Genomic DNA, 230,686 nt, shown 5'->3' with positions numbered 1-230,686 from the left:
TTAATCGATTAAAATTTTATTTAAATGAATTTAAAAATAAAATTGATAAAAATAAAATTTAACTTACAAAACAAAATACATTTTTAAAGACCCTTTATTTTTAGCAATAATTTCCCCACGATAAACAAACTCAAATTGATCTTTAACTAAATTGAAAGTTGATTCACTTAAATTTATTTTATTTGATTCACTATTTTGTTCCATTCTTGCGGCAGTATTAACAGTATCACCCCAAATATCATATGCAAATTTTTTAACTCCTACAATACCTGCAACAACGCTCCCAGAATGAATGCCTATTCTAACTTCAAAAGTTTTTTCATTCAATAATTTTTTTCTATTAATCATAAAATTTCTAATTTCAATACTAGCTTTTACAATTTCAAATGCATGATTAGGATTTTCAATTGGCAAACCAGAAACAGCCAAGTAAGCATCACCTACTGTTTTAATTTTTTCTATATTGTATTTAGAAATGATTTCATCAAATCCTTTAAAACATTGATGTAGTTCATCAACTAATTCTTGAGGAGAAAAGAGTTCAGATTTGATTGTAAAGTTTTTAAAATCAGTAAACAAAACTGTAACATCATTAAAAAGTTTTGCTTTAGCAGTTCCTTTTGTTTTAAGTTCTTCTGCAATATCTGAAGGAAGAATATTTAATAATAATTGATCAGATCTATGTTGTTCGATTTCAATTAATTCTTTTTGTTTTGTAATAATTTCATTAGTCTTTTTCTGTTTTCTTAAATTATTAAATATATAAATAGATAATGAAAGTAACAATCCAGTTACAAGTATAAAGTAGTTAGTTTGTTTTTGTTTGAATGACAGCTTCTCCTGAGTTAGATCTTGTTCATGAATTAACTTAATCTTTTCTTGATTAAAGTTGAATTCAGTTTCAGCCCCTTTAGTAACATAATTAGTACTATCTGAATTATATTCTTCTTTTAAATTTGAGTATAATTGTAAATATTTATACTTCATTTTTATATCCCCTAATGAATCAAATAAGTCATGGGCAATTTTGTAAAGTATAACTTTATTTTTCATGTAAGTGTTCCTGTCGCTTCCTTGTAATATTATTGAATCTAAAGAATTCAAAGTTAATTTTAGAACTTCATGAGCTTCATTTAATCTATTTTTATCAATTAATATTTTTAGATAATTAGAATAAATTCCTATTCCTTCTGGAGTACTTCCACATTTAAGAAAAGCTGTAAAATACTTTTTAAGAGAATCTAAAGGACTTTGATTTATACTATAAAGTTGTATCTCATATTCAAATTTTAGACCCAATGAATGATACATACCAGTAGACTCTAATTTTTTAGCATAAAACAAAGATAAATCACTATTTTTTAATTTCAAGTATGAATAAAACAAGCATTGATATACATAAATTATATCGTCAGATTTATAGCTTTGGAAGTAAGGTAAAGAATTATTCAAATGTTTTACAGCTAAATTATAATCATTTAAATCATAGTAGATTAAACCTAATCTTTTGTTTAATATATACAATGCAAAATCTAATGGTGATTTTTTAAAGTGTTCTAATAATTTAGTATAAATAGTAATTGCTCCCTTTAAATCTGAATGTTCTTGTAAATATCTTCCTTGCAAATATTCACTCCAATAACTTAGATAATCAAGTTTGTATTTTTTTGATAAATCTTGCATAGTTTTATAGATCAATTTGTTTGAATCATTAAAGCTTGCAGATACTAATGAAAAAAAATCTATTACTTGAGGTTTGTAATTGTTTAATACTTCTTCAGAAGAAAAATTATCTATTACAAAATGATAGTAATTTGTATCAGGTTTAGTATAGCTATGATACAACGTACTATCTATTAAAGCATTTAATTTGTTTGAATCAATTTTACTGGAATTTTCTGAATTAGGCTTGATAGGCTTACTATCGCATCCTAATAACAGAAGAGTACATGAAATAATTAATATTGCAAATTGTTTTAGCATAAATTTTCTTTAAATAAAAAATTCCCTGAAAGTAGATAAATTGTTTACTAGCAGGGAAGTATTAAAAAACTTAATAGGTTATTTTAAATTAGGATTTCTTGTTCTCTCTGTTTGAGGAATAGGTAGATATTTCCAAGTTAATTGTTGTAAATGCCATTTATTAAATCTCCTTTGGTCAATTAATCTATTTCCAGTACAATATAATTCTTTGTCTCGTTCAATGTATATACTATCTATATTGGTAGCATTTCTTATATCAAGTGTATGAGAAGATCTTACATTATTAATCGCACTCAGTGCACTTCCAGATTCAGAACGCCTAATATAACATTCTGCAAGCATAAGTTCATTCTCCTGCCAAGTTATAACTGGCAAAGATGTTTTATCTTCTGGATAACGTTGTTGCCTTAAGAATTTAGTTTTTCCATCATTCCCTAAAATCTCATCAAATAAAATTCTAGAAACTTCTTTAGGATCAGAATCAACATAAGTTTTAAATCTATTGTCTAATGCAAACTGAGTTCTTCCATTTCCTGCTGCATATAACCAATCATTTGGGCTTGTACTTGAGTAAAGAGAAACAAAACTTTCATCACCAATTTGTAATCCTTTTTTAGCAGATGTTTCTGCTTCTGAGTAATGTCCATCAATCAAATAAACTCTTGCTATAAGTGAATTAACTAGTTTTCTTTCCCAATCATTCTTAGCATATATTAAAGCATTTTTAAACTTTTCAATAGATAATTTGTATAACTCATTTGAAGGAATAAACTTTGATGAAGAAATTGTTGCCCCTCCTTTCTCCTGTTCTAATCCAAAATATGAACCTAAATAATATCTTGCTAACCCACCATAAAGGTTCCCTGCAAAAAGTCCTTTTTTACGAAGAGAAGTATCTTTGAATGTTACTTTGCCTATTCTTACAACTAAAGTATCAGCCATGAGTCTTAACCTTGATAAAGAACTAAAAGTAACTTCAACATTATAGTTATTAAAAAGAATTTTTCCAGTTTCAAGTTCATCATAACTTGGATATGTAGCTCCAATTATGTTTCTATCAAAAACTAATTCATCGCTTAATCCGCCAGAGTTAACTTGAAGCTGACCAAGTAAAGTTGCCATCTCACCTTTTACACCAGTGATAACAAAGTTCATTTGGTCTTCTGAGTTTAGCTGATCATCATTAACACTATTAATTGGAGGTTCTACCGACTGAACAAAATCTTTACATCCAATTGAAATCATTGAGATAAAAATTCCAATTAAAACAAAATTTTTATAATCGAAATTCAAAAAAACATTTTTTATATAGTAAATCATTTTATTTATTTTTTAGATTAATAATAATTAGAAACCGATAGAAATTGTCCCAAAAAATGAACGTGGACTTTGTAAAGTATTAAAATCAGTGCCGCGAGAAAGTCGAACATTTGCACCATATGTATTAACTTCAGGATCAGGAAAAGAATATTTAGTGAACAAAGCAAGGTTATGAACAGAGACAGCTAAAGAAACATTTTTAAAAGATTCAGGTATGATATTCCTAAATAAGTTTGTTGCATCATACTTCAAGCTAAGTTCTCTCAAACGAATAAAATCTGAACTCTCAAAAAATCCTAGTGAACCTGGCTGAGTAGGATCTAACTGAGCAAATCTATTGGCAGCTTGATTATATTCTGCTGTTTTAGGAACGAGTAATTTAATAGTTGAATCAGGAGTTACACCTAATTGAGCTGAAAGGGTATTGTATTCAAAATTGTTATTGAATTGAGTACCAAATTTTCTACCTTTATTATAAATCATACCGCCAATGCTCCATTCAGTTAAAGTATTAAATGTAAAATCACCTAAGAAACGAAATGTTAATGAGAACGACCCATTATGAGGAGCAACTGGTGTTCCAACTAATGATAATGCAGTATCCACCAAAGTACCATTAAATGTACCATCTGGTAAAAAATCAGCTCCTAATACTTTCTTAACAAGAAATCCTGCTTTTGGATGCCCTACAGATATTGTATTTACATCATCAAATCCACCAAAAACTGGAGAAGCAACACCTAAGTCTGTAACTTCATTGTTTGCATAATTCCAAATCAAATTTGCATCTAATTGATAATCATTTGTTCTGAAAAATCTACCATATAAATTCCCTTCAAATCCCCATCCATCAATTGAACCTATATTTTGAGGACTCCCAGCTAAACCTGTAGATGGAGGAAGGTCTACAGTGAAAATTGAATTATTTGCAAACTGCCTGAAATAAGTAAAATCAATTCCATAAGAATTAGATAATTCAAATTCTAATCCAATCTCAAATTCCTTAATCCTCTCTGGTTTAATTGAAGGATTACCAGTAGCACCTAAAGAAGCACCAACTCCTTCTCCAGTAAGTAATGAATTCCATCTTTGAATTGAACCATCTAAAAGTCCTGGTAAAACTCCAGACTCTCCATAGGCTGATCTAAGTTTAAAAAAATTCAATGCACCTAAATCTATAATTCTATCTAATCTCACTGCTCCACTAACATGAGGATAAATGATGCTTGGTGCATCGATACCTATTGAGCTTGAATAGTCATTTCTCAAACCTGCTGAGAAGAAATATTTATCCGTTATATTCAACTCTTGATTAAAATATATTCCCAAAGATCTTGAATTATTGAAATATTCATTAGCACCTTGAAACACAGCTCCTGCACCAACATCAGTAATATATTTACTAGGGAAATCCATTTTACTCAAACCAAATTGTTTGTCTTGATTAATAAAACCTTGTAATCCGATTGTACTTTTCATTAGGTATGAATCATTAAAACGCCAAGAGTAATCGCCTGATAAATCTAAATTGTATTTATCTGTTGTTTGGCTCTCAGCATATCTAAAACCATTTGTAAAGAAAAAATAATTTTGATCGGAAGGATAATAGGTGTCATTTCTTGTATGAAGTGCATCATACCCAAGAATCGCTTTAATTCCAAAATTTTCAAATGGAATGTAATTAACATCTATTGAAGCAATCAAACGATGATCCCTTTTATAATTACGTATATTATCAACTCCAGCACTATCAATACTTGAGTATGATCCAGCACCACCAGCACTTACCGGACCATAAAAGCAAGTAGCACCTAAATATCCATCTAAAGCATTATCACCATCTGGAACAGTTGTGTTGTTTATCATATATGTTGAGTTAACTCCAATTGTTAATTTATTTGATAACACTGTTTGGAAGTTAGCTCTTAATGATTTTCTCGTCCATTCATTTGTTCGTAAAATTCCTTCTTCATCTCTTGAAGTATATCCAAAAAAATAATTAAAACCATTTCCATTACCATTCACATTTGCAGAGTTTTCTAAAACGTTACCTTTTCTAAATACATTATTTGCATCTTGATAAGTCAATATCATATCTTTAGTATAAGCCTTTGATTGTTCATTTCTACCTATTGTTGATTTTAAATCTATAGTGTAACTTCCAGGAACTTGGTTTTTTAATCCTTTTTTTGTTTTAATAATAACTACTCCATTAGAACCACTTGCTCCAAATAATGCTGTTGCTGCTGAACCTTTTAAAACTTCAACTGTTTCAATTGATTCCGCATCTATTGCTGAAAGTTCCGATAAAACCTGTCCTCCTGATGCTATATCCTTATAATTATTATTCACCCAAACACCATCTAAAATTATAGCAGGCTGACCTGTACCATTTAATCCACCACCTGATCTTACATCAAACCTAAATCCATTTCCGGCACTACCAGAGGTTGTAGAAATTTTTACACCAGGAATTTTACCAGCTAATAATTGAGATAACCCGTCATATGTTGTTTGTTTGGTAAGAGCCGCAGCGTCAACTCTTGATACAGATACTTCTGCAACACCCTTTTGTGATTTTCCACTAGCACCAGTTACTAATACCTCTTGTAATGATTTTATATCAGGTGTAAGTTCAATTTTATAAACATTGTTTTTTCCTGATATCACTTCTATATTTTGGGTTGAAGTAATATAACCAACATAACTTACTTTAATTTGATAATTACCAATTGGAACATCTTCAAAATTAAAATTTCCTCGTTTATCAGATATTCTTCCAATTATTCCATTTGATAATTTAGCATCTTTTTCTAAAAGCCTAATTGTAACTGTTGCAGATGAGATAAAAGATTTTTCTTTTGCATCAGAAATTACTCCACTTAATGATCCAGTTTGAGCATATAAAAGTGGGTTAATGGAAATGAGAAAAAATAACAGGTAGTAAATACTAGATTTGATTTTCATAAAAATATGGTTTTGAAAGTTGAAAAAAAGTAAAGGCAATTTTAAAAATGATTTCAAAATTGCCTTTATTGGTTTTGTATAGATATTTAAATAGATTAGTTATTATCTGAGAAATAAAATTAAGAAAAGAATTTCTTTTACTAATAGTTTAGTATCTGAATATTTTATTTAAATGTAAATAGGGAAATTTTTTTATTTTGGAACTCCCGTTTTACTTACTACAATCGATAGAGCCTTATCGTTCCAATTAGTAGGTAATATATCCATATTCCTGTTTACTTCCAATCTATTTCCTTTCCCATTTAATTGGTCATATAATTCGCAATAATAACCTTCTCCAACTTTTATTGAACTAATTGAATTGGGTCTAACTATATTCAAATTTTTAAATCTTAAACTTGTGCTAGGATCATATGGTAAGTTATAAGTACCTTCATTTTTAAATTGTTGAGAAATTGGCTTTAACCCAATTTGGTTTGATTGAGTATTGAATTTAAAATCTTCATACATAACAACACCTTCAAGACCAGGCTCTTTACCTGATGGAGTAGTATGTGTTCCAAATCCTGGTGGGCGGACAGTACTTGCAACTGCCCATTGTGCAAATTTACCTATACTAGCAACTTTATAATCAATCCAACCAAAACCAGACATTCCCCATCTTATTCCCCAAGAATTTTTGATTAACCATGCATTCTTTGAGTCATTCCAACCAATTATTTGTACACAATGCCCACCACCATTTGGGGCTACACTGTTATCATTATAGACTCCATCACCAAGATATGATAAGCTTGGATTCGCCCAAATAAATGAAGATACTCCAGCAAACTTTACAATGGCACTTTTTATTTCCTGAACAGTCGGATTTTCTCGGTTAATTCCTACATAACCCCAATTATCAATTTTATGAGATCCTAAATTTGAAGATATAGTACATGTTAAATCTTTAGCCGTATAAATAGATTCTAACTCATCAGCAATATAATTGTTTTTAATAAATTCTAATGCCCCACTAGAGTTTCCTCCACCACACGAACCGACCTTTGAACAACTTAAAATCTGCTGTTCTGATAAATTTAATAAATTAAAATCCAATTTGTTTTTTAAAAGATGAGCTGACTCAGTTGAAGCTATTGCACAAAAAGCCCAACAACTTCCACAATTACCTTGATCCCTTATTGGTGTAACAAGGTTTAAAGACCTTAAATCAAAAGAAGTTGCTAAAGGATCACCAATATTTGCTCCAATTGGTGGTGGTTGTGTAGACTGATTTCCTCCTCCATTAGAGCTTTGACTTGTCTCTTCTATGCCACCAGTAATGTCTCTAATATTTTTACCAGCAACACTTGTTGCAGTAACTTGAAATGTCCATCCTTTTTCTGTACCAAGTTTTCGAAGCCTTGCAATTTCCCTTTTTATTGTATCAGGAGCAATTGACTCCAATCTAATCATTTCCTGAGTTAAGGGAATTTTATCTATAGTTGGTAATTTTACTATAAGTCGTTGCCTTAAATTTTGGTTAAGTTGAGCCTTAGTTGTTTGAAAATGTAGCCCAATAGTTATTGTGAAAAGTATTAATATTTTAAAAAAATTCTTTTGTTTTGTTGAAGAAATAAAATTAAACACTTTTATGTGTAATGATTGGAAATAGTTTTTCATAATAATTTTGTTTTTGTTATTAATTAGTTGTTAAATATGTTGATTTTTAGAATTTATACACATTATTTAAATGATTTGTTACTATACATTTTAATCAATATTATAATCTTACTAGAATGAAGAATCCTCATTGATGTTTATATTTATTACCAAAAGAATTTTGGTATGTTGGCTTTTTACTTCATCCAAAATGTTTTTGACCACTTAGTTTACTCCTTCTCATTCACAAATTTCTAGCTTAAATGAGCTGTTTAATTTTAACTCATCTTTTATATTGGAACTATTCCACTATCATGAATACTGGATTCAATTATTTTTTAATCCATAATTAATGATTAAAATATTAATTATATTTCTTAATATCTTACTCCATTAATCCAATAATAAAACGTAAGTTAAAAGTATTCCATAGTAATTTAAATTTAACACTTAAGGATCTTATTATTAAACCACTATGGAGCAATTATTAATAAAACATTATTCTTCTGCATTTTCTTTTAACTCCTTTCCACACCTAGTGCAATAAAATGTTATAGGGTGTAATGCCAATTCTTTACAAATTGAACATTCCAACAAACTATTCTTTGATATAATCATCAATTGCCCACAATTCACACAATATTTGTCATTTGCATAACCGAATAATTCACACTTTGGACAATGTGGTAATTCATTTAAATTAACTTGAGTTCGTTCCATTTGACTTATTATATTAGTTACAACTATTCGAACAAATTGTTAACATACAATTAAATAAATTCAGTCTCAGTTTTAAATAATTTAGTCTCATTTTGCAATTAAATCCAAATTTTATTAAAATATTTTATTAATTTTTGGTTTAAATAATTTTATTAAAAAAAGAATGGATCAATCATCTTCATTAGTTGATTTTCTAAACAATGGGATTCTCCCTTTTGTTGGTAGAAAAAATGAATTAAATCATTTGTTGGATTTTTGTTATTCAACAATTGATGGGAATTATCCAAGATCTATTTTAATAACTGGTGAAGCTGGAATTGGTAAGAGTAGATTAGTTTCAGAGTTATCTAAGAGTATTGAAAACAATGATGGAGTTGTTATAACTGTTAAATTTCGACCTGGTTCATCAATAGATTTAATATCAATCTTGTTTGAAGAAATTTCTAGATTGGATTTTACAAAGTCATTATTAAAGAAAACTAGTACTCAAAACTTATCATCAATTATTGAATCTCTTGAAAGGTTAGTAAGGCTAAGAATTACTGTTCTTATTATTGAAGATATTCATTTACTTAATGAGAATTCATTTAATGATTTTACTAATTTGCTTAAAAGTTTGGAAGACTCACCTATAACTGTAATATTTACAGCCAGACCAATCGATTATAAATTAAAGAATGTAATTGAAGAAAAATTAATTGATGAAATAGTTTTACATGGACTTTCTATAAGTGAAATTAATGATGTCAACCAAACTCTATTCGGTGAAATTGATAAATCTATTAGTAATTCAATTAAAGAAAAAACTTTAGGGAATCCACTAATAATTAGATCTGCAATTAGGCATTCAATAAGTAATAATCAACTTACTCAAAGAATTAATGGAACTTGGAAAGTTGAGAAAGGATTTAGCTCAATGATAAATATAAGTGTTGATATTTTATCAGAAGGAATGGCTTCACATTTACATAATGAAGAAATTTCAGCTGCAAATTTAATAGCATGTTTAGGAGAATCCTTTGCGAAAGAGACAGCATTAGCTATATTAAATGGAGATGAACAATTGTTTAAGTCATTAGTTCTAAAGGGTATTATTTCTCAATCTCACACAGTTGTTCCTCCTATTAATAATCAATATGTAAGCATTTACCCAGTTTATGCATTTACTCATTCATTACTTCATAAACATTTTTTAATCAATACTAAAATAGAATCAGAAATTTTAATAAAGGTACTTAGCAATGGTTTACCAAATTATTCCTTTTTGATTTATGAGTTAATTCACAAAAGTAATTTCAATTTTTTACTCGATTCTAAAGATTACATAAGTGCCATAACTAGAATTGGGAATGATTCATTTGCAATTGAGTTAACTGACAATTGGATAGAATGTAATTTATTGTTAAATACTTTTGAAGACATTTTAAGTAAAGTTACTCATTTAATAAATTGTGAAGAACTTAATAAGTTAAGATCAGTTTATAATGCTTATAAACTTGGGAATTTAGTGAGAGAACGGCATACTCAAAAGTTTGTATCAACTGCTTTTGAAGGGTGTTGTCTTGCAAAACAAATTGATGGTGGTTATGGAGTTTGGATGTACTTCAATTCATTTATTAATTTAATAATAGGACGAATTGCTAATGGTGAAATTATAGATTTATACGTGGCTTGGGCAGAAATTAAAACACTTTTTGAAAATGACAGCACCTTAAAATTCAGACCAGGACCATACGATTCAATATTTTTATTATTAAATTTTTTAATGAGTTCAGGTAGGGAAAATTATAATTCAAATTTTATAATTGAAGATGTTTATGAATTTATAACTCAATCTAAAAAAGCTAATAAATTAGATAAAAACTATTTAGAATTTTTGAACTTTAACATTTTAATTTACTTAAATGTAAATTCTATTGAAAGGTACAATGAATTATTAAATTTTGGTTCCAAATTTCAAAAAGCTTCAATTGACACTTATGGATTGGGAATACTTCCTTTAAAATTAGAGTATAATTTATTGTTAGGAGAATTTAAATTAATTCAAAGTAACGTAGATATATTATTATCATCATATGGATTTAATAATTTGCAAGGAGAAGATGTTTGCATTTATAAAGCAGCAAGTGAAATTGCACTTGGGAGTGGAATTTATGAATCAACAAACAATGTGATTATAAATTGGAAATTAAAAAAACAACCATATTCAAATTGGTTTAAATATGATATAATTTCAGTTTTATCACATATTATATTACTACGATTAGAACCAGAATTATTATTGAATTTTAAAAATATTTGTGAAATAGAAATAAGTGAATATGATTTTACTTCTAGAATTTTTTATCATTTAAATTCAAAGAAGTTAAACGATGTTTTAAATCAAATATACATGGAGAACCAAAATGATAATCTAACCAATTTTTCATACATATTAATTTGTAAGAAAGACATTGATAATGCATATAATTGTTTTAAAAAATTTTCTTACTCCTTTTTTCCAATAACATTCCAAATATCCAAAGCAGCTGTTTACCTTTTACTAATTAAATATTATTTATCAATTAATAATATAGATTTTAAAAGATTTCAAAATGAAATTGAAATATTATTAGAGAAATGTTTTGTAATGTTTAAAGAAAATAAACTTGATTATCTCTTAAAGAAATGGTTAGAAGAGTTCAAAATTTTCCTTCCTGTTCCCAAAATCAAAAATTGGCAAAATGAAATATTATTGATCAAAAAATTTCACATTAATGAGGAAAAGCTTAAAGCAAAATCTGTTTCTAATAAACTTACAATTTCATTAATTAATAATTTTAAATACAGGCAACCAAACGAAAAAATTTTCATAAAATTTCAAGGTGGAAGAGTAAAACAACTTATTGGTGCAATTGTAATTCAAGAAATATTATTGAATAAACTTGATGAAAAGGAGTTTATAAGGTTAGTGTTAAATGAACGAGATGTTTCTGAAAATTCTAAACATTCGTTGAATGTTGTAACTTCAAGACTTACTAAAATTTTAGGTGAAAATTCAATAATTACTTTTCATGAAACTCCAATTTTCAATACTGATTTGATTAAAGTTGATGTATTAGAAATTAATAAAAATATCAAAATTGTTGGAAATCGTTTAAAAAAAGGGAATATAATTGGATCATTAGTTTTGCTTTTACAAACATTAGATATGTGGAGTGGGGATGTAGTTTTTCCAACATTATACGACGAAATATTTGAAGATGTTAGAACAGATTTTGAAAGTAATATTAGATTAGTGGTATTAAAAGCAACACAAAAATTAATTGACGAAAAAGATTTGTCGAATGCTCAAAAATTGATAAATAAGTATTTAAGTTGCGTTGATGAAGACGAATATTTTTTAGAATTATATTCTGAAGTATTATATAAATTAAACTTGTTAAGTGAATCAAATAGAATTAGAAGTAAGATTTAATTTTAAATGATTGATAAATATTAATTTTAAATTTTAATCAAGAAAAACCCTCAATGTAAATCTATACAATGAGGGTTGAATAATATGTTAAATTTTATTTAGAACTTTTTCATTGCCATCCATTTTGCAAATTGTTCTGGAGTTAATACACCTTTTGCACATTCAATCAAACTTCTCTTACATTTTTCATTTTCAATTTTAAGCTTTTCTTTTTGAGCTTGTTCACTTGGTAAAGTTTTCTTTAAATCTTCAATTTGTTTTTTAATTGCAGCTCTTTTTTCTCTATCTTTTTCACTTAGAGTTTTTAACTCTGCTAATAATCTTTCAATTTGTGAATTTACTGTTGCTTTTTCTCCATTGTACACAGCTCTAATTCTTTCACTAGCTTGTTTCATACATTCCTTGTATGATTGTTCGCATAATCTAAGTTTTTCACTTTGATCTTTGGTAAGCTTTAAATCACCTTCCCCACCTTTTTTAGTTGTATCTCTTTTAATTGTATCCTTTTTTTCACCTTCTTTGCGAATAGAATCTTTTTTTGTTGTATCTTTTTTAACAGGTTCTTTTTTCTCGCCATCTTTTCTTACACTATCTTTCTTATCCTTTTTACTAGAATCTAAAGGACTATTTTTTTCTAATAAATTCGCGTTATTTACTACCACACTTTGATTTAGATCTGAATTTGAACACCCAATAAAAATAATAAGTGTTAGTAAAAAAGCTGATATTAAAGGGAAAAATCTGTTTAATTTCATAAAATTTTAAAATTATTGGTTAAAAATTTGTTTTTAAGTTATTTTTAGTTAACAACACCTTGATTATAAAATCATTACATTTAAAAATAAATTAATTATAAAAAATTAAAGTTACACACAATAAATTAATATGTCTGCGTGTTAATTTTGAATAAAATTATCATTTTAAAATTTTAAACAAATTGATTTGATTATTCAAACTGAAGCAATAGTGCTAAATACCAAAAGATTCAGTGAATCTAGTTTGATATTAACTTTATTTTCATTGGAAAAAGGAAAGATATCGGTAATGGTTAAAGGGGCTTTAAAAGCTAAAAATAAGTATGGTAATTCATTGCTTTTAATGTCAATAAGTAATGTTACAATCTACTGGAAGGAAAATAGAGAGCTTCAAATAATGTCAGATTCTGAAAGTAAGTTTAAATTAAATAATATTTCAAATTCATTAGAAAAAATTGCATCTGGTTTAGCCATAATAGAGCTATTAAATGCTTTTGTACCTATTGAAGACCCAAATATTGATATATATAATTTAACAGTAAACTCTCTTAAAACCCTCAATGATTCAAATATAAATGAATCTATATTGAGATTGAGATATACAATTAAATTGTTTTCAAAATCTGGATATAAATTCAATGTTAGCAATTGTGGTGTTTGCAATAATTTAATTAATTCTTTAGGTGGTAAAGTTGCTTTTAGCATTGCTTTATGTTCACCATTATGTGCAAATTGTAGAGATAAAAATACTTATCGAGCCATTGACTATTCGGTATTAGAAATAATAAATAATTTTTTAGAAAATGAAGATAAAGTAGATTCGTCAATAAATTTAAATGATATTTCACAATTAGAAGAGATAATAAATATTTTAGTAAAACATCATGTTGATGGAATAAGAAAATTAAAAGTTAGTCAAATTGCAAGTAAACTTTAGAAAATTTAATTATAAAATTTTAAAAAACAAGTATAAATAATGAGTAAGAAACAAATTTTAATAATAGCATCATTAATGATTGCATCGGTAGCAGTTGGTGGTCTATTAGCAACTAAATGGGGAAAGGTAGAGTTAGGCTTTGCGGCACCTCCATTCAATTTAGGATCAGACAAACCACCTGTGTTACCTTCAAATGAAGTTAAAGTTTTAAATGATGCATTTGTTGCAGTTAGTAAAGCTGTAACATCTCAAGTTGTAAGTATTACCGCCACAACAAAATTAAAAGAAACCACATCTAAAAAAAGATTCAATCCTTTTGGAGATGGGGAAGAAAATCCTTTTGGTGATTTATCTCCTTTTTTTGGTAATCCAAATGGAGGTGGATTCGGACAGGATATGCCAACTCGAGGGGCTGGGTCTGGCGTTATAGTATCAACAGATGGTTATATTATGACAAACAATCACGTTGTTGCTGGTGCAACTGAAATAAGTGTAAAAACAAATGATGGTGAAGATTATCCTGCAAAATTAATTGGAAGAGATTCTTTAACTGATATAGCAATAATAAAAATTGATAAAAAGGATTTATCAGCCGCAACTTTTGCAAATAGTGATAATGTACAAGTAGGACAGTTAGCATTAGCAGTTGGCAATCCACTTGGTACTTTAAATTCAACTGTAACTCAAGGGATAGTTTCTGCTTTAGGAAGAGGATTGAATGCTTTAGGAGGTGAGCAAAAAAGTTATGCTGTAGAAAACTTCATTCAAACAGATGCAGCTATTAATCCAGGAAATTCAGGGGGTGGATTGTTTAATATTAGTGGTGAATTAATTGGTATAAATACAGCTATTGCATCTAGAACAGGCTCATTTATTGGTTATGGATTTGCTGTTCCAATAAATTTAGCAAAAAATGTTGCAGAAGATATTATTGAAGATGGTAAAGTTGATAGAGGTTATATTGGTGTTTCAATTCAAAATATTGATGATAAATTAGCCAAAGGGTTAAAGTTACCTTCAAGACAAGGAGTATTAGTACAAGATCTTGTTGAAAATGGAAGTGCAGCAACAGCTGGGATTAAAGTAGATGATGTGATATTAGAAGTTGATGGACAAAAAGTTAATGCATCAAATCAATTGCAATCTTTGATTGCTCAAAAACGTGCTGGTCAGAATGTTAAATTGAAAATATGGAGAGGTGGTTCATTGATTGAAAAAATTGTTAGTTTAAAACCAAGAAGTGGTGATATTACTTCATTAAGTGAATCAGATGACAAACAAAGTGATTCAAAATCTTCCAATTCAAATATGAAATTTGATAAGTTAGGACTTGAGGTTAGGTCTCTTCGATTAGAAGAAAAAAATATGGTGAAAGTTGATGGTGTAGTAGTTGCAAATGTTGACATTTATGGTGAAGCATCTGACCAAGGAATAACAAATGGAGATGTTATTATTAGTGCTGACAGAGTATCAATTAAATCACCAAGTGAATTAAAAAAAGTAATTGATTCAAAATCAAGTGGAGATGTGGTTTTACTTCAAGTAAAATCGAGGAACTCGACAAGGCTTGTTGCATTGCAAATTAAATAGAAATTTGATTCACAATTATGATTCGCAAATATGAAAATCATAATTAAATACGAGATAAATAAATCCATTAAATTTAAGTCACAGAACAAAAGTTGATACTTATTTCTGTGGCTTATTCATATTTTAAAATGTAAAACAAAATTTAAATCTAATTTTTGAAATTCAATATTTTCAATAATTTTTTTAACATCTAATCCTAAGAATGAATTACTAAATAATGATAATTTCTCAATTGATTTATTTAAATTACTCAAAGCACCATCTAGTTTATTAAGCAATATACATTGCAAACCAGCTGCAAGTTGAATTAATCCTCTAAAGAAAATTTCTTCGTCACAATCAAGGGTTTTCCATACATCTTCCCAAGATTCATGCGCATGCCAAAATTGATTTTTGTTAAATAATGAAATCCCTTTTTGAAAATTTAAAATCTGTAAAGTATTTAAATTTGGTTCAGTTAAAGAAATTATATTGTTGATATTTCTTTTTTTTGGAGGCAGTAAAATTCTTAATAATTTATATTAAAATAAAGTAATTGCAACTATGATTTTATCTATTTTATAAAATAGAATTGTATAAAAGTAATTTAATAAAAAAGAAGAATCAAAATATATGATCTTGTATAATTTTATGTTTTGTAAGTAAATTATCACAAGCTTCAAAAACTCTAAATGAAGGAATTCTTTTAATACAATTTTCAGGTTCTTTCTTTCTGTTACAATTGCAATCAATGCATAAAGGTTCATCTGCGTGAGGTACTAAAACAGACACTTCTTTTCCTAATGGCTTCCATCGAGCGGGCCACATTGGTTGCAAACCAGGAAAAAGGGAAACAGTTGGAGTATTAACTAAAGCAGATAAATGAGCTGGTCCTGAAGCACTACCTAGCATTAAACTTGCACCCCGTAATAATTCGCTAAAAGCATCTAAAGACAAATCGCTTACAATTTTAATTTTTGAATTATTATTCAATCCATTTACTAAAACTCTATTAGCAATTCCAATTTCATTCGGACCAGCAGAAATGACAATTGATAAGTCTTTATGTTTTTCTAAAAGGAATAAGCAAACTTGAGCATAATCCTCTGGTAAATAATCTGGACTAGAACCAAATGAACCAGGGTGAACAACAATGTATTTTCCTTCAATACCTAATTCTTTAAGTTTATTTTCAGCTTCAATTTTTCCTATTTCAGAGACAATTAATGAAGGCATTTCTACTTCAAAATTTTGGTCTATTAATGGAGATAATAAGTTTACACTATACTCCGACTCATGCTTAGTCCCTTTCTGCCTATGTTCATAAACCCACCTTGTAAAAAGTCCTGAATAATATCTATAACCAGTTCCAATTCTCACATCAATTTTTGCCATAACTGCTTCAATAGCTAATTGAAGTTCTGGTTTAGCAAATATTACTGCATCAGGTTTGTAAATCTTAAAAATATGTAATCCTTTACGAGATGATGTAATTGAAAAAGTCTCATCAATTTGAGTGATTCTTTTTGTTATTGGTGCAGTATATGGCTTTACTAAAAAGGCAACTTCAGTATTTGGGAGTGCTTTTTTTAGTGCAGTAGCAATAGGTAAACTTAGAATAACATCACCAAGTCGATCTGTTCTTGAAACAAGAATTTTTTTTAAGTCAGAGGCTGGAGTTAAAATCGCCATATTATTACAATTAAAAGAATTTTAATATGCTAATTTATCAAAAAAAACGATTTGTTCAGTAACAATGAAAAATAAAATATTCAAAATGTTTAAATCATTATTATTTTTGGAGTCCATTTTTTACAGGAATTGATTTTTCAACTTTATTTGTAATGCATAAACCACTAACAACCAGAAGTAATAGACCAAATTCATTATTTGTAATTGAAGCAAAGAATCTATCAAAGCAAGGTTTATCTTTTGAAGCCGCTGATTTGTGTCGCCGTGGACTTATCTATTTCCCATTTAATTTAAATGGATATATAACTTTATCTCAAATCTATTTATCTATGAATAACCGTGAAAGAGCATTAAATGTTCTTGATGACGGTTATAAAAGAACTGGTTCTCGAGAGTTATTTTTATTATATAAACAAATTGAAAAAAATACTCTTCCAAAATTAAAAAGTTTGAATAGGGTTATTCCTAAAACAGATAAATCTCATCTAGAAAATAATATCAATGAAATTAATGATTCAACTAAAGAGCTTTCAATAGAGATCATAAGGAAAAATAGTTATGAAAATAATGACAATCAATTATCTGAAAATCATTTTAATTTAAATAATATAGATAAAATATTTCATACTGAAAGTACTACTGATATTGGCAATGAAGAAATTAATAATGTTACGGAACCTGAAGAAGTAATATTAAATGAAAATTATGTAGCAAAAAAAGAATTGTTTGAAAGAATTGATAATGATATTAAAAAAATTAAAGTAACTAAGAAAGAGATTCCTACAGAAATATTAAAGACTAAAATTCAACCAGACAAAATTCAATTATCGATTCATACTTCAGGAGACACTACAAGGTTAAGAAGTTCGAATATTAGATTAATTCCAGGGTTAGAATATGCACCTTTACGTTACACTAATAATGAAACTTTGAAAATTAATGATTTAAATTTTTCTGAAAATAAAACTCATATTATAGAATCAGAATTTGAAAACAGTAGTTCAGACTCATCAATTGGGAATATAAACAATAAAGAATTACTTGAATTTAAATCTAAAGAAAAATACTATGAGAGCTTGTTAAATATTGAACAGATTAAAATTGATGCTGAGTATGATGAGATTATGAATACTCCAATTGAAAGGGAGTTAAGTCCACTTGAAGAATTAGCAAAACGTTTAGAGACAGCTAGAATCCCAATGGAAGTTGATGATGAAATGGAAGTTGTTAACTCAATTTATGAACCTACAATTGTAACAGAAACTTGGGCAGATATTCTTGTTAATCAAGGTGCATTTACTGAAGCTTTAAAAGCTTATCAAATTTTAGCTAGAAGCAACCCAAACAAATTTGAACATTACAAAAGTAGAATTGATTCAATGAAAAATAAGATAATTAATACTCAACTTCAGAACTCAAAGTTAAAAGACTAAAATTCCTAGAATTAAATTATACTTTGAATAAAATTGATTGAAAATTTATTGGCACATACTTAAGCTTCACATTGGACCCTTTATTTTTGGGACTTGTACTGTAGTGTTTATTTTTCTGTTGCAGTTTATTTTCAAATTTTTAAATGAATTAGTTGGTAAAGGTTTAAGCTACTGGGTTATAACTCAGTTGATTGGTTATCAAATTGCATGGATGGTTGTATTGGCTGTTCCAATGGGTGTATTAGTTGCAACATTGATGGCATATGGAAAATTAGGGGAATTTAATGAGTTAACAATTATTAAAAGTTGTGGTGGAAGTGCATTTAATACAATGTTGCCATCAATAATTGGTGGAATAATAATATTTGTATCACTTCAAATATTCAACGATAAAATCTTACCTGAAACAAACCACAGAGCTTCAATTTTACAAAGCGACATTAGAGAATTAAAGCCAACTTTTGCCATTGAAGAAGGGCGATATAATGACTTTCAAGGATATAAAATTTTTGCTCGAAAAGTAGATAAAACGAATAATATCTTAAAAGTTGTTACAATCTATGCTGAAAATTCTGGAATGCTTAATATAATTAATGCTCAAAATGCTACATTAAGTTTTACACCCGATATGACTAAAATGAAGATGATATTAAATGTTGGAGAAATTCAACAAATTAAACGTGGTGAACACAATTTTTTTAGAAGGATTTTGTTTTTAAAACATTCAATAATAGTTCAAACTAATGGTTACAAATTCAATAAATCAAACCCAAGTTCATTTGGTAGGGGTGATAGAACAATGAACATTGCTGAAATGAAACTATCAGCTGGAAGAGCAGATTCAAATATGATGGTTTCTAAAAAAGAGTTTAAAACAAATTTAAAACTATTCTATAAAGGAGATTTCACTTCTAAAGATTCTTCACTACAAATCATTCAAGGAGCTAAAAATACATTATCAAATTTAAGAAGTAGACTTGAAGCATCAAGTGGGAGTTATATAGGATCAAGAGAAACTTCCAATCAGTATTGGGTAGAAATCCATAAAAAATACTCAATTCCATTTATTTGTTTAATTTTTGTTTTTGTTGGTGCTCCATTAGGAATAATTGTAAAAAGGGGTAACTTTGGAGTTAGTGCTGGAATAGCTCTCGGATTTTTTGTTGTATATTGGGCTTTTCTTGTTGCTGGAGAAAAGTTATCAGATAGATTGTTACTGCCTCCATTTTGGGCAATGTGGTTAGGAGATATTGTTATTGGTATTACAGGTATCTTCCTTACTATATTAGTATCAAGAGAAACACTAAGTTTTAATTTAAAAACCCCTACTTTTTTAAAAGAAAAATCATACAAATGATTTTTTTGAGATCATACAAAGTCAAATACTTCAATAAAGTTAAAAACTCTTAAGAATTACTCCCTATTCTTTACAATTTCTTACATCTTATAACTTCATAATATAGTTATATGTTTACTATGTTGCATTATTAATGTGCATAATTTAAATTAAATATTGCTATTTCCAAACTTTGAATAAATTAAATTTATATAATACAATAATCAATTTTTTCTAACAATGAACTTTATGAAAAAAAGTTTTTTTACCTTTAGGTTATTTTTTATTCTGGCTTTAATGTCAGTTTATGCGAAAGTAACATACTCACAATGTGGAGTTACGGAAGGAATTCCGTTCATTTCAAATGGTCCTGAGCAAATAGTTGTTTGTGAGGGAAGACCAGTAGTTACTAGTGGGTTTAGTATAACTGGATCTGTGAATGCCTCAAATACAAAGCTCCCAATGACCGGACCATTAGTTTTCAGTTATTACAAAAGGAGAGATTTACTTGGCACTTGGCCTTTAGCATTTGATTTTGTTACAACACAAACATTAAACGGACCATTTATACCTGGAGCTGCTTATTCACCTCCAGCTCCTTTATTCTTATCTGCTCAACACCCTCAACATACTGGATTTTGGTTAGTAACTGTTACTAATTCGGCTTGTCCTGGAGATATAGTAGTTTCAAGAGAATTTACAATTACAGTTCAAACACAATTTGGTATAACCCATCAACCAAAAAATTTAACTATTTGCGAAGGTGGTTCAGATAGTATTGTTGCAGATGTTAGAGGTACTATAGGATTCTTACCAAATAGTTTACAATATATAGTTTGGAAAAATGGTGTTCAAGTAGGACCTGCTAAATATGTTGTTTCAAATAATACTTTACAAGAAGGTGTTGTATCAATAAATATCAACAATATTGCTAATAATAATAATTTATCTAACAATGGTGATGTTTACCAATTTAAATTGTGTTATCCAGCAGGTTTTGGATGTGCAGATGTTGGTAATGTTTTATATAGTCAACTTTGCACTCTAACAGTAAAACCTAAAACAAAAATTACAACTCAACCATTAGCAAATAGTACATTTTGCACTGGTGGTAATTTTAGTTTGAACGTAAATGCAACTGGTACAGGACTTACTTATAAATGGTATAAAGGTTCAGTTATATCTGCAAATTTAATTTTAGGAGCAACAAGTTCAACTTATTCTCAAGCTTTAAGTAGTATATCTGACACAGGAAGATATTTCGTTGTAGTTAGTGGAGAATGTGGCTCTGATACAAGTTCTTCAGCTAGATTATCTGGAAAAATAGCAACATCTATTACATCAATTTCTACAGGAAGAACTTTGTGCTCAGGTGGAGACGTTATTCTGAATGTTGTTGCAGCCGGAGAAAATTTAACATATCAATGGTTTAGAGGAGGAACTGATTCAGTTAACAGAATTAACGGTGCAAACACTACTCAACTAGCAATATTAAACGCATCAGTAACTAGAGACTATTATGTAAAAGTAACTGGTGATTGTGGTAGTGTTACAAGTGGAGCAATATCAATTACGGTTAATGGTAACACAACTATTTCAAATAGTGAGTTAGTTAATGTTGTCTCTTGTTCTGGGTCTGACGCAACTATGGCTGTTTCTGCAACTGGTGTTAATTTAACTTATAAATGGCAAAAAGAAACACCTTCAGGTAGTGGAACTTTTGTAGATATTGTTGGAGCACCAACTACTTCTTCAATTACAATTAGTGGTGTAGTTGCTGGAGATGCAGGATTGTATAGAGTTGTTGTTTCTGGAGATTGTGGAAGTTCTGTAAATAAACAATACAGACTTACAGTATTATCAGCACCAACAGCAACAATTGACTTAATAGGTGATGGTTGTTTAGGTGCTAAATTAACTTTAAGAGCAAATGCAACTGGCGTTCCTCGCGATTCTCAACCAGCTCTTGAATACCAATGGATTCTAAATGGAGTAGAACTTACTGGATCAACAAATAAAGATTTAGTAATTGATAGTTTAAGGTTAATTAATTCAGGAAATTATCAAGTTAAAGTAACTGGAAAATGTGGAAGTGTTACAAGTTCAGCTTCAAGAATTACTCCAAATGTTGCACCTGCAATTATTAATCAACCTCTAGATATTGCTTCTTGTATTAATAGTTCTATTACTTTTGGAGTGACTGCAATTGGAAATAATATTAAATATCAATGGCAAAAAAATGGTACTAATATTCCAGGTGCTGATTCAAATATATTTTCAATAGGTTCATTAAGAAATTCTGATGGTGGTATTTATAGAGTTATTGTAAGCAATCCATGTGGTTCTGTTAATAGTAATGTAGCAAGATTAGATATTGGAGATTCTGTTTTTGTGAAGTCATTACCACAAAGCCAATCAGTTTGCCCAGGATCAAATGTATCTTTCAAAATTGATGCTGTTGGCAGAAGCTTGACCTATGTTTGGAAAAAGAATGGAGTAATCATAATCGGTCAAACAACAAATACTTTATCTATTTCAAATGTAAGTGGCAATGATTCTGCCATTTATCGTGTAGAAGTATCGGGAGGCTGTTCAGAAAAAGTTGTGTTTGCAGATGCTAGTTTAACAATAAAACCTGCACTTGTAACAATTGAAACTCAACCTTTAAGTAAATCAGGATGTGCTGGTGAAGCTATATCATTTAATGTAAATGTTAATGGAAATCCGTCAGATTTTACTTACCAATGGAGAAAAAATGGTGTTATAATTTTAGGTGCAAATACTTCTGATTATAATATTGCAAGTCTATCTCCAATCGATGTTGATAGCTCATTAACAGCTCAATATGATGTTGTTGTTTCTAGCCCTTGTGGAACATCAGTTACAAGTTCAGCTGCATCACTTAAACTTAAATCAATAGTATCGATAACATATGGATTAACAAATATTACTTCATGTGCTGGCGAACCAGTTGAGTTAAAAGTAATAACAAATGGTGCAATTAAATTTGTATGGAAAAGAGATGGTGTTGTTATTTCGGGAGAAACTACTGCTGTATATACAATCCCTGCTTTAGGTGCTAGAACTTCTGGAACTTACTCCGTTACAATCTCAGGAGAATGTGGTGGTGATGCAACTTCTCAATCTGTAGTTACTGTTGGAGTAGCCCCTACATTATTAGATTCTAACAAAATGGCAGATGTAACTTCATGTGGTGGAACAAATGTTACTTTACAATCAAAAGCTTCAGGCACTAATTTAAATTATATTTGGAGAAAAGATGGAATTCTAGTTCCAGGAGCTAATACTTCATCATTGAATTTAACTAATATTACAACTCTTGATTCTGGGGTTTATATTGTAGAGATTTTTAATGGTTGCCCAACAAGAATTTATGATACTGTAGCAGTATCTATAGGTGGAAGAGCACAAATATCTTCTCAACCAACTTCTACTAGAGCTTGTGAAGGAAGGGAGGCAAGGTTATCTGTTGTTGCTTCAGGTGTGGCTTCTTATCAATGGAAAAAGAATGGAACTTCAATTGCTGGTGCAACTAATCCAGAATTAATTATCCCAACTTTTACAACTTCAGATACAGGTAATTATTCTGTTGTTATTATTAGTCAGTGTAATGGTGATACAATTGTAAGTAATATTGCTAGAATAGATATTGGTTCAGTTTCTTTTGGAACTGATAGCACTTCTTATTTATTTACTGGTGCTGTTGGTGATACAATTGAAAAAGAAATTAGATATGTAAATACTGGAGCAACACCAGTTAAAGTTATTGGTGTTACTTATCAGCCAAATGGACCTTTCTCGGTGATTGGTATTAGACCAGTATCATTAGATTCTACAATTGCTCCAGGTGGTGAAGTATTTGTAAAAGTAAGATATATTGTTCTTACTGGAAATGTAAAAGATACTGTTTCAGTAATGGTAGATGGAACTTGTAGCCAAACTATTAAAACTGAATTAGTTGGAAAAGAAGATTCTTCTTCTGCACGTATTCCAGGTATTGAAATAGTAAGTGTAAGAGATACAATTACTAAGAAAACACCAACAAATATTGTTATCAGATACATTGGAGATCCTAAAAACTTAGTTAAATCAGGTGTTACATCAATGACATTTGAAATTTCATTTGATGCAGCTTTATTGACTCCAGCAGACACAATTTATAGAGCTTTAGTTAGATATTCATTAGATACAATTACTGGAAGAATAATTGGTATACTTCCAATTACAATTACTCCAGTACCTACAATGGGTGTTATTACATCAATTCCATTTGCAATGTTAATTGGAGATACAACATCTTGTGATTTAAAATTCGTAGGTAAAGTTGTTTGGACTGGTGGAAATGTAATAGTTGATGAACTTAGAAATGGAGTATTTATTGGAGATGGTTATTGTACTCGTGGAAAACTTCGTGGAGTTAAAAGTAAAATTTCGCTTAGTACACCAATCCCAAATCCTGCAAATGGATCTACTAAACTTAAGTTTTCTTTAGCAGATGATGGAATTGCAAGTTTAAAAGTTTATGATGCTATTGGAAGAATCGTTTTAAATAAAGAAATCAATCAGATTATTTCAACTGGAGATAATGTTACTGAAAACTTAGATGTTTCAGAACTTCAAAGTGGATGGTACATTATTGAATTACAACAAGGAGAAAATGTTGAAAGAACAAATTTGAATGTTGTAAAGTAGGAATTATATAATAATAATTTATTTTTTGGGCGGGGTTTTGACTTTTATGTCATTGCCCCGCTTTATTTTTGTTGTAATAAAAAATATTAATTATTATAATGTTAATTAAATCTACAGATTTTATATTAAGTGCTGCAAAACCTTCTCAATTCCCAAATACTCCATTACCTGAGATTGCCTTTTCTGGAAGATCAAATGTAGGAAAATCCACACTCTTAAATTTATTAACTAATAGAAAATCTTTAGCTAAAACAAGTGGAACTCCTGGAAAAACTCAGCAAATTAATTTTTTTAGAATTAATAATAACCTCCATTTTGTAGATTTACCTGGCTATGGTTATGCGAAAGTATCTAAAACGGATCGTGAAGACTGGAAAAAACTTATTGAAAGTTATTTTAATTCACGTGAACAATTAAGAATTGTTATGGCTTTAAGTGATATAAGGCATAAAACACCTACAATAGATTCGGAACTATTTTTATGGTTAGATTCAATGGATATTCCTTTTGTAATAGTACTGACTAAAAGTGATAAACTCTCTAAAAATGCTATTGAAAATAAACTTCAAGAAGTGTTAACAGAATCTCAAAAGTATATTAACTGCAAAGGTGTTATACCATGTTCTTCGGTAACACGTGATAATAGAGAGAAAATTATGAAAGTTATTGATGAAGCTTTAAAGTAATTCTGTATAATATTGTGTAACTTAAAAGTGTTTAGAGGTTAGATTAATTTGGAGTATTTATAATCTAAAATTTTCTACCTTGTATAAAAATTTAAACTCTTATAAAGTTATGTTTGTTTGTTTCAAATTAAGCAGTTATATTCGCAAACCGATGCAATTTCTAACTGCCTCAAAAGAAATTGTAACTTTTTCTATTTCTCATGTAACATTTTAACCTTTATTCTTGATTATATCAATATTATATTTCAAACAAAATATATTAAATCTAAATCATATTTAACTAACTCTCTTTTTACTTTTATGAAAAAGTTAACTTTATGCGCTTTGCTGTTAGGGTTGTTTGGCTTTGCGTCCTCTTGGGCTCAAACTTACGGCTCTCTTTCAGGCAAAGTTTCCGATGGTGATGGTAAGCCAGTTGTTGGGGCTACTGTCAGAATTGAAGGCACAAAATTAGGTGCAATCTCAAAAGCTCCTAATGGTACATATACAGTTCTACGTATTCCTCCGGGAAAATATATTGTTAAAGTAACAGCAATAAGTTTACAACCAGAAAGTAAAACTGTAAATATCTCAATTGACGAAGAAGAAAAAGTGGATTTTAAACTTTCTTCAGGTGCTGTAATTCAAGGTAAAACTGTAGAGGTAAAAGCAAAAGCTATAACTGCTAACAGAGCTGGTACAACTAAAAAAATCGATAATACATCATTATCTTCAACCACTCGTGGGAGCTTGGTTGCAGCTGTTGGAGTAAGTACACAAACAGCAGGACAAAACGGCTTCTCAATTAGAGGAGGACGTTCATCTGAGACTACAATTAAAATTGATGGTGTTGATATTAGCGATCCTGTTCAAGGTGGTTTTGGTTCTTCAGCTCCTGGTAATTATCCTATGATTTCTGGTTTAAGTATTCAAGAAATTCAAGTTGTGTCTTCTGGTTTTAGTGTAAAACAAGGTGATATTTTATCTGGTTCTGTTAATAGCACAACTCGTTCGGGTAGAAATGACAGATATGAAGGTGCTCTTCAATTCAAAATGCCATTACCTGCACTTTATGGATCTACTCAAGCTATTACAGTAAAAAAAGTTGGTGAAGATAAGGACACCACTTTACCATCAGTTAAGCCTATGGGTTCAAATAGAAAATCTTATGAATTTGTATTTAGCGGTCCAATTCCTGGATTTAATTCATTGACATTTTCATTAAGTGGATTTTATGCAGGTTCTGAATTTAGAGGAGCTGGTTTAGGAGTAATGGATATGACCCAAGAATATGCAGATTCCAGAAGAGAGGTTGCAAAACAATTGTGGGGTTATGCTCTAGATCCTTCAAACTTAGGTCAGTTGCCACATCAAAAACAAATGATTCGTAATCTAAGTGGTAAACTAAAATATGAGTTTAATGGTGGAGCTAATATAGAAGTATCAGGTGAATATGGATTTACTTCTCAAGAAGATGGCGATTGGTCAACTTTATATAGATTAGATCACCCAGTTTTCTTAAAAGCAAATGGTGATACTGACAGAATTGATAATTCATTGTTAGAAAGAGACATGAACCAAACTAACCAAAACGTTGTGATTCAACGCTTAGGAGCTAAATTCTCTTTACCAATTGATGATGGATCATATGTAGAATTTTCTGGAGGTTATGTTGTAAATAGAAATGATATCGGTAAAAAAGATGAATCTAAAAAATATGGTTTATTGGATTTATATGATATTTATCAACCACTAGATGAAAATGGAGACATTATTATTGATAGATATGCTGCAAACGATACATCAATTATTCATAACAAGTTAGATGCAAATACTTATTCATCAGTTTCAAGAAATCCTATCACTGGATTATATGAAAAAGCTGAAGTATCTGGAGCTAGTAGAAATCCATTTGGTTTAACTGATTTAAATTTCCCAGTTCACGGTAATGATAGAAATTTAGATTTTAGAAATACTACAAGAATTACTTTTGCAGGTGAATACAATAGCAAAATTGAGATTGGTGATGTAAAAACAGATTTACTTGCTGGATTTGATTTTGAAAGTGCATCTATTAGAAGACATTATAATTCTTTACCTTGGGATCAAAAACCATTTTTTGATGTAGTAGGATATAAAACTAATTATTTTAAAGATAAAGGAACAGCTACTGAAGCTTTCTTCGAGAGCCCATTTACACCATATAAAGGAGCATTTTATGCTGCAGCTAACTTTAATTATAAAGCAATTGTTTTCCAACCAGGTGTACGTTTTGATTTCTTCAATGCAAACACATATTCTCCTCCATCAGTAAGATCAAAAGATGTTATCAATGATTTAACTAATGCACCAAAAACAACTTTAAAATTCCAAGCTAGTCCTCGTGTTAATGTTAGTTATCCAATTACTGAGAAATCTGAGTACAGAGTGAACTTTGCTATGATGTTTAAAATGCCAGAGTTAACTTCATTGTTTGATAATCCTTTTGGTGATGCAACTCGTGGTGGGCAGTTATTTGGAAACCCAGATATCAAACCACAAAAAGTTTTTGCTTATGAAATGGGATATAAATCAAGTTTTGCAGATGATTACGTTTTTGATGTTTCCGCTTATTATAGAGATATTTACAATCAACTTGGTGTACAATACGTACCAGCAGTGCCAGATGCCTACTCAATATATACTGTAACTGAATATGGAAATGTTAGGGGTATTGAAACTTCTTTAACTAAAAATTTATCTGATAATTATAGATGGGAAATTAATTATCGTTTACAGAAAGCAGCTGGTACTGCATCGAATGCTACTGCTAATTTTAATAGTGCACCTTCAATTGACCCATTTACAGATAAACCAATAAGAAAAGCTTTAACAGAATATCCTTTAGATTATGATCAAACTCATAGTTTAAATGGAACATTAAGTTTGATATGGGGATCTGATGAAGGACCAAGTATTGGTGGAATTAAATTAATTCAAAATACTGTTATTAGTCTTACTGCAATTATGAACTCAGGCTTACCATTTACTTTAGTAGATTCAAAAGGAGCTTTGGTTTCTGGGTTTTATAGTGAAAGATTACCATCAGATTTTAATACTGAAATGCATATTGAAAGAAAAATTTTGTTGAAAGATTTAATAGGTGAAACTATGGGTAATACAAGCTTAGCTGTTTATTTAGATTTGTTCAACTTATTAAATGAAACTTATGCGGTATCTTATAGATTTACTGGTGGTAATAGATCTACTGTTTTAGCTAGCCCTGATGATAATGGTACAACTTTTGCACGTGGTATTGGAGATTTCACTGCACAATCATTCTATAAAGATATAGATCCGAATAGGTTAGAAACTTATAATAATGCTCAATATGATGAATTTGGAAATAGAATGTATAATCCTTATGCTGATTTGAATCTAGATGGAGTAGTAACTCAAAATGAAAAATATGAAGGTTACAAAAAGTTCATTGCAACTATTCAAACTCAAAGAGGTACTTACAAATTTCCAAGAACTGTAAACTTAGGTATAAGATTAAATTTCTAAACTATTCATCAATTCCAATAATAAAATAATATAAATTATTTATGAAACTTCGGATATATATATTGTTAATTGTCATGTTAATCTTTTCATTAAATGTCTGGAATAACATTGCAATTTCCAATACAAGAGACGGACAAAGTCCAAAAAAGGGAGATAATAAAACTCAAACTGATTCAACTCAAAAGAAAAATGATGATGAAAAAGAGAGTGGTAAACAAGAAGTGCAAAGAGTTCCAACAAATGCCTTTGATTCATATAAAAACAAAGTATCGAATATAGAAATATATTCAACCAATTATGGAATTTTAGGCCAAAATGTTGCTGCAACAAGTAATGCAGATAAAGTTGGTGGTTTTTGGCCTAGAGACTCTAAAAATGCTTACATTTTTGGAGGTGGTTTGTGGATTGGTGCTAAAAAAAGGGTTAAGCCAACCGATACAGATTTATCAAAGTTAAGTGTTATTGGTTATAACCCTAACTCTGGAAGTTCTTGGTTTGTTCCTGGTATCATTGAAGATCCTACTAAAGACGAAGCACCAGATGAAACTGCATTTGGAAAAAATATGTATAGGGTTTATAGTTCATTAGATTATAGCAATGTTTCTGGTGAAACTAACGACAGTAAAGATAAAAGTAATGGTGGAGCTAAATGGCCAATTTGGGATACAAATCCAAACGATTCTTTAAAGGTTGATAGATATGTAGGAAATTTTATAAAAGATAACAATGATAGGAATTCTACTAAATATCCAAAAGGTCCATCAATTATTTCAAACGAAGATATTTTCTCTGTTTATAAAGATACAGATCTTGATAGATACGAGATTTCAAAAGCAAAAGCTCTTAGTTTAGGTTACCCAATGGGAATGCAAGTTGAACAGACAATTTTTACTTTTGGTGGTGAATCAAATGCAGCTGGACTTTGTGATAATGATAGTTTAATGGCTGCAACTGGTACAGGTTCTATTTCAAATACAAAGGGAAATCCTTACACGAATTTCATTTTTATTAAATACAATGTAATTAATAAATCTAAAGATACTCTTCGAGATGTGTTTATTGCTCCAGCATTTGATATGGATATAGGAGCTGCTGCAAATGACCATACAAGATTTTTCAATGAAGATCCGACTTTGAATTTAGGTGTACAATGGTCGGAAGCTTCAAGTGGCGATGGTGCTAAAAAATTTGGTTATATAGGATTTGACTTTCTTGAAAGCCCAGCTGTTGATGCTAATGGTTTTATAAGAAAAGATAAAAAATTCTATTCAAACAGCGAGCAAAAAGGGTTATCAACTTTACAAAATTGGGTTATTGAAAATGATCCATCAACTCCTCAAACTAGATATGAGTTTATGTCAAATGGAGTTAAAGCAGGTGATAATGGTGCTGGAGATAAAAGGTTTTTAACTGCTACAGGACCTTTTAATATGTTGCCAGGTGATACTGCAAGAATTGTTGTTGGTATGTTATTTGCCGATTCTAAATCAGGAACAGCAACTGGAACATTAGACGATTTGAGTGGATTAATTGCATTGGATAAGTTTGCTCAAGAGGTTTATGATAAAAATTATGATGCTCCAAGACCTCCAGATGCTTGCAGAGCCACATATACACCAATTAATAATGGAGTTATTATTCGTTGGGACTCTTTATCTGAATTATCGGTTGATCAAAGAGAAAAAGGACTAGATTTTCAAGGTTACAAAATCCAAAGAGCTAGGAAAATATTTGGTACAAATTCTGATGCTTTATCTAATAAAAATTGGAACATTGATTATAAAACGATTAAAGAATATAGATTACCTTGTCAACCTTCAGCACCAGCTAGAATTATGGCTGCTCAAACAGGTAACATGTCGTATTTAGGAGCATGGTGGAGATTTAAAGAATTAGCAGAACTTGCAATAGATTCTGTTAAAGTTCCACATACAGTTAGAATTGATACAGTAAAAAGACCAGGTTTAACAGATTCATTAGTTACTGTAAAAAGTGGAACAGAATCTTGGTATAAATTCAAATATGATATGTTTGATGATGCAAACCCAACTGTACGAGATATGGTTCGTAAAAATATTCAAATAATTATGGATAGTGTAACTAATCATAGAACTTTTGTTGATGTTGGAGATGATAATAATGATGGAACTATTAAGGAAATTCCAGACGATTTAAATCAGAATGAAAAATTAATAAATGGAGTTGATTATTATTATAGAATTTTATCTTATGATGCTGGTTATAAAGATCCCGGAACACCATCTAAATTAAATGGAGGGATTACAGGATTAAACGAGATAAGAGCAACTCCAGAAGCACCTCAATCAGGTTCTAAAGTTGAACCAAAAATTGTTGGAATGAAAGGAATGGGTGGCATTACCAATCCTAATTTCTTAACAATTGATAATGAAAGATTAGCTCAATTATTTGCTGGTGATACTTTAGAATTTAAGTTTAAACCGTTAGATACAAAAGATTATAACACAGATGCAGGTTCTTATAATCCATATTGGTATTGGACTGAAGTAAATGTTTATAGCAAAAGATCTGGTGATAAAATTCATAGGTTCGCAGTATCTTATGAATCAGCTTTTTCAGATCATGCAGATAGTACTATAAGGAATATTGATACTTCATTTGTTACATGGTATCCAAGATATAAAGTTGATACAGTTATAACAGTTAAAGGAACTACTCCTCCTGTTAAAAAAGATACAACTGTTGAAAGAATTGCTGAATTCAAAGATGCAAGTTGTAAACAATCTTTATATACTGGAACTTATTATCCTACAACTTTAGCATTAGAAACTATTGGACAGTATAAAAAAATCTTCGGATTAAGCTTTGATTGGGCTGGAATTCAATATGGAGATTCACTTAAATTTGGAAGATTTTGCGATTCAGCTAGTAAAAAATCTGCTTTTAAAATCACCAATGGTTCTTCAGATATTAATTTTGTTCCAGGTAGAATCAATTATTGGAAGCCTGCAAGTACAGAGTTTAGAGTTGGTAAAGTTGCTCCAAGTATTGGTCAAGTGAAGCTAGAAGTAGAAATGATTCAAGGTGGAACTGAATCATTTAAAGTTACAAAAGGTACTAATACTTATGAGTTCACTAATGTACCATATTTTATAACTAAAGTAAAGAACATAAATAAACTTGATTATAAAAATGCTGTTGGTCAAAATATAACTTATCAATATGGTTATGAATTCCCAATAGATCCTGCAGCTAAAACAATTATTGATACTTTGTCTAATGCTTCCAATATAGGATTGTTTATTGGATCTGGTCAACATACAACATTTGCTTATGGATGGATTGGAGTTGATACTTTATCAGATATAGGTAGAGCTAATAAATTAGGTAGAGCTAAATATTCTTTACAAAGATTTGGAACCCCAGGTAGATACTATCCAGGTGTCTTAAATGGAAAAGATCAAAATGGAGCTCCAATAAAAGTAATGGTTTCACATAAAATTGTTGCTAATGGATCTGAAATGATTGTTGATTTTGCAGGAATGGGTTCAACAGATGCAACTATTGATAATAAATTTCCACCTCCAACTCCACGACCAACAAAAGATTTAGCAGTTGGAGATAAATTTACAGTTGATTTTACAGGTGGAGCTGTTGGGCTTCCAGAACCAGGTGGGTCTATTTTGGTTGCAATCAATCAAACTAATCCAAAACCTGAGGAATATACAGATGAGTTATTAGATAAGGTAAATATTGTTCCAAATCCGTATTATATTGATCACTTAGGTCAACGTTCAACAACTGATAAGAGGTTATTCATTACTAGACTACCTGCAAAATGTAAAATAGAAGTATTTACTGAAGCAGGAGAATTAGTTCAAGTTATTGACCATGTTGGTGATAATTCAGGAAAAGATCTTGTTAATGTTAATGTTTATGATTTAATATCAAGCGGAAACAGACAATTATCAAATCAATTATTATTGTTTAGGATTACAACTTCAAATGGTGCTAGTGTAATTAAAAAAGCTGCAATCGTTATTGGAGGATTTCGTTCTGGTAACTAATTAATTTGAAAAAATAATGGGCTTTTAAGTTCAAAAGAAATTTTAAGCCCATTAATTATCATCAACAACATTTTATTCATTTGTACAATTATATGAGACTAAAATTTATATTAACTTTTACGCTATTATTTGCTTGTGCTAAATACACATTCATAAATGCTCAAACAGTTTTAAATCAAGAAAGTCCCTTCTCAAAAATTGGGATTAGTTCAGGTGCTTTTTTAACCTTACCAATTGGTGCAAGAACAGCTGGTTTTGGTGGTGGATTCGTTGCAATAGCTGATGATCCAAATGCAATTTTTTCAAATCCTGCTGGTATAACTCAAATTCCTGGTATCGGTGCTTCTTATAGTTATAGTAAATATTATGGCGATATTACTCATAATGCTGGAGCTTTTACTATGCCAGTTAATTCAGATTACAGAATTGGAGTTCAATTCCAATCTTTTGGTACAAGTGATATTCCTTATACTGATTTGTTCCATCAAGAAGGATACGGGGCTACATTTTCTGCTAGAAATAATGTATTAGGGTTAGTTTTTGCAGGACAAATAACAGATCAATTTTCATTTGGTATTGGTGCAAAATACGTAAACCTAGGTTTTGCTACAGTTTCAGCTAATGGTGTTGCATTTGATCTTGGTACATTATATAAACCTGGTATTTACGGATTGAGAATAGGTTTTGCAGCTCAAAATTTATCTTCTAGTTTTAAATACAGTGGTAATGGTTTATTAAGAAATGGAACAATAGATCCTATAACTGGTAACAAACGTCCTGATGTTCAATTAGAAGCTACTGAATCTTCTTTACCATTACTTTTTAGAGCAGGAATTTCGACAAACGTTTTAGAAGGAAATGCAGATAATTCTTTGCTTATTAATCTTGAATTTGCAAATGCTTCAGATAAACCTGAAAACTTAACGATTGGAGGCGAGTACACTTGGAATAAGCTACTTTCTGTTCGTGCTGGTTATTTAGTTGGATCTTCAAATTCATTTGGTTTGAGTGGTGGCTTAGGCTTTAATTATGTTACAGGTTCTTTTATAGGAATGTTAGATTATGCTGCTCGTATTCATGCAACATTAGGGGTTGTTCACAACATTACAGCTTCTATCAAATTATAAGATATTTAATATATTTTATTTGACATACAAGACAACGAGAGCATAAATCATTGCCTCGTTGTCTTTTTTTTAAAGATATTTTTTGAAGCCATTATTTTACTTTTTTTGATTTTATTCTTTTATTGATTTAAACATTTTCTAAGAAAATATTAATGATGAAACTCTTTTTAATAAATTTAATTTTAATATTTGCTAATTTTTTTAATGCAAATTCAGAACCTATTTATTTTAGTTACTCTACTCAATCCTATTTCAATAATGATTCTACATCATTAGTTGAGTTAAACTTTCAATTTTCAGAAACAGGCTTGAAATATATTAATTATGGGTCAGATAAAATTGCAACTTTAGTAATTCAGTTTGAAATAAATGATTCTAAAGGGGAAAATATTATTAAAGAAATATGGAGTAATAAAACTACTTTTATAGAAAAATCTGAACCAGATTTTTTATGCGGTGTGAAAATATTTACAGTTAAGCCAGGTTCATATAATGCCATTATAAAGTACGTTGATTCAAATAATAGCCTAAATACAGATTCAGCAAATTTTAAATTAAATGTAAGGGACTATTCAAATAAAAAAATCAATATCAGTGATATTCAAATTGCAAATGAAATTTCCCCTACAAGTAACGTTGATAACATCTTTTATAAAAATGGATTTGTAGTAATTCCAAATATTGAAAGTTACATTTCAACTCCATTCTTAGTATTAAATTCCTATTGTGAAATTTATAATGCAAACCTATCTTCAACCTATGAGTACTCCTTAGTTTATTCATTAGCAGATTCTACAGGAAAAGTATTTTATAAGAAAGAATCAAAAAATATAAGACCAAAAGAATCTGGTATTACAGAAGTAAATTCTTTACAAATGGAGGAAGTTCCAAGTGGTAAGTATTTCTTAATAATTAATGTTTTTAATGGATTGATTGGTTCGGCTACTGATTCAGTAAGAGTTATCAAACCTTACTTTGTTTTTAATCCAGTTAAAGATTCAATTATAAAAAATGAAAGAAAAAAAATAGAAAAAATTCAAACAATAATCCAAGAAATTAATCCTCTTTTTGTTGGTAAAACTGAGAAGGAATTAGATCTTGATTTCAAAAAAATTAAATATATTGCAAGCAAATCTGAAATTCAAATTTGGAATAATATTTCTGGTCGTGAACCCAAAGAAAAGTATTTAACAAATTTTTGGGCTAAAAGAGATCAATCCCCAGAAACACCAGAGAATGAAGATATGAGAATTTATTATAAACATCTTTCTGAATGTAAATTGTATAGCTGTGCATTTTACCAAGAAGGTTGGGAAAGCGATAGAGGGAAAATTTTTCTAACATACGGTAAACCAGATAACATTGAGCGCCACTATAGTGAACTGGAACATAGACCATATGAAATTTGGACATATTCAAACAATAATTGGCAATTTATTTTTGTTGATAGATCTCAAACTGGTACATTCCCATTAAAACATTCAACTCATCCAAATGAAATTAAAAATGAAAATTGGTTTGAACGTGAGGTGAATATAAACACTAAAAATTAACGATTTTGAAAAAATTAATTCTTTGGTTTTTATTTGATTGCATAGGGAAAATTCTTCCATACTTTTTAATCAGATTCATTGCTTCATTTTTTGCAATACTTTTGTTTATAATTGGACCAAGAAGAAAAATAATACTAACAAATTTTAAAATTGTTTTCCATAATAGTAATAACAGTTTTTACCTCAAACTACTATTCAAATATTATTTTCATATTTCTATTTTAATTTTGGAGATATTAAAACAAAAACATTTAAAAATAAGCCAGATTCGAAATCATATTAAATTAGAAAATAGTGAATTATTAGAAAGAAATGGTAAAGGATTATTGATTTTATCGGCTCATATTGGTAATTGGGAATTAATAGCCGCAAGTTCATCATTTTTTGTAAAAGAAAAGGTTCATTTAGTCGTAAAATCTCAAAATGATTATGGCTATATGAATTCTGTTAGAACAGTTTTTGGTTGCGGTTTGATAGATGTAGGGGTTGGAGCAAAACTCTCTGTTTCAATTTTATCACATAAAGGTTCAGTTGCTTTTCTTGCTGATCAAACTGGCTCTAAGTCAGATCCAGTTTACAAATTCTTTGATATTGAAACTCATACGTTTACTGCACCAGCCAGATTAGCCCTAAAGTTCAAGCCAAAAGTAATTATCTGTTTTAACAATAGGCAAAAAAATGGAAAATATGTTTGTAAATTAAACGAGTTAAAAATTGATGATCTTGAAAATAATCAACTAGGTATAGATGAATTTATTAAAAGATACTTATATGCAATGGAAGAAAATATAAAGCAATTCCCAGAACAATGGTTATGGTCACATAAAAAATGGAAACACAATAGTATTTATAAATGATTACTTTTAATTTGATAAAAATTAATCAATTAAGTTGTTTTTTTGTTTTTATCAATTCTATATTTTATAATTAATGTCTGAAAAAGTACTTATTATTCAAACAGGTTTCTTAGGAGATGCAGTATTGGCTACGTCTTTATTCAAGTCGTTAAAACAATTAGATATCGAGATAGGATTTTTGATTAAGAGTCAATTTTCTGAAGTGTTTAAGAATCATTCTGCAATTTCAATGTTACACTTAATTGATAAAAATGATAAAAATTCAAATAGAAAATTAATTGAAGAACTAAAAAAAAATAATTACAATAAAGCAATAATTCCACACAGATCATTTAGATCTTCATATTTAGCCTTTGCTTCAAAAATACCAATAAGATCAGGGTTTAGACAATCTGCAGGAAATTTATTACTAAATAATAAAGTTGAATATAATTTGTATACTCATGAGATTTTAAGAAATAATTTGTTGTTTGAAAAACTTTATGGTAAAAATATTATCTCTAATAATTCATTAAAAATATGGCTTGAAGCAGATAAATCAGTTTTGAAAAATCTTGAAATTTCAATTGATAACAAACCTATTATTTGTGTTGCACCAGGCTCAGTTTGGGAAACAAAGAGATGGCACGTAAATGGTTTTATTGAAACTGTAAATAAATTAATTGAAAGAGGATATTATGTTTGCTTAATTGGAAGCCCTCAAGAACAAGATATTTGTAGGTTAATTATTAGTAACATTAAAAAAAATAATTCTGAATATTGTAAAAATTTTGCTGGTAAAATTTCTCTAAGGGAAACTATAGCGTTAATTTCTATATCTAAAAGATTATTAACTAATGATAGTGCACCGTTACATATTGCTGAAGGTTTGGGAATACCTTGTACTTCTATTTTTGGAGCAACAGTTCCCGAATTTGGTTTTGCTCCAATATCACCAAATTCAAATGTAGTTCAAATTGAAAATTTAAAATGTCGTCCTTGCAGCATACATGGTGATCATAAATGCCCAATAAAAACTTTTAATTGTATGATCGATATAAATTCTGAAATGGTTCTAAATAAAATTTTTCATAAATAAGTATACTTTTGATTTAAAACCAATACTCTTTTGTTTATCTTTGCCATTAGAGATGTTTATGGCTAATTAATAGATACTTTTACCTTTTTATCACTAATTACAATTATACTAAAGTGAGGAAAACAATTTCCATTTTAGGTTTATTCATATTATTTCCAATATTTGTTCTAGCACAAAAACAACCAGAAGGATTTCTAATATCTACTGTTGATAAAAATTTTTGTAAAAATGCTATTTCTATAACTCGTAGTTATTTAGATTTAAATGGTGATTGGTTAGTTTCATTCGATGAAGATGAAAGCCCTCAAAAAGTTAAAATACCAAGTAGTTATATTGGGAACAATTCACTTGTTTTTTCAAGAAAATTTAATATTGACAAACAAAAACTTACAGGAATCAATTGGAAGTTAGTTTGTGGAAGTATACCATATAGAGCTACTATAATTTTGAATGGTTTTACAGTTGGAAAACATGAAGGAGAAGGTAAATTTGAAATCCCGATTTATGAAACAGGAAAACTTCTAGAAAAAAATGTTATTGAAATTAAGGTAGATAATTATTTAGATTACAATACATCACCTTGTAGAAAAACTCCATTAGAATCCAAAACTTACGCTGGTATTGTTCGTGATATTGGTCTTATTGGCTGCCCTTCAGTTAGCATTGATGAAATTAAATACAATACTTATTTGTTAGATTCAAATGTTGCAAAAACTAAATTTGATTTAAAAATTAATGCGAGTAATATTAAAGGTTTAATTTTTGGTAATTCAATTGATTCTGGAGGACCTAATAAGATATTACTTGATAATGCTGAATTTACTGCTTTAGTTTACTTGAAAAAAAATGATGATACATCTTTCATAAAAGATACTTTAAAATCTGAAGTAAAATTTTCTTTAACAACAAATCATTCAATAAATATTGGAATTGATGTAACTACAATTAGTCCAAAAGTATGGTCATTTGAAAGCCCTAATTTATACGAAGCAACTGTAAAGATCTTGTATAATGGATCATTAGTTGATGTAAGAGAATTTAAACTTGGACTTAAAACAATTGCTGTTAAGAAAAACGAAGTCTTATTTAATGGGAAAAAATTACTTTTTAAGGGCATTGGTTATGTGATTGAAACTGATAAAGGGGGTCAAACAATAATCAATGATTTGATTTCTAAAGATTTAAAAATCATCAAACAATCAGGAGCTAATTTAGTGAAATTTATTGGAGGTACTCCAAATGAGTTTGTTCTTGATTTATGTGATGAACTAGGTTTAATGACTTTGATTGATGCTCAAATTGGTATGCCCCCATCTTCCCAATTTCGCAATGAAGTTTATATAAGCAGGTCATTAGATGTTGTTAGTAATATTGTAATGACTGGATTGATACATACATCAACTTTTGGTTATGGATTAAGTGCATTAATTCCTGAAAGTGAAACTGCTTTAAAAGTTATTAAAATCATAAAAAATATTACTTCTAGTTCAGGAAAATTCTTAATACTTTCTGCTCAAGATTGGAATAAAGATTTACTAAGTCAAGTTGATATTATACATATTCCAACTTTAGATATCCCTTCGAATGATTTAGTTAGTAAGATCTCAAAAAATTTGTCAAAAATAAATAATAGTAAACCAGTAATAATAACATTTGGAAAGTTATGTCAACTTGGAAATCATAATGGATATGCAGACCCATTATCAATTGAAGCTCAAGCTAAATATATAAATGATGCTTATAATGTTATTTTAAAACAAAATTGTTTGGGTTCTATTTATTGGACTTTTAATGATTATAAAACAGACCGCCCACTACTAACTGTAAAAAACAATGAAGAATATATTTTCAGTGCTGGGCTGAATGATTTGTTCAAAAATCCTAGGCAATCATTATCAATGCTCAGATCATTATTCACTGAAAGCACACAACCAATAATATTAGTTGGTGATTATGAGGAACCATCAACAATAACTTATATTATAGTTGGAATCTTGTGTGCAGTACTTTCAATAGTAATGTTAAATAAAAATAGTAGATTCCGTCAGGATATGATGCGTGCTTTTTTAAGACCGAGTAATTTTTTTAATGACATTCGTGATCAAAGAATTTTATCTACAATTCAAACAATTTCTTTAGGTGGTGTACTTGCTATTATAATGGGAGTTGCAATATCATCTCTTTGTTATTACTATAGAACTAGTGAGAATTTTGATACCTTGTTAAGCGTACTTGTAAAATCAGATCAAATAAAAGAACTTGTAAATCAAATAGTGTGGGTTCCAATTTATTCAATTTTGTTTTTCACTCTTTTGTTTTTATTAGGATTATTAATTGTTTCAAGTAAAATATTTTTAGTTGGATTAGTATTAAAGAAAAATGTTACATTCTCAGATTCTTTTGTGATAAGCACCTGGAGTGCTTTACCTACTTTGATTCTTACTCCTTTTATTATGTTCTTATACCGTCTGTTAAGTGTTAATGGATTGTCTGGTATAATTGTAGGTTTGTTGATAATAATTGGTTTGTGGGTCTTATATAGGTTATATAAAGGTGCAAGTATAGTGTACAACACGGGACCATTTAAATTTTTCACTTTGATTTTTGCAATTTTTACATTACTCATAATTATTTTATATTTCTCATCAAGTTACTTTCAATCAGTTATCAGCTATTTAAGAGAAGGGATTGGAGGACTTTATATCTAGATATTTTTTAATATATTCACATTTAATTTTCTAATTCCACTAAAAATTGCTTTAGAATTAAGAAGCAATTTTGAATGACATATTTTTCAATATTTAAAAACAATTCTATTAACAATGATTAATTGTTAGTTTATATCTTATATTTTTTATGTACTTATCAAAACTAGAAATTGTCGGGTTCAAATCATTTGCTCAAAAAACAATTTTAAAATTCAACGAAGGTATTACTGCAATTGTTGGTCCTAATGGTTGTGGTAAATCTAATATTATAGATGCAATTAGGTGGGCTATTGGTGAACAGAAAGCCTCTACATTAAGAAGTGATAAAATGGAGGAGGTAATCTTTAATGGGACATCAGCTCGTAAGCCCTTGGGGATGTCTGAAGTTTCATTGACCATTGAAAACACAAAAGGAATTCTACCTACAGAATATTCAGAAGTTACATTAACAAGAAGACTCTTTAGAAGTGGAGATAGTGAATATCTTTTAAATAAAACTCAGTGCAGATTAAGAGACATTATTGATCTGTTTATGGATACTGGTATGGGTGCAAATGCTTATTCAGTTATTGAATTAAAAATGGTTGAAACTATTTTATCTGAAAATGCGGATGAAAGAAGAAAACTTTTTGAAGAAGCAGCAGGAGTTACAAAATATAAAGTTAGAAGAAAAGAAGCTTTAAGAAGGTTAGACTCAACTAAGCAAGATTTGTTAAGGGTTGCGGATATTTTAAAAGAAGTTTCTAAAAAAGTGAACTCTTTAGAGCGTCAAGCAAAACGTGCACAAGAATATACAACATTAGATAAACAAAGAGTTGACCTTGAAGTAGAGATTATTAGAAGAGAATTTCTTCAAACAGTTACTAGAATTTTACCGTTAAATGATAAGTTGCAAAGTTATTTTTCCACAAAAAATAAACTTGATAATGAACTACATTCTAAAGAAACAATTCTTAAAGAATTAGAAAATGATCAACTTGAAATTGAAAATATTTTAAATGAATCACAGAAAGATGTAACAGAAATAAGTTCTAGAATTGCAGAACTAAATCAAAAGCAAGCGGTTTCTTCTGAGCGTTTAAGAGCATTAAATAATTTCATATCAAGATCAGAAAAGGAAGTTTTTGAATCACAAAATAAAATTTCAACTTACAATTCAGAAAAAGAAAATTTTGCTAAAAAATTAATTGAGACTAAAGAAAAATTATCAATAATTCAATTGCAATTTAATGAAGCAAATGATTCAGTATTGAGTTATGAAAATGAATTAATATTGAGTCGTGATTCTGCTAAAAAAGCTCAATTAGATGTTGTTAATATCATTAATTCACTTGCAAGATTAAGAGGAGAAGAATTTGGTAATAACTCACGCAAAGAGAGTATTAACAAGAGGTTGAATAGTTCTATAAACTTAAAAGAAGAAATTATTCAAAAGAAATATAATGCTGAAAAAAGTTTAGTTGAAGTTTATAATAATGTCGAAATAGAGAAAGCAGAGTTAGAAAAATCTAGAAAGGAATTTGAAAATTCACAAGATTTAAAAAATAAGTATCGCTCTGAAATAGATGCAATGAGAAATGAAATTGTTGAGGTTCACAAGCAATTGAATACTCGTAAATCAAGATTAGATTTTCTCGCTGGATTAGTTGATCAAGATGAAGCAGTTAGGTTTTTATCAAAAGATAAATCTTGGAATCCTAATGAAGCAGTAACTGTTTCTGATGTAATTTCAACTTCAGATGAATTTAGAGTTTCAATTGCTGTAGCTTTAGGATCAGCCTCAAGCTGCTTAATTGTAAATAATATAGATCAAGCAATGAGCGGAGTTGCTTCATTAAAATTAGGGAAAAAAGGAAAGGCTACTTTTATATGTTTAGATAGAATTAAAGAAAATGATACATCCTCTAATAAGACTTTACCTGATTATGTAATTGGATATGCTTTAAACCTAACTAAATCTGACTCCAAATTTGACTCTCTTAGAAGAGTGTTGCTTGGAGATGTAGTTATAGTTAATTCTATTGAAAATGCAAAGAGAGCTATAGCTTCAAATATTTGTGAAAAGGCTGTAACTCTCGATGGAACTACAGTACAGGCTTCTGGCATTGTTCGAGGAGGTGGTACAACAAGCAATGAAGGAGTTACAATTGGGAAAAAAGAACAAATAGAAAAATTGTTAATTGAAATTGATAAGTTATCCCAAAAACTAGAAAAACTTGAATCAGATTCTAGAGTTATTTCAACTTATGAAAGTGTTATCAACTTAAGCAAAATTTCAAATTCTGTTAGATTAGCTCAAGAGTCATTAGGTAATATCGAAAAAGTTAGAAACAAACTTGAATATGAAAAAAATAATGCCGATGAAGTAATTATAACAAATGAAAAGGAAGTTCAATCATTGCTAGAAGAAATAAAATCATTAGATATTCTACTTCTTGAAATTTCTCCAAAAATTGAATCTCATTTAGAAGATCAAAAATTTGCAGAAGAAAATGTAAGAGTTGTGAATTTACAGTTAAGTGCCAAAGAAACAGAATTCTCAGAGAAAATGAGAATTTTAAATTCCTTAAATGTTCAACTTACTGAGCTTATAAACGAAGATAGAAATTCATTAAATTCAATTGATAGATTAGATTCTGATTTAAGAAATACACTTAATTTTATTACTCAAAGAACATCAGATAAGGAAAGGTCTATCAAAGAAGTAGAATTGATTACTAACGACTTAAAGCAAATTGCTGACGGTTTGATTCTGTTTAATGCTTCATTGGAAAATGCCAAAATTAATCGTGATGAAATTATTTCTGAACAATCAAATAAAAGGCTAGAGATAATTCAAAGAAGTGATTTGTTAAGGACTGATAGAAAGAGTTACGAATCAACTGTTAGTGAGATTCATACACTTGAATTAAAAATTCAAGAACTAAAACAGAAAGCAGCTTCTTTAGTTGAAAGAGCTAAAGATGAACTAGATATTGATTTATTAAAATTAATTGAAGATTTAAAATTAATTGAGGAGAGAAAATTTAATAATAATATTAATTCGAATATTGAGAATGATAATGTATTTGATTCGGAAAATACAATCATAAATAATGTTACTATTAATGATTCTAATAATGAAGATAACGATATTTGTGATATTGATTCAGGAAGTAAAGTAACCGAACTTCTCGAAACTGAAATAACCGAAACATCTATTATTACAATCGTTGATTCCGATTTAACAGTTGTTGAAACTTTTGAATCAAATTCTTCTGAATCAATTTCATCTAAGTTAAATAGTAATATAATAAATTCAGATATTAGTTTTGATTTAACAAATATAGAAACAACTTTAACTGAATTTAGAGATAAATTAAGAGAGGTTAAAAGTAGGATAAAAATTTTAGGAACTGTAAATTTGCTAGCTTACCAAGAGTGGAAAGAAGAAGATGATAGGCTAAAATTTATCAATGTTCAATATAATGATTTAAGAAAAGCAGAGAAAATTTTACTTGATACAATTGATGAAATTAACAACATTGCTCAAAAATTATTCATAGAAACATTTGAAAAAATTAGATTAAATTTTATTGGACTCTTTGGTAATTTATTTAATGAAGGAGATGAAGCAGATTTAAAAATTATGGAAGGAGATCCTTTAGAAGCTAAAATTGAAATCATTGCAAAGCCAAGAGGAAAGCGTCCTCATTCAATAGATTTACTTTCAGGTGGAGAAAAAACACTTACTGCAATTGCATTGTTATTTTCTATTTATCTTGTAAAACCTTCTCCATTTTGTATTTTAGATGAAGTAGATGCTCCTTTAGATGATACAAATATCGACAGATTCGTAAATTTAATTCGCAAGTTTGTTGGAAACACTCAATTTATTATCGTAACTCACAATAAGCGAACTATGGCTGCTGCTGATACAATGTATGGAGTTACTCAAGAAGAATCTGGGGTTTCCAAAATTGTTTCTGTTCAGTTTGAAAATAATTCCAAACAAAAAACTTTAGTTAACTAATAAATAATTATTATTTATGTTGATTTTAACACAATATTATTTTATAATTTTGTAATGGCTGTGTTTCATTCTGCTAAAAATAGCAGTAGTTGGGTTGATTGATAGGTTAATGGGATGATTCTGGTATCATATATTATGAGTTTATCCTAAAAATCTTAGCCTTCTTGAGGTAGGGGACTTCAAGGAGGTTTTTTATAATTCAATCCCCCTATAATAATTTTAAAAAACAATTTAAAAATTTATTTTTAATTAGAAAGTAAAATGCAAGTAAGTTTAGTTTCAATAACAGAATCCTTGATTAAAGAATGGGAAATGACGCCTGAGCAACTTATTGTATATATAGCTAGAGTTAGTAATCCTTCCAATCAACACAATACCGAAAGCTCTGAGAGATTGATCAATTATTTAATCAAACACAAACATTGGTCACCTTTTGAAATGATTGATATGACTATCGAAATTGTAACATCAAGAGCAATAGCTCAACAAATTTTGAGACATCGCTCTTTTTCGTTTCAAGAATTTTCTCAAAGGTATGCAACTGCCACCGAAATTGAACCTGTATTATTAAGAAAACAGGCAGAAAAAAATCGTCAAAGTTCTACTGAGGAAATTACAAATTCAGAAATAAACACAATTGTTGAAAATCATATAAAGCTAAGTGAAGAGCTGTATTCAACTCTTATTCAGCAAGGTATAGCAAGAGAATGTGCTAGAATGGTGCTACCACTAACTACCCAAACAACTATGTACATGAAAGGAAGTATTAGAAGTTGGATACATTATTTGCAACTTAGATGTGAGGAAGATACCCAGCTTGAACACAGAGAAATTGCAGATAGTATAAAAGAAATATTTAAACAACATTTCCCTAATGTTGCTGAAGCAATTGGCTGGACTTTGTAAAGTTGGTGTGAATTTTTTCATTGTTTGAAACTAAGAAAAATTTAAATCAATTCTAGATTTCATTTGCAATTTTAAACACTATACAATACTTTAAAGTTTATTGTAACAAACAATAATGAATAAATTCTATTTAAATCCAACACAAGAATCAGGACGAGAATTTTTCCAAAGAAATATTTCAGGACAAGTCATTATGTTGAATCTTCTTAGGTTCAAGGAATTTGCAGATTATTCAGAAACACCAGAATTAGCACCATCAAATCCAATTAGTGGAAAAGTGGCATATATGCTTTATATTGAGAAGACTTTACAACATTTAAAAAAATCAGGTGGAGAAATTATGTTTTTAGGGTATGGTGGACATTTTTTGGTTGGACCAACAAATGAACGTTGGGATTGTGTTATGATGATCCAACAAAATAGTGTTCAAGATTTTATTGCATTCGCTTCAAATCATGAATATTTAAAAGTTATAGGTCATAGGACTGCAGCATTGGAAGACTCTCGACTTTTACCATTAACAGAACAAAATTTCAAAATGTTAAATGATAAAAACTAAAAAAGAAATCAAAGAAGAATATCGTACAAAGAAATTTAAAATCGGAGTTTTTCAAATTAGAAATGTTGTAAATGGTAAAGTTTATATTGATGGAAGCATTGATTTAGAAGCAATTTGGAACAGAAATAGAATGGAATTGAATTTTGGAAATCATAGAAACGATTATTTACAAAAGGAGTGGAAAGAGTTTGGAGAGGACAACTTTAAATATGAAGTATTATCTGAAATAAAACAAACTGAAGGAGAGAATATCGACTTCAAAAACGAAGTTAAATTGCTTGCACAATTGTATATTGACGAATTAAAACCATTTGAAGATAAAGGATATAACAAATGAAAATATAAATGACAACTGCTAACTACCAAAGTATTGCAAATAATTAACTGATATTACATGTACTATTTCTATTACTACTTAGACTAATTGTTGTATTTTCTAATTATAAACCCTTTCTTTTAACAGCTGCAACAAAGCATTGAAATAAACTTATAATAAATATTAAAAATTTTGAAAAAAGAATTTATTTGATTGCATTTTTAGTAAACTTCACAATAACTTATCTAATATATTTTAGTGCTCATTAACCAAGTAATAAATTTAAAAATACAAATTATTTTCATATTTAAATTAATATAGATTTAAAAAAAAAATCAAAAAACATTACTATATATCGTGATGTATTTATTGAAAAATAATAATTATAAATTAAAATAAATGACATCAATGACAACAATTACAAAAGTATCACTCATTTTTCTAGCATTTTTTATAACTTTCATTCTTTCTTGCAAAAAGAATACAACAGAACCCCAAACTTCAAATTATGTCAAAGGGAAAAATAGTTTTGTAATTAATTTAAATGGTGATGACAGAGAGTATTTTGAAGATGTTCCTGCTAACTATTCTGGATTATCATCTACTCCTGTTGTATTTATGTTGTATAGAACCATCGGAAATGGGGAAGAATTTTATAATAATTCAGGGTGGAAAGAAGTTGGAGAAACAGAAAATATATTAACTGTTTTCCCATCTTCTTGGAGTTAATGTATAATTACAGGTGGACAGCAAAAAAAGACTACCAAATGGAATTCATTGCCAGGTGAATGGTCATTTTGAGCTGATGAAACACCTAGAGAAGATATAAAGTTTTTTACTTCAATTATTACAGACTTAAATACAAGGTTCAATATTGATCATAAACGAATTTACTTAGTAGGTTTTTCTAGTGGAAGCCAAATGGCTGGAAAGTGTACTATTGAAATGTGTGATAAGTTCGCTGCAATTGTTGAAAGTGCTGGTTCATTATACAGCATTACACCTAACACTCAAACTTATTTTCCTGTAAGGAAATTACCTGTTTACTGTAAAAGGGGAATCAGGACTACGGTCCAGGGAATACTGGTCCAACAGCACCAATGACTTCTTTACTAACTTTGATTAACGACTCAATATCTACTCTTTTAAATGGAAACATATATTATATTGCTCATACAAATATCACTAACTTTGGGTTAAATCCCAGAATTACTATGTCTGGTGATACGAATACAGTTATAACTGCTTCTTATTTTTCAGCTTCTTCTGATCCATTAAATATTTTTAGTATTTCATTAATAAAAGGACTAAAACACGCATATCCAATCGGAACAAATCATCCGTATAAAGCCGCAGAAGAAAATTGGAAATGGTTAAAACAATATATCTTACCTTAAATTCTAATAATAGAGTTGCTTGATTATTGAAATGAGAAAAAATGAACCGCACTTCGTTTGATAGAAGTTGGGCTGTGAATTATTAAATTAATAATTGTTTTACAATCAGTCATTTAAACAAATTTAGGATTGACAATTTTAATTAGATAATACTTTAAATTTGCTTGTTTTTCCAAAGAATTTTCATTTTTATTCCATTTATTTGTTTTAAATTACATTATCAATAATAATCATAACGCATATGGATCAAAAATAAAAATGGCTGTATGGAAAAACTTTGGAACACCAGATGAAGTTCGTGAATTTCCAAAAGGAAGGCAAGAGCTTATAAATGTAGGTGGAGCAATTGTAGGGAGAGGGATTTTCGAGCCAGGCTGGCACTGGGCAACTTCTGTATAGTCACTTGTCAACACACAAAGTTGCGAAGCCCCTCACTTTCAGTACCATGTTTCTGGCATCCTCAGGGTAAAAATGGACGATGGAACTGAATTTGACTGTAAACCGGGAGATGTTTCACTTTTACCTTCAGGTCATGATGCATGGATAGTTGGGGATGAACCAGCAGTGGTCATCGATTTTCAAGGTAGGATTGATTTTGCAAAACATTTATAATAGTATCATTATATACCTGGCATTTACATAGTAAATTTTTATATAATTACACCTTTAATCTGACAAATTATTTGTTTATAAAGACTTATATTAAAAACATTGGATTACTGTTGAATTCCAAGTTAGTGAAGTTGCTATGAAACTTAATCAAATTGTCAAAAGCCAACTTTTAGGTATTTATAACCTTGAGATTGTGACTAAAGTAATTTAATCAACGTTCATATTTTCAAAACTGTTTCTAAGTTGTTTCCATCGATTAAAATTTTTTAAACATAATTCGTTTAAAGAAATCAATTTTATTTATAAAGTAGAATACTCATTTTACATTTTTTCACTATTAAAATTTAATTATATGTTTAAAATTAATCTCATTAGTTTTATGTTGTTGTTTTTTACAGTTGCATGTGGAAATGGAACTGATAATCAACTCGATGGTAAATCATATTCTCTAGTCAGCTGGGATGTAAATCATCCAGAAAAACAAGACTCTGATGTGTTCGACTTTGATAAAGGGATTATAGATTCAAAAACCTGTCATCAATTTGGATTTAAGTCTGCCCCATATATAGCAAAATTGGAAAATGGGGTTATATCTTTTTATGGTACAATATCTAGTTTATCAGAAGGAACAATCGAGATTGAGGGAAAAGTAAATGGTAATCAAATAGAAGGTACAATGATTTGGAAAAAAAATAATCAGTCTGATATTAAATATGACTACAAAGGCAATCTTAAATCAAATTGAGTCTTAGATATATTTTGTATTTCTAACAGGTGATGAGAAATTTTAATTAAGAAATTAGAGTGGCATCTTCTACATCATTGCTTCAAGAAAAATTATAAAAAATTTATTCCTAATAGGAAATGTCATCGAATAAAAACGAATTGCTAAAAACAAATGTGAAAAGGTAGGTTACAATGGCTTTTAAGTCAATTACTTTGTAACAATCAATATTATTATGGTTCCAATTTTCAATGATTCGAATTAAATTAATGAAAAGTGGTATTTTTTAATGCAAACAATAAAAAGAAAATGGATAAAAAAAATAGAAAAGAAAAGTTCGATAATTCAGATTCTACATTAACCACAATAGAAAATTTTAATTTAGCTTTTAATAAACATGATGTAGATGGTGTAATGAATCTCATGACTGAAGATTGTTTATTTGAAAATACAAATCCAATGCCAGATGGCACTCATATAGAAGGAGCTATTAAAGTTAGAGAATTTTGGCAACATTTTTTTATTGCGAATCCTGATGCTTATTTTGAAGCGGAAGAAATTATTGTTGCTGACAATCGATGTATAGTAAGATGGATTTATCATAAGACAAAAGAAGGAAAACCCTGGCATTTACGCGGAATCGATGTTTTTAAGGTTACAAATGGGAAAGTGGCTGAAAAATTAGCTTATGTCAAAGGGTAGTAAACTAGATGCCTAGTCAAAAAATTAACATCTACTTTTAATATTAATTAGGTTAGGCATGACTACCATATTCTAAGCCTTTAGTGAAGTTATACAAGTTCTGATTAGAATTTTATTAGCTTTACAAGTTAATATCAATTAAGTAATACATGTAATATAAATGAAAAGAATAATATTTCCCTTCCTTTTATTTACGGGATATCAAATTATATAAATATTTCTCAATTTGCCCAATCAACCAAAAGAAATGATAAATAAGGTTTCAATAGCCTTTAAGACCTTGTATCAATTGTTGGAAATTGAAAATCTTGTTAACTGCTAAATAATTTGAACTTGATTCAATAACTCATCAAAATAAATTTAATACCAACATGGCTTCAGGTTTTTTTGCAATTTTAGACGACATAGTTGCATTGATGGATGACGTTGCTATTAATGCCAAACTTGCTACAAAAAAAACAGCTGGAATACTTGGTGATGATTTGGCTGTTAATGCCGAAAAATCAACGGGTTTTGTAGCCTCCAGAGAAATTCCTGTTTTGTTGGCAATTACAAAAGGTTCATTTATTAACAAGTTGATTATTGTACCTATAACTTTATTGCTAAATAATTTTTTACCGGCAGCCATAATAATAATACTTATACTTGGAGGTTTTTACCTTGCGTATGAAGGTGTAGAAAAAATTGTAGAATACTTTTTTCATAAAAAACAACCCGCAAAGAAAGCAGCAGTTGGTGTAATTGAACAAGATGCTGAATTGGAAAAAGTAAAAATAAAATCAGCTATAATCACCGATTTTATGCTCTCAGTTGAAATTGTAATTATTGCATTAAGTTCAGTATTAAACAAAACTTTAAGTGTACAAATTTTAACCATATCACTTGTTTCCATAATAACTACTGTTGGTGTTTATGGCATTGTAGCGTTGGTTGTTAGAATGGATGATTTTGGATTTTATATGATTGAAAAATCTAATAAGAAGGGTTTTTTAAATGCAATTGGATTATTATTTGTAAAAGCCCTACCAATTGTTATCAAAACATTTTCAGTGGTAGGTACTATAGCTTTATTACTTGTGTCGGGTGGTATTTTTGCACATAATATTGAATATTTGCACCACATTTTATCTGAGTGGCCAACCCTTATAAAAGAATCTATTTTTGGAGTAATAGGAGGAATAATTACGTTAATTATAATTGCTTTTGTCAAAAAAATTATTTCGCTATTTAAAAAAATGATATAAAGTGACTTGTTTGAAATTTGAGATCCCTAAATCTATGAATTATATTCCAATCAAACTTTTTCCTTAACTGCTTGTGACAAACTAAGTAACGAAGTGGAAAATCATTGAGATTCATTTCAATGAAAGAAAATAATTGTAAATACACAAATTTAATTATAGGTACGCAGTACAAAACCTGTATTAAAATCCAAAATGTAAATTGTAGTTACTTGAGAAAATAATTATATTCGCTATTTTAAAAAAGATGAAATTTATGCGTATGTTTATACATTATGGGTCATGCTCTTGAGACAGTGTGAACCGTTAACTTTGTTAAGGAAATAAAATTTGGAATATATAATTCGAACTATTAGTTTTAACTACATTGAACATTAACAACTAATGAATATTAATATGAACAAGCGAATTATTCTTTGGACGAATCTTACCATTTGGTATTTCCTATTTGTCGGGATGGTTTTCGACATGATAATTATTGCCGCAAATTGGAGAACCGGTGATTTAGAATCTGTCAAAAACTTGCGTGCTTTTTTTCATGTCACCGAACCTGGAGACTATTTCATGATAAAGTTGGCAGTATTGGTATTCGCAATTATTTCTCCAATCGCTTATTGGCGAACTTCAAAAGCAATTCGCAATTTGTTGCTCATTGCTTTGGTCGTGACTTTAGCTGACATAACTTTTACAATGTTACATTTTCTACCGATTAATGAATATGTAGGTTGGTATGGCGAAAAGACTGAACTCGACCCAGTGAAACTAAAAGAGATGTGTCAATCATGGTGGAATTATAATTTTCTTCGGATAGCACTTGATTTTGTTGGCCTTCTTGTTTCAGGAAGAGCATTACATAAATCATATTCATCTTGATACAACTAAGCAGTCATTTTGCACTTACTATAACGATTAATCTTATCCCAAAATATGTTTACAATAAAATGTAAAATATTGAAGTAAAAAATATACTTAAAAAATAATTTAATTTGAAAACTTGTCTAAAATGCAAATTGCTTTATTGCTACTCATTAGGAAACGATTTGTATGCCTGTCCTGAATGCGGTTATGAATGGAATCCTAATGAACAAGATGACACAGAAAAAAAATATAATTACTGACTCAAACGGTAATGAACTTCAAAAGGGGATAGTATAATTGTTATCATAAATCTACCTGTTAAAGGATTTCCCAAGCCAATAATGGCAAGTACTAAAGTTAAAAATATTCGTCTAAATTTTGATAGTGACCATAACATTGACTGTAAAATTTATGAATTAGGTTCAATGGCTTTAAAATCTGAGTTCCTTCGTAAAGTCAATTAACATAAATTGAAATTACCCCGTTTTTTCTATTTTAAAAAATAGTATTTAAAGTATTTATTATTAGTCAAATAAATAAATCTTATTCTAACTACATAAGAATGTTTGTAGCTAATTCATTGTCTTGTCCTAAAATAGGTTTACACTAAAAAATGTGAACCATAAAAAATTCATTAAAAAGGCTTGTAAATATTTAACCTAAGAAGCGAAACATAAAATCATTAAGGTGTTAAATAAATCTTATAGTTTAAAATTCATGATTCAAAAAACAATAATCAAAACAGTAAAATTATAAATGAAGCATTATCGAAAAACTCGTATTATTGAAAAACCTAATTAATTAAACTGTTAACTTTTTTTAGTACAATTTAATACTTTAAACATCAAACAAACCTTATAATTAACAACCTAATCTAAAAATAATATCATGATAAATGTTTTAATAACTGGAGCGACTTGGAATGTTGGAGGTGAGGTATTATCTGCTTTAAAAAAACTTGACCACTAACTTGAAATTTATGCTGGTGTTAAGTGTGAAGATTTTGGCAATGAAAAGCTTTCTAATTTTAGCGTCAATAAAATGAAATTTGACTTTATGAATGTTGATACTTTTTTGCCTGCATTACAAAACATTGATATACTTTTTTTGCACCGTCCACCCCAAAATTCCGATGTTAAAAAATACTTTGCACCCCTAGTTGAAACAGCAAAGAAAACTTCAATAAAGCACATTGTATTTTTTATCTGTGCAAGGAGTTGAAAAAAATAAAATTATACCTCATCATAAAATTGAAAAATTAATTGTAGTGAGTAAAATTCCATTCACATTTTTACGACCAGCATATTTTATGCAGAATTTTACAACCACTTTAAGCAATGACATACTGAATAATCTTAGAATTTATCTGCCAGCAGGAGATGCAAAATTCACATTAATTGAAGTTGAAGATATTGGTAATGTTTCTGCTCAAGTTTTGATAGAACCTCATAATCATATTAATAAAAGTTATGAGTTAACTAACAATGAAATTTTGACATTTACCGAAATAGCAGAAAAAATAAGTAAAGGAATTGGAAAAACAATAAAATTTATTTCACCAAATTTGTTTCAATTCTATTTAACAAAACGAAAAGAAAATATTCCTACAATGTTTATATTAGTAATGATAATGTTGCATTACTTTCCAAGATTTCAAAAGAGCCCTAATACAACTCAATGGGTAAAAATTATAACTGGAAGTGAACCAAAATCTTTTGACGAGTTTGTTGTTTCAAATAAAAATATTTTAAGAAAAGTAAATTGATTCAACATCACACACAAAATGACAGAAGTTGAAAAATATATACAGCAATTTGAACCTGAAGTTCAAGAAAGATTAAATGCTTTACGAAAAGCATTTTTTGAAGTGATTCCTAACACAGAAGAAAGTATTCGTTATAATATGCCGGCTTTTAAAGTTGGAAAGCATTTTCTTTATTTTGCTGCATACAAAAATTACATTGGTTTTTATCCAGTTTACGGCTTACTAGAAATAGAAAATAAAGTTTCTGAATACAGAGCGAAAAACACAAAAGCGAGTTTGCATTTTAAACATGACAAACCTTTACCAATTGAATTGATTAAAAACATAATAAAACAAAAATTAAAACTTTAATAAAATTGAAGTCCAATGCAGATAACCCCTGAACATATTGAACGTATAACAAAAATGACTTTTGCTTCTGTATATCCACTTTATGTTAACAAAGTTGAGAGAAAAGGACGGAATAAAGAAGAGCTGCATAAAGTCATTGCATGGCTTACAGGGTTTGATAACAAAAAAATAGAAGAACTTATTGTAGAAAAAGTTACTTTTGAAATATTTTTTGACAAAGCAAAATTGAACCCAAAAGCAGATTTAATTAAAGGTGTAATCTGTGGTTATAGAATAGAAGAAATTGAACATCTTCTAACAAAAAAAGTTAGGTATCTTGATAAATTAGTTGATGAATTAGCAAATGGAAAAAAGATGGAGAAAATATTAAGAACATGATAATTTACAAAATCGACTTTTTTTACTTTAAGTACCACAATGTTATGTAAGTTATAATAAGTTTCAAAATGAATAAAATAATTTATAATAATTAGAATAATTAAATTTTTTTAAATGTCATTAATATGTGAATTTATAATCTGTGCAAATAATTCTGAGTATTGCCACATTGGAGTATGCCCACAATTTTTAATTGTAATAGCATTTGAATTAAGCAATTTTTTTTGAATCTCAATGAAGTTTTTGTAAGGAATTACTTTGTCGTTATCCGCCCCAATAATAGTTATCTTGAAATTTTTCTCGGATAAACTATTATAGGCTTGTTCTAATAAATTTTTATTAAAATTACTCAATAGACTATAAATATTTTCTAACAAAAATTCATCACAAATTTCTTGTGAAATAACATCTGCACGTTCTTTCAAATACCCTAACCCATAAGCTCTTTTAACACCTAGTTCAGTTAATTTATTTCTTGAATAGTTGTTTAATTTATTCCAAATACTATTAGATATTTTAAAGAAAGTATTACTCATTCCAAAATTAAATGGCACTTGAGTATTAGGTGTAAATGGACATGATAGAATAAGAGAAACTATATTTTCTGGGTAAACATAAGATAATGTTGTTGCAACTGCACCACCAAATGAATGACCTATCAAGTGGAACTTTTCAAATCCATTTTCAATCATAATCTTAACAGATAAATTAGCAATATCTTGTAAAGAATTTTGGGGATTAATATTTAATTTAGGAGAACCACCAAAGCCTGGAAGATTAATAGATACAAATGTAAATTTATCAGAAAGTAAAGATATAAGGGGTCCCCAGAGTGATGCAGTTGAAGGTATTCCATGAATTAGTAATATAGGCGGACCTTTACCAATAATGTTATAATTTAAACTTTGATGCACAATTTATTTAAGGTAGTAAATTTAACAATTAAAAGAATTATGAAAATGTAGTAATAAGAATTAAAAATAAAAATTAATTTGCAATTTACATTTTCCTTATCAGACCAATAACCAAACCTAAAATTACAGTTTCGCTTTCAATAACATTTATTTTATTGTAATATCTATTTGCTGCTATTAGAAATTTTTCACCTCTAGCAAGAAAACTTAATCTTCGAATAACATTATTATTACCAGAAATAGCAAAAACTAAATTATCATTTTCAAAATCATTACATTGTTTTACTATCACTAAATCATTTTTTAAGATACCCTCTTTATCCATTGCATCATCTGAAACAATTGAAACAAAAACGTTGTTTGGAAAAAAATTTTGATCTAATAGAATTTCACCAACTGGAGACATGAAAATTGAATAAGAGTTATCAGCACTTCCAGAGCCTACAATCACAGCTTTTCTAACTGGAGACTGAATGATAGGCGAAATAGACAAAGTCTCGCAAAGCTCAATGCCACGAGCTTTACCGGGTTGCCTAATTATATAACCTTTATGTTCAAGTACATTTAAAACATCATTTACACCATTTGTTGATTTGAGCTTAAAATTAAGCATAATCTCTTTAATTGTAGGTGGTGTAAATTTAGCACGAATGGTATTTTTTATGAAATCATAAATTTCATTTTGTCTGGGTGTTAATGAACTTTTTAGTTTATTATTTTTAACTGTTGTCATAAAAAGCATCTGATTGCAAGGCAATCTTAAATATGAAACTAAAAAAGAGTAAAAGTAAAAAAGATTTAAAATTAAATAAGAGAAAAAAAATTGAAAAGATTAATAAGAAAATTCTCCTTTGGCAGCCCTAAGAGTATTCTTCATAAGCATAGCAATAGTCATCAACCCAACGCCACCAGGGACAGGAGTGATAGCAATACATTTATCTTTAACATTTTCAAAATCAACATCACCAACAATTCTATAACCTTTTTCACTTGAAGAATCTTCAATTCTGTTAATACCAACATCAATTACAATAGCATTATCTTTTACCATATCGGCAGTTATAAAATTTGGTTTACCTATAGCAACAATAAGAATATCTGCACGCTTAGTAATTGAAGCTAAATCATCTGCTGCTGAATGAGCAATTGTAACAATGGAATCACCTCCTTCTCTTTTTTGTAACATCAAGTTTGCAAGTGGCTTACCAACTATATTGCTTCTTCCAACAATTACAACTTCTTTACCTTTAGTTTGAATTTTATTATGAATTAACATTTCAATTACTCCAGATGGAGTGCAAGGTGCAGGAGAAGAAAGACCAATAACCATTCTACCAACAGATATTGGATGAAAACCATCTACATCTTTTTTTGGTGAAATAGTTTCAATCACCTTTTGTTCATCCATTTGCTTAGGTAATGGAAGTTGAACTAATATGCCGTGAATTGAACCATCTAAATTTAGAGTATTGATTAAAGCTAATAATTCTTCTTGAGAAGTATCCTCATTCAAATGATGTTTTACAGATTTGAACCCTAACCTTTGGCATGCTTTTTCTTTTGCTTTAACATAATAAGTAGAAGCAGGATCATCCCCAACTAGCACTACAGCTAATCCTGGAGTAATTCCGCTTTCATTTATTAATTTTAAAGTATCTAATGCAATCTGTTCCTCAATTGATTTAGAAATTACTTTACCATCTATTAAAAACATAAATATTTAATTTTGATCAAAAACAAAAACTTTAGTAAAATGAATAAATGTTAATTCGAATCAGTACAATTTAAAATACAATACTATCCTCTAAATCTTTCAAAAATCATAGTTGTTAAAGCACCAATAACTAACCTGCTTTCTTCTCCTTCATCTAAGTTTGTATCAAGTAATTCAACAATAAATTTCCCTTCAAACATTGCAGGTTGTTTTTTAATTTTCATAACTAAAGGATCAGTTCTTAATGTTTCTTTATTACCTCTTTGAACAATATAAACTGGATTGAAAATGTATCCTGCGAACATACCTAAAATAGGAATTTCACCTATAAGAGCATCAACAAATTTGACCCAAGATTTTTCTTCTCTAATAATAAATTCAGATACATCTCCATTTAAAACTTCATAGGTTGCACGAAATAAAGATTTTCCTCCATAACGCTTAACAGCACCTATCTCAGAACCATCAGGAGTTTTAAAAGAATATCTTGGAGAAAAGTCAAGTATTTTATTAGCACCAATTGTTCCTACGAGTTGAGCCATAGATTCATCAGTGAAAATTTGGATATTTTCTTTGAGTTTGAAAAGCTTTTGCTTCACAAAAAACAATTGTTTATTTGTTGAATCTGTAACTGTAACTTTGGCACCTAATGCTAAAGTTTTGAACTTGAAATTTAATGGATAACTGAACATAAAATTAAAATGAAATTAAGTTAAAGAAAAATATTAGTAATGGTTCATTGAGAAAAATATTTTTTGGAAAAAGAGCAAATTTTTTAATTAATTATTTACAGTTTTTATGGAAACTATTTTTTTAATTGAAGAAGCAAAATTACCTAAAGGTTTGCCAGCTTTTGATTCTAAAATCTCAGAATTTTTTAATGCTAAAATTGAGCCACTAATATCGCCAGCTCTTAGTTTCATTAATCCACAATAAATTTCAGATTCTGCACTTGCTAAAGATTTATCTGAAAAAATTGCTTTTAAAGTTTCTGGATCTTGAAGAACTGGGCTATTTCTAAAAATCTGTTCAAGTAAAAATGCTGAATAAGATTCCTGAGAAGCTTGATTTGCATGAATTGGGCTTAGAGTTATAGTATTCGAAGTTAACTTAATTTTTTCATTTACATATAAGGCTAATTTTAATTGATAATCACCTTCTGGCAATCTATTTGAATTTTCACTTGAAAGCATAATAATTCGTTCACAAGATTTTTTATCTTTTGGAAAAAGAGTTGAATCAAATACTTCTTCAAAGCCCCACCCTACTTGAATATCTTTTTGGTCAAAGTAAAAAAACTGACCGTTCATAGGCTCACAACCTAACTTACCGTTAATTTTTACTCTTAAAAACATTGGAGATCCAACATGAAATGAAATTTTATTTCCAGTAGTTTCTAATGGTTCAATTGTGATTGGGTTTTTGTTAGATCCAATCTTAGAGTTTGTAAAAGTTTTGGATTTAGTTGATTTAAACTTTTTTTGAGCAGAGATATTACTTGAAAAAATAACTGATAATATTAATAAATAAAGAGTTGTTTTTAAAATAAGTGCAATACTTTTCATTGTTGAAGAATTATATTTGAAAAAAAAATTATAAAATTATATTTGCAAATTTAAACAATGTTAATCACATTTGAAGGAATAGATTGTTGTGGTAAATCTACTCAGATAAAATTGCTCTGTGAATATTTTGAAAAAATGAAAGTTGATTATATCTTATTAAGAGAACCAGGAAATACACCAATCTCTGAACAGATAAGGGAAATGCTATTACAGAAAAAATATATGGATATGAGTTCATTAACTGAGTTGTTGCTTTTTTCCGCAAGTAGGGCACAGTTAGTTGAAAAAATAATTTCACCAGCTTTAAAGGATAATAAAATCGTAATCTGTGATAGGTTCTATGATTCAACAGTTGCATACCAAGGTTATGGGAGGGGAATTAATCTAGATGATATAAATAATATTAATAGAATTTCCACAAACGGATTAATTCCAGATATAACATTCTTAATTAATATATCAGTTGAAACATCTTTTAAGCGTTCAGAAATTAGAAAGGGTGAATCACCAGATAGAATGGAGCTTAGTGGAATAGAATTTTTTAACAAAGTAGCAAATGGTTATTTAGAAATAGCAAATAATAACCCTAACAGATTTATTGTAATAGATGGGGAATCTGATCCTGAAATAGTATTTAATCATTTAGTAAAACACATATAACTAAACATTATTTTTATCTTAAAATTCATTTAAATCTTTTCTCCCATTGAAACCTTCTTCACCATGCCAATAGCTTATTGTTTCTTCACCTAATAGATAACATAAAAAAACTTCTTCACCATTTGACCTTATAGATGGAAAATCAAGTAATCCTCGCTCTACATTTTTAAGGATATAACCTTTTATTGAGAACTCTTTATAAACATCAATCAGTTGTTGCATTTCTTTTGGTAAACTTGCAATTCCATTAACTTGAGAACCCCCAAAAGTTTTATGTTTATAAATATCAAAGCCAGTTGAAGTAAGAGATTTATTAAGCTCTTGAATTTTTTTTAAAAGTCTAATAGCGTCAGGTAATGCAGCCTTTGCCTCTTGAATTGTGAAATGAATATTAAAATTATAATTCATTAAATCTTAGTAATTAGAATTAGTTTTTTAAGAATGAAATTATTTAATTGAAAGTGATAAGAAAATATTTTGAGATTTTAAACAAAACAAATCTTTACTTTAAGAAAGTTTTTCAGAAATATATTTATTTAAGTGATCTGAATTAATTCTTATTTGTTCCATTGAATCTCTATCACGAACAGTAACAGTGCCATCTACAAGAGTTTGCCCATCAATTGTTATGCAATAAGGAGTTCCAATTTCATCTTGCCTTCTGTAACGTCTTCCAATTGCACCAGATTCATCATAAAAAGTTTTGAAATTTTGCATAAGTTCTCTGTATATCTTATCAGCATATTCAGGCATTCCATCTTTATTGACTAAAGGGAGAATTGCAGCTTTAAATGGAGCTAACTTTGGATGAAATTTTAATACAACTCTTTTTTCACCATTCACTTCTTCTTCATTGTAAGCATCAACTAGGAAAGCCATTGTTGACCTTGATGCACCTACAGAAACTTCTATTACGTATGGTGTAAATCTTTCATTTATAGTTTGATCAAAATATTCTAATTTTTTACCTGAAAACTCTGTATGTCTTATTAAATCGTAATCTGATCGATTGTGAATCCCTTCAACTTCACCCCAACCAAAAGGAAATTCATATTCAATATCCATAGCTGCTTTTGCATAATGTGCTAATTTTTCGTGAGGTTTCAATTTTAATTTATTCATTGTCATACCATACTTTTCAAACCAATCCCATCTTTTATTTTTCCAATATTCAAACCATTTTTCATCTTCACCTGGTTTCACAAAAAACTGCATCTCCATTTGTTCAAACTCTCTTGTTCGGAACAAAAAGTTTTTAGTATTGATTTCGTTTCTAAAAGCCTTTCCAATTTGTGCTATTCCAAATGGAATTTTTTGCCTTGTTGATTGGAGAACATTATTAAAATTTACAAATATGCCTTGAGCAGTTTCGGGACGCATATAAACTGTTGCAGAAGAATCTTCAACCGGGCCAGTAAAAGTTTTAAACATCAAATTAAAATACCTAACATCAGTCCAATCGGCAGTACCACTTATAGGATCTTTAATTTCCCAATCAATAATAATTTTATGGAAATCTGAAGGTTCAACTGCTGCATCTAATTGTTTTTGAAGATTGTTTGCTTTTTCAGTTCTATTTTTTTTTAATAACTTTTCAATTTCCCCTTCAATTAAGTGATCGGCACGGTAACGAGCTTTTGAAATTTTGTTATCAATCATTGGATCAGAAAAACTTTGCAAATGTCCAGAGGCTTCCCATACTTTGGGATGCATAAGAATTGAAGTATCAATCCCTTCAACATCATCACGATAAGTCATTTCGCGCCACCAAGCCTCTTTAACATTTCTAAGCAATTCAACTCCTAATGGACCATAATCCCAACAGCCATTTAATCCACCATAAATTTCTGATGATTGATAAACAAATCCACGTCTTTTACAAAGAGATACAATAGTTTCTAAAGAAGTTGCTGCCATTTATGTATAAAGAATAATTATTAAAATTTAGTTCGGCAAAAATAGTAAATTATATCAGTACTACTTAGCTGATAGTATTATAAAAATTTTAAAAAACCTAAATAAAAAATCCTCTCAAAAAAAATTTAAGAGGATTAAAATTCTTAAATAATTTAAATTAAAAATTGTAACCTAAACCTAAAGATAAAATATATTTTAATTGAGTTTCAGGTCCTTTAGTTTCATCATCTCGATTTACAATAACATTATGATCGTACAATGTTTGAGTAGATAAACCTGCATTAATATATTCATTAACTTTTAGATATAAATTATTTTTCCAATCAATCTGCCAATGAGTAATATCATTATAAGGAGCAAAAGTTGTTAAGTTACTTTCCCAAGTAGTGTTTTTCATTAACTCAATTTTATAAAGTGCTTTCAAACCAGCACCAACACTAATTTTAGAGCTTTTGCCAGCATCAATTCCAAAAGCACCTTTACCATTTTCGTTGTTACCATCACCAGCTTCACTATTCAAAAAATTATCAGTTACAAAAAGAATATTTGCACCAATAGGAGAAGCAAACAATGAGAAATTTGAAGTAGGTTTGTAATCTATACCTAATGCTAAGTTTAAATTTGCTGGAGCTAAAAATCTAGATAAAAGCAAATCAGGAGAACCTAGTTTATAACCAACATCTAGTTGTGATTTGAATTGAAGTAGAGCTGCCCAATAAATAGATTCTGTTTGTTTGACACCATACTTTGAAGCAATTGAAAACTCATCATCACTTTTAGTAAATCCAGCCTTATCAATATTTTGAGCACCATATTTTAAAGATAAACTATTTTCCCATGAAGAGCTAACGAGTTTTTGATTAAGAAATACATTAACTAAACCTAAAATATTCACAGTAGGTTTGCCACCTCCTGACCAATTACTTTGTCCGCTTGAAGAGGCATTGATACCAATGTTACCACCAGATTTCCACCCTAACAAAGAATCTGATGAAGCAGAGTTTATTTTGATACTTTCAATTTGAGAAAATAAAGTCAATTTAATAAAAAATAGGAGTAAGACTGAGGAATAAAGAAATTTTTTTTTCATAAATTTTTAGAAATTTTAAATGAAGATTATAGATTGTTTCAGTTTATAAATTTTAATAAATTATTTTTGTCAATTTTTAAAAATAAAAAAATTACATTTGAATTAAATAACATCAATTAGTTTTTTAAATAATTATATGACATATCCAAAAAGAACACATTTTGCAGGAACTTTAACAAAAACAAATATCGGAGAAACAGTAACCCTGAATGGATGGGTTGCAGTTAGACGAGATTTGGGAGGTCTTATTTTTGCAGATGTTCGAGATTACACTGGAATTACTCAAGTTGTTTTTTCACCACAATATTCTCCACAACTAAGTGAATTAGCAAGTGAATTAAGGCATGAATATGTAGTTGCAATAAAAGGCGAAGTAAGGCAAAGAGAACAAATTAATAAAAACATTTTTACAGGAGAAATAGAAATATATTGTTCTGAATTAGTAATCATAAACAAAAGTGAACCAACTCCAATAGATGTTGGAAAAAGAGACTCAACAAATGAAGAACTTCTTTTAAAATATAGATACATAGATTTAAGAGAAAAAAAATTGCAAGATATTTTAAGAATGAGGAACAATGTTTATCAGATAACTCATAAGTACTTTGCAGAAAATAATTTCGTTGAAGTTGAAACACCAATATTAGTCAAATCAACTCCTGAAGGAGCTCGAGATTACTTAGTTCCAAGCAGAATACATCATGGCAAATTTTACGCTTTACCTCAATCGCCACAAATCTACAAACAAATTCTAATGGTTTCTGGTATTGATAGGTACGTCCAAATAACAAAATGCTTCAGAGATGAAGATTTACGTGCTGACAGACAACCAGAATTTACTCAAATAGATTTTGAAATGTCATTTGTAGATCAAGAAGATGTATTACAAATAACTGAAAAATATATTGCCAAAGTATGGCAAGAAATAAAAGGAGTCGAAATGAAAGTACCTTTTATGAGAATGCCATATAATGTAGCAATGAATAGATATGGTTCTGATAAACCTGACATCAGATTCCAAATGGAAATTCAAGACTTGACAGACCTATTTATAAACACTGAGTTTAATGTATTTAAGAAAATATTTGAATTTAATGGAACTATAAGAGGAATTAATTTTAAAGGGGGAGCTAAGTATTCAAGAAAGCAAATTGATGAAATCATAGATTATGCTAAAAAATATGGAGCAGGAGGGTTAATATGGCTAAAAGTTAATGAGGAAGGTTTTGAAGGAAGCAATGCCAAATTTGTTTCAAAAGATGAATCTAAAAATTTAATTGAAAAGTTTAATGCTACAATGGGAGACATGATTCTGATTGTTGCAGAAAAAAAACAAATTGCATTGAATTCTATTGGTCAGGTAAGATTAGAAATTGCAAAAAGGGAAGGGATAATAAACAAAAACGAAAATGCACCATTATTTATAATAGATTTCCCGATGTTTGAACCTGATGAAAATAATCTTCCTGTTCCAGTACATCATGCATTTACCTCATATAAAAAAGAAGATGAACATTTATTGGATATTAATCCTTTTGAAGTTAGAGCAAATTGTTATGATTTGGTAATTAATGGATATGAAATTGGGTCAGGTTCAATTAGAATATTCGATAAAGTAACTCAATCAAAAATTTTCGATATGATGGGTTTGACTATTGAAGAAGCAAATACCAAATTTGGATTTTTATTAGAAGCTTTTAGATATGGAGCACCTCCACATGGTGGTTATGGGTTAGGGTTAGATAGAATGATAATGTTACTTGCAGGGACTGAAAATATTCGAGATGTAATAGCATTCCCTAAAACTACATCTGCTTCTTCATTAATGGATGAAACACCATCGTTAGTTGATGAAGATTTACTTAAAATAATTGGTATAAAATTGTTGCAAAAGTAGTTTTAAATTAAAAATTTATTTATTTAATCAGAAACATAAATAGTCTTGAATATTAATTCTTAAATAAAATTTAGTATCACCTATACAACAAAAATATTTTCAAAAAAATTAATATACATTTTAGTTACATTAATTTTCTATTGTTTAATAAGCTCTATTAATGCTTATTCACAAGAGGTTTCTTATAATAAATTATCTATAGATCAATTACCACTTCAATCTAATATTAATAAAATATTTCAAGATTCACATGGGTTTGTTTGGTTTTGTTCTGATAATGGATTAATTAAATATAACGGATATAAATCTGATATTTATTCTACAGCAAATTCTTCAATTTCAAACAATAGAATTTTATGTTTAGCAGAAGATAAAGATGGAATAATTTGGGTTGGTACTGAAAATGGACTTTGTAAGTTTAACAGACTGAACAATGATTTCAAAAATTTCTATTCTAAAGATAATGGTTTGCCATCAAGTAAAATAACATCATTATTAGTTGATTCAAGGGGTGTATTATGGGTTGGAACTGATAAAGGTTTGTCATTGTTAGATAAACTAAACGGCAATGCCATTAATTTTATAGGATTGCTCAATAACAACTTTTTAAATGGAAATATAGTATCTGGAATTGTAGAAACTTCAGATAGCAATATTTTTGTTTCTACACATGATAGAGGTTTAAATAAATTTAATTGGAAAACTGGAATAATAAAAAAATACAAACAACCTATTCTAATTAAAAAAAATGCTATTATTAAGTCAAAGAATGAAGTAAAAAATAAAGTTAAAATTGAAGTGATTGATGATGAAATTCGTAAACTATCAATTAGTGATATTTCAAGTATTTGCCTTATTAAAAATGATCTTTTTGTTGGAAGTACAGCTGGGCTTTATAAATTAGATATCAAAAAGAATATTTCACAAAAAATTAAATTCGATTCAACTGCATCAGTTGCTTCATTAACGTCAGATAGTAGTGGTACATTATGGATTGGAAGTGAAAAAGGTTTGTTTAAATATAATGGTATAAGCACAACAATTTGTTCTGAGATTTCTTTAAATCAAAAATCAACTCTAGTGTTATCTTTAATGACTGATAAAAATGGATTTATATGGTTAGGAACAAGAGGTGGTGCAGGTTTTGTAAAAAAGAATGATATTAATATAACTACTCTAAAAATTCCTTTATCAGATTCTAATTCTGTAGTAAATTATATTATAGAAGGATCAAAAGTATTTCTTGGAACAAATAATGGTTTAAATATTGTTAATTATAAATTAGGGGGAATTGATAGAATAAATTTAAGCAATGATATTAATAATAGTGGAAGAAATAATGTAAATACAATATGTGAATTAAGTAATGATTCGCTATTAATTGGAACAGAAAATGGGTTGCTAAATATAAACTTAAATTCTGATAAAATTAGTAGTCTTTTTGGAATGAATAATGATTCACTAAATACATTCATAACTTCAATTTTTAAAAGTGATAATAGTATTTTAATTGGTACAAAAGGTAAAGGTGTTTGGAAATTAGATTTGGGAAATAATAGTTTAAAGAGTTTTCTTAAAAGTAATTATAAAGATTCAAATTCAATTTCAAGTGATACCATAATAAGTATTTCTAAAAGTAGTTTAGACGAATATTGGATTTCATCACCATTCCAAATTAATAAAACTAAAAGTAATTTTACGACTTTTAAGAAATATAAATTTGACAAAAAAATAATAGGAGTAGTTTGCTTAAACGATAAGATATTTTGTGCAACAACAGATGGTTTGTTTAATTATCAGAGAGAGAATGATCATTTTGACAAAATTAATATACCTGCCTCAAACCTCAAATCAATTTATATCGATAATAAGAGTACTTTGTATTTGTCTTCAGAAACTGGATGTATTGAGTTTGAAACAATAACTGGTAATTCAAAATTATTTGAATCTTTAATTGGAAATATCTACTATAAGTTAAATGATGGAAGCAAGGTTTTATGTGGATTGAGTGGAAATATACTCATGATGATAAGGGGTAAGGAAACTATACAAAAAAATGATTTTGATATTGTAATTACAAGTTTTCAAATTGACTCAAAAGAAATTCATAAAGAACTATTTAATAAAGATTCTATTTACTTAAGTTATCAGGATAATTCCTTCAACTTAGAATTTACTGGATTAGATTTTTCGGGGAAAGCAATAAATTTTGAATATCAACTAATTGGGTTTGATAAAGACCCTATAATAGTTTCTGACAGAAGATATATTTCCTATACAAATATTGACCCAGGAAATTATCAACTTTATATTAAATCAATTGGTAATTCTAAAAAATTTATATTGACTATAAAAATCGAATCACCAATTTGGACTAAATGGTGGTTTCGTTCATTAATAATTTTAGTAGTTTTTAGCTTAGCATCACTATTTTATTATTTGAGATTAAAGAATATTAGACAAAAAAAAGTTGAAGCTGAAAGCAGAGCATTACAATCTGAATTACAAGCACTTAGGCTACAAATGAATCCTCACTTTATTTTTAATTCTTTAAACTCAATTCAAAGTTACATTACAGATAATAAACAAGAATTAGCTTCAGAATATTTAGCATTATTTGCAAGACTGATTAGAAAAATACTTGACAACTCAAGGAAACAAGCTATTCCTATTGCTAAGGAGATTGAAACCTTGGAAATATATTTGACTTTAGAAAGGGTTAGATTTGATAATCAATTCGATTATAAATTTGATATAGATCCAAATGTAGATGTTCATTGGTTAACAATACCACCTATGCTAATTCAGCCTTACATAGAGAACTCAATCAAACATGGATTAAGACCAAAGTCTTCAGGAGGAACTATTATTATAGGTATGAAAATGATAGATGAAATTAATATGCTTTGTTGGATACAAGATAATGGTATAGGTAGAAAAAAAGCTTTGGAACTGAAAAATCAAAGATTAACTTCACATAAATCTATTGCTATGGAAGCAACTAAAGACAGGCTTGAGATATTAAATTCATTAAGAAAACAAAAAGTGAGTGTAAAAGTAATTGATTTATACAATAATAATGAAGCATTAGGAACTAAGGTTGAGTTGATAATTCCAATTGAATAATTAGTGATGTAAGTATTTTACAACAAAAAAAAACTGCTCTAAATATAGAACAGTTTTTTTTTAATAAACTTGTTAGTTATCTCAAACGACCAGCATCAATTATGTTCAAGTACTCTAATTTAAGATCTAATTCTTCACGAGACTCTACAAGATTAGGATCAGGAAGACATACATCTACTGGACAAACAGCAGCACATTGAGGTTCATCATGAAAGCCGACACACTCTGTACATTTATCTGGAACAATATAAAAAAAGTCAGCTGACCAAAAGTTAGTAGCACCAGATGGAGCTTCAGAGCCTTGACCAAAAGTATCTTCTCCTAATGTCCAATTGGCACCTCCTTCATAAATTGCAGTGTTAGGACATTCAGGTTCACATGCTCCACAATTAATACAATCTGTTGTAATATAAATTGCCATTTTTTTCTAAAATTATTACTATTAAAATGTTGTAGATTATTCTTATAAATTATTTATGTAAAGCTACAATGATATTTTGAAAACCACAATACTTTTTAAAAATTTTTTTCAAAAAATTCTTCAACATCTTTATTTGGACTGTATTTAATTAAGGGAAGATTGTCGTATTTATGAGGGTTATCTCCTTCTTGAATACATTTCCTTATAGAAATTCTATTATCAGAAAGTTGCTTAATTAATGATTTTAAATCAATACCCAAATAGATTTCTTCACCACTTTGCATATATTCATTTAATTTTTCTATACCACGCACAAGTTGATTTTCTCCACCAGTAAAATTTCCATGAATGTAATGAAACATTCCTACAGAAATTTGAATTAACCCTTGAAAAAATTTTCTTTTTTCACCACGAACTTCCATCCATAAATCTTCTAATGTATCGTGCGATTCAAAAAACTTTCCTGAATTAAACTCATTTAATCCTAATTCATATTGAGATTGAAACGATTTTTTTGAGTCGTTTGACATTTTGTTTGGAATATAATTTAAAAGTAAAGCAATTTAACAATGCATAATAACTATTTTTATTTTATAAAATTGTTACTAATTGTTAAAAGAATGCTAAAATTTAAAAAAATATTAGGTTTTTACATATTTGAAGTCATTTTATTTGTAAGCTCATTAGTTTTGTTTTTGTACACTTATTCAAATATTTTAACTAAAGATTTTCATTATGAATTTTCAGTTTTATTTGCATTTGTATTGAGTATAACAAATGGATTATATGTGATTTTAAGTAAAAGAGAGTTAAAGTTAAAATATTCTATTGTTATTACAAATATGATCTTGATCCTCATATTTGCAATATGCAGGGAATTATATGAAGATTATTCTTTATTTGATTTTGATGGAGTTAAATGGTATATAATTCTTGTTTTCCCATCAGTAATTATATCCACTTTATTATCAAATTGTGTAGATTTATTTGTTGTTAAAAATAAGTATAAAACAATTATTTATTTTTCAATTTGGTCATTGAGCTTTATTAGAGCAGGGTTTGAAGCATATTATAATCCTCATATTTATTTCTATTCTTGGCAAATTGGATATTTCCCTGGGTTGGCATGGGATGCTGAATTAACAATTTCAACATTACTAATTTCATACAGAATAGCACAAATATTAATAGCTATTTTATTATATTTATCTTGTTTAGAGTTAATTAAAATAAATGGGGATTTTTCCTTTAAATTATCAAAAATCAACATATTAATATTAATAATTTGTTTGTTTTTACCAATAGTATTGTTTAACCGAGATAAACTAAAATTAACACAGAGTTTTGAAAATATTGTAAAGTTTTTACCTGATTCAATAAATACTTTACATGCAACAATTTATATAGATAAATCAAAAACAGATTCATTGAATTTATGGAAAGCAGAATGGTTAACAGAATTCTATATAAAAGAGATTATTGAGAAGTTGGAATTGGACGAAGCAAAAATTATTAGACCCAAAATATTTATTTATAATAATTCAGATTTACAAAAATCTTTAACAGGTGCTGGAAATTCAAACTTTACAAAACCTTGGTTAGGTTATATCAATATTACAACATTAGGAATTGGTTCAGTTTTAAAACATGAACTAACACATGTACTATTAGCGAAATATGGTAGCATTTTAGGAATAGCATATAATCAAGGTATTACTGAAGGAGCAGCTATGATGGTTGAAGACAATTATCCTGAAAGAACTTTAGAAGAACATACTAAAAATATAACTAAAATACATGGGGATACTTTGCTCCCTTACATATTTAAGTTAGGGGGTTTTACAAATGCTAAAGAGTCATTATGCTATACTTTAAGTGGTGGATTTTGTAAATGGCTTTTTGAAAAGTATGGTAGTAATAAATTTAAAAAATTATTCTCAAATGAAAATTTTGAACAAACTTATAATCAGACTTTTAATTCATTAACAAATATTTATAGAAGAGAAATAGGATTGGCTGAAAATGTTAATGATGAAATTGCAATGAAATATTTGTATGGAGGAAGCTCTTTTTTTAAGCAGAGTAAATTGAGAAAAATTGGAATATTAAATTATGTTGGATTAAAAGAGTTACAAAAAGGAAATTTTAGTTTAGCATATAAAAATTTTTCAAATTCATTGCAATATGGTGTAACTTCAAATGCTAGAACTGGTATAATAAAATCATTGTATGGTGATAAAAAATATATTGAACTATTAGATTCTGTTAAAAATTTTAAATCTGATTCTAATGCATATTATCTATTTTCAACATTACCCGAAACCATAGATGCATTATGGTTATTGGGTGATACTACTAAAGCACTTTTATACTGTGATTCTATAAATAAAATTGATTTGTTTTCTTGGTTGAACTTAAAAGGATTGTTAAGAAAACACTTTATAAATAATTTGGATAATTATGGAATAAAGTATATACTTACAAATTTGATGAATGATTCTAATAAATTAATATTAATAAAAAATGAGGTTAAAAATTCCAGAAATTATACAGATTCACTAATATTAAAATTATGGATGTTAAATATTACAAAAGAAAAATTACCAATAAATGTTGCAATTGAATTTGAAAAATTATTACCTGAAATATTGAAAATTGATAATAATTATGCTAGTTGTATTATTGTATATTTATCATCAAATATAGTTGAGACTTTGCTATTAAAAGATTATGTTAGAAAAGAGATAAAGATAAATAAATATGATTCTATATTTGGAAAATTGAATAGAATAAAAGACATCTACTCAGTTAAAACAATTAAATACCGAAAGGTTAGAGAACTTGAATTTTTAAGATTTGTTAACTTCTTAACTTCAAAAATGTAAAGTCTTTTATTATTTAATTAAAATAGAAATTATTAGAAAACTTATACTCTTAAAGAAGTGTAATATTTAAATTATATTGGTGTCAATTAAATTAGAAAACCTCACTAATATACTTTCCAATTATTAAAATCAAAAATTAATTATGAATCGAAGGAACTTTTTACAGGGCCATAGTTCTCCAGACAAAATCAGAAATAGTACATCCGGAAATAGAACAATTCCACTATCATCTGCAGGGTTAGAGGAATATTCTGGAGTTTGGGGTTTTGAACAAGCAGCACATTTATTGAGAAGAACAACATTTAATTCAAGAAGAAAAGATGTTGAAATGCTTAAACAAAAATCAATGTCACTTGCTGTTGATTATCTTTTAGCAGATTCACCATTACCACAACCGCCATTAGTATTTTTCCAAAATGATAATGCAAAACAAGGTGAAACTTGGGTAAATTCTCAATTCAATTCAGTAACTGATAATAGTAGATTAGAATCATTAGCTGGATGGTGGGTTAATTTAATGAGAGATACAACAACAGCTGCAAGGGAAAAAATGGTTTTATTTTTAAATAACCATTTTGTATCAACGGCATCAGGTGTTAAAGATTCAAGGCTTTTATACAAGCAAAATTCATTAATAAGAGAGATGGCATTTGGTAATTTTAAAGATTTGGCTAAAAAAATTACCTTAGATCCAGGTATGCTTAGATTCTTAAATGGGAATACAAATACCAAACAAGATACTAACGAGAATTATGGTAGAGAGTTGCAAGAATTATTTACAATTGGGAAAGGAAAAGAAATAACAAAAGGAAATTATACAACTTATACAGAATCTGATGTTCAAGCAGCTGCAAGAGTTCTAACTGGTTGGAGTGATGATAGTGACAAACAAACATACGCCTTTAGTGATAGGAACCATGATACTACTGATAAACAATTTTCATCAAATTATGGTAGTGTAATTATAAAAGGTAGAACTGGAATTGATGGTGCAATGAGTGAATTAGATGATTTGATAAATATGATTTTTAATCAAGAGGCAACTTCAAAAAATATATGTAGAGAGCTTTACAAATGGTATGTAGATTATATTATTGATGAAACAATCGAAGAGAATGTTATTAAACCTATGGCGACAATTTTAAGATCAAATAACTATAATGTAAAACCAGCATTATTAGCACTACTTAAGAGTGCACATTTCTTTGATTCATCACGTTTTGGAAGTATGATTAAACCTCCAATCGATTTTGTTCTAAGCACTTTCAATACTTTGTTAGCTTCTTTACCAAAACCTACAAGTGTAACAGATTTAGTAAGAGTTTATTATGGTGCAATTGGACAGAGAAGATTATTAAATTCTTTACAGCAAACCCTGTTTGGTCAGTTAAACGTTGCAGGATGGGAAGCTTACCACCAAGAACCTGACTATTATGAATTTTGGATTAACACAGATACATTACAAAAAAGAGTTAAGTATTTGAATGAACTTGCAGTGTTAGGTTATCAATCACCTGAATCAAGGGAACTAGCTTATGCAGATGTTTTTGCTTTGGCTGAAGAAACTTCTGATCCAAGCGATCCAAATAAATTAGTTAATGAATGGGTTATGCTTTTATTTGCTTTTAAGGTATCTAGCGAATTTAAAGATATGTTAAAAGGTGTTCTTTTAAACAATTTACCTGACTATGAATGGACAGTTGAATGGTTAGATTACAAGTCTTCCCCAACTGATGCAAATAAAAAAACAGCAATTGAGAAAAAACTAAGAGCATTGCTAAAACAGATATTGGTATCTCCTGAGTTTCAATTAATGTAATTTAAATTTCTAAGATTTTGTAATTATTCTTTATTCTACAATTAAACTAATTGTAGAAGATTAAGTAGAAATTTAATATTGAAGTTAAATTTTTATAAATTAAATGTAATTACTTTCTTGGTTGATTCCTTAACAAATTCCAAATTTTAAATCAAATATGAAAAGAAGAAATTTTATACAATCAGCAGGAGCTTTATCAGTTCCTCTAATTTTTGGTGGATTACAAATAACAGCTTACGGTAAACAAAGTAAATTTACAAGTTTACTTTCACAAGCTCAAAATACAGATAGGGTATTGGTACTTATACAACTTGGTGGTGGAAATGATGGATTAAATACAGTGATTCCATTAGATAATTATAATTTATACAACAATGCAAGAAGCAACATAGCAATTGCAGAAAATCAAGTTTTAAAGCTTACAAATTCAACTGGTATAAATCCTGCAATGACCCATTTACAATCAATGTATAATGAACAAAAAGTAAGATTAGTTCAGAGTGTTGGATATCCTAATCCAAATTTCTCACATTTTAGATCAACTGATATTTGGTTAACTGGAGCTGATTATGATTCATATGTAACAACTGGTTGGTTAGGTCGTGAGCTTCATGAAGAGTTTCCATTGTATCCATCTGGTTTCCCAAATAGTACTATGCCTCATCCTCCAGCAATTCAAGTTGGTTCCACTATAAGTATTGCATTTGATGGTCCAACCTCAAACATGGGAATGGCATGGGGTGATGCTGGGAGTTATTATAATACATCAAAAGACAATTTTGTTCCAACCAATAATCCAAGGGCTGGAAAAGAACTTGATTATGTAAGAAGAGTTTCTGACCAAGTAGAAAAATTTGTTACTCCAGTTCGGGATATAGTAACAAAAACTACAACTAAGTCAAAATTGTTTCCTGCTGATAAATTAAATCCTTTAGCTGACCAGCTAAAAGTTGTTGCAAAAATGATAACTGGTGGAATGAAAACTAGAGTTTACCATGTATCTATGACTGGCTTTGATACTCATTCAGGGCAGAATAGTGGTACCCTTTCTCATCCAATTTTATTAGGTCAACTTTCACAAGCAATACAAGCATTTCAAGACGAAATTAAAATTGCAAAAATGGAAGATAAAGTAATTGGAATGACATTCTCTGAATTTGGCAGAAGAATTAAATCCAATTCTAGTGCTGGAACTGACCATGGTGCAGCTGCACCATTGTTTGTATTTGGAACTAATGTTGTGCCAGGAGTTTTAGGTAAAAGTCCTATAATTCCAAGCAAACCAACAGAAGATGATAATGTTGAAATGCAATATGATTTTAGAAGTATTTATGCTTCATTACTCAAGGATTGGTTCTGTGTAGATAATGATGTTATGAAAAAAGTTCTGTTTGATCAGTATCCAATTCTACCAATTATTAAAGGAGGCTCAACTGATGCAAAAGACTCAAATAGCTCAAGTGAAATTCAACTTTCACAAAATTTCCCAAATCCATTTTCATCTAAAACAATAATTAGGTTAAACTGTAATAATTCCTTTGTCTCATTAAAAGTTTATGATTTAAAAGGAGTTGAAGTTGATACATTAATTGATAAATCATTACCACAAGGTTCACATGAAATTGTTTATGATGGATCTAACTTACCTCAAGGAAAATATTTTATCGTACTTATTAATAATAATGTAAAATCTACCAAAGAGATGGTTAAAATATAGTCATTTATAGTAAAAAATAAAAATCCCAAATATTAATTTATTTGGGATTTTTTTTATCTAAAAATTAAATTATGATTTACTTGTTAACAATTATATTTTTGACAGAACTTCCAGAATTTGAAGCGAAAATTAATGTATAAATCCCATTAGATTCGTCTTGTAAGCATAACTCATATTCAACAATATTACTATTTGAATTTTTATTAAAAGTAATTTTTTTAACTAATTTACCATTTACATTGTATAGTCTTAAATAGGAGTTTTCAAGCTTGTTGTAAGACAATTTTAAAAGAACTTTATCATTAGTTGGGTTTGGTTGGATTGATTCAATTTCAGGTATTTCAAATAATTCTATTTGTCTGTCTTTTAAATTACAATCACGTATAATTACTTTTAAGAATCCGTTACGAGTTTGTTTTAAAACTTGACATGGAAAGCTGTTCACTGATTCGAAAATTATTTCAGAAGTTGAATCATCAGATTGAAACGGAGTTAATTCCAAAAATGCTAATGTGTCATTATTTACTATTAATTTTCCTGTTGAGTCTAATTGAAAGTTTAAATATTTTATATTCAACTCAAACCTAATATTCATATAATCGCCATCAATAAATCTATTTAATTCAACAACTTTTATTCTTTGAGTATCTTTTGAAATCAATTGTTCTGGGTATAATAAATTAGATTTAAATTTAACAGTTGTTTCTATTTTTTTTACTTCGTCATTAGTAATATTGTCACTAGTTAAAATGATTGGAATTAATAAATTATTATAATAATCACCATGTATAATCTTAGAATTAGTACCAATTGTAAAAACCGAATTCAAAGAATTACCTTCACCAAAAGCAGTAATGGTTAATGTATCAGGACAGTTTACATTATAAATAAATATTTTTGAAGAATCCTGGTAACAAGATGTTGGAATGAATTTTATTTTAACAAATTGGGAATCAAATTTTTTAATATTAATTGTATCAATCCCTTCAGAAAAAATGAAATTTGGATTTGTGTTTTGATATATTAACTTTATGGGATAATCATTTTTATTATATAATTTTACGCTGTCAATAATAAATTTTCCTATATCGCAAATTCCAAAGTTATATATAGATTTTGAAGAGATAAGGTTTAATTTCTTCTCAAATAATTTACCATTTAATGGAATGTTAATTATAGGATTAGTTTTAGAATTAGTTACCATAACTAAAGTATCATTATAAATATTTATAGCATTTGGGTTAAAGTTTACATTGATGTATTTAGTTTCATTTATATTTATTGTAAAATTAGTATCAGGACCAAGACTAAAAAATAAACCAGATTTTATATAAAGATTAATTTTTAAAGTGTCTGAACCACAATTATATATTTCTAGTTTTTGAGAGTCATTTCCAAAACAATATTGTGTATTAAAGTTAATAGAATATTTACTTAAATAAATACAATCATTATTAGGATTAGGTTTAAAAATATCTACATCTCCTATCATTGCTTTGTCGTAAGAAACCAAATCATTATCAACATCAATTAACACTGAATTAACAAATGCATTTTCATAATCATTTCTTGGTGTGCCTTGCAAACCATATATTAGGTCAGGTAGAGGAGTAAAATGAAGTGCATCACCAGTACTCCAAACAAATGAATCTCGAACATTAAAATTGCCATTATCAATTGGAAAGAAGCTATAATCGCACCCACCTGAACAATTGCTTCTTTCAAGTTCAGATTTATAACCAATTGGAATAATTTTACTATTTATAGAATTCCAACTGTTAGACAAACCAGATAAAGAATTGAATTCTCGTAGATTAGAAAAGTGAGCAAAAGGATTAATTTGAGTAACTGGATCTTTACTAGATTGGTTATCAATCATATCATTACTCATTGTTCTTCCTGCAACTAACATGTATTTTCCATCGAATGAAAATTCTATATCAGACGGAGGTGAGTTAAAAAATATCTTGTTTAAATTACCATCAAAAGCATATCCATCACTTGGTAAAATTAATTCAAGAAAATTTGAATTTAAAACAAACCCTTGAGAATTAATTTGAACTGACCATATTTGATTCAATGAATCAAACCTAACTCTATCTGAAATATAGCGACCATAATAAAGTCTTCCATTGTTCACACCTAAGCCCCAAATTCTTTCACCTAAGGGTGCAAACCCAGGTTGATTATCATCTAATTTAAATGGATCAAAAATTGAATTAATAGAACCATTAAAATTCAAACAATATATTTTTCCATCTTCAAAATTTGAAACATAAAATCTATTTAATTTTATATCAAAACATATGTTCCCTAAGTTTGGATAATGTTTCCAATTATCATCAATTCTGTTTGGTAATTTTACAAATACAGATGGTTCGCCAGTTATTGCATCAATTTTATAAACTGCCCCTGGACCACCAATTCCAAGAGGAGCTTTCCCATAAATTGAAGTTGATGTAACATAAATATTTTTAGAGGAATCTATACAAATACCAAATATTTCACCTAAAGTTGATGCCCTCCAACTTGGTTTATCAAACGCTGGAGCACTCCAATTCTCTCCTTTTTTTTGGAATGTTGCATTTTTAGTTTCGATTATTTTTAACACATAACCATTAGGATTTGGTAATAGATTCTCACCTGAGAAATGAGTAACAACTGCATTCCCATCTTTAAAAAAAAGGGATGGTGTTTGTGCTTCTAAATTTAAACAAAAATAAAATGTAATTATATATAGAATTATACTCCATTTAAAAATATTATTCATCTAATAAATTTCTATGTTTGATTATTTATTCTTGAATTAAAAAACATTTCTTAGAGCGATTTGTATTTAAATAACTTGTATAAATTTATTTTAATGTCTTGCAATTCCTCCATCAACATTAATGGTTTGACCAGTAATAATAGATGAAACTTCAGAAGCTAAAAATGCAACTACTTCCGCAATGTCTTCTGGTTCATCACTTCTATGAATTGCTTGTTGAGGTAGTAAATGCTCCAAAATAGAACCTACAAGTTTTTCATTTGATGGTCTTTGAGTTGCTGTTAAACCTACTGTAATTGCATTCACTGTAACACCATATTTCCCAACTTCACTTGCTAAAGATCTAACAAATCCAATAACCCCCATTTTAGAAGTTACATAATGAACTAGATATGGAGTACCTAACCAAACTGTATCGCTACTTAAAGCTATAATTCTTCCATAGCCTTGTTGTTTCATTTGTGGTAAAACTGCTTTAGTTGTTAAAAATAATCCATCTAAATTTACTTCTAACATTCTTTTCCATTCTTTGTAAGAAATTAATTCAAACGGTTCTTCATGATACAAACCAACATTATTTACAAGTATATCAATTCTGCCAAAGCGTTCAATTGTTTTTCTCGCAAGTTCTTGAGTTTGAATTTCATCAGTTACATCAGTTCTTAATGCAATAATATTTCCACCAATTGATTTAACTTTTTCAATTGCTTCTTCAGCGTCTGCAATATCTGCAATAACTACTGTAGCACCTTCTTGAGCTAATCTCTGGCAAAATGCTTGACCATTTCCAACTGCTGCACCTGTTATAATAGCAACCCTTCCTTCTAATTTATTCAATGTAAAATATTAAAATTGTTTTATGTAACTCTAATATAATAATTAAAAATCTGTTTAGTTCAAAATAATTTTTACTTATTAATCGATTTTATCAAACTCAAATGAACAAGCCAACTTTGAAATATAAAATAAATATAATAAAATATATGTGTTCAAGTACATTAATTATTTTTGAATAAATATTGATTCAAATGTATAAATTGATTCTTAATTTACTTTTATTAAATGTAACTTTTATTAATTATAGTTTTTCACAAAATGTAAAACTAATAAATGCATTTCCAGGTATTACTTTTAATAAACCGATTGAGTTTATTACCACGAATGATGGTACTAATAGAATTTTTATTGTTGAACAAGGGGGAGTGATTTATACTATTGATAGAAATAATAGTAAATACAATAAAATCAAATTTTTAGATGTTTCTACAAAAGTCATATCTGGTGGAGAGTTAGGTTTGTTGGGCTTTGCATTAGATCCAAAATTTAATAATAATGGATATTTTTATATAAACTATACTGCAAGAAATCCATTAAGAACTATTGTATCAAGGTTTAATTTAGACTTAAAAAAAGAAAAAGTTGATTATAAAAGTGAATTTAAAATAATAGAAATTTCACAACCTTTTAAAAACCACAATGGTGGTTGCATCAGGTTTGGATTTGATAATTATTTATACATTGCAACTGGCGATGGAGGCTCTGGTGGTGATCCAAATAACAATGCTCAAAATTTTAATTCATTACTTGGCAAACTGCTCAGAATTGATGTTCATAATCAATCTGAAGGAAAAAATTATTCAATTCCAAATGATAATCCATACATTAATAAACTAAAAGCAAGACCAGAAATTTATGCATTAGGGTTTAGAAACCCTTGGAAATTTTATATAGATTTCAAAACCAAAAAAATATGGCTTGGAGATGTTGGGCAGGAAAAATATGAAGAAATTGACTTAGTTGAAAAAGGGGGGAATTATGGTTGGAGAATTATGGAGGGGAAAAGTGTTTATAAAAAAAATAATAGTAATATCGAAAATATTATACCTCCAATTTGGGACTACTCTCACAAAATTGGAGTATGTGTAACTGGCGGATTGGTATACTATGGTAAAGAAATTGAAACTCTATTCGGTTTATATCTATTTGCAGATTATGGAACCGGAAAATTGTGGTCGCTTAAAATAAACTTTGAAAACAAAGTTTCAGTTAATTTGCTACTTGATACTGATTTGATGATTGCAGCTTTTGGAGAGGATAATTATGAAAATTTATATTTGTGTTCTTTTGATGGAATAATTTATAAAATTGTTAAAGAATAAAGTTTTTAATTAGTTAGAATAATTTGAAAATTTTAGAAAAATGATTTCATCAAAGTAGTTTCTAATTATTACAGTTATCAAAAATTATAGTTCTTAGATATAGTTTTATATTTGCTTCGATAGAACATTATTATTGTTAAATACTTAAAAAAAATACCTAATGAAATTTTTTATAATAGATGGGATGGCTCTTCTTTTTAGGAGCTATTACGCCATGATGTCTATGCCACTAACTTCTAAAGATGGTGAACCAACTGGTGCAACATTTGGCTTTATATCAGCAATTTTAAGAATTCTTGAAACCGAAAAACCAGATGCAATTACAGTGGCTTGGGATAGTGCTGAAGCCACTTTCAGGCATCATCAATACGAGGCTTATAAAGCAAATAGAATTGAATTTCCCTCTGAAATGATTCCTCAACTTGAAAGAACTAAACAAATTCTTGAATCATTAAATATTGTTTCAATTGTGAAGCCTGGTGTTGAAGCAGATGATATTGCTGGTACATTAGCTAAAATAGCTGCAAAAGAAGGACATATAGTTTATTGCGTTACTCAGGATAAAGATTTCATGCAGTTAGTTGAAGAAAGTATTTCTATCTATAAATTAGGTAAACTGGGAAGTGATGTTGAGATAATTTCTTACAACGAAGTAGAGAAAAAATTTGGTGTTACCCCCGACAAAGTGATTGATGTTTTAGCTTTAATTGGTGATGCTTCAGATAACATACCAGGTGTTAAAGGAGTTGGTGAAAAGACAGCGATACCTTTAATTCAGCAATATGGTTCCCTTGAAAATGTTTATGAAAATATAGAAGAGATTACAAAAAAATCGCTAAAAGAAAAACTTATCATTAATCGTGATATGGCTTTTTTGAGTAAGGAGCTTGTAACAATTAAAATTGATGTTACATTAAATGAAACAATTGAAGATTTAAAAACTAATGAACCTAACCTTCCTAAACTGATTCCAATATTCAAAAGATTAGGTTTTAATTCTTTAATCTCAAGGTTAGCTACTAAGTACCCAGATGTTATTGAAATATTAAAAAACCTTTCTTCAGATTCACACTCAATTGATCAAACTCAAACTGAAATATCTTCAACTCCAAAAATTAATAGATCTATTAATGATACTCAACATACCTATAAAACAATTAAAACTTCATCTGAAATTGATGAATTAGTTGATTACTTACAAAAGTCAGAATATTTATGTTTCGATACGGAAACTGATTCATTAGATAAAAATAATATGAATGTAATTGGTATTGCTTTTTCAACAAAAGTTGGTGAAGGTTTTTATATTCCAATTGCTTTAGAATTTACAATTATAACTTCAGGAGCTGGTACTCTTTTTGCAAAGGAAGAGTCTAAGTTTAGTGATGGGCTTCAATTAGAAACTGTTATAGAAAAACTTAAACCTGTTTTTGAAAATGATAACATTAAAAAAATTGCTCATAATGCAAAGTTTGATATGCTACTTTTAAAAAGATATGGTATAGAAGTTAGTTCATTATTTTTTGATACAATGATTGCAGGATATATTTTAGATTCTACACAAGGTATTAAAATGGATACTATGTCAACTAAATATTTATATTATCAACCAATACCTATTAGTGATTTAATTGGAATTAAAGGAGAGAGAAGTATGAAAGAAGTGGATTTAGATATTGTATCAGAATATTCATGTGAAGATGCTGATATTACTTTACAACTTTTTAATGTATTACTTCCTGAACTTAAAAAAGAAAGTTTATATACACTCGCAGAAACTTATGATTTCCCTTTAGTACAAGTTCTTACTAAAATGGAGAGTATTGGAATTAAAATTGATACATCAGCTTTAAGTGAAATTTCAGAATTGTTAGAAAAAACTGCAAAAAATTTAGAGTCAGAAATTCACGATATCGCAGGAAGACCATTCACAATAAGCTCACCAAAACAACTTGCTGAAGTATTATTTGAAGATTTAAAATTACCAGTAAATAAAAAAAATAAAACTGGATATAGTACAGATCAATTTGTACTTGAAGAATTATCTGAAATTCATCCATTACCAGAAAAAATTTTGGAATATCGTCAGGCAGTAAAGTTAAAAAATACATATGTTGATGCACTACCAGAATTAATAAACAATAGAACTGGAAGGCTACACACAAGTTATAATCAAGCTTTGGTCTCAACTGGAAGATTGTCTTCTAATAATCCAAACTTACAAAATATTCCAATAAGAAGTAAACTTGGTCAGGAAATCAGAAAAGCCTTTATACCTGGAATACCAAATGCTGTTTTAGTATCGGCTGATTATTCACAGATTGAATTAAGAATAATGGCTCATGTATGCGGTGATGAGGCAATGGTTACTGCTTTTAAAAATGGTGAAGATATTCACTCTGCAACTGCAATGAAAGTTTTTGGTGTATCTAAAGAAGAAGTAACACCAAATATGAGACGAAAAGCAAAGGAAGTAAATTTTGGAATTATGTATGGTATTGGTGCATTTGGATTGGGTAGAAGGCTTAAGATACCAAGGTCAGAAGCTAGTGAAATTATTAAATCATATTTTGATAAATTCCCTGGAGTGCATAAATATATGACTGATACAGTAGAATCTGCAAGGACAAAAGGATATGTTGAAACTTTGTCTGGAAGGAGAAGAAAATATGATAATATAAATGCAAGAAATGCTGCTTCAAGGGCTGCAGATGAAAGAGCAGCAATTAATATGCCAATTCAAGGAACTGCTAGTGATATAATAAGAAAGGCTATGATAGACTTACATTTCAATTTGCCAGAAGCATTTCCGAATGCTAATATGCTATTACAAGTTCATGATGAACTTATTTTTGAAGTTCCAATTAGTGAATCAGAAAGCTTGTCAAATTTTGTTAAAGATAAAATGGAAAATGCTTTTTCACTTGGTGAAGTACCAATTATTGTGGATACAGGTTTTGGTAGTAATTGGTATGAAGCACATCTTTAAAAATTGTTTGGTACATTTTGTTTAAATTTGATTTGCTTTTGATATTATATTTTTTTCAACTAACATTTATTTATTAAAATGGGTATTATTTATTCAATTATTATTGGAGGAATTGCAGGTGCTTTAGCAAAGTTAATTATGCCAGGCAAAGACGGTGGTGGAATTCTAATGACTATTGTGCTTGGAGTTGCAGGTTCTTTGTTTATGACATTCATTGGCAAAGCCATAGGATGGTATGATGCTCCTGGAGAGAAAGCAGGGTTGATAACATCTATTATTGGTGCTGTTGTTTTACTGTTTGGCTATAGATTTTATTTATCTAAGAAAAGTGGTTCATAAGTTCATTTTTAGTTTTAAAGTTGAAGTTTAATTTATCATTTTTTATTTTAAAGAATTATCCTAGATGTTAAGAAATGGAAAAGTTATTGGATATATTAAAAATAGCTCATCAACACCTATTATAATTGAAAATCAAAATGGAAAATATTTTGTAAAACTAAAAAGTGGATTCAGTGGTAAGCATGGAGTTATTAGTGAATGGATAGTTTCAAATTTAGCATTTGAATGTGGAATTAATATTGATAAACCGGAACTTATTTTTATAGACAACGAAGTAATTATTGAACAAATATTAGATGAAGTTATTGTATTAATTGAAAAAAGTTATGGTATTAATATTGCATATAAGTTTCATAATTCTACAAAAAATATTACTAAAGAATCTATAAATCAACTTAGTTGTTTCCAAAAAAATCAACTTTTTATGTTTGATTTAATAGTATTAAACATAGACAGAAACTTAACAAATTTAAATTTATTTAAAGTAAAAAATGAAATTTATTCATGTGATTTTGAAGCTTGCTTTTTGATAAATAATTTAATAGAAAGTAAAGAGTTTTTCGATAACAAAAAAGTACTAGAAGAACTCAGAAGAAATCCATTTTATAAATCTGAGCTAAACTCATTGAAATTATTAGAATTGTTGAAAAAAATTTCTAAAATTAATATGAAAGAAATTATTGATGAAATGCCATTAGAATGGTTTGAAAATGAAAATAATTTGAGTAATAATTTTAGAGAATACGATTCAATCAATCTCATAAAACATAATATTATTGAATGGTTCTTTGAGATTAATACTAAAATAGAATTGTATAAAAAGTTATTTTCTGAAATTAGTGAAATTGTTTTAGAAACTGAAGAAGAAATGAAACAAAGAATGTATAAAAACAGAATTGAATTTCAAAATAAATTTAATTAGTAAAAGAAATCAATATTGATAATTTTAACAAAATTAAATCACCAAATAAGTGGTGAGTATCTTAATCTAATTTGTGGGACAAAAGTATAAAACTGCCTTTCCCAAATACTATAAATTTTTGCTTCTCCCCCAATTGCAAATTCAGGGGTTATATCATATTCACCAGCAATAGAGAACATGAAACCCATATCATATTCATCACTAATTGCTATTAGAGTTTTATTGTTATAAATTTTTGAACTTAAATAATAATATCCAATTCCCGAAGAAATATCAATCCAGTTAAACCTCATACCAAACACCAATAAAATTGGAATAATATCTTGATAACCATTAACAAGATCATTAACTTTTCCTAGTGAGTCCTTAGTAGTGGATGATAAGGCTCTAACAAACCCTGATTCAAATCCAAAATTTAAAAGATTATCAGGTTGCCACATTACTTTTATTGAAGTACCTAATCCAATTGGAACAATATCATATTTAGAATTAGAATTAAACAATGAATCTTTACTCCCATAAAAAGATACTCCACCAGATAAGAATAAATCTAACCTATATCTACTAAATTTTTCTTGAGATTGCAATTTCCCAATACTAAATATTGAAATAAATGTAATCCATAAAAATAAAATTCTAAAACTCATTATTGGTTAATCTTAGTATAATAGTTATAAGCTACAGTCATAGGATAATTTGTAAGTATACCATCAAAATTACCTCCTTTTAAAAATTTGACAATAAAATCTGTTTGATCTAAAGTCCAAACAATTGCTTTTCTATTTTTGGAATGAACTTGTTCTACTTCAGTATTTAAAGTACCTAAAGTCCACCTTGGTGCCCATGCATAAGAATTAATTTGCTCTACCTTATCAAGGTCAAGTTCACAAACAGAATTAGATAATGAACCTCTAAATTTATTATTAGAATAAGTGAAGTAAACGTCTTCATCTGGCAACCCAAAAAGTATTACTAATTTTCTTCCAATCTTATTTGCAGAATCTTGAAACCTTTTTTGTAAAGCTATTACAGTATCAACTTCTTCAGGAATTTTAACATCTAACCAAACAAAATTGATACTTTGTTTTGATACGATAAATTTAAGTACTTGTTCTAAAGTTGGAATTTCTTCACCTCGTACAAGTTGACCAAATTTCAATAATTGATCGTATGTATAATTTGAAATCGGACCAACTAATAAAGGGCTTTTAGTTAATCGTTGATTAATATTTTCATCATGATACAGAACTGGAACTTTATCTTTAGTTAATCTAATGTCAATCTCAACACCATTTGCACCTAAAGCAGATGCAAAGTTTATCATTTGAATACTGTTTTCACTAAATGGATGAAGGTCGGAATTTCTTCCACCTCCTCTATGACCAACTATGTAAAAATTATCTTTACTAATGTAAAGTGGTCGTAAATAAGTTAACTCTAAGTCTGAAGTAGGAACTAAATTATTTCCATCAATTCTACCTTTAATAATAATTTTGTTCGGTTTTAAGCCATTTAAGATACTTAAAGCACCATCATTTTTTGCTATACTAAAATTTACTTTCCCTCTTTGTTCAGTTTGAGCATATCTCCAATATCCTTCAAAAGAAAAATTTGTATCCTTATCAACTCCACCTAATGTTATCATAAAAGCTTCATTCTTACCACTAAAAACTGATAAGTATTTTTCGTCTATTTTAATAACAACATTATCTCCAATTTGTATATTCCCTTTGGTTACAGAATAGACCCCTTCAATTAGTTTTTTAGTCGAATTTTTTAAATGTTCTGTTGAATCTAGTATATTTTTATAATTAGAACCTAAAGTATCATATTCAAGAGAATTTGAACATGAAATTAAGGAGTAAAGAAAAGTTAAAACAAAAATATTAAATATACTTTTAATAAATTTTTTCATAGAACATTAAAATAAAATTTTTAAAATATAAAGGCAAATGTAAATTCAGGATAAGCAAAAAATTTCTCAAAAGTTGTAAAAGCAAGCCATGACTGATAAGAAGATTTTTGATAATTAATTTTCATTCCTAAAACAACATCAGTATTTTTCCAGAAAGGTTGTTCAATGGTTGCTCCAATGCCAAAACCATTTAATTGATTTCTAGAAGACTTTGCAAGAGTTTCACCAACAATTGTTCGTTGATAAGTTAAGAATTGTAAATCTGCTAAAAGAGATAGTCTAACATTTGAAGTACGAAACCCTAAGGATAATGAAGGAAAATTCATCCAGCCGTCTGCTAATACATCAAATCCAATAATTGATGAGAAGCCCCTCCAGTAAGTCTGTTTGTCCTGAAAACCTAATCCGAATTGCCCAATATCAAGTGAATACAGAACACTCAATGCTCCTAAATAAGTTAAGTAGTTAGTGGCAAGTTGAGCTTTTATAGAAAATCCAAAGGGTAGTCCATATCTTGCTTGAAAATCTAGCATAGGGGATTGTCTAATTTCTTCCTCTACAATTTCTAGTGGTAAAATTGTTAAGTTAAGACCAATTGAATATTTAAAATCAAATGGTTTAAAACTTTCTGGTGAAAGTAAAAAGTCATCAGAGATAAATTTGCTTACAGTATCTTGAGATAATAAATCAATTTTACAAAAGACAAATTGTAAAATTACAAGTAATAAAAATCCTTTTTTTTTCAAGAGGAGGAAAATGTTTTAATGAAATTTCAGATTCGAAAAGTAACCAAACAATAAAAAAAATTAAAAATCTATAAATCTTGCTTTTATCAAAGACCAACTAGTTTTATCAACTTGAGAAAAATCTCTGAATGAAGTAATCATCCATTCATTTCTAGCTGATCTTTTAAAAACAAATTGAGCAATTCCACTTGATTCTCTTTCTGCATCAGATCTAGTATGAGGTATTTTAATTTGATAACTTGTAGTAAATAAAACTGAATCTCCAACAGATATTTCATTAACTTCATCAGGTGAAAAAGTAATTGAACAAACACCATTAAGTTGTAATTGTGAAAACACATTTTTTAAATATGCTTCTTCTTGTTCAATCCCCCAATTAGAAAATTTTCCAGGAGAGGCCGCAAACCCTTGAGATGAGGGATAAAAAATGTATGGAGGTAAATTATCATTCCCAGAACTAAAACATCTTTTATTATCGGAGGCATTTGCATAAATAAAAGAACTTTGAATATTTTTGAGTACGATTGTTGGATTTAGAGGTTGTTCAAAATCAGAAGATTTGCCTGAAGGTGGCTCTGCAGGTCTTGTTGAGAATAAATCACAACCAGTTAAATAAAAAACAAAAAGTAAAATTAGTAATAATATTTGAACGTTATATTTTTGATTTAGTTCCAATTCTTATTTAACATTTAATGAATGAACATCTACATAATCACCATCAACTAAATTTTCATTCGAGTTTAAAACAACCATTTCATTTTCCTTAATTCCATATATAACCTCTACATAATTTTCACCTCTAATACCAATTCTAATTTTTCTTTTTTCAATTTGTTTATTGTATTTAACAATAAAAACATAGGCTTCTTTATTTACTTCATTTACCAAAGAAGTACTTGGTAATACAAGTGCATCTGTTTTTCTTTCTTCAATAATATTTAAAGTTGAAGTCATTCCCTCAGAGATATTTGGAACATTATCAATTAAAGTTAATATTGCTGTAATTGTTTTAAATCTTTCATCTATTTGAGGTACAATCCTGTCAATCCTAGCTCTGAAGCGCATTAAGGGCATTGCATCAAACTGTAGTATTGCTTCTTGACCAGGTTGAATTCGCGTAATATCTAACTCATCAATATTTGCATAAACTTTAAATGATAAAGGATCAATAATAGTTGCTACATCATAATTTTGAGGTAGTACTTCTCCAATAGTAGTTTTAAGATTTGTAATAATACCTGAAATAGGTGAAATTATTTTACCTTTCCCAGTTTCACGTTTTCTATTCTGAAGTGATGTTTGAAGAGTTTTAGCTAAGGCGTTTGTTCTATCAAGCCTAATTTTAGCATCATTTAAATTTTTAACTTTAGAAGGATTTGAAGTATCTGAAGAATCTGAATTAAACAACTGAAGTTCTTTTGAATAATTTGCTTTTGCTTCATTTAAACTAGCAGAAGATTCTTGAACAACACCTAACTGCTCTTTTACAGCTTCAGCTTGAGCTACAGCATCTAATTCAATAACTACTGAATTCTCCCATACTTCTTCCCCAATTCTTGCATTTATTATTTTTACTTTACCAGCAACTTCGGTCCTTAAATTGACCTTGTTTTCAGCATGCACAACTCCTGTAGCATACAAAGCACTTAAGGCTTCTTTTCTTGTTGGTGATATTACTTCAACATGTTGCCTTATGAAATATTTGTAAATTAGAATTGTTGAAACTAGAACAATAATAATCCCAATGATAATGTATATTCTTTTCATAAAAATTAATACTAGAATAACTTATGTTTAAAATAAATATTTTAGTATTAATAATAATAAAAATATATTAATGTAAAATTTGAATTTCTAAAATTGAAATATCCTAAGATAATTATTTAATTAATTTAAATAAGGAAGGCTAAACAATACGAACCAGATTCTAATGAATATGAAATAATATTTTATTTAAATTGCAAACATTTAAACAAGTCTTTTAGTAAAAACTTTTTGAATTGAACTTCTTAGTTCGGAAACTATTATAGGTTTTAGTAAATAATCTATGATTGAATAATCATGAATAAGATTTGAATATTGTTCGTAGGCAGTAGTTAAAATAGTATCAAATTTCAAGAATTTTGTTTTGTTTAAAACATCAAAGCCAGTGCCATCTGGCATTTCAATATCGAGGAATACTAATTCTGGATTATATTTTATAATAGAATCAATTCCTGATTGGCAATTTACTGCAATTGTAACAATTTCAATAAATTGAAAGTTCTTGATCAATAAATTTGATAAAACATTTCTAGCAGAAGATTCATCATCAATAATAACTACATTTAATTTTGTAGTAAAATCTTTGGGAAAAGAATAATCCATTTACATAGTTTGTATTTATATGTTTTTGTAAATATCGAAATATTTAATTAAACTAAACTAACTAAATGAGTTATTGAGCAAAATAATAATGTAAGTGTAAAGTCAGTTTACTAAAATTTAAACTTTTGATAATTGTTGAATAAAAGCTTCTTTCTTTCTTACAGAAACTTCAACCATAGATCCATCTGTCATTACAACAAAACCACCTTTGCCTCTAACATATTTTTTTGCATGTTTCATGTTAATAAGGTGTGAATTATGAACTCGAAGAAAATTACAACCTAACAACAAATCCTCAAATTCACCAAGAGTTTTAGAAACTAGATTTTTCTCACCACCAACAAAATAAAACATAGTATAATTGCTTTGAGCTTCACATCTAATAATATTTTCAACTTCAATAAACATAAACCCTTCAGTTGAAGGTAAAGCAATTTTACCAAAATTTTCTCCTTGAGAATTTCTAATATTATTTTGAAGCAATTTTATATGTTCTTTTCTGTTATCATTTTTGGAATGATGATCATTTAGTTTTTTAACAGCAATTATTAACTCTTCACTATTTAAAGGTTTCATTAAATAATCTAAAGCGGCGAATTTAATTGCACGAATTGCATATTGATTATGAGCAGTAGTAAAAATTACTGACATATTCTTTTGTTCAATAACTTCAAGAATATCGAAGCCACTTCCATCTGGAAGTTCGATATCTAAAAATAAAACATCTGGATTATTTTCTTCTATAGCAGATATACCCTCTTCAACTGAACCAGCTGTTGAAATTACCTCTATATCCTGACAGTTCTTTTTCAATAAACGTTTTAGTGATTCAACACCACTGTTTTCGTCATCTACTATTACTGCTCTTAACATAATTATTATTCTGAAATTTGTATTATTTTGTATCAATAAACTGCTCGAAATTAAACAAACTTTTTGTTGCGACAAGTTCATTTTAAATATAATATGATTTCAATTATAAATACTTGCAGAAGATAATTATATTTTACATTATATTTAATTGGTTGAAAAATTGGAATAAATATATTTTAATCTTTGAATGAATAGGAATTTCATAAATTCTAAATCAATTAAATATTTAAATTTTACTTTATATTTGAACTTAATTAAAATAATCTTTATCAATAATAATTATTGACTATGAAAATAATTTCATTTATTTTTTTGTTTTCTATTGCATTTACTGTTTATGGACAGAGTAGTGATGTTGACCAAAAATTGTATCAAGGTAAAATTACTGATTCTACAACAGGAAAAGTGTTTCGTGATGGATTAATTGAAGTATTCAATTCAGACCCATTACAAGCAGATTTTTCAGGAAGAATAAATAATGAATCTGGTGAGTACTCAATTTTAATGCATTCTGCTAAAAAATATTTAGTAAGAATTACTTCGCCATATATTTATAAAAAAGAATTTATGTTTGAAGCTGCTAGAGGGGTCTATGAAGATTTAGTCCAAGACTTTAAAGTAAATATGATACCGATAGGAATGATTTTGTTTGAAGGTAAAATATTTAAACCTGGAAGTTCGGAAATTATAAATACAGTTCCAATTGATTCTGTTGTTGGTTTAATGAATCGTGAAAAAGCTATTGTCTTAGCTTTTGGGGTTTGGGCTGACGAAATAGCAGTAACAAACAATACTGTAAAAACTGGAGAAGTTATTTCAACACCACAAATTTTAAATTCATCTATAAAAAAGAAAGTAAAAACAAATAAAGATAAAAAAGTTAAAACTGATTCAATAACTAACTTACAAGCTACACCAATTGTTAAGGTGGAAGAAGTTCAAAAACCTACAATGAATGAAGATCAAATAAAACAACTTGTAAGTGATAGATGTTTGATGATTAGAAATTATTTTAAAACTAAAAATGTAAGTACAACTAGAATTGAATTCGATAAAAATTCTTATAGTTTGGTTAAGGATGTAAATTCTAAAATTTCAATTAAAATGATCCGACTCGAGAAAGATGACGACTAAAATAAAATTTTAAATATTCAATCCAAATAGTAAAAATTAAGTGAAAGAAATTACTTCAAGGCAATTATCAATATTGTTATTTATTGAGCAATATTTACGTAACAACCAACACCCTCCAACTGAACGTGAAATAGGAAGTCATTTTAATATTTTTCAAAATGCAGTAAAGAAGCACTTATTAGCATTAGAGAAAAAGGGTAAGATAAGTTTATTACGAGGTGGGAAAAGTAGAGGAATCAAGTTAAAAGATTATCCAGTGGCTGTAAATGTTCCAATTATAGCTTACATTAAAAACAAAAATGATATAACAAGTAAAGAAAATACAAATGGTTATTATTCAGTTGATGAAGTTGTTACTGGTACGGAAGGCTCATTTTTGATCGAAGTTAAAAGTGATGAAATGTCAGGAGCTGGAATAAAGATTGGTGACAAATTAGTATTTAGAAAAATGAATTATGTAAGAAACGGGGAATTAGTTGCAGGTTTCTACAATGGGGAATTATACATTAGAAAATTTTTTCAAATTGCTGATAGGGTTTTATTAGAATCATCAAATAACAATTTCCCAACAATTGCAATATCAAATATAGAAGATTTTAAAATTGAAGGTAGAGCAGTTTCTTTGATTAGAGAAATTAGTGGAACAAATATTTAATAAGTTGTTAATTATTTTCAATATCAAAATCTTCACTAAAATTTTGGTTTAAAATTTCCTTAGCACGTTCATATTCATCTTCAGGAACTTTAAGTTTAATTCCACCAATCGCTTGTGAGTATAAAGGATTTGCTCCAATTGTATATAAATCATCTAAAATTGCGAATAAACCTTCAGCCTTTAGCCTACCACAAGCAAGTTGAGCAGAAATTGGATTGGTGTAACGTTCTACAATTACAAAATTTTCATTCATATAAATTTAATTTCAACAAAGTTAAATAATTTTGGAATAGAAAAAATAAATTCAATTGTTTTTTTAATCCATTAATTCAATTAAGTTATTTTCGCATAAATTAAAATCAAATTTATTTTTAATATTAATCAAATGAAGTTCGAACAATACGGTGCAAAAGCTACACGCTTTGGATTTGGCGAAGGGTTAGTAACTTTAGGGGAACGTGATGAAAGAATTGTTGTTTTAGGAGGAGACATAACAGGATCAGTTTTAACAAGTTTTTTCCAACAAAAATTTCCAGATAGATTTTTCTCAATTGGTATTGCAGAACAAAATGCTACAACTATTGCAGCAGGTTTAGCATTATCGGGTAAAGTACCATTCTTTGCTAGCTATGGTGCATTTTGTGCTTTAAGAAATGCTGATCAATTAAGAATTTCTGTTTGTTATAATGAAGCAAACGTAAAAATTGGTGGTGGTCATAGTGGTATTTCTGTAGGACCAGATGGAGCAACTCATCAAATTCTTGAGGATGTTTCCTTGCTAAGGTCTCTTCCACATATGACTCTTATTGTTCCTTGTGATTATGAAGAAGCTAAAAAAGCTACAATTGCTATGGGAGAAATGGTTGGTCCTGCTTACATACGTTTTGGTAGAGAATCTGTACCTATGATAACAAGAGAGGATACTCCATTCGCTATAGGGAAAGCAGAAACCTTTAGAGAGGGAAATGATGTTGCAATAATTGCAAACGGATGGATGGTTTGGGAAGCATTAGTAGCCTCAGAACGATTAGCAAAAGAAGATGGAATAAATGCTAGAGTTATTAATTTACACACCGTAAAGCCTATAGATACTGAATCAATTACTTTAGCTGCAAGAGAATGCGGGGCAATTGTAACAGCTGAAGAACACCAAATTATGGGTGGAATGGGTTCTGCAGTTGCTCAAGTAGTTGTTAAAAATTGTCCTGTACCTATGGAGTTTGTTGGTGTTACTGATACTTTTGGAGGTTCTGGAAATTCAGTTGAATTAATGACAGCTTTTGGCTTGACTGCTCAAGATGTTTATATATCAGTTAAAAAAGTATTGAAAAGAAGAGCTGGTGAATGGAATGTAATTCAATCAATGACTAAAATTGGATTTACTGAAGAAGATCAACCAAAAAATTATCCAAAACCAGGTACTGTTTTTCCTCTGTCAGATTTGATTAAACAAGATGAATTAAATAAATAGTTTTATTAAGTAATTAATTTTAAATCGTCATTGAATTATTGTTCAGACGATTTTTTTTATATCTAAAAATATTTTTGTTACTTGTTGTTTTCAAAAAGTACAATAGATTTTAATTTGTCAGATTCTAAATTGATAGATTCTGAAATTATATCCATTATTTTATCTTTAGTAAAGTTATCCGATTTATTGAAAAAAATTGGATTGCCAAATTTGATGATTATGTCAGGGTACTCATTTTCATTATAATCAATTCTAATTGCAAATGGAATAAATATAGATTTTTCTAAAGATGAAATTATTTGAGAAATTCCTTTTGAGCATACTATTGGTCTAATTTCTTGATTAACAATTTTCCCTTGAGGATAAATCCATAATACTCTTTTTTTATTATTTAGTAGATTTATTGTGTACCTTAATGAAATTGCAGCTGATTTTGAGTTTTTAAGATTGATAGAAAAACAACCTATTTTAGAGAAGAATTTGTACTTTATAATCTGCAAATCTTCCATCATTGCATAAGCATCAAATTTGTAATCTGAAAAAGAAATTACTACTGGCAAAACAGCATCATACCAAGAACTATGATTTCCAGCTAAGATTAAAGGGGTAGATTTATTAATTTTATTTTCCCATTCATTAAGATTATTTATACCAATCCTAGTAAATTTATTAAATCTCTTTTTTAGAATCCTTGAAAAAATCCAAGTCCAAAATTTTTTATGTATGTATGAAGATTTAGCTTCAATCAATTTATTTTAATTATTTATTTAACATATCAATTTTAGAAGCCAAAATAAAATCATTTTCAGTGAGGCCATTTATTTTATGAGTAAAAATTACAACCTTAACTTTTCCCCAACTTAAATGTAAATCAGGATGATGGTTTTCTTCCTCAGCTAACATTCCTATCTTGTTTGTCATTTCCAATGCTGTAACAAAATCTTTTAACTTGAAATTTATCTCTAAATGATGATTATTAATACATTCCCATGAAGGATCTAATTCTTTCAAAAATTCTAAAATTTCTATTTGATTTAGAGGAGGAATTTCACCTGAACAAGCAACGCAATTCTTTTTATTTAAAGACATAATATTTTGTTGAATATTTATTTTTATTTGAAATTTATAATGTTTAAAATTAGCAAAACAAACATAAAATTAAAATTTAAAATTAAAATTATCAAATTGAATTTTCTTTATACCATTTTACAAATTTATCAATACCTTCATTTATCTTAGTCTGAGGGTTATATCCAATTGTTTTAGCTTTTGAAATATCAGCAAAAGTATTCTCAACATCACCAGGTTGTGATGGCATTGTTTTTATTATTGGATTTTTTCCTAGTTTTTTTGATATGATATTAATTAACTCTTTTAATGTAGTGGTTTGATTTTCACCAAAGTTGTAAATGTTGTAACCTTTTAAATTCTCAATCACACATTCAATTCCTTGAATAATATCATCTATATAAGTATAATCTCTAGCAGTTGATCCATCACCAAACATTTTAATTTCCAACACTTTTTCAATTAAATCTGTAAACAAATGAATTGCCATTTCGGGTCTTTGTCTAGGACCATAAACAGTAAAAAATCTTAAACATGCAACATCAATTCCAAATAAATGATGGTAAGTATAACATAATAACTCACCAGATTTTTTAGTTGCTGCATAAGGACTTATAGGAAAATCTACACTATCTTTTTCTGAAAAAGGAATACTTTTATTGTTTCCATAAACCGAGGATGAACTAGCAAAAATCAATTTTTTTTTGTTTAACTTTCTCATTGCCTCAAGAATAACATTTGTACCTTCAATGTTAACAGATTGGTACAACATTGGATTTTCAATAGAAGGACGTACACCAGCTCTGGCAGCAAGATGAATTATAATATCAGATTCAGAGATTAAGTTTTCCATTACTTTTTGATTCCTAATATCATCTTCAATTATTTTAAAATTAGATGATGAAACTAATTGGGAAATATTTTTTTCTTTAATTTCTCTTGAATAGTATGAATCAAAGTTATCTATTCCAATAATGTAATTACCATTAGAAATCAACTTCTCGGCTAAGTTAGAACCAATGAATCCAGCACATCCAGTAATTAAAATTGTTTTTCTATCCGACATATTATTATAATGAATTACAAATCTAAATTAATAAATAAAATTTCTAAATTAAATTTGAATTTTTCATCAAATCTTAATTGCGTAAATTGTGATGTTAACTTTTATATATAAATTAACTTTATAATTGATAATAGAATAATAATATTGAGTAAATGTTAGTAACAAATGGTTTAGTAAAAGTTAGAATCTAGAAAATTATTTATAATCAGTTTAAAAGTATTAAAAAAATGAAAGTTAAATTATTAATCTATTTAATTACATTAATAGTTCTATCAATATCACAAAATTTAAAAGCTCAAGTACAAGACACTATAAGGTATGGTAACGATTTTAGTGATTTGGAAAGAGTTCAAATGCGATATGGCTTATATGCTCATATTGGCTTAAATATGCATTATGCTAAATTATTTAGGGGTATTCCAGAGGCAAATACTTGTATCGACTTTGATAATTTAGGATATGAGAATGGTAGTGGAATTGGGTTTGCTTTTGGCGGATTGTTTGAAATACCTTTAAATAAATTTAGGTTTATGGCAAGATTGAATTATTATCAATTAGATGCTTCAATGACTACCAAAGCTAATATTGGTCCTGTAAGCGTTCCCGATAAAAGTGATACTGTTTCTGCTATTACTGAATACAGATTCAAATCTAATTTAGGAATTATTTCAATGGATTTTACATGTGGTTATAGTGTTTTAAAAGCTATGAATTTAAGAGCTGGATTGGAATTTGGTTTTATGCCAATTGCTAATTATGAACAAGAAGAATACTTGCTTTCTCCTGAGAGTGGTTCGTTTGTTAATGATGATGGAACTCATACTAAGGTTAGGAATAAAACAAGTGGACCAATGAGTGAAACTTCTAATAGAACAGCATTTGTATTGAATGGTGATTATGAATTGCCTTTAAATTTAACTAAAAGATTGCTACTTGTACCTGAATTTTATACATCAATTGCTCTAAATAATTTAAGACCAGATAAAAATTGGAGTGCAAGCCAAGTTAGAGCAGGAATTGCAGTAAAATGGTTATTACCACCACCTGAACCACCTCCATTGCAACCAAAGCCACCATTACCACCTATTGCAGTTAAATTAAAAATTATTGGAATAGATAATAACGGACAAGAAAAAGAAAATCCTGTGGTTAAAGTTGAAGAATTTATAAACACTCAAATACATCCACTTTTGAATTATGTATTCTTTGATCAAAGTTCATTTGTGTTGCCAGAAAGATATGTTACATTAAATAATGATTCAGCAAATAAATTTTTAGAGAAATCACTTTTTGCAGAAAAAACACTTGATGTTTACCATAACATTTTGAACATTGTTGGTAAAAGAATGCGAGATAATTCAACTGCAACTTTAAAATTAGTTGGAACTAATTCAAATGAAAGTTGGGAGCTCAATAATACTTCATTATCAAAGTCTAGAGCTGAAAATGTTAAAAAATATTTAACTGAAGTTTTCTCAATTGATCCAATTAGAATTAGTATTTCATCTAGAAATTTACCTGAAACACCTTCAAATATCAATGATATAGACGGTATTTCAGAGAATCGAAGAGTTGAGTTGTATTCAAATATGGAAGCAATTTTAGATCCAGTTATATTGATAGATACTATAAAAACTGTTGAACCAAAATCAATCAAATTAGTACCTGAGATTAACGCCCCAGCAGGTGTAAGAAATTTACAAACTCAAATTAATCAGGGTCAAATGTTACTACAAGATTTTACTGATCCAAAATCCTATAGTAATTTAGAATGGGATGTAATAAAGGATGGACGAATGGAATTAAACTCAAACAAACCTGTTTATGCAACAATTACATTAACTGATTCATTACTAAGAAGTGTAACTGACACTGTTCAAATTCCTGTAAATCAACTTTCAATTCAAAAGAAAAAAGAAAATAGAATAGGAGATATGGTTATTGAGAATTATAGATTAATCACTTTTGAGTTTGATAGACCTGAATTAAAGCAAGCAAGTTTGAAAATTGTTGAAATGATTAAAAGAAGCATTAAACAAAATTCAGAAGTTGATATCACAGGATATACAGATAGATTAGGAGATGATGTGCACAATTCAGAGCTTTCAATAAAAAGGGCTAATGCAACTTCAAAAGCTTTAAACACTCCAATAAATAAAGTAACTGGTGCAGGTGAAACTTTAACATTATATCCAAATGATTTACCAGAAGGAAGATTCTATTGTAGAACAGTGGAAGTTCAAGTTAAAACTCCAATCAATAACTGAGAATGTTTTTTGTAATATGTAAGTAATTATATGTTTTACATTTTGTAATAAAATTATATTTAATATAAAATTAACTATGAATAAACTAAAATTTCATTTTTTACTATTATTATTAGTAATAATTTCAGCTTGTTCAACAAGTAGTAAAATTCCTCAAAAACCAATTGTGAAAGATACATTAAATAGTGGATCTCAAGTAAAAACTAGTTCACAAAAAAGTATTAATGATATTGCAATTGAAAAATTGTTCACATTAACCGATATTACACCAAATCTTTCTATAGAAGGTTCAATGAGGGTTACAGGTATTCCAATAGGAATTTCATTTGAAGCAGTTATTAAAAGAAAAGATTCATTGAAATTAATTTTAACTGGACCCTTTGGAATATCTGTTGGTGCTTTATCTGCCACACCAGACCATTTCATTTTTTACAATGCTAGGCAAGATGAGGTAATTGAGGGAACACCAAACAAGGAAACATTCAAAAAACTTATTCAAATAGATATGGATTATTATGATATAGTTTCATTGTTAAGAGGTGAGCTTTCAAAACAACCAGTTATCGGGAATTTTACAGTTCAAGAATTTAAAGATAGCCTGTGCTTTAAAACCACTTTAATTCCAAAGGAAGAGTATACAATTTTACAAAATCAAAATTCGCTTCAAAACTATACTAGATATTCAGATCTTAAAAATAAAGAAATTACTGTTAAATATTCAGACTTCAAATCATTGAATGATAAAAGGCTATTTGCTATGAAATCAGATGCTCAAATATTTTCCTCTAATCAAAATTTGAGATTATCAGTTGATGAAGTAAAAGATGAAATTGAGAATGGAAATTATTGTACAATAAAATTTCCATCTGATGTTAAAAGAAAAAAGATGTAATAAGTTTTTGAAACAAAATAATACAAAAAAAGAAGACATTATTTATTAGTCTTCTTTTTTTATTTTTAAAAATGATAGATAACTACATTTTAATGCAAATATTTTTTAATTCACTATAGAAATTAATTGAATGCAATCCTCCTTCACGCCCAATACCACTCAATTTAATGCCCCCGAAAGGGGTTCTTAAATCCCTTAAAAACCATGAGTTAACCCATACAATCCCAGTTTCTAATTTTGAAGCAGTTATATGAGCTCGTTTTAAATTAGTTGTCCAAATGGCAGCACACAAGCCATATACTGAATCATTTGCCATTGATATTGCTTCTTCATCTGTATCAAATGGTTGGATGTGGCAAATAGGACCAAATATTTCTTCTTTTACACACCTTGCATTTTCTGATAAACCAGTAATTATTGTAGGTTCAACATAACTTCCATTATTATATTTATTATGTAATTTAGGTACTCCACCACCTGTTACAAAAGTAGCACCTTCTTCTTTTGCTAAGTTATAGTAGTATAAAACTTTTTCTTTATGATCATTGCTAATTAGAGGACCAAGGGTGGTTGTATAGTCAAAAGGATCCCCAAATTTTAATTCTTGTGCTTTAATTTTTAATGCATTTACAAATTTATCAAAAATACTTCTGTGAACATAAACTCGTTCGGAGCACAAACATACCTGACCACAATTTGCAAATACTGAACGTACTGTTCCAGCAACTGCAGCATCGAAATCACAATCATCAAAAATGATTGATGGATTTTTACCGCCCAATTCAAAAGAAATATGTTTTACTGTATTAGCTGCAGACCTCATAATAGCAGAACCTGTTCTACTTTCTCCTGTAAAAGTTATTGCAGAAATATCAGGATGAGAAGTTAAAAATTCACCAGCTGAATTAGGTCCGAATCCTTGCAACACATTATAAACACCTTTTGGAATACCTACTGAATTCATAACCTCACCAAGTAAAGATGCAGTTGTTGGAGTTTCTTCTGATGGCTTTACAATAACTGTATTACCACAAGCTAAAGCAGGAGAAACTTTCCAAGTCATTAATAGTAATGGTAAGTTCCAAGGACAAACAACAGCCACAACTCCTAATGGATGCCTTAAGGAATAGTTTATAGCACCTAAACCATCATCTGTATCAGTTTGAAAACATTCAGTAGAAATATTTCTACTTAACTGTGAAAATATTTTGAAATTAGCAGCTCCTCTTGGAATATCTACCTGAGAGGCAAATGAGATTGGTTTACCCGTATCATAAATTTCAGCTTCTAAAAAATCATTAAATCTATTAATAATACCATCTGAAACTCCTGCAATTAAATCTAATCTATCATTGAGTTTCATCTTACCCCATTCTCCATTCAAAGCAGATTTTGCAGAACTAACTGCATTATCAACATCTTGTTTGCCTGCTTCATGAACAATTGAAATTACTTCTCCATTTATTGGAGAAATATTTTTAAATGATAAATTTTCAGAAGAATTTTTAAATTCTCCATTTATAAACAACTTAATTTCCTTCACGATAAATATTTTATTAAAATCTTATTTTTAGTTTGATTTTTGATTTAACAAATGAAAAACAATTTATTTTTAAGTTAAATTATCTAACATAAATTTGCATTGCAAAATAACTATGGAATTTATAATTTCAAAAAAAATAAATGAACGAAAATTTTTCTGATCTTTCTAAATATTTCAGTTTACAAACATTCACATCATTTGCTGTTACGTTTGGATTAAGATCATTATCGGCTTTAATAATATTGTTCGTTGGATATTTTTTAATAAGAATATGTTTATCAATTCTTAGAAGAGCTTCAAGAAGAGTTATTACTGATATTACAATTTCAAGATATTTGTTTAACTCAGTTAGAATTCTTCTTTGGTCAATTTTAATTCTAACAATTATTGGTTTGTTTGGAATTCCTACTTTATCTTTTGCTACTATTTTAGGAGCGTTGACATTAGCTGTAGGACTTGGTGTACAAGGATCTTTAACAAATTTTTCATCTGGTTTAATGTTACTTTTATTAAGACCATTTAAAACAGGTGATAACATCGAAGTTTCTGGAATTAGAGGAAATGTAATTGAAATTGGGATGTTTGCAACTGAAATTAGCACTAAAGAAAACTCAAGAGCTTACATTCCAAATAGTTCGATATTTTCAAGTGTAATAATAAATAGGAGTAAAACTGAATACTTGAAATTGGAAATGATGATAACAGTTTCAGAGAATACAGATATAAATAGACTACAACAAATTTGCCAGAGAGTATTAGTTTCAAATGAATATGTATTAGAAAATCCAAGACCTGAAGTATCTTTTACAGAAGCAAATAGAGCAGGAATAACTATTTCTATTAAGCCTTCAGTTAATGTAATGCTTGCAGATACAGCAAAATCATTAATATTAAAAAATATTCGTGAAGAGTTAAGTAAAGATGGAATTGTAGTTGTTATGCAATAAGTTTAAACAAAATTTATTAAGTATGATAATTGTTTTTAATACCATTTAGCCACAAACCAACCGAGTATAAACCCCAGAGCCTGTGAGCATTATCAGCTTTCCCTGCAATATGTTCCTCTAAAAATTGAAGAGGTAATTTAGGGTTAATATATTCTGTAATAATTTCACTTGGATTATTAAACATCTCACGAACTTCTTTATCCAAACCACGTTTCATCCAAGCACGTATTGGTGTACCAAAAGCTGCTTTAGGGCGATAAATTATCTCTTTAGGAATATACCTTTCAGCAACTTTTTTTAATAAATATTTTTGAATCTTTCCATTTATTTTATACTTAGGTGGTAATCTAGATGCAAATTCAACAAGCTCCACATCTATCAATGGTGGTCTGCTTTCAACGCTTGCAGCCATTGCAGATTTATCAGAATAAGCCAGGTTAATTCCAGGTAAAAAAAGTTTTGTATCAAGATATGTCATTTGTGAAATTAAATCTGCTCCATTGCATTTTTTAGCTACTTCACGGTATTTTTTGATAGGATAATATTCTTCAATTGAACTTTTAGAAAATTTTAAATTTAATACCTGATTCAACTCACTTTCATTTAGATAAGCAAACCCAAAAATAAATGCACTTAATGGATCATATTGTGCACTTCTAAGAAATTTTTTGGTCCATCTTGTAAATTTAATTCCTTTATTAAAAATATTTACTGGCAATAAATTGCTAATTGGTTCAATGAATCCTTTTCTAAATATATTGGGTATTCTGTGATATTTACTAATTAACAAAGTTGCAAGTTGCTTCCTATAACCTCCAAAAACTTCATCACCACCCATACCGCTAAGAAGGACAGTTGTCCCTTTATCTTTTGCTCCTTTAGAAATTAGGTAAGTATTAATAGCAGCACCATCAGCAATTGGATCATCTAAATGCCATAACATTTTTGGCATCAGTTTGTTTATATCTGTTCCTACTTGAATTTCATGATGTGTAGTACCAAAATGTTGAGCAACAATTTTAGCATATTTTGAATCATCACTCATTGCTTCTAACTTTTTATCCTCTTCAGAAAATCCAATTGTATAAGTATTAATTGTTCCATTATTAATTTTTCTCATTAGTGCAACAACCAAACTTGAATCTAACCCACCTGATAAAAAAGCTCCAACTTGAACATCTGAAATCATTTGCCTTTTAACAACTTTATTAAGTATTTCATCTAATTCATCAATATAATATTCTTCAGATTTTTCTTGGATATCATATGAAATAGGTACATCCCAATATTGTTTAATTATTAAATCAGAATTTTTAAATATCCCAAAGTGACCTGCTTCAAGTTTAAAAATATTTTTAAATCCAGTTTCAGGTTCTGGTACCCACAAAAAAAGCAATGAACTTACAACCGCATCAAATTCAATCTCTTTCGAGATTGATTTAACTTCAAATAATGATTTTGCTTCACTAGCAAAGGCAAACACATTATTTCTATGATAATAGTAAAATGGTTTTATTCCAAGTTGATCACGAGCAATAAAGAGTTCTTTAGAAATTGAATTATAAATAGCAAAAGCAAACATTCCATTAAACTCTTTTAAACAGTTATATCCCCATTGATCAAACGCAGCAAGTATAACCTCTGTGTCAGAATTTGTTGTAAAACTATGACCTAAAGAAATTAACCTTAACCTGAGTTCTAGGTAATTATAAATTTCACCATTAAATGTAATCCAATTGTTTCCAGATTTGTTTTTCATTGGTTGATGACCCAATACAGACAAATCAATTATTGATAACCTCCTATGAGCTAATCCACAATTATCTTCTTCAAACCAAACTTCACCACTATCATCTGGTCCTCGATGAGAAATAATATCAGACATTGCTTTCAACTCACTTTTGCTACCAGTACCAAAAACTCCAGCTATTCCACACATTTATTTTTTTGTTAAAACATTAAATACAATATCTACTAAATTATTGTGAGTTATTTTTTCTGAATAAAAATCCTCAACTCTTTTCCTTCCATTATTGCCCATATCTAACCTTAGCTCTTTATCATTTAAAAGTTCAATTATAATTTTACTTAAGTTCTTAACATCATTGGTTGGGATAATAAATCCAGTAAATTCGTTTTGAATAACTTCGTTCATCGTACCTTGAGATGTTCCAATTACAGGCAATGCAGCGCTCATAGCTTCAAGAACAACCCATGGCAATCCTTCAGGAGCAACAGGTACAAAAACTGCTACATCTGAATTTCTTAATAGTTCCTTTTTTTGTTCATCATTTACTCTTTTTAAAATATTGACACAATTCGAGAGTGAATTTTCTTCAATAATTTTATAGCACATTTTATCATAATCAACTCCTTGCCAATCTCCAGCAATATTTAAAACTACATCAGGAAATTGTATTAATACTTCAGGCATTGATGAAATTAAAATATGAATACCTTTGTCGTGATACAAATTAGAAATGCAAACTATATTGAAAGTATTTTTATTATGCCTTTCATCTTGCCATTTACCTGCATCCCAACCTTCAAGTAGCATACCATTACAAAGTATTGAAACTTTATTTGAATTAATCGATTCTCCAAATACTCCCATTAATGTTTTACCTAAAACTAATGCTTTATCACAAAACATTAAACCAATTTGTGCTATTGCTTTACCTAGAATTCCATTATCATGGATTATATCAAACCTACCTGCTCTTAAGTGAACAATCACTTTTACAAAAAATATTTTTGATGGAATAATAAAAAAAAGATCTCTCAAAAATCCCCAAAAACCTCTAGCAATTGAAATGTAAACAACATCTGGTTTATGTTTTAATAAACATAAAATAAACAGAAAAGAATGTTTAAGTCCTTGAAAAATATTATTAAAATTGAGAAGTCCAATTTCTTCAATACCTTCTTTATCAGTAGTATCAAAGTGAATTACTTCAAGTTTAGATTTTAAAAATTCGCTTTCAATAAATCTTTTTGTTGCAACAGCAGGACCCATAAAAGGGGGTGGTAGAGGACCAATAATAACTAATTTTTTCATAAATAGAAATAGTGATCTAAAAAATAATTACTAAAATCAAATATAAATTCAATTATTATTTTAAGTTAAATATTAAACTTTAAAAAATTATATAACAATAAAAATTATAACAAACTATTGTTGATTTATCAAAAATTTTTCTTTTTGAAGATATAGATTCATAATTTGATTTTTAATCTCAAATTTTTTGTATTCAACTAAAGAATTAACAACCCAAAAAAGAAACCAAATAAATAAAGTTATCCTTCCAATTTCAAGATAATTATCTAAAGGGGCTAAAAATATTAAATATAAAACACCCATAAATAAAGCAGTCGCTAAAGGTAACAAATGTTTATCAGCATTCTTACGAGAAAACTGAAAATATTCTTTTGATTTTTTAATTAGAATTAAATATATTCCGCCAAAACAGATAAAACCTAAAAAACCAGTTTCTGCTAATGGAGCTAATAAACTTGAATTTGGATTATTTAATTGAACTGATCCAAACAATGCATCCATATAATATAGTTTTTCAATATGAGTTTTAAATACATCACTGGAAAATTCTTTGTTCCCAAAAAATTTTCTTATAATAAAGCCAACACCTTTAGTAATATTTTGGTTTAGTTCTATTGTGAAAGTATAATTTGCTCTACTAATAAAGTTCCCTGGTCCGCTTCCAAATACTATCATTTGTGGATGTTCAGTAAACATTATTGCAGTGTTTTTAAATGCAATAACTTTTCCATAATTTACAGCATCACTTGGTTTTGACGCAACATCCAATAAATCTTCATAACGCAATTTATAATCTTGAGAAGAAACAAAATAAAAACCTCCATAGATCATTAATGCAAGTATTGTACCTAATGCCGCTAGCCTAATAAATTTTTTACCATAAAGCATAATAAACACAATTCCATAAGCCAAGAAGAAAGCTGGAACAGCGCTTCTATACTGCAATAAAATAAAAGTTCCTAAAACAAAAATTTGAATAATGATACCATATATTTTATAAGTAAAATTTGAAGTAGTTAATAATTTCCCTAAAAAATATCCACCAATAATTATTAGAAAAACAGAAAATTGATAAGAGTTGTTTCCAAAAGTACCAGACATTACATCAGGGTTTCCTGATTCTACAAACATTGGAATGTTAACAAATATTACAGCACAAAACTCTACTATAACAATAAAATTAATAAACCTAGACATAGTTTTCCCAAATTTCTTTTTATCTTTTATCAACCTGTTTAATAAGATAAAAAGAATAGGACCCTCCAACATACCAAACAAAAACAATACAGCTGGAGGTAAATTCACCCTTTGATAATTAGCAATGAATGAAATTAAACTTATAGATAAATAAAAAAGTACTAATCTTACTAATGAGTTATGAAGTTTGTTATCTATTTGTCCAGATTTCTGAACTCTCATAGCAAACAAGGCAACCATCACTGGAATAAAAAAGGGAATAACAATCAAATCAATCAAATCAGCCCCTTTAGGTAAAATTCCTAATGTCTCTGAAAAAAATCTAGTTGTTAACAATAAGAAAAAAAAGACTTGAAAGAAAATTGACATATAAGTTTAAGCTTATTTTAAAAACCAGTTTTCATACCAAACGCAAAGTGCGTATAGTTGCCAAACTAAATCATGATTTGGATTGTTCAAAGAGTCAATTAGCGAATGAACAGATTTCTGTTCAAGCAAATTGCTTTCTTGGAAAATTATGGGTAAAATACTTTTAATTTTAAAAGCCATTGTTTCACTTGCCCATTCTTGAATAGGCACACAAAATCCTTGTTTTTTTCTGTATAAAAATTCATTTGGAACGATGCCCTCAAGAGCTTTTTTTAAAATATATTTTTTTTCACCATTTTTATATTTTAATTCTTGAGGCATTTGAGTTGCAAACTCAACTAATTTATGATCTAAAAAAGGGACTCTAATTTCAATTGAATTTGCCATACCCATTCTATCTGCTCTATAAAGAAATACATTTTCAACTTCGCTTTTAATTCCCCAATAAGTTAGCCATTCACAATAATTATCTGTTTTTTTTTCTTCATCAAATAATTTTTTTGCATTTATAACAGTTTTATAGACGTCATATTTATCTGCTATCAAATTCAATTCTGATGTTCCTTTTAAAGCTCCAGTAGAACCCACGTAAAGCTCTACATTATTTGCAGACCTGGAAAAAATATCGGAGATAATTTCATTACTTTTAAAAATTGTAGAGAATAGTTTGTTTACAAAATTTGGGAGTTTATTACTAATACTAAACAATTTGTTGGCTTTGAGATATTTAATCCATTTATTGTATCCACAAAAAAGTTCGTCACTACCATCTCCATTTAATATAACTATTGAATTGTTTTCTTTAGCAAGTTTGGATATAAAATAAATAGGTAATACAGTTGGGTCATTAATTGGTTCATCTAAAAATCCCATTACCTCAGGTAATAAATCAATAAAATCATCTTTGTTAATTTCATATTCTAAATGATTTGTATTGTAATAATCTGCAGCTTTTCTAGCATATTTTCTTTCATCTAATTCGGTTTGACCTTTAAAACCAACTGTAAATGTATTTACATTCTTTGAAATTGAAGACATTACAGCAACATTAGCTGTTGAATCTACTCCACCAGATAAAAATACTCCTACTGGTACATCACTTAGCATTCTAAGTTTTACTGACTCAAAGAATAATGATTTAGTTTTGTCAATGTAAAATTGCTCATCAGAAGCTGGAGGTAAATTAAGTATATTAGAATATGGTGACCAATATTTAATTGCTGTAAGTGTTTGAGTTTGTGAATTAATATTTATGAAATGAGCAGATGGTAATTTTTTAATTCCTTCAAATATTGTGTCTGGAGAGTAAACTTTTCCAAAAGTAAGATATTGGGCTAATGAAGAATTTAAAATCTTTTTTTTGATTATTCCAGTTTCAAAAATAGGTTTTATCTCAGATGAAAATATAAACAATTTATCGCACTGCACATAATACAATGGCTTAATACCTAATCTGTCGCGTGCTATAAAGATTTCATTTGTTAAAGTATTATAAATTGCAAATGAAAACATCCCTCTAAGTTTGAGAACAATAGATTCTCCATATTGTTCGTATCCATGAAGTATTACTTCTGTATCAGTTTTAGATTTAAACTTATGACCAAGTAAAAGAAGTTCATTTTTAATTTCTTGAAAATTATATATTTCTCCATTAAATATAATTTGAAGAGTATTATTTTCATTACACATTGGCTGGTGCCCTGCAGAAGAAAGATCTATAATACTTAGCCTTCTTTGACCAAGAAAAACTGATTTATTATCATTCATCCACCTACCTTCATCATCTGGTCCTCTATGTTTAATAGCATTAAGAGCATTTGAATAAATGTTGTCTGAGAATGGTAGTTGATTCCCTGATAAATCGATTGCTCCAAAAATTCCACACATAATATTAAATTATTTTGAAGTATTATTAAATTTATCTAAGTACCAATCTATAGTTTCTGATAACCCAGTTTTAAAATTTTTGTTTGGTTTCCAATTTAATGCACTTTCTATTTTTGAAGGATCTACTGCATATCTCATGTCATGACCGGCTCTATCTTTTACAAAACTTATTAAATTCAAACAAGAATCATTGATACTTTTATTTAGTATTTCATCCATCAATTTGCAAATAATTTTAATCAACTCAATATTTTGTAACTCATTTCTGGTGCCAATCAAATATGTTTCAAAAGATTTTCCTTTTTCAAATATAGATAACAGGGCAGAGCAATGATCTTCTACAAATAGCCAATCTCTAATGTTTTCTCCTTTCCCATAAATTGGGATAGGTAAATTGTTTAAGCAAGAATTAATTACAGTAGGAATGAGCTTTTCTTTGTGTTGCTTTGGTCCAAAATTATTTGAACAATTTGATAAAACAACATTCATATTATAGGTTCTAGCCCATGCCCTAACTAAATGATCACTAGCTGCTTTTGAAGCAGAATAAGGGCTGCTTGGTTTATATCTGCTTTCCTCAGTGAAAGGATTTTCATCTGTCTTGAGATCACCATAAACTTCATCTGTAGATACATGTAAGAAACGCTTTGAGAAATCAGTACCCCATATTTCCCTAGAAGATTCGAGCAAATTATAAGTACCAAAAATGTTTGTATCAATAAATTTAGAAGGGTTTGAAATACTATTATCAACATGACTTTCAGCAGCTAAATGAAAAACTCCGTCTGGGTTAATATCAGAAATTTTTTTTTTTAATTTTACTTTATCATTAATATCTAACTCTAAAAAATTATAACTTAAATTACCTTTAATTTCATTAAGATTATTTAAATCTGCAGCATAAGTTAAAGCATCTATATTATAAATTTCCCATTCAGGTTTATTTTCTAATAAATGTATAATTAAATTCGAACCTATAAAACCACAACCACCCGTAACAATAATTTTCATCCTAATATATATAATTGATTACTCATTGATTCTCAATCTTAAAAACTTAACTCCCTATTTTTAAGATACCAATCTACTGTTTTTTTTATTCCATCTTCAAAACTAACTAATGGTTTGTAACCAGTTACATTGCTAAATTTATCAATTGAAGCAAAAGAATGCTTCACATCGCCAAGCCTATCATTAGTGTATTCCGCATCTATATTAGTACCTAAAGCTCTGTTCAAAGAAACACATAAGTCATTTAAAGTAACTCTATCGTGGCAAGCAACATTAAAAACTTCACCTGCTACACCTGTCTCGGTTTTAGCTGCTAATAAGTTACCTTGAATTACATTATCTACAAAAGTAAAATCACGAGATTGGCTTCCATCACCAAAAATAACTGGCTTTTCATTATTTCGCATTATGTCAATAAATTTAGGAATCACAGCTGAGTATTGGCTTTCAGGATCTTGTCTAGGACCAAACACATTAAAATATCGCAAAGCAACTGCTTCAATACCATATAATCTATGAAAAACTTGACAATAATATTCACCTGTTAATTTAGATACAGCATATGGTGATAAAGGAGATGGCATTAAGCCTTCGTGTTTTGGAAGCACATCACTATTTCCATAAACTGATGAACTACTAGCATAAATCATTCTTCCAACTTTACATTCACGAGCTGCTTGAAGAACATTTAAAATACCATTCACACCAACTTCATGAGTTGTAATTGGATCTTTAACCGAGCGAGGAACTGAAGGTAGGGCAGCAAGATGAAAAATTACGTCTATACTCTCAACTGCTTCTCGAACAATATGGTATGATCTAATATCCCCTTCAATAAGTTCTATTTTATCATAAATATCCTTTAAGTTCTCTCTTTTCCCAGTTGAAAAATTATCTAATACTCTTACTTTATCATCCTGCAAAAGTAATTTATGTACAAGATTAGAACCTATAAATCCACCCCCACCGGTTACTAAACAATTCATTTAATTCAAAATTTAAAAGTAAAAAATAATTAAACAGGAACACTACTTCGCTTTAGAACTTCTTTGATTGAATTACAAACATGATGAATCATATCTTCAGTCATTTCAGAATAAATTGGTAATGAAACAATTTTATCCATTTGAGAATTTGCAACTGGAAAATCTGATTCTTTATGATTGTAATGAGAATAAGCTTCACATTTAGGAAGGGAATAAGGATAATGAATCATGGTAGAAATATCATAAAAAGACATTGAGTCCATAAACTCATATCTATTTTCAACCCTAATAACATATAAATGGAAAACAGGTATTGCAAAATCTTCAATCTTTGGTGTAGTTACTCCTTCAACACCACTTAAAAGCTCGTTGTAAAGCTTTGCATGATTAAGTCTTGAATTGCTCCATTTATCTAAATACGGTAATTTAACATTTAAAACTGCTGCTTGTAAAGAATCTAATCTACTATTTCTTCCTTCCATTTCATGTACATATTTTATTTTACTACCATGAGAAGCATAAGTTTTTGAAAAAATATAATGTATCTCATTCTTAAAAATAATTCCACCCCCATCACCATAAGCCCCAAGATTTTTTCCTGGATAAAAACTGAAAGTACCAAAATCACCCATTGTACCACATTTTCTACCTTTATACAATGCGCCATGAGCTTGTGAAGTGTCTTCAATTACAAACAAATTATGCTCCTTAGCAATTTCTAAAATAGGATCCATATCTGCAGGATGACCATATAAATGAACTGGAATAATTGCTTTTGTTTTACTTGTAATTTTCCTTTTCAAATCTTCAACATCAATTGTGTAATTATCGGGGTTACTATCAGCAAATACAACTTTTGCTCCAGCCGATGTTACCGCCTCACTTGTAGCAATAAACGTATTTGCAGGAATAATAACCTCATCATCTTTTGAAAGACCTAAAGATTTAATTACAATCTCAATTGCATCAGTTCCATTTGCAACACCTAAAAAATAATCAACACCATTATACTCAGCAAAAGCTTTTTCAAAATCGGATACATGTTTGCCACCAATAAAAGCAGTATTTGAAACAACATTTTGAAGAGTTGCATCTATCTCATTTTTGATTGAAAGATATTGAGCTTTTAAGTCTAAAAAAGGAACCTTCATTTTTTTATAATTTATAATTAATTAATAATGTAAAAATAAAACTCATTTGTGGATATAAATATTACAAATTGTTGCTTATGAGATTATATTTAGTAAGTGTAGTTTAAATACTTTAAATGAAAATACCAGTTGAATAAATTAATCAACTGGTATTATTTAATTGAATATACCCTTAAAAGAGAATTCACTATTTTACAATTACAAATTTCCCATTAATTTTTGCAAAAAGAGTTTCTCTACTTGAGTCAATTAATGAAGCTCCAACAAATTTTCCATTCCCTCTTAAATAAAAATTAATTTTATCTGTATCTATATTAGGAAGTTCTTCTTTCTTAAAAAATTTAAAAATCATTTTAAAAGATTCTAAAGTTTCTTTTGTTACTATAGATACATCATCACCTCTTAATTTGGCTTCTTCGGATATTGTAAAATTACTAAGTTCAATAAACTTCTTTGCATCTTTATTTTGAATTACATAGTTCATTCTTTTAATTAAATTTTTTAAAGAATCAATATCTGATTTGTTTAATTCAATCGTTTCACCAATGTCCCAAACTGAGCATCCAATTGATTTTGACAAATCTATTTTAAATTTTAAATTTGATTTGAAATCTACTTTTGGAATCATTGTATCAGCATATTTATGAGAATAAATTACTTTCCCAGTTTCTGGATATTGATTTAATAAATATTCATAAACTTTAAACTCAAATGAAGCATCATCAGAATCATGCTTTATATCAAATAATATTTCATTAATCCCTTTTTTAGAAAATTGAGATAAGTTTAAATTGATATATCCATTTACTTTAGTTATTGAATCTAACTTAATTCCCTCTAATATTGATTCACCAGACATGTTTTTATAATTACCCACTAAGGAATAAAATCTATTTAATGGAAATTCAGTTATTTTTTTAAACCCAGATTTTGGAGGGTTATCGGCATTAAATGAGAAAACAGATTTGAAAGGTAATTTTATGTCTAAAGGTAGACTGTAGGATAAAAGTTTTTTTGTTTTTGAACCTGAATATTTGTTCACAATTAAATTAAAAGTAAAATTAGAATCCTTAACATCGATTAGTTCTTCTATTTCTATAGATATTTCATTTTTACCTTTTAATAATAATGTATTAATAGGTGTAGATGTATAAAACATAGCGCTATTATCTTTTTCTCCAAAATATGCATATTCTACTCCATTAATATTTATTTTACCTTTAAGGTTATTCCCATTATATTCGATATTATAAGTAATAGCTTTTTTATCATAACCTCCTAAAAAACTTTGAGAAGTTAAAACTTGTTTACTAACAATTATCAATATTGCTAGGAAAAATAAATGTCTCATATAATGTTATAATTTAAGTTTTAAAGAATTAAGTAATTAAGATAAATGTTGATTTAGAAATTTTTCCATTTCAGAATAAAACTCAAATTTATTTTCTTCATTATGAAAACCATGACCTTCGTTTTCTTTTACAATATATTGAACTTCAACACCTCTTTTACGCATAGCTTCAACCATTTGATCTGATTCAGCTTTTTTAACTCTAGGGTCATTAGTACCTTGAGCAATTAATAATGGAGCAACAATTTTATCTGCATGAAAAACTGGTGATATTGACCTTAATAAATCTGCATCATCAATTGGATGACCAATTTGTTGATAAGTCATTTCAAGTTCAGGTTTCCAATAAGGTGGAATAGATTCAATTATAGTAAAAAGATTTGCGCAACCTACGTAATCAATTCCACATTTATATACATCTGGAGTAAAGCAAAGTCCAGCAAGAACGGCATATCCACCATAGCTTGCACCATAAATACCAACTCTTTTAGGGTCTGCAATACCTTTTTGAATTAGCCAATTAACACCATCGGTTATATCATCTTGCATTGTTTTTCCCCATTGTTTATAAGCTATAGTTTCAAAATGTTTGCCATAACCAGTTGAACCTCTAAAGTTCATTTGAAGAACTGCATAACCTCGGTTTGCAAGAAACTGAGTATCTGAATTATATCCATAAAAATCACGAGCATGAGGTCCGCCATGCGGATGAATAACTACAGGTAAGTTCTTTGTATCTTGTCCAATAGGAAGTGTTAGATAACCATGAATTGTAAGTCCATCTCGGCTTATGTATTGAATAGGTTTCATTTCCGATAGTTCATTTTCATTAAGCCAAGGAGCAATAGTTGCAAGTTTAAATAACTCTTTAGTAATTGAATTATAAAAATAATATGCACCTCTAAATCTATCACTGTTTACTAATAGAAGCATTTTGGTTTCATCAGTGCTTGTGGTTCTAATACTTACATCATAATTTGGGAAAAGTGAATCTATTTCTACCTGTAAATTTTTTCTTTCATCATCTATAAAAACGTACTCTGTTTTCCAAGAATTATAATAAAAACCTGTTAATTTTTTTTTGAATGTAGAATACATAACATTTTCAGAATCATATTCATCATTTTCAAAAAGAACAATTGATTTTAAATTAGTTTCTAAATTATATTCAGGATTATATTTAATAATTCTTTTTTTATCTTTCCCAAAATTAGTTGAAGCAAAAAAATGTTTGTTGTCAGAGTCAAAAGTTAGAGGATGAAAAGCATCTTTAAAGTCAAATGTAAACATCTCTTTAAATTCAGAAACATCATTTTCTCTATATAATAAAGTCTTGTTTAATCCGTTAGTTTGAATTGCTAACCTTGCAACTCCTTCATGATCTGTTAACCATTCTGTGACTCCTCCAGGATTTTTGCCAATTATTTTTAATTCATTTGAAATAACATTTAACTTATAAAGATCCATTAATTCTGGATTCTCTTTATTCATTTGAATTATAATTTCTTCATCATTTTCTTTGAAGAAATCAACTGGATATGCTTGAACTTCATTAAAAGGAGTTGCATCAGTAATAACTCCATTTTCAATATTTATAGTATAAAAATGAAAATTCTCATCACCATTTAAATCCATAAAATAAACTATAGTATTATTCCCTTTCCAAACACTAAATAAAATGTCCCGTACAGTAACATTAGTTAAAGGCTTCACATCATTACTACCAATTTTTTGAAGATGAATATTCATTCTTCCATTTATTGGTTTTAGAAATGAAATATATTCGCCATTTGGAGAAATTGCATAACCATTTGATTCAGGATTCTTAAAAAAATTCTTTAGCTCAATAATATTTGTTTTCATAAAAGTAATTAATTATTTTTTTCACCTTCTATACAATTCTCAAAAGCGTTGTTGTAAATGTTCTTAATATCTGAAACAGTAGATTTAATCAAATCGTTTATTTTAAAATTCTCATGAACTACAACACCCAATTTGTTAAGTGGTACATCATATTTATTTGCAATTTCAATTAACTCAGAATAGTTTTCATGATTATAACTTATAATAACTCTTGATTGAGATTCACCAAATAATCCTGCTATTTCATCTTTACATTGATAAATAACTTCAGCACCAAAATTATTTTCACCACTTTGAATTGCACATTCAGCTAAAGTAATGCTAAGTCCTCCTTCTGAACAATCATGAGCGGAATTTACTAATCCTTTTCTAATTGATTCCAACAAACATTTTTGCAAATTTAGTTCGTTCAATAAATTAATTGTTGGCGAATCTCCACAAACTTTTCCTGAAATAATGGATAATAATTCGCTACCACCTAACTCTTCATTCTCGAATCCTAACAAAGAAATTTCATCACCAATATTTTTAAAACCAATTGTAGTAATATGAGATAAATCTTCAATTATACCTAACATACCTATTGTAGGTGTTGGGAAAATAGCACTATTTTGAGATTCATTATGAAAGGATACATTGCCTCCTGTTACAGGTGTGTTAAGGTTCTTACACATATCACCAAGTCCTCTAATAGCTTCTTTAAATTGCCAGAAAACTTCAGGGTTGTAAGGGTTGCCAAAGTTAAGGCAATTGGTAATGGCAACTGGTTCAGCTCCAGAACAAACGCAATTCCTAGCTGATTCAGCAACAGCAATCATTCCACCAATATATGGATTCAAATAAACATATCTTGAATTACAGTCAGTAGAAACAGCAATTGCTTTACCTGGTATTTCTTTTAACCTTACAACTCCAGCAGAACTTTTGTACGGATAAACTGTATTCGTTCTAACTTTAGAATCATACTGTTCATAAACCCAATGTTTGCTAGCAATATTTAAAGAAGATAGCAATTTTTCAAAAGCAATTTGAGGTTTTATATTTCCAATTAATTCGATAGGATTTAAGGATCTAACTTCATTTATATATTTTGGGATAATCCATTCACGTTCATAAACTGGAGTATCACCACCACCTAAAGCTAATGAATGTGCAGGTACTTTTGCAACTAATTCAGAACATCTATAAATCTCTACTATATTTCCTTTAGTAGTGATACCAATTCTTGTAATTGGAACATCCCATTTAGAACAAATATCTTCTGCTTTTTTAATATCACTTTCTTCAAGAACCAAAAGCATTCTTTCTTGAGATTCACTTAACATTATTTCGTAAGCACTCATTCCTGCTTCTCTTAATGGAACAAGATCTAAATTTATATTCATTCCAGTATTTCCTTTTGAACTCATTTCACTTGTTGAACAAGAAATTCCCGCAGCCCCCATATCTTGAATTCCTACAATTACACCAGACTCTATAAGTTCTAAAGTAGCTTCAAGTAATGTTTTTTCAGCAAATGGATCACCAACTTGAACAGTTGGTCTCATATTTTCAGTTAACTCATCAAATTCTCTTGAGGCTAGTAAAGAAGCACCATGAATTCCATCTCGTCCAGTTCTTGAACCAAGTATCATAACAGCTAGGCCAGGTTTCCCAGAAGTAGCAGAAGCAGTTTTATTTGTTTTGACAATTCCAACAGCCATTGCATTTACTAATGGATTATCTTGATAGCAATTTTCAAAAAACACTTCACCTCCAACTGTAGGTACACCAAAACAATTCCCATAATGTCCAATTCCATGAACTACACCAGCAACTAGATACTTAGTTCTAGCTAAAGTTGGATCACCAAATCTTAGGGAATCTAAAGCAGCAATGGGTCTAGCTCCCATTGTGAATATATCACGTAAAATACCTCCAACTCCTGTTGCAGCACCTTGAAAAGGCTCAACAGCTGAAGGATGATTATGACTTTCAATTTTAAAACAGATTGCATACCCATCACCAATATCTACCAAACCAGCATTTTCTTCACCAGCTTCAGCAAGTAATTTTTCTCCTTTTCTAGGGAGTGTTTTTAATTGAGAAATTGAATTTTTATAGCTGCAATGTTCGCTCCACATTACAGAATAAATACCTAGTTCGCAATAAGTTGGAATTCTACCTAAGATAAAAATTATCTTTTCAAATTCTTTCTCTGTTAAGCCCAAGTCTTTTGCGTCTTGCAAGTTTGTTAACTTAGAATCTAAATTATTAGACATATAAAAATTATATAATCGGTAGGAAAATTTTTGAATTTAATTTGTATTTGCAAAAATAAGAAAGGGGTTTTAAAAGTATGGTTTTATCTGTAAAAAAATAAAATTATAAAATTGAGGTAAAATTAAATTAGTGAAATTTTGAGAATATAAAATAAAAACCCCTTAAAGTAAACTGACTTCAAGGGGTTTTTATTGCAAAAGTTTGAATAAACTAAATTTACTTTATGTAAATCATATTTTTGGTAATCATTGAGCCATTTTCAAAAATTATTGAATAGGTATAATTACCAGAAGGAATTCCGATAGAATCAAAAATTAAATTATGAATACCTTTTTCAAATTTTTTATTTGAAACAATTGAAATTAACTTCCCATTCAAATTACTAACTATAACTTTACATTGCATTGAGTTTGGAATTTCAAAAGAAATGTTTGTGTTATTTGCAAATGGATTTGGATTGTTTTGAAATAATTTAACATCTTTAGGTATATTTTTAATATTAGAGTATTCAACTCCACCAATAGGTTTACTATCACAACTAATAACTTTATAAATATTTCCGCTATAATCTGAAATCCAAAAGTTTTTATCACGAGGATCAAATTCAATTCCTCGAGCATTAATATTTGATCCAATATTATCTAAAGAAATAATACATCCTTTATTAGTACCATCTTCAACTGAAAGTTCTTCAGCTGTTGTTTTTTGTAAAGAACCACCTGTAAAATCTGTAATAACTTGATAGAAAATGTTCTTATTAAAAGGAGAAGAACACGCACCCCTAGGTCCATTTTCTACAATTTTTAATCTTGGAAGAGTAACAATTAAATTCCCATTATCTGGGTCTAACAAATAAATTTCTTGTTTACCATTTCTATCTGAAGCAAGTAGATAAGGAGTATCAGTATTGTCACCTAACCAAGCCAAACCAATTGGGTAATCACAATTAGATCTGTAAGATTTTTTAATATTTCCTTTTAAATCCATTTCATAAAGCCAGCCTTTAGAAGCAACAGTAGTACTTTGCAATTTGTGAACAAAGAATGATTTCCTATCAGGAAAATAAGCCAAATCAGTAAACAGACTATCTACATTAGCAGCCCCTTTAATTTTAATTTCTTCTTTAGTTTCAAAATTATTTGGATCAAGTTTCAGCATTAAATTGCTTGCAAAATCTGTAGTATACAAATATTCTCCATCAAACCCTATCCCATAAGTTATCATTGGCTTACCAGCTGAAGCAATAACGCCACCTTGTTTGAATTTAGTCAATGTAAATGATCTACTTGTGGCTGTTTGTTCAGTAACTTGCTCAGATGTTACTCTAATTCTTGTAAACTCACTTTCATAATTTGGGACATTCCATCTTAAATCATTTCCACCAACGTTCTTTGCAATTTCAACCCATTTAACTCCATTATCTAAAGAGTATTCTAATTTAACAGAAGTTGAGCCAACAAAACCATTCCAAGAAATTAACTGCGGAATGCCACCCATCCAAACTTCACCACCTGTTGGCTTAACAACTTCAGGTGTTGTTTGAGATTTTTCAAGTTCAATCTCCCACATAGAACGGCCATGTGAAGCCATTCTTAGAGTTTTAGTATTCTTATAAATTTCTAGATCAACAACCCCAACCCTAGGTAAACCTTCATTAAAAGATGCCCAAGTTTTCCCACCATCAACCGTTATGTACATTCCAATATCAGTACCAGCATAAATAATATTCTCATCATCTAAATCTGTTGTAATTGCTGTAACAGGAATATCTGGTAAACCTTTTGAAATATCTTGCCAAGATTCACCTAGATCTGATGATTTGTAAATATGACCAGTGAAAAATCCAGAACATGACATAAGAATTAAATTCTTATTCTTATTTGACATTGAAAAATCATTTATTGCTCTATTTGGCATACCAGATTTGAAAGTGATTTCAGACCAAGACTCGCCCCCATCTTTTGTGATTATAACAGCTCCATTATTAGCTCCAGCAACTATAATATTATTATCTAAAGATGAAATGCCAATTGCTGAAACCTTTCCATTACTCCTAATAACTGGTGAGGCAGCAATCCAATCATCACCACTATTTAAAGAAATATATACTTTTTCTCTTCCGCTAAATATTTTTTTATTGTCAATTGGATCAACTAATAATGGTGCTGACCAATTAGCATAATCTTGAGTAGCAGCAGAAAGCCCAGATGATAATCCTTTGCGTTCTCCAGTCTGAAGGTTAACTCTTACTATTGCACCAAATGGATTTTCTACATAAAGTATATTTGAATTCTTAGGGTCTATTGCAACATAAAACCCATCACCCCCATATATTTCAGCTGCATTGACAGAAAAATTTTTGACAGTGCCATTATCTTGAGTTCCACCATAAGTAATTCCATTTGCTTTTTGATCAATACAAATACCATAAAATTGTGTAATAGCTAACAAATTATTTTTTTCACTAAATCCTTCACCTGCATTTTCACTTCTATACATTCCACCATCGTTTCCATGATACAAAATATTAGTATTTAAAGGGTCAAACTCATAACAATGATGATCAGCATGAACTCCACTACCGGTTGTATTCCAATTTTTTCCTCCATCAATAGACCTAACCATGCTAGTTTGACCACCAGCAATTAAAATTTTAGGATTATCAGGTTTTACAGATATGCAATTATTATACCAGCCTTGCTCGCCCATAAAGTTCCCTCCAGAATATATTTTTTGCCATTCTTTACCCTTATTTACTGTGGAATAAATATAACTATACTTTCCATCTGTTCCTTTAGATTCATAGCTAACAGCATATACAATACTTGCATCATTAGGAATTGCTAAAGAAATTCTACCAAGAGTTTCACCATCACTCCCAATTCCAATTCTTCTTTCTTCAAGTGTTGAGCCACCATTATTAGAATAGAATACACCTTTAGAAAAAGAAGCAATCCAAATCTCATTCCAATCTTTAGGGTTAGCTATAACGTCACCACTCGGTTCACCATAAATTTTTGTAAATGTTAAACCAGAATTATCTGATTTATAAACACCACCATTATTTTTTGTTGAAGCAACATAAATTTTATTAGGATCAGTAGGATTAATTATAACTTTCGAAATTGCTCCTAAAGTAGTTAATCCAACTAATTGCCAAGAGTTGCCTCCATCTATAGATTTAAAAAGTCCTGCTCCTTCATATGCATCAATATTAGATGTTTGTTCACCAGTTCCAGCGTATAATATATCTGGATTGCTTTTAGAACAAGCTATAGAGCCCATTGAAATTGCATTTTCATTCTGCATTTGAGGTGACCAATTATCACCCCTGTTAGTTGATTTCCAAACTCCTCCATCTGCGGTTGCACACCAAATTGTTTTCCCATCAGTTGGATGAACTGCTATAGCGTTAACTCTACCTCCAACTTCATATGGACCTATACATTTCCAAGTTTTAATGGATTGCAAACTATTTCTTTTTTCATTTAATTGACTAAAAGTTGGAATAGAATTTTTTTCTAACTCTAGTGCTTTTCTGCGTGCTCCTTGTGGAATTTTATCATATGGATAAGATCTCAATTCGTAATAATACTTTATTCTAGAACCAGGATCATCTTTTTCCTCAATTGATTGTTGAGCAAATAACACCTTTAATGGAATTATAAATGAGACAAGTAGTACAATTTTTAAGAATATTTTATGTATAATCATTAAATTGGATTTGTTGAAAAGAAAGTTAAAATAAAGTTAAATTGATATAAAATTTATAATTTTGCTAGTAATATAAAATTACGATTTCAAATTTGCGAATTTATTTTCAAATTATATTAATAAATTAAAAATTACTGACACATAAATTACCTATAAAGTTACTTTCAATCATTCAAAAATATGTTCGAACAAGAAATTTCGTTTAATATATCTCAAGTAAATTCTGAGTTTGATTCAAATAAAAATAGTATTTCTTTAAAAGAGATATTGCAAAATGATAATATAGAAAATAGATTTAAAAAGTTTTTTGAAAATGAAGTTAAATATTGGCTTTACCAAGAATCAATTGAAAATTTTACAAATAAAAGATATGACTTTACAAACCCAGAAGTTGCATCATTAATGGATTATTTAGATAAACTTAAACTTAGATATTGTAATTTTAATAGGGAAGAGTTTGATAAGATTTTAGATACTTCTGTTAAAATTACTTTTAATTATTTATGCAGACCTCAAACAACATTAAAATGGTTTATATTTCGTGGAGAGCCTATAAAGCCTATAGATGAGGTAATTTTAAGACTAGAACCATTTGCAGATTACAATTATTTCCAAGAAGTTTTTTTAGAGTGGGTAGAAAGAGAAAGAAAAGAAAAACCAGCATTTGAGAATATTTCATCGCAAGAATTTGAAAGGATATTAAGAAAAACCGATGATCAAATTTTAGTTGATTGTTCTGCAGACCAGTTATTAGATATAATGAAGCCATTGTTTGAATTTGTTGGGAAAACTAAACGGCAAATACCTTTAACTTCTGTAATAATTTTCTTTGATGATAAGAATATTCAGAAATTAGTTATACCACTTGAAGAAATGTATAATCACGGCAAAGAAACAATTACTAGGAGTGAGTTAATTGATGAGATTATAAAAGTTATTGAAAATAATACTGAACCAGAAGCCGATTTTACGGAAGTCTTCTCTAATATAAAGTTAAATGATGTTATAAAAACTCACATTGTAACAAACAGCTTAAACATTGATGAAGACAACTTTAACAAAGTTGTTGATAATAAATTGGAGTTAATAAACGATATTGATAAAGATTCAATTCCCTTAAATGATTCATCAACAATTAACCCAAATAATGAAATTGTTAATGATAATAAAGTTAACATTGATATTGAAAAAAAACAATCCGATTTGTTAGATAACTTGTTGTTAAATGAGATTGATGAAGAAAAAACTGATAAAAATAAGTTCCCTTTGGAAATTAATAATTCATATAATGATACATCACAAAGAGACAAAGATGATATTTCACAGATATTAAAAAATTCAAAAAAGAATTTAGTTATTAAGGAGTTAGATGAGAGTATTTCTAAAAAAACATTAGCTATGATATTTAAAAATCATGAAAACGAATATAATATTTTTATTAATAAGTTAAAAGATTCTGATACACTAGATGAAGCTCTAACAAAAATTGATTTGATTTGTTTAAAACAAGGAATTGATCCAAACTCTTTTATTCCATTAAGATTAGGTAAAGCAATTTACTCTTGGTTCAAATAAATAGTTTATAAATTAACCAATTTCTTTATCTATTAAATTCACGAAAAAATAATTTAAAAAAATATACCTTTCAAATAATTTAAAAGAATTAAAACTATTTATAATTAATATTAGTAAATTAAATTAGTATTATCCTACCTTTAGTAATAATAGCAGATATTTGAGAAATCCAAATGATGGATTAAATTTAAAATTAAACCAAAAGTAATAAAACAAAAATGTTTATAGATTCAGCTGATATATTAGTTCAAGCAGGAAATGGTGGAGGGGGAGCAATAAGTTTCAGAAGAGAAAAACATGTGCCAAAAGGAGGACCTGATGGAGGTGACGGTGGACGTGGTGGCGATGTTATATTAATTGCAAATATTAACATTGGAACATTAATGGATTTTAGATACAGAAGGGAGTATGTTGCAGAAAATGGCATTCCAGGAATGGGTGCAAGAAAAACTGGACGAAATGGAAAGGATATAGAAATTCAATTACCAGTTGGAACATTAATTTATGATGCTATTACAAATCAAGTAATAGCTGATTTTGATAAACATGCCCAAGTCTTTGTAGTTTCAAAAGGTGGGTTTGGAGGAAGAGGTAATAGCAATTTTGCTACATCAACAATGCAAACACCTAGATATGCTGAAAAGGGTAAACTTGGTGAGTCTAGAAGTATTAGACTTGAACTAAAGATGTTGGCAGATATTGGTTTGGTAGGCTTTCCTAATGCAGGTAAATCAACTCTAATCTCAAGAATTTCTGCTGCTAAACCTAAAATTGCTGATTATCCATTTACAACACTAATCCCTAATATCGGTATAGTGAGAGTTGGCGAAGGGCAATCTTTTGCCGTTGCAGATATTCCTGGTTTGATAGAAGGAGCAAGTGAAGGTAAAGGATTAGGACATCAATTCTTAAGGCATGTAGAGAGAAGTGGAGCACTATGTTTTTTATTGGATGGATTGAGTGAAGATAAAAATAATGATTACAAAATTTTGTTAAAAGAGTTGAAAAAATACAACCCAGATATGCTCGAAAAGGAAAGGATTATCTGTATAACAAAATCAGATTCTATGAATGATGACCAAAGAAAAGAGGTTGAAAAAATCAGAATAAATAGAAAAAAACCATTAATAATTTCAGCAGTGTCTGGTGAAAATGTTAATGAACTAGTAGCTTTAATGTATCATAGTATCAAAAAAATTTGATATCAAATTGGTTGAAACATTATTTTCTACTATTATTAATTGAGTATTAATATTGTATTTCCAAACTCAATGCACTTATTTTAAAGTTAATTCTTTTTTGATACAATTATTAACGAATATCTAATTGTTATTACAAATAAATTGAATTAATATTGAAACTAATTTAATACAGAAGAGAAAATACAATACAAAAATAATAAATTTTTATTTCAATGTCCATTAAGAATTTTAAAATTAAAAGATTTTTAACTCAACCATTAGTATTGTTTGTATCACTTGTTTTTGTAAGCTATTCAGCTTATTCTCAACAACCACAGACAACAACAACTGTTGCTAAAAATCCAGATGGTTCTACATCAACATCTACAATTCGACCTGCTCAAGGAAGGCAAATAGTAACAAATGACAAAGAAGTTAGTAACACTAGAAAGGAATGTGTATTTAATACAGATCCACTAAATCCTGATACTGATGGAGATGGGTTAACAGATCCAGAAGAAGTTAAAATCTATAAAACTAATCCTAGAAAAGTTGATACAGATGGAGAAGGATTACCAGATGGCGACGAGGTAAAAAAATATAAAACTGATCCTACTAAGCCAGATACAGATGGAGATGGGTTAACAGATGCTGAGGAATTGTCTATTACAAAAACAAATCCTTTAAATCCTGATACAGACGGTGATGGAGTTATTGATGGTCAAGACAAGTGTCCATTGGTTAAAGGAGTTAAAGAAAAACAAGGTTGTCCTTCTTCACCAATACCACCACCAAAAGGTAAGTTTAAAAAGAAACTTGATTTCCAAAATGTATTCTTCTATAAGAATACAGATAAATTCAACTTGGAGATGAATGAAACAGAAGCTGAGTTACGCAAAATGAAAGAATATCTAGATCAATGCCCAGAAATTAGAGTAGTTGTTGAAGGTCACGCTTCTCGTGAAGGTAATGAAAAAAATAATCAAAGGTTAAGTGATATTAGAGCAAAAGCTACAAAAAAATGGCTTATCGATAATGGGGTTGCACCAGAAAAAATTGTTGGAACTAAAGGATATGGAAGCAAAGTTAATGCAGTTCAAGAACCAATACCAAATTCTAAACAAGCAAAGGGCATGAATCAAGAAGAGTTAGAAATTTTAAGAAAGAAAAATAGAAGAATAACTGTAGCTGTTCAAACTGATTGCCCTGAATTTATTAAACAATAAATTAGAGTTTAATATTTAATTTTAATTACATCAAAATATTATAAAAGCGTTTCAACATAATTAAGTTGAAACGCTTTTTTTTGTTAAATTTTAGCAAAAAAATAAGCCTGCGTTTCACCCAAAAACGCAGGCTCTGTACTAGTTAATACCTTAATGATCTGAAATTGCGCTTCACCCTAAAAATACGCAACCTTGTCTATTCTAAATATCCACCCTAAAAGATATAAAGAAATACCCCTACACAAATATAAAGATTATATCATAATAAAAAACTATTTTTTTTAAAATATCCCATTTTTTAAACGATTTTCAAATTCTAGATCACTTACTGATCCTTCAGCTGATAATATCATTTTGGCAATATCAATGTCATATTTTTGAATCTCAGAAACTTTAATTACAACTTCATTTGTTATTCCTCTTTTAATCAATAACTCATCATTTGAATATGAAGTTAAGGTAACATTTAATTTATTAATACCCTTAGAGATTAATCTTCCTAAAACATCCTTTGGGATATCAATAGTACCATCAATATTTATATTACAAACAAAATCAAAAGATAAAGACATAATTATATATAGTATTATTTATAAAAACTTAATCTATTTATTTAATTTGATTTAATTTTTTAAGTGAAATTTCAATCTTACTTAATTCACTCATTGATTCTAGTGGGTCATTTTTTGTTCTATGAGCTAAAGCCAAAGGAGCAACCACAAACAAATCATTTAATGTAACTTGATCTCTGTTATCTAAGGCTGCATTTGCCTTTATTGCTCTAGTTATTACTATTTCACCTCTATGCCCATGAACTTCAAGATCAACGCACAACTTTGCAATTGTTTCAAGAATTTCATCATTTAACAAAATTTTATCTATTGATTTTTGAGCCTTACTAATTCTTTTAAGAACAGTACGGTTTTCAAATTCCCATTTCTTTTTAAATGCTATAGGGTTATTATCAAATTCAAATCTTCTTTTAATTAACTCAACTCTATTTGTTATTGACTTTTCAGAATTTACCATACAGAACAACCCAAATCGGTCTAATAACTGAGGTCTAAGGTCACCTTCTTCAGGGTTACCACTTCCAATTAAAGCAAACTTTGCTTCATGTTTTACAGATATTCCTTCTCGTTCAACAATGTTTTCACCGCTTGCAGCAACATCTAATAGTAAGTCTATTAAATGATCTTCTAATAAATTAACTTCGTCTATATAAAGAAAACCATTATTTGCTTTTGCTAGTAATCCAGGTTCAAATCTTTTTTCTCCTGAAGTTAATGCATGTTCAATATCAATTGTACCAATAATTCTATCTTCAGTTGCACCCAATGGTAAATCAATAACTGGAATTATCTTATTATTTTTTTTTGGCATTACTTCAGCTAACGATCGTACTAGAGTTGATTTACCAGTACCTCTTTCACCCATTAGCAAAGCACCTCCAATCTTAGGATCTACTGCTAAAAGTAGTAATGTTTTTTTTAAGTTATCTTGAGCAACTATGGCTGAAAAAGGAAATACCAAAATTTTGTAAATTAGTAAAATGAATAAATTATTTTTTTACTATAAATGATTTCATGTCATTAAAATCGTTAGAAATCAATTTCATAAAATATGTTCCATTTGATAATTCTGAAACATCAATTCTTTTTTCAGATGTTGAAAATACTTTTATTCCAATAGAATTGTAAACTTCAATTAAATTAAATTTCGAATCAGTTAAAATACTAATTGAATTAGATGTAGGATTAGGATATAACATTGTTTGAGAAGAATTCAAATTGACATCTTTAACTCCAACTTTAACACCTAAAGAGACTCTAGCTAGATACATCATTTTAGTAATGGAATCATTTTCAAAACCTCTTTCTCCAACAACTAAAAATTCTTTTTCTGACAATTTTATTATAGAATTAAGAATATTGTTTTGGTTTGATTTCCCGAAAGAAAATTGAAAATTTGACTTCATATCCTCATCAAATCCACTAATTAAAAATCTTTTATCTCTTTTATTTGAAATAAGCTGATTATATCCAACTAAATAATTGACTCTTTTGTAAGTTAATCCATTAAAATAATTTGGTAATGTCTCAGGAACACTCACCACATTATCAGTAATTTTTAATTTGTTGAAGTTATCAATTACATCATATTTAGAAAAACCATTTTGAGATTTTGAAAAAAGGTAATGATAACCAGATGAGAACAAAGTTAAAAAACATTGATTAAAATTATTAGAGATAACTGAAGTCAATGTTAAATTATTCTTAGTATCAACTAAGTAAGTCCTTAACGAATCTGACTGTATAGATAATAACAAATCACCTTGATCATTTTGAGTAATTGCTTTTGAAATTAAACTACTTGAAATCGGAATCTGAAGTTTCAACTGTAATTCACCAGAGGATCCAAATTTAAAAAAATTAACTAATCTATTATTTTTTGAATCTACTGAGACAACATAAAATTTATCTAAGTTATTATCAAATTGAAATAGAGCTAGATCGCTTACAGCATAGTTTTCAAGTGTGTTAACATATGAACTTAGTTTGTCACCAAATTGATTTAGTTTTATTAGATAAGGTCTTGGTGTTAAAATAGTATCGGATGGATAAGCAAATCCAATTGCATTAATAGAACCATCAGAAAATTGTTTTACTTTTTTTAAAAGAACAGGAAACTCTTCAATGTTATCTTGTGTCCAACCAAATTCACCTTTTTCAACATTTACTTTAATTACAGCTGAATGAAATGCATCGTTAAACCCACCAGTAAAAACAGCATTCCCATCACTTAACATTGATACATTCTCAACAATTGAATATGAATTATTAGTTAAAATAAATCTTTCCCAAATTAGTTTCCCATCATTTTGTGAAAAACAATTTTCAAATACTATTACAAATAATAATGAATAAAGTAAAATTTTCATTTACAAATTTTATAATTTATTTTTAACATAATAATTTAACCTTTCTAATGTTAATATTTTTCCAAGAACTTCCATTGTTTCCCACATACCAGCACCAACTTTTTTTCCAGTTATTGCAATTCTCAATGGGTGAATAAGTTTACCTGCAGTTATGTTTAATTCTTCTGCGTATTTTTTGACTACTTCTTCTATGAATTGAGTTGACCATTCACTAACTAGATCTAATCTATTTATTAACTCAATCACATGATTAGTTGTATCTTCTTTCCAATGTTTTAATTCATAATCTGAATCAAAACTTTTCACATCACCAAATAAATAATCTGCAAAAACTGGAACGTCATGAACAAAATTAATTCTTTCTTTAACTAGATTCATAACTTTCCCAGCATAAATTGGGTCAACATTATGAAATCCATTTTCCTCTAAATAAGGCAATAAATCAGTAGTCAATCTTTCAATTGATAAAGATCTTAAATACATCCCATTCATCCAATTCAATTTATCTATATCAAAAATTGCACCTGCTTTATTTACTTTTTCCATTTCAAACAATTGGCACATTTCATCCAAAGTGAAGATTTCTCTATCAGCTGTTGGGTTCCAACCTAACAATGCAACAAAATTTAATAGTGCTTCTGGGAGAAAACCATTGTTCTTATAATCTATAACAGAAACATCTCCGTCGCGTTTAGATAATTTTTTTCTTTCTTTACTTAATAGAAGTGGAAGGTGAGCGAACTTCGGAGGTTCCCAACCAAAAGCATTATAAAGAATTATATGCTTTGGTAAAGAAGGTAACCATTCTTCTGCTCTAATAACGTGAGTGATTTCCATCAAATGATCATCAACTATATTTGCTAAATGATATGTTGGAAAACCATCGGATTTAAGTAAGATATTATCATCTAAGGTTTTATTTGCAAAAACACTTTCACCTCGAACCATATCTGATGTTCGTGTTTCACCAATAAGTGGTATAAACAATCTAATTGCATAAGAAACACCTGAATCAATTAGTCTTTTGGTTTCTTCATCTCCTAGAGTAAACTGATTTCTCATTGAGCTTCTATCATACATTGGAGCTATGCCAGATTTTTGTTGGCGTTCTCTCATTGCATTCAATTCTTCCGGAGTATCAAATGCATAATACGCAGTACCTCTTTCTATTAATATCTCGGCATGCTTTCTATATAATTCAGTTCGTTGGGATTGATGATAAGGACCAAAATTTCCTCCAACGTGAGGACCTTCATCAAACTCTATACCAGCCCATTTAAACATATCAATAATATTTTGTTTAGCACCTTCAACAAAACGAGTTTGATCTGTATCCTCAATTCTGAGAATAAAAGTACCACCTAAATGTTTAGCAAAAAGATAATTATACAATGCTGTTCTTAATCCTCCAACATGCAGTAATCCTGTAGGTGAAGGTGCAAATCGAACTCTAACCAAAATAAATTAATAATTTAATGAATGAAAGTATTATAATTACGGCAAAGATAATAATAGATAAAAGAAAATTTGATATTCTTAAAAAAAATAGATTAAGTCATTTAATTCTAAATTAATTCTTAAGATTATTTCTAATAAATTATAATCAAAAAAAATTAATTTAGAATTTATTATGAAAAAAAATGCAGATGAATTTGTAATCTAATAAAAATTAACTAATCATTTGCAAGAGCCATTTGTTCTCCAACTTGTAAAGCTGCACTAGTCATTATATCTAGATTGCCAGCATATTCTGGAAGATAATGACCAGCCCCTTTAACTTCTAGAAAAACTGTAACTTTTGTGCAATCAAAATTGCCAAATCCAGGTATAAAAACATTGACATCTTCAAAAACAGGATCCTTTACCATTTTGTAACCAGGTACATAATTTGAAACCAATTCCACATATTTTTCAATTGATTGTTTCACTAATATATTATCTGTCTTTTCAATCAAACAATAAACAGTATCTCTCATTATTAATGGTGGTTCTGCTGGGTTAAGTATAATGATTGCTTTTCCAATTTCAGCTCCACCTATTTTTTTTATAGCATAAGAAGTAGTTTCAGTAAACTCATCTATATTTGCTCTAGTTCCAGGACCCGCAGATTTGCTAGCTATTGAAGCTACAATTTCAGCATATTTAACTTTGGTTACTTTGCTAATTGCATAAACAACTGGAATTGTTGCTTGTCCGCCACAAGTTACCATATTAACATTCTTGGAATTAAAATAATCTTTTAAGTTAGCACATGGAACAACCATTGGTCCTATTGCAGCAGGTGTTAAATCAATTAAAATTTTATTAAATTGTTCCAACTTTTCTGCATTTATTTTATGAGCCGCAGCAGATGTTGCATCAAATACAATTTTGATTTTATCAAAGAGATGATGATTTATTAGACCATCAACACCTAAATGTGAAGTTTCAATTCCCATTTTTTTTGCTCTATCTAAACCATCTGACATTGGATCAATTCCAACAAAAAGAGCTACTTTTAAATTTTTACTTAGTCGAATAACTTTAATTAATAAGTCAGTTCCAATGTTTCCTGAACCAATAATTGCACAGTACATATTAAAATTTTTGATAGTTAATAAATTTCAATTACAAAGTTATTCAAAATCAATCATAAATTATATGTGCTTTTTGTTTTGAGGTTATTAAATTTGCATATTAAAAAATAATAAATCATTATGAACAAACCAATTAGAGTTTTAATAGCAAAAGCTGGACTTGACGGACATGACAGAGGAGCTAAGGTAATAGCTGCTGCAATGAGAGATAATGGTATGGAAGTTATATATACCGGACTTAGGCAAACACCTGAAATGATTGCTGAAGCCGCTTTGCAGGAAGATGTAGATGTTGTTGGAATCAGCTTATTATCTGGAGCTCATATGACAATCTTCCCAAAAGTATTGAATCTTATGCAGTCAAAAGGGCTAAACGATGTGTTGTTAACTGGGGGAGGAATTATGTCAGAAGATGATATAACAGAGTTAAACAAAATAGGAGTTGGAAAACTATTTACTCCAGGTGCTTCAACAAATGAAATTGCTGACTATATAAAAGAATGGTATTCTAAAAATAAATAATTTTTAAGAAGCACTTTTAAAGCTTCAATATTTAATAAAAATATGAATTTTAATTTTAAGTAAATTGACTACAGAAAATCTTGGTATAATAGGTGAATCTCCACAAATAACTGAGGCAGTAAATACATTAAAAAAAATTGCACCTACAGATTTGAGTGTTTTGATTATTGGTGAAAGTGGTACTGGTAAGGAGGTTTTTGCTCAAGCAATTCACACTCTTAGCAATAGGTCTTCAAAAAGGATGTATGCAATTAACTGTGGAGCAATACCAGAAACATTACTTGAATCAGAATTGTTTGGACATGAAAAAGGAGCATTTACAGGAGCTTCAGATATTAGAAAAGGATTGTTTGAATCTGCAAATGGTAGTACAGTTTTTCTTGATGAAATTGGTGAAATGTCATTATCCACTCAAGTAAAGTTATTGAGGGTTTTGGAGACAATGGAATATAGTAGAGTTGGATCAAATGATTTAAAGAAAACTGATGTTAGAATAATTGCAGCGACTAATGTAAATGTAGAAAAAGCTGTTGAATCAGGAAAATTTAGAAGTGATTTGTACTACCGTTTAAGGTCTGCTCAGTTATCACTTCCACCGCTTAGGGAACGTAGGCAAGATATACCAATTCTTATAAATCATTTAGCTATTAATGCATCTAAAAAATTAGGAATTGCTTATTTGGGTATCACTCCTGGAGGTATTAGATTAATTCAAGAGTATCCTTGGTATGGTAATATTAGAGAATTAAAAAATTTCCTTGAGTTGATTATTACTTTAGAAAAAGGGAATGAACTTAATGAAACAATAATTGCCAATCATATAGATAAGTTACCCAGACCTCAAGAAGTATATAATAATCCAAATACAGCTGCATTAATACATTTAAAAGGTGTTAATGCAGAACAAATTGAAAGAGAATTAATTTATAGAACTCTTTTGGAACTTAGAAACGAAGTTGTTGAACTTAAGCAAGTTGTTTTAAAAACAGTTTCTACTTTAGCCAATTTATCTCAGCAAGTACCCAGTTTACCAGCATCTCCAGAAACAAATCCTGAACAGATATTTAAAAATGAAGTACAGAATTTATCTTTAACAGAATTAGAAAAAAAAGCCATATTAATAGCATTAGAGAAAAATAGAGGAAACAGAAGAGCGGCAGCTAAGTTGTTAGGTATTTCAGAAAGAACACTTTATAGAAAGTTGATAGATTATTCTCTTGAAGAAGAAGATGATACTGAACCAGATTTTGAATAAAAAAAATTATTTATTTATTTATTTAACTAATCACTTTCATTGTTCATCAATTTTTAGTTTTTACTTTTTACTTTTCCAAATTTTCATTTTATTAGTTTTTTAAAAAATGAAAAAATATTATTTTTTATTCTTAATTGTTTTAGTTTGCTCTTGTTATTCATTTAAAGGGGGCTCTGTACCTGATTATCTAAAAAATATTGAGTTGGCCTCTACTGAAGATATAAGTGGCTTCGCAAAACCAAGTGTTAGGCAAGATTTAACTCAAATTTTGATTGCAGCTTTTAGAGATGATAATTCACTAAAAATATCTAATTCTTCATCCCCTGATTCAAAATTAGAAACAGTTATTACGGTTATTAGAGCTAACGAAAGATTAGCTGTAAGCAGTAGAGAATACGAGACAACAAGGTTGGTTACAATGGAAGTTAGAGCAACTTTTATAGATAATATTAAAAAGAAGAATGTTTTCAAAGACAAAGCTTTTTACTCTAGCGTTCAGTACCCAGTTTCCTCTGGAAGTAATGGAGAAACTGAAGCATTAAAGCAAAATATGAAAAAAATATCCAATGATATTTTACTTGAAATTGTATCGGCATGGTAATTAATTCCACGTTTGAAATTCATATTTAATTTTATAAATTTCATTTAGTTCTGATTATGTAAGATTAAACTTTAACTCATTAAGTCAATATTATTTATATTTTTGCCGACAAATTTTTTGATTATTATAATTAGATGCATATTCTAGTACTTACAATTTATTCAGGAGCATTATTCATTCTGTTACTATTTGGATTTCACACAGCGGTATTAGTTTGGCATTATTATAACACTAAGCCTTCCAAACCAGTTTCATTAAAATTACCAACAGATTCGGATTTGCCAATAGTAACTATTCAACTTCCTATTTATAACGAACACCATGTTGTAAAAAGAATTTTAGATGCTGTGTGTAATTTTAATTATCCAAATGATAAATTAGAAATACAAATTTTGGATGATTCAACAGACGATACTGTGGAAATAATTTCTAAATTAGTTTCAGAAAAAATTCTACTAGGTTTAGATATTAAACATATTCATCGGTTAAATAGAGATGGTTATAAAGCTGGTGCCTTAAAAGCAGGCTTAGAAATTTGTAAAGGAGAATTTGTAACAATTTTTGATGCCGATTTTTTTCCAAGTAAAGATTTCATTAGGCAAACTTTACCATATTTATTAAATGATAATAAAATTGGATTAGTTCAAACTAGATGGGAACATTTAAATGAAGATTATAGTATACTTACTAGAATTCAAGCCGTTGCACTTGATGCTCATTTTGCTATTGAACAACAAGTAAGAAATAGGATTGGAGTATTTATTAATTTCAATGGTACGGCAGGAATTTGGCGTAAGAAGTGTATATTAGATGCTGGGAATTGGCATGCAGATACTTTAACTGAAGATCTTGATTTATCTTATAGAGCTCAATTGAAAGGCTGGAATTTCATTTATTTAAATGATGTTTTTGTACCAGCTGAATTACCAAGTGAAATAAATGGCTTGAAAGGTCAACAGTTCAGGTGGACTAAAGGTGCAATTGAAACTGCTAAAAAACATATTGGAAACGTATGGTCATCAAAAATTCCACTTCGTTTAAAACTTTATGGTTCAGTTCATTTACTTGCAAATGGAATTTTCCCTTTAGTTTTAATGATGGCTTTAATGGGTTTACCAATGGTTGTAATTAAATTGAATCATCCTGAACTTCATTTGTGGTTAGATATTCTAAGCATTGGCATTTTAGTTTCAATGGCTTCTTTTGCATTATATATTTCTGCTCAAAAAGATTTGCACGAAGATTGGGTAAAAAGAATTTTTTTATTTCCAATTTTTATGGCTGGAATGACTGGTTTGGCAATAAATAATTCTAGAGCTGTAATTGAAGGGCTTATAGGTAAGAAAACAGAATTTACTAGAACACCAAAGTATAATATAATCTCTAAAAATGATAAATGGCAAGGTAGTAGTTATAAATTTAATAAAATTAAAATTGATACTGTAATAGAGTTAATCTTATCAGTTTATTTTTTAATATCAATAGTTTATGCTCTAAGTAAATTAGAAATTTCTGTTGTTCCTTTTCAGTTATTGTTTCTATCAGGTTTTTTATACAATAGTATTTTGTCTTTAAGACACGCATTTTCAAGAGCGTAGATTTGAGTTATATCAAATAATATTTTTAATTATTTTTTAAATAATTAAGAATTACAAGTATATTTGAATTGAAGATTTTCCCTAAAGTTACTTATTAAATTTTAACCTTAAATTATTACCTTAAAGCCATGAGATTAATCCTATTCGCCTTATTATTCATTGTATGTACAAATCTTCTTGTATCGCAAGTCTTAATTACTGAACTTATGTACTCTCCAAACGACCCAGAGCCAGAATGGTTCGAGTTGTACAACAATTCTGGATCAACAGTTAATGTAACTGATTGGTATGTGAAAGATAATGCTGGAAAAGAATTTGTAAAATTTTCTATCGGCAATATTGCACCATATTCATACGCAATTGTTACAGCTGATTCTCTAGGTTTCACTAGAGCTTATCCTGATTTTGATTGCAAGTTAACTCAACCAATAATTAAATGGAATTCTTTTAACAATACTGGTGGAGATAGTATTATTATTCTTGATAATAAGAGGAATGTTTCAGAAGCATTTTATTATAAAGATACTTGGGGTAAAAAAGGAAATTCAAGTTTTAAATATTCTCTTCAAAGAATTTCTTTAACCCAATCAGCATCAGATTCATCGAATTGGATATTTAATTCTACAAGTATTTGTAAAGCTTCAAAACTGTTAAGTATCGATTTCAAAAATCAAAACAACTTTTATTTACACATTGTTACTCATCTGACTAATGGATTTATTACTATTGATTTACCAAATTTATATGGCAGAAAAAATATTTACATATATAATGAATTAGGAATTTTAATCAAAGAAAATTTATTATTATCAAATGATTTACGAGTTAACTTAGGTATAAATGAATTCTTACGCGGCAATTATTTTGTAGATTTGTTATTTGGAAATCAACACTATATTGGTAAATTTATCTTAAATTAACAACAAAAAAAAGACCGTGATAATTTTTTATCACGGTCTTTTTGTTCTAAAAATAAAATTGTTGATCAATAAACTATTTTACAATAGTCATCATTTTAGTTTCACTCCAAGCACCCGAATAAATTGAATAATAATAATTACCAGAAGGTAAGTTAGTAACATCTAATGTAATTTCATATGATCCAGGCTTTTGATATGTTTTAAGCAATCTACTTACAATTTTCCCACTCATATCCCTTAAAACAAATTCAGTGTTTCCATCTAATCCAATTGAATATTCAATTTTAGTTGATGGATTAAATGGATTAGGAACATTTTGTTTTAGTGAGTAAACTTTATTAGTTAATTCAATCAACCTTGATTTTAAGCCACAAACTGGTACAATATCAATAACAGGTGTAACCTTATTTATAGTTGCACATCCTAAACCAGCTAACAGTAAAGAAACTTCTATATTTCTACTTAAATTCTCATTTAATAAAACATTGAAAGGAACAGCAATCAATTCTTCTATATCATTTAATTCTCCAATACCAGTAACGTCAATAACTAACTCACCATCCTTTGATAATGGATTAACTGTAGCTTTAGCATTTGTACCATTCATTCTTCCTAATATTATTTTAGCTTTTTGAGGATCAACTTCACTTGGATCATATCTGAAAATAACAGTATAACCACCTAGTAAATTTATTTTTGGTGTAGGAAGTTGATCAAATTTTACATGTACAATAATTTCACCACCAATTTCACCTTTTGTACCTTTATCAAAATCACCTGTGAGAGTTGCAGAAATTAAAGCAGCAACTTCAATTGTATTTCCACTAACATCAAGCTGAAGTGGAGATTTTGGTGAACCATAATGAACCAACAACTTACCATTTTGTTTAGTTTTGGTAAATGGTTTGAATCTTATTTGAACAGATTGCTTGCCCCCAACAGGAATTGTAAAAGACAGTTTTGGGTTTGGAGATACAATTGAGAATTCACTTCCTAAACCTGATAAACTTAGGCTGTCGATTGTAATTGGAGTTTGACCTGTATTTGTTAATACTGCATTTAAAAGTGAATCTGCTGGTGCACATAAATCTGGGAATGCTACTCCAATGCCTTCTAATCCGTCTATTATTCCAACACCGCTCCAATGTGAAGTTGTATCAACATTGTCACGAGTTACAGCTTTTACTTGTGCTAATCTAATTCCTCCAACTTTTGCATTGAAATACCCCTCTAATCGAACTGTATCATTACTACCTATTTTCATAGTAATTGGTAGTGAAGGTACGTTTGCCATTCTATAATCACCTTCTGGAGTATTTGTGAAATCGAATTTAGTAATTGTTACTGAATCAAAAAATTGGTCTCCTTGAATCCAAAATTCAACAATTCGTTTATTCTCAGTTTTTTCACCAACAATCAAAGTTCCATAATCATAGTCTTTTGTTGCTAGAAATGGATAAGTTCCAATTCCTTTCAACACTGACTTAACATCAGTTCCTCCAACAATAACATTGTAATTGATAATCATTTGTCTATTGCCTTTAACAGATGGATTGAATTCAACATCCAGTGGTATAGAATCTTTTGGATTTATATTTAGATTATTTAATTTAGCTAAAGATGCTGATGTTAACCTAAAGTCTGAAGTATCTCCAACATAAGAACTAACACCATTTACTTGAGAATTTGATGTTCCTAAATTTACTAAATAGACTTTAGCAGGGAACCATCCAGTTTTAACTCTTCTTCTCCTCCAATCATAATCAGTGGCAATTAATTGAGGTTGAACTCCTTTACCTTGTAGAATTCCAACACTATCATTTAATACGTTAAATGGTGCATTATTTGCAAAAACTACTGAATCTAAATAATCCTTAACTTCATTAGGTTTGAAATTAACTTTTAGGTAAACTGTGTCCTTAGGTTTGAGTTTTAAAGGGAATGCTGGAAATCCGTTTGGTAATGAAAATACATCATCTAAATTTTTCCCAAATGGACCAGTTGCTCCTGATATTACTAATTGAGGACCATTTTGAGCAATGTTTGTTATGAAAATACTATCTCTATTTGTTGTGCCAACAATGTGAGTTCCAAAATTTTTATCACTAACTTTAATTATTGGTTCACCTATAAATGCTTTCAATAAAGTTAAACTTTTTCCAGCACAGAGACCTTCAACTAGAATTGAATCTTCATAATTCCCCCCTTTTGTACCAATAAATTCTAAATCTACTATTACAGTATCTTTACCACTTCCTTTTGGAGATAACTTAAAAGTACCTAAAGGTGAAACTATTTTAAAACCAACATTTCCTTTTAACAAATAAAGTCTTTTAATTTGTAATTCATCGAAAGATAAATTTTTAAGTACTGCTTTAGCTGTAATTTTTTGACCGTTGGATGTCTCTCCAAAATCTATTGGTTTTGGAGTTAAATCAACGTCAACCGGATTGTAATCAACAGTATCAAGGCTAAAATTTCCAGCCATATCTGACATAACGATAATTGCATGTGCTTGTTGAGTTTTATCAATTGGGTTCAATTCTAATGTAGTGGTTCTTGATACACCAGGAACGAAATCAGCAACAACTAAATCATAGTTAAATGATTCAGGATCTAAATCAATTGAAGACAAATTACTTCTTACATTCTGATCATCTGGGTAATCTTTTACTGTTGCTTTTACATTGCCACAATCAAATACTTTATCAATTACTGGGGCATCTTTATCCAGCGAACTTAAGTCACCTGTAGCTACTGATAACGGATAACCATAAGAATCAAACTCACCATAACCATAAATATATGCTGCAAAAGGTTGACTACAACGAACTCTGTAAGTGCCAGGTTGAATCAAGAAAGTTTTCCCAACATACCTTCTTCCATTTATTAAAGTTGGGAAAATCTGGAATGTGTTATCATACAAATCGGTCATTTTTTTAAAATTATTACTACCTCCAGGAGCTAGTTCTAAATCATAAAATCCGACTGAATCGCATACAACATTAATGTAATTTTTTGGGAAATCTGCTGCAGGAGTACAAAACACAAATTGCTTTTGATATTGTTCTAATGGTGTTAGCATTAAATAAAATGGATCACTTGGCACACCATCATAAGTTTGTGAGTTATTGTATTGACCAACATATATTTTTTTATCTGAAATAATTTCTACTGGGTTAATATCTGGTGGAAGATATTCAAGAAATCCTGTTCCGTTGCCGCCACCTTTTCTTGTAATAATACCATTTTTCTTGCCATTAATAAAAATAGTTGCATTTTCTTCTCCTGCAAATATCTTATAATAATCTCCTTTTCTTCTAGTTGCATAATGAACTGAATGGTAAACTTTACCCCAAGCACTAATAGGCAACATTGTCTCAACAAGATAATCACAAGCTGGATATTGAAAAGTTGGTAAATATGTACACATGTGTCCCGCAATTACGGATATAGGCTTATTCGAAGTAATAATTGCTCCAGAAATATCTATTGCAGGTATTTTTGTCATCATTGCAAACACATCACCCTTATCTAACTCTACAGTAAAAGATCCATCCTTTGCATCATGAGAAACTGTTGAGCTTCCTTCAGGTAATGTTATAACAACTGATGTTTCATCAAATGGAGCAGTTATTTTAACTTCAGCTGGTAAAAATTGTAATGCAGTTGCAAAATTAGGAGAAGTTGCAACCATGTATTCTTTTCCTAAACCATTTACTGGTAAAGCCAAAATTCCATCGCTTGTAAAGGAAATTCTATTAATACAATAAACTACAATAGCTTGTTTTGCTAGTATCCTAATAGCTTTCTTTTCGTACTTCAAATCTTCTGGCAAAGGAGTTCTATCATTCCTTTTATAAATTTGAGCTTCTTCTGGGCTTAAATCATAAGTTACAATATCATAAGGGACAGTGTAAAGTTTTTTCTTTAAACTTGTTCCAGCATAGATGCTTACTTCTGTTTTGACTCCAGAAGTAATATAAAGCCTAATGTATCTGACGCTTGCTGAAGTTTGTTCCCAATTGGCAGGTAAAGAAAAATAGAATTCTTTGCCAGAATTAGTTAATGCAGTTGCTCCTAAATTTTTTATACCACCATCGCTTTGCGAAAAACTAGTATTAAAATATGATACAAATAACAATACAAGTAAAATGAAAAAATTATTTTTCATGTTTTTTATAAGAAAAAGTTTATGATTGATAACTAATAAAGACACCTAAACTAATGAAAAGACAACTAATTTAAAACAAAAATATTCTTAATTATTCAATAATCAAATTAATCCTTTAATAAAATGAATTAACAACCCAACAAATCCACCAATTATGGTTCCGTTTAATCTAATAAATTGCAAATCACGACCTAAGTTAGTTTCAATTTCATAAGATAATTTTTTTTCATCCCAAGAATCTATAACTTTATTTATCATATTGCCAATAGTTGTATGATTTTCTTTTATGATTGTTACAACAACATTCCTAAATGAATCATCAATCTTGCTTTGCAAATTAGGGTCAATTGCGATTTTATTTTGGAAATTTTCTAAAAATTGTAAAATTGAATTTTTAATTTTGGATTTATCATTTGAATCTAAATCTTCAATAACTAATAATTTTAATTTATCCCATAAACTATCAATACTATCCTTTAGATTACTGTTGTTTAATATACCATTTTTCCATTCATTTAGTTGTAATGAGTAATCTGGATTGGTGGCAAGGTTAAGAGTAAGTTCATTCAATTTTTCCTCAATTGAAACTCTTAAAACGTGATTTTTATCTTTCTGAGCTTCATTTAATTGCTCAATTATTGTCTCTAAAGCTTTTTCAGTAATGCTTTCAACGAAAGTATCTGGAACTAAATTACTCCCCCATTTTAAAATTTTTTCTAGATAATTTTCAATTATAATTTTAATTCTTTGTCTATGAGTAGGTAACCATTCGCTTAAAAAATTAATCCCATTATTAATAAAAATTTCATGTTTGCCATTCTTGATTAAAATATCTAATCCTTTAGCAAACAAGGGAGCTGGTTGTAAATTGTTTAATTTTTCTGTGATTAAATTAGAAATTTTTTTCTTAATTATTGAATCATCAATTTGATTCAGAAAATATAAAATTCCATCGGATACAAAATCTGTAATTTTTACTTTGTTAGCCTCAACTGAAATAAATTCTATTATAAATTTTGAAGCAGATACATTTTTTAATTCATTAGTAATTGCATCAATTGATAACAACCTTGACTCAACAAAAAAAGCTAGATTTTTCCCAATTTCTTTTTTCTTTTTTGGTATAATTGCTGTGTGCCAAATTGGGATTCCTAATGGGTGTTTGAAAAGTGCTACAACTGCGAACCAGTCAGCCAAAGCACCTACCATTGCAGATTCAGCAAAAGAATTAATATAACCAATAAAAGGAATATTAACAAAGTGGAGGGTAGTAATGAAAATTAAAGCCATTAAAATAAAAATAGAAGTTGCAAATAACTTCATTTTTTTTAACGCAATTTCTTTTTCATTTTTTACTTCTTTTAGCATAATTAAATTTACAGCAATGATTCATCAATTAATCCTCTTCCAGTTTTATTAATTCCACCATTTATTTTAATATAATCTAAAGCACCATCAAGTATACCATTGATAAATACACCCGATTTTTCAGTAGAATAAATTTTAGAAATTTCAATAGCTTCATTAATTGTAACTTTAGGTGGGATTTCTGGGAAATGAGTAAACTCAGCTAAGCCAATATAAATTAATGCTTTATCAACAATAGCAATTCTATTAAGCTCCCAATTACTAGTAGTTTCAACTATAATTTTATCAAATTCGGCTCGATTATTAAACGCAACTCTTATAAGTTTGACAGCAAACTCCATTAAATCTGGTTTGTTCTTAAAATCAGGATACAAAATTCTTTCCGCAATAATATCAATTTTATCTTCACTAACAATCTGAGCATACAAAGATTGCATCACACGTTCGCGAACTGTTCTTCTGTTAATTAATTTTGAGTTATCTATTTGCATTTATTTCAAAAAACTTTTTTAAAAAAATTACATATACAAAAATAAACTTAATCCATTAATTTTTTAAGATAATAATTTGAAATTTTTAAAGTAATAAATTATCTAATTCGCCTTAAATATTAATTTTACAAAATATGTCATCTAAAATTTTGTCAATAAAAAAGGTTGAATAGATATCCAACCTTTTTTTGTAAAATTATTATAGGAAATCATTAGAATTCTGTTTAATATTTTTATAAAATTATTACTAAAATTAAATTTATCAAAACAATAATTTGTAAGAAGTATTAAAGTATAAAAATCAAAAGTAACATTTAAAATAAGATCATATAATCCAAGTTAAAAAGTAATTTGTTATTGTAAATTAGAAGGCTAATGTTCTAAATGCTAACACAATAAATAGTGCTAGAACTCCGAAAAAAATTAATGTACATTTCATGGTTAAGTTAAAATTAAAGTTAATAAGTAAATTCTAGTAAATTAAATTATTAGTACTAAAAATAATTTTTAAATAAATTTGATTTCATATAACAAGAACACTTTAAAACAGATTTTCATAACAGTAATTATTTATTTATTTTTAAATCACAAATTAATTATTAGCAATTTTATACTTAGTATGAAAAGAAAAGCTTTCGTTCCCGATCCTGATGAATTAATTAATCCGGTATATTTTAAAACAGAAAATAGAGTAACTAAATTTAGAGAAGTTATTTCCCGCAGACAAAATGATTTGCATTTAATATTAGAAGATGTTTTTGACCCTCATAATGTATCTGCAGTCCTTAGAACATGCGATAGTGTGGGTGTTGGAGAAGTACATTTAGTATATGTTGAAGAAGAATTTCCAGTATTTAACAAAAAGTCTTCCTCTGGAACTTGGAAATGGATTAAATCTTCCAAGTATGATACTATTGAAAGTTGTTTTAAAAAATTAAAAAATGCAGGTGTTAAAATTTATACAACAGATTTAAATGAAAATTCAAAATCTATTTATGATGTTGATTTCACAGTACCAATTGCAATTGTTTTTGGAAATGAACACAAAGGAGTATCTAGAACCGCCAATGAATTATCAGATGGGAATATCAATATTCCAATGAATGGATTAGTTGAAAGTTTAAACATTTCTGTTGCATGTGCAGTAACTTTATATGAAGTTTTTAGGCAAAGAGATTTAAAAGAAATGTACAAAAATAATAAGTCAAATGAAGAAATTGAAAGAACATTAAAAGAGTGGTTGTTTAGAACAAGTAAAATTAAAATTCTATAAAATTAATAATCAATAGTATTAAAGTTTAATAAATAATTCTTTTAAGACTGAAAGCTTTTGACTAACCTATTTAAATCTAAAATTTGTTCAACAAACTGATCAGCTTTCTTTAAATCCAATTGAGTTGCTGAATCCGATAAAGCTTTAACAGGATTTGGATGAGTTTCAAAGAATACCCCATTAACACCAACAGAAACTGCAGCTCTTGCTAATGGCAAAACATATTCTGAGTTTCCTCCAGATTTACCATTTTCACCAGAAGGTAATTGTAATGAATGAGTTGCATCATAAATTACTGGAACCCCAGACTCTCTCATAATTATCAAACCTCTCATATCTACAACCAAATTATGATACCCAAATGAAGAACCTCTTTCACATATCATAACTTTATTATGACCAGTAATTTTTACTTTTTCAACAGCAAATTTCATATCATCAGGTGCCATAAACTGTCCCTTTTTAATATTAACCCATTTGCCAGTTTTTGCAGCAGTTTGAATCAATTCTGTTTGCCTAGATAAGAATGCTGGAATTTGAAGTACATCAACATATTTTGAAGCTAAAATTGCATCACTTTCAGTATGAACATCTGTTAGAGTAGGCATATTATAAAACTTCCCAGCATTATTTAATGCAGTAAGTGATTCTTCAGTACCTGTTGTCATAACTCCAGATATACTAGTTCTATTGGCTTTTTTAAATGATCCTTTTAATATAATTGGAACATTATATTTCTTTTTAATAGATGAAAGTTTTTCTGCAACTTCAAATATCAAATCATGTGATTCGACTAAGCAAGGACCAGCAATAAAGAAAAAGTCTTTAAACAAAATGTTAATAAATTGGTTAAGAATGGATTGTAAAGTTATGATTTTATTTCACTATAAAAAGATAAATTTTAAAATTTTAACGGAATCTATTTGAATTTAAAATTAAATTTGATTTAGCTTAAATTTCAATTTATTTTCAATGCTTATATTTGCAAACTTTTTTAAGTAAGCTTAATTTTTAATATATCAATAAATTTAAAATTTATAAAAATGAATATTGCAGTTTGTATTTCTCAAACTCCAGATACAACAGCTAAAATAGTAATTGCTCAGGACGGGAAGACAATAGACTCAAAAGGGGTTAAATTTATTTTAAATCCGTATGATGAATTTGCTGTTGAAGAGGCACTAAGGCGTAAAGAAGCAACAAGTGGAACAGTTACAATTGTGTGTGTTGGTGATGATTCAGCTAAAGAAACCATAAGAGTAGCTCTTGCAATGGGGGCAGATAAAGGAATCCTAATTAAGGATATTGTAAAATCTGATTCATATTCAATTGCAGAAAATCTTGCTGATACTCTGAAGGTATTAGGAGCTGATATAATTTTTATGGGTAGGCAATCAATAGATTTTGATTCAGCTCAAATGGGACCAACAGTAGCAGCAATGATGTCAATTCCTTTTGTTTCTTTTGTTACCAAATTAGAAATAAACGGAAAGTCAATTATAGCAGAAAGAGATATTGAAGGTGGAAAAGAAGTTGTTGAAACTTCACTTCCATGTATTATTACAACCCAAAAGGGTTTGAATGAACCTCGTTATCCAAAATTGCCAGATATTATGAAAGCAAAATCAAAACCTATAGATGAAAAAAATTCTATATCTGAAACAATTCGTGTTGTTACAAAATCAATGAGTAATCCTGCAGCTAAGCAAGGTGGAAAAATTCTAGATTATTCACCAGAAAATGTAAAAGAACTTGTTAGATTACTTCATGAAGAGGCAAAGGTTATTTAAATTGTTTTTGTTTGTTTAAATTAGTTAGAATCTCAAATTATTAAGAAAAATTAAAATGAAAATATTAGCATACATAGAACAAAGAGGGGGTATATTAAAGAAAAATGCTTTTGAAACAATTACTGCAGCAAGAAATTTAGCATCTCAATCTAGAGGTAGCTTTACTACCTTACTTATTGGATCTAGTGTTTCAGGATTAGCGAATAAATTAGGCGAATATGGTGCTGAAAATGTAATTGTAATTGAGGATAATAGGTTAGAGAACTATTCTCCAATTGCTGTAGCAAATGCAATTGCAAATGTTGCAACAAAAGAATTATCAAATGTAGTATTAATTAGCAATACATCTTATGGCAAAGATTTAGCTCCATACGTTGCAGTTAAATTAAAGGCTGGGTTATCACCAGATATCATTTCTTTAAGTTACAATGAATCTGAATTAACAGCAACTAGAGCAATATATGCTGGAAAAGCAAAAATAGAAACTCAAGTTACAACTGAGGTAAAGGTATTTTCGTTAAAACTAAATGTTTTTACAGCTACTGTAAGTCCTGTAGTTCCTATTACTAATAAATATGAAATTGAATTTGATGAATGTGATTTCAATACTAGAGTAATTGAAACAAAAGTCAATTCAGGGAAAATAGATGTGTCGGAAGCTGATATAATAATTACTGGTGGTAGAGGTTTGAAAGAAGCAACAAATTTTAACATAATTGAAAATCTTGCAGAACCACTTTCAGCGGCAGTTGGGGCTTCTCGAGCTGTTGTAGATGCAGGTTGGAGACCTCATTCAGAGCAAGTTGGGCAAACAGGGAAAACGGTTTCTCCATCATTATATGTTGCTTGTGCAGTTTCAGGAGCAGTTCAACATTTGGCTGGTATGAGTAGTTCTAAATTTATAGTTGCAATTAATAAAGATAAAGATGCTCCAATATTTTCAGTTGCTGATTATGGAATTATAGGTGATGTTTTTGAAGTTCTTCCATTAATGACTCTTGAAGTAAAAGCACTATTAGGTAAATAAAATTAATAGTTATTAAATTATGAATAAAATTCAAATGGAAATATTTGGGTTAACTAGTAGCCCTCATAATAGTGGTGCTTACTCCTTAATTCTCCAAGAGACTAGTGGATTGAGAAGATTAGCAATACTTATTGGTGCCGATGCAGCTCAGTCAATTGTTAATGAATTAGAAGGTTTAAAACCACCAAGACCAATAACACATGATTTACTTAAAAAAGTTATTGAGAATTTAGATGGACATTTAATTGAGGTGATAATTCATGATTTGAAAGAAGGAACATATTTTGCAAATATAATAATTGAAGATTGTTCAGAGATTGACTCTCGACCTTCAGATGCTATTGCAATTGCTTTGAGAGCAGGTATTCCAATTTATGTTACTGAAAATGTTCTTGATGAAGCAGGATCATTAGTTAAAGATGAAGATGAAACTGAAGACGAAGTTGGGAATTTAGATAATAAACTTGAAAATGAAAATACCCAACAAATAAAATCACTTTCAATTAAAGATACACTAGAAATTCAACTTCAAGAGGCAATTACAAATGAAGAATATGAACTAGCAGCAAAGATAAGGGATGATATATCAAAGTTAGATCCTAATATATAATATCAACTGTAACCATTTGTTTTAATTTTAAAGGAATGCAGTTCATTAATATTTTGGACTGCTTTTTTTTTAAATAATTTATATGAATATTATTTAATTCCCACACCTTCATTATTTGTACTTCCTCCTTTTGAATTGCTTTTCTCTTTTTTAAATTCTTCCATTTTTGGAGTTGTACCAAATCTATAATTAATATTAATTCCAATTGTCCTTGAAGTCCATTTATTTAAATTTTCAGAATAAAATTGATATGATTGATATTTCATTTCCCATTTTTGAAAATTGAAAGGATCATTGACTCTTAAAGAAATTGATAATTTTTTGTCAAACAATTTTTGGTTTAAAGATAAAGACATCCATGAATATCCACTATTATTATTACCACCAATAATGCTTCCAGATCTATAATAAATGTTTGATCCAAAAGATAGTCCATTGTAGATGTCAGAATTTATATATCCATTTAATGTATAACCTAAATCATGAGAATATATGTCACCTGGTATATTACTACCTCTGTTTTCAGTATTAAAAACACTACCCCCAAGCCTTAAATTAAGCCAAGTAACAGGTCTTAACATTATATTTGATTCAATTCCATATTTATCTGTTCCATTAAAATTTGCATCAGTTGAATATGTTAATTCATCTATAATTTGTTGTGAGTTTTCGATATTTCCAGAAGTTTTGGTTAAAAATAAACTTGTAGAAACGTTATTCCCAATTCCCCAAAAAGTATTGTAACCAAGTTCAAATGAGTTTTCAAATTCAGGTTCTAAGTCTGGATTACCAGATTTGATAAAGATATTGCTCCACTTAACTTTGGTTGGATTTAAGTCATCTACACTAGGCAAAGAAACACTTCGCCTATAACTTAATGAGAGACTATTTGATTGATTGAAATTAAAGTTAACTGAACCGCTTGGAAATAAATTATTAAAATTTTTAGAAATGATTTCTAATCCATTTGAATATTTTGCTGAAACATTTGCAAACTCAGACCTAATTCCAGATTGAAAACTTAATTCATTTGAAACTGATAATGATACATTAATGTACCCAGCATAAATACTGTTCTGTGGGATATAGTGATTCGATTGAATTGAATCTTGTACATACTCTCCTTTCTTATAATCCATAACTTTTAATTCAGTTATGTTGTCTCCATTATTTGCTTCATATTTACCACCTAATTCTAATTTTAATTTGTCATTAACTGGGTTTTCATAACTCAAACTTAATACATTTGATTTAGTTCCATTTTTCCTATAATCTATTCTATCAATACTTTTGAGTGAATCTATAGTAGATCCAACATAGTTTGTGCTTTTGTAGATAGAAGAATTGCTCCAACCCCATCCAGTATAATTCCATTCTAAGGATATTAAATGATCTTTACTAAAATTATGTTTTAACAAAAAAGAACCTTCATCATAACCACCATCTTCGGTAGAATTAGGATCACGATAAGAAGTGTCTATGCTATTTCTAATTAATTTGTTTGAGATATTATAGTATTCAGTAATTCCTCCAGAGTAACGATTTGATGGCCACCTATTGATATTAAATGAAACTGAAGCTACATCATTATCAGTAAAATTATAATCAACTTGACCAGATCCAGACTTATTGCTTGAAGTGCTTGTTCCAGTTGCATTTGTTTTAATTGTTCTTTCAATCGAATCTAAATAATTAATTCTCAAGCTAGTTGATGAGTTTGATTGAGGACCATAAAAAATTCCTCCATTTAAGGAAGCATTAATTATTTTTCCATTATAGAATAAACCTGCATTAGTGTTTAAACCTAACCTTGAATCAGTTCCAATTGAAATATTTCCTCCAAACATATCTGAGAGTTTTTTCTTTGAAACAATGTTAATTATACCACCCTGCATTCTAGCATCATATTTAGCACTCGGATTAGTTTTAAGCTCTATTTCTTGCACTTCATTGGATGGAAGTGATTGAAGAAATTTACTTAATTGTTCTTGTGGCATTAATATTGGTCGGTCGTTCATCATTATTGTTACTGAACTTCCTCGCATTGTTACATTCCCATCTTGATCTACTGAAACTGAGGGTATTTGTGCAAGTAACTCACTTACGTTTGTTGCGGAAAATTGAGGATTATCTTCAACTGTAAAAACTTTTTTATCTGCTTTAATAACAACCATCTCCTTTTTATCAACAACAACAACTTCTTGCCCTTTTATTGTGGTTTGTATTAATTTAATACTCCCTAAATTTAACTCATTGGATTCATTTTTAATTATGATATTATTTTTTAAATTAGTTTCATAGCCGATCATTTTAACTTCAATTTTATATGCTTTGCCTAATACAACATTACTTATTTTGAAAAATCCATTTTCATTTGAAATTGCTCCAATTAGATTTGAATTAGAGTCATTTGATAATTTCATAGAAATCGAAACTCCTTTTAATGGAGTGTTAGAAATAGCATCAAATACATTGCCAATTATTGAACCATTATTCTGAGAAAATAAATTAACTGTACTAATGGTAACAAAAGTTAAGGTAAAAATGAAAAATTTTTTCATAAAGAAATATGAGTAAGTAAACTATTCTATTAAAGAAAAATTGAGAATTAAAAAGTTATATACTCTAATTATAATATTTGTAACAGAAATAATTCAGATATCATTGATTGACATTACATTACATTACATTAAATGATAAAATTTCTATGTAATCTAACAATTATGTAATATTAAAAAATTGACATAAAAATTAATATGATAATTGATAGATTTAATTTTTCAATGCCTCTTCAAGTCTACCAATTTCATCTCGAATTTCAGCAGCTCTTTCAAAGTTTAATTCTTTAGCAAATTGTTTCATTTCACTTTTTAATAGTTCAATTAACTCTTTCTTTTGTTCTGGTGCAAGCTTTTTAAACACTGGATCTTCACTAATTGGATTTTGATTGTTATTAACTTCATTCCTTCTTTTATCCCTATGTGATTTCATGTCTGCAACACTTGTAGAACTTATAATTGCTTCTCTAGATTTACGAACTGTTGATGGAGTAATACCATTTTCAATATTGTAGCTAGTTTGTACAGTTCTTCTTCTTTGACATTCATCAATTACTTTTCTCATTGATTCAGTCATTTTATCAGCATACATAATTACCTTTCCATCTTGATGCCTTGCAGTTCTACCAGCAGTTTGCATTAAAGAACGTTCACTTCTTAAAAACCCTTCTTTATCAGCATCTAAAATTGCAACTAATGAAACCTCTGGCAAATCTAATCCTTCTCTCAATAAATTTACACCAATTAAAACATCATAACTTCCTAACCTCAAATCCCTTAAAATTTCAACTCTTTCAAGTGCATCTATATCAGAATGAATATATTGAACTTTTATTCCAACATTTGTTAAATATTCTGACAAATCTTCAGCCATTCTTTTTGTTAATGTTGTAACTAAAACTCTTTCTTTTTCTTCCTTTAAAACTCTTTCTCTAATTTCTGCAATTAAATCATCTATTTGATTTTTTACTGGTCTAACTTCAATTATTGGATCTAACAAACCTGTAGGTCTTATAATTTGTTCTACTACAACACCTCCAGATAACTCAAGTTCTAAATCACCTGGAGTTGCAGAAACAAAAATTACCTGACCAACTCGTTCAAAAAATTCTTCGAACTTTAATGGTCTATTATCTAATGCACTTGGAAGCCTAAACCCATGTTCAATTAATGTTGATTTACGGGCTCTATCACCATTAAACATACCTCTAATTTGTGGTAATGTTACATGACTTTCATCTATAATTGTTACAAAATCTTGTGGGAAATAATCAACCAATGTTGCAGGAGCAGAGCCTGGTTCACGATTTGCAAGAACCCTAGAATAATTTTCGATGCCAGAACAATAACCAAGTTCTTTCATCATTTCAATATCAAAAAAAGTTCTTTGTTCTAACCGTTGTGCTTCAATTAATTTGTCTTGAGATCTAAGCTCTTTGAGCCTTTCGTAAAGTTCATCTCTAATTACTTTTATAGCTTTTTCTATTTGAGGTTGAGAAGTTACAAATAACCTTGCTGGAAATATTGTTTCAGTTTCAACAGTATCAATTACTTTTCCAGTAACTCTATCAAAATGAGAAATTTTTTCTATTACTGAACCAAAAAATTCTATTCTAATGCCAGTATCATCTTCATATCCTGGAATAATCTCAACAACATCGCCTCTAACTCTAAAATTACCTCTATAAAAATCAACATCATTTCTTGTATAATAAATTTCTGAAAATGAGTGTAGTAATTTGTTCCTATCAATTGTATCTCCTTTTCTAACATGCACAACTTGTCCGCCAAATTGATCCTTAGAGCCAATTCCATAAATACAAGATACTGATGAAATAATTGCAACATCTTTTCTATCTTCAAGTAAAGCACTTGTTGCTCTAAGTCTTAATCTATCAATCTCTTCATTGATATTAAAGTCTTTTTCTATATAAGTATCAGTGCTTGGTAAATATGCTTCAGGTTGGTAATAGTCATAATACGAAATAAAGAATTCAATTTTATTTTTTGGAAAAAAAGACTTGAATTCTCCATACAACTGAGCAGCTAAAGTTTTATTATGAGATATTATTAAAGCAGGTCGTTGTAGATTTTTTAATACATTTGAGATTGTAAAAGTTTTACCAGACCCAGTTACTCCTAAAAGTGTTTGGAACCGATCTCCACGTTCAAGACCTTCAACTAACTGAGCAATTGCGTCTGGCTGATCACCACTTGGCTTATAAGGGGATTCTAACTCAAATTCCATTTTTAAATTTATTTATTAATTTCATTACAAACAATTACAACAATTATTCAATTTCGATAATAAATATTGAATAATATTCAGTTTAAGAATTTAATATATTGAAAACTTATATTTTTACCAAAAAAATTATCTAAAAATTTGTTATACCATATTGAAAAATTTACTTGGAATTGAGCAATTAACCAAAGATGAGATTTTTTCAATGTTTGATAGTTCTTTAATTATTAAAAATGAATTTCTTATTCCTAGAAAAAGTAAAAACAGTTTACAAGGAAAAACAATTGTTTTGTTTTTTGTGGAAAATTCAACTAGAACATTATCAAGTTTTGAGTTAGCAGCCAAAAGACTAAATGCAACAACAATCAGATTTACAACTTCTTCAAGTTCCATTACTAAAGGCGAAACTTTGCTCGATACTATGAAAGTTTTAGAAGCTATGAAAATTGATGGTGTTGTGATGAGGCATAGCTCTTCTTGTTCTGTTAAATTTTTATCTGATAGGTGTAATTCAGTTTTTATAAACGCAGGTGATGGATCTCATGAACACCCAACTCAAGCTCTTTTAGATGGTCTTACTTTATATGAAAAATGGGGTAAAAATGTTGATTCATTTAAAGGGAAAAAAATTGTTATAATAGGTGATATTTCCCATAGTAGAGTTGCAAGATCTAATATTTTAATGTTGAATAAATTGGGTGCTCAAGTTGGCATTTGTGCCCCACCAACTTTGATTCCTATGGGTATAAATAATATGGGAGTAGTGAAATTAAAAAATATAAATGATTCAATTGAATTTGCTGATTGTTTGATGTTTCTTAGAATACAAAGGGAAAGACAAGATGGAGCTTTTTTCCCATCACTTGGAGAGTATTCAAAATATTTTGGATTGAATAAATCGATTTTACATAATTTAAAATCTAATCAATATATCCTTCATCCAGGTCCTGTATCACTTGGAGTTGAATTAGATTTAGAGAGTGAAACTAGTAATCAATCACTAATACTCAATCAAGTAGAAAATGGAGTAGCAGTTAGGATGTCTATTTTAGAGACATTGCTTGAATCTTAACATGAATCTTATTATTACACAAATAAAAATTCAATCAAGAAAAATCAAAATCTAATAAAAATTCTCCAATTTTTTCTTATTTTTTAAATCTTGTTGTATAAAAATATAGTTCCTTATCAAATCTGGATTTTCTTTGATTAAGAGCATATTTTTCTTCTTAAGATTTATTGATAATTTGAAATTCTTTAATTTACTTTTAATCATTGAGTTAAGTACTTTTTTATCTATATCTAAATTATAAGTAATTCTGATTTCTGAAAATAATGAGTTTGAGTTTTTAATTTGATTTACTTCAGATTCTAATTTTTTACATTCTGCTTTAATTTTACTTGTAAATCTTTTTATTACTTTTTCATTTAAAAAACTAATTGTATCAATACCATTAATTTCATCTACTAAAAATTTTATTCTAAGCATTTCAAATACATCATTAGCGTCTCTTGCTTGAGTTAATTCTTTTAATAATTGTTCTTTATCGAATCTAACTTTTTCTTCCATTTCTAAATCAGGGTGAATTTTAACAACAATATTTTTGTAAAGTTTAGATATATCGAGATTGAAGAGTTCATCAACTTTCTCAAGATTAAAGTTCTCATTTTCAGACAAATCCATATTCATCCTTCTTTTAGCATCATCAATTTGCCGACCATATTTATCAAAAAATAATTTCAAATCCTCCTCAGTAAAATTATCTCCTAATATGTCATCTGGTTCAATTCTAATTCCAAATTGTTGATAAATTAAATCTGAAGCATTAAATCTAACTTCATTTAAAGTTTTATCATCTAAAAATGGTTTGTATTTATTATATAAATCATTAAGATCATTAGTACCAGAATAGTTTATAGCATTTGTAATATGATCATATATAATTTCTTCTAAATTTGATTTGAGTTTTCCTTTTAAATTGCTACTGAAATTTTTAATAAAATTGTCGAAAAAATATATTTCCTCTTTCAATAAAATAATATAATTTAACTCATAAGGTTTTAATTTTGTAATTGTTTCATATGTTAAAATGCTATTAAAATCATTTATATAATTAAAATCTTTTTTAAGGATTTTTAGTTTTTCAATAGCTTTATAAAATTGTTTATGTTCTTTATTTTTTTTTAAAGTACTATTTTTAGTTAATACTATATCATATTTGTTGTTATAATTTTCGATAAGATTATATTTTTCATTTAAATAATTACTCATGAATAATAGGAATATTGTATGTTCAGGTTATATAAAAATTTGAAAAGAAACATTTAAAAAATAAGTTTCAAAATTGAATAAAGCATAAATTGAATTTTTTAAAATAAATTCTAATTTAAAATTTCACATTTCTTTTCTAAGCCTTGCAACTGGAATTTTCAATTGTTCACGATATTTTGAAACTGTTCTCCTAGCAGAGTTAAAGCCAATTTCTTTAAGTTTAGTACTTATATCATCATCACTTAATGGCTTTTTCTTATCCTCTTTTTCAATCATTTTTGTTATTTCATTCCTTATAACATTTGTAGAGACTTCTTCACCTGAATCAGTTTCACTCCCTTCGGTAAACAAACTTCTAAGTTCATATATGCCATGACTTGTTTGAACATACTTACCATTTACAACTCTACTAATAGTTGATTTATCAGCACCAGTTTTTTCAACAATGTGACGGTAAACCATTGGAATAAGAAACTCTGGACCTTTAGAGAAAAAATCAAACTGATAATCTGCAATAGTTTGCATAACAGCAATTAAAGATTTCTTTCTTTCTCTTAATAATTGTATAAAAATATTTGCAGAGTCATAGTTTTCCCTAATAAAAGTTTGGGCTTTTTTATCTAATGAGTTTTCTTTTGCTCCTTTTCTCCCAACTAAATCTTTGTAATCTTTAGAAATTCTTAACTGAGGAACTTGTTTATCGTTAGTAGTTATAATCAATTTATTTGCTTCACTTTCAACAAAAAAGTCAGGCATAATAATATTATTACTATCCATTGATTGAGATCCAATGCCAGGTTTAGGATTTAACTTTTTAATTAATTCTATTGCATCTTTCAATTCATCTTGAGAACAATGAAGTTTTGATTTGAGTTGATCAAAATGTTTTAATGAAAATTCTTCATAAAAATCTTTAATTATTTTTTCTGCAATTAAATTAACAAAATATTTTGTTGTATTTAATTCAAGTTGAATTAGTAAACATTCTTTTAAATTTCTTGAACCAATTGCAGGTGGGTCTAGTCTTTGAATTATATGTAAGAGTTTATTTGCAGTAACCAAAGATATTATACCAAAATCTTCATTTGATTTAACAAGCCTTTCTCTACCAAAAGGTTCTTGAGTACTTCTGGCTTTGTAACTTTCAAACAAGTTGTCATTTATTTCAGTATGATAATCTTCTTCTTCAATAAGCCACCCATTCCTAATTTGAGTGACGTAAGCATTAGTATCATCAACAATTTCTAAAAGATCGCGTCTTAAATATCCATCTGAATCAATATTTCCTAATATTTCTTCTGCAATTGCAGTTTCAGGTTCAGATAAATTATAAGATGAAAGTTGATTATAAAGTAGTTCAAGTAAAGTTTGTTCATTTGGCTGTATAAATTCATTTCCATCATTATCAATTGAGAAAGTATCTGCTTTAAACCCCTCATAATCATCAGAAGGTTTTACATAATTTTCCCAGTACTCTTCAAGTTTTTCATCTTGACTAACTATATTTGAGTCAGTTTGCTTATCTAAATTCAAATAATCATTTTCTGGGTTTTCTTGTTCAATTATTATTACATCATTATCAGTTTCATTAAATTCAACTTCTTCTAATGGTGATTCTTCTAAAAGAGGATTAATTTCAATTTCTTCTTTAATTCTTTGTTCAAGAGCAGCAACGTTTAACTGCAAAAGTTTTTGTTGAAGTACTTGTTGGGGTGTTAGCCTTTGTTGTTGTTGTTGCTTTTGGTATAATGAAATCATATAAATTTAATAATCTAATTCAATTTTACAATTAATAATATTATTGAAATTATATTAAAACAAAATTAAGAATAAAAATCGATTAAAATTTTTGATTAAATTTGAATAAATCTCTTAGAAATAATTATAACTATTAAGAATAAATATTAAACTTTTAAGTTATTTTTATTACTATTTCAAATTATTTACCAAAAATAAGTTTAAAGGTTACATTGTAATGGTTTTAATTATATTTAAAATTTAAAAAATTATCAAAAATTTAAAATGAGAAACAAATTAATTTTAATTGCAATTTTAGTTTTATTGTTTTTATGTAATAAAATTTTAGCTCAAAATGAAGTTGAAACAAATGAGAAAAAAACAACTGAAGAGATCGTAAAATATGATTCAACAACTGGGAAAACTACTAAAACAATTATTACAAAGTCATCAACAGTTGTTGAAGATGTTACACCTAGAAAATTCCTTTTTTCAATAGATGTACCAGCATTTATTAGAATGTATAATGTTACAGGGTTATACTCTATTAGTGGGAATACAAGTGTTGGTTTAGGATTGCAATTACCAACTGAAAGTGAATATTCTGGCATAGGATTCCAATTATTTTCAAGAATTTATCCTAAAACTAATAATTTCAATGGATTTTATTTTGAGCCAAATATTACTGTAAATAGTTTTAAAAGAGTTTATAAATATTATGATTATAGCTCATCTTCAAATCAAAGTATAGCAATTGAAAGAACCGAAAAGATGAATCCTATTGCTATTGGAGTATATACTGGATGGCAATGGTTTTGGGGTGATTTTGCAATTAGCCCTGCTCTTGGAGGAGTCTATTATACTAATCTTAATCCAATTGTTGATAATGGAGGCTATGAATATACTACTGGAGAATATCCTTATAAAGGTTGGAGTGGTGGAGTTAATGGAATGAAACCAGTATTTAGATTAACAATTGGATATGCTTGGTAATCAAAAATTGCAATATTTAACCTAATTATATTAATATTAAAGTTAAAATTTTACTTAAAATTTAATAAGAAATTGTAGTAAATATTATTTAATTAAAAAAATATCTTTGCGTAGAATGTTCTGTTGTGTTATTTTCGCAAACAATTTTTATACCAATATAATTTTGGTATAAATAATTTAATAAATATATAATAGTGATGTCACCGGAAAAAATAACAAAATCGGCGAAAGCCACAGAAGTTAATCGTAATTGGTTTATTGTAGATGCAGATGGTCAAACTCTTGGTCGTCTAGCTTCTCAAGTAGCTTCTATATTGCGTGGTAAGCATAAGCCTACTTTCACACTTCATGTTGACACAGGAGATCATGTGATTGTGATTAATGCTGAAAAGATACAAATAGCTTCAACAAGAGCTGAACAAAAAGAATATGTAAGGCACACAGGTTATCCAGGTGGTCAAAGAATTGTAAAGTATAATACAATGCTTGAGAAATTTCCAGAGCGTATTATCGAAAAAGCAGTTCGAAAAATGCTTCCAAAAAATAGACTTGGTAATGAAATCGTAAAAAAATTAAAAGTGTATGCTGGTACAAAACATCCACATACAGCTCAAAAGCCAGAAGCATTAACATTAAAGTATAGTTAAAATTTTCAATATAAGTAATAAATGGCAAATTCGATAAATATTGGTCGTAGGAAAGACGCAGTAGCTAGAGTTTATCTAACTCCTGGTACTGGAACAATTACGATAAATAAAAGGGAATTCACTAATTTCTTCCCAAATATATTTGATAGACAAGTAGTTCTTTCACCACTTGAGACATTAAGTTTGGCAGCTAGTTTTGATATACATTGCAATGTTAATGGTGGGGGAACAACAGGTCAAGCTGGAGCTATTCGTCATGCTATAGCTCGTGCACTTGTAGAACTTGATGAAGCAAATCGTCCTTCTCTTCGTAAAGAAGGTCATATGACTCGTGACCCAAGAATGGTTGAACGTAAAAAATATGGTTTGAAAAAGGCTCGTCGCCGTTTTCAATTCAGCAAACGTTAATCTACTTAATTTTACAGGTTATAGAGTTGCGAATTGTTTGAATTACAATTCGCAACTTTTGGTTTTTTATCTAAAGATTAAATTCGCTTTTTAGTGAAATATTATCAATTAATTATTTTTCAATTTATAATTAATTGAAATTTTTATAAATCAAACATGTCTTTTGTTCATCTGTGTGTGTTCTAATAATTCTAGAATGAGCAGATTAAAATAAAGAGGCAGAAGCAATTAAAAACACAAATCAACTTTATTAAAATGGCTATTGTAGAAATCATGGATCTGCTTAATGCAGGTGCACACTTCGGGCACTTAACCCGCCGTTGGAATCCAAAAATGCGTGAATATATATTTATGGAACGCAATGGAATTCACATTATTGATCTAAAAAAAACACAACATTTACTTACTGATGCTAGAAATGCAATAGAAAGATTTGCAAGCGAAGGGCGTAAAATTTTGTTTATTGGAACTAAAAAACAAGCACGTGAAATAATTAAAACTCATGCTGAAAGAGTAGGTGCAAACTATGTTATAGAAAGATGGTTAGGAGGTATGCTTACAAATTTCTCTACTATTCGTAAATCAATTAAAAGATTAAATATAATTGATAAAATGGAATTAGATGGAACTATAGATAAATTAAGAAAAAAAGAAAGATTGATGGTTGGGCGTGAGAGAGAAAAACTTATCAGAGTTTTAGGTGGTATTTCTGAAATGAATAGATTACCAGGTTGTTTGTTTATTGTTGATATAAAGAAAGAACATCTTGCAATTAAAGAAGCTAAAACTTTAGGTATTCCTGTAATTGCAATCACAGATACTAACACTGACCCAACTATTGTTGATTACCCTATTCCTGCAAATGATGATTCTCAAAAAACTATTGATTTAATTACAGGCGTTATTGCTGAAGGTGTTTTAAATGGTTATACAGTAAGCAAAGCAAGGCAGGCTGAAATGAATTCTAGTGATGATAAAGAGATGAAAGAAGGTGAAAAAGAGAACATTGACGATGCGAAGTCCCAAACTCGTAAACGTCCACGTAAGAACAGAGGACCAGGAGGTACTAATCCAGAAACATCTACTCCACAAGGATAGATTTTATTTCATTTAATTAATGTTTGGGTATAATCCCAATTAATATTATACTTCAAATCAATTTAACAAATTAATTTTTATATTATAAATTTATGGCAATTTCTCCATTAGAAGTAAAAAAATTGCGAGACATGACAGGTGCTGGAATGGCAGACTGTAAAAAGGCTCTAGACGAAACAAATGGTGATTTTGAAGGAGCAATTGAAATACTAAGAAAGAGAGGAGCAGCAACCGCAGCCAAACGTGCTGATAAAGAAGCAAAAGAAGGTGTTGTATCAACTGCTATTTCTGAAGATCATAAATCTGCTGCAATTGTTGAGGTTTGTTGTGAGACAGATTTTGTAGCTAGAAATCAAGAATTTAGTAGTTTCGTTAAAAATCTTTCTGAATATTTACTTAAAAATCCAAATCAAAGTAATGATGAAATGATGAATGGAATATTAAGTGATAACAAAACTATTAAGAATTATTTAGATGAATTATTAGGCAAGTTTAGTGAGAATATAAGTATCCGAAGAACTGCAGTTGTTACTTCAGATTCTGGTTTTATAACAAGTTATATTCATAGTGGTGATAAACTTGGCGTACTTTTAATGCTATCAGAAAAAGGTGATATTGATGCAACAAATGCTTTAGGACGTGATTTAGCAATGCAAGTTGCAGCTATGAATCCTTCATATACAAGACGTGAAGATGTAACTGAAGAAGTAATTTCTAAAGAAAAGGAAATTTATTCAGATCAAGCTAGAATGGAAGGTAAACCAGAAGAGATTGCAGCTAGAGTTGCTAACGGAAGATTAGAAAAATTTTATGCTGAGAATTGTTTAATTGAACAATCTTATGTAAAAGATTCCACAAAAACTGTAACAACTGTATTAAAAGAATTTAGTGCAAATGCTGGCGTTGAAGTTACTGTAAATTCATTTATACGATTTAACTTAAGCGACACAATAGCTAACAACTAATTAAGTTATTATAAATTTTCAACCTCGTTTCTATTCAAATTAGTAACGAGGTTTTTTTATTATGTATCATTAAGTAAAATTAAAAGAATAAAATTGAATTAATAACAAGTTTCAATTTATTTATAAATAGTAACGTATATGAGATTAAAACGTATAAGTAATTTAAACAAAATTTTAGATATTATTAAAAAAAGATTTTAATAAAAAATGGTTTTAACTTTATCAACATACCAAACAATATCAAATTGTGCTTACTTCATAACTTCTTGCTGTTATGTTTTAGTGTTTAAAAAGATTAGGCATACTAAAGTAGATTAAAATATTAATTATTAAATCTAAATTATAATAAGCCTAAACAAATCTGTTTAGGCTTTTTTATTAATATAAATCAATGAAATTATAAGTTATCAATATGATTAAATATATAAAACTTTTATTAGATAAAATATTATTCTCATCAATAGATCCTCTTATGAAAATAGGGAAAAAAAGATCTGTTAATGAGAATGATATTCCAGAATTAGAACCTGATCTTGACCCAATTGATGTTGAAAAATCATTCTCAAAATTGGATGTATCAAAACCTTATAAATTTATTATTGCTTGTTTTTTTGCTTCAGGCAAATCAGCGAAATATACTTTATTAATAGAAGTTATAAGGTTAGTACTAGCATTGAGTGGAAGCCTTCTGTTAAGAAGTTTAATACTTAATTTAAAGAATTTAAATAATGATATTACAACTTTATATACTGCTATAGGTACTGCTGTTATTTTAGCAATAGTGAGTTCTAGTGAAGGCATAATAACTCAGCATTTTTACTTTTTCAGCTTAAAAATTTATGCTAGAATTTCGAATGGATTGAGCTTGAGGTTGTTTAAACATACCTTGAAGTTAAAGAATTCTGCTAAAATGAAAACTCAGACTGGTGATATTGTTAATCATATGGCAAGTGATTGTGATGGAGTTGCAGAAGTTGCATTTTTTTTACCAGAATTATTGCACTCTTTGATGTTGACAATTGGAGTTGTTATACTTCTTTTTTCAATTTTAGGGATGTCAGCTTTTGCTTCGCTTTTAGTATTAGTTATATTTAGTCCTCTTGCAAAGCTTGCTGCAAAACGTTTTTCTAAAACAGATAACCAAATGTGGAAAAGTAGGGATGAGAGAATTACATTAATGGCACAAATTTTAACTGGTATAAGAGTCATAAAATATTTTGCTTGGGAAAAAAGTATATTAAAAGAAGTAAGTGCTATAAGAGAAAAAGAAATTAATGCATTTATCACTTTAGTAAAAACTGATGCTCTTTCAACTTTATTGTTTGTAATGAGCTCAACTTTAGTTAGCTTTTTTGGTTTCAGTACTTTTGTTCTATTAGGTGGAAATCTTACTGCTGAAATAATATTTCCTTGCATTATGTTGTTTGGATTATTAGAACAACCTTTTGGAAATATTTCTCATTTTATAAAAAATGTTTCTCATTCAAAAATTGCATCAATCAGACTTCATAATTATTTTAATTTAAATGAGAATGTTGAAAATAAGTTACCTGAATCATCAGTAAATAAGTCATTTGGGGTTAGAGTCAAAGATTTAAATTTACAATATCCAGGAACAGAAAATTTTGCATTAAAAAATATTTCCTTTGAGATATTAAGTGGTGAATCGGTTGCTATTATAGGTTCAGTTGGATCTGGTAAAAGTTCATTATTATTAAGTTTACTTGGAGAAACTGATTTTACAGATGGTACAATTTCATTTTTAGATTTACCATTAAATGAAAAACCTAGAATCAGTTACGTCCCTCAGGAAGCTTTTATTATGAATTCAACAGTGAGAGAAAATATAATGTTCGAAGGTTCTAATAGCTATTTAAATGATGACCAAATGATAAGTATTCTAAATGATTCAGCATTGATAAATGATATATCAAATATGAAATCAGGATTAGAAACAGAAATTGGAGAAAGAGGTGTTAATTTATCTGGAGGTCAAAAACAAAGGTTGTCTTTGGCAAGAGCAATTGTTAAAATGCCTGGATTAGTATTATTAGATGACCCTTTGTCAGCTGTTGATATTAGTACTGAAACTCATCTAATTGATCAGTTAATTTTTGGTAGATGGAATACTATAACAAGAATTATAGTTACTCATAGGTTGTCTTATTTGAATAAATTTGATAAAATAATTTTCTTAAATAATGGTGTAATCGATGCAGTTGGGAAATACGATGATTTGTTGAATAATTCAATTAAGTTTAAAGAATTTTATGATGAACAATCTAATTACAATCATAATATTGAAACTTTAAATCAGGATTTAGAATTGGATGTTTCTTATAAAAATGAAGATTCAAATACAAGAATTACAGATGATGAAGAAAAAGAAACTGGATCTGTTAAGTTTGAAGTTTTTAAATCTTACATAAAAGCACTAGGAGGAGAAAATAAAAGCAAAAGGAAATATATTTATTTAATGTTGGTATTGAGTAGTTTGTTGGTTACATTACTTCCAATTATGCAATCGAGTTGGTTAGCTTGGTGGAGTGATAATATAAAAATATATAAATTAAATGAAGTTTATAAATGGTTTTTAGTTCCAATTAATGCTGTAATTATTTTTGGTTGTTTAGGTTTTGTAATTTTAATTGCAAATTATTTTGAAAGATTAATTTGGATGCTTAGAGCAACTATTGCAGGAAGAGATATTCATAATAAGACTCTTAAAGCCGTATTAAATGCACCAATTAGGTTCTTTGATTCAACTCCAATGGGTAGGATTCTAAATAGATTTTCGAGAGATGTACAGGGTGTAGATGAAGAACTTAGTTGGAATTTTGAAAGTACAATCAGATCTTTAACATCTACATTAGGTTCATTATTCTTAATAATATTTGTTAGTCCTATTGTTTTAGTATTTGTAATTCCAACATTTATTTGGTATTATAAAATACAAAAAAATTATCGAGAAGTTGCCAGAGAAGCAAAACGAATTGAGTCTATATCTAGGTCTCCAAGATTTGCACATTTTAAAGAAACAATAACTGGCTTAACAGTGATTCGTTCGTATGGTCGTGAACAAGAATTTACAAAGAAATTTATTGATTTATTGTCATTTTATCAAAGACAATATTGGAGAAGTATTATGGTTAATAGGTGGTTTTCTGCCAGAGCTCCTTTAATTGCTGGTGTTATTACTTTAACAACTGGGGTTAGTGCATCTATTTTGGCATACAATGGAAATATGAAAGTAGGTATAGCTGGAATGATTGTTATGTATGCATTAAATTTTTGGGGAAGTTTGAACTGGGCTGTAAGATCTTTTAGTGAAGTAGAAATGAGAATGACTGGTGTGGAAAGACTTAACCATTATTCAAGAATTGAACCAGAAAAATCGACTACAAAAGGAATTGAAAATACTGAAAATTTAATCCTTTTCAATGAAGGTAAAATAGAATTTAAAAACGTTTTTGCAAGATATAGAGATGATTTACCTTTAGTTCTAAATAATGTCAATTTCATTATTCCAGGAGGTATTAAAGTTGGAATAATAGGGAGAACAGGTTCAGGTAAAACTACATTATTTCAAACTTTGTTTAGATTCTTTGAAATTGAAAAAGGAGAAGTATTAATTGATGAAGTAAATATTGCTCAAATACCTTTAGCTATTCTAAGACCTAATATTGCAATAATTCCACAAGATCCATTGTTATTTATTGGTACTATAAGAACTAACTTAGACCGGTTCAATCAGTTTACAGATTTCGAGATAATAGAATCTTTAAAAAGAGTACAAATGAAAGAAACTATTATTGATAATGGGGGGCTAAATGCTATTGTATATGAGAATGGTGGAAATTATTCACAAGGTCAAAGGCAGTTATTATGCTTAGCTAGAGCAATATTAACAAATGCTAAGATAATTGTTTTAGATGAAGCAACAGCTAGTGTTGATGTAAAAACTGATTCATTAATTCAAGAAACTATCCAAAAAGAATTTGACAAAATAACTGTATTAATAATAGCCCATAGATTAAATAGTGTTGTTGATTGTGAAATGATAATTGAAATGAATGATGGTAAATCAAAAATTCTTTCATCAATTAAATCAGATCTAAATTAATAAAATTTTAATCTTCAATTTAATTTGTTATTACAAAATAATATATTAACATCTAGTTTTAAGTTACTAAATAAAAAATATAATTACGTATTTTATTAAACATATTAGAATGAATTTATTTTGGATGGAAATAATAAAAATATAAAAGTGCTCTTATTAAGTACTATGAAAGCTTCATTTATTGAAGATGATAAGCAAATTCTTAATAAGTCATTCAACCTTACAACTTTTTATGGGGCTGGGCTTAAAGGTGTATTAAATTACTTTTATTTGAGCTTAAAAAATGATGTTTCAATTTCCTGGTTTTGTTCTGTTTATTCTTTTTTTATGGTGTTAGGATGTAAACTTGCGAGAAAAAAATCTGTAATAATTTTAGGGGGAATTGATTGTGCTAATTTAGAATCAATTAATTATGGTGTATGGTTAAAATGGTATAAACATTTTTTTTTGAAATATGCTTTGAAAAAATCAGATGTAATTTTAACTGTTGATATGAGTTTAAAAGAAAAAATTGAAAATGCTAGTTCTCTGAAATTAGATAAAATTAAATTATTAAGAACTGGTCAGAAGATAAATTTTTGGGAGTATAGAGAGAATAAAGAAGATTCGATTGTTACAGTTGCTGGTTGTGAAAATATACCAAGAGTTCTAATGAAAGGTTTAGATTTGATAAAAGAGATTGCAATACTTTTACCAGAATATAAATTTATAATTGTTGGCACATCAAGGAAACTTTTGGAAAGTATATGTGGTGAATTTCCAAAGAATGTTCAGATTGAGCCTCGATTACCAAGGAATGAATTACTTGAGTATTATCAAAAAGCAAAAATTTATTTACAACCATCACGATTTGAAGGTCTTCCAGGCTCAATCTGCGAGGCTATGTTATGTGGAGCAATTCCAATTGGCTCGAACGTTTGTGGAATCCCATTTGCAATTGGTGATACTGGAAAAATAATTGATTCAGAGGATATTGTTGGTTTTGTTGAAGCAATCAAGATTTGTATGAATACTAAAAATTCAAAAAATGGTAGAAATAGAATAATAGAATTTTTTGAATATGAAAGAAGAGAAGTTGAATTTACAAACTTAATTATTGATTTAATCAAATAGTGATTAATTGATATTTAAAATTATTCTTATTTATTGAGAAAATTATCAAACGATACAATTACTTTATTTTTAGGAGAAGTAATTTGCAGAGGATTAGGTTTTCTGGCAACTAGGCATTTAGCAACAATACTAGGAACCTCAGGATTTGGAATAATTACAATAGGCTTATCTGTTCTAAGTTACGTTGTGTTATTTTCAGATTTAGGAATTTCTATGTTATCATTAAGGGAACTATCAAAGTTGTATGATAAACGTTTATGCACTCTGCAAGAAGTTTTAGTTGCTAAGCTAATATCTACTGTTATATTTTTATTAATTTCTCTTTTACTAATAAACGTGTTTGTTAAAGACCAAATTGTTAGGGAAGTTACTTTGAATTATTTATTTTGTGTTTTCCCTTTTATGATTCTAATTGAATGGGTTTATTTAGCAAATCGGAAAGTAACTATATTAATAATTTCAAGAGTTATAACTTCAATACTATATTGTTTTTTAGTTTTTAGAATTAAAAATATAACACAAATTAAAGAAGTTCCATTAATATATTTTATAGCATTACTTAGTGGAGCTATAATATTATGTTTAGTTTATTTTTCAACAAATAATAGTAAAATAAATTTTAAAATTACCCTTAACAAATTAAAATTAATTCTTAGGAACTCTATTCCTATTGGGATTGGGGGGATGTTTGCTCAAGGTATTCAATTGTTTCCTCCAATAGTATTGGGAATTTATGTAACAAAAGAATCAGCAGGTTTGTTTGGAGCAGCAAGTAAAATCATATTTTTATTGTTAGTGATTGATAGAATTTTTGCTCAAATATTTATTCCAAGAATTTCAGAAGTATGGTCTAAAGATATTTCAAAAGCAAAAATTTTACTTAGCAAATCATTAAAAATTGTGGTCGGTATTTCAGTTCTAATACCCATAATTGTTATTCCAATTTCTGAAATTATAATGAGGATTGTTTTTAACAAAGATTATTTAAATGCTTCAACAACTTTAGCTATTCTAACATTATTTGTTAGTACAACTCTAATTAACTCATTTTATTCTTTAAGCTTAGTTGCTATTAACAAAGGTGATGAATATCTTAAAGTATCTGTTGTATCAGGTTTGATTTCAATTGCACTAATTTCATTAGGAGCGAGTAATTATGGGCTTCTAGGTGTATCGATAAGTGTTGTTATAAGTGAATTGTTTATGATGTTATATGCTAGAATGAAGTTCGTAAAGATAGTTTACAGTTAGTGTAATTTTATAATTTGAAAAGTTTTAGAAATTTTAATTTTTAATTTAAATTATGATATATTTTTTTTCAGATGTTCATTTAGGTCTTGGATCTAAAAAACAAATAAAGAAAAGTGAAGAATATGTAACTTTGTTTTTAAAAAAAATAGTTATAGATAAAGCTGAAAAACTTTTTATTGTTGGGGATTTATTTGACTATTGGTTTGAATATAATCATGTTATTCCTAAGCATTTTACTAGGATTTTGGGCACATTGGCAATGGTTGTTGATTCTGGAGTCGAGGTTGAATATGTAATTGGAAATCATGATTTTGGTCATAAAAATTATTTTGAAAATGAGTTAGGTATCAAATTACATTATGATGATATTACAGTAGAATTGTATGAAAAAAAAATTTATATTTCACATGGAGATGGAAAAGCATTTAATGATAAAGGTTATTTAATATTAAAAAAATTGTTAAGATCTAGATTAATGAATTCATTGTATAGATTTATTCATCCAGATATAGGAATAGGCTTTGCATCATATCTTTCAAGGCGTAGTAGAGGGCATACTAATTTAAAAGATTATTCTATCAACTCAAAATCTGAGTCAGATGGATTGTTATATTTTGCCACAAATAAAATCATAAAAGAAGGATATGACTTTGTAATTATGGGGCACAATCATAAATCTTTGAACAAAAAAATTGGGTATGGAAATTACATTAATCTAGGTGAATGGATAAGTGAAAGGTCTTATTTAGTACTTGATGAAAATGGATTTAAACTTGAAAAATTTATGTAAAAGTTGATTATAGGAATTTACTTGTTTTAAACATAATCCAATATATCGAGTAATTAAAAATATTGTTTTACCAAATAACAGAGAAAGAACTTCTAACAGTTATTTCATCAAAATTTCTAGATTGGTTGACATCATCTTGAAATAAATTCTTATCAATTTTTAAATTAAAATTACCCCAAGTGTTAATTAATACATTAGTAGTAAAGTATAATCCAGTTTTTGAATCAATTAAATTTCTTTTTGAATAGTTAGCCCCAAATGAATTTGTCCATATCTTAAAAACTTTGTGGGTTATAAAAAAATCAGCACTAATTGATTCTTGTTCTGGTTGAAATCCAAAGCTAGATCTTGATATATTAAAATTGGTTGTTGCAGCTAATTGAAAAGGAAAACTAATTGATTGGTTAAGCATAAATGTTAAATTATCATTCAATCCAGATGAATCTATTGATAAAGTATTATTTTTCATCATAGTAACATTTGTAATACCTAAAACTCCACCTCCTAAGTGATAAAATGTACTTGCATTAAAGTTAATTATAGTGTTTCGATTATTTACTTTTATAGTATCAAATGTGTTATCATTTTTTTGTTGATTATATAAAAAATTTGCTGTCAACCTAACTAATTCTCCTAATGAATAATTAACTTCAGCACCATAAGAATTTGTTGATGTAGATACAGCTTTTAAATTTAACAAATTATCTGACTCGTTTTTGAAATTCAAACCAATAGTCATTTTATCATCCATTAAATTTTGCCTGGCTTTTGCTTCATAACTAAACAAATCGTTTCTAGTATTAGGACTACCTAATGAATAAAACCCTGGACCTATATATTTTAACTCAACTAAAGCTTCAGATCCAGTTTTTTTAGAGGTGAAAATTGCATTTGACGAAATTCCAAAATCAAGATTACTTGTAGAATTTAATTTAATTATTCCATTTAAAAGTTTAAGATTATTATTTTCATCATTAAAGGTCGGTGCAATTGCATTTTGAGTTAAAAGGCTTCCAGTTGCTTGACCATTGAATCTTAAAATATCTGGAATAATATTAATACAAGCATCTAAATCTAACATATAATTATCTTTGGGATTTAATGAATTTGCAATAGTTGAATCCAAAGAAATACTAACTAAGCTATCTCTTAAATTCGAAGGTAATTGATTATCATGAGCTCTTATTGCAGATAAAATAAAATGTCCACCTTCTTTTTTTCCATAACCAATTCGAGCCATATATAACTCACGATCCAAGGAAGAAGATATTCCAGAAGATTGAGGAATTGTGCCATTTTTTATTGAAGTATCTAGAACAACTCCAGCAGGAACTTCTTTTAAAGCCTTTCCACCTGTTATAGCCATATAAAAATCACCTGGGTTATACTCTACATTCCCGCCTGCTAAGGCAACTCCAGAGACAGTTAAAGGTGAGTATGATGGATAAACCGCACCCACACTAAAAGTTGGGAAACTGGTAAAAAAATCTTGAGAGGACTGTGTCAATCCCATTTTTTTTGCATCATCCAATGTTTGAGGAGGAGTACCATTTTGTAAGTTTTCTAAGTTATCAATTTTGTTAGGATTTTTAATTAATGAAGCCAGATCTGCTAATTTTTCAGGTGCATTTTTTTCTAAAGAATCTCTTAATGCATCAAAACCCATTGTTTTTTCCAATTGATTTAGATTCCTATATAAGTCAATTTTATCTAACTCCCTCATTCTTGCTAAGTCAGGAAGTCTGTTTGGATTATCTCTCATCAAAGAATCCCTCAAAGCTTCAAAGCTCATTTGTCTGGATAAAGCTCTAAGTTCTTGAATAGATTGAAGTTGAATAATGAACTGTTTTTGAACATCCTGTTGCATTTGAAAAGTATTTACATTAACGCTAACAGCTCCAGAATTAATATTTTGCCTTATATCAGTTTGCTGAGAGGACAATAAAACACTCAATGATAAAGGAACTCCATATACAGTTAAAGTAGGATTTAAATCTAACTGCCAAAATTTTTGTGGGGAAAATAAACTACTTAAATCTCTATTTGAATATTGACCTGTTAATGTTGCATTACCAGAAAATAAAATAGGTGCAGCACTTTTGTTGAAAGTCTGATTTGAGTTTTGTGAAATCAATTTGCTTATAAAAACTAAGTTAGTTAATAAAAAGAAAATTGTAAAAAGCTTATATTTATAATTCAATTTGATCTTCATATAATTCCTTAATGCTAGCACCTTTTAGTTTTTTATTGTTTAAAAGTAGATTCTTTTCTTCTAAAATTGATTTTGCAAGTTTATCATTGAAATTTTTGTCTTCGATAATAACATTGTTTGAAATTACAAGTCTATATTTTTTTACAAATTGTGAAACAATTTTCAAGTCATTGGGTAATTGTAAATTTAGATTATTAATCAAAGATTCTGGGATTGATTTGGAAATTGATGTAGATTGTAAATAGGTATTTACATTTGAATATGCCTTCCAATTAATATCAGAACTTGATTTTTGTTCAATAGAAATGAACTGAACATTAGTAATAATTTTGTTATTTATTAAAGAAAATTTCTTATCAAAACCACTAGTCATAATTAAGGCAGAGTTGTCAGGTTTTAAACACATAGCAATTGATTGGGCGTTTGTGAGCTTTACCAATTCAATATTTTCTAATTGAGATAATTTATTTAGTTCAGTTGCATTAGGTCTATATCTTACTAAGCTTAATCTAATGTTTGAATAATTAATTTCTCCAAGATCAATTTGTATGTCGCAGTACCAAAGTTTAGAAGTTGTATCATACTCAGGGATATGACTACTGACATAAACTTTCCTTGAAATTTCTTCAAGTAAAACAAGATTACTATCATTTTTAATTGATAGTCCAAAAGATTTCAGGTTCGGTTTACCTTCAGACAAACCAGATCTCCAGATTGGTTTTCCAGACCAATCAGTTAATTTATTATCTAGTGGTTCCTTGAACTGATCTTGTTCTATAACAACACCTAAAACTTCTTCACAGCCATAAGGAAACCAATCACTTCCAAAAAATAAACGAACACCACCACCATATTTATTTTTACTATTAGGTTTAATATCCCAACCAAAAATTGTGCTAACGCCTATTACATTTGGCAAAGTTGATGGCTTAGATAGTAAATCATTTAGTCTATTTTTTTGATAAAAATTCTCATTTAAATCTGAATATTTTAATCTTCCATTAAATTTCTTTTCATCTAAAGATTTATCCCATTCATTTTGTATGTCTAATGTGTTTTGGAATTTATTAATATTATTTCCTTCTTTACCATTGTTATTAGTTTTTTTATTTAAAGAATCTTTACCATTATTAATTACAACTTCTTTCCCATCATTTTCTAAGAATTTATCTGGAAGTTTATTCATTTCATATTTTAACAACCATACCTCGCTTTCACCAATTAAAACTTTTCCATTGTAAGCAATTACTTTCCAAGAATATTGTTTCCCATTAATAAATTTCCTCTCTGTTAAAGGGAATTGAAAAGAATTAGACATCAAATCATTTTCAATAAACCATGCAGGATTTGAATTCATTGCATCTATATCGGATTGTCTTCCAAGAATTTCTTTAATAATAATTGTATATGTTATTTCTAATCCAATTGGTATTGGAACAGGAGGCAACCAACTAAAAATTGGGTTTTCTAATCTAGTTGTTGAATTGTTTAATGGAAAAATTAATTTAGGTGGAGATAAATTTGCAATTGTTTGAGTTATACAATCAGATGCAATTTTTTGGTTGTCGCTAGACCTAATAACATCAATACATATTCTATAAGAACCACTTGGAAGTAAACCTGTTCTTAATAAAGCAGCCTTATAAGAATCTACAACAGAGTTTAATTTTATAGGTTGAACTTCATTTCCATTTAAAAATTTGATACCTTTATCTAAAGAAATAATAGTTGATTGAGCATCTACAATTTGAATATTTTTATTTAAATGAAAAGCAGTTCCATGTAAATAAATATTTTCTGTTTTACCTGTATTAGTTAAAGTGACCTGCCACAAATCAGCAACTTCCAATTTATTAGGTGGTGGTTGCCTCAGTTTTAATATAATATTATTTTGTGAATAACAAACATTAACTGAAACAATAACATTTAGATAAAAAAATATTTTAAATAGAAATCTCAAGTATTTTATTTTCATTAATTAATTGTGAAATAAATATAATTAAATTGCGTATCAATTTTAACAAAGTCCCGTTACAGTTAAATATTATTTTTAAAATAAGTACAAGTATTGAATTATAAGTTAAATTTCAATCAATTTAATAATAAAAAAGTCTTTACCAAAACTTAGTAAAGACTTTAAAAAAAATAACAAAGAAATTACTAAAAATTAAAGACTTCTTTTGCAGTATTATAAATGTCTTCAGAATTAATCAAAATTGCTTTCTCATAAATATGAGAAAATCCAACTGGAGTATTTTTACTCGCAGCTACAAGAACTGGAGCATCAAGTACATTAAAACAATTTTGCATAATTATTGAAGTAATTTCTCCACCTAAACCACCTATCTTATGGTCTTCATGCGCAACAATAACTCTATTTGTTTTTTTAACAACATTGCAAATCCCCTCAACATCCATTGGTTTAATAGATCTTAGATCAAAAACTTCAGCTTGAATTCCTTCTAAAGATAATTTTTCCGCTGCTTGAAGAGCAAAATGGACAGCATTCCCATAGCAAATAATCCCAATATCTTTTCCTTCTCTTCTTGATCTACCTACTCCGAATGGAACTTCAAAATTTGATGGAACATTTGTTTTTGCCCATTGATGATTATATAGAAATTTAGGTTCTAAAAATACACTTGGTCCTTTGGATCGAATACAAGTTCTTAACAATCCTGCAGCATCATCAGCAAAAGCCGGATAAACAATTCTAATTCCTGGTAATGTATTTAAAGTTGACTCAATTGTTTGCGAATGATAAATACCTCCAGTTATATAACCACCACTGGCAATTCTGATAGTTACGTTTGGTGAAAACTGGCCACATCCCCTCCAATATTCATGACCCATTTCAACAAGTTGCTCCATTGCAGGCCAAAAGTAATCTGCAAATTCAGACCCTTCAATTGCAATTCTTAGATCATCATTAAATCTTGAAAAACCATTTGCAGTTCCAACAATATAATCTTCAGCAATAGGGGAGTTGTGAACTCTATCATAACCAAATTCTTGTTGCATACCTTTACTAACATTAAATATCCCACCTTTTTCTTTATGAGCTACGTCTTGCCCCCACATAAATGTATTAGGGTTGTTACGAAATTCTTCTTTTAGGGTAGAATTTAATGCTTGAATAAGAGTCATTTCAGTAGAAGGCTTTGTACTATCTTCAATTGCCAAATAAGGATCTGGATTTAGAAACTCCTGATAAGATTCTCCTTTTGGATCAGGCATTAATTCTGCTTTATCTGCTTGTGCGAATAACTCAATTTTATTGTCAGATTCAATTAAATTTAATTCATCAATTGTTAATACATTTTCATTTAAAATTAAATTTTTTAACTTCAATAAAGGATCTTGAGATTTAGCTTCAATTAATTCTTCTTGGCTTCTATACAATTCATGTCTATCAGAATTAGAATGAGCACCAATTCTAACACATTGAGCATGAACCATTGCTGGACCATTTCCAGATTTAATGTGCTCTATGGCTTCTATCATTGCCATATACGAATCTAAAACATCTGTGCCATCACAATTAATTATTTTTAAATTCTCCATTCCTTTAAATTGCTCACTTACAGTTAAGTTTGCAAATGCTTCATGTAAAGGGACTGAGATACCATATTTATTATTTTGTATAACGAAAACTACAGGTAACTTAGTTGTATTAGCACCATTAACAGCTTCATAAAAATAACCCTCAGCGCATGCACTTTCACCCCCAGAATAAAAACTAATTGCATCACTTTTATAATATTTAATTGCTTTAGCTAAACCTGTTGCATGTGGTGCATGATTACCAGTACAAGAAGATACATTTTGAATATTTAATGAAACTTTAGCAAAGTGATTACTCATATGCCTTCCTGCACCTGCAACATCATCTTGTTTTGATAATCCATTTAAAATAATTTCAAAAGGAGTAATTCCTGCAGCTAAAGATGTCATTAAATCTCTATAATATGGAAATAAATAATCCTTTCCCTGACGGAATACATAGCCTAAAGCAAGCTGAATCCCTTCATGTCCTGCACACGGTGCATGATAACTCCATCCTTTAGCTTGTTTCAGATAATTAGCAGCTTTTTCATCTAAAATTCTTCCAAGATGCATAAGTTTGTACCATCCAACTAATGTTTCGTTTGGAACAATTCTATCTGTAGATTTATTATTTAACATTTGTGTAATATGTTGAATATCTTTGGCAATTGGGTTTAACTTCTTATTTGGAGAAGGTTTAACAGAACTCATTTTATAAAAATTATTAATGTTGAGTAAACTATTTATTTTCGACACGAAAATAAGAATAATCTTATTTATAGTTATATTTAGTGTTTATAAATTCAATATAATCACTATAATTATTATTTTGAATTTAAATTATTTCATTTAAAAATTTATTCTCAAAAATTATCCAAAATATGTTTCTGTATTTCAAGATGTTTTTTAAAAATATAATTGTTATAACAATTGTTTATATGTTACTTTTTATAAATCAATTATTTGCTCAAACAGATCAAACCCGATTTTACAGATTATTTTTGAAAGATAAAGGAATACCAAATAAAATTTTAGTAAAAGGTGATTCTTTATATGAAATAGCAGTATCAAATTTAACAGACCGTTGCCTTAAAAGAAGATCTAAAACTTTACAAAAAGATTCTATTGTTTCTACAAAAGACCTACCTTTAAAATCCACATACTTAGAAGAAATAGTAAAATTGGGTGCTAAAATTGCACAATCATCAAAGTGGTTTAATAGTGTTATAATAGATTGCGATTCATTAATATTTGAAAAAATTAAACAACTTCCATTTATTAATAATTATATAACTCTTAAAACAATAAAGAGAGTTTCAAGTAATGAAAATATAGAAAAGTATAATAATACTTATAATAATACAACTGTTACAGATCCTTTTTGTTTGAATGAGAATTATGGAGTTTGTGAAAAACAAAACAAAATGCTAAAAGTAGATTTTGCACACAAATTGGGTATTGCAGGTGAAGGAGTTTTTATTGGAGTTTTGGATGAAGGCTTCAACCCTAGGCAACACAATGCTCTTAAAAACATTAACATTATTGCTGAACATGATTTTGTTTATAATGATAACATTGTATCTGATCAACCAGACCAACCATCTTCTGAAAAACATGGAACAGCTGTAACAAGCATGATTGGTGGGTTTAGTTTAAACACAGATAAAAATATAATAGGAATTGCACCTAAAGCAATGTTTGCATTAGCCAAAACTGAAGACTCTAGATATGAGAGAAATATTGAAGAAGATAATTTTGTTGCTGGTCTTGAATGGTTAGAAAGTTTAGGAGTGGATGTAACAAATACATCTTTAGGTTATACCAATTTTGATGATCCTGAAAATGATCATAATCATGATGAATTAACTGGACATACAGCATTTGCCTCAATTGGATTAAATGAAGCAGTTAGACTTGGAATGATATGCGTTGTAGCAGCTGGGAATGAATTTAGTACTTTTAAATACATTTCAGTTCCAGGTGAGGCTGATAGTGCAATTGCAGTTGCTGCTGTAAATGAAAAAGGTGAAGTTGCTGGATTTTCTAGTCGTGGTAATAGCTCGTGGGCTAGGATAAAACCAGAAGTTGCAGCAATGGGTGTTGGGAATTGTGGTGCTGCTGCTTATTCGGAATTTGAAGTAACTTGTGGAAATGGTACTTCCTATGCAAGCCCTTGTATAACTGGTGTAGTTGCTTTGATACTTTCTGCTAATCCAGACTTAAGACCTTGGGAAGTTAAAAAATATTTGTTTAGGAATTCTAGTTCTTTTACTAAACCAGATACTGCCATTGGATATGGTATTGTCGATATAGAAAAAACTTTTTTAGATATTGCAAAAGATTTCCCTTTAGTTGGTAGAATAAAATTATTTGATGATAGAATAAATCAGAAATTAATTTTTTGGACTAATTATTTGACATCAGATAATTCAGATAATAATTGTTTCACATTGAACTTGAAAACTAACTTTTCAGACACAATCAAGTTGCCAACTTGTAGATCTTTTTCTGGTTTACTTAGATGGGATATTGATTATTCAATTGAACCAAAAAAAAAATTTCATTCACTATTAATTAGTAATGATACTTTCCAATTGAATATCAATTCTACAAATTTAAATTTAATAAATAATAACAAAAGTAGGATTATTTATAAGTTAGATGAATTATTTTCTAGTTTTATAAATATTAAAAATTTACCAAGTAATTCGAATGATATAAAAAGTTCTATATGTGAGGAACTATCTCCTTCAATTGAAAATGAAGTGATTGAAATTTCACCTAATTTAACGAACAAATCTTGTTTTGTATTTTATAATGTTAAAAATCAAAATTCTCAAAATTTATGTAGTATACATTTATTCAATTCCTTAGGACAAAAAGTTAAAGAAATTTTAAATAACAGTGTTGTACCATTGGGATATAATTCAACATTTATTAATTTTTCAGATTTTCCAGCTGGAAAGTATTTTGTAAAATTTGTGTTAAATAATCAAGAGTTTGTAAAGCAAATTGTTTACATACCTAATTAGAAAATTGATTGCTACTTTATACGTTTTGCAATAATATTTTATTAAAATCCGTTATATCATATTCTATAAAAATTGGTTGAATTAATTAAATATCATTTTGAAAATAATAGTTATCGGATCAGGATTTGGCGGACTTTTTGCAGCCGTTAGGCTTCAAAATTTGGGTCATGATGTTACTCTAATAGAAAAGTTAGATATGACTGGTGGTAGAGGTTATGTTTTTAAGCAAGATGGATATACTTTTGATGCTGGTCCAACTGTTATAACTGCTCCATGGTTAATTGAAGAATTATTTACTGAAGCAGGAAAATCTCCAATTGATTATTTAAAATTTGTTGAGGTTAATCCTTTTTATAGAATTTATTTTAATGATGGTTCATTCTTTAATTATAATTCTAATTTGGAGTCGATGAAGAATGAAATCAGTAAATTTAACCCATTGGATTCTAAAGGTTTTGAAGATTTCATTAAAGATACTGAAGAAATTTTTAAAACTGGATTTGGTTTGATTGATAAGCCTTTTCTTACATTGAAATCAATGTTAAAAGTATTACCTAATTTAGTTAAATTAAGAGCAGATAAAAGTGTTTATAAAATTGTAAGCAAGTATATAAAAAACGAAAAACTTAGAAGAGTTTTTAGTTTTCATCCACTGTTAGTTGGGGGAAATCCATTCAATACTACTTCTATTTATACTTTAATTTTATTTTTAGAAAAGCAATGGGGTGTTTGGTTTGCAATGGGGGGAACTGGAGCTGTAATCAAATCTATTGAAAAACTATTTTTGGAACTTGGTGGTAAATTATTACTAAATAGTGAAGTTGAAAAAATTAATATTGATGAAAAAACAAACAAAGCTAAATCAGTCACTTTGAAGAACAAATCTGTTTTGGATTGTGAATCAGTTGTTAGTAATGCAGATGTTGCTATAACTTACAAAAACTTGATTGATAAGAAATTTAGGAAAAAATACACAGATTCCAAAATTTCTAAAATGGATTATTCAATGTCTTTATTTGTTCTATATTTTGGAACAGATAAAAAGTATGATGATATTCCTCATCATTCAATCATTTTAGGTAAAGGTTATAAAACATTATTAAATGATATTTTTAATAAGAAGATTTTAGGAGATGATTTTTCATTGTACTTACATCGCCCAACTGCTACAGATAGTTCTTTAGCTCCAGAAAATTGTGATTCATTTTATGTTTTATCGCCTGTACCACATTTAGGTTCTAAAACAAATTGGGAAATTGAAAATAAAAAATATAGAGATTTGATTGTTAAGTATTTAGAAGATAATTATTTACCAGATTTGTCAAAGCATATAGTAACTGAAAAATCTATAGATCCACTTTATTTCCAAAATGTATTAAATAGTAATTTGGGAAGTGCTTTTTCATTTGCTCCAACATTAATGCAATCAGCTTGGATGAGACCACATAATCAGTCTGAAGATGTTTCAAATCTATATTTTGTAGGTGCAGGAACTCACCCAGGTGCTGGCTTGCCAGGAGTTATATCAAGTGCAAAAATAGTTGCTAACTTGATTGGTAAATCAAAATAATATAAAAAAACACCTCTAAATTATAACTTTAGAGGTGTTATTATTATGGAACTATTTTACTTAATTTCAATATTCCTTGGTTTAACTTCATCAGATTTTGGTAAATTGATTAACAAAATTCCATTTTCAAATTTTGCATCAATATTATCAGCATTTATAGATACATTAAAAATAATTTTTCTGCTAAATTTACCATAAAATCTTTCTTTTCTACTTGAGTTTGGTAAAATTTCAGAAGTTGAAGATTTCTTTTCTCCATTCACAACTAGAGTTTTATCTTCAAAATTTAAATTGATATCTTCTTTTTTAACTCCTGGTAATTCTAACTCAACTTCAAAATAATTGTCGAATTCATGAACATCACCTGTTGGTCTCCATAATGTAAAATCTGAAAATTCTTTATTTGCATTTTGCATTACATTTTCAAAGATATTACCTACTTTCTCTTGTAATTTCATTACGTCGTTAAAAGGATTCACTAAAATTTGTGTTTTCATTGTTTAATTTTTATTTTAATATTTTTGATGGATTTATCAACTTTTATAAGTTTCCTAAATAGATTACAAATTTAATGCCAACAATTTAATAATGACAATTTATCACCAAAAATTTGTTCTGAAATATAAAAAAGTCATACCATAAAAGACAAACTTTCATTAGTATGACTCATTGAAAAATTACATAGAAAAAATGTCATTTAAAATACCAAGTGACTATTTGATATAATCTTGATACAATTCTACGAAATCAGCAACAGTTACAAATTTATATATTTTGTGAAATCCAGAAGCAACACCAACATAAGCGAGATCTTTGTTTACTATTGTTTTTCTATGCCCTCTACCCTTAACCCCTTTATCTATAATCCAACCTAGAACTGTTTCTTCAGCAGTTTCGGTTCCAAATGAAATATTCTCTGAAGCTAAAGAATTTATAAATGCATAACGTTGCATTCTTTTTAAGGGTGAAGAATTGTCTGAACCAATATGAGATATAATACCTTTTAATCCAATATCATTAACGTGATCTTCTGCAGATTTCTGTAACCCTAATTTTATTGTTAAAGTATCTAAAGATTTTAGCTTTTTCAGAAAATTAATTGCTTCATTAAATTCCTTTACCTTTTTATTTTGATTTTTAAACTTTAACATCCAATTAGAATAAGCTATTGGATTTCTTCTAACTTTGTTCATTTCGTTAACAACTTCAATAGGATCGGCTAAATTTTGTGATAATAAACTACTCTTGAGTAATATAGTTGTAAATAGAATAAATAGAGTAAATTTCATTTTAAAATTTGGTTAATGAGAAATTAAAATAAGTTAAATAAAAATAAAGCGAGATTAATAATTCGAAGTTAACCTCCAATTTGTATCATAATTCTATTAGTGTTTAAGTTTAATTCTTCTACTTGTAAATGTTCTTTTTGTTTACTATTAATAGCATTGAAAAATATATTTTCTAAATCAGAATCTGATGAACCATTTCTAAGTGCTGATTTTAAATCAAATTCTTGAGGTGAATGTAAGCAAGACATTAGCATACCTTCAGCAGTTAGTCTTAATCTTGAACATACTGAACAAAATGGTTGAGAATTTGACGCAATAATACCTAAACTTCCTAACCCAGTTTCCTTAGTATTTTTACAAACAATCTTAAAATCGTTTGAAACATAATTTGGTTCTTTTTCCATAAGTATTAAATCATATTTCTTAGAAATCTCAAATATAATTTCCTCCATTGTCAAACATTTATCTAAACTCCAAGAATTGCTTGCAAATGGCATAAACTCAATGAATCTAACTTGAATTTTATTATTAAATGCAAAATCGACAAAATCTAATATTTCATTATCATTTAACCCTTTTATAACAACGCAGTTTAGTTTAACAATTTTAATAGTTGATTCTAAAGCCGAATTTATACCATTAATAGTTTCATCAAAGAAATCACGGTTTGTTATACTGAAAAATTTTTGTTTGTTAAATGTGTCTAGAGATAAATTAATTGAGTTGATAGAATTTTGAATGGAATCAATTCTATTTGCTAATAAAATTCCATTAGTTGTGATTGAAACCTTTTCAATTCCAGAGGTGTTATGTATTTCTTTAATTAGATATTCAATGTTGTTTCTAATTAAAGGCTCACCACCTGTTAATCTAATTTTTGTGATTCCAAGTTTTGCCCCAACATTCACAATTCTTAAAATCTCATCAAAATTTAATAATTCAGATTTTGTTTTCCAAATAATATCTTCATTAGGAAGACAATAATTACATCTTAAGTTACATTTATCTGTAACAGAAATTCGAAGGTAATTATGAGTACGATTGAACTTATCAACTAGTAATTTCATTAAATTAGCGTTTCAACTTTTTACAATCTTATAGATTTTAAATTTTAAGTAAAGCATGTATAATCGTATTTTTGTTAACTTGTTTAAAAGAAAATTCAAAAACATCTCAAGCTCCAAAATACAAACATTAATCTATATACATAAATGAAAATATATTGTTTGATAATTGTTATACTCTGTATTAATTCAACTGCTTTCTCACAAGGTGTAAATCCACTAGAGCCAGAATTTGAAAGAAGAAGAATTGGTGTTGAAATTGGTTTATCTTCTGTATGGCAAAGTGGTACTTATTTGTCTGGATGTGGAAGATTTGAAAAAGGTGCTCAAATAAACCCAGTAATAGAGATAGCTTATGATCACCCTCTTATTGAAAATATGAGATTTGAAGCAATAGTTGGTTATCAGAATCGTAGTTTAAGTAGCACTTACAATTCTCGTGAGGATATACCTATTTTTGTTAGAACTGTTGCAAATGAAGATACATCTATTATCAGAGTGCCGGTAACCTTTGAGAATTTAGGAGTAGCAAAATTTAGTTATATAGTTATTCAACCAGGAATTAAATTTTATCTAACTAAAGCTCTTTATGTTGGTGGTGCGATAGGTGGAAATATTCTAATTAGCCATAGCACTCAGCATATTAAAAATATATTATCTAAAACTGTTGATATAAATGGAATAGGTCTTTCCGAAGTTTCTTTTTTACAAAGTGAATCTTCTAACCCTTATTCAAAAATATATTCTGAAAGTTCAACCCCTGTTGGAAATGCATTTACTATAGATGGTGTTTTAATGATTGGAAGTGAACTTCAATTGTCAAGACGTTGGTTCTTTGGTCCGAGATTAACATGGACTTTACCATTTACACCATCTTTACAAAATCCATTACTTTCAGATGATTTGTTTATAAATACTTTACAGTTTACTCTTGGAGTTAGGTATAGTTTTAAGTAGTTGTATGAAATTTATAAACATTAGATAGATATCAATTAAAAAGCAAAATTAAAATTATCAGATTATTCAATAAAATAATTAAAATGAAAAAATATTTATTATTGATTATTTTTTTAATGTTTACTCAGAAATTATTTTCTCAAATTAGTTCAGCATCTGTTAATATAGATTCTGTTAGTAATCATTTAATAACTGCAAACATAGTTACCCAGCCAAATTGGGGTAAGTTTTGGTTGACAACAAGCCCATTTTATGGTAAAAAAAAATTATTGTTCCAAAATGGAAGCACAGCTATTGATGATCAACTTCGAATCTGGTCAAATGTAATTTTTAAAACTGAAGTTGGAGGTCAAATAAAATATTTTTGTAATGTCCCAATTAACTCTACATACCAATTAAGACCGTTAATTAATCATTCTAATGTTACTGTTGATTATAAGCCATTTGATAGGGTAATTATTAGTAAAGATAAATTAGAAGTTGTTTGGGATAATTTAGAGGGATTCACAATCACTATGAGATTTTACCCTGAACAGACTACATCACAAGAAAGTAATGGTGGTGACATGATAATGGAGTTCGATTACAAAACAACTTATCCTTCAGCTAAACTAGGTGTTTTTTTGATGTTGGATAGTTATAACGAAGAAGCTGGCGGATTAACTGGTGATAATTCTTTAATGTCAGTTTTAACAAATAATTTATATTTTCCAACAGGTAAAATTGGTAGATTATTTACTTCAGATTCTATTCCTGAATTTTATCAAGTTGGCAATTTTAAATACGAATTCTTACCAAATATTGTTCCAAAACAATTAAATAATACTTACTCAATTCATAAACTTACTGGTAAAAGTTTCGGTGGATTAGCTTTGTCTAAACCAGATACTTTTGCAATTGGAGATTGGGATAATTTTACTAGATTGTCTTGGGAGATGACTTATTTTGATGTTAATTATACTAATTTAAGTGATGTAACTACGATTTCAAAGTGGGGAAATTTAACTGGTAATGGAATAATAAGAACTGCCTTTTCTGCAAGTATAAAAGAGGTAAATAACTTCTTTGTTTGCAGGGATGAAGCAACTAAACTTTTTTCTGATATAAGATGTGTAAAAAATATAGTTCAAAGTTCTTTAAATGGACCATATTCCACATCAAGCTCAATAATAGAAATGTATTTAGGTAACATTAGCACAACTGATTCTGTTAAAAAGGGGAAAGTAAGAATTGTTAATCCATTTACATCTTATCCTGCAAATGATGGTCGGTTGGTATTAGATGCATTGTTTAGCACTCAAGTTCAAACATTTGATTTAGCTCCAATGGAAGTTAAAAAATTCGTTTGGAAAATTGATTTAAACAATAGTTCTTCTGATACATTGGTAAATTTATTTTTTAGATTTGATGTAGGAAAAGGCGAATTCTCATTCAAAGATGATTGTACTCCTTCAATAAACATAAAACCATTTAAATTAATTAAGATTGATACTATTCCTCCAATTATAAAATTAGTTACAAATGGAATTTCTCCAAATTACTATTGGGATTATGATATTTTTGATAAACATGTAGGTTATTTTGATGATTCAGGAGTAAGATCTGTTCAAGTTGCTCCAAATGATAATTTTATTGTAACTCCAGCTAATATTGTTGGAGCACCTGCTCCTTATAAACTTTGTGATACATCTATTACATTGAAAGTTAGAGCTCAAGTGGCAGATTCTAATAAGCCGGCAAATATGGTTTTATGCGTAACAGATTGTAATGGAAATAAAATTTGCGATACAATTTCTTATGCCCCAAAACTTGATTCTTTCCCTCCTGAATGTGTAAGAATTGATAGTCTTGGTTCAGCTGACCTTATTAAATTCCCAAGTAATTCCCATGAGTATAGAGTTCAACTTATTGATAGTAGTCATAAAGGAGTTAATGGATCTGACTACGGATTTGGAAGTATAGTAAATATAGGTTCTCAGAATTACGATCCTATTGAAATCAATTATGATAAAGGTGGAGCTCCAATTCTAAATTTTGATAAGGCAGCATCTTTTAGTGTTAAAGTTACTGATACTACAAAATTGGCAAGAATCTCTATTAAAGTTACTGATTTCGTCGGTAATTCTAAATTAATAAGCTTAGAGTTTAGCCCATTACCAGACATTTATCCTCCATTATCTGATACTGTTTTAAATGCAAATAATACAAGCTGGACTGTAAACATAAATGATAAAAGATCTTTTGACCGTGGATTGAAAAATGTGGTTCAACTTTACAATCTTAATTTTAATTTTAATCAACCATTGATACCAGCTGGATCTAAGGACTTCTCATTTCAAGTTTCAGTCAATGATCAAAACAAATTTGGAGAACTAATTCTTGAAGTGCAAGATATGTATTATGACATTAAAGCCCGTGGTCATGCGGATACAATTCATTTTTATTTTGGCGGACGTGGTGATACTCGAAAACCAATAATTCAATATAAAAATATACCAAATTCTAACCCAGGTTTAGTCCAAGTTGAATATCAAGTTGATATTTTAGATATTCATATAGATAATAATGTATTATATCCATTTGATAGAGGATTAAAAATTGTTGAAGCTTTACCAGCTCCAAGTACAACCCCAAATTTTAGGCTAACATCTCCAATAATTTTAAAACAAGGTGATAAAAGTTTATCTTTTAAAATAGGTGTAATTGATACTTTAGCAAATTCAACTACAGATAGTATATGCATAAGAGCAGTTGACTTAGCTGATAATGAAGAAATTTCTTGCTATGTTTTTTCATTAAAACCTGATTTAAATAGTCCTGTATTAGATGCAGAAATTACCAATGATTTTTTATCGCTTAAAGTAAATGCTTCAGATTCAAGAATATATGATAGAGGTTTAGGTGAAGTCTTAATTGAAAATCCTGTTAATTTAAAAATTTCAGAATTGCCTGCTGATATTGAAGGATTTGCTTCTTCAAAATTCCAAATTAGTATTTTAAATCCAAAGAAAAATGTATCTGGAGTTTTAGTTTTAAGAGATAGAATTGGAAAACAAGATTTATCTCCATCTACTCAAAATATCCATACTGTAAAAATTCCTTTTGCATTACCTGCATATAATATTTATATAAACACGCCTCAAGTTGTTGAAGGTGGTTCTGATTTTGAAGTCCCAATAACTTGTTATGATGATTTTACAATTTCAAATGAAACCAAATCAATTGATTTTAACCTAAAGGTTATTGGAACTCAAGTTATCTTAAAAGGGTCTTCAAATTTACTTGCAAACGTTTCAGCTACTAGTTTAAATAAAGACTCTATATCAATTAGAATAATTGCTACAAAAGGTACAAAGTTTAGGAAAGGAGATATTTTTGGGAAATTAACTTTCTCAGCAGATGCAATTGTAGATGTAGAAACTACTAAGTTTTTAGTTGTTCCAAATTCAAACAAAGTTAATGGTGGAATTGGTTCAGAAATTACAATTCAAAAACTAAATGATACATCAATTTCAAGGTTAAAATTACCAGCACCTTTACTAACAGTATATTTTGATAGTTTGATGTATGTTAATGGAACATGTCAAAGGGTATTGCAGGCTTCACCAAAAGGGAATATCTTAAAAACTACTACTGAGATATTAACAATAATTCCAAATCCAGTGACAAGGAATAATAATAAAATTGAACTGCATGTTAGGAACTTAAATCAAAATAGTTTTGCTGAATTTATTGATATTTATGGTAATGTGCTTCAAGAAGTAAGTATAGATTCAGAAGTTAAAAAAGGAAATCAAATTTCTAAAGGACTTTTAACAGTTCCAAATCAATTACCTGAAGGAGCATATTATTTACACATTAAAGGAACTAATGCTATCTCTAAGATTATAATTCAACGATAAATTATTTTAGTTTATCAGAAATCAAATTAATAAAATTTAAGCTTAGTTCATATTTAATGAATTAAGCTTTTTTTTAATAAAATAAGTATTTAAGTAAATCTTAATTTATAAACCGTAACTTTATCTTATAAAATGTGTCTTTAACATACTAGATTCATAGGAAGGAGTTAAATATATACATTTCCATAAAAATTGAATTCACATTATGCTAAATATTCCAATGATGAACTATACATCTTAATACAAAAAGATGATAATGGTGCTTTCACAGAACTTTATAGAAGGTTCCGTGGAAGAGTGTATGCTTTTGCTTATAGAATGCTATCAGATCGAGATAAGGCAAATGATATTTTTCAGGAAACTTTTATTAAAATTTATGAATCGAGGCATAGATCTGATATTTTAAATATAGGCGGTTATATTATAAGAATTTCAAGGAATCTTTGTTTAAATTATATAAGAAATAATAAACCTAAAACTGAATTATTAGAAGATCATATTATAGTATTTCAAACCGATTTTGAAGATAAAGAATTATCTGATTTGATTGCAAAGGCTTTAGATCATATCCCAACAAATTATAGGGAAGTGCTTGTTTTAAGAGAATATGATGGTATGAGTTACCAAGAAATTGCAGAAGTAACCGAACAGACAGTTCAATCTGTAAAAATTCAAATTTTTAGAGCAAAAGTTAAACTTAGAAAATTATTAGCTCCTTATTGGAAGATTGTTAATGAAGTTTAATTTTTTTTAATTTAAAATTTATTAAAAGTTATGTCAGTTGATGATATTCAAAATATATGCTTGAGGAAAGTAGGAGCAGACTTCTCATTTCCTTTTGGTGAAAGCACAATGGTTTTTAAAGTTCATGGCAAAATGTTTGCTTTAGTTAATGTTTCAGGTTCACCACTAAGTATTAATTTAAAATGCGATCCTGAAAAATCTATTGAATTAAGAGAAAAAAATTCTAATATAATTCCTGGATATCATATGAATAAAAAATATTGGATAACAATTATTGTTGATAGAGCATTGAATATTAAATTTATTACGGAACTAATTGATGATTCTTATAATCTAGTTTATAATTCTTTACCAAAGAAAACACGAGATTTACAAAACAAATTTTAAAAGATTAAAATATTATATATGAATTACGACGAAAAAATACTTAACTTTTTTGAAGGAGATTTAAATCAGTATGAAGAAAAGGATTTATTTCAAGAACTTTTGAATGAGCCAAATTTGAGGGCTAATATGAGAGAATATTATGAAATTAATAGTGCAATTAAAAATGATTATGAAGCATTTTCACCACCTATTGAAACAGAAAAAAATTTAGCTTTAGCACTACAAACAATGGCTATTGGTGGTGCAGAAACACTTTCAACAGGAGCAAGTTCAGGTATTGCAACATCTACTGTATTGTCAAAATTAGGTTATATTTCTTCTTTAATTTTAACATTTTTTATTGGTTCAATTTTTACTAACTCTTTTAACTCACCAAGTTTACCAAAATATTTTAATAACAATATTAATACAACTTCAGTAACTTCAAATTTAAATGAAAAAAACACATTGTCAAAAAATGTAGTATTAGAAAACACTAATTTGAATAAGAAAGCAATTTCTGATAATCATGAAAAATTTAAAACTATAACTAAAATTGTTTATAAGGACAGAATTTTATCAAACTATAAAAATAATTCATCAAATTCTTCTCCTTTAGCTAATATGAGTATAACTCCTAATAGTAATATTAATACTGAAGTATTAAAAAATGATTCAAACAATTTCAAAGATATTAGTTTTACGAATAACAGATTCCAGAATGAAAATATGATTGTAAACGTAAATTCAGATAAACCAGTGAACTTTAATTCTGGAATAAATGTTAACACTAATATGCCATTTGAATATGAAAATATCCCAAAATTTAAAAGCAAAATTGCTTTTGCTGAACTTAGATATCAATATCAAAAAAGTATTTTTAAAACAATTTCAGGAGAAGGTGAAAATTCTATTTATGATGATATGTCATTGGGGATGTATGTTAACTTTTTACCAACATTTGCATTGGGATTTGAAACTGGTCAAGAAAGATATGCACAAACATTAAAAGTTAATTCTGGAGATACAGTTTATTTAGATCAAAGACCTAGATATTTTTGGTCTGGTATAAGTGGTAGATATTCTCAACCTATTGAAAAATCATTTTTCTTGCCATATATACAAGGAACAATTGGAGCAACATCTGTTGGTCCTTTATTCAGGGGTAGATTAGGTTTTGATTATGAATTTACTTCATCTATTGGTTTTACTTTTGCTTTAGAAGGATCAACTATGTTTTACACATTTAATCGTCAGAATCTAATATCAGGTAGATGGGGTGGTACTTCAGGACTTAAAGTTTCATTCTAATTTCACTTTTATTATTTTAATATTATGAAATCAAATAAAGAGTTTATAAAAAATTTATTTTTAATATCATTGTTTCTACTAACATTGGCATTTCAAAACGGTTGTCAAAATGTACCTATTGATAGTGATACAGCAAGAGCTCAAAGTGAAAAAGACATCCTAAAAAAGGACTCAAGTCAACTAAACTTAAACAAACCGACTATTACAAAATGTAATCTCTATTATTACAAGGATTTTTTTAAGTTAGATTCAATAGATTTAAAAGATTATATAATTTTAGAAAAACTTAAGTTAGATACTACTAATGATTTTGGAATAATAGTATCAATGAAAAGTTATCTTTTATTTCCAGAAAAGAAATTTGTATATCGTTACAAAAATATTGCAATTGAGTGGAAAGATTTTAAATTTGAATTTGATAATGCTTGGATATATTCAAATTTTGATACAACAAAAAAGAGTATATTTTTTGATATAGATTCTTTATTTAAAGTTCCAAATGATTATACACCAGGAGGTGCTCTCGGTATTAAAATTAATGATGTAAAAGATACTAATTTTGTTGATAATGTATATTTATATACAGGGAAAGTTGTAGGTAAACAATTTATATCTAACGTTTATATTTCTTCTACTCCTTATCAAAAATCAAAAAGAGTTTTGGAGTTTAAAATTTCGGGAAGTTTTTATATTGCTTCTTCAAATGAAACTATTCCATTATTCTTACCTATTTCTATCAATTTAAAATATTAAAGGAGTGGAAATACTTTCCCCACTCCTTAAATTTTTTTTATAATATATTTTTAAACTTTGTTATTTCGATTTAATAAATCTAAAGCAATATCAACTATCATATCTTCTTGACCCCCTATCATTTTTCTTTTACCTAGCTCTATAAGTATATCTTTAGAATCTACATTATAGAGTTTAGAAGCTCTTTCAGTATGCAATAAGAAAGATGAATAAACACCAGCATAACCTAACAATAAAGCATTCCCATCTGTTTGTACAGGTCTAATTTGAATAGGTCTAACTAATTTATCAGCAGCATCTATCAATGGATATAGATCAATATCTTTATTAAGACCCATTTTATTCATTACAGCAATCAAGCACTCTAAAGCACAATTTCCTGCTCCAGCACCCATTCCTGCAAGCGATGCATCTATCCTATCTACTCCTTGTTCTATTGAAATTATTGAATTAGCTACTCCCAATCCTAAATTGTTATGATTATGAAATCCTACTTCACACAACAATTCATTCTTAAAAAGTGAAACTTTATTTTTTGTATCACTCATTAACATTGCTCCGGCACTATCAGTTATGTAAACACAATCTGCTCCGTAACTCTCCATCTTTTTTGCTTGAACTAACAATTCTTTTGGCTCAATCATATGCGACATCATTAGAAATCCTACTGTATCAAACCCTAATTGTTTTGCTTTTTCAATGTGCTGTTTTGATATATCTGCTTCAGTGCAATGTGTAGCAATTCTTATAGTATTAACACCTGCTTCTAGTGCCATTTCTAAATCTTCTATTGTTCCAATACCTGGTAATAAAAGTGCAGCAAGTTTAGAATACTTTAAACAAGATTTAACTGATTGGAGATATTCAATTTCTGCATGTTTAGAAAAACCATAATTAATAGAATTACCATTTAATCCATCACCATGAGATACTTCAATTATATCAATTTTAGCTTCATCTAACTTTTTTGCAATTGAAACCATTTGTTCAATTGTATATTGGTGAGATAAAGCATGCATACCATCCCTTAATGTTACATCATTAACTATTACTTTTTTTTCCATTATATAATTTTATTAACTTTAATAATTATTTGCTAATAATTAAGAACTCTGTTCTTCTATTTTGAGATTTTCCATCATCGGAATTATTATCAGCAATTGGCTGCGAATCGCCAAATCCAATTGATTTTATCCTATTAACATTCACACCTTTACTAACCACAGCCTGCTTTACAGCATCTGCTCTTCGTTGAGATAATTTCTGGTTATACTGTGAATCACCAGTCTTATTTGAATTATCTGTATGTCCCCTTACTTCAATTTTCATCTTAGGAAAAGCTCTCATAAGTACATAAACATTATCTAATGCTTGGTTTGATTCAGGTTTTAAAACATCTTTATCGTAATCAAAAAATACATTTAGTAATGCTATATCGCCAACATTAGGAGTATTATCATAATTATTTTCACCTGTAATTGAAATGGAAGGGAAACAAAGTTTAAGTTTAACAGTTTTTTTTCCATAACTATTTGGGGTGTAATCAACTACATAATAATTCTTTATTCTTTTGTAAATATCTTCAAACACATCTGGAAATTCTTTAGTACCATAAATATGGTTATAACTTCCTCCAGATGGTTTTGAAATACTTTCCATATAGCCTTCCCTAATTCCATCACCAAAATCAACTGCACAAATTAATGTATTTGATTTTAAAGCATACTTTATCAATGAGTCTTTATTTATATCAGAACTGTTTTCTTGTCCGTCTGTAAAAACTATAACAACTTTTCTTTTAAAACTTTGTGCTTTTAAATTTAGGTGTTCAACTGCTCCAGAAATCCCATCATGAACTGCAGTACCTCCACCAAAATCTTCTAACCCATTCTTTTTTAACTGTGAGATTAAAGTATTTTGATCATAACTTAAAGGTCCTTCAACAACTACATGGTTATCATATTTTACAAAACAGATTGCATCTTCAGTTTTTTTTAATTTTATAAATTGTTCTGCAGCTTCCTGAACAGCCCGAGCACGAGGATCTCCCATTGAACCACTATGATCCATAACTAATGCTATTGCTACTGGTTCACGGTCATTTTCCGTAACTTCGCGGACATTAAATTTTTTGATAACATTGTTACCATTATCTGATTGCTCTACAATTTCACAGAATATTTTTTTTGATTTATCACTATTTGCTCCTCCATAATAATATGTTCCATTTGCATCAGTTATATGTGCATATATACTAACCTTTTTTGGATTTGTAGCATCAATTCTTGTTAACTCAACCTTTGTATTTTGTGGGAGTTCGTTTGGAAGTTGTGCTGTCTTTTTAATGAATATTGGGTTGTAACCTAATGGAGGAACTGCATCTAAAGTTGCTGCTGGCTCACCATACATTAATGAAGCACAACCTGAAATCAGGCTAGATGAAAGTAGAATTACTAGAATAACAAATTTTGAAAAGCTCATTTTAAATTATTAAGTTTTTATGAATTACAATTTAATAACTATTTTATAATGGAAATTAATTTTATTAAAACAATTGGTTTTGTTGCAGGTCTGTTCTCAACTTTTGCATTAGCTCCTCAGGCTATAAAAATTTATAAAACTAAAAAAGTTGATCAAATATCAATTGGTATGTTAAGCCTTATGCTTACAGGTGCTTCACTTTGGCTAGTTTATGGTCTTTTAGAAGATGATATGAATATTATATGGGCAAATTGTGTTGGATTAATATTTATTATTTTCATGTTAGTTTTTAAAATAAAAGATAAAGGTCAATTGTCTTAACTTCAAAAAATAAGTATAAAACTTAATTGGAAATAATTCGTTTAAATTTTAGTAATAATAAATATTCTATTGAATAAAAATAAACCTTTTGATGTTTTAGTTATTGGAGCTGGAATTGGTGGATTATCTTCTGCTGCTATTCTTGTTAAAAATAATCTAAAAACTTTGGTTCTAGAGGCTCATTCAGTTTCAGGTGGATGTGCCAGTTTTTTTGATAAATACTCAACAAATAGTAATGGAGTTTCAGAGAAATTTAGGTTTGATGTTGGTGCTACAACTATTTCAGCAGTGAAAAATAATCAACCTTTGGGTATTCTTTTTAAAATGCTTGATATTAGTTTGCCATTATCCAAAATAGATCCTGGTTTAGTATGTCATCTCAAAAATGGAATAAATATAATTAGATATTCTCAAAAAGAAAAATGGATAAATGAATGTATAATAAAATTCGGTGAAGTTGGACAATTTAAATTTTGGGAAAAAGTATATGAATTAAATGATCTTGCTTGGAATTTAGCAATTGAAAATCCATCATTTCCCCCTAAATCTCTAAATGATATTTTAAGAATGGTTAGATTCAATAATTTAAAAAATTTAAACTTATTAAAATATCTAAACTCTTCTGTAGCTGATTTCATGCACTCTTGTGGGAATTATGATAATTTATCATTTAGAGATTTTATAGATGAACAGTTGAAAATAACATCTCAAAATTCATCAGAAAAAACACCTATGTTAGTTGGTTCAATGGGCTTGGCTTATCCTTCTGAAACATATTATCCACTTGGTGGTATGTATTCATTATCAAATTGTATCGAAAATAAATTTAAAGAATTAGGAGGCATAATAAAATTTAAAACAAAAGTAGTTTCTATAGAAAAAGAAGAAAATATGTGGAGGATAACTACAAAGAAAAATGAAGTTTATTATAGTAAAATTGTATTATCAAATTCTACAATTTATGACATGACAAAAATTCTAAAGAATAATAATTATTTTGAAAATGAAATCCAAAAACATGAAGAACCTTTAAGTGCTTTTGTTTGTTATTTTGTAGTTGAAAATACATTTGATGATTTAGGTACTTTATATCACCAAATACATGCATCAGAAATTCCTTTCTGTGGTAGTAATTCAATTTTTCTATCATTATCTGCAATAGATGATGAAATTAAAGCTCCTAAAGGATGGAGAGTTGCTACTGTAAGTACTCATACATCTGTAACAGATTGGCTCAAACTTGCAAGATCAGAAAAAAATAGTCATGAAAAAAATGAATACTATTCCCGTAAAAACTATTTAGAGAAATTTATATTAAAAAGTATTGAAAATGTTCTACCAGGATTTTCAAATGCTAATAAAAAATTAATAAAGAGTGGAACTCCTAATTCATTTGAATTTTTTACAAACAGAAAAAATGGTTATGTTGGAGGAATTGCACATGATATTAAAAATAATATTCTATTTGCTACAAAGCACAGAACTAATAGAAAAAATTTATTTATGATTGGTGATACTGTTTACCCTGGGCAAGGAACTCCTGCTGTTGTTATGTGTGCAATAAATGCAGTATATGAAATTTTGCAAAGTAATTTACTTTAAGCCAATTGATGCAAACATTCGTCCACTTCCAGTTCCATCTCTCCTAAAGCTGTGGTACTTACTATTACAAATTGTACAGTTGGAATCTAATTCAATATTTTGACTTAAAAGACCACTAGATTCTAATTGTGATAAAACAACTGCTTTATTATCAAATAAAAACTTGTTACCTTCTTTAAGAGTACTAAATTTAGGATCAAATAAATTGGATACATCTTCTCCAATTTCATAACAGCAACTTCCAGCACTAGCCCCAATGTAAGCAACTAATTGATTAGGTAGTGAGTTGTAATTTAAAATTAGTTTATTAATAGTTTTTTTAACAATATTAAGTTTACTACCTCTCCATCCAGAATGAATTGCTGCAATACATTTGTTCACTGGATCAAAAATTAAAATTGGGATGCAATCAGCAACTGTAATGCTTAAGAGAATGTTTTTTTCATTTGTAAACATTGAGTCAGCTTTAACTTGATCTTCATATGAATAAGAAGATACTTCACAACATTTATCTCCATGAACTTGGTTGAGAGTTCTGATTTTATTTGGAGAAAAACCAAGTAAAGAAGTAAACAATAATCTATTACTTTTAACTTTATTTGAATCTTTACAAGTTTTAAAAGACATATCGAAAGTAATACTCGAATCAACTCTCAAACTCAATGCTGATTCAACTTCTGGGTGATTTATAAATATATTTGGTTTGTAAATTAATTCCATTTTACTAAATTCCAATTATAATTATTGTAATGAAAAATAGCGCATTTTAAATATTTAATTTGTAAGGGTATTTGAAATAATTTATAGCCATTAAAGTTTACAAAATTAAGTTGTTTTGAATTTGAGTTACACAATACAATAGGTAATTTTTTTATAAATATGTCATTTGAGATAACTCTGAAATCTGTGAAATTTTTGATTTTATTATAACTATTTAAATTAATAACAATTATCTGTTTTCTAAAATATTGTTTCAAATTAGATGACAATTTTAAACAAAAAGTTGAATCAGTTTTAGATATTGAATTATTAAAAATCAAAATTTTATCTTTTAATAAAATAGTAGGAAAAACTTTCTGTTTGTTTACAAATAAAATTAATGAATTTGAATTTACTTTACTAGTTAAATTTAATTTATTTTCTAATATTAGTATAAAAATTGAAACTATAAAATAAAAAATTAATCTAGTTTTTAAAACTCTATTGAACTTACTAAATAACAAGTAGATAATACTTAGCACCAAAATTGAAAAAGAAATTATTGAAAGATTGTAAACACCAAAATCACCTAAATTTAAATTTTCAAAGAACTTAATAAAATGTAACAGTATATTAGTTGTTAAGTAACAAAATGATCCAAAACAATGCCCTAAGAATGATGAAAACTTAAAGAATGCAATCCCTGCAACTCCACCATATAATGCAATACTACATAATGGTACTGCAAATAAATTTGTAACAAAACTAATAAAATGAAAAGTACCAAAATGATAAATACAAATTGGAAATATAAATAGATTAACACTAAATGAGATAAGAAAAAGTTGGCTTAAATTTCTAATGAAATAATTAGTTGAATATAAATTATTTTTATTATTTAATCTCTTTTCAATAGTTGAGTATAATGTTACAATACTAATAACAGCCATAAACGACAACTGAAAACCAACATCAAATAAACTTACAGGATCGAGAATTAGAATTATTATTGCTGAAAATCCAATTAAATTTAGTGGCTCGGTTACTCTTGATAATAACCTACTTAGCATAAAAGTTATTATCATAATTGAAGCTCTTATAATCGATATTTGATATCCAGTTATTGAAATATAGATTAATAGAAACATCAATATAATATAGAACTTCAAATGCTTGTTTGGTACCCAAGATAATAAAGCGAACAGAATTATTGCAATCAAAGTTGTTTGTTGTCCACTAACTGCGAGTAAATGAGAAGTGCCAGTGTTTTTAAAAGCTGAAATGGTATCTGGATCAATATTGTTTTTATCTCCTATCAAAAATCCTTTTAAGATTTCACCTTCTTCTCCTCTAACATTATTCTCACAAAAATCTTCAACTATTGTTTTAAAATATTTAAAGAATTTGTAAGTTACATTCATAGCATCTGTTTTCACAATAAAATAGTCTTCACATCGATTGCAATTTAGTGTTGCAATAATACTATTTACTTTGTAGTAATGAGTAAAATCTGGTTGGAATGGGTTTATAACTTTTGAAGGAAAAACTAACTTACCTCTTATGGATAAATAATCCTCTTCATTTAAAACTTGAGATTTGTGGAAACTAGTATCAAAAATATTTATTAAAATGAAATTCGAACATTTTACAAATGAATTTCTATAAGCAAAAGAATCGCATTGTAATTTTAAGTTAATAACACCATTTTTAATAACTGGTTTATTAACAATTTTACCAAAAGTAACAATCTCATTAAATGATTTGCCAAAAAATATATCTTCAAATTTAATTTTATTTATTGAAGATGATATTAAAACTCCATTAGTAATTGTTATTAGAAAAACTAAAATAAAACTAAATCTATTATTCCTAATAAATAGATAAATACAAATAGTAAAACATAAAAACATTAATGTCCAGCTGCTTTTGCAAACAAATATATGCTGAACAACAATGCCAATTGAAAACAATAAAGCAGATTTAAGTGCTGGGTAATATTTCCAGTCTAATTTATCCAATTTTTATAATAAGTTCAGGTGATTCTTTTAGGGTTAATCACTTAATATAATTTATTATTCTAATAACTGAGGTTAATTATCAATATTATTTTCTCTCCCAATTTTCTCCATTTAGTTCATATTTCATATCATAATTCCCATCATCAGAACTAGAAATTTCACGTTTAATTTTACCATCTTTACCAAAAGACCATTTTTCATCCCATTGTTTATCTTTATCATAATCAACCTTAATTCTATTCCAATATGCAAACCCCTTTGCTTTATCAGATCTTAAATCAAGTTTGTAAGCGTTTGTATTCACAAAATATTTAACTCCACCATTATCATCAGGTTTTCCAGATTGAATATTTGTAGCTCGTTGGTATTGTAAAATTTCGTTATCTATAGCACCAACAATTACTTTAGGTGCACCAAATATAGTACGTGTATTTGCTATTGAATTATTCTGTTGAGGAATATTTTGTTCGTTGTTATTATAGTTATTACTGTTCTGAGTTTGTTCAGTTCTATTTTGATTATTCTCTAATTGGTTGGTGTTTTTATTAGAAATTTCATGATTAGATCCACAAGATTTAAATAAAATAAATATAGATGTTATTACAACTCCAACAATACCAACAGTTCTAAATTTTTTAAATGATTCGTATGTCATTATTGATTTTTAATTTAAATAGTTCTAATTCAAAATTCGATTGGATGTAAAATTAAAACAAGTCTTTAAAGTACATATTAAAATTTTTTAAAATTATATTTTACAATTATATTTTATTTGAATTTACTAGTAAATCAAGTTCATATTTAATATCTGAAAAGTGATGTAACCAGTTATCAAAAATTTTTATGACTTCTTCAATGGCATTGTTTGCACTTAACTCTAAATTCATGATTTGAAATTTTAAGAGCTTTAATCCTAGAGAAAATTCTAACTTTTCCTTTTGTAAATAAAGAAGAAATCTAGTGGTACAACTTTGAATAACTTCTATTTCTTCAACTTTATAATTTGTATCAGTTTTGAAAAAAGTTATATTTTTTTTATTAAGATGATACAAATAATCTAGTGTAAAAAGTACTTTGCAAATGTGTTGTTTCTTGATTTTATTCTTCAACAAACTATAATAAAACTCACCACTTGTAAGTTCAGTTCCCCTTTCAATATCTCTATCATTAATTTTATCTTTTAATATTTCAGCTGCACAATTTAAAGTATAATTTTTGAGATTATAATCAATCAATTTCTCTTTAATACAAGTAGAACAAACTCTTAACTCATCAAATTTTTGTAATAATATTTCAATATTAAAATCGTTAGAAAATAAGCAAAAGCCTTTATCATACAACCTTTCTATTCTAGCTTGTTGATCATCAAATTTTCTTAATTGATAGTAAAATAAAGTTGGCAAATTAGAATAAATTAATTCATTTACAGAATTATAACCACCCGCAGAAATAGCAAAATCAAATGCATTAAAATAATTCATAATTCCTTCCCTATAAAACCATGTAGAATTATTCCCGAATGTCTCGTCTCCTCTGTATAAGGAACCTGCTGCAACTATAAAATGAATATCTTTATAAATTTCAAGTTTAGGAATCAAAGCTGAAAAAAATTCTTCATTAAATGAATCACCTCCACCACCTGCTAAAATTAAACAACATTTTTTATTAATTGGAATGCCAAGCTTAAATTTAGCTATATCAGATTCAAATAGTTCATCTTTATCTTTTTGAATTATTGAACCAACAGTTGTAACCTTGTGTTCAAACTTTGTATCTTGAAAAATATTATCTTCTTCATTTTCTAGGGTTGCTATAATTTGATTATAACCATTAAGAGAGTTATCGAGTAAAATTTTATTGTAATCTTTTCTAGCTCTATAAATTAAAACTTTTTTAAAACTTAATTCTAAAATATCATAAAGTTCATTAAATGAACCATTGGGAAAAGTATCAACAATAAAAATATCAGGATTGAAAAGTGAAACACAATTCCAAATCCAATGCCTTGCAATTGCCCTATATGTTTTAGGATTAATTCCACTTTCAGAAACTATATTTTTAGATGGAATTTTAAAGCTTGCAAATCCTTCACGATAAACTATGTTGTCTGCTTCACTAGTTGTAATAAAAATCTGTTCAGTATTAACACCAACAGATTGAGCAATTTTATATATAGATTTATTAATTGCTAACAATCTAGTTATATGACCTGACCCAAGACCATTAACAGCATAATTTATAATTTTAAGATGTTTCATAAATTATGAATTATCTGAAATAATCTCATTATTATTATCATTATAATCTCCTCTATTATAATCTGGATGATAATTATAGTACTCTTGAACTTGAGGTATGAAATTTCCATCTAATCTTCCATCGGTCATTAAATCATACCATAAAAAATCTTGTAATAATGATGCTCTACCATAATCATTAAATTCATAAATTTGATTTCCTGCATTATGATACCTACTATTTAAATTTGTATATCTACTCTTATCTCTATTAAATCTTTGATGAAATTTATCTCTATCAAATGATTTGTTACTATATTTTTCTGGATTACTTTGATATCTATTTGCTTCATCAGCAAGTTTATTTGATTTTTGCAAAAGAATTTCCCGGTCATTCATTATTTTATTGTTTAACTCATTTAAATAATCAGATTGATGATTTAATCCATCTAAAGTTGTAAAAATCAATTCACTATCAGGATAAAATTTAACAAATTCTTCTTTTGATGTTTTATCTGAAGAATTAGAAAAATTGATTACTGCTTGAGCAAGTTTCTTCTTATAAATTTGATTAATGTTTTTCAAATTATATGAAGATTCATCAAACTCAATTGTTAATTTGTTTATTTCTACTTCTTGAGTTTTTAAATCTTGAATTGAACTTCCTAAGTCATCAACAAGTCTTTTAGATTCATTAAATTTTGAAATAACATCAACAAAATCTTTTTCACCAAGAATTTTTAATATCTCATCAGATCTCTTCCAATCATTTAAATATTCACTATTAAAATATTTGAAAACACTTTTATGAGGATACAAATCTGTACCAAATTTTCTATTGTACAATCCTTCAAATCCATCAATTTTTACAATCTGATTATAATCATCAACAGCTTTGTTATACATTGGGTTAAGTTCATCAAGTTGCATTTTGATAACTCCTGATTTAGGATCTGTTAAAGCAACTCTTTTGATATATAAATCGTTTTTAGAAATTTCACTAATTCTATTACTTAGAGTAATTTTATCTTCTTCTATATTTTGATTTAAACTAGACAGTTTTGAATTTTGAATTCTATTTGATAAACTTAATAATTCAGCATCACTAAAGTGTGGTGCAACAATATTAGATAATTTCAAAATTATTTCATCTCTTCTAGATTTTAAATTAGTAGAGTTGTTTTTGTTTTCATTTATCAATTCATCAAACCTTTTAATTTGTTCATTATGAAATTGAATTTGCTTTTGAGTCTCTTGAATGAAATCGTATATTGTTAAGCTCATTTTATAAAGAATTGATTAAATTTATTTACCAAAAATAGTAATTTTACAAGAATTAGATTTCAAATTCATTATACTATTCAAAGTTAAAATAAGAATCTATCAAATAATTTTATGAGTAAAATAGATATTCATTGTATTGGTAATGCCCACCTTGATCCAGCTTGGATGTGGCAAATTGGTGAGGGAATTGAGGCATTTATTGCTACTTGTAGAAGTGCAATTGAAAGAATAAATGAAACTGATGAATTTATTTTTACTTGTAGTTCTGCTGCTCACTATAATTGGATTGAACAGATTGATATAAAACTTTTTGAGAGTATAAAACTTAATATTCTTAAAGGGAAATGGAATGTAGCTGGTGGATGGTGGGTACAATCTGATTGTAATATCCCGAGCGGGGAAGGGTTAGTAAGGGAGTCATTACTTGGGCAAAGATATTTCCATGAAAAATTTGGAATAACTTCAAAAGTAGGTTATTCTCCAGATTCATTTGGCCATTCGTTAGGATTAGTTCAATTGCTTGTAAAATCTGGAATGTTCGGTTATATGTTCTGTCGCCCAGATCCTTTTGAACTAACTTTACAATCACCAATCTTTAATTGGAAAAATAACGAGAATGAAATATTAGCATATAGAATTCCATTGCATTATAATATGTATCAAACCACAATTGAAAATAAAATAAAAGATATTGAATCAATATTTTTTAACAAAAACATGTTGTTTGATGATGTAATTAAAAATCAAATACTTAAGTCAATTAAATTTCAGATTGCAATATTTTATGGAGTTGGAAATCATGGTGGTGGACCAACAAAAGAACATATTTCAGATTTAAAAAAGATAAGAAATGAGTATAAAAATATAAATATAATTTTTAGTAATCCAGAAAAATATCTTTCTAAGATATTACCCTATAAAAGAAATTTGCCATTTTGGAATTTAGATCTTCAGTTGAATTCACCAGGATGTTATAGTGTTCATTCACTAATTAAAAAACTAAATAGAACTAGTGAATATTTACTTCTTAGTAGTGAAAAATGGGGTGTAGTTTCTGAGTTATTGACTAATGAAAATTATTCTAATTCACAAATCAAACTTGCTTGGCAGGATGTATGTTTTAATCATTTTCACGATTTATTATGTGGAGTTGCAATAAAGCCCGCTCTCAATGATGCAATAAATCAATATGGAAGAGCAATAACTATTGGAAATGAAATCCAAAGAATTTCAATTCAAAGAATTGCTTCAAGAATTGATACAACTGATGAAGGTCAAACATTAATTGTCTTTAATCCACATTCTTACGAATTAAATGAGTTAATCAAATTTGAGTTATGGCATGATGTTTCTAAAGATCTCTGGAAAATTCCTGTTAAAATTGTTATAAAAGATTCCTTTGATAATATTATCAATCATCAATTATCTATCCCATATGGAAAAATTGGTAATGACCGAATTGCAGCTGTTTTTAAAGCGAAAATACCTCCATTAGGTTGGAGCTGTTTTAAAGTAATTTACATTGAGCAAAATGATTTTAATATTACATCGTTGATTAATGAGAATAAATATAACTTAGATGAGATATTTAAAATTAAATCAAAATTAAACCATATAAATTATGAATATGAGATAGTTGATGATTACACAGATACTTGGGGACATGGCGTTGAAAAATATGATAAAGTTATTGGTAATGCAGAATTAGTTAAAGAAGAGTTAATTGAATGTGGGGAATTGTTTAGCAAAATTAGAAGGGTTTATAAGTACAATAATTCAATAATAACTGAAGAGTTCACAATCAATGAATATGATAATGATATTGAATTATCTGTAAAAGTTAATTGGAACGAAAAAATAAATTATTAAGATTTAAATATATTTCAAAATATAATTTTGAACATTCAATAAGTGAAAATCAATATAATAATATAAAAAAAATTGCAGATGGAACTGAAAGACCAATGGGTATTTTTTGTGGTGGTATTTTTGCTGAAGATTCCGTTTTTATATTGAATGATTGCAAACATTCTTTTTCTTGTATTGCGAATAGTTTATATGTAACAATTTTAAGATCCCCTTTATATTCCCACCATGACCCGCATATTTACAGCTCTCAAGAGCCAGAAGATTATATAGATCAAGGCGAAAGTGAATTTAAAATAAAAATTTTAATAAACAAAAAATTAGATTATGTTTATAAAAAAGCATATTTATTAAATCAAAATTACACCACTCATTTTGAATCAAATCATGCTGGTTCTAAAGAGTTAAATATGTTTTCAGCATTAGAAATTTCAATCGAAAATGTAGTTGCAATTGCATTTAAAAAAAGTGAAGATGGAGAAGGGTATATAATAAGATTGTTTGAAACTATTGGTTTAGAATGCGAATGTGAAATTAAATTTTTACTTCTAAATACGTATTATAAAACTATATTCAAAAAGAATGAAATCAAAACTTTGAAAATTTATGATGAAAAGATTATCGAAGTGTTAACAACTGAATTTAGTATTTAATAGTTTAATTACTTTTCATTCTAAAAATTAGATTAGAATGATTATTTAAAATTGTTTTAACTTTATTTTATCTTCAAGTTCCAATAAGCATATTTTAGTTTAAATATTTTATTTAAAAATGTCAACTAAGTTTTTTACTAATAGCGAAGAGAACACCTTAATCAAAAAGTTTGAAGGGGTTTTTACTTATAATCCCAACATACAATACTTTGACGCTTTAGTAGGCTACTTTCGGGCATCAGGCTATTTCCGCATCAGACCGTTTTTAGACAAAGTTCCAAACATTAGGATTTTGGTAGGCATCAACATTGACAAGATGCTTGCAGATGCTCAAAAAGAAGGACTTGAATTTTTCAAAAATCACGAAAAGACCAAAGAAGATTTCATCAAGAAAATTCAGGAAGACATTGAAAAAGCCAATTACGATAAGGACACCGAGAAAGGAATTTTGCAATTCATTGACGACTTGGTTGAAAAGAAAATTCAAATCAAAGCTCATCCCGAAAAAAAGATTCATGCCAAAGTTTACATTTTACGACCAGAGCCATTCAACGAACATACTCCTGCTACAGCAATTACAGGTTCATCAAACCTAACAGACGCAGGACTTGGTGGCGGTAATTTTTATAATTATGAATTCAATGTTCAGTTAACCTAATATCCTGATGTAAAATTTGCAACCGAAGAATTTGAAAAATTGTGGGCTGAATCGGTGGACATTCTGCCAGTTGACATTCAGAACATTAAAAAGGAAACTTATCTGAATGAAGAAATTACACCTTTTGAACTTTACATAAAACTATTAACCGAATACTTCGGAAAAAATATTGATTACGACCCCGATTCTATTAGTGACTTACCACAGAATTTCAAAAAACTATCATACCAAGTTGATGCTGTAAACGAAGGTTTCAATATGCTTTTAAAACACAACGGCTTTTTATTGGCTGACGTTGTGGGTTTAGGTAAAACCGTTATTGCTGCAATGGTGGCAAAAAAGTTTTTGATGAAAAACGGCAGAGAGAACACCAAAATATTAATCGTTTATCCCCCAGCAGTTGAGAAGAACTGGAAAAATACATTCAAGGATTTTCAATTAGACAAATACACGAAATTCATTACAAACGGAAGCCTTGAAAAAATTCTTGAAGGACATCAAGATTATTGGAGTAAAGAAGATTACGACTTAATTATTGTGGACGAAGCCCACAAGTTTCGCAATTACTTAACTGGAGCATTTCAAAACTTACAATTGATTTGCAAAAGTCCGAGAGCAAACAAAGGATTGATTGACGGCTTGCAGAAGAAAGTAATATTAGTTACTGCAACTCCTTTGAACAACAGACCTGACGACATTTTTTACCAAATTCAAATGTTTCAGGATGCAAGACAATCAACTTTACCAATAACAAACCTGACATCTTTTTTTGCTCCATTGATGGAGCAATACAAAACGCTAAAGCGTTTTGACGAATTAGATGTAAACAAGCTAAGAACAATATATGGAAAAATTCGCAAGAATGTAATTGAACCAATTACCATTCGCAGAACACGAACCGACCTTGAAAATATTCCCGAATATAAAATTGACTTAGACGAACAGGGAATCAAGTTTCCAAAAGTTGAACCACCTAAAAAGGTGGAATACCTGATGGACGAAAAGCTAAATGAACTTTTTCACAAAACTGTTTTCTATCTCACAGACGAAGACAAGCTAAAATACAGCCGTTACCAAGCCATTGCAGGCTTAAAGCAAGATATACAAGACAATGATTACGAAAATGCGGAAACGGTTTCTAAATCATTAGCATTTATAATGAAAACCCAATTGATAAAACGATTGGAAAGTAGTTTCTATGCTTTCAAAAAATCATTGGGCAATTTCCAAACAGCAACCGACAGAATGATTGCAATGTTTGAAAACAACAAAGACAAAGGTGCATACTACACACCAAAGGAAATTGTGCATTATATGTGCCAAGAGAGTTTGATAGAATATTTGTGCACTACTTTAAAAGTAGAACCCGAAGACAAGGAAGGAATTGCTTTTACTAATTTGCTCAAAAAGAAAGAAGTTGATAAAAAATTAAAACCTGAAATTAATAACATCAATACTGCTTTAGACAATGTAAAAATTTTTCGACCCTGCTATTGGTTCGGGTGCCTTCCCTATGGGTTTGCTACACGAAATATTTACTACCAAACAAACCTTGCACACCTTTGATTTTGGCAATACGAAAACCTTTGATGCTTCGGCTGTAAAGCTTAACATTATTCAAAACAGCATTTATGGAGTGGACATTGAAAAAGGTGCGGTTGATATTGCCCGATTGCGTTTTTGGTTGAGCCTTATTGTAGATGAAGAAAAGCCAAAAGCCCTACCAAATCTTGATTATAAAATTGTGGTGGGTAATAGTTTGGTAAGCAAATTAGGTGATGATATTATTGATATTGACTGGACACTAAACGAAACCTCTCACGGACTTTTTGGTGCAGACTTAGCCAAACAAAAAGGTGACTTGCTTAAAAAGATAAGCAAAGAACAAAAAGAGTTTTTTAACCCCAACAGCGACAAGAAAAAATTAGCAGCCGACATCCGCAAACTGAAAATTGACTTGCTGATTACTCAATTGGAGTTAATGGTTAAAACACAAGGCATAGAAACCAAACCAACAGGCACCAATAGAAATTTAGCAAAACAGACAGAAATCAATTTGCAAACTATTGGATGGAAAAACACTTTTAAAGACCTTCAAAAACTAAAAACTAAAACGGAATCACCTCTTCATTTCTTTGATTGGAAGCTAGATTTTCCTGAAGTATTAAATTCTGTAATTACGGATAAATATGGTTTTGATATTGTAATTGGAAATCCTCCATATGGTGGAAAATTTACAGAAGCTGACAAACAGTTTTTTAAAGGTCGGTTTAAAAATAAAGACTCTGAAACTGAAAGTTATATTTTGTTTCTTGAATTGGGTGGTCGTCTACAAAGTATTAATGGTGCCTTGTGGTACATAATTCCAAGTAATATTTCAACAAATCCAAGTTATAATAATATTTGCAAACACACCTTGGATAACTTTTCACTTCAAATGATTATTGATTTAGGCTCAAATATTTTTGAAAGTGCATCTGTTGATTCTTGCATTTTTGCATTTAAAAATCAGAAGTTGGAATCCGTAAAATTAAGCTGTGGTAAAATATCAAGTAGAGATTTGGCTGATAGCGAATTAAAGCTATTTGAGCAAAAGTATTTTCTGACTACTCCTCAAAATATTTTCAACTTTTATATTAATACGGAGACTTCGGACTTAATTGGAAAGATTCAGTCAAGTGCATCAAATAAACTTTCAGATTTTATAGATTTCTCAAGAGGAATAGAGTTTGGTTACAGTTCAGATTATGTATACGATACTAAAGGTCGAAACAGAAAGCCCTTAATAGCAGGTAGGTGTTTCAATCGTTATGAATTGCGTTTTGACAATAAATTCGTTGAAGTAGATTTTAGCGATACCTCTAATTTTAAAACAAAAGCCATTTATGAGAACCCTAAAATATTTGTAAGAAGAATTGGTAAAGAAATCATTGCATACTTAGACACTGAAAATTATTACAATGTTTGTGATGTATATAACTTATTGCCTAATTCAAAGAAGACTGATTTAAACGAAATACTTGGACTTATCAATTCAAAATGCATCAACTATTTCTTCAGTAATTTTTTCAAAAACGCAAAGGAATTGTTCCCGAAAATTCCAATAAAATATTTAAAAGAAGTTCCAATAAGTTTGTCTAACGGCAAAATATCTAAACTAACGAAAAGCGTTCAAAAGAGAAGAATTGAAGGCAAGGATACCAAATCATTAGAGTAGGAAATCGACAATTTAGTTTACAAACTTTACGAACTCACTTATTACGAAGTAAAAATAATAGACCCTGCATTTAATTTAAGTAAAAAAGAATATGAAGCCATAAAATTGGAGTAAGACTTATTAAATTATTTCACTTCTTATTTTATTGGATAAGAAAAAAAAAATTAGCTTCGCAATTATTCTTAAAAAATAAATTTCATTTCCAACCAAATAATCGTTTTGATAAATCAGTTTGAAGAATTCCTTTTGGATCATATTTATTTTTGATAAAAGTAAATTCTTGAATTTTATTCATTTCTAAAAATGATTTAACATCTTCTTTATTTAATGTTGAATCTTTTGCAAAGTAAAATTTGCCTTTTGCTTCAATTACAATTTTGTTTAACTCTTTTGTTAACTCTTGAATTTTAGAATTATTACTCTTTGTTAATTTAAAATCTAATGCTAATGAGTACCCATTTACTGCATGACTCAATAAAAATTTATCTTCTCTGTGCCGTTTAAAAACTGCTAAGAAAGGGGGAATACCTTTTTGTTGTGATAAAGTAATTTGCTTTTGAAAAACTTCAAGTGCATAATCTTCTGGAATAAAAGATTGATATTGAATTAAGCCATATTTTCCATAAGATAATTTCCAGTTGGGTACATAATCCAAAAGGAAAGCAAATGCAACATGAGATTGAAAATAAGATTTTCCATTATCAAGAATTTTACTTGAAAACCATTTTGCCCAATTCACAAATTTCATGCCAATATTATTATTTATTGGCTTCATGAATTTCCATAAAATTGATTTTGGAATTATTCCAAAAATATTATCAGAGAGATTTTGATTTTCTATTCTTAAAGTTTGAGCAGGATTAATATCTTCATTTTTAGATAGATAATTTGCCTTATGGATTTCGCCTCTACCTAAAGATTTGCCTTTAGCAAAAGCATCTATCCATCCAACCAAATAATCTGATTTATCTAAATTATTTTTAAAATATTCAAACATTTCAGATAAAGTATTGGTATTTATTGCTTCAATTTCAAGCAGACCAGAATAGATTTTTTTTAGTTTAAAAGTAATGCTTAGGAAACACCCAATTAAGCCACATCCACCAATTGCAGAATAAAACAAGTCGCTATTTTCTGTTGGGGTACATTTTAAAACTTCTCCAATTGGCAAATATATTTCAAACTCTAAAACATGATCCCCAATTGGTCCCATGCAAAAATTATTTTTTCCATGAATATTCATAGCTAAAGCTCCACCTAAAGTTGGGAACATTGTACCAGAAACAACTGGAGCCACCATCCATCATCTATTATATATTCCCAAAGTTGTTTGATAGTTACACCAGATTCTACTTTGATAATTCCTAAATCTGGGTTCCAATCTAAAATCTTATTGAATCTTGATAAATCAAGAAGAATATTCTCAGAATTAATTGAAGCATCACCATAACTTCTACCTGCACCACGCATACCAATTGTGACCCCTAAAAAATCAGCATATTCAAAAATTCCTATAATGTCATTAGCAGTTGAAGGGCGGAACACATAACATCCAGCCTCAAAATTTCTTCCCCATGATTCTAAAGGCTCGAAGTTTTCAAATGGTAATATGTTGTTTGAATGTGGTATGTTAGAAATTAAAAATATAGAAATGAGAATTTAATACATTACTATTAACAAATTATCAATAACATTATTCTGTTTCCTTTTTTTCAATTTTTTCTTTTTTAACTCTTACAGTTTTAGGCTTTACCACTTTAACTTTTTCATCAATAGATTCAATATTTTCAACTAATTTTATTGCTCTTGGCTTGGTAACCTTTGAAACTTTTACTTCATCGTTTACAACTTCAATAACAGCATCTGCCCAAAGTTTTTCTAATTTATAAAATTCTCTAGCTTCTTTGTAGAATATATGAATAACAATATTATAAAAATCTAAAATAATCCATTGACCACTACTCCAACCTTCAGTTTTAAAGGGCTTTTCACCTAATTCAGCAAAATGATCCAAAACATTTCCTGCAACTGCTTTAAGTTGAGTATCACTATCGGTAGAGCAAATAACAAAATAATCTGTCATATCAGTTAATTTCCTAACGTCAAGTACTAAAATATCATTCGCTTTTTTTTTCTAATATAAACTCTGCAGCAGTTCTTGCCATTAACTCTGATTCGTTTTCACTTGTTGTAATTTTTTTTACTCTTGCCAAAATTTATTTGTTTAATAATTATACGATATACTAATTTATCTAATCAATTTAAAATTGTATTAATTGTAAGTTTCAAAAATACATTACTTTAACATTTTAATAATAGTAATAAATAATCTTTAAAAAAGATTCTGTAAAAAACTTTGACTTAAATTTGTAAAAACAATTATAAAACATGGACTCTAATTCTATAAATAAAATTCAGAACATTTTAATTGAACTAAATATTGATGCTTGGTTACTTTATGATTTTAGGGGTATTAATTCAATTTCATGCTCAGCCTTAGGTTTGCCTATCAATGCTCACCAAACAAGACGTTGGGCTTGTCTAATACCAAAGAATGGACCTGTAAGAGGGTTGTTCCATAAAATAGAACCACATATTGCAGATTATTCTAATGGTGATAAAATTTTTTATTCTAGTCAAGATGAATTCATATCTGGGTTAATTGAAATTACTAAAGGATATAATAAATTGGCAATGGAATATTCAGAAAATAATTTATTACCAGTAGTTTCAAAAGTTGATTGTGGAACAATTGAACTTGTTCGTTCATTAGGTAAAAAATAATTTCATCTGGAGAAATAGTTTCTTCATTAGCAAAGTTAACCGACTCGCAAATAATTTGTGCAAAAGAATCTGGAAAACTTTGCAAGATAATAATGATGAATGCTTTTAAATATATTACAAATTCATTAAAAGATAATTTAAAAATAACTGAATACAATGTTCAACAATTTATTTTAAAACAAATAGAATTGTTTGATATGGTAACAAATCATCCTCCAATTGTTGCGGTTAATGAAAACGCTGCAAACCCACATTATGAGCCAAATGAAAATGATTCAAAATTAATTTGCAAGAACAATTTAGTTCTAATTGATTTGTGGGCTGGGTTAGATATTGAAAATTCTGTTTATGGTGATATAACTTGGGTTGGATATACGGATGAAGTTGTACCACAAGAAATTGTTGAAGTATTCAATATAGTCAGAGATGCAAGGGATAAAGCATTTGATTTAGTTGTTGAGAGTTTTAAATTAAATGAGATAATTACAGGTGCTTATGTTGATAATGTATGTAGAAAAGTGATTGATGATAAAGGATATGGAGAGTTTTTTACTCATCGTACAGGGCATAGTATAACTAATGAACTTCATGGTGCTGGAGTGAATATGGATAATTTTGAGACTAAAGATAACAGACGATTAACTAATGGAATTTGCTTTTCTATTGAACCAGGTATTTATTTACCGAATAAGTTTGGTATTAGAAGTGAACTTGATGTAATCATTGATTATAATAATAATGTTTATTCTGCAACTTCTCCTAATCAAAATGAGATAATTATTATTTAATGTTTATTCTATGAAAAAAAACTTGATTTATATTTCTTGCATTATTACATTTATCAGTTTATTCGATTATAATATAGCAATTGGACAGTTTAGTTTGTTTAATCTAAAAGGGATTGTAGGTAATGAAGTTGGAATTTCAATTTTATTTAAAAGTGATTCTGTTATTCAAAATTTATCAATATTATCTGGTAAAATTCATTTAAGTAATCCAACTGTTTTTTATCCTGAAAGAATTGGCTCAAAAAATTCAATATTACTGAATGTACTAAATAGAATTGATGATTCAACATATAAATTTGAAATTCAACTCAAAGAAAAATTTCCTATAAATGATACTCTGTTTACTTTATATGGAGAAGCATTAGCTGGAAATGATTCAATTTGTTTGGTATCATTTGATTCATTATTTATAGACAATAAAATAATTGTAAATTCATTGTCAACAAAATTAATAACTTATTCAATTGGTACGTCTTTGTTTTATGTTCGTCAATCAGCATTAGAGCAAAACTATCCAAACCCAGTTAATAGAGGTCAAACCTCAACATGGACTTACAGAATAGATAAAACAATGAGAATTCATTTCCATATATATAATCTGCTAGGTCAAGAATTACTAAATGATGATTTAGGTTATCAGAATTTGGGAAACTATAAATATCAATTCAAGATAGATAGGCAATTACCAATTGGTGTATACTTTATTCGTTTGGAGACAGAGAATAATGATGCTTTTCAGGTTATGCATATTGTTCAATAATCTTTTTGAAATTATTTGTAGAATAAACTATTATAAAAGCAAGTTTAGGTTTAGTTAATTAAAATTTTAGTTGCTTATTAAAATGATCAAGTATATTATAATATTTTTAATATTAATAGAATCAATAAATACTAATTTATTAGCACAGGAGAATGATTCACAAGATAGCATTTGGAAAGCTATTGATAAAGAGATGGCTGATTTTAAATTAGAGGATGATTTGTTTGATCATTATTCTCATGGTTGGTTCCCAAGTTGTTATAATGCTCGTGAATTTACAATTTATGGTAGTAGTTTTTTTTCAGATGTATTTGATAAAGCAAATAATATTCGATCTAATTCGTTCGTTTCAACTACTAATGGTTTTTGTGGTAGTTCGCCTTATTCAAAAAGGAGTTATAGGGATATAAAAGTAATGGACAAAGATGAGAATACTGATGAAGGTTACCCAGTAACAAACAATGATGAATATAAATTTTATTTAATTCAAAACTTACTAATACCGCTCCAGCTAAGGTTTGATGGAGGATTAAGAATAAGTGAAGGTATGCTTTTTGCAGATGATACAACTAGGAGTTTCTTATCACTTTCAGGTGTTAAACAAAATTTTCAAGAAGTATCTGTTTTACATCTCAAGGAGCATAGTGCAGTAGTTAATATAGGATTACAAATGCCAGTTTATGGGATATTTTTTAAGTCAAACATTATTAGTGTATCTTCATTTTATTATTTAAGAGGGTCTATAGGAGCTTCATATGCAATTACAACAGATGCAACTCAATATATACAAATTGCAGATATCAAGAATAAGTTGAGATATTCTAATGCACAAGATACAGCAACATTAAGTAATGCAATTAGGCTACCGAATCTAAATAGGTTTAGATATGAGTTAGAATTTTCAGCTGGTTGGCATTTGAGTTTTGAAAGAGTTATTTTTAATTTTGAATTATACTCAACTTACCCTATTTCTTCAGTTATAAATGATGCAGTTTGGAAGCAATATATTGTTGGAATTAGAACAGGACTCGGCATTCAATTTTTCAATAAATAATTATTCGTATTATTTCAAAATATAAATTTAAAAACAAAATTTTATTAGTATGGCTTTTACATTACCAGAGTTGCAATATGCAGCTAATTCTTTGGAACCATCAATTGATGCAAAAACTATGGAGATTCATCATGGTAAACATCATAATGCTTATGTTACAAACTTGAACAATGCAATAAATGGTACACCGGCTGATTTGTTAAGTATTGAAGAAATATGTAAAATATTAGTTCTTATCCAATGGTTGTAAGAAACAACGGAGGAGGGCATTTTAATCATTCATTATTTTGGACAATTTTATCTTCAAATAATGGTTCAATTTCAAATGAACTAAGTTCAGCTATAGAAAATGATTTAGGTGGAATGGAAAAATTTAAAGAATCTTTTACAACAGCTGCAACAACTAGATTTGGATCTGGTTGGGCTTGGTTAATAGTTCAAGAAGGGGGGTAAGTTGTCTGTTTGTTCTTCGCCTAATCAAGATAATCCAATAATGGATATTGCTGAAAACAAGGGAATTCCAATCTTATGTTTAGATGTTTGGGAACATGCATATTATTTGAATTACCAAAACAGAAGACCAGATTATATTTCCTCTTTTTGGAATATTGTCAATTGGACTGAAGTTAGCAGAAGGTTTGCTGAGGCAATTAAATAACTAGATTTTCCAAATTAAAAAAATCGAATTTTAATAGTTCGATTTTTTTTTAAACTAATTTTGAATTTATGTAACTTTTAATTAGTTATTGTGTTTTCTATTTTACTTAGAAGGCAGTGAGATCGCCTTATTTACTACAAGTAAAGAGAAAAAGAGAGAGAAAGGTTGTTTGAGGGGATAACAACTTTTTATTATCCATTTAATTGGAAAAAATTGTTTGATTTAGTTTTAATATAAAAAATATTAAGTCATAATTGTTGTTGTTTTATTGGTTTACAACAACATGTTGTTTAAAAAAACAACAAATTTAATGATGAAAAACGGCTTTGCAATTATTTGTGAGCCGTTTTTTTATTGCATAAATGGAATTAAAGCCTCATCAATAGATTTAGAGTTTGGATAAAAAGAAACTATTTTTAAAATTACTTCATCAACTAATGCATCTGGGCAAGATGCACCTGAAGTAATAATAATTTCTGTTATATCATTTTTAACTTTAGGTAACCAATTCTTAGTTAATACAACTTTATTTAAATTTAAAGAAAAATGATTGATCTCAGTTTCAGATATTACTTCTTCACAGTCTTTAATAAAAAAAGTTGAAATTTTACTCTCACATAATTCAACTAAATGAGATGTATTAGAACTATTATAGCCTCCTACAACTATTGCGAGATTTCCTCCATTTTCAATTAATGTTTTTGTTGCATTCTGATTCTCGTTTGTTGCATAGCATAAAGTATCCTTAGTATCTCCAAAGTGATCTTTGATATTTTCCAAACCAAATTTATTAATCATTGCTTTCTTTAATACCTCTGCAATAGATTGTGTTTCACTAGCTAACATTGTTGTTTGGTTAACTACTCCAATTTTCATTAGATCAGTTAATGGATTAAAATTATCGGATACCTGATTAGAAAAATAATGATCAAACTCTTCAATTGGAATAGCACCAGTAATTAACCCTGATAATATCTGAGTCTCTTGCATTGTTTGCACAATTATAGTTTTAGCATTTTGAGAACTATGAGAAAATGTAGCTCTGGTTTCTTCGTGTTTTCTTTTGCCATGTATAACCACTGTAAAGTCTGTCTCGCCTAAAGACTCAGTTCTATTCCATACTTTCTCAACAAATGGACATGTTGAATCATGTTTATATGGGTCAATTCCAATTCGTGTTAATTGTTCTTGAATTTCTAATGTAGTTCCAAAAGCTGGAACGATTACAACATCATCTGATGTTAACTCGTCCCACGAAATAATTTGCTTACCATCATCAGACATAATAAATTTAATGCCTCGGTTTGCTAAATCTATATTTACATGTGGATTATGAATAATTTCAGATAATAGAAAAATCCTTTTATTTGGATTTTCATCAATTGCTTTGTAAGCAATTTCAATGGCATTTTCAACACCAAAACAAAAACCAAAGTGTCTTGCAATTTTAAAACGTACTGGTCCGAAATCTAATACTGAAGGCTCTAAATCTTTTCTTCTTGGATCAGAATTTTTCCTTGAATTCTTAATTGAAGAAATTATTGAAGACCGATAAAAAATTGGAATGTCAAATTTTCTCATTTTAAAAAAATATATTAATAAAAAAAAAGCCGATCTGAGGACAGACCGGCTATGAGCATCTTTGCGTAATTGACAGGGGATGCCGTTTACTCAGCTCAAATTTTATGACGGCTAAAATAGATATATATTTTTAAATATTCAAAACAATTTAATTAAAATTACAATGAATTACACTTATTAAAAAAGTTAGAAAAATAAGAATTGAAAAAAATTAAATTGAAATAAAAAAAAATTTATTCAAATTATATAATCGATTTCTATATATTTGCAATCCTTTTTTAAAACAATTTATTTTATTTTAGATGCAAGCAATTTTAAATATATCTGGATCGCAATTTTGTGTGAAGAAAGATGATTCAATCAATGTTCCATTGTTAAAAGAGGAACTTGGAGCAAATTTAACATTTAGTGATGTAATTGCAACTACCGATGGTGGTAAATTACATCTTGGAGGTTCAGTTACTGCAACAGTTTTAGAACATGGTAAAGATGAGACTATTCTTGTTTTTCACAAGAAACGTAGAAAAGGTTATCAAAAGTTAAACGGTCACCGTCAACCTTATACAAGAATTAAAATTACAGGAGTTTCTGCATAATTTTTCAATCAGATTCTATAAATTATAATATAATATTTAAGTCATGGCACACAAAAAAGGAGGTGGTTCCACTAGAAATGGACGAGATTCAAATCCTCAATATTTAGGAGTAAAAAGGTTTGGAGGTCAAGTTGTTCGTTCTGGTAACATATTAGTTCGTCAAAGAGGGACTAAATTTTTTCCAGGAAATAATGTAGGTATAGGTACAGATGATACTTTATTTGCACTAACTGATGGAGTTGTTACTTTTGAAAGAAAAGGTAAAACTCGAAAACAAGTTAGCGTTTATGCTTCATAAGTTAAACATATTTTAAAAAAATTTCATATTTTAAACGCCGCAAAAATTTTTTCTTTTTGTGGCGTTTCTTTTGTAATAAATTTCTATCTTTAAAATCTAATAATTAAAATGAAAAAAATTATTTATTTCGTAACATTACTATTTATAGTAGGAATGACTGGTTGTAAAAGTGATCCACCTGTAACTGTTTCATCAACTGATGCATGGGCACCGAAAGTTGGGGATTATTTTAAATATAATGTTTATGATCTTGATTCATTTGGAATAAGAGTATTAAAATCTAAAACTACTCGAGAATGGAAAGTAACTAAAATTGGGCAAGAGTTTCAGGGATTGAAGAATGTTTCAATTATAGACGAAACTTTAACTGATACAACTAATACACCTAAAAGTAGTTTAGTTTATCTTTCTACTCCTTTAGATGGCAAAGTGTATCAATATGCAGCTCTTAACCCATTAGTAACCAGATTTGCACCAATTGCACCATTCGCTGATAGTATTCCAAAAAGTTGGTTATTGCTTAATGACTTTAAATCTGTAGCTGGTTTCAATTGGCTTGGTCAGGCAACTAGTAAGTTTAATGTTACATTTCCTGCTCCTGCTGGATTAACAAGTATTGAGTTAACTGATAGTGCATTTAGTAAAGGTAAGATTGGTGTAACTGTTCCTTTAAGCACTTATGCAACTTCTATTCATGTTGACCATAAAGTAAAAATAATGGTTAAACCATCAATTTTACCTACCGCAATTCCATTAGATGATTTAACTTTTAGTTCAGATGGAGATATTACAAACGGATTTTATAAATTTAAATTTGATAGCAAAATGATTATTGTACCTGGAATTGGTGAATTTTTTATTCCTGGTTACGAAATGGAATTAGTTGATTTAAAGAAAGGAAGTTAGTTAATGATTTTGAATTTATATTTGGCTTTCAGTTGTTTAAACTGAAAGCCATTTTTTAAATAACTTAAATATATACTCTAATACTCACATATTGTTAAAAGCATCACGTATCCAAACAAATTGATAATTATCATAAAAAGGATTATATTTGTTAAATAATAAAATCAAAATGAAAAATAAAATATATTTAGTTGCAAGTGGAGATTTAAGGCTAAGTGCAAATCAACATTGTTGGGAAGCACAGTTATTAATGGAAGATAAATTAACTAAAGTATTAAATGACTTTGGAGTTGAAGTAATTAGAGCTCATGGTTATGATAAATCAAAAAAACATGGATTCATTGATAGTCAATCTATGGGAATTGAAGTATTTAAAGGTATTCCTAAAAAATCATCTGTTATTGTTGCTGTAGCTGTATGGCAATATTCTCATCATGTATTTTCAGGTTTAAATACTCATAAAGGAGATATTTTAACAATTGCAAATTGGAGTGGAAAATGGCCAGGATTGGTTGGATTATTAAATTTAAATGCTTCTCTAACTAAAGATGGTATTAACTATAGTACGCTTTGGAGCGAAGATTTTTTAGATGAAAAATTTACGCAAAACCTAAAAACTTGGATTGAAAAAGGGAAGATTAAACATGATGAATCTCATGTAATCCCATTTAAAGATATTACTTTTTCAAAAAACAAATTCAAATTGGGTAAAGAAGTTGCTGTAAAATTGAAAAAAGAAAAAGCAATTATGGGTGTGTTTGATGAAGGCTGTATGGGAATGTATAATGCCATTATTCCAGATAGTATTTTACATAAAACTGGTTTATATAAAGAAAGATTAAGCCAAGCTACATTATATGCTAAAATGTTGACTGTAAGTGATTCTGAAGCAATTGATTGTTATAAATGGTTAGTAAATAAAGGAGTTACTTTTAAATTTGGGAGAAATGAGAAAACTCAACTAACAAAGAATCAAGTTATTGAACAATGTAAGATGTATATTGCTTCAGTTAGGCTTTCGGATGAGTTTGGTTGTGATTTAATCGGGATACAATATCAACAAGGATTAAAAGACTTAACTCCAGCATCCGATTTAGCAGAAGGGATGTTGAACAATGTGGACAGACCACCAGTTTTTAGCGAAAAAAACAAAAAAATATTATATGAAGGAAAGGCTATTCCTCATTTCAACGAAGTTGACGAGTGTGCTGGACTCGATGCATTAATTACGAATAGATTATGGATATTGATGGGTTTAAGTCCTGAAACAACTTTACATGATTTAAGGTGGGGAAAAGATTATGAATTTGAGAATGGTAAAGAATTTGTGTGGGTTTTGGAAATTTCTGGTGCAGCTCCAGCTGAACATTTTATTGGTGGATATGCAGGTGCATCTAGTGAAAGGCAACCACCTATGTATTTTAAGTTAGGTGGAGGAACTTTAAAAGGAATTTCAAAACCTGGTCATATTGTTTGGAGTAGAATATATTTAAAAAATGAAAAATTACATTGTGATATAGGAATTGGGAATGTAGTTTTCTTACCACAAGAAGAGACAGAATTTAGATGGAACGAAACTACTTCTCAATGGCCAATAATGCATACTATATTTAAGGGAGTTACACGCGATCAAATGATGGCAAGGCATAAATCAAATCATGTTCAAGTAGCTTATGCAAATGACGAGAAGACAGTAATTGAGGCAATGATTAATAAAGCAATGGCTTTTCATGAACTTGGAGTTAAAGTATATATTTGTGGAAAAAATATTGTTTAAATTTTTATAAATATTCAATAATATAAATCTAATTTTATTCCCATCTAATTGCTTCTGCTGGCTTAATTTTTGAAGCTCTTTTAGCAGGATAAATGGTTGCTGTGATTGCAAGAAATAAAGAAGAAAAAGTTATTACAAAAATATCCCAAAATCTCAATTCAACTGGGATTGAAGGGATTATATAAATTGAATTATCAAGTTTAAACAAACCATATTTAACTTGAGCAAGACAAATTAATATACCTAAAATTACTCCTAAAATTGAACCAGAAACACCAATTAGTGAACCTTGAATAAGAAATATATTTAGAATCGATTTATCATTTAATCCCATTGTTTTTAAAATACCAATATCCCTTTGTTTTTCAATTACAGTCATTGTAAGTGATCCTAATATATTGAAAACAGCAACAATTATTATTATCAATAATATAAAGTATGCTATCCATCTTTCAAGCTCCATAACTGAGAATAGTTCTTTATGTAAATCTTCCCAAGTTTCAATCACTAAATCTTTTGATAAAGAATTTTTTAATTCATCTGCAACTTTTCTGGATTCTTTAAAATCTTTTATTCTTAATTGCAATCCTGTATTAGAAACAGTTCTTCCGAAAAGTTCTTTTGCAGTTTTTAAATTTACAAATGCTATGTATGAATCATAATCTTTATTATTAGAAACAAAAATCCCCGAAATCACGCATCTAATAATTTCAGGTGTGATTGATTGAAGTAATGATTCCTCCAAACCATTTTGACTTAGAATAGAGATTGTATCTCCCCTGTGTACATTTAAGTCATAAATTAAACCTCCACCTATTACAATTGTTGGTAATTCTCCTTCTTTAAAGTCTTTAAATTCACCTTGAGTTATGAATTCATTAAGCCCAATTGTATTGATTAAATCCTTTTTATTAACGCCATGAATTTGAACAATTTTTAAACCATTTTTTGTTATAATTGCAGATCTGCCATCGGCAAACGATGATACAGCTTTAACTTGAGGGTTTTTAAAAATAATATTTGTTAGCGAATCTTCATTGAAATTTAATTTGTTTATTTCTTTATTTGAATATGTAATTCTAATATGAGGGTCAAACTTTACAAGTAAATTTCTAACTACTCCATTGAATCCATTAAACACAGATAATACACAAATCAATGCAGCTACACCAATAGTTATACCAACAGTTGATATTACTGAAATTATTGTAATTAAATTTATTTTTCTTTTAACTCGAAGGTATCTTCTTGCAACAAAACTTTCAAATCCTAGCATTCCACAAAAGTAACTATTTTTGCAAGTATGATAACAACAAACCAAATAAAAACAAAGGATTTTGATTACAATTTACCAGTTGAAAAGATTGCTTTAAAACCACTTAGAATTAGATCAAAGAGTAAATTGTTAGTATATAAATGTTTAGAAAATGAAATAAGTCACAATTGGTTTGAAGAAATAGATAAGTTTATAGAAAAAGGATCTTTGATAATTGCAAACGATACTAAAGTAATTAAAGCTAGGATTCCATTTCGAAAAAGTAACGAATTAAATGCAGAAATATTTTTACTTGAGCCTAAGTATCCATCAACTGACACAGTGATTACTTTATCTTCAAAAGGAAATTGTTCTTGGATATGTATGACTGGAAATTTATCTAAAAAACAGTTGAAAGAAGTATATAAGATTCATGTTTTAGAACAAGAATTGAAATTTACTTTTACAAAATTATCAAATGATATTATTGTAAACTTTGAATATTCCAGTGAAATAACATTTTCGGAAATTCTTGAAAACATAGGGAAAATTCCTTTACCACCGTACATAAAAAGAGAATTAGATAACGATGATGCTCATGATTACCAAACAGTTTATGCTGAAAATGATGGTGCTGTTGCAGCTCCTACTGCTGGTCTTCATTTCACAGACGATGTTTTAAAAAAACTTATAAAAAAAGATTCAAATTTTCAAAAAGTAACTTTGCATGTAAGTGCTGGCACATTTATACCAGTTAAAACTGAAAATATAACTAATCATAAAATGCATTCAGAAAAAATAATTATTCCAATAATTACAATTGAAAAATATATTGAAACAATAAATAAAAAAGGTAAAGTTTATTTTGTTGGTACAACCACATTAAGAACTTTAGAATCGATGTATTGGTTTGGAACACTATTAATTTATAACTTAACTAATGAATTTGTAATTCATCAAAGTACACCCTATGATTTTAAATTTGTTAAGCCAAGTTTGTTAGAATCATTCACAAAAGTATTAGAATTTTTACAAGAAAAAAATTATGTAGAGCTACGTGGTGAGACATCATTAATGATAATTCCTACCTATAAGATTAACACTTGCGATGGATTAATTACAAATTTCCATCAACCACAAAGTACTTTGCTAATGCTTATAGAATCTATGCTAGGAGGAACTGGGAAATGGAGAATGTTATATGAATATGCATTGATTAATAACTATAGGTTTTTAAGTTATGGAGATAGTTGTTTGATAATCAGATAAATAATTTTTATGAATGAGATTTTCTAGAAAAAAAAATAAAAATTGGTGCACCAATTAATGCGGTAACAGCACCAACTGGAAGTTCCCCAGTATTCAGCCCCAAAAACATTGGTAAAACTCTTGCTATTGTGTCACTTATCAACAAAAATAATCCACCGAGAATAATTGTTAATGGTAATAAAATTTTATTATCAGATCCAAATTTATATCTAACAATATGTGGTACAACTAAACCAATAAAGCCTATAGCACCGCACATAGAAACTGAAATTCCAATTATTAAAGATACAAGAATATAAATGTATTTTCTAACAATAACAGTATTTAATCCAAGAGTAATAGCTTCTTCTTCACCCAAAGAAAATGCATTTAAAATATTACCTATGTACTTTGAGAAAATAGAAACAACAATAAAAAGTAAAAATGAAAAATAACCAATTGTTTTATCTATTGAGCTCAAATCACCTAACATCCATTGAATTGCATTTCTGATATTATTCCCTAAAATATGTAGCAATAAAAATATTATCCCAGCACTTAAAGCTGATATCATAACTCCAGCAATTAACAAAGACTCGTTTTTATTTGAGGCTTTTTGTTTGTTTGCAATTTTCAGCACTAAAATTATTACTAATCCACCAGTTAAAAATGAGAAAAGCCAAACAAATGGTGTATTCAAACCTAAATAAAGACCAATCATTGCACCTATACTACATCCGTTTGAAATTCCAAGAATATATGGTTCGGCTAATGGGTTTCTTAATAGTGCTTGAAAAACAGCTCCACAAAAAGCTAATGAAGCTCCAATACTAATTGATAAAACAATCCTGGGTAATCTCAGATCAAATATAATTTGAGTGTTTAAATTGTTCAAACCATTCACAAATACATTATTAGATCCAATTACCAAACAGATAATTGCTACAAATGAAAGCAAGACAATGCCTTTCAAAAAAGGATATTGTATTTTAAAATTATTGATTTGAATGTAAAATATATTTAATATTATTTATGAAATTAAAGGAAATGAAAGTATATGAAAAGTTAAATTAAATGTATTTTGAAATTTGAGCAAATTCTAATAATCATCATTTTTCATCATGACTATTTCTGCTTCAGCACTTTTACTTTGTTTGATCAAAGTTTGCTCATATAAAAAAGAAAGTTCTTCATCGCCAATCAATGTTTTAACTGCTTGTTCTAATATAGCTTCAGCATGAATAAAGTCTTGTTCTTCTAAAAGAGATTTACAAACATTATTGGTAATTTCTCTTAATGAATTTTCCCAATCTTCACGTAAAGATTCAAAAAAATTAGAATACAATCCAGGAAAAGAAACCCCACCATCTATCAAATTATAGACTTTTATTAAATTATTTGCAGCATTATTTAACTTATTATTTTTAAGATCTTTTTTTGCATTTTTTAAATAATTAAATGCGTCAATAATATCGACATCAGCAATTTCAAGATTAAATCTCATAGGTTCACCATCAGTCAATATTAATGGTTCATCACCTAGTAGTTCCCGCAACCTATGTCTTACTGTGCGCATAGCAGTTTTGCCAAGTTCTGGAATATCTTCACCAGTAACAATGGAGTTAAACTCATCTAATTCTAATTTAAACTTCATCAAATGATTAGCAACAATACCACCAATACAATACCTAATTCTTTCACCACGAAGTTTATGTGTTTCTTTTTTAGGGTGAGTTACAGATATTGTCCCAAACAAACAAATCTTTAATTTATCTGAACTTGTATCTTCAATTTTAATTTGAACATTTCTTTCTTTATTAAAAGCAATCACTTTGCTTTTATAAAATTTCAAATTATCTTTATCAAAAAAGTGGCTAAAGTTTGTAATAACATTTTCGATAACAGGAAGTATTCCACTTTTCAAACTCCATTCAGTAATTTGAATGCATATTTCTTTAAGTTTGTCAGTAAAATAATTTACATTATTTCTCTTTTTCTTCTCCCAAATACCCATCAATTTTAAAAGTAAAATTTTATCTATAAAATCCTTATTTAAAAAAATTGGTTTAGATTGAATATTATCAAATGCTACTTTAGCTTCATTACTAATTTCATTTTTAGAAATCATTGTAGTAATTGCTAAAAATTCAGGATCGTCAACAAGATTTTTATCTTTAATTAAATTTAAAATTTCATCAATTTTATCAGTAACTGCTGCATAATAAAATCTATATTTGATAGGAGCTTCTTCAATTTGGTAATAAAAATTTGAAATAAAATGAGATATATTTTGATCCCAATTTCTAACTAAAAATAATAGTAATAAATTATAAAAAACTGGTTTTTTAAAATCATTTGAAATTTCAAGAATCTTGAAAATTCCATCAGAAGTAGATTGATAATCAAGTCCTAAAAATCCTTTACAGATTAGTAAAAGCATCATTCCAACCCCAGATCCAATGTTTTGACCTTTAGCTTTTTCTAAATTTGCTACCAAAGCTAATGTGCTTGTTGATTGGGAATAATTTCCCGTTGAATAAAGGAATCTAGCTTTGGCTAGCTGTGTATCAGCATTCCTACTTTCCGGAATTGAATCAATTTCAATTAAAAATTTTTCTCTTTCATTTAATGTATCGATATTTTCAATGGGCAATAAAAGTAAATTACTTCCAACTTCAACAATCCATTTAATTCTTAATGAATCTTCTAAATTATTATCTTTTATTAAGTTTTTATATTCATTAATTGCACTTTTTATATGTGAAACATTTGAGAATGGATATTGATTAAAAGACTTTATAAATTCACGTACAAAATCTAAATACTCAATAGAATATCTTACATAAGGATAATCTTTTACAATTTTTGAAATCGCTTCCCAATTTTGATCTAAATCTGAATAAACACCTTTATAAACAATTTGATTACCAATATAGAAAATCAGTGATTTAATATGTAAAGCAGCTAAACGTGTAGATTTATAAACTGATGTATAATTCTTAAATACTAATGCATTTGCTTCAAATGAATCAGTACGCATTTCTCTAGAAATTAAATTTAAAGAACAACCTAAAAATTCAGCTTTAAAAATCTTAGTATTCTCTTCATCGCAATGTGATAATATATTTACTAACAAATTTTCAGCAGGTTTGAAAATTCTTGGTGCTAATTTCCAATCAGTTGTTTCATCAATTGCATAAGATAAGTCTAGTAATGAATAGAATGTTTTTTTCATTAAATCAGGATCTAAAACATCAAACCCAATTTCAAATTTACTTAACAAATCAAAAGGAATTACTGAATATAAAGGGGTTGATTCTGAAATAATTTGACAAAGTTTTTCAACATTAATTAGAGATTTCTTTAACAAGTTTTCATGAACTAATGAATGGGTGAAAGCTAATGCTTGGTATTCACTTTTTTTACATCCAGATAGTATTTTCGCAGAGTAGTGAGAATCAACAATTAACCCTCTGAATTTTAATTTTTTAATATTAATTTCTGAATTTTCTATTAAATATGATGCAGCTTCCATAGAAAAAACTTCACCTAATGTAGCCAGCTTAAGTGCAGTATTTAACTCGTCATCATCTAAGTTAAATGCCATTGCATCTGCAACTAATTGTGTGCTTTTTATAACAATCCTTTCAATAGTATTTAATGAGGATTCAGTCATCCAATTTCCATCAAACTCAGTTATTGCATCAGAATTAACTAAAGTTCTAAGTGAAGACTTTAAAGCCAAAGAGTTACCTTTTGTCTCTCTATTTAAAATTTCTATAATGTTTGGGTCAGGTTCATAATTGAAAATCAATTTCCACATTTCATATATATCCTCTTTTGATAAACCACTAACAAACCAACCTTCAGTTTTATAAAGATCAATCAAATCTCTAACTGGCATTTCAACAGGTCTTGATAAAAAAACAACTGAAATAACTTCATTAGATAAAGATTCAAGCAAGTTACCTAAATCCCTTTTCGATTCAATTGATATTAAATGGGCATCTTCAATAAAAATAATAGTATTTCTAATCCTAGATATTCTTCTAAGATTTGATATAATTTCGTTAAAAAATGGCTTAGTAGAACTTTTAATTATTTCTCTCGCAGAGGATTCATCAAGTGCTTGAGCTAAGAGTAAATAAAGGGAAGCAGTTGATTCTGGATATAATTTAATATGTACACAAATACCCTTTTGTGCTACTATTTGTGGGATTACAGTTTCAATTAATCTAGTTTTCCCAACACCTGCCTCACCCTCTAATAATGCAGTCCTTAGGGTTCTTGACTCTGAATTCTGCTTCCAAAATCCTATAATTTGTGAGGTTAAAAAATTCCTACCTACAAAAGGAAGAGAACCAAAATTCAAAAAATCAATTATATAACTCATAAAAGTATTGCTTTCATTGAAAAAAATATTTGTAACTTTGCAAAACTAAACTTTTAAAAAGTATTTTCTAATATTGAAAATAATTAAAATATCTTATATTTAAATAAGATGGTTATTGTAACATTTTACTACTTTAAGTTTTTTAGTCAATATAAATTTAAGTTTTTTGAGTTTCTATAATTATAAAATTTTACATTACATCAATATATTTTTAATCATTTAATGAAATTATCATTTAAATTTCTTTTGCTAATAGTAGCTCTATGCACTATTCACAGCGGAGTTTATGCTCAAATTCCTAGAATATTAAGTTACCAAGGAGTTTTGACAGATCCAAATGGAACTTTACTTCCAGATGGAAATCATGTTTTAAAATTAACACTTTATTCAAGTGCATTTGGAACAACCCCATTGTATTTTGAAATTCAATCTGTACCTGTAATTCGTGGTGTTTTTAACGTGATAATTGGGACAAGTACTCCAATTCCAACAAGTTTAACTTTTGATCGTGCTTATTTTTTAGGTGTATCAGTTGATGGTGGACCTGAATTACAACCACGTACACCACTAACATCAGTTCCTTATGCTTTACATGCAGGAATTGCTGATAATTTATCAGATGATGCTCCTGTTGTAAAAAGTTTGAATGGTTTAACTGGGAACTTAACAATAAGTGCTGGAAATGGCATCAATTTTACTCAAACAGGTTCAGATATCAAAATTACAAATTCTGCTGCTCCTGGAAGTGGTGGTAACTTTGGATTTGTACTTCCTTATGCTGGTTCAACTAGTACTCCAAATGCAGCATTTAAAGTTACTAATACTAATAATGGTTTGGATGCATACGCAATTCATGGAGTTCTAGATAACACTTCTGCAGGATTGCAAGCTGCAGCTGTTAGAGGTGAAAATAGAGGAACTGGATCACCTGCCTCTGGAAGTGGCGTATTTGGATCTCATAATGGTAATGGTTGGGGTGTTTTAGGAACATCTGTTACTGGTACTGGAGTTCACGGAACTTCAACTGGTGGAAATGGTGTAACAGGAATTTCTCAGGATGCAACTGGTAATTTTGGAACATCTATCAATTCTTTTGGAGTTAGAGGTGTTAGTACTAATGGAGTTGCTGGTTCTTTTGAATTATCACAACTTCTAAATGCAAAAAATGCTCTTCAAGGTATAACAATTGGTAATGGATATGGAGCTTGGGGTCAAGGTAGATTGTTAGGTGTCAAAGCTTTAGCAATTGATTCATTGACTACTTTAGGATTTGGTATAAATGCTGAAGCTAGAGGAAAAACTGCAACTGCAGTTTTAGGAGATGCAACTTCTTGGAATACAATTACTTATGGTGTATATGGAACTTCAAGATCTATTGATAGTGGATCTGTAGGTGTTTATGGAAATCAGACTTCTCCTGTTAAACCTGTTTGGGGTGTATTCGGAAATGTAGTTTCTGGGGACACTAATTCAGCTGGTGTAAGAGGTGTTTCTACTAATAGAGGTGCTGGTGTTATGGCAAGTTATACTGGAACATCAACTACAGGAACAGCTCTTGAAATTAATAATGGATATTTAAAAGTAACTGGAGCAACTAATAGAACTGCTTTTATTCATACAACATCTCCAATCAATATTAATGCAAATCAAACTAGATTAAATTATAATGGAATGGATGCAACTGATATTTTAATTATAACTCCAAATGGTGCAACCGTTCCTGTTGGTGACTATAATGTTTTTTGGACCGGATCTGAATGGAGAATTTATGGAGCATCGTTAACATTTATGCCAGTTGGTATTAGTTTTAATGTTCTGATTATTAAACAAAAATCTTAAACTTTTAATAATCAACCTTATGAATAAAATATTTTATGTGATTATATTTTTGGGTATGTACTCTATTTCATTGAATGCTCAGTGGCTAATTCCTAAATCTGTAATGGGTGCTGGTGGAACATTTGCTGAAGATGGTAACGTTAGAATTCATGCTACGGTTGGTCAGCCAATTATTAGTATTGTAAAAAACAGTTCTCAAGTTAATTATCAAGGGTTTTGGTATACTTTTGGTTTTAAGGATGGTATAGGAGGAGTAAAAGAAGAACAGACATTTGGTAGTACTTCTTCAAAAATTGGATTTAAAAATTTTCCAAATCCTTTTAATTCTCAAACAACTATTGAATTTAATTTGAATACAAATTCTTATGTAAATTTAAAATTGTTTAATTCTTTAGGGAAAGAAGTTTTATCTCTAATTGATGGTTATAGGGAAGCAGGAACAATTAAAGTTCAAATAACTTCAGATGAATTAGAAAATGGACAATACATAGCTTTATTAAATACTTCTAATATTACAGAAAGACTTAATGTAATAGTTGTAAAATAAAATTTTATAAAATTTTATAAATTTAACCAACTCTAATATTATTAGAGTTGGTTTTTTTATGCTAAGTAGAACAAACTAAACTGCAACGCTCAAAAAATTTACTGCAACGGTAATTAGTTATATTTCTTAAGTCATTTAAATTATAAAATAATACATTTATAAAATGGAACTAATTAATGTTAAAGAATCAAATACAATCAAGTATTGTCCAAATTGTAAATCAGTCCCTTATCAAGATGATAAATTTTGCTTTAAATGTGGAATTGTTTTAAATTATAAATGTTGTAATTGTAATCACATAATATTACAAAAAGAATTTGACTTTTGTCCTAATTGTGGTGTTAAAATCAAAAATAATAAAAATAAATAACTATACTTTAAGCTTTAAACTTAACAAATTAATGAAAATGAAAAATCTATCTACTTTTCTATTACTTGTATTAACAAGTATAACATTATCAAACTCCTTGAAAGCTCAAATGCCAAGAACATTTGCATACCAAGGTGTTCTAGCAAATTCTAGCGGAACATTAATTTCAGATGGTACTCATAACCTTAAAGTTATAATGTATGACAACTCAATTGGAGGTTTATCTGTATTTTCAGAAACTCAAAGTGTCTTGGTTGTAAAGGGAATCTTCAACATGATTATTGGTTCATTTAATCCAATTCCTGTTTCATTGAAATTTGATAGAGCATATTTTTTAGCTGTTTCAGTTGATGGTGGTGCAGAAATGACTCCAAGAACTGTTATGACAGCAACTCCTTATGCTATGCATGCTGCAACAGCAGATCAAGCAAATTCTTTAGCTCCTGGAGCTACAGGTGTTGTCTCGTCTATTAATTCATTATCTGGTGGCTTAACAATTCAAGGTGGAGGTTCTACAACAGTTTCACAGGCAGGTAATGTTATTACAGTTTCATCAGCTGGTGGCGGAGGGGCAAGTGGAATTCAGGGAATTCAAAATATTGATGGTTCAATTACTGTTGCAAATCCAAATGGACCAACAGCAACTATTGGTGTAGCGGACAATTCGATAAATTCAATTAAAATTCTTGATGGTTCTATTCAAGCCACTGATTTTGCTCCAGGTGTTATTCCATCTACAGCTAATTTTATTTCTAATGGAACTGTTGCTGGAGGTGATTTAGCAGGTAACTACCCAAACCCAACATTAAGAGTTGGATTAATTCCAGCTTCTCTTCCACCAAATGGAACAGCATCTGGTGACTTAGCAGGAACTTATCCAAATCCTACAATAACTAAAATTCAAGGAAGAACAGTTGCAAATGTTGCACCTGCAAATGGACAAGTGCTTAAATGGAATAATGGAGCAAGTAATTGGGAACCAGCTAATGATGTTTCAGGTTTTACCCTTCCTTATTTAAATTCCGGAACAAGTAACAGTAGCTTATTCAAATTAACAAACATTGATAATACTTCTGGTTCAAGTGCAATTCACGGAGTTATGGATGTTGGGAGCTTTAAGTATTCTGCTGGTGTTCGTGGAGAAAATTTGGGTGGTTCATTAACTTATGGAGTTGAAGGTATAGCAACTGCTGGTATTGGAGTTCGTGGTTCTTCAACAACTAGTTATGGTGTTTATGGAACTTCAAATTCAAGTAATGGCGTTTATGGAACTAGTGTTAATATAGGATCAGGTGTTTTTGGATCTACAACTACTGGAATTGGGGTATCTGGTTATGCTGGCACATTAGGAAAAGCAGCAAACTTTATAAATGATAATGCTGCAAATACAAATGATTGCATTACAGGATTAAACTCTGGAAGTGGAAACACAATTTATGCCGTTAACTCTGGGGGTGGGCATGTTGCTGATTTTCGTGGGAATGGTGTTTCATCAGCTGGGTCAGTTGTTGCAATTAACAATAATGCTGGTGCTGGAGGTATTGGTTTATTGTCTGGAGCAACAGGAGTTGCAGTTGATGCCTTAGGTAATGGTAGTGGCGAGGCAGTTAGAGCAATATCATATTCAAGTGGTGCAGCAATAAAAGCAGCTTGTGCTGGTTCAAATAATACTGCACTTGAGCTTAGTAATGGTTACATTAAAGTTTCAGGAGCAAATAAAACTGCTTTTGTACATACTGCAGCAGGAGGTTCTCATATTACAAGTTTATCATATCCAGGAATGGCTAGTACAGATATAGTTACATTTAATAGAGTTTATACTTTCGGTGTAGGTTATTTAACAAAACCATTTTCGATTTATTGGAATGGATCTGCTTGGGCAATATTTAGTGAAGATGTAACTCAATTAATTCCAGCAGGTTGTTTATTTAATGTAATTGTAATAAAACAATAAAAATTTATTATTTATGAAGAATTTTCATTTTTATATATTGAACTTTTTTGTTCTAATCATTATTTTTTTAAGTTGTAACAAAGCTAATGTAACTGAAACTAATTTTGAATTAGATAAAAATGATTCATTATGATCTGATGTTAAATTGAATGATAATGTAAAAGTAATTGATTCTTCAGTAGTTGCTAACTTTTTAACTAATTATGATACATCTGGAACATATTATTTTAAACCTGAAGCAACAGAATTATTAAATTTAAAACAGGGGGATAATACAGTTTTCTATGGACATTCATTTGGAATAGTTAAATCTGTAACTAAAATAAATAATCAAATTATTGTAAAAATTGATTCTGGATTAATTAAAGATTTTATTAAAAATGCTGATGTAAAATGGGATTACGGATTTGATTTTTCTTCACCTAAAGTAACAAAATTATTTTGGAAAAACTGCTTTATCTAAAGTTGATAGTACTAATTTAAGTGGGAGATTTGGAGATTATGAAGTAAAAATTAATTTAAAATCTGAGGGAATTAAAAATAATTTTACAATAAATTTTTTTAAATATGCTTTAAACAATGAAAGAAAAGTAGGAACAGTTGCTCAAGGGTATATTAATAAATTTAGAACTATTGGTACTATTGCAATAAGTAATGGAAAATTAGTAAATCTAGATCAAGAAATTCATAATCTTAATGGCGAAATTGAGTTTCAAGCAATAAGTACTGACGCTGGCAGCTCAAGTAAATTTATAAATAATCCTATCAAACTTTCAAAGATTATTTTATTGGGAGGTATTCCACTGAAAGTAAGTTTAACTTTGAGAATTAGATATATTCCTGAAATACCATTGAACAGCAGTAGCAAAGTGAAATTTTTAGTTAAGTTTAATTCTTCATTTAGTGCAAATTTAACTGATGAAATTAAACCTAAAGAAAACAATTGTACTGCAACTATGGAATTAAAAGAAGGGTTAAGTGCTGGATTTCCTGCTGTTGGTTTAGGAGTTGGATTCGAATTCCCAAGAGTTGAATTAGCAATTCCTGGAATAGGAAAAGATTTTACTTTTTTTGCGGCAACTCTAGATTCTTATTTATATAGCCTTTATACTTTCGATCCTGCTTGTCAAAAATCTGGATGTAAATATAAAGTAAAAATGGATTTGATAAATCCTATTGCCGAAAAAAAATCTCAAATATCAAAAGATATATGGGTAGCTCCAGAAAAAGTAATTACAAGTGGTAAATGCAATTAATAATTTTAAAATTCTGATAATAAAATGATAAAAAGAATAGTTTTCATTGTTTGTGTAATGTTAAAAATTACAGTTTTACATTCTCAAACAAAAATGCCAATAAGCATACTCTCGAATGGTGCTACTAGGTCGGTTGTAGGATCACTTTTACTTAGTGCAACTTTTTGTCAAACTTCAATTGGTGTAACTCAAATGTTACCTTCAGTTAACTATCAGGGATTCTGGTACAGTGCTTACAACCTTGTAAATCCTATAACTGAAGTTGTTGAAGAAAATTCAACGAAAAGTAGTTCTAAAGAATTGAACTTTAAAAATTATCCAAATCCAGTAACATCAAATACTACCATTGAATTTAATATTCCACTTGATTCTTATGTTTCGCTAAAATTGTTTAATTCAATTGGTTATGAAGTATCAACTCTGATAGATGGTAATAGATCTTTAGGAGTAATCAAAGTCCATTTATCAAGTAATGAGCTAAAATCTGGTAAGTATTTTGTAGTACTATATACAAGTGGAAAAAGCGAAAGAATAAGTTTTGTTGTAATTAAGTAAAAACTTTAATAGTGAATAAACATAAATACCTTAGAGTAATTTTATTCTAAGGTTTTTTTTTACTTTAAAAATTAAAAAGTGAATCTTTATTTTTAATTTTACAGATTATTATTAAAAGATTTTTTAAATATAGATTATGAATTTTTTATATATCAAAGCGCTTCATATAATCTTTATTGTAACTTGGTTTGCAGGATTGTTTTATATAGTTAGGTTATTTATATATTTTGCTGAAACGTCCAAAAAATCCGAACCAGAAAAAACAATTCTTCAAAAACAATACTCTATAATGCAAAAAAGGTTGTGGTATGGAATAACTTATCCATCTGCAATATTAACATTGATTTTTGGATTATCATTATTAACCTTTTATCCAGAAATTCCAAGGTGGCTTTGGATAAAGTTATGTATTGTTTTGCTATTGTATCTTTATCATTTTACTTGCCAATTAATTTTTTCTCAACAACAAAAAGGTATAATTAAATATTCATCTAATCAACTTAGGATTTGGAATGAAGTTGCAACTATTATATTAGTTGCAATCGTTTTTTTAGTTTCATTAAAAGATACCATTAGTATGATAAAAGGGGTTTTAGGTCTGATAATTTTTTCAATTATTTTAATGATTGGTATAAAAATTTATAAGAAATTTAGAAAATAGTGTTTCTCAAATCAATAATAAGTTAAACTGATTATATCCTTAATTCCAATCAAATTATTTATTTAATTTTCAACTTGATAATAACGAAAAAATTTCAAAATAAATATTTAAACACTATTTTTACATTACTACCGTATCTTTGCAAACTTTTTTATAAAAATATTTAGTTAACCATTTTAGATTTAATTAATGATAAGTGTAATTAATGTAACTCTAGCCTACGGTAAGAGAGTACTTTTTGATGAAGTAAATTTGAAATTTGTTAAAGGGAGCTGTTATGGAGTTATCGGTGCAAACGGGGCTGGTAAATCTACATTCCTTAAAATAATAAGTGGTGAAATAGAGGCTGATAAAGGGACTGTAGATATTTCCCCTGGTGAAAGAATGGCTGTTTTAAAACAGAATCAATTCGAATTTGATGAAACATCTGTTTTAAATACTGTGTTAATGGGACACAAAAAAATGTGGGATATAATGAATGAAAAAGATTCATTATATATGAAAGAAGATTTCTCTGAATCTGATGGAATAAGGGCTGGAGAGCTTGAAGGTGAGTTTGGTGAAATGGGCGGCTATACTGCGGAAAGTGATGCTGCAACTTTTTTAAATGAACTAGGAGTTAAAGAAGAATTCCATTCAAGCTTGATGAAGGATATTCCATCAAATTTAAAAGTTAGAGTTCTGTTAGCTCAAGCACTTTTTGGAAATCCAGATATATTATTATTGGATGAACCAACAAATGGATTGGATATAGAAACAATAAGTTGGTTAGAAAATTTTTTAGCAGATTATCAAAATATAGTATTGGTTGTAAGCCATGATCGACATTTTTTGGATGCAGTTTGTACTCATGTTGCCGATGTTGATAGAGGAAAAATTAAAATATTTACTGGAAATTATACATTCTGGTATATGTCATCACAACTTATAGCACGTCAGCAATCTGATAAAAACAAAAGAGTAGAAGAAAAGAGAAAAGATTTAATGGAATTTATTACTAGGTTTAGTGCTAATGCATCTAAATCTAAGCAGGCAACTTCACGTAAAAAAGCTTTAGATAAATTAGTTGTTGAAGATATTGAACCTTCAAACAGAAAATACCCTGGAATAATTTTTCAACCTCTTCGTGAAGTTGGGAATCAAATATTAACAGTAGAAAATTTAGGGAAAAATATTGATGGTAGAGTTCTGTTTAATAAAATTAGTTTTACTGTTAACAAAAAAGATAAAATTGGATTTATTAGTAGAGATCCTTTGGCTGTAAGTGTGTTGTTTGATATTTTAAACAATAAATCTGAACAAGATTCTGGTTCAATAGAATGGGGCACAACTGTTACAACTGCTTACCTTCCAATTGACAATAGTAATTTTTTTAGTTATGATATTAAAATGATAGATTGGCTTCGTGAGTTTGTTCCTGCTAACATTACTGATGCCGATGAACAAATGATGAGAGGATATTTAGGAAAAATGTTGTTTAGCGGTGAAGACGTTTTCAAAAAAACAAATGTGTTAAGTGGAGGTGAAAAAGTGAGGTGTATGATTAGCCGTATGATGCTCCAAAATCCTAATATGATAATTTTAGATCAACCAACTAATCACCTAGATTTAGAGAGTATTCAAAGTTTTAATGAAAGTTGTAATAACTTCCCTGGAGTTATTTTCATGACTTCACATGATCATACTTTTATGGAAACTGTTGCAAATAGAATAATTGAAATTACTCCAAATGGTTTAATTGATAGGCTATCTACTTTTGATGAATATTTACAAGACGAAAGAGTTAAAGGTTTAAGAGAAGATATGTACAATGGTGTTGAATCTCCTTCCATTTTATAAAATATTTAAAATGTTCCTTCAACTAATTTTTAATCTTGATTTTTTTCATCAATTTCCAGCAAAGGTTAAATGAAATTATTAATTCATCAAGCATAATTGTTGAAATTTATAATAAGAATTATTCAAATTAAAAAACAAGTAGAAAATTATAATTTAATATATAAATTTCATTAAAAATTAAAATCTTAAAAACTTAAGCTATTGTAAAAAGTAAGTTTTCATTAACCCTTTACCTTTAATTTCTAATTCACCTCTGTAAATAAAACTACTTGAGTTGAATTGTTCAGATTTAATAAGTTGATTATAAAATTCTTCTGAGATATGAATTTTCCCTGGTTCGCCATGACTTTCCATTCTAGAAGCAGTATTCACAGAATCACCCCACAAATCATACAAGAATTTTTTGTTACCTATCACACCCGCTATAGCACTACCACAATGAATACCAATTCGAACTTGAATATCTTTTAATTTTATATTCCAGTTTGGATCTTTAAGTTTAGATGGGATTTTGATTTTTAAATTCTTAATACAATCAATTATTTTTAGTGCAGCATTTGCAGCACTTTCAACATGTTCATTATTAACTATTGGTGCTCCACTAACTGCCATGTATGCGTCACCAATTGTCTTTATTTTTTCTAAACCAAATTCATCGAAAATTGTATCAAATTTAGTAAAAATATAATTTAATATAAAAATTAATTGATCTGGAGAAACTTGTCTTGATAATTCTGTGAAATGAACAATATCTATAAATATTATAGAAACTGATTCAAATTTATCAGCGATTGGGTTTTCTTTATTTATTAATCGAGTAGTTATATCAGTTGGAAGTATATTATTAAGTATATTTTCTCTCTCAAGAAATTTCGAATTTTCAATAGCTCTAATTTTATCTTTTTCTTGTAATTTCAGTTGATGATCAAAAATATCAGCTTGTTTTTTTATTTCTTCAAATTTTATTTCATTTTGAAGTAAAATATGTTTTTTAATAAATTTGAGTGATTGTTCCCACTTTTGTTGTTTCTCATATATTAATGATAACTGGAGGTAGTTTTTTGAAAGGTAAAATTTTGATCCTACTTTATTACTCAATTTGATAGCTTCTAACAACTGAGATTCTGCAATATTATAATCAAAATTAGGAAATTTAGGGTCTGAATATATTTCACTAAGATTCCTTAATATTATTGAAGTAAAGATTAAATTATCTCCAGTTTTGGAAATAATTAAAGCTTCTGAAAAATATTTTAAAGCTTTATCTAAATTATATTGTCGTAAATAAATTAAACCAATGTTACTTTTATTCCCAGCAATATTGCCATTATCACCAAGTTTATAATTTATTTTTAAAGCTTTTTGAAAATACTCCAACGATTGTTTAAAATCATTATTGATACTATATATGTTTCCTAACCCACTTAACCATGCTGCTTCACCTGGTTTGTATCCAGCTTCTTGTGTAATTTTTAAAGCTTTTGTTAAATATTCAATACACTTTTTTGAATCATTTATTTGACCATATATAACACCAATTCTGCCTATTATTCTAGCCATTTCTATGTTATTCCCTAATTCTTCGTAAACATTTAAAGCTTTTTTGTAAAATTCTAAAGAAAGTTTATAATTTGATATAGTAAAATAGTTTCCTCCTAAATGACTTAGTACAAAGGCAGTCTTTTCTATATCATTTAATTTTGTGAAAATTTCTAAAGAATTACTGTAAAATTCTATTGACTTAAGCAAATTATTTTCATTTTCATAAATAAATCCTAAATATCTATATGTATTAGCAAACTGATTATCAAATTCCAAATTATCTTGTTCAGATAA

Annotated in this window: 174 protein-coding genes and 6 pseudogenes (1 of these 180 running past the window's edge); 103 read left to right on the top strand and 77 right to left on the bottom strand. The window is 28.4% G+C overall.

Annotation, left to right across the window (positions count from 1 at the left end; genetic code table 11):
- Nucleotides 1–63: 63 nt before the first annotated feature.
- From IPP08_09420 to IPP08_09400, 5 genes are all read right to left on the bottom strand, one after another.
- Nucleotides 64–1,983 carry an adenylate/guanylate cyclase domain-containing protein gene (locus IPP08_09420; protein QQS65982.1) on the bottom strand — a complete coding sequence of 640 codons (1,920 nt, stop codon included), beginning with the start codon at nt 1,981–1,983 and terminating at the stop codon, nt 64–66.
- 78 nt (nt 1,984–2,061) lie between these two features.
- Nucleotides 2,062–3,228, bottom strand: a complete 1,167-nt coding sequence (locus IPP08_09415) for a hypothetical protein (GenBank protein QQS65981.1) — start codon at nt 3,226–3,228, stop codon at nt 2,062–2,064.
- A 102-nt stretch (nt 3,229–3,330) separates the two neighbouring features.
- Complete coding sequence (locus tag IPP08_09410; GenBank protein QQS65980.1) at nt 3,331–6,270, bottom strand: TonB-dependent receptor; 2,940 nt, start codon at nt 6,268–6,270, stop codon at nt 3,331–3,333.
- Between the two features lie 192 nt (nt 6,271–6,462).
- The gene (locus tag IPP08_09405) at nt 6,463–7,932 is read right to left on the bottom strand and encodes a hypothetical protein (GenBank protein ID QQS65979.1); all 1,470 of its coding nucleotides are present in this window, start codon (nt 7,930–7,932) and stop codon (nt 6,463–6,465) included.
- A 477-nt stretch (nt 7,933–8,409) separates the two neighbouring features.
- Nucleotides 8,410–8,631 (bottom strand): hypothetical protein, encoded by a 222-nt coding sequence (locus IPP08_09400; protein QQS65978.1) that lies wholly within the window; start codon nt 8,629–8,631, stop codon nt 8,410–8,412.
- 163 nt (nt 8,632–8,794) lie between these two features.
- On the opposite strand from IPP08_09400, the gene IPP08_09395 reads away from it, so the two are divergent.
- Nucleotides 8,795–12,088 carry an AAA family ATPase gene (locus tag IPP08_09395; GenBank protein QQS65977.1) on the top strand — a complete coding sequence of 1,098 codons (3,294 nt, stop codon included), beginning with the start codon at nt 8,795–8,797 and terminating at the stop codon, nt 12,086–12,088.
- 98 nt (nt 12,089–12,186) lie between these two features.
- On the opposite strand, the gene IPP08_09390 is transcribed toward IPP08_09395, so the two are convergent.
- On the bottom strand, nt 12,187–12,843 hold the full coding sequence (locus IPP08_09390) for a hypothetical protein (protein QQS65976.1): 657 nt from the start codon (nt 12,841–12,843) through the stop codon (nt 12,187–12,189).
- 187 nt (nt 12,844–13,030) lie between these two features.
- Here IPP08_09390 and recO point away from each other — a divergent pair, with 187 nt between their 5' ends.
- Both recO and IPP08_09380 read left to right on the top strand, forming a co-directional pair.
- A complete protein-coding gene (recO, locus tag IPP08_09385) occupies nt 13,031–13,780 on the top strand; it encodes a DNA repair protein RecO (GenBank protein ID QQS65975.1) in 750 nt (249 codons plus the stop codon).
- 39 nt (nt 13,781–13,819) lie between these two features.
- Complete coding sequence (locus IPP08_09380; protein QQS65974.1) at nt 13,820–15,370, top strand: Do family serine endopeptidase; 1,551 nt, start codon at nt 13,820–13,822, stop codon at nt 15,368–15,370.
- 116 nt (nt 15,371–15,486) lie between these two features.
- On the opposite strand, the gene IPP08_09375 is transcribed toward IPP08_09380, so the two are convergent.
- Entirely contained in the window at nt 15,487–15,876 is a 390-nt protein-coding gene (locus tag IPP08_09375; GenBank protein QQS67866.1) for a DUF309 domain-containing protein, read from the bottom strand.
- 97 nt (nt 15,877–15,973) lie between these two features.
- Nucleotides 15,974–17,041, bottom strand: coding sequence for a glycosyltransferase family 9 protein (locus tag IPP08_09370; GenBank protein QQS65973.1), 1,068 nt, complete (start codon nt 17,039–17,041; stop codon nt 15,974–15,976).
- A gap of 152 nt (nt 17,042–17,193) precedes the next feature.
- Between IPP08_09370 and IPP08_09365 the strand changes: the two genes are divergently transcribed.
- From IPP08_09365 to IPP08_09290, 16 genes are all read left to right on the top strand, one after another.
- Nucleotides 17,194–18,474: a hypothetical protein gene (locus tag IPP08_09365; GenBank protein ID QQS65972.1), complete on the top strand. Its 1,281-nt coding sequence runs from the start codon at nt 17,194–17,196 to the stop codon at nt 18,472–18,474.
- Nucleotides 18,475–18,511: 37 nt separating this feature from the next.
- On the top strand, nt 18,512–19,831 hold the full coding sequence (locus IPP08_09360) for an LptF/LptG family permease (GenBank protein ID QQS65971.1): 1,320 nt from the start codon (nt 18,512–18,514) through the stop codon (nt 19,829–19,831).
- A gap of 276 nt (nt 19,832–20,107) precedes the next feature.
- Nucleotides 20,108–24,523 carry a T9SS type A sorting domain-containing protein gene (locus tag IPP08_09355; GenBank protein QQS65970.1) on the top strand — a complete coding sequence of 1,472 codons (4,416 nt, stop codon included), beginning with the start codon at nt 20,108–20,110 and terminating at the stop codon, nt 24,521–24,523.
- 98 nt (nt 24,524–24,621) lie between these two features.
- Nucleotides 24,622–25,209, top strand: coding sequence for a YihA family ribosome biogenesis GTP-binding protein (locus tag IPP08_09350; GenBank protein QQS65969.1), 588 nt, complete (start codon nt 24,622–24,624; stop codon nt 25,207–25,209).
- Between the two features lie 300 nt (nt 25,210–25,509).
- Nucleotides 25,510–28,734, top strand: a complete 3,225-nt coding sequence (locus IPP08_09345; protein ID QQS65968.1) for a TonB-dependent receptor — start codon at nt 25,510–25,512, stop codon at nt 28,732–28,734.
- 74 nt (nt 28,735–28,808) lie between these two features.
- Nucleotides 28,809–32,780, top strand: coding sequence for a hypothetical protein (locus IPP08_09340; GenBank protein QQS65967.1), 3,972 nt, complete (start codon nt 28,809–28,811; stop codon nt 32,778–32,780).
- A 92-nt stretch (nt 32,781–32,872) separates the two neighbouring features.
- The gene (locus tag IPP08_09335; protein ID QQS65966.1) at nt 32,873–33,907 is read left to right on the top strand and encodes a PorV/PorQ family protein; all 1,035 of its coding nucleotides are present in this window, start codon (nt 32,873–32,875) and stop codon (nt 33,905–33,907) included.
- A 152-nt stretch (nt 33,908–34,059) separates the two neighbouring features.
- Nucleotides 34,060–35,460, top strand: coding sequence for a GWxTD domain-containing protein (locus IPP08_09330; GenBank protein QQS65965.1), 1,401 nt, complete (start codon nt 34,060–34,062; stop codon nt 35,458–35,460).
- A 5-nt stretch (nt 35,461–35,465) separates the two neighbouring features.
- The gene (locus IPP08_09325; GenBank protein QQS65964.1) at nt 35,466–36,317 is read left to right on the top strand and encodes a lysophospholipid acyltransferase family protein; all 852 of its coding nucleotides are present in this window, start codon (nt 35,466–35,468) and stop codon (nt 36,315–36,317) included.
- Between the two features lie 73 nt (nt 36,318–36,390).
- Entirely contained in the window at nt 36,391–37,395 is a 1,005-nt protein-coding gene (waaF, locus tag IPP08_09320) for a lipopolysaccharide heptosyltransferase II (GenBank protein ID QQS65963.1), read from the top strand.
- A gap of 113 nt (nt 37,396–37,508) precedes the next feature.
- Entirely contained in the window at nt 37,509–40,103 is a 2,595-nt protein-coding gene (locus IPP08_09315) for a YIP1 family protein (GenBank protein ID QQS65962.1), read from the top strand.
- A 148-nt stretch (nt 40,104–40,251) separates the two neighbouring features.
- The gene (smc, locus tag IPP08_09310) at nt 40,252–44,115 is read left to right on the top strand and encodes a chromosome segregation protein SMC (protein ID QQS65961.1); all 3,864 of its coding nucleotides are present in this window, start codon (nt 40,252–40,254) and stop codon (nt 44,113–44,115) included.
- A 261-nt stretch (nt 44,116–44,376) separates the two neighbouring features.
- The gene (locus IPP08_09305) at nt 44,377–45,021 is read left to right on the top strand and encodes an FAD-dependent thymidylate synthase (protein ID QQS65960.1); all 645 of its coding nucleotides are present in this window, start codon (nt 44,377–44,379) and stop codon (nt 45,019–45,021) included.
- Between the two features lie 115 nt (nt 45,022–45,136).
- Nucleotides 45,137–45,580, top strand: coding sequence for a DUF1330 domain-containing protein (locus IPP08_09300; protein QQS65959.1), 444 nt, complete (start codon nt 45,137–45,139; stop codon nt 45,578–45,580).
- A complete protein-coding gene (locus IPP08_09295; protein ID QQS65958.1) occupies nt 45,567–45,917 on the top strand; it encodes a GIY-YIG nuclease family protein in 351 nt (116 codons plus the stop codon). Before IPP08_09300 ends, IPP08_09295 begins: the two co-directional genes overlap by 14 nt.
- A 378-nt stretch (nt 45,918–46,295) precedes the next feature.
- On the top strand, nt 46,296–46,625 hold the full coding sequence (locus tag IPP08_09290; protein ID QQS65957.1) for a hypothetical protein: 330 nt from the start codon (nt 46,296–46,298) through the stop codon (nt 46,623–46,625).
- Here IPP08_09290 and IPP08_09285 read toward each other — a convergent pair.
- Nucleotides 46,622–46,768 carry a hypothetical protein gene (locus IPP08_09285; GenBank protein ID QQS65956.1) on the bottom strand — a complete coding sequence of 49 codons (147 nt, stop codon included), beginning with the start codon at nt 46,766–46,768 and terminating at the stop codon, nt 46,622–46,624. The two genes, IPP08_09290 and IPP08_09285, sit on opposite strands and share 4 nt — an antisense overlap.
- Here IPP08_09285 and IPP08_09280 point away from each other — a divergent pair.
- From IPP08_09280 to IPP08_09230, 11 genes and pseudogenes are all read left to right on the top strand, one after another.
- Entirely contained in the window at nt 46,722–47,000 is a 279-nt protein-coding gene (locus IPP08_09280) for a hypothetical protein (GenBank protein QQS67865.1), read from the top strand. The two genes, IPP08_09285 and IPP08_09280, sit on opposite strands and share 47 nt — an antisense overlap.
- Entirely contained in the window at nt 46,997–47,293 is a 297-nt protein-coding gene (locus tag IPP08_09275; protein ID QQS65955.1) for a hypothetical protein, read from the top strand. The genes IPP08_09280 and IPP08_09275 overlap by 4 nt, the downstream gene beginning before the upstream one ends.
- 258 nt (nt 47,294–47,551) lie before the next feature.
- Nucleotides 47,552–47,905: pseudogene (locus IPP08_09270) on the top strand (cupin domain-containing protein).
- 379 nt (nt 47,906–48,284) lie between these two features.
- Nucleotides 48,285–48,650 carry a hypothetical protein gene (locus IPP08_09265; protein QQS65954.1) on the top strand — a complete coding sequence of 122 codons (366 nt, stop codon included), beginning with the start codon at nt 48,285–48,287 and terminating at the stop codon, nt 48,648–48,650.
- A gap of 288 nt (nt 48,651–48,938) precedes the next feature.
- Nucleotides 48,939–49,331 (top strand): nuclear transport factor 2 family protein, encoded by a 393-nt coding sequence (locus tag IPP08_09260; GenBank protein ID QQS65953.1) that lies wholly within the window; start codon nt 48,939–48,941, stop codon nt 49,329–49,331.
- 371 nt (nt 49,332–49,702) lie between these two features.
- Nucleotides 49,703–50,575 carry a DUF808 family protein gene (locus IPP08_09255; GenBank protein ID QQS65952.1) on the top strand — a complete coding sequence of 291 codons (873 nt, stop codon included), beginning with the start codon at nt 49,703–49,705 and terminating at the stop codon, nt 50,573–50,575.
- Nucleotides 50,576–50,968: 393 nt separating this feature from the next.
- Nucleotides 50,969–51,445 (top strand): DUF1772 domain-containing protein, encoded by a 477-nt coding sequence (locus IPP08_09250; GenBank protein QQS65951.1) that lies wholly within the window; start codon nt 50,969–50,971, stop codon nt 51,443–51,445.
- 113 nt (nt 51,446–51,558) lie between these two features.
- Nucleotides 51,559–51,894, top strand: a pseudogene (locus IPP08_09245) (alkylphosphonate utilization protein).
- 424 nt (nt 51,895–52,318) lie between these two features.
- Nucleotides 52,319–53,195: pseudogene (locus IPP08_09240) on the top strand (NmrA family NAD(P)-binding protein).
- Nucleotides 53,196–53,213: 18 nt separating this feature from the next.
- Nucleotides 53,214–53,546, top strand: a complete 333-nt coding sequence (locus IPP08_09235; GenBank protein ID QQS65950.1) for a DUF1801 domain-containing protein — start codon at nt 53,214–53,216, stop codon at nt 53,544–53,546.
- Between the two features lie 15 nt (nt 53,547–53,561).
- Nucleotides 53,562–53,924 carry a DUF2200 domain-containing protein gene (locus IPP08_09230; GenBank protein QQS65949.1) on the top strand — a complete coding sequence of 121 codons (363 nt, stop codon included), beginning with the start codon at nt 53,562–53,564 and terminating at the stop codon, nt 53,922–53,924.
- Between the two features lie 110 nt (nt 53,925–54,034).
- Here IPP08_09230 and IPP08_09225 read toward each other — a convergent pair whose 3' ends face one another.
- The 5 genes from IPP08_09225 to IPP08_09205 all read right to left on the bottom strand — a co-directional run bounded on the left by IPP08_09225 (nt 54,035) and on the right by IPP08_09205 (nt 58,117).
- Nucleotides 54,035–54,838, bottom strand: a complete 804-nt coding sequence (locus tag IPP08_09225; protein QQS65948.1) for an alpha/beta hydrolase — start codon at nt 54,836–54,838, stop codon at nt 54,035–54,037.
- An 85-nt stretch (nt 54,839–54,923) separates the two neighbouring features.
- Nucleotides 54,924–55,571, bottom strand: a complete 648-nt coding sequence (locus IPP08_09220) for a hypothetical protein (GenBank protein ID QQS65947.1) — start codon at nt 55,569–55,571, stop codon at nt 54,924–54,926.
- Nucleotides 55,572–55,670: 99 nt separating this feature from the next.
- A complete protein-coding gene (gene folD, locus IPP08_09215; GenBank protein ID QQS65946.1) occupies nt 55,671–56,552 on the bottom strand; it encodes a bifunctional methylenetetrahydrofolate dehydrogenase/methenyltetrahydrofolate cyclohydrolase FolD in 882 nt (293 codons plus the stop codon).
- Nucleotides 56,553–56,635: 83 nt separating this feature from the next.
- Nucleotides 56,636–57,244, bottom strand: a complete 609-nt coding sequence (locus IPP08_09210; GenBank protein QQS65945.1) for a hypothetical protein — start codon at nt 57,242–57,244, stop codon at nt 56,636–56,638.
- Between the two features lie 87 nt (nt 57,245–57,331).
- Nucleotides 57,332–58,117 (bottom strand): hypothetical protein, encoded by a 786-nt coding sequence (locus IPP08_09205; GenBank protein QQS65944.1) that lies wholly within the window; start codon nt 58,115–58,117, stop codon nt 57,332–57,334.
- A gap of 57 nt (nt 58,118–58,174) precedes the next feature.
- Here IPP08_09205 and IPP08_09200 point away from each other — a divergent pair, with 57 nt between their 5' ends.
- A complete protein-coding gene (locus IPP08_09200) occupies nt 58,175–58,777 on the top strand; it encodes a dTMP kinase (protein ID QQS65943.1) in 603 nt (200 codons plus the stop codon).
- Nucleotides 58,778–58,795: 18 nt separating this feature from the next.
- On the opposite strand, the gene IPP08_09195 is transcribed toward IPP08_09200, so the two are convergent.
- From IPP08_09195 to IPP08_09185, 3 genes are all read right to left on the bottom strand, one after another.
- Nucleotides 58,796–59,185, bottom strand: a complete 390-nt coding sequence (locus tag IPP08_09195) for a DUF2203 domain-containing protein (GenBank protein ID QQS65942.1) — start codon at nt 59,183–59,185, stop codon at nt 58,796–58,798.
- A 99-nt stretch (nt 59,186–59,284) separates the two neighbouring features.
- Nucleotides 59,285–60,694: a glycine--tRNA ligase gene (locus IPP08_09190; protein QQS65941.1), complete on the bottom strand. Its 1,410-nt coding sequence runs from the start codon at nt 60,692–60,694 to the stop codon at nt 59,285–59,287.
- Nucleotides 60,695–60,851: 157 nt separating this feature from the next.
- Nucleotides 60,852–61,784, bottom strand: a complete 933-nt coding sequence (locus IPP08_09185; protein ID QQS65940.1) for a DUF3078 domain-containing protein — start codon at nt 61,782–61,784, stop codon at nt 60,852–60,854.
- A 136-nt stretch (nt 61,785–61,920) separates the two neighbouring features.
- Here IPP08_09185 and aspS point away from each other — a divergent pair, with 136 nt between their 5' ends.
- The 3 genes and pseudogenes from aspS (at nt 61,921) to IPP08_09170 (ending at nt 66,807) form a co-directional block, all read left to right on the top strand.
- Nucleotides 61,921–63,681 (top strand): aspartate--tRNA ligase, encoded by a 1,761-nt coding sequence (gene aspS / locus IPP08_09180; GenBank protein ID QQS65939.1) that lies wholly within the window; start codon nt 61,921–61,923, stop codon nt 63,679–63,681.
- 63 nt (nt 63,682–63,744) lie between these two features.
- A pseudogene (locus IPP08_09175) lies at nt 63,745–64,086 on the top strand (hypothetical protein).
- A gap of 63 nt (nt 64,087–64,149) precedes the next feature.
- Entirely contained in the window at nt 64,150–66,807 is a 2,658-nt protein-coding gene (locus IPP08_09170; GenBank protein QQS65938.1) for a histidine kinase, read from the top strand.
- A 76-nt stretch (nt 66,808–66,883) separates the two neighbouring features.
- Here IPP08_09170 and IPP08_09165 read toward each other — a convergent pair whose 3' ends face one another.
- Nucleotides 66,884–67,228, bottom strand: a complete 345-nt coding sequence (locus tag IPP08_09165; GenBank protein QQS65937.1) for a 4Fe-4S dicluster domain-containing protein — start codon at nt 67,226–67,228, stop codon at nt 66,884–66,886.
- A 95-nt stretch (nt 67,229–67,323) separates the two neighbouring features.
- A complete protein-coding gene (locus IPP08_09160; protein QQS65936.1) occupies nt 67,324–67,758 on the bottom strand; it encodes a DUF309 domain-containing protein in 435 nt (144 codons plus the stop codon).
- A gap of 90 nt (nt 67,759–67,848) precedes the next feature.
- Between IPP08_09160 and IPP08_09155 the strand changes: the two genes are divergently transcribed.
- The 3 genes from IPP08_09155 (at nt 67,849) to IPP08_09145 (ending at nt 73,649) form a co-directional block, all read left to right on the top strand.
- Nucleotides 67,849–70,113, top strand: a complete 2,265-nt coding sequence (locus IPP08_09155) for a hypothetical protein (protein ID QQS65935.1) — start codon at nt 67,849–67,851, stop codon at nt 70,111–70,113.
- Between the two features lie 142 nt (nt 70,114–70,255).
- Entirely contained in the window at nt 70,256–71,932 is a 1,677-nt protein-coding gene (locus IPP08_09150) for a DUF1800 domain-containing protein (protein ID QQS65934.1), read from the top strand.
- 157 nt (nt 71,933–72,089) lie between these two features.
- Complete coding sequence (locus IPP08_09145; protein ID QQS65933.1) at nt 72,090–73,649, top strand: DUF1501 domain-containing protein; 1,560 nt, start codon at nt 72,090–72,092, stop codon at nt 73,647–73,649.
- Nucleotides 73,650–73,725: 76 nt separating this feature from the next.
- Here the strand turns inward: IPP08_09145 and IPP08_09140 are convergent, their stop codons facing one another.
- A complete protein-coding gene (locus IPP08_09140) occupies nt 73,726–76,419 on the bottom strand; it encodes a T9SS type A sorting domain-containing protein (GenBank protein ID QQS65932.1) in 2,694 nt (897 codons plus the stop codon).
- Nucleotides 76,420–76,509: 90 nt separating this feature from the next.
- Nucleotides 76,510–77,256, bottom strand: a complete 747-nt coding sequence (locus IPP08_09135) for a 3-oxoacyl-ACP reductase FabG (protein ID QQS65931.1) — start codon at nt 77,254–77,256, stop codon at nt 76,510–76,512.
- Between the two features lie 191 nt (nt 77,257–77,447).
- On the opposite strand from IPP08_09135, the gene IPP08_09130 reads away from it, so the two are divergent.
- From IPP08_09130 to IPP08_09115, 4 genes are all read left to right on the top strand, one after another.
- The gene (locus tag IPP08_09130; protein ID QQS65930.1) at nt 77,448–78,578 is read left to right on the top strand and encodes a PQQ-dependent sugar dehydrogenase; all 1,131 of its coding nucleotides are present in this window, start codon (nt 77,448–77,450) and stop codon (nt 78,576–78,578) included.
- A 160-nt stretch (nt 78,579–78,738) separates the two neighbouring features.
- On the top strand, nt 78,739–81,567 hold the full coding sequence (gene polA, locus IPP08_09125; GenBank protein ID QQS65929.1) for a DNA polymerase I: 2,829 nt from the start codon (nt 78,739–78,741) through the stop codon (nt 81,565–81,567).
- Between the two features lie 78 nt (nt 81,568–81,645).
- Nucleotides 81,646–81,906, top strand: coding sequence for a GlsB/YeaQ/YmgE family stress response membrane protein (locus IPP08_09120; GenBank protein QQS65928.1), 261 nt, complete (start codon nt 81,646–81,648; stop codon nt 81,904–81,906).
- Nucleotides 81,907–81,970: 64 nt separating this feature from the next.
- Entirely contained in the window at nt 81,971–82,828 is an 858-nt protein-coding gene (locus IPP08_09115) for a hypothetical protein (GenBank protein ID QQS65927.1), read from the top strand.
- A gap of 38 nt (nt 82,829–82,866) precedes the next feature.
- Here IPP08_09115 and IPP08_09110 read toward each other — a convergent pair whose 3' ends face one another.
- The 7 genes from IPP08_09110 to IPP08_09080 form a co-directional block, all read right to left on the bottom strand.
- Nucleotides 82,867–83,475: a hypothetical protein gene (locus IPP08_09110; GenBank protein ID QQS65926.1), complete on the bottom strand. Its 609-nt coding sequence runs from the start codon at nt 83,473–83,475 to the stop codon at nt 82,867–82,869.
- Complete coding sequence (locus IPP08_09105; GenBank protein QQS65925.1) at nt 83,475–84,743, bottom strand: hypothetical protein; 1,269 nt, start codon at nt 84,741–84,743, stop codon at nt 83,475–83,477. Before IPP08_09105 ends, IPP08_09110 begins: the two co-directional genes overlap by 1 nt.
- 20 nt (nt 84,744–84,763) lie before the next feature.
- A complete protein-coding gene (locus IPP08_09100; protein QQS65924.1) occupies nt 84,764–85,489 on the bottom strand; it encodes a hypothetical protein in 726 nt (241 codons plus the stop codon).
- Between the two features lie 60 nt (nt 85,490–85,549).
- Nucleotides 85,550–86,164 (bottom strand): hypothetical protein, encoded by a 615-nt coding sequence (locus tag IPP08_09095; GenBank protein QQS65923.1) that lies wholly within the window; start codon nt 86,162–86,164, stop codon nt 85,550–85,552.
- A gap of 3 nt (nt 86,165–86,167) precedes the next feature.
- Nucleotides 86,168–87,256 (bottom strand): efflux RND transporter periplasmic adaptor subunit, encoded by a 1,089-nt coding sequence (locus IPP08_09090; protein QQS65922.1) that lies wholly within the window; start codon nt 87,254–87,256, stop codon nt 86,168–86,170.
- Between the two features lie 201 nt (nt 87,257–87,457).
- Nucleotides 87,458–87,856 carry a response regulator gene (locus IPP08_09085; GenBank protein ID QQS65921.1) on the bottom strand — a complete coding sequence of 133 codons (399 nt, stop codon included), beginning with the start codon at nt 87,854–87,856 and terminating at the stop codon, nt 87,458–87,460.
- Nucleotides 87,857–87,973: 117 nt separating this feature from the next.
- Nucleotides 87,974–88,729, bottom strand: coding sequence for a response regulator transcription factor (locus IPP08_09080; protein QQS65920.1), 756 nt, complete (start codon nt 88,727–88,729; stop codon nt 87,974–87,976).
- A 288-nt stretch (nt 88,730–89,017) separates the two neighbouring features.
- On the opposite strand from IPP08_09080, the gene IPP08_09075 reads away from it, so the two are divergent.
- Both IPP08_09075 and lexA read left to right on the top strand, forming a co-directional pair.
- The gene (locus IPP08_09075; GenBank protein QQS65919.1) at nt 89,018–89,863 is read left to right on the top strand and encodes a hypothetical protein; all 846 of its coding nucleotides are present in this window, start codon (nt 89,018–89,020) and stop codon (nt 89,861–89,863) included.
- A gap of 40 nt (nt 89,864–89,903) precedes the next feature.
- Nucleotides 89,904–90,518: a repressor LexA gene (gene lexA / locus IPP08_09070; protein QQS65918.1), complete on the top strand. Its 615-nt coding sequence runs from the start codon at nt 89,904–89,906 to the stop codon at nt 90,516–90,518.
- A 7-nt stretch (nt 90,519–90,525) separates the two neighbouring features.
- Here lexA and IPP08_09065 read toward each other — a convergent pair whose 3' ends face one another.
- Nucleotides 90,526–90,771: a DUF2007 domain-containing protein gene (locus IPP08_09065; GenBank protein QQS65917.1), complete on the bottom strand. Its 246-nt coding sequence runs from the start codon at nt 90,769–90,771 to the stop codon at nt 90,526–90,528.
- Between the two features lie 132 nt (nt 90,772–90,903).
- On the opposite strand from IPP08_09065, the gene IPP08_09060 reads away from it, so the two are divergent.
- Nucleotides 90,904–91,989 (top strand): transketolase family protein, encoded by a 1,086-nt coding sequence (locus tag IPP08_09060; GenBank protein ID QQS65916.1) that lies wholly within the window; start codon nt 90,904–90,906, stop codon nt 91,987–91,989.
- A 77-nt stretch (nt 91,990–92,066) separates the two neighbouring features.
- Here IPP08_09060 and IPP08_09055 read toward each other — a convergent pair whose 3' ends face one another.
- The 3 genes from IPP08_09055 to IPP08_09045 form a co-directional block, all read right to left on the bottom strand.
- Complete coding sequence (locus IPP08_09055; GenBank protein QQS65915.1) at nt 92,067–92,738, bottom strand: lysophospholipid acyltransferase family protein; 672 nt, start codon at nt 92,736–92,738, stop codon at nt 92,067–92,069.
- Between the two features lie 10 nt (nt 92,739–92,748).
- Nucleotides 92,749–93,078: a 4a-hydroxytetrahydrobiopterin dehydratase gene (locus IPP08_09050; GenBank protein ID QQS65914.1), complete on the bottom strand. Its 330-nt coding sequence runs from the start codon at nt 93,076–93,078 to the stop codon at nt 92,749–92,751.
- Between the two features lie 91 nt (nt 93,079–93,169).
- Nucleotides 93,170–94,123, bottom strand: coding sequence for a GDP-mannose 4,6-dehydratase (locus IPP08_09045; GenBank protein ID QQS65913.1), 954 nt, complete (start codon nt 94,121–94,123; stop codon nt 93,170–93,172).
- 227 nt (nt 94,124–94,350) lie between these two features.
- Here IPP08_09045 and IPP08_09040 point away from each other — a divergent pair, with 227 nt between their 5' ends.
- Both IPP08_09040 and IPP08_09035 read left to right on the top strand, forming a co-directional pair.
- Nucleotides 94,351–96,390, top strand: a complete 2,040-nt coding sequence (locus IPP08_09040) for an OmpA family protein (protein QQS65912.1) — start codon at nt 94,351–94,353, stop codon at nt 96,388–96,390.
- 76 nt (nt 96,391–96,466) lie between these two features.
- Complete coding sequence (locus IPP08_09035; GenBank protein QQS65911.1) at nt 96,467–97,282, top strand: DUF4292 domain-containing protein; 816 nt, start codon at nt 96,467–96,469, stop codon at nt 97,280–97,282.
- 82 nt (nt 97,283–97,364) lie between these two features.
- Here IPP08_09035 and IPP08_09030 read toward each other — a convergent pair whose 3' ends face one another.
- A complete protein-coding gene (locus tag IPP08_09030; protein ID QQS65910.1) occupies nt 97,365–98,825 on the bottom strand; it encodes a 2-hydroxymuconic semialdehyde dehydrogenase in 1,461 nt (486 codons plus the stop codon).
- Nucleotides 98,826–98,965: 140 nt separating this feature from the next.
- Between IPP08_09030 and IPP08_09025 the strand changes: the two genes are divergently transcribed.
- Nucleotides 98,966–99,772: a mechanosensitive ion channel family protein gene (locus IPP08_09025; protein ID QQS65909.1), complete on the top strand. Its 807-nt coding sequence runs from the start codon at nt 98,966–98,968 to the stop codon at nt 99,770–99,772.
- A gap of 16 nt (nt 99,773–99,788) precedes the next feature.
- Here IPP08_09025 and asnB (IPP08_09020) read toward each other — a convergent pair whose 3' ends face one another.
- The 11 genes from asnB (IPP08_09020) to IPP08_08970 form a co-directional block, all read right to left on the bottom strand.
- Nucleotides 99,789–101,711: an asparagine synthase (glutamine-hydrolyzing) gene (gene asnB, locus IPP08_09020; GenBank protein ID QQS65908.1), complete on the bottom strand. Its 1,923-nt coding sequence runs from the start codon at nt 101,709–101,711 to the stop codon at nt 99,789–99,791.
- Nucleotides 101,712–102,830: a glycosyltransferase gene (locus tag IPP08_09015; GenBank protein QQS65907.1), complete on the bottom strand. Its 1,119-nt coding sequence runs from the start codon at nt 102,828–102,830 to the stop codon at nt 101,712–101,714. It lies immediately after the preceding gene.
- 114 nt (nt 102,831–102,944) lie between these two features.
- Nucleotides 102,945–104,396, bottom strand: coding sequence for a hypothetical protein (locus IPP08_09010; protein QQS65906.1), 1,452 nt, complete (start codon nt 104,394–104,396; stop codon nt 102,945–102,947).
- A 12-nt stretch (nt 104,397–104,408) separates the two neighbouring features.
- Entirely contained in the window at nt 104,409–106,283 is a 1,875-nt protein-coding gene (gene asnB, locus IPP08_09005) for an asparagine synthase (glutamine-hydrolyzing) (protein ID QQS65905.1), read from the bottom strand.
- Nucleotides 106,284–106,292: 9 nt separating this feature from the next.
- Nucleotides 106,293–107,294 carry a dTDP-glucose 4,6-dehydratase gene (gene rfbB, locus IPP08_09000; protein QQS65904.1) on the bottom strand — a complete coding sequence of 334 codons (1,002 nt, stop codon included), beginning with the start codon at nt 107,292–107,294 and terminating at the stop codon, nt 106,293–106,295.
- Nucleotides 107,295–107,332: 38 nt separating this feature from the next.
- Nucleotides 107,333–108,280, bottom strand: coding sequence for an SDR family oxidoreductase (locus IPP08_08995; GenBank protein ID QQS65903.1), 948 nt, complete (start codon nt 108,278–108,280; stop codon nt 107,333–107,335).
- Nucleotides 108,281–108,309: 29 nt separating this feature from the next.
- Nucleotides 108,310–109,431, bottom strand: coding sequence for a DegT/DnrJ/EryC1/StrS family aminotransferase (locus IPP08_08990; GenBank protein ID QQS65902.1), 1,122 nt, complete (start codon nt 109,429–109,431; stop codon nt 108,310–108,312).
- Between the two features lie 187 nt (nt 109,432–109,618).
- Nucleotides 109,619–110,782: a hypothetical protein gene (locus IPP08_08985; GenBank protein QQS65901.1), complete on the bottom strand. Its 1,164-nt coding sequence runs from the start codon at nt 110,780–110,782 to the stop codon at nt 109,619–109,621.
- Nucleotides 110,783–110,818: 36 nt separating this feature from the next.
- Nucleotides 110,819–112,645: a S9 family peptidase gene (locus tag IPP08_08980; protein QQS65900.1), complete on the bottom strand. Its 1,827-nt coding sequence runs from the start codon at nt 112,643–112,645 to the stop codon at nt 110,819–110,821.
- 8 nt (nt 112,646–112,653) lie between these two features.
- Nucleotides 112,654–114,906, bottom strand: a complete 2,253-nt coding sequence (purL, locus tag IPP08_08975; GenBank protein QQS65899.1) for a phosphoribosylformylglycinamidine synthase subunit PurL — start codon at nt 114,904–114,906, stop codon at nt 112,654–112,656.
- Nucleotides 114,907–115,123: 217 nt separating this feature from the next.
- The gene (locus tag IPP08_08970; protein QQS65898.1) at nt 115,124–118,621 is read right to left on the bottom strand and encodes a T9SS type A sorting domain-containing protein; all 3,498 of its coding nucleotides are present in this window, start codon (nt 118,619–118,621) and stop codon (nt 115,124–115,126) included.
- 180 nt (nt 118,622–118,801) lie between these two features.
- Here IPP08_08970 and IPP08_08965 point away from each other — a divergent pair, with 180 nt between their 5' ends.
- The 3 genes from IPP08_08965 (at nt 118,802) to IPP08_08955 (ending at nt 122,603) form a co-directional block, all read left to right on the top strand.
- The gene (locus tag IPP08_08965) at nt 118,802–120,196 is read left to right on the top strand and encodes a hypothetical protein (protein ID QQS65897.1); all 1,395 of its coding nucleotides are present in this window, start codon (nt 118,802–118,804) and stop codon (nt 120,194–120,196) included.
- A gap of 218 nt (nt 120,197–120,414) precedes the next feature.
- Nucleotides 120,415–121,398, top strand: a complete 984-nt coding sequence (obgE, locus tag IPP08_08960) for a GTPase ObgE (protein QQS65896.1) — start codon at nt 120,415–120,417, stop codon at nt 121,396–121,398.
- Between the two features lie 212 nt (nt 121,399–121,610).
- Nucleotides 121,611–122,603: an OmpA family protein gene (locus tag IPP08_08955; GenBank protein QQS65895.1), complete on the top strand. Its 993-nt coding sequence runs from the start codon at nt 121,611–121,613 to the stop codon at nt 122,601–122,603.
- Between the two features lie 281 nt (nt 122,604–122,884).
- Here the strand turns inward: IPP08_08955 and IPP08_08950 are convergent, their stop codons facing one another.
- From IPP08_08950 to IPP08_08930, 5 genes are all read right to left on the bottom strand, one after another.
- Nucleotides 122,885–123,175: a hypothetical protein gene (locus tag IPP08_08950; GenBank protein QQS65894.1), complete on the bottom strand. Its 291-nt coding sequence runs from the start codon at nt 123,173–123,175 to the stop codon at nt 122,885–122,887.
- Between the two features lie 37 nt (nt 123,176–123,212).
- Nucleotides 123,213–124,136: an AAA family ATPase gene (locus IPP08_08945; GenBank protein QQS65893.1), complete on the bottom strand. Its 924-nt coding sequence runs from the start codon at nt 124,134–124,136 to the stop codon at nt 123,213–123,215.
- A gap of 28 nt (nt 124,137–124,164) precedes the next feature.
- Nucleotides 124,165–125,544 carry a T9SS type A sorting domain-containing protein gene (locus IPP08_08940; GenBank protein QQS65892.1) on the bottom strand — a complete coding sequence of 460 codons (1,380 nt, stop codon included), beginning with the start codon at nt 125,542–125,544 and terminating at the stop codon, nt 124,165–124,167.
- 9 nt (nt 125,545–125,553) lie between these two features.
- Entirely contained in the window at nt 125,554–127,005 is a 1,452-nt protein-coding gene (locus tag IPP08_08935) for a glutamate--tRNA ligase (GenBank protein ID QQS67864.1), read from the bottom strand.
- Nucleotides 127,006–127,217: 212 nt separating this feature from the next.
- Nucleotides 127,218–128,120, bottom strand: a complete 903-nt coding sequence (locus IPP08_08930) for an acetaldehyde dehydrogenase (acetylating) (protein ID QQS65891.1) — start codon at nt 128,118–128,120, stop codon at nt 127,218–127,220.
- Between the two features lie 120 nt (nt 128,121–128,240).
- Between IPP08_08930 and IPP08_08925 the strand changes: the two genes are divergently transcribed.
- The 5 genes from IPP08_08925 to IPP08_08905 all read left to right on the top strand — a co-directional run bounded on the left by IPP08_08925 (nt 128,241) and on the right by IPP08_08905 (nt 133,016).
- Nucleotides 128,241–128,642, top strand: a complete 402-nt coding sequence (locus IPP08_08925; protein QQS65890.1) for a cobalamin B12-binding domain-containing protein — start codon at nt 128,241–128,243, stop codon at nt 128,640–128,642.
- A gap of 52 nt (nt 128,643–128,694) precedes the next feature.
- Entirely contained in the window at nt 128,695–129,897 is a 1,203-nt protein-coding gene (locus tag IPP08_08920) for a sigma-54-dependent Fis family transcriptional regulator (protein ID QQS67863.1), read from the top strand.
- A 106-nt stretch (nt 129,898–130,003) separates the two neighbouring features.
- Nucleotides 130,004–130,498, top strand: a complete 495-nt coding sequence (locus IPP08_08915) for a hypothetical protein (protein ID QQS65889.1) — start codon at nt 130,004–130,006, stop codon at nt 130,496–130,498.
- A 134-nt stretch (nt 130,499–130,632) separates the two neighbouring features.
- A complete protein-coding gene (locus IPP08_08910) occupies nt 130,633–132,096 on the top strand; it encodes a glycosyltransferase family 2 protein (protein ID QQS65888.1) in 1,464 nt (487 codons plus the stop codon).
- 128 nt (nt 132,097–132,224) lie between these two features.
- Nucleotides 132,225–133,016 (top strand): lamin tail domain-containing protein, encoded by a 792-nt coding sequence (locus tag IPP08_08905; GenBank protein QQS65887.1) that lies wholly within the window; start codon nt 132,225–132,227, stop codon nt 133,014–133,016.
- A gap of 73 nt (nt 133,017–133,089) precedes the next feature.
- On the opposite strand, the gene IPP08_08900 is transcribed toward IPP08_08905, so the two are convergent.
- The 3 genes from IPP08_08900 to nusB form a co-directional block, all read right to left on the bottom strand.
- The gene (locus tag IPP08_08900) at nt 133,090–137,190 is read right to left on the bottom strand and encodes a T9SS type A sorting domain-containing protein (protein ID QQS65886.1); all 4,101 of its coding nucleotides are present in this window, start codon (nt 137,188–137,190) and stop codon (nt 133,090–133,092) included.
- 102 nt (nt 137,191–137,292) lie between these two features.
- Entirely contained in the window at nt 137,293–138,558 is a 1,266-nt protein-coding gene (locus IPP08_08895) for a DUF445 domain-containing protein (GenBank protein QQS65885.1), read from the bottom strand.
- A gap of 8 nt (nt 138,559–138,566) precedes the next feature.
- Complete coding sequence (nusB, locus tag IPP08_08890; protein QQS65884.1) at nt 138,567–139,049, bottom strand: transcription antitermination factor NusB; 483 nt, start codon at nt 139,047–139,049, stop codon at nt 138,567–138,569.
- A 619-nt stretch (nt 139,050–139,668) separates the two neighbouring features.
- Here nusB and IPP08_08885 point away from each other — a divergent pair.
- Nucleotides 139,669–140,322: an RNA methyltransferase gene (locus IPP08_08885; protein ID QQS65883.1), complete on the top strand. Its 654-nt coding sequence runs from the start codon at nt 139,669–139,671 to the stop codon at nt 140,320–140,322.
- A gap of 41 nt (nt 140,323–140,363) precedes the next feature.
- On the opposite strand, the gene kdsA is transcribed toward IPP08_08885, so the two are convergent.
- On the bottom strand, nt 140,364–141,179 hold the full coding sequence (gene kdsA, locus IPP08_08880) for a 3-deoxy-8-phosphooctulonate synthase (protein QQS67862.1): 816 nt from the start codon (nt 141,177–141,179) through the stop codon (nt 140,364–140,366).
- A gap of 186 nt (nt 141,180–141,365) precedes the next feature.
- On the opposite strand from kdsA, the gene IPP08_08875 reads away from it, so the two are divergent.
- Genes IPP08_08875 through IPP08_08865 form a run of 3 tightly spaced genes read left to right on the top strand, consistent with a single transcriptional unit; the run spans nt 141,366 to nt 143,749 of the window.
- A complete protein-coding gene (locus tag IPP08_08875; GenBank protein ID QQS65882.1) occupies nt 141,366–142,112 on the top strand; it encodes an electron transfer flavoprotein subunit beta/FixA family protein in 747 nt (248 codons plus the stop codon).
- 49 nt (nt 142,113–142,161) lie between these two features.
- Nucleotides 142,162–143,139: an electron transfer flavoprotein subunit alpha/FixB family protein gene (locus IPP08_08870; GenBank protein QQS67861.1), complete on the top strand. Its 978-nt coding sequence runs from the start codon at nt 142,162–142,164 to the stop codon at nt 143,137–143,139.
- A 19-nt stretch (nt 143,140–143,158) separates the two neighbouring features.
- Entirely contained in the window at nt 143,159–143,749 is a 591-nt protein-coding gene (locus tag IPP08_08865) for a bifunctional nuclease family protein (GenBank protein QQS65881.1), read from the top strand.
- 89 nt (nt 143,750–143,838) lie between these two features.
- Here the strand turns inward: IPP08_08865 and IPP08_08860 are convergent, their stop codons facing one another.
- A complete protein-coding gene (locus IPP08_08860) occupies nt 143,839–146,310 on the bottom strand; it encodes a TonB-dependent receptor (GenBank protein ID QQS65880.1) in 2,472 nt (823 codons plus the stop codon).
- Nucleotides 146,311–146,521: 211 nt separating this feature from the next.
- A complete protein-coding gene (gene uvrB / locus IPP08_08855; GenBank protein QQS65879.1) occupies nt 146,522–148,555 on the bottom strand; it encodes an excinuclease ABC subunit UvrB in 2,034 nt (677 codons plus the stop codon).
- A 136-nt stretch (nt 148,556–148,691) separates the two neighbouring features.
- On the opposite strand from uvrB, the gene IPP08_08850 reads away from it, so the two are divergent.
- Nucleotides 148,692–149,624: an aspartate carbamoyltransferase catalytic subunit gene (locus IPP08_08850; GenBank protein QQS67860.1), complete on the top strand. Its 933-nt coding sequence runs from the start codon at nt 148,692–148,694 to the stop codon at nt 149,622–149,624.
- Nucleotides 149,625–149,675: 51 nt separating this feature from the next.
- Here the strand turns inward: IPP08_08850 and IPP08_08845 are convergent, their stop codons facing one another.
- Together IPP08_08845 and rpoN are read right to left on the bottom strand one after the other, a co-directional pair.
- The gene (locus tag IPP08_08845) at nt 149,676–150,824 is read right to left on the bottom strand and encodes a hypothetical protein (GenBank protein ID QQS65878.1); all 1,149 of its coding nucleotides are present in this window, start codon (nt 150,822–150,824) and stop codon (nt 149,676–149,678) included.
- Nucleotides 150,825–150,947: 123 nt separating this feature from the next.
- The gene (rpoN, locus tag IPP08_08840) at nt 150,948–152,582 is read right to left on the bottom strand and encodes an RNA polymerase factor sigma-54 (protein QQS65877.1); all 1,635 of its coding nucleotides are present in this window, start codon (nt 152,580–152,582) and stop codon (nt 150,948–150,950) included.
- A gap of 264 nt (nt 152,583–152,846) precedes the next feature.
- On the opposite strand from rpoN, the gene IPP08_08835 reads away from it, so the two are divergent.
- The 9 genes from IPP08_08835 (at nt 152,847) to IPP08_08795 (ending at nt 163,949) form a co-directional block, all read left to right on the top strand.
- Complete coding sequence (locus tag IPP08_08835; protein QQS65876.1) at nt 152,847–153,554, top strand: hypothetical protein; 708 nt, start codon at nt 152,847–152,849, stop codon at nt 153,552–153,554.
- 197 nt (nt 153,555–153,751) lie between these two features.
- Complete coding sequence (rplM, locus tag IPP08_08830; GenBank protein ID QQS65875.1) at nt 153,752–154,201, top strand: 50S ribosomal protein L13; 450 nt, start codon at nt 153,752–153,754, stop codon at nt 154,199–154,201.
- 21 nt (nt 154,202–154,222) lie between these two features.
- Nucleotides 154,223–154,609 (top strand): 30S ribosomal protein S9, encoded by a 387-nt coding sequence (gene rpsI, locus IPP08_08825; protein ID QQS65874.1) that lies wholly within the window; start codon nt 154,223–154,225, stop codon nt 154,607–154,609.
- A gap of 255 nt (nt 154,610–154,864) precedes the next feature.
- Nucleotides 154,865–155,707 (top strand): 30S ribosomal protein S2, encoded by an 843-nt coding sequence (gene rpsB, locus IPP08_08820; protein QQS65873.1) that lies wholly within the window; start codon nt 154,865–154,867, stop codon nt 155,705–155,707.
- A gap of 92 nt (nt 155,708–155,799) precedes the next feature.
- On the top strand, nt 155,800–156,672 hold the full coding sequence (locus tag IPP08_08815; GenBank protein QQS65872.1) for an elongation factor Ts: 873 nt from the start codon (nt 155,800–155,802) through the stop codon (nt 156,670–156,672).
- 412 nt (nt 156,673–157,084) lie between these two features.
- On the top strand, nt 157,085–160,795 hold the full coding sequence (locus IPP08_08810; protein QQS65871.1) for an ATP-binding cassette domain-containing protein: 3,711 nt from the start codon (nt 157,085–157,087) through the stop codon (nt 160,793–160,795).
- Nucleotides 160,796–160,942: 147 nt separating this feature from the next.
- A complete protein-coding gene (locus IPP08_08805; protein QQS65870.1) occupies nt 160,943–161,908 on the top strand; it encodes a glycosyltransferase family 4 protein in 966 nt (321 codons plus the stop codon).
- 33 nt (nt 161,909–161,941) lie between these two features.
- Nucleotides 161,942–163,159 (top strand): oligosaccharide flippase family protein, encoded by a 1,218-nt coding sequence (locus tag IPP08_08800; protein QQS65869.1) that lies wholly within the window; start codon nt 161,942–161,944, stop codon nt 163,157–163,159.
- Nucleotides 163,160–163,211: 52 nt separating this feature from the next.
- On the top strand, nt 163,212–163,949 hold the full coding sequence (locus tag IPP08_08795) for a UDP-2,3-diacylglucosamine diphosphatase (protein QQS65868.1): 738 nt from the start codon (nt 163,212–163,214) through the stop codon (nt 163,947–163,949).
- Nucleotides 163,950–164,016: 67 nt separating this feature from the next.
- Here IPP08_08795 and IPP08_08790 read toward each other — a convergent pair whose 3' ends face one another.
- From IPP08_08790 to IPP08_08780, 3 genes are all read right to left on the bottom strand, one after another.
- On the bottom strand, nt 164,017–166,083 hold the full coding sequence (locus IPP08_08790) for a hypothetical protein (GenBank protein ID QQS65867.1): 2,067 nt from the start codon (nt 166,081–166,083) through the stop codon (nt 164,017–164,019).
- A gap of 55 nt (nt 166,084–166,138) precedes the next feature.
- Nucleotides 166,139–168,136, bottom strand: coding sequence for a hypothetical protein (locus IPP08_08785; protein QQS65866.1), 1,998 nt, complete (start codon nt 168,134–168,136; stop codon nt 166,139–166,141).
- A gap of 185 nt (nt 168,137–168,321) precedes the next feature.
- On the bottom strand, nt 168,322–170,346 hold the full coding sequence (locus tag IPP08_08780) for a 2-oxoisovalerate dehydrogenase (GenBank protein QQS67859.1): 2,025 nt from the start codon (nt 170,344–170,346) through the stop codon (nt 168,322–168,324).
- A 299-nt stretch (nt 170,347–170,645) separates the two neighbouring features.
- On the opposite strand from IPP08_08780, the gene IPP08_08775 reads away from it, so the two are divergent.
- Both IPP08_08775 and IPP08_08770 read left to right on the top strand, forming a co-directional pair.
- Entirely contained in the window at nt 170,646–172,739 is a 2,094-nt protein-coding gene (locus IPP08_08775) for a S8 family serine peptidase (GenBank protein ID QQS65865.1), read from the top strand.
- 97 nt (nt 172,740–172,836) lie between these two features.
- Complete coding sequence (locus IPP08_08770) at nt 172,837–174,309, top strand: phytoene desaturase (GenBank protein QQS65864.1); 1,473 nt, start codon at nt 172,837–172,839, stop codon at nt 174,307–174,309.
- A gap of 56 nt (nt 174,310–174,365) precedes the next feature.
- On the opposite strand, the gene IPP08_08765 is transcribed toward IPP08_08770, so the two are convergent.
- From IPP08_08765 to moaA, 3 genes are all read right to left on the bottom strand, one after another.
- Nucleotides 174,366–174,806, bottom strand: coding sequence for an Hsp20/alpha crystallin family protein (locus IPP08_08765; protein QQS65863.1), 441 nt, complete (start codon nt 174,804–174,806; stop codon nt 174,366–174,368).
- Between the two features lie 216 nt (nt 174,807–175,022).
- Entirely contained in the window at nt 175,023–175,598 is a 576-nt protein-coding gene (locus IPP08_08760) for a CAP domain-containing protein (GenBank protein QQS65862.1), read from the bottom strand.
- 68 nt (nt 175,599–175,666) lie between these two features.
- On the bottom strand, nt 175,667–176,665 hold the full coding sequence (moaA, locus tag IPP08_08755; GenBank protein QQS65861.1) for a GTP 3',8-cyclase MoaA: 999 nt from the start codon (nt 176,663–176,665) through the stop codon (nt 175,667–175,669).
- Nucleotides 176,666–176,809: 144 nt separating this feature from the next.
- On the opposite strand from moaA, the gene IPP08_08750 reads away from it, so the two are divergent.
- The 6 genes from IPP08_08750 to IPP08_08725 all read left to right on the top strand — a co-directional run bounded on the left by IPP08_08750 (nt 176,810) and on the right by IPP08_08725 (nt 184,695).
- Nucleotides 176,810–177,619: a hypothetical protein gene (locus IPP08_08750; GenBank protein ID QQS65860.1), complete on the top strand. Its 810-nt coding sequence runs from the start codon at nt 176,810–176,812 to the stop codon at nt 177,617–177,619.
- Nucleotides 177,620–177,702: 83 nt separating this feature from the next.
- On the top strand, nt 177,703–181,521 hold the full coding sequence (locus tag IPP08_08745) for a hypothetical protein (protein QQS65859.1): 3,819 nt from the start codon (nt 177,703–177,705) through the stop codon (nt 181,519–181,521).
- Nucleotides 181,522–181,713: 192 nt separating this feature from the next.
- Nucleotides 181,714–182,265 (top strand): RNA polymerase sigma factor, encoded by a 552-nt coding sequence (locus tag IPP08_08740; protein QQS65858.1) that lies wholly within the window; start codon nt 181,714–181,716, stop codon nt 182,263–182,265.
- A gap of 30 nt (nt 182,266–182,295) precedes the next feature.
- Nucleotides 182,296–182,652: an MmcQ/YjbR family DNA-binding protein gene (locus IPP08_08735; protein QQS65857.1), complete on the top strand. Its 357-nt coding sequence runs from the start codon at nt 182,296–182,298 to the stop codon at nt 182,650–182,652.
- An 18-nt stretch (nt 182,653–182,670) separates the two neighbouring features.
- Nucleotides 182,671–183,942: a hypothetical protein gene (locus tag IPP08_08730; protein ID QQS65856.1), complete on the top strand. Its 1,272-nt coding sequence runs from the start codon at nt 182,671–182,673 to the stop codon at nt 183,940–183,942.
- 24 nt (nt 183,943–183,966) lie between these two features.
- On the top strand, nt 183,967–184,695 hold the full coding sequence (locus IPP08_08725) for a hypothetical protein (protein QQS65855.1): 729 nt from the start codon (nt 183,967–183,969) through the stop codon (nt 184,693–184,695).
- Nucleotides 184,696–184,745: 50 nt separating this feature from the next.
- Here the strand turns inward: IPP08_08725 and dmpG are convergent, their stop codons facing one another.
- Both dmpG and IPP08_08715 read right to left on the bottom strand, forming a co-directional pair.
- On the bottom strand, nt 184,746–185,759 hold the full coding sequence (gene dmpG / locus IPP08_08720; protein ID QQS65854.1) for a 4-hydroxy-2-oxovalerate aldolase: 1,014 nt from the start codon (nt 185,757–185,759) through the stop codon (nt 184,746–184,748).
- Nucleotides 185,760–185,784: 25 nt separating this feature from the next.
- Nucleotides 185,785–187,176, bottom strand: coding sequence for an OmpA family protein (locus IPP08_08715; protein ID QQS65853.1), 1,392 nt, complete (start codon nt 187,174–187,176; stop codon nt 185,785–185,787).
- Between the two features lie 48 nt (nt 187,177–187,224).
- Here IPP08_08715 and IPP08_08710 point away from each other — a divergent pair, with 48 nt between their 5' ends.
- Both IPP08_08710 and IPP08_08705 read left to right on the top strand, forming a co-directional pair.
- A complete protein-coding gene (locus tag IPP08_08710; protein QQS65852.1) occupies nt 187,225–187,497 on the top strand; it encodes a SemiSWEET transporter in 273 nt (90 codons plus the stop codon).
- A gap of 69 nt (nt 187,498–187,566) precedes the next feature.
- Nucleotides 187,567–189,099 carry an NAD(P)-binding protein gene (locus IPP08_08705; protein ID QQS65851.1) on the top strand — a complete coding sequence of 511 codons (1,533 nt, stop codon included), beginning with the start codon at nt 187,567–187,569 and terminating at the stop codon, nt 189,097–189,099.
- Here the strand turns inward: IPP08_08705 and pgeF are convergent.
- The 5 genes from pgeF to IPP08_08680 form a co-directional block, all read right to left on the bottom strand.
- Nucleotides 189,091–189,819 (bottom strand): peptidoglycan editing factor PgeF, encoded by a 729-nt coding sequence (pgeF, locus tag IPP08_08700; protein ID QQS65850.1) that lies wholly within the window; start codon nt 189,817–189,819, stop codon nt 189,091–189,093. The two genes, IPP08_08705 and pgeF, sit on opposite strands and share 9 nt — an antisense overlap.
- Nucleotides 189,810–191,816, bottom strand: coding sequence for a ComEC/Rec2 family competence protein (locus IPP08_08695; GenBank protein ID QQS65849.1), 2,007 nt, complete (start codon nt 191,814–191,816; stop codon nt 189,810–189,812). Before IPP08_08695 ends, pgeF begins: the two co-directional genes overlap by 10 nt.
- 85 nt (nt 191,817–191,901) lie before the next feature.
- Nucleotides 191,902–192,471, bottom strand: coding sequence for a hypothetical protein (locus IPP08_08690; GenBank protein ID QQS65848.1), 570 nt, complete (start codon nt 192,469–192,471; stop codon nt 191,902–191,904).
- Between the two features lie 106 nt (nt 192,472–192,577).
- A complete protein-coding gene (locus IPP08_08685) occupies nt 192,578–194,074 on the bottom strand; it encodes a hypothetical protein (protein ID QQS65847.1) in 1,497 nt (498 codons plus the stop codon).
- Between the two features lie 3 nt (nt 194,075–194,077).
- Nucleotides 194,078–195,337 (bottom strand): hypothetical protein, encoded by a 1,260-nt coding sequence (locus IPP08_08680; protein ID QQS65846.1) that lies wholly within the window; start codon nt 195,335–195,337, stop codon nt 194,078–194,080.
- 111 nt (nt 195,338–195,448) lie between these two features.
- Here IPP08_08680 and IPP08_08675 point away from each other — a divergent pair, with 111 nt between their 5' ends.
- The 5 genes from IPP08_08675 to IPP08_08655 all read left to right on the top strand — a co-directional run bounded on the left by IPP08_08675 (nt 195,449) and on the right by IPP08_08655 (nt 201,731).
- Entirely contained in the window at nt 195,449–197,206 is a 1,758-nt protein-coding gene (locus IPP08_08675; GenBank protein ID QQS65845.1) for a hypothetical protein, read from the top strand.
- Entirely contained in the window at nt 197,182–197,856 is a 675-nt protein-coding gene (locus tag IPP08_08670) for a hypothetical protein (GenBank protein QQS65844.1), read from the top strand. Before IPP08_08675 ends, IPP08_08670 begins: the two co-directional genes overlap by 25 nt.
- A gap of 118 nt (nt 197,857–197,974) precedes the next feature.
- Nucleotides 197,975–198,514, top strand: coding sequence for a hypothetical protein (locus tag IPP08_08665; protein ID QQS65843.1), 540 nt, complete (start codon nt 197,975–197,977; stop codon nt 198,512–198,514).
- 39 nt (nt 198,515–198,553) lie between these two features.
- Nucleotides 198,554–200,080 carry a DEAD/DEAH box helicase gene (locus IPP08_08660; protein QQS65842.1) on the top strand — a complete coding sequence of 509 codons (1,527 nt, stop codon included), beginning with the start codon at nt 198,554–198,556 and terminating at the stop codon, nt 200,078–200,080.
- Entirely contained in the window at nt 200,028–201,731 is a 1,704-nt protein-coding gene (locus IPP08_08655) for an Eco57I restriction-modification methylase domain-containing protein (protein ID QQS65841.1), read from the top strand. Before IPP08_08660 ends, IPP08_08655 begins: the two co-directional genes overlap by 53 nt.
- Before the next feature lie 196 nt (nt 201,732–201,927).
- Here the strand turns inward: IPP08_08655 and IPP08_08650 are convergent.
- Together IPP08_08650 and rsfS are read right to left on the bottom strand one after the other, a co-directional pair.
- Nucleotides 201,928–203,201, bottom strand: a pseudogene (locus IPP08_08650) (FAD-binding oxidoreductase).
- Nucleotides 203,202–203,424: 223 nt separating this feature from the next.
- Complete coding sequence (gene rsfS / locus IPP08_08645) at nt 203,425–203,847, bottom strand: ribosome silencing factor (GenBank protein QQS67858.1); 423 nt, start codon at nt 203,845–203,847, stop codon at nt 203,425–203,427.
- A gap of 272 nt (nt 203,848–204,119) precedes the next feature.
- Between rsfS and IPP08_08640 the strand changes: the two genes are divergently transcribed.
- From IPP08_08640 to IPP08_08620, 5 genes and pseudogenes are all read left to right on the top strand, one after another.
- Nucleotides 204,120–204,515 carry a hypothetical protein gene (locus tag IPP08_08640; GenBank protein QQS65840.1) on the top strand — a complete coding sequence of 132 codons (396 nt, stop codon included), beginning with the start codon at nt 204,120–204,122 and terminating at the stop codon, nt 204,513–204,515.
- A 92-nt stretch (nt 204,516–204,607) separates the two neighbouring features.
- A complete protein-coding gene (locus tag IPP08_08635) occupies nt 204,608–205,303 on the top strand; it encodes a M24 family metallopeptidase (protein QQS65839.1) in 696 nt (231 codons plus the stop codon).
- Nucleotides 205,304–205,313: 10 nt separating this feature from the next.
- Nucleotides 205,314–206,063 carry a T9SS type A sorting domain-containing protein gene (locus tag IPP08_08630; GenBank protein QQS65838.1) on the top strand — a complete coding sequence of 250 codons (750 nt, stop codon included), beginning with the start codon at nt 205,314–205,316 and terminating at the stop codon, nt 206,061–206,063.
- Between the two features lie 82 nt (nt 206,064–206,145).
- On the top strand, nt 206,146–207,117 hold the full coding sequence (locus IPP08_08625) for a hypothetical protein (protein ID QQS65837.1): 972 nt from the start codon (nt 206,146–206,148) through the stop codon (nt 207,115–207,117).
- A gap of 49 nt (nt 207,118–207,166) precedes the next feature.
- Nucleotides 207,167–207,775, top strand: a pseudogene (locus tag IPP08_08620) (superoxide dismutase).
- A gap of 351 nt (nt 207,776–208,126) precedes the next feature.
- On the opposite strand, the gene IPP08_08615 reads toward IPP08_08620, so the two are convergent.
- Nucleotides 208,127–209,356: a 4-hydroxy-3-methylbut-2-enyl diphosphate reductase gene (locus tag IPP08_08615; protein QQS65836.1), complete on the bottom strand. Its 1,230-nt coding sequence runs from the start codon at nt 209,354–209,356 to the stop codon at nt 208,127–208,129.
- Between the two features lie 302 nt (nt 209,357–209,658).
- On the opposite strand from IPP08_08615, the gene rplU reads away from it, so the two are divergent.
- From rplU to IPP08_08595, 4 genes are all read left to right on the top strand, one after another.
- Complete coding sequence (gene rplU / locus IPP08_08610) at nt 209,659–209,952, top strand: 50S ribosomal protein L21 (GenBank protein QQS65835.1); 294 nt, start codon at nt 209,659–209,661, stop codon at nt 209,950–209,952.
- A gap of 43 nt (nt 209,953–209,995) precedes the next feature.
- Nucleotides 209,996–210,250 (top strand): 50S ribosomal protein L27, encoded by a 255-nt coding sequence (gene rpmA, locus IPP08_08605; GenBank protein ID QQS65834.1) that lies wholly within the window; start codon nt 209,996–209,998, stop codon nt 210,248–210,250.
- A 108-nt stretch (nt 210,251–210,358) separates the two neighbouring features.
- Complete coding sequence (locus IPP08_08600) at nt 210,359–211,156, top strand: hypothetical protein (protein ID QQS65833.1); 798 nt, start codon at nt 210,359–210,361, stop codon at nt 211,154–211,156.
- A 169-nt stretch (nt 211,157–211,325) separates the two neighbouring features.
- A complete protein-coding gene (locus tag IPP08_08595) occupies nt 211,326–212,933 on the top strand; it encodes a fucose isomerase (GenBank protein ID QQS65832.1) in 1,608 nt (535 codons plus the stop codon).
- A 34-nt stretch (nt 212,934–212,967) separates the two neighbouring features.
- On the opposite strand, the gene IPP08_08590 is transcribed toward IPP08_08595, so the two are convergent.
- Nucleotides 212,968–214,209, bottom strand: coding sequence for an FtsX-like permease family protein (locus IPP08_08590; GenBank protein QQS65831.1), 1,242 nt, complete (start codon nt 214,207–214,209; stop codon nt 212,968–212,970).
- Between the two features lie 27 nt (nt 214,210–214,236).
- On the opposite strand from IPP08_08590, the gene IPP08_08585 reads away from it, so the two are divergent.
- The gene (locus tag IPP08_08585; GenBank protein ID QQS65830.1) at nt 214,237–215,457 is read left to right on the top strand and encodes an S-adenosylmethionine:tRNA ribosyltransferase-isomerase; all 1,221 of its coding nucleotides are present in this window, start codon (nt 214,237–214,239) and stop codon (nt 215,455–215,457) included.
- A 7-nt stretch (nt 215,458–215,464) separates the two neighbouring features.
- On the opposite strand, the gene IPP08_08580 is transcribed toward IPP08_08585, so the two are convergent.
- On the bottom strand, nt 215,465–216,409 hold the full coding sequence (locus IPP08_08580) for an iron ABC transporter permease (GenBank protein ID QQS65829.1): 945 nt from the start codon (nt 216,407–216,409) through the stop codon (nt 215,465–215,467).
- A 126-nt stretch (nt 216,410–216,535) separates the two neighbouring features.
- Complete coding sequence (locus IPP08_08575; GenBank protein QQS65828.1) at nt 216,536–219,829, bottom strand: ATP-binding protein; 3,294 nt, start codon at nt 219,827–219,829, stop codon at nt 216,536–216,538.
- A gap of 222 nt (nt 219,830–220,051) precedes the next feature.
- Here IPP08_08575 and IPP08_08570 point away from each other — a divergent pair, with 222 nt between their 5' ends.
- The 9 genes from IPP08_08570 (at nt 220,052) to IPP08_08530 (ending at nt 228,850) form a co-directional block, all read left to right on the top strand.
- Nucleotides 220,052–221,668 carry a hypothetical protein gene (locus IPP08_08570; protein ID QQS65827.1) on the top strand — a complete coding sequence of 539 codons (1,617 nt, stop codon included), beginning with the start codon at nt 220,052–220,054 and terminating at the stop codon, nt 221,666–221,668.
- A gap of 19 nt (nt 221,669–221,687) precedes the next feature.
- Nucleotides 221,688–222,215 carry a T9SS type A sorting domain-containing protein gene (locus tag IPP08_08565; GenBank protein ID QQS65826.1) on the top strand — a complete coding sequence of 176 codons (528 nt, stop codon included), beginning with the start codon at nt 221,688–221,690 and terminating at the stop codon, nt 222,213–222,215.
- A gap of 163 nt (nt 222,216–222,378) precedes the next feature.
- A complete protein-coding gene (locus tag IPP08_08560) occupies nt 222,379–222,585 on the top strand; it encodes a zinc ribbon domain-containing protein (GenBank protein QQS65825.1) in 207 nt (68 codons plus the stop codon).
- A 37-nt stretch (nt 222,586–222,622) separates the two neighbouring features.
- Entirely contained in the window at nt 222,623–224,539 is a 1,917-nt protein-coding gene (locus tag IPP08_08555) for a hypothetical protein (protein ID QQS65824.1), read from the top strand.
- A gap of 145 nt (nt 224,540–224,684) precedes the next feature.
- Nucleotides 224,685–225,002 (top strand): hypothetical protein, encoded by a 318-nt coding sequence (locus tag IPP08_08550; GenBank protein ID QQS65823.1) that lies wholly within the window; start codon nt 224,685–224,687, stop codon nt 225,000–225,002.
- 325 nt (nt 225,003–225,327) lie between these two features.
- A complete protein-coding gene (locus tag IPP08_08545; GenBank protein QQS65822.1) occupies nt 225,328–225,795 on the top strand; it encodes a hypothetical protein in 468 nt (155 codons plus the stop codon).
- A gap of 24 nt (nt 225,796–225,819) precedes the next feature.
- Nucleotides 225,820–226,350 (top strand): T9SS type A sorting domain-containing protein, encoded by a 531-nt coding sequence (locus tag IPP08_08540; protein ID QQS65821.1) that lies wholly within the window; start codon nt 225,820–225,822, stop codon nt 226,348–226,350.
- Between the two features lie 136 nt (nt 226,351–226,486).
- Nucleotides 226,487–227,011 (top strand): CopD family protein, encoded by a 525-nt coding sequence (locus IPP08_08535; GenBank protein QQS65820.1) that lies wholly within the window; start codon nt 226,487–226,489, stop codon nt 227,009–227,011.
- Nucleotides 227,012–227,200: 189 nt separating this feature from the next.
- On the top strand, nt 227,201–228,850 hold the full coding sequence (locus IPP08_08530) for an ATP-binding cassette domain-containing protein (GenBank protein ID QQS65819.1): 1,650 nt from the start codon (nt 227,201–227,203) through the stop codon (nt 228,848–228,850).
- A 198-nt stretch (nt 228,851–229,048) separates the two neighbouring features.
- Here IPP08_08530 and IPP08_08525 read toward each other — a convergent pair whose 3' ends face one another.
- Nucleotides 229,049–230,686 carry the 3' portion of a tetratricopeptide repeat protein gene (locus IPP08_08525; protein QQS65818.1) on the bottom strand. The gene runs 123 nt beyond the window's last position, so only the last 1,638 of its 1,761 coding nucleotides appear in the window; its start codon lies beyond the right edge, outside the window; the stop codon is at nt 229,049–229,051.

Source organism: Chlorobiota bacterium (genome assembly GCA_016700335.1).
Lineage (GTDB): Bacteria > Bacteroidota > Ignavibacteria > OLB7 > OLB7.
Note: the sequence above shows the minus strand (reverse complement) of the source record. Positions and strands in the feature narration are given on the sequence as shown.

Bases quoted from the DNA above. Each gene is read 5' to 3' on its own strand.
- IPP08_08750 (QQS65860.1), top strand. From the start codon at position 176,810: ATGAAAATATATTGTTTGATAATTGTTATACTCTGTATTAATTCAACT.
- IPP08_09405 (QQS65979.1), bottom strand. From the start codon at position 7,932: ATGAAAAACTATTTCCAATCATTACACATAAAAGTGTTTAATTTTATT.
- IPP08_09195 (QQS65942.1), bottom strand. From the start codon at position 59,185: ATGAATTATAATTTTAATATTCATTTCACAATTCAAGAGGCAAAGGCT.
- IPP08_09205 (QQS65944.1), bottom strand. From the start codon at position 58,117: ATGAAAAGTATTGCACTTATTTTAAAAACAACTCTTTATTTATTAATA.
- IPP08_09130 (QQS65930.1), top strand. From the start codon at position 77,448: ATGTATAAATTGATTCTTAATTTACTTTTATTAAATGTAACTTTTATT.
- IPP08_09260 (QQS65953.1), top strand. From the start codon at position 48,939: ATGGATAAAAAAAATAGAAAAGAAAAGTTCGATAATTCAGATTCTACA.
- rpmA (QQS65834.1), top strand. From the start codon at position 209,996: ATGGCACACAAAAAAGGAGGTGGTTCCACTAGAAATGGACGAGATTCA.
- IPP08_09345 (QQS65968.1), top strand. From the start codon at position 25,510: ATGAAAAAGTTAACTTTATGCGCTTTGCTGTTAGGGTTGTTTGGCTTT.
- IPP08_09165 (QQS65937.1), bottom strand. From the start codon at position 67,228: ATGGCAATTTATATTACAACAGATTGTATTAATTGTGGAGCATGTGAA.
- rpsB (QQS65873.1), top strand. From the start codon at position 154,865: ATGGCTATTGTAGAAATCATGGATCTGCTTAATGCAGGTGCACACTTC.
- IPP08_08735 (QQS65857.1), top strand. From the start codon at position 182,296: ATGTCAGTTGATGATATTCAAAATATATGCTTGAGGAAAGTAGGAGCA.
- IPP08_09015 (QQS65907.1), bottom strand. From the start codon at position 102,830: ATGAAAAAATTAGTTATTATTGGTCCTCTACCACCCCCTTTTATGGGT.
- IPP08_09075 (QQS65919.1), top strand. From the start codon at position 89,018: ATGAAAATAATTTCATTTATTTTTTTGTTTTCTATTGCATTTACTGTT.
- IPP08_09415 (QQS65981.1), bottom strand. From the start codon at position 3,228: ATGATTTCAATTGGATGTAAAGATTTTGTTCAGTCGGTAGAACCTCCA.
- IPP08_08575 (QQS65828.1), bottom strand. From the start codon at position 219,829: ATGAGTTATATAATTGATTTTTTGAATTTTGGTTCTCTTCCTTTTGTA.
- asnB (QQS65905.1), bottom strand. From the start codon at position 106,283: ATGTGTGGAATTTTTGGAGCAATCGATTTATCAGGGAATCAACTACCA.
- IPP08_08930 (QQS65891.1), bottom strand. From the start codon at position 128,120: ATGTACTGTGCAATTATTGGTTCAGGAAACATTGGAACTGACTTATTA.
- IPP08_08685 (QQS65847.1), bottom strand. From the start codon at position 194,074: ATGAAACATCTTAAAATTATAAATTATGCTGTTAATGGTCTTGGGTCA.
- IPP08_09090 (QQS65922.1), bottom strand. From the start codon at position 87,256: ATGAAAAGAATATACATTATCATTGGGATTATTATTGTTCTAGTTTCA.
- IPP08_08655 (QQS65841.1), top strand. From the start codon at position 200,028: ATGGGTTTGCTACACGAAATATTTACTACCAAACAAACCTTGCACACC.
- IPP08_09330 (QQS65965.1), top strand. From the start codon at position 34,060: ATGATGAAACTCTTTTTAATAAATTTAATTTTAATATTTGCTAATTTT.
- IPP08_08560 (QQS65825.1), top strand. From the start codon at position 222,379: ATGGAACTAATTAATGTTAAAGAATCAAATACAATCAAGTATTGTCCA.
- IPP08_09295 (QQS65958.1), top strand. From the start codon at position 45,567: ATGATAAAAACTAAAAAAGAAATCAAAGAAGAATATCGTACAAAGAAA.
- IPP08_08530 (QQS65819.1), top strand. From the start codon at position 227,201: ATGATAAGTGTAATTAATGTAACTCTAGCCTACGGTAAGAGAGTACTT.
- IPP08_08615 (QQS65836.1), bottom strand. From the start codon at position 209,356: ATGAGAAAATTTGACATTCCAATTTTTTATCGGTCTTCAATAATTTCT.
- IPP08_08675 (QQS65845.1), top strand. From the start codon at position 195,449: ATGAGTAAAATAGATATTCATTGTATTGGTAATGCCCACCTTGATCCA.
- IPP08_08725 (QQS65855.1), top strand. From the start codon at position 183,967: ATGAAATCAAATAAAGAGTTTATAAAAAATTTATTTTTAATATCATTG.
- IPP08_08635 (QQS65839.1), top strand. From the start codon at position 204,608: ATGATGAATGCTTTTAAATATATTACAAATTCATTAAAAGATAATTTA.
- IPP08_09150 (QQS65934.1), top strand. From the start codon at position 70,256: ATGAATCGAAGGAACTTTTTACAGGGCCATAGTTCTCCAGACAAAATC.
- IPP08_08875 (QQS65882.1), top strand. From the start codon at position 141,366: ATGAATATTGCAGTTTGTATTTCTCAAACTCCAGATACAACAGCTAAA.
- IPP08_09035 (QQS65911.1), top strand. From the start codon at position 96,467: ATGAATAAACTAAAATTTCATTTTTTACTATTATTATTAGTAATAATT.
- IPP08_08990 (QQS65902.1), bottom strand. From the start codon at position 109,431: ATGAAGGTTCCTTTTTTAGACTTAAAAGCTCAATATCTTTCAATCAAA.
- IPP08_08760 (QQS65862.1), bottom strand. From the start codon at position 175,598: ATGAAATTTACTCTATTTATTCTATTTACAACTATATTACTCAAGAGT.
- IPP08_08775 (QQS65865.1), top strand. From the start codon at position 170,646: ATGTTACTTTTTATAAATCAATTATTTGCTCAAACAGATCAAACCCGA.
- IPP08_08860 (QQS65880.1), bottom strand. From the start codon at position 146,310: ATGAAAAAATTTTTCATTTTTACCTTAACTTTTGTTACCATTAGTACA.
- IPP08_08940 (QQS65892.1), bottom strand. From the start codon at position 125,544: ATGAAAATTTTACTTTATTCATTATTATTTGTAATAGTATTTGAAAAT.
- IPP08_09010 (QQS65906.1), bottom strand. From the start codon at position 104,396: ATGTCAATTTTCTTTCAAGTCTTTTTTTTCTTATTGTTAACAACTAGA.
- IPP08_09395 (QQS65977.1), top strand. From the start codon at position 8,795: ATGGATCAATCATCTTCATTAGTTGATTTTCTAAACAATGGGATTCTC.
- IPP08_09290 (QQS65957.1), top strand. From the start codon at position 46,296: ATGACATCAATGACAACAATTACAAAAGTATCACTCATTTTTCTAGCA.
- IPP08_09305 (QQS65960.1), top strand. From the start codon at position 44,377: ATGCAAGTAAGTTTAGTTTCAATAACAGAATCCTTGATTAAAGAATGG.
- IPP08_08555 (QQS65824.1), top strand. From the start codon at position 222,623: ATGAAAAATCTATCTACTTTTCTATTACTTGTATTAACAAGTATAACA.
- IPP08_08835 (QQS65876.1), top strand. From the start codon at position 152,847: ATGAGAAACAAATTAATTTTAATTGCAATTTTAGTTTTATTGTTTTTA.
- uvrB (QQS65879.1), bottom strand. From the start codon at position 148,555: ATGGAATTTGAGTTAGAATCCCCTTATAAGCCAAGTGGTGATCAGCCA.
- IPP08_08910 (QQS65888.1), top strand. From the start codon at position 130,633: ATGCATATTCTAGTACTTACAATTTATTCAGGAGCATTATTCATTCTG.
- IPP08_09160 (QQS65936.1), bottom strand. From the start codon at position 67,758: ATGTCAAACGACTCAAAAAAATCGTTTCAATCTCAATATGAATTAGGA.
- IPP08_08810 (QQS65871.1), top strand. From the start codon at position 157,085: ATGATTAAATATATAAAACTTTTATTAGATAAAATATTATTCTCATCA.
- IPP08_09235 (QQS65950.1), top strand. From the start codon at position 53,214: ATGACAGAAGTTGAAAAATATATACAGCAATTTGAACCTGAAGTTCAA.
- IPP08_09120 (QQS65928.1), top strand. From the start codon at position 81,646: ATGGGTATTATTTATTCAATTATTATTGGAGGAATTGCAGGTGCTTTA.
- rpsI (QQS65874.1), top strand. From the start codon at position 154,223: ATGGCAAATTCGATAAATATTGGTCGTAGGAAAGACGCAGTAGCTAGA.
- IPP08_08680 (QQS65846.1), bottom strand. From the start codon at position 195,337: ATGAGCTTAACAATATACGATTTCATTCAAGAGACTCAAAAGCAAATT.
- smc (QQS65961.1), top strand. From the start codon at position 40,252: ATGTACTTATCAAAACTAGAAATTGTCGGGTTCAAATCATTTGCTCAA.
- IPP08_09065 (QQS65917.1), bottom strand. From the start codon at position 90,771: ATGAATGAAAATTTTGTAATTGTAGAACGTTACACCAATCCAATTTCT.
- IPP08_08985 (QQS65901.1), bottom strand. From the start codon at position 110,782: ATGAGACATTTATTTTTCCTAGCAATATTGATAATTGTTAGTAAACAA.
- IPP08_08565 (QQS65826.1), top strand. From the start codon at position 221,688: ATGAATAAAATATTTTATGTGATTATATTTTTGGGTATGTACTCTATT.
- asnB (QQS65908.1), bottom strand. From the start codon at position 101,711: ATGTGTGGAATAGCTGGAGTTTTTGGTACTGGTAGCAAAAGTGAGTTG.
- IPP08_08795 (QQS65868.1), top strand. From the start codon at position 163,212: ATGATATATTTTTTTTCAGATGTTCATTTAGGTCTTGGATCTAAAAAA.
- IPP08_08595 (QQS65832.1), top strand. From the start codon at position 211,326: ATGAAAAATAAAATATATTTAGTTGCAAGTGGAGATTTAAGGCTAAGT.
- pgeF (QQS65850.1), bottom strand. From the start codon at position 189,819: ATGGAATTAATTTACAAACCAAATATATTTATAAATCACCCAGAAGTT.
- IPP08_08925 (QQS65890.1), top strand. From the start codon at position 128,241: ATGAACAAACCAATTAGAGTTTTAATAGCAAAAGCTGGACTTGACGGA.
- IPP08_09060 (QQS65916.1), top strand. From the start codon at position 90,904: ATGAAGTTCGAACAATACGGTGCAAAAGCTACACGCTTTGGATTTGGC.
- IPP08_08780 (QQS67859.1), bottom strand. From the start codon at position 170,346: ATGTTAAATAATAAATCTACAGATAGAATTGTTCCAAACGAAACATTA.
- IPP08_09140 (QQS65932.1), bottom strand. From the start codon at position 76,419: ATGAATAATATTTTTAAATGGAGTATAATTCTATATATAATTACATTT.
- IPP08_08535 (QQS65820.1), top strand. From the start codon at position 226,487: ATGAATTTTTTATATATCAAAGCGCTTCATATAATCTTTATTGTAACT.
- obgE (QQS65896.1), top strand. From the start codon at position 120,415: ATGTTTATAGATTCAGCTGATATATTAGTTCAAGCAGGAAATGGTGGA.
- nusB (QQS65884.1), bottom strand. From the start codon at position 139,049: ATGCAAATAGATAACTCAAAATTAATTAACAGAAGAACAGTTCGCGAA.
- IPP08_08690 (QQS65848.1), bottom strand. From the start codon at position 192,471: ATGACATACGAATCATTTAAAAAATTTAGAACTGTTGGTATTGTTGGA.
- IPP08_09250 (QQS65951.1), top strand. From the start codon at position 50,969: ATGAACAAGCGAATTATTCTTTGGACGAATCTTACCATTTGGTATTTC.
- purL (QQS65899.1), bottom strand. From the start codon at position 114,906: ATGTCTAATAATTTAGATTCTAAGTTAACAAACTTGCAAGACGCAAAA.
- IPP08_08625 (QQS65837.1), top strand. From the start codon at position 206,146: ATGATCAAGTATATTATAATATTTTTAATATTAATAGAATCAATAAAT.
- IPP08_09380 (QQS65974.1), top strand. From the start codon at position 13,820: ATGAGTAAGAAACAAATTTTAATAATAGCATCATTAATGATTGCATCG.
- IPP08_09045 (QQS65913.1), bottom strand. From the start codon at position 94,123: ATGTCGGATAGAAAAACAATTTTAATTACTGGATGTGCTGGATTCATT.
- IPP08_09025 (QQS65909.1), top strand. From the start codon at position 98,966: ATGAACGAAAATTTTTCTGATCTTTCTAAATATTTCAGTTTACAAACA.
- IPP08_08785 (QQS65866.1), bottom strand. From the start codon at position 168,136: ATGAAAATAAAATACTTGAGATTTCTATTTAAAATATTTTTTTATCTA.
- waaF (QQS65963.1), top strand. From the start codon at position 36,391: ATGTCTGAAAAAGTACTTATTATTCAAACAGGTTTCTTAGGAGATGCA.
- IPP08_09275 (QQS65955.1), top strand. From the start codon at position 46,997: ATGACTTCTTTACTAACTTTGATTAACGACTCAATATCTACTCTTTTA.
- IPP08_09115 (QQS65927.1), top strand. From the start codon at position 81,971: ATGTTAAGAAATGGAAAAGTTATTGGATATATTAAAAATAGCTCATCA.
- IPP08_09365 (QQS65972.1), top strand. From the start codon at position 17,194: ATGCATAAACCACTAACAACCAGAAGTAATAGACCAAATTCATTATTT.
- rplM (QQS65875.1), top strand. From the start codon at position 153,752: ATGTCACCGGAAAAAATAACAAAATCGGCGAAAGCCACAGAAGTTAAT.
- IPP08_08995 (QQS65903.1), bottom strand. From the start codon at position 108,280: ATGAATTGTTTAGTAACCGGTGGGGGTGGATTTATAGGTTCTAATCTT.
- IPP08_08955 (QQS65895.1), top strand. From the start codon at position 121,611: ATGTCCATTAAGAATTTTAAAATTAAAAGATTTTTAACTCAACCATTA.
- IPP08_09185 (QQS65940.1), bottom strand. From the start codon at position 61,784: ATGAAAAAAAAATTTCTTTATTCCTCAGTCTTACTCCTATTTTTTATT.
- IPP08_08980 (QQS65900.1), bottom strand. From the start codon at position 112,645: ATGAAAACAAATATTATTGAGCTAAAGAATTTTTTTAAGAATCCTGAA.
- IPP08_08585 (QQS65830.1), top strand. From the start codon at position 214,237: ATGATAACAACAAACCAAATAAAAACAAAGGATTTTGATTACAATTTA.
- IPP08_08730 (QQS65856.1), top strand. From the start codon at position 182,671: ATGAATTACGACGAAAAAATACTTAACTTTTTTGAAGGAGATTTAAAT.
- IPP08_08570 (QQS65827.1), top strand. From the start codon at position 220,052: ATGAAATTATCATTTAAATTTCTTTTGCTAATAGTAGCTCTATGCACT.
- IPP08_09220 (QQS65947.1), bottom strand. From the start codon at position 55,571: ATGACAACAGTTAAAAATAATAAACTAAAAAGTTCATTAACACCCAGA.
- IPP08_08665 (QQS65843.1), top strand. From the start codon at position 197,975: ATGTCAACTAAGTTTTTTACTAATAGCGAAGAGAACACCTTAATCAAA.
- IPP08_09085 (QQS65921.1), bottom strand. From the start codon at position 87,856: ATGGATTATTCTTTTCCCAAAGATTTTACTACAAAATTAAATGTAGTT.
- IPP08_09190 (QQS65941.1), bottom strand. From the start codon at position 60,694: ATGGCAGCAACTTCTTTAGAAACTATTGTATCTCTTTGTAAAAGACGT.
- IPP08_08540 (QQS65821.1), top strand. From the start codon at position 225,820: ATGATAAAAAGAATAGTTTTCATTGTTTGTGTAATGTTAAAAATTACA.
- IPP08_08845 (QQS65878.1), bottom strand. From the start codon at position 150,824: ATGAGTAATTATTTAAATGAAAAATATAATCTTATCGAAAATTATAAC.
- IPP08_08630 (QQS65838.1), top strand. From the start codon at position 205,314: ATGAAAAAAAACTTGATTTATATTTCTTGCATTATTACATTTATCAGT.
- IPP08_09390 (QQS65976.1), bottom strand. From the start codon at position 12,843: ATGAAATTAAACAGATTTTTCCCTTTAATATCAGCTTTTTTACTAACA.
- rplU (QQS65835.1), top strand. From the start codon at position 209,659: ATGCAAGCAATTTTAAATATATCTGGATCGCAATTTTGTGTGAAGAAA.
- IPP08_08765 (QQS65863.1), bottom strand. From the start codon at position 174,806: ATGAAAACACAAATTTTAGTGAATCCTTTTAACGACGTAATGAAATTA.
- IPP08_09410 (QQS65980.1), bottom strand. From the start codon at position 6,270: ATGAAAATCAAATCTAGTATTTACTACCTGTTATTTTTTCTCATTTCC.
- IPP08_09370 (QQS65973.1), bottom strand. From the start codon at position 17,041: ATGGCGATTTTAACTCCAGCCTCTGACTTAAAAAAAATTCTTGTTTCA.
- IPP08_09105 (QQS65925.1), bottom strand. From the start codon at position 84,743: ATGAAAAAATTTATTAAAAGTATATTTAATATTTTTGTTTTAACTTTT.
- IPP08_09335 (QQS65966.1), top strand. From the start codon at position 32,873: ATGAGACTAAAATTTATATTAACTTTTACGCTATTATTTGCTTGTGCT.
- rfbB (QQS65904.1), bottom strand. From the start codon at position 107,294: ATGAAAATTATTGTTACGGGTGGTTGTGGTTTTATAGGTTCGAATTTA.
- moaA (QQS65861.1), bottom strand. From the start codon at position 176,665: ATGAAATTACTAGTTGATAAGTTCAATCGTACTCATAATTACCTTCGA.
- IPP08_09355 (QQS65970.1), top strand. From the start codon at position 20,108: ATGTCAGTTTATGCGAAAGTAACATACTCACAATGTGGAGTTACGGAA.
- IPP08_09230 (QQS65949.1), top strand. From the start codon at position 53,562: ATGCAGATAACCCCTGAACATATTGAACGTATAACAAAAATGACTTTT.
- IPP08_09050 (QQS65914.1), bottom strand. From the start codon at position 93,078: ATGTCTTTAAATAAAAAGAATTGCGTTGCTTGTTCAGGTGAAATTCCT.
- IPP08_08950 (QQS65894.1), bottom strand. From the start codon at position 123,175: ATGTCTTTATCTTTTGATTTTGTTTGTAATATAAATATTGATGGTACT.
- IPP08_08900 (QQS65886.1), bottom strand. From the start codon at position 137,190: ATGAAAAATAATTTTTTCATTTTACTTGTATTGTTATTTGTATCATAT.
- IPP08_09340 (QQS65967.1), top strand. From the start codon at position 28,809: ATGTTAATCTTTTCATTAAATGTCTGGAATAACATTGCAATTTCCAAT.
- IPP08_09400 (QQS65978.1), bottom strand. From the start codon at position 8,631: ATGGAACGAACTCAAGTTAATTTAAATGAATTACCACATTGTCCAAAG.
- dmpG (QQS65854.1), bottom strand. From the start codon at position 185,759: ATGGAAAAAAAAGTAATAGTTAATGATGTAACATTAAGGGATGGTATG.
- IPP08_08710 (QQS65852.1), top strand. From the start codon at position 187,225: ATGGAAATTAATTTTATTAAAACAATTGGTTTTGTTGCAGGTCTGTTC.
- IPP08_08895 (QQS65885.1), bottom strand. From the start codon at position 138,558: ATGCTAAAAGAAGTAAAAAATGAAAAAGAAATTGCGTTAAAAAAAATG.
- IPP08_08815 (QQS65872.1), top strand. From the start codon at position 155,800: ATGGCAATTTCTCCATTAGAAGTAAAAAAATTGCGAGACATGACAGGT.
- IPP08_09040 (QQS65912.1), top strand. From the start codon at position 94,351: ATGAAAGTTAAATTATTAATCTATTTAATTACATTAATAGTTCTATCA.
- aspS (QQS65939.1), top strand. From the start codon at position 61,921: ATGACATATCCAAAAAGAACACATTTTGCAGGAACTTTAACAAAAACA.
- IPP08_08915 (QQS65889.1), top strand. From the start codon at position 130,004: ATGAAAAAATATTATTTTTTATTCTTAATTGTTTTAGTTTGCTCTTGT.
- IPP08_08640 (QQS65840.1), top strand. From the start codon at position 204,120: ATGGACTCTAATTCTATAAATAAAATTCAGAACATTTTAATTGAACTA.
- IPP08_08885 (QQS65883.1), top strand. From the start codon at position 139,669: ATGAAAAGAAAAGCTTTCGTTCCCGATCCTGATGAATTAATTAATCCG.
- IPP08_09350 (QQS65969.1), top strand. From the start codon at position 24,622: ATGTTAATTAAATCTACAGATTTTATATTAAGTGCTGCAAAACCTTCT.
- IPP08_09255 (QQS65952.1), top strand. From the start codon at position 49,703: ATGGCTTCAGGTTTTTTTGCAATTTTAGACGACATAGTTGCATTGATG.
- IPP08_09420 (QQS65982.1), bottom strand. From the start codon at position 1,983: ATGCTAAAACAATTTGCAATATTAATTATTTCATGTACTCTTCTGTTA.
- IPP08_09110 (QQS65926.1), bottom strand. From the start codon at position 83,475: ATGAGTTTTAGAATTTTATTTTTATGGATTACATTTATTTCAATATTT.
- IPP08_09265 (QQS65954.1), top strand. From the start codon at position 48,285: ATGTTGTTGTTTTTTACAGTTGCATGTGGAAATGGAACTGATAATCAA.
- IPP08_09155 (QQS65935.1), top strand. From the start codon at position 67,849: ATGCTAAAATTTAAAAAAATATTAGGTTTTTACATATTTGAAGTCATT.
- IPP08_09200 (QQS65943.1), top strand. From the start codon at position 58,175: ATGTTAATCACATTTGAAGGAATAGATTGTTGTGGTAAATCTACTCAG.
- IPP08_08970 (QQS65898.1), bottom strand. From the start codon at position 118,621: ATGATTATACATAAAATATTCTTAAAAATTGTACTACTTGTCTCATTT.
- IPP08_09080 (QQS65920.1), bottom strand. From the start codon at position 88,729: ATGTTAAGAGCAGTAATAGTAGATGACGAAAACAGTGGTGTTGAATCA.
- IPP08_08600 (QQS65833.1), top strand. From the start codon at position 210,359: ATGAAAAAAATTATTTATTTCGTAACATTACTATTTATAGTAGGAATG.
- IPP08_08745 (QQS65859.1), top strand. From the start codon at position 177,703: ATGAAAAAATATTTATTATTGATTATTTTTTTAATGTTTACTCAGAAA.
- IPP08_08905 (QQS65887.1), top strand. From the start codon at position 132,225: ATGAGATTAATCCTATTCGCCTTATTATTCATTGTATGTACAAATCTT.
- IPP08_09300 (QQS65959.1), top strand. From the start codon at position 45,137: ATGAATAAATTCTATTTAAATCCAACACAAGAATCAGGACGAGAATTT.
- IPP08_09145 (QQS65933.1), top strand. From the start codon at position 72,090: ATGAAAAGAAGAAATTTTATACAATCAGCAGGAGCTTTATCAGTTCCT.
- rpoN (QQS65877.1), bottom strand. From the start codon at position 152,582: ATGATTTCATTATACCAAAAGCAACAACAACAACAAAGGCTAACACCC.
- IPP08_09210 (QQS65945.1), bottom strand. From the start codon at position 57,244: ATGTTCAGTTATCCATTAAATTTCAAGTTCAAAACTTTAGCATTAGGT.
- polA (QQS65929.1), top strand. From the start codon at position 78,739: ATGAAATTTTTTATAATAGATGGGATGGCTCTTCTTTTTAGGAGCTAT.
- IPP08_08715 (QQS65853.1), bottom strand. From the start codon at position 187,176: ATGAGCTTTTCAAAATTTGTTATTCTAGTAATTCTACTTTCATCTAGC.
- IPP08_08865 (QQS65881.1), top strand. From the start codon at position 143,159: ATGAATAAAATTCAAATGGAAATATTTGGGTTAACTAGTAGCCCTCAT.
- IPP08_08965 (QQS65897.1), top strand. From the start codon at position 118,802: ATGTTCGAACAAGAAATTTCGTTTAATATATCTCAAGTAAATTCTGAG.
- folD (QQS65946.1), bottom strand. From the start codon at position 56,552: ATGTTTTTAATAGATGGTAAAGTAATTTCTAAATCAATTGAGGAACAG.
- IPP08_08590 (QQS65831.1), bottom strand. From the start codon at position 214,209: ATGCTAGGATTTGAAAGTTTTGTTGCAAGAAGATACCTTCGAGTTAAA.